This is a genomic window from Dongia sp. agr-C8, from assembly GCF_054658695.1.
The window spans coordinates 1,162,248-1,384,326 of record NZ_BAAGHZ010000002.1; the positions used below are offsets into that span (position 1 = coordinate 1,162,248).

A 222,079-nucleotide genomic window follows, 5' to 3' on the forward strand; every position below is an offset into this window, starting at 1 on the left:
GCGGACGACAGCGGCGAGACAGCCGCCGTCGCCAGCGTGGCGAGCAGCGCGCCGATCAGCCGCTTTTTCGAGACATTCATGGCGTTTTCCTTTCCATGCGTTCCGTGACGCTGGCGATCGTCGCGCAAGCGGCGACGGGGGCGAAACCGGTCATGGTCCGATGCTTCTGCCGCAGAGGTCCGAGCGTCCGTCGGACCTTGGTCTGACCCGCAAGCGCCGATCGAACGGGCCCGGGCCGTCAGACTCCGTGTTCGCGGGCCAGCAGCGCGGCCTCGACCCGGTTGCGGACCTGGAGCTTCTGCAGAATGTTGGTCATGTAATGCTTGACCGTCTTCTCCTGCAGCTCGAGCTGGCGCCCGATCTCCTTGTTGCTCAGTCCCTGGGCGAGCAGGTGCAGGATCTGCTCCTCCCGCTTCGAGAGCGCGGCGATCGGGTCGTCGATCGGCTGGCCCACGCCGGCCGGCCGCTTCATCGCGGTCAGCACGCGCGCGGCCAGGTCCGGCGAAACATAGGAAGCGCCGTCCGCGACGCCGCGCAGCAGCTCGACCAGGTCGCGGGCGCCGACGCCCTTCAGCACATAGCCGCGTGCCCCCGCCTGCAGCGCCGCCAGCACATCGTCGTCGGCCTCGGAAACCGTCAGCATGACGATCCGGACCGCGGGGTAGTTGCGGCCGATCTCGCGGGCCGCTTGGATGCCGCCGCCGGGCATCGAGATGTCGAGGCAGACGATGTCCGGCAGATGGAGATCGACCAGCCGCACCGCTTCCTCGGCCGACCCGCCCTCGCCGACCACCTCGATATCGCCGCTCTCCCGCAAGCTGCGCACCACCCCGTCGCGGAACAGCGGATGGTCATCGGCGATGACGACGCGAATCGGTCCCTTCATGCCCGATCCCCCTTCATTCGCTATCCTTGGTCAGCGGCAACAACATGGTGAGCCGGGTCCCGCCGGCGGCGCCGCTCTCCGAGCGCATGACGCCGCCCAGCACCTCGATACGCTCGCGCAGGCCGAGCAGACCGAGGGGTGCATGGTTTGGATCGGTCGGCGTCTGCGCCAGCCCCGGCCCGGCATCGATGACCTCGATCTGCAGCGAACCCTCCAGCATGCAGGCCTCGACGCGCTGATCGCGCCCACCCGCATGCCGGAAGGCGTTCATCAGGCATTCCTGGACGAAGCGATAGATGCAGATCAGCACCGGATGCGCCGGTCTCAGCGCGCCGGTGGCGCCGGTCCCGTCGGCGAGCGCGACGGCAGTCTTGGTCCTTCGCTCATGCGTCTCCACCGCCAGCTCCAGCACCTGCGCGATGCTCCGCCCTTCGAGCTCCGGCAGCGTGATGCCCCGGCAGAGATTGCGAATGTCCCGCAGCGCCTCGTCCAGGGATTGCCGGATCGTTCCGGCCTCAGCCTGCTCGGCGCCGGGACTCTGCGCCAGCTTTTCCAACCGCAGCGAGGCCAGCGCCAGCGCCTGGGCCGGGCCGTCATGCAGATCGGCGCTGATCCGGCGCAGCTGCCGCTCGGTCAGCTCGGCCGCGCGCAGCGAGGCGTTCTGGATGCGAAGGCGCAACTTCTCGTTCTGGCTGGAGACGCGCGACAGCTCGGCGAACCGGGCCTCGAGCTCGGCATGCTGGCGGCCGATCAGGCGGCTGCCGCTCCGCACGATCCCGAACAGCAGGGCGAAGGTGACGATCCAGACGGCGCCCACCACCAGCCAGGACGTCACCCGGGCCCGGACCAGATCGTGCTGCAGCTCGGTCGCGTTCTGGTAAAACTCCGCGACCGCGATGATCTTCCCGGTTTCGATCGAGTGGACCGGGTTGTAGACCTCGAGCAGCGGGATGTCCCTGGCGCGCTCCGAGGCCGCCTCCTCGTCCTCGATCTCGTTGAACTCGGCCTCGAGCTTGCCCGCCCAGGACCGGCGCAGGCTTTCGTTCGGCTCGAAACGGCGGCCGATCAGGTCACTCTCGGTGCTGAAGGCGACCAGCCCGCCCTTCTTCCAGATCTTGACCGACACGATCCGGTCGACGAAGGGCTCGGTGGCCAGTACCTGGTGCAGGCGCGCGACCGTCGCCGGCGACAGCGCGTTGTCGGAGCCCAGCTCCTGCGACAGCGGCGCGATGAAACTCTCCATGTACATCGCCGCGGCAATGGCGGAGTTTCGCGTCACGCTCTCGACGATCTTGTCGGTGACCCAGGCGCCGATCACGGCCATGCCGAGCAGGGAGACCAGGCTCCCCGCCAGCATGAACTGCTGGTCGAGCCGCAAGGCCCGCATTCGGCGCAGGATCCGCGGGAACGTCGCTTGATCGGCCGGGACCGCCGCCGCCCGCTTGGGCAACCCGGTCGATCCGCTGCCGGCTCCGGAAACCATCGCTGTCTTTCCCCTGTGCCCGGAAGGCGCCACCGGCGCCCATAGTGGCAGACTTCCGGCGCCTGCACATCGGACCAAGGTCCGTGGGTTGCAGGTTCGCCTGCCGCGGCCACGCCGCCGGTGGCGGCCGCGCGGTTGCCGGTTGCGGAAGTGGACCCTTGATTTTGGCCGAAGTGGTATTTTACAGGATACCGCTTTATGGCGCACATCTGAGACCGGCTTGCAGCTCAGGATTTGTGCCCATGGATCTCTCGAACTGGAAGGGCGTTCCGCGCCCCGAACGCGCGCCCATCGACGGGCGTTACGCCCGCCTGGAACCGCTTGACCCCGCGCGGCATGCCGCCGACCTCCTGGCTTCGGCGCAGGCCGAGGGTGCCGCGGACCGGTTCCGCTATCTGTTCGAGGCAGCGCCGGCCGATGCGGCGGCCTTCAACGCCTGGGTCGAAAAGGCCGCGGCCGGCGCCGATCCCCTGTTCTTCGCCGTGATCGACAAGCGGACCGGTCGGGCCGAGGGGCGGCAGTCCTTGATGCGGATCGATCCCGTCCATGGCGTGATCGAGATCGGCAACATCCTCTGGGGTCCGGCGATTGCGCGCAGCCGCGTCGCCACCGAAGCGCTGTTCCTGTTCGCGAAACGCGTCTTCGATCTCGGCTACCGCCGCTTCGAATGGAAGTGCAACAACCTGAACGAACCCTCGAAGCGGGCGGCCGAGCGCTTCGGCTTCAGCTTCGAAGGCATCTTCCGGCAGCATATGGTGGTCAAGGGCAAGAACCGCGACACCGCCTGGTTTGCCATGCTCGACCGGGACTGGCCGCGCCTGAAGGCCGGTTATGAAAAATGGCTGGAGCCCGGAAACTTCGACGCATCGGGACAGCAGGTTCACAAGCTCAGTTTCTGAAGAAGGAGATCGCGATGGCCGCCGCCGACATCCTCATCCGGCCGATCCGACGCGAGGACCATGATGCCTGGATGCCGCTCTGGCGCGGATACCAGGAATTCTACAAGGTCGATATCGCCAAGGAAGTATCCGCGACCACCTTCGAGCGCCTGCTCGACCCCCACGAGCCGGTGAACGGCACGCTGGCTTGGGCCGGCACGCGCGCGGTCGGCCTGGTGCACTATATCGAGCACCGCTCCACCTGGACCATCGGCAACTACTGCTATCTCCAGGACCTGTTCACGGCGCCTGATCTGCGCGGCGGCGGTGTCGGCCGCAAGCTGATCGAGCATGTGTATCAGGCGGCGAAAACGGCCGGCTGCGCGCGCGTCTACTGGCTGACCCATGAAACCAACGAGACGGCGATGCAGCTCTACGACCGGATCGCCGACAAATCCGGCTTCATCCAGTATCGCCACGTTCTCTAGATCAGGTCCCGGGTCGGTGCCGTCGCCTGCCCCTTGGCCCGGGCCTCGCGATGCGCGACATAGGCGCTGCTGGCAACGATGATGGCGACGCCGCCGAGCACGGTCAGGGTCGGCAGGTCGCCCCAGAACAGATAGCCGAACAGCGTCGCCCAGATCAGCGCGCTGTATTCCAGCGGCGCCAGCATCGAGACTTCGCCATAGCGGAACGCCTGCACCAGGGCGAACTGCGCGCAGCTGCCGGACAGCGCCAGGACCGCGATCGCCGGCCAGTCGGCCGGCACCGGCGTCGTCCAGGCGAACGGCACGACCGACCCGAAGGCGACGATCATCAGCGAGGACGACCAGAACAGGATGCTGTGGCTGCTCTCGGTGGCACTCATCCGCCGCGTCAGGATGATCTCGAACGCGCTGCCGAGTGCCGCGGAAAGCGCCAGGACCGCGCCCAGCCCGAAGCCGACTCCGCTCGGCTGCGTGATCACCAGCACGCCGGCAAAGCCGATCACGATCGCGATCCAGCGCCGCGGGCCGACGCGCTCCTTGAGCAGCGGCACGGCCAGCGCACTCATGATCAGCGGGCTGACGAAGGTGATCGCCACCGTATCCGCCAGCGGCAGATAGATCAGCGCCGCGAAGAAGGTGACCAGGGTCACGCCGTTGGCCGTGGCCCGCGCAAGATGCCAGCCGGGATGCCGCGTCCGCAACGTGCCGATGCCGCCTTGATGCAGTGCCACCCCCAACGACAGCACGGGCGAGAGCAGCCGCGAGAACAGCGCGATCTCGACCACGCTGTATCCAGTCGTCAGCCACTTCGCCGCCGCATCCATGGCGGAAAACAGCAAGATCGCCACCGCCATATAGGCGAGGCCGCGCAGCGGCTGGCGGTGAAGTGCGACGGGGGACATGACTGGAAATGCTTCTTGCGGCGGGCCTGGAGAAATATCTCACTGCCGGCCGCCGGTCGAGCCCATTTGCACAAGTCTTCGGGCTACGCTCCTCTCGCTCTAGGCTCCCGGGCACCGACCCCACGCATGTTGAGCATCTCCACGTTGACCTCGGCCCAGGCACGCGGTCGCCGTATTACCTCCAACGCAGTCCCCCTAGCCGGCGCGCCGCTGCTTATCGGTCGCCAGCTGCTCGCGCTGCTCCATGGCGATCTCGAAAGAACGCACCCGCGCCGCGTGGTCGTAGATCTGCGCGGTAATCATCAGCTCGTCCACCTGGGTCGCGTGGATGAACTCGGCCAGGCCCTGGCGCACCGTATCGGGGCCGCCGACCACCGAATACATCAGGCTATGCTCCACCATCATCCGCTCCTGCGGCGACCAGTGGCCTTCCATGCTGTCCAGCGGCGGCGGCAGCGGGCCCGGCGTGCCGCGGCGGAGCGCGATGAACTGCTGCTGCAGCGAGGTGAACAGCCGCCGCGCCTCGGCATCGGTCGCGGCGGCGAAGACCCCGATACAGGCCAGGGCATGCGGCTTCTCGAGCTGCGGCGAGGGCTTGAATCGCTCTCTATATATAGAGAGCGCCTGCATCAGGTGGTCCGGCGCGAAATGCGAGGCGAAGCCGAAGGGCAGCCCCAGTTCCGCCGCGAGCTGGGCGCCGAACAGGCTCGAGCCCAGGATCCAGAGCGGCACGTTCAGCCCGGCGCCCGGTACGGCGCGGACCTGGCCGCCCATCACCTGCTGTTCGGTTGGCATCGGGGCGCTGAAATAGGCCAAGAGCTCCATCACGTCCTGGGGGAAGCTGTCGTCGCTGCCGGCAAGGTTGCGGCGCAGCGCCCGCGCGGTCCGCATGTCGGTGCCGGGTGCGCGGCCGAGGCCGAGATCGATCCGGCCGGGGAAGAGCGACTCCAGGGTCCCGAACTGCTCGGCGATGACCAGCGGCGCGTGGTTCGGCAGCATGATGCCGCCCGAGCCGACCCGGATGGTCCTGGTCCCGGCCGCGACATGGCCGATCACGACGGCGGTGGCGGCGCTGGCGATCCCCGGCATGTTGTGATGCTCGGCCAGCCAGTAGCGCCGGTAGCCCAGCCGCTCGACGTTCTGCGCGAGGTCGAGGGTGTTGCGGAAGGCATCGGACGCGGTCCCGCCCTGACAGATCGGCGAGAGGTCGAGGACGGAGAAGGGAATCACGGGCAGGCCTCCGATCAAATGTTCCGGCAAAGATAGCCGCTTCGCGCCGGATTGCGCCCCCGCCCGATGCCGGGGCGCCCATGCGTCCGGCGCAACACCTTACCCGGCGTAGGGTGACACTGGACCTTGGCCGCGGGACGTGTACATTTATTGCGGTTGAACAAATCGGGAGCCCATCATGGCCAAGGGTCAGCAGAAATCGGCGCGCGAGAAGAAGAAGCCCAAGAAAGACGGCAAGGAGGGCGTGAAGAGCGAGTCGTCCTACAAGCAGAACTTCAAGAAGTAGCGCCGGCTTGACGGCCGCGGCGTCCCGGCAACCCTGATGGAATCCGCGGTCCTCAAGAGCACCCAGTTCCGCCGCGAGCGCGAGCCCAGCTGGCGCGAGCTCGAAGACCTCCTGGAGAAGCTCCGCAAGGGCTCGCCCCGGAGCCTCACGCCGCAGGAGCTGACCCGCCTGCCCACCCTCTACCGCGGCGCCCTGTCCTCGCTCTCGGTCGCGCGCTCGATCTCGCTCGACCAGGGCCTGCTGGCCTATCTCGAGAGCCTCGCCAACCGCGCCTATTTCCAGATCTACGGGCCGCGCAAGGGCTTCTTCGCGGTGGCGAGCGCTTTCGTCCGCCGCGGCTTCCCGGCGGCGGTCCGCGAACTCGCCCGGCCGATTCTGCTCGCGATCCTGCTCTCGGTGATCGCCGCCTTCGCCGGCTACTTCCTCTGCATGAACAATGCGGAATGGTATTACACCCTGATGCCGGAGAGCTCCGCCCAGGGCCGGATGCCGACCTCGACCGCGGCGGAATTGCGCGCGGTGCTCTACGACAACGACACCGCGCCCGGCGACCTGCTCTCGGCCTTCGCCTCCTTCCTCTTCGTGCACAATGCCGGGATCGGCATCGTCTGCTTCGCGCTCGGTTTTGCCTTCGGCCTGCCGACCGCCCTGCTGCTGATCCAGAACGGGCTGATGCTCGGCGCCTTCGTCGCGCTCTATGTCAGCCACGGCCTCGGCATCGAGATCGGCGGCTGGCTGATCATCCACGGCTCGACCGAATTGCTGGCGATCATGCTGGCCGGCGGCGCCGGCTTCGCGCTGGCGCGCGCCATCCTCTTCCCCGGCGGCAAGACCCGGCTCGGCGCCCTGGCGGAGACCGGGCGGACCGCCGGCCAGGTGGCCTTGGGCTGCGTGCTGATGTTCTGCGTCGCCGGCATGCTCGAAGGCTATGCCCGGCAATGGGTGGTGACGCTCTGGGCCCGCTATGCGATCGGCGGGTTGATGCTGGCCTTCTGGGCCTTCTACTTCCTGCAGCCGCTGCCGCCCGGCCCCGATGAAGAAGACCGATGACGACCGTCACTGAGACCGCGGGCCAGGCGCTCAATGGCTTGCCCCTGGGGCGCCGCCAGCGCGCGATCGTGACGCCGGAAGGCGTGCCGCTGGTGGTCGAGCTCGCCGATCGCGGCTCGCGCGCCGCCGCCTTCGTGCTCGACGTCGTGTTCATCATCATCGTTATGGTCGTCGGCGGGATCGCGCTCGCCTTCACCGCTTCGGTGATCGAGATCTGGGCCCTGGTGGTGGGCGTCCTCGCCTTCTTCCTGCTGCGGATCTTCTATTTCCCGATCACCGAGCTCGCTTGGCGGGGGGCCACGCCGGGCAAGCGCATCCTGGGCCTCCGGGTGATCGACCGCAGCGGCGGCCCGCTCCGGCCGGAATCGATCGTGGTGCGCAATCTCATGCGCGAGGTCGAGGTCTTCATGCCGCTGACCGTGCTCGCGGTGCCCAGCTTGACCGGCTTCGAGGCGCTCGAGCAGCTGCTGATGCTGGCCTGGGTGGGGATCTTCACCCTGATGCCGCTGTTCAACCGCGACGGCCTCAGGGTCGGCGACATGGTGGCGGGGACGCTGGTGATCGCCGCGCCCAAGGCGGCCCTGCTCCCCGACCTCACCAGCCGGCCGCAAAGCGCGATCCCGCTGACCCGGTCGCGCCAAGTCACGGCCTCGCCCTACCGCTTCACCCCGGCCCAGCTCGGCCACTACGGCGTCTACGAGCTGCAGACCCTGGAAGCGGTGCTGCGCCGCGCCGAGGCCGGCAGCGCCGCCGGCCGCGAGGAGATCGCCAAGCGCATCCGCGCCAAGATCGGCTGGCCCGACGCCAACCAGCCGGCGCCGGAGACGCAGCGCATCGACGCGACCGCCTTCCTCGAGGCCTTCTACGCCGCCCAGCGCGCCCATCTCGAGCGCCGCCTGCTGTTCGGCCACCGCCGCAAGGACAAGCATGACCAGAGCGGGCACGACAAGAACGGCCTGAAGGCCGGGCGCTGACCGCTACTCGAAGACCTCCGCCAGCCCGGCCAGTCCCGATCCTTCCTTGATTGCCCGCAGATGGCCGTAGATGGTCGTGGTCGCCACCGCGTTGAAGGCGATGAACACCCCCGAGACGATGATGTTCAGCACCGCGATCACCACCGCGCCCAGGACCGGCGTCGCCACCACCAGCAAGAGCTTCACCAGCAGCTGCGGCAGATAGAGCGTCAGCAGCAGGGCGAACAGCTTCCAGCGCTGGCCTTCGGTCAGCTGCGTGCTGCGCTTGATGCAGGCGACCGGCCCGGTCCCCTCGACCACGATCACCGGGATCATCAGCCACCAGCGCAGCGCCAGGGCGGCGAGGCCGGCCGCGCCGCCCAGGGCCAGCAGCAGGCCGAAGCTCCAATGCAGCGCGGCGGTCAGCAGCCCGGCGGCCAGCGCCAGCATCACCAGCGAGAAGCCGAACAGCACCGCCACGAACAACCCGGCGCCGACCAGGCTCGGCGCCATCACCAGCGCGCGGCCGAGGCTCTGCAGCAGGTCGGCGGGCTCGCCCAGCAGGTCCTGGAAGGCGGCATCGGTCACCGCGCCGTGGACCGCGAGACCGGTCAGCCCGACCAGCAGCAGCAGGGTCGCCATGACGGGGTCGAAATTCTGGCTCGAGGCCTCCAGGCTGGCGGTCGCGGCGAACTGCACCAGCAGCTTCTTGCCGCCGAGCACCAGCCAGACGAACAGCGGCACGGCGATGATGAGGACGATTCCCGCGAGCTGCGGCGCGATCCGGCCGAAGGTCTCGAAACTGTCGGCGATCACCCGGCCGGGCGAGAAGCGCGGCGTCTCGGCAAGCGCATAGGCCTCGTCCGTCATGCTGCCTCTCAGTCGAACACGCCGGCCACGTCTTCCATCGGCACCCCTTCCTTCTCGGCGCGGAGCAGGGTGTAGCCGACGGTCGACAGCACCGTGCTCAAGGCCAGGAAGAACAGGTTGGCGGCGAGGTCCAGCGCTGCGCTCGCCGCCGGCGCCCCGCCCATCGCCAGCAGCTTGGTCAGCAGGGTGACGCCGGTATTGGCGACCACCACCAGCAGCAGGATGCCGAGGATCTTCCAGCGGTAGCCCTTGGTCAGCGCCGTGCTGCGGATGAAGCAGGCGATCGGCCCGGCGCGCTCGACCACCACCGCCGGCAGGAACACCCAGAACAGCACCACCAGGTAGAAGATCGCCGCCATCAGCACGAGCCCGGCCGCGATTCCGCCGAGGGCGCTGCCGCCCATGGCCATGGCGCCGCCGATCGAGACCACCAGAAAGCCGATGCCGCCGCCGATCGCGGCGAAGACCAGGCCGGCGAGGAAGGCGCGCGGCAAGGCGACCAGGCCGTTGGCGAGGCTGGCGACGATCTCCACCTTGCGCCCGCGCAGGCTCTGCAGCGTGCCGAAAGTGACCGCGTTCAGAATCAGGAGATAGGCCAGCATCGCCAGCACGAAGATCACCAGCAGCGCCAGGAACTGCGCGGCGCGGGCGCCCTGCAGCGAAGGCACGCCGCCGGCGCTGGTCCCCGGGTGGAGCTGCATCCCCGCGGCCAGCAGGATCAGCGCCAGGCCGGCCGGCAGCGCGACCGCGAGGATGATGCCGAGGAAGCGCCAGATATTGGCGAGCAGCAGGCCGACGCCGGCCGAGATCACGCTGCCGACCGCAAAGCGCGGCGGCCCGCCGGCCGCATTGCCGTCCATCGCCATATGGACCTTCCCCGCCAAATCTTCGCGCGCATTCTGCGGCGGCGGGGGCGGCGCGCGCAATGCGAACTTCGCGCGCCGCTCCCGCACTACCGATTGCCTGGCTTTAGTCGAAAACCCGCGCGATGTCGTCGATGAGGACGCCTTCCTTCTCGGCGCGCAGGTGATAGTAGCCGACCGCGGCGACCACGCTGGAGAAGGTGCTGAACAGCACCACCAGCAGGGTGACCGCGATATTGGCCAGCAGCGAGTCGATCGGCAGCAGCAGGATCACCGCGATCACGATCGCGAGCTGGCTCACGAAGACGATGGCGGCGAGGCCGAGGATCGCCCAGCGGCGGCCGGCGGTGAGCGCGACGCTGCGGGCGAAGCTCGCGCCGGTCTTGCGTTTCTCGATCACCATCGCCGGGATGAACACCCAATATCGCAGGTAGACCAGGATGCCGGGGATGATGAACAGCATGGTCGCGACGCCGAGCATCAGGCCGTAGATCAGCGCCCCGCCCAGCACCTCGCCGGTCTGCGCGAAGCCGCCGCGGAAGCAGTCGCCGATCCCGGCCGGCTGGCCGCGGAGGTCCTGGATCGTGCCGTAGGTCAGCACCGCCTGCAGCAGGCCGAAGGTCATGGTCTGGAGGCCGAGGGCCAGCAGGCCCTCGCCGCCGAGGCCCGAATCCCCGGCTTGGATCGCCCGCTGGTCGAACCAGGTCTGGATCAGGAAATACGGCAGGCTGACCACCGCGGCGACGGTGAGGAAGGGCAGCAGGTTGCGCCCGAACACCGCGAGGCTGGTGCTCAAGGTGCCGCGGATGGAAAACTGCGCCTCCGGCGGCAGCGCCGCCGCCGTGCTCTCCAGGCTCAACCCGACGCCCTCGCTAGTCGAACACCTTGGCGAGGTCGTCGATGATGATGCCTTCCTTCTCGGCGCGGAGATAATAGTAGCCGACCGCGGTGAGCACGCTGGCGAAGGCCGAGAAGAACAGCATGACGATGGCGCTCAGGATCTGCTGTCCGAGCATGCCGATCGCGCCGCCGATCATGCCGAGGACGAAGCTCGCGACCCAGTAGACCACGCCGACCAGCAGCAGGATGCCGAAGATCTGCCAGCGGTGGCCGCGGGTCAGCTCGCGGCTGCGGCTGAAGGCCTCGCCGACGCCGGCGCCCTCGACCACCAGCACCGGATTGACGATCCACCACATCACCATGAGGATCACGCCGGGCACCAGCAGCAGCAGGGAGCCGATCCAGATCCCGATGCTGGCCAGCAGCGCCACGATCAGCACCCGCGGCAGCACCGCGAGGCCGCGCGAGAGGCAGTCGCCGAACGAGGCCTTCTGGCCGCGCAAATCCTGCACCGTGCCGTAGACCAGGGCGGCCTGGGTCAGCGCATAGGTCAGCATGTAGATCAGGATGCCGATCACCACCATGCCCCAGAAGCCGGAGGGCAGCTGGCCGGTCGCCTGGATCGCCTCGACGTCGATCGAGGACACGGTCATCAGCGAGACCAGCAGGTAGGGAATGCCGATGATCAGGGCGATCACCATGAACGGCCCGAGATTGCGGCCGAACACCGCGAGACTGGTGCTGATCACGCGCCCGACCTGGAACTGCACGCCGGTTGCGCCGATATCCTGTGCCATGAACTCCCCCTCGAATGCCACGCGGCCCCTGCCGCTATTCTGCGGCCCAGGCGCGTGGCTTGGCAATCGGAAGTTGGTCGCGGACACTTGTCCTGCGGTTCACGCCAGCAGCTGAGTGCCGCCCTTCACCAGCCCCACCACCGCCAGCAGCAGCAGGATCCACAGCACGGCCTGGCGGAACTTCGCCGGGTCCATATGCTGGAAGCCCTTGCTGCCGAGCGCGACGCCGACCAGCAGGGCCGGCAGCCAGGCGATGAACTGCACGAAGCTCTGCAGGGTGATGATGCCGCTCATCGCCTGGCCCGCGAGGCCCAGCGTGTCGGTCGAGAGGAAGAAGGCGATCACCGAGGCGCGGCCCACCGCGGCGGCGGCGGGCGTCGAGAAATAGAACAGCACCACCGGCGGCCCGCCGGTGCCGAAGGCGCCGTTCAGCAGGCCCGAGGCGACGCCGGTCGCCGTGGTCGCGGCCGGCCCCGGCGTGCGCTCCAGCCGGAAGCCGCGCAGCATCACGATGCTGGTCGCGATGACGAAGAGGCTGAGGGCGATCTGCAGCGGCGCTTCCGGCGCATAGACCAGCGCATAGATGCCCGGCGCCAGCCCGATCACATAGCCGAGCAGCAGCCAGGCCAAGCCGCGCCAGTCGATCTCGCGCCAGATCGAGGGAATGAGATTGAGCGACGCCGCGACCTCCAGCATGAAGATCGACGGCACGATCGCCTGGGTCGGCATGAACAGCGAGATCGCGGTGATCGACAGCAGCGAGAAGCCGAAGCCGGAAAACCCCCGCACGATCGCGGCGAGAAAGATCGCGGCGCTGGAGGCCAGCAGCAAAGGCCAATGCGCGCCCAGTTCGGCGATCAGCTGATCGATCATCCCCCGCCGGCCCCCTACAACTGCAACGCAACGCCCCGGCAGGCGGAAGTTAACTTTTCCAGACACGGGGGCATAGGGCCACGGCGGGCCGATCCAATCGGGCCAGTCGTCAGCCAAGGTGCTGCCATGGATTCGGTCGTCATCCCGGGACTTGGTCCCGGGATCCACGCCTTCACTTTTGTCAATGGAAACAAAGGCGTGGATGCCGGGACCAAGTCCCGGCATGACGGCGGAGTTATCCCGGCAGGGTCCATCCACCCCATGCACACCCGCCCTGCATGCCGATGCCTGGACACCCGCCGCAAATCCGAGTACCTCCCCGCCCCATGAGCGACATCCAGACCCCTGCCCGGCCGCCGCGGGCGAAGAAGAAACCGAACCCCAAGGTCGGCATCGTCAGCCTCGGCTGCCCGAAGGCGCTGGTGGATTCCGAGCGGATCCTGACCACGCTGCGCTCCGAGGGCTACGAGATCTCGGATTCCTACGACGGCGCCGACGTGGTCATCGTCAACACCTGCGGCTTCCTCAATTCCGCGCGCCAGGAATCCCTGGACGCGATCGGCGAGGCTCTGGCCGAGAACGGCAAGGTGATCGTCACCGGCTGCATGGGCGGCAACCCGAACGAGATCCGCGCCGCACACCCCGGCGTGCTCGCGGTCACCGGCCCGCAGCAATATGAGAGCGTGGTCGCCGCCGTGCACGAAGCGGTGCCGCCGAAGCACGACCCCTTCCTCGACCTGGTGCCGCCCGCCGGCCTCAAGCTCACGCCGCGCCACTACGCCTATCTGAAGATTTCCGAAGGCTGCAACAACCGCTGCAGCTTCTGCATCATCCCGAGCCTGCGCGGCGATCTCGTGAGCCGCCCGATCCGCGACGTGATGATCGAAGCCGAGAACCTGGTGAAGGCCGGCGTCAAGGAGCTGCTGGTGATCTCGCAAGACACATCGGCTTACGGCGTCGATATCAAATACGCGCCCAGCAAATGGCGCGGCCGCGAAGTCCCGGCGAAATTCCTGGAGCTCGCGAAGGAGCTGGGCGACTTGGACGCCTGGATCCGCCTCCACTACGTCTACCCCTACCCGCATGTGGACGACGTGCTCCCGCTGATGGCCGAGGGCAAGGTCCTCCCCTATCTCGACATCCCCTTCCAGCATGCGAGCCCGAGCGTCCTCAAAGCCATGCGCCGCCCGGCGCACCAGGAGAAGACCGCCGCCCGCATCCAGTCCTGGCGCAAAGCGGTCCCCGATCTCACCTTGCGCTCGACCTTCATCGTCGGCTTCCCCGGTGAGACCGAGGCCGACTTCAACTTCCTGCTCGACTGGCTCGACGAAGTCGAGCTCGACCGCGTCGGCTGCTTCAAATACGAGCCGGTGCAGGGCGCCAAGGCCAACGACCTCGAAGGCGCCGTCGACGAGGACGAGAAGCAGGACCGCTGGGAACGCTTCATGGAACACCAGCGCCTGATCAGCGAACGCCGCATGCAGAAGAAGGTCGGCCGCGAGATCGACGTGCTGATCGACGAAGCCGGCGCGGAAGACGAGGAAACCGGCGAGATGTTCGCCGTCGGCCGCAGCGCCGCGGACGCCCCGGAGATCGACGGCAACGTGTTCGTCGAAGGCCAAGGCGCGGAGAAGCTGAAGGCCGGAGATCTGGTGCGGGTGAAGGTCGAGGCGGCGGAGGATTATGACCTAAGGGGTACGGTTTTGCCTGCGGTGGTTGACGTCAACAGGTAGAAATAGCGTTTTGATTGAAGTAACCTCTGCCGATAAATCGATCGGGGGAGGGTCATGCTGGGAATAGTTGGAACTGTAGTTGCTCAGTTAGCGGCTTACGCTTCTTTCGCTGGGCTTTACTTCACGATAGTGCCATTTGACCAAGAACGCCCAATCTCGCACTGGGTAGTCATTGGATTTGGCTGCACCGTCGGCCTCGCCCTCCTGACGACCGAAGTCCGCGCGAAAATCCGATCTTTACCGAAAACCTATAAGAAGACCGAGCAGATCAACCAATTTATGGAGCGGTGGGTCAGTTCGAGAGGACAGATCGTTATCTTCAGCCGCGATATGAGTTGGGCAAGTAAGTCATCAATTCTTACCATCCTGATCGAGAAGGCAAGGAACCGTGAGCTGACCGTCTATGTCAAGGAGCAGGTCGAAGTGACAAGACAGCTCGCCGCCGCCGGCGCGAAGATCATCACATATGGTCAGTTAAATCATGAGCCCAAGTCTCGGTTCACTATCGTCGGCTACGGAGTAGACGGTGCCCGCGTTGCAGTTGGCGTTACTCAAAAGGACCGACATGTCATAGAGGAATTCGAGAGCGGCGAGCACCCTTACTTCTCAGTAGCAGAGGATCTAATCAAGTTTGTCCGGGCAGCGAACTCGTAATTTGAAAATGTTCCGTGAACTACCAAAAAAGTCCGATGCTGCTATCGTCGCAGAATGGAATGCGCTAGCTCCGGTCCGCTTTGACCAGATAACTAGCGGAGAAGATATCACCTTCAGGCATGTCTTGGCTCCCGAGATCATACGACTGGTCTCTCTGAAGGGTGTTTCAACGATCCTAGATGCGGGGTGTGGAGTCGGCGTTCTCTCGCACATGTTGGCGCAACGAGGGCACCGGGTAACAGGTATCGACCCCAGTGAACGAAGCATTGCCATAGCCACATCTCATTTTAGCGACTCTGTCTTATTCAGGGCGCTATCAATCGAAGCATACGCTGATAGTCGTCCTTCTCCTGCGGACTTGATCATAGCAAACATGGTGCTGATGGACGTTGTTAACTTGGCGTCCTTCCTTAGAGCGGCCCGTTCGCTGTTGCGCAGTGGTGGCGCTCTAATCTTCTCAATTACGCACCCTTGTTTCTGGCCGGCCTACTACGGCTATGCCGATGAACCTTGGTTCTGCTATAAGCGTGAGATAATCATCGAGAGTCCCTTTCGAATATCGGCGCAGCAAGACTGCACCTTAACCAGCACGCACGTGCACCGACCTGTCGAAAAGTACCTTCAGGAATTTGCATCGTCGGGTATGCAGCTTGAGGCCCTTTTCGAACCGATCCCTGACGCCGAGGTCCAGAAGATGTACTCCACCACGTGGAAATCTCCACGCTACATGGTGGGCTTGTGCCGAGCCTAACTAACCGAACATGGCCGTAGAGAGACCCAAAAGTCTGGGATGCGTTTCACTAGCCGCCTTTCTAGTCGCGTCGAGGCTAACTTTTAACCTAGTGACAATTGCGTACCGCAACGCCAAGATGTAGGCCTCTTGGGGATTCTGCTGCGCTATGCCGTTCGCGAACAAGCTCTGGGAAAGCAATTTGCTGCGCCTGCCCTCGGTCTTATGGGCCTGCTACACGGCTGAGCTGAACCAGCATAACCTTCTAGAGACGGCAAGAACTGGCACGCAAGATAAAGCGCTACACGGCGGTCAGAGCCAGTTAGAAACTCACAATCACTTTTGCTTCAGGTTTGCGACTGGTGCGTCGCGCTCAGCCTACTTTTTATGCGGCCCGACAGCCGATCTAGAAGAGAGCCGTAAGAAGTTTCTAACATCTTTGGCTTCGGGAAGGGTCGCACTTCTTGATATTGCCTGCGGAGCGGGGGGTGGGCTTATTGGGCTCCTTTCCGCAATAGCGGAACTCCGGCTGGAAGGGAAGATTCCAAAGCTGCCAATCAATATCTCCATCTACGGAGCTGATTTTTCACCAACTGCAATTTCAATTTTCGAGTCTATGCTTGCTCGCATAGCGCCATCCTTAACCCAGGTCGGCATCCATGTAACAGTTAGCACCAGGCAATGGGATATGACATCGGCCGAACAGACTAACGAACTATGCGACAACTGGTTCGCGCTAAGTCCCACAACGGATGTCGATGAATACATAGTGCACATTGCAAACGTGAGCGGGTCCAAGAGTGAGTTGATAAATCAGGCACGAGATTCCTGGGCCTATCTAGCACTTCGAATTTCAAACAAGATGTCTTCCCTGTTCTGGATTGAACCGGGCACTAAGGACTCGCTGACTGTCTTTGAGCGATTCAAGGAAGTTGTGTTCCGCAGACTCCAAAACCTGAAAGCCCGCACTGACCCTGGACCGCAAGTATACTTCTACGACTGGCTCGATGAACTCACCTCGCGCAGGGTATCTAGCAACATGCGCATCATGGACTTTGAGAGGAACCGCTAGCTATGGGCGTGCCTCTCGCTGTTCGAGCTATGAACCATGCGAGGAAGGAGCACGTCCCAACCTATGTTGGACTCAGATTGCTGTTCTCAGGAATGTCCAAGTCAACGGTGAATGCATGGGCAGAAGAGCATGCTCGCAATCGCCTCGCGACTGGCCGCCAAATGCAATATCAGGGCTACCTGACATTCAAAGGTGAAACTTCAGGCGTGAAGACCTACCGAACTTGTTTTGCCCCCAGCCCATCCACACTCGTTACAGAATCTTACGTATTGGCCCTCCTTTCAAATGAACGAACATTCGCAGTACCCCAATGCGTCTATAGTTACCGCTGGCCGAAACCGCAGTCGGGACACAACTACGATTTTTTCATGCGAGGATACCGAGAACGGCAATCGAGAATACATGAGGCCGTGAGAGGTCAAACTAACGAACATTCCATCTTTGTCACTGACATCAAAGGATTCTATCCATCCTGTAGCAAGCAGCAGCTTCTTTTGAAGCTGGAGCGCCGCATCTCTCAATCTCTGATTCCCAGTAACATAGGCAAGGGCATTCAAGATGTTGCCGAACAGCTCCTTTCGATTGAAGGATGCAAAGGCATCCCCATCGGAACAGCGCTTGGTCACCTACTTGGCCACTTGGCGCTTGAGGACGTCGACACAGAATTACAGAGCACGTTTGGAGTGAACTATTTCCGATACGTGGACGACATAGCAGTCGTTGCTCCGAAAGCCGATGCACATCACGTCAGGCGGAGAGTGCAAGAGACTATCGAGCGCGCCGGATTTGACTTGAACGAGGATAAGACTGAAACGGTGCCGGGAAACGTATGGCAGAGCACCATACATACCGATACCGAGGACACTTTCTCAAAGCTGCGGTGGGAGATCATCTTTCTCCTTAAGCGAAGACCCGATCAGTTCGAAGAGCTTCGAGCAGCATTAAGCGGTGAGGGCTTTTTGCTTCCTCTAGAACTATTCAGAAGCGAGGTTAAGTACAACAGACTCTGGCTGCATCTCCGAAAGTTATTCTGGAGCATCGGCCGCACGTCTCGTACCTTAACTATACAGGAGATTGTGGACACCGCTCATCGGGTTCGGAGAAACATACGTCAGAGACTAAGTGATCTGGTGCGTGACCCTAACCCAGTCTTCACAAAGACCGAGGCTAAATGGGAATTGCAAAAGTACAAGTGGTGTTTAAATCGACTTCTTTACCTAGGACCATCGAGTGACTTTCCTGCAATCCTCTCGGTTTTACCTGCCTACAGTGAACTCAACCCATACGCAGCCCTGCTTCAGGGGCTCATCACGAAAGAGGCCGATGGCCTAGTGCCATTTTGCGGTCCGACAGTTTCTGCGTTCTCACAGTTGTGGAGAGAGTTGCATCCTGGCGAGAGAGTCACTCTTGGTGCGGAGTACGCTCCACATCGAGTTACAATTGAATCGGCGGCTACAATGGCGCTGTCTGCATTGGTAGCGCCAGATCGACTCTCTTCACTCTCGGTAGAGGGCAGGCATGAAGAGCTTTTTCTGAAGTTTTGCGGAGAATCAATTCCTCGGTCACGAGAACTGACAGACCTTTCGTACATCGATGAATTGCGATCGCTCCAACTTGGAAGCGAAAGAGGATTTGCTGAGACCGCCCTACGGACCAAGTTTGACGACCTCGAGTTTGAATATCTCGATGCGTTTGATTTGCCGGGCGCTGGCAGCTACTGAACTCGCTAGATTCTCAGCGAACTCTTAGCCACCTCCCAGGTGCGGGACGACCAGCACTTTAATCAAAACACAAAATCCCGCACGCAGCGTCCGTCGCGCGGCAGGTCCTCGAACGTGTCCAGCCCGTCGAACAGGTCGATCTCCAGCCCGGCGACTTCCTCCAGCGGTGCCAGCCGCACGTTCACGGCCATGCGCCTTCTTCCCTCCTCGTCCAGCCGCAGCCCGCGCCAGGCGAGGATGCAGGCGCAGGTCGGGCAGAACAGGAATTCGAGCGGCGACTTCTCAGTTCCGTGCCGGGTGTAGGACGCGGTCGGCCCGGTGATCGCCACCCGTTCGCCCTCGAAGTCATAGGCCCAGAGTGCGGCATAGCGCCGGCAGACCGTGCAGTTGCAGGCGGTGATCCCGCCCGGATCGCCCTCCAGCGTCCAGCCGGTCTTGCCGCAATGACAGGAGCCTTTGAGCATCGGCCGCTCTCCTTTTCGCCCGGCGCGTCAGGCAGCGAGGATACGGCTTCAGCGCTTGACTTTCCAGAACAAATCATGTACAAATGCATGTTTCTGTTGTCGACAGCGCCGCGCCGCCGCTCTCGCCCGCAACCGACAACAGCCGGGCGGAATCGCGCACCCCATACCGGACCCATACGGAATCGGCCCATGCCCACCCCGCCTGTCCGCCCAGGCAGACCCGACCCAGGCCGGACCGCCACGCCGGCAGATCTTCCGGCGCGGCGCAACGCAGACCGGACGCAGACGGGATCGCATGATCCCGACCCGGACCCCGGCGCGACCGTCCGCCGGGCGACCCGGACGGAAATGCAACGCGGACAAGACCTTGGACGAGGCACAACGCAGACAGGACGCAGACAGATCAAGTAATCCCGACCGGACGCAGACGGTACACGCAACGCAGACGGCGCGCGAACCCCGCCGCCCCAGACCAGACGCGTCTGCTTCGCGACGCAGACGGGAATGCAACGCCGCCAACAGCTTGGAGGAGACGCCACGCAGACCGGACGCAGACAGAATCATATTTTCCCGAACGGACGCAGACGAAACGCCACACGGACAGGACACGGACGCGGACAAAGGCTCCCTCGGCCCCCGTCTGCATAGACAGTGCATGTACGGGAAGAGTGCGCAGGAGGGCCTGCCCTCCGTAGCTTCAGCGCAGGAGAGCGGGATCGAAGATCAGCGTGATGCTGTCCCAGTCGCGGCGGCGCGGCACGTTGAGCGGGCTCGCGGCCCAGATCGCGCGGATCGCGGCGTCCTGCGCGCCGCGGCAGGGATCGTCGTAGCCGAGTTCCGGCTTCGCGTCGGCGCGGGTGACGCGGCCGTCCTCGGCGAGCTGGATGAAGACCTTGAGCTGTTCGTGGCAGGGCGGCTCGGCCGGCGGCTGCCACAAGGGATAGATCTCGGCGCGGAGCGCGTCGGCGTCGGCCTTGGAGATCTTGGTCTGCGCCGGCGGCGCCGCTGGCGCGGCCGCCGTCTCCAGGTCGTCATCCGACCCGCAGGCCGCGAGCGCGCAGAGCAGGGCCGCGGGCGCGATCAGGCGCAGGAGCGAACGGACTGCATACATGGATATGTTCTCGAAACCGTCGGCGTCAGCCCGCCTGGACTCAATCCGGCGCGTTGAGCTTGCCGGCCTTGTATTGCTCGACGATCCAGGCGCGCATCGCCTGCGCCTGCGCGAGACCATGGGTCGGGAAGCTCATCGTCTTCGCCGGGCCGCTCGGGTAGAAGCCGGCGACGATGCTGACATTCTGCCCGGCGATCATCGCCTTCTGGAGGGCGTCGCTGTCGGCGCCGGAGAGGCAGAGCGAGGGCTGCGGCAGGCTGACGGGCGCCGCGCCATCGACGCTGATGGTGGCGGGCGCGTTCGGGTTGGCGGCGCGCACGCAGGTCACGTGCTCGTCGAGCGCCAGGCCGCCGGTCGCCATCGTGCCGGGCTCGACCGAGGCGATGCGCAGGATCGCGCAAGGCGTGCGCCCCGCCGCCCCCGCGTCGCCGCCGGGCTCGGCCTTGCACTGCACGCCCCAGCTCTGCTGCACCTGGATATACTGCCATTCGGTATTGGGTTCGCCGGCGACGCGGAGCTGCCCCGCATCGGACGAGCCGTAGCGCCAGGCCACCCCCTCGCTCTCGCCATGCACCGCCCAGCCGTCCTTGCCGGTGACCAGCGTGCCCTGTTCCAGGCTGCCGCCCTCCGGCATCACCTCGCTCGAGAGCAGGATCGGCTTCGCACCCGGCGAGGCCAGCAGGCTCTGGTCGAAAGCCGCGGCCATCGGCGCGCTCTCGGCCATCGGCTCGGCCGGCATCTCTTCGGCCTTCTTGGCGGCGCAGCCGGCGGCCAGCAGCGCCGCGGCGCCCAGCGCCAGCATCCCGTTGCAGCGAATCATGTCCTTATCCCCCACGCGAATCCCTCGATCTCCCAGGCCCGGGAGAGTAGCGCGGCGCGGCGGCCAAGGCCACCTCTTCAGCGCCGGCGCTGCACCACCGGCTCGCGGCCGCTGGAGAGCAGCCCGTCGCGGCGGATCACCGCCGGGCTGCTGGACTTGGGCAGCGGCGCATGGCCGTGCGGCTTATGGGCGCCGGGCACCTTGGCACGCGTCGGCTTGGCGGCCGCCGGCATGCGCGGAATCGGGTTGGTGATGGAGGCGCCGCGCTCCTTGAGGATACGCTCGGCGGCGGCGTTGAGGCGCGCCATGCCCCCGCCGCCATTCTTCGCCCCGCCGCTCTTCGCGCCGCGCAGCACGCCGCGCACCACCTGGAAGACGATGAAGGCGAAGATGAGGCCGGCCCAGCCCAGCCACCTGTCCTCTTGCATCGCTGCTTCTCCCCTGCAGCCGGTTTGGCCACAGTGTAACAGCCGACGAGATGCGCGGGTCAAGCCCGCGCATGACGACTTTAAGGCAACGTCACCCGCGCCCCCGGACTGTATCGATCCGGGGGTTGACCCGCGGGTCTGCGGAGGTTCGAATAGCGCCTGCGTCCCCTCCCCGCGATCCCTTCCCGGAGCTCATCCCTCATGCCCGACGTCCCGCAGACCGCTTTCCTGTTCGATCTCGACGGCACCCTGGTGGACAGCGTCTACGAGCATGTGCTCGCCTGGCATGACGCGCTTTCCGCCGAAGGGATTCCGATCTCGGTCTGGCGCATCCACCGCAAGATCGGCATGAGCGGCGGACTCTTCACCAACATCCTGCTGCGCGAGACCGGCCTCGACATCACCGAGGAACGGCTGGAGCGCCTGCGCCAGCGCCACAAGCAGGCCTACACCCAGCGCTCGCACCTGGTGCAGCCCCTGCCCGGCGCCCGCGAGCTGCTGGCCTATCTCACCGACAACAAGATCCCCTGGGCGATCGCCACTTCGGGCCGGATGGAAACCGCGCGGCCGAACATCGAGCGCCTCGGCGTCGATGTCGACAAGGCCGCGGTCGTCACCCGCGACCAGGTCCGCTACGCCAAGCCCGATCCCGATCTCTTCCTCGAGGCCGCGCGCCGCATCAACGTGCCGATCGAGCATTGCGCCGTGGTCGGCGATTCGATCTGGGACCTGCTGGCCGCAAGACGCGCCAGCGCCCTCGGCATCGGCCTGCTCTCCGGCGGCTACGGCCAGGACGAGCTGGAACGCGCCAGCGCCTACCGCGTCTACGAAGATCCCGCCGACATGCTGAAACACATCGACGAAGTCGGCGGCCGCCGCCCGGTGAGCAGCTGAGTGCAGATGGCTTCTTCATCGACCCCTCACCCCGCCCTCTCCCGCAGGGGGAGAGGGGGTTCTTGCTCGCTGTTGCTGCAGAAGGTCCGAATGAGTTACGCGCGGAGCGCGGAAAAAAGCCCCCTCGCCCCTTGCGGGAGAGGGCTGGGGTGAGGGGTCGACGGGTCTATCGGAGTGGAGAGAAAGAATGAGCGAACTGATGACAGTACCCGCCCGCAAGGGCCGCGCGGCGCGGCTGACCAAGGGGCAGGCGATCAAGATCATCAACACCCATGGCAGCCAGGTCTGCGACACCTGGGCCTTCAGCGCCGAGGACCTGAAGGAGTTCCTCTCGGTCGAGCATATGCGGCCGACCCTGGGCTCGATCTATCCGAAGAAGGGCCAGGCGCTGCACACCAACCGCCGCCGGCCGATCCTGATCCTCGAGGAGGACACTTCGCCCGGCATCCACGACACGTTGATCGCGGCCTGCGACGACTATCGCTACGGCCTCTTGGGCTGCAAGGAGTACCACGACAACTGCACCGACAACCTGATCGCCGGCATGCGCCAGCTCGGCATCACCGTCACCGAGGTGCCGAGCCCGGTCAATCTCTGGATGAATATCCCGGTAGGCAGCGACGGCGCCACGCAATGGGGCGAGCCGGTCTCCAGGCCCGGCGACTACGTCGTGCTGCGCGCGGCGATGGATTGCATCGTGGCGATGTCGGCCTGCCCCCAGGACATATTGCCGATCAACGGCAAGCAATGCGTGATCCACGAGGTGCATTACCAGATACTCAGCTAATACCTAAAGTCGTCATTGCCGGGCTTGACCCGGCAATCTCGCGCCGAATGGAGACAGATGCCCGGGTCAGGCCCGGGCATGACGATGGAGAAAAGCATGCGCTACGAGCTCTACTACTGGGACGGCATCCAGGGCCGCGGCGAATATGTGCGCCTGGCCCTCGAGGCAGCGGGCGCCGACTATGTCGACGTCGCGCGCAAGCCCGGCGGCGAGGCGAAGATGATGAAGCTGATGCAGGCCGGCGCCACGCCCAGTTTCGCGCCGCCTTATCTCAAGGCCGGCAAGCTCATGATCGGCCAGACCGCCAACATCCTGCTCTATCTCGGCGACAAGGAGGGGCTCGCGCCGAAGACCGAGGCCGGCCGGCTCTGGGCGCATCAGTTGCAGCTCACCGTCTCGGACCTCGTGGTCGAGATCCACGACGTGCATCACCCGATCGGCAGCGGCCTCTATTACGAGGAGCAGAAGCCGGAGGCAAAGCGCCGCGCCGCCGACTTCCTCGCGCACCGCGCACCGAAATTCCTCGGCTATTTCGAGCGCGTCGCCAAGGCAAACAAGGCCGGCAAGGGCCGGCATGCGGTCGGCGCGCGGCTTAGCCATGTCGACCTCTCGCTGTTCCAGACCGTCGAAGGGCTGCGCTATGCCTTCCCCAGGGCGATGCGCCGGCTGGAGCGGAAGGTGCCCCGAGTCGTCGCCGTGCATGACGCGGTCGCCGCGCTGCCGCGCATTCGGGCCTATTGCGAGTCGCCGCGCCGGATTCCATTCAACGAAATGGGCATCTTCCGGCATTACCCGGAACTCGACGCGGAATAGATGTGATAGTCTTCCTCCATGTCCGGGGGAGCCATCAACCATGCTGACGGCAGCGAGGCGCTGCCGAAAAGCGCCGATCTCCGGCGCCTGCTGGCCTATTGGGTCGAGCGCAGCGGCGCGCGGGATTTTCCCCGCCGCGCCGACGTCGATCCGGTGGACTTCCGCTTCATGCTGGACCGCATCGCCTTGACCGAGGTCCACGAGCCGGAGGGCGACGGCGCACGCCGCTATCGCTTGCGGCTGGTCGGGTCTTATTGGTACCGTCTGCTCGGCTTCGAGGCGACCGGCATCTGGATGCACGACTGGCCTCGCGCCAACCAGCGCAAGTTGACGGAGGATTTCTACGCTGCGCTGATCGATGGCAGACGGCCTCGCTTCGCCGAGCGGGATGCCATCGTCGATGACCAGCTGCTACATTATGAAATCATGCTGCTGCCCTTGTCGGAGGACGGCAGCCGCATCTCGATGATCATGACCGCGATCGGTCCCAGCTGATCGCGGCGAGGCAGGGGAATGGCGAGACCCAGCGAGCCCGGCAAAGGCCCGACCAACAATCCCGCCGACCGCAAGGCGTGGGACAATGTGCGCCCGATGACCGGCGCCACCGACGGCCCGATGAGCGAGCGGCGCGGCACGCATCGCCCGAAGCCCGAGCAAGGGAAGCCGCGCGCCGGCGGCGCCGGCACCGGCGAGGCGCTGATCAGCTGGCCGGAGTTCTTCAAGACCTTCTGGCGCATCGCCGGGCCTTACTGGAGCTCCGAAGAGAAGATCAAGGTCCGGCTGCTGACCCTGGTGCTGGTGTTCCTCACCATCTGCCAGGTCGGCGTGCCGGTGGCACTCAATCGCTGGATGCGCTGGCTGTTCGACGCGCTCGAGCAGAAGGCGATGCACCAGTTCGCGAACCTCTCCGGCATCCTGCTGATCATCCTGATCAGCAATGTCGCCATCGTGAACCTGCACTTGCGGGTGAAGCGCCGGCTGCAGATCGGCTGGCGCGCCTGGCTCAGCCGCCAGGTCGAGCACAACTGGATGAAGCAGGGCCGGCACTACCAGATCGGCTACCTGCCGGGGCCGCACGACAATCCCGACGGCCGCATCGCCGAGGACATCAAGAGCGCCACCGAATACGCGATCGATCTCGGCCACAGCCTGTTCTACGACCTGCTGCTGCTGGTGAGCTTCACCCAGATCCTCTGGTCCCTGAGCCAGGCGCCCTACATCATCATCAGCAACACGCCCTACTACGTGCCGGGTTACCTGGTCTGGCTGGCGGTGATCTATGCCGGCTTGGGCAGCGCGATCGCGCTCGCGCTCGGCCGGCCGCTGATCCGCGCGGTCGATCGCCGGCAGACCACCGAGGCGGACTTCCGCTTCGGCCTCTCCCATGCCCGCGAGAACTCGCTCGGCATCGCCCTCGCCGGCGGCGAGCGCGATGTGCGTTCGAAATTCTACCATCTGTTCGACGGCGTCACCTCGGCCTGGGACGCGGTCACGCGGGCGTTGGCCAACATGTTCTTCTATTCCGCCAGCTGGTCGGTGCTCTCGCAGGTTTTCCCGACCCTGGTGGTGGCGCCGCGCTATATCGCCGGCCTGATCACCCTCGGCGTGCTGATCCAGAGCGCCCAGGCGTTCCAGCAGATGGTGGGCGCGCTCTCCTGGGCGATCGACAATCTCGGCAAGGTCGCCGACTGGCGGGCCTCGGCGGAACGGGTGTTCGGCCTGGTCAACGCGGTCGAGAACTTCGACGAGCTGCTGCACACCACCACCGGCAAGCCGATCACCGTCGCGCCGAACGAGAAGCTGATCCTCGCCTTCCGCAATTTCGCCACCACCACGCCCGCCGGCCAGCCGCAGATCGAGGGCATGAATGTCGAGATCCGCAAGGGCGAGCGCATCCTGTTCACCGGAGAGACCAGCGCCGGGTCGAGCATCCTCAAAGCCGTCGCCGGCGTCTGGCCCTGGGGCGACGGAACGATCGAGCTGCCGGCCGGCGCCAAGTTCTTCTTCATGCCGCCGCGCCCCTATCTGCCGACCGGGACCTTGCGCGCGGCGATCGACTATCCGACCGGCGATCGCCCGGCCACCGAGGATGCGATCGAGGCGGCGCTGGTCCAGGCCGGACTGTCCGACCTGGTCGGGCGGCTGGATGAATCGGGAAAGTGGGACCAGATCCTCACCATCGACACCCAGCAGCGCCTGGGCTTTGCGCGCCTGCTGCTGAAGCGGCCCGACTGGATCCTGATGGAGGAGGCGGCCGACACGCTCGACCCCGCCGGCCAGCGGGCGATGATCGACCTGCTGCGCACCGAGTTCCCCAAGGACACGGTGATCGCGATCGGCCATATCGATACCCTGCTCGGCGCCGAGACCCGACGCTTCCTGCTCGAGCGCACCGACGGCGGCGTCTCGGTCCGCGAGGACAAGGTCCAGGCGCACCAGGCTTGGGCCTGAGGCCTCAGGCTTTGGCGCGGCTGGCGGCGATCAGTGCCTTGTACCAATAGTAAGAGGCTTTCGGCGTCCGCTTCAGGGTCTCGAAATCGACGTGGATCAGGCCGAAGCGGTTGGTATAGCCGGAGCCCCATTCGAAATTGTCGAGCAGCGACCAGACCATGTAGCCGCGGACATCGGCGCCCTGCGTGATCGCCTTCAGCATCGCGCCGATGTAGCGCGTGAGATAGACGATGCGCTTCGGGTCGTTGACCACGCCGCTGGCATCCGGCACGTCGTCGGTGTTGCAGCCGTTCTCGGTGATGTAGATCGGCAGCTTGTAGCGCTTGGTGAGGTGGATGAGCTCGGTGGTGAACTCATCCGGGAAGATCGGCCAGCCCATGTCGGTCTTATCGGCGTCCTCCGGGGCCGAGCCCCAGCCGAAGCCCCAGATGTTCTTCGGCTCCGCCTTGGCGAAGATCGGGCCGTAGTGATTGAGGCCGAAGAAGTCACACGGGCGGCAGATCCTGGCGAGATCGCCGGCTTGCATATGCGGCTCCATCAACTCGGCCAGCAGCGGCGGGTAGTGGCCCAGATTCTGCGGATCGGGAAAAGCGCCGTTCCAGAAGGCGTCGAGCCAAGCGGCGGCGTTGCGGTCCTCCGCCGTGTCCTTCTCCGGGATGACCCGCTGGTTGTTGTGCACGCAGCCGATCGAAGCGCCCTTCACCAGCTCGCGCAGCACATCGACGCCGAGGCCGTGGGCGAGATTCACGTGATGCGTGGCCTTGAGATGCGCGACCTTGTCGATGATGCCGGGCGCGGCCCAGTCCATCGAATAGCCGAACACGGTGAAGACCGAGGACTCGTTGAAGGTGATGTAATGCTTCACCCGGTCGCCGTAGCGCTGCGCCACCACCGCGGCATAGTCGGCGAACCAATAGGCGCTGTCGCGGTTGGTCCAGCCGCCCACGGCCTCGAGCGCGAAGGGCAAGTCCCAGTGATAGAGGCAGAGCCAGGGCTCGATACCCGCCTCCAGCGTGGCGTCGATCACCCGGTCGTAGAAGTCGAGCCCGGCCGGGTTGATGGCACCCCGGCCGCGCGGCAGGATGCGCGGCCAGGCGGTCGAGAAGCGGTAGACCTGCATCCCGGCGTCGCGCATCAGCGCGATGTCCTCCTTGTAGCGGTGATAGTGATCGGCGGCGACGTCGCCGTTATCGCCGTTGGCGGTCTTGCCTTTGATCCGGCTGCGGATGTCCCAGATGCTCGGGCCCCGGCCGTCGAGCCCGGCCGCACCTTCGATCTGGTAGGCCGAGGTCGAAGCGCCCCAGCGGAAGCCGGCGGGAAAGCCGCTCCCCAGTTCCTGAGCGGTCTTGATTGCGCCTGTCATATTCAATTCCGGTCACAAATAGCCCTATCTCGCGCCCAACCATTCCCCATTCACCATTCGTTAGCAATATCTATACCCATACTGTGTGCCTCTGTCGGGGGAAGGGGCTGCTGCATTGGTCGGCCGCCCGGGACTTGCTTTGCTTATGTCGAGGTTTGGGGACCTGGATGCCGCATCGGATCGCCTCCAGCATGACCGCTGCCCATGCGCTGAACGTGTTCGGCGAAGGGCTGGACCAGAGCGGAATCGCCTACTCGCTGTGGGACGCCGAGGACAAGCTCGTCGCCTATAACGACATCTACGTCCGCATGTTCTTCACCGGCTTCGAGCACCTGGTCGAGCTCGGCCAGAGCTTCGAGCGCCAGAACGCACGCTGGGGCGATAACAAGGCCCGGATGATCCAGGTGAGCGACCTCGACGAGCAGGTCGCCGAGCGGCTGAAGCGGCACCGCGAGCCCCGGGGCTCGTTCGAGCGCCGGATCGACGACCGTTGGATCCGCAGCAAGGAGATCGCCACCGCCGACGGCGGGCTGCTCTCGATCCACACCGACATCACCCACGAGAAGGACCGTGAGAACGCCGCCCGCGAGGGCGAGCGTCGGTTCCGCTCGCTGGTGGAGAATCTCCACAACATCATGTTCTGCCGCGGCGTCAAGGGCGACAGCCGGCATGGCTATGACGAGGCCGGCTGCCAGGTGTTCGGCCGCGACAGCGAGCGGCTGTTCGGCACCGCCAATGCCAGCGGCGATTCCCGCCTGGACGAGTGGTACCAGTCGATCGTGCCGGAGGACCGCGCCCGCTATCTCAACGCCGAGATCGCTCGCAAGCAATTCGGCAAGCCGTTCGACCTCGAGTTCCGCTTCGTTCATCCGCTGACCGGCGAACTCCGCTGGGGCCGCGAGGTGGCCTGGGTCTATGTCGACCAGGAGCTGGGGCGGACGTTCCTCGACAGCTATCTGATCGACATCACCGACAGCAAGCTGCGCGAGGCGGAACTGTCGCGCAGCCGCGCCGAGCTGACCCTGGCGATCCAGCAGGCCGATGCCGCGAGCCGTGCCAAATCGGCCTTCCTCGCCAGCATGAGCCATGAACTGCGGACCCCGCTCAATGCGATCATCGGCTTCGGCCAAGTGATCTCCATGGAGAAGGTCGGGCCTGGCGTGGCGCCCGCCTATCGCGACTACGGCAAGGTCATCGTCGACAGCGGCGAGCATCTCCTGAACCTGATCAGCGACATCCTCGATCTGTCCAAGGTCGAGGCCGGCAAGATGGAGATCAACGAATCCGACTTCCGCCTCACCGACGTGGTGGTCGAGGTGAAGCGCCTGCTGGGCGAGCAGATCGGCAATCGGCTGCAGCAGCTCGGCGTCGAGATGCCGCGCGAGGACATCTGGCTGCACGCCGATCGACGCCGCATCCTGCAGATCCTGATCAACCTGATCGGCAATGCCAGCAAGTATTCGCCGATGGGCGGCCTGATCCTCTTGAAATGCCGGCTGCGGCCGGATGGCGGGCTCGAGCTCCAGGTGGTCGATGAAGGCTCCGGCATGACCCATGCCGAGATCGAGGTGGCGCTCACCCTGTTCGGGCAGGCGGCGGCGGGCCGCAGCCACAATTCCGGCACTGGGCTCGGCTTGCCGCTGGCGCGGAGCATGACCGAGCTCCATGGCGGCATGATGCTGATCGAAAGCGTCAAGGGACGCGGCACCACGATCCGCGTGGTGCTGCCGCCGGAGCGCGTCCGCGCGGAACTCAGCCAGGAAGAAGGCCAGTTGCGCCTGAGCCTCGGCTAGGCCCTATTCGGCGGCGACACCCGTCTTGTAGCGTTCCGCCAGCCGCGTCAAATGCCGGCGCGCGGCAGCGGTGCGGAGCTGGCTGCGCAAGGCGGCGCAGATCCGTCCATGCACCACCGAGAAGGCCAAGACTTCACCCGGCAGGATGCGATCCAGCATGACCACATGGATGCCCTGCTCGGTCACCACCGGGGCCGGATAGATCTGGCCGGGCTTGAGGCCGAACAGGGCCATGTCGAGTTCCGGTGAAAGCTGGCCGCGCATCACCGGACCGATCCGGCCCGATCCAGTCCCGTCGCTGATCGAATCGTAGGTCGCGACCAGGTCGCTGAACATTTTCGGATCGAAGAACAGGATGGCGATCAGACGCTCCGCGCGGGCCCAGGCCTCGTCCTGTGCAGCGGCATCGCCTCGGGGATAACGCAGGACGATCTGCCGGCCGATGTGGCGATCCGGCTCGCGGAATTGCTCCAGATGATCGCGGTAGTAGCGCTGGCAGGAATCCTGGCTCGGCGGCGGCACCTTGAACTGCCGGGACAGGACTTGCACCAGACGCGGGTCCCGCAGGACCTCAGGAATTGACCCCTGGATTCCCGCCTGCTGGGCTTGAGCTAGAACAATCCTGAGGCGATCGCGCTCGAGCGGCCCCATGGAATGACGCAGCAGGCCGCGCGCCAGGTTAAGGTTGGACTTTCCCCGGAAATTCAGCGATCTGCCGTGTAGCACCAGAGCGGTCATGACCGCCTCCCTCGAAAAGTGCTCGGCTCGTCCAATCAAGACTAGGAACTGATGCCTTCAGAAGTCAAGAATGAACCTAAAATTTTATGCTAATTCGGCTTTACAGAGGCGGGCCGGCCACACGCCAGGAATGGCGTCTCAGGCTTCGCGGTATGACAAGCCCTGGTTAGCGGCCCAGGCTTTCCAAATGGCGCCAGGCGGCGGCGAGCCGAGACCGCATGGCCAGGCGGCGGACCACCTCGGCCTCGACCTCGCAGAAGGGGCGCAGCCGCCCCGCCTCGACCCGCTCCATCAACAGCACATGGAAGCCCTGCCGTGAGGGCACCGGCAGCGGGAAGACCTCGCCCGCCTTCAGGCTGAAGAAGGGCGCCGCGACCTCGCTCTCCCAGGCGCCACAGGCGACCGGGCCGATCCGCCCGCCACGCGCATCGGCGCTGGCGGCCGAAGTGAGCAGCAGGTCGTTGAAGACGCGCCGGTCGTAATGGAGCATCGCGATGATGCGCTCGGCGCGGCCATAGGCGTCGCCCCGCCAGTCGCGGTCGGTGACATCGCCGCCGATCAGGATCTCGCCACCTTCGTAGAGATCGGTGCCGCGGAACGCCTCCGGGTGCGCCTCGTAATAGGCGCGACAGGCGGCGCGGTCCGGTCGCTGGTAGGGAAACCGCTCTGCGACCAGCTCGGCGATTTCGGGATGCCGCAGCAATTCGGCATCGCTTCCGGCGATCGCATAGCGTCGCGCGATCGCGCGGATCTCGTCCAGCGACGGCGCCATGGCCCGCGCGATCCGCATCAGGGTTTCGGCGGCGGTAAGCTCGACGGCACTCAGCGGCAGGCTCGACGGCCGCATCGGCGCGCGGCGCAGCAGCTCCAAATTCTCGATGAGATCGAAGGCGCGGCGCTGCGGGCGTCCCACAGCAAACTCGGTCAGCGATCCCCGTTCGGGCGATCGTCGATCGCGGGCGAAGGTGCTCATCCCGATTCCAATGCAGTCTTCGATCCGCAGGCGGACGGATCGAGTCCCCGAAACTGTCGAGCCGAGTCATACATTTGCCGCGCGATTCGCCGGTAGTAAAAATTGCATCAAATTTTCGGTAAATTTTTCACCGCCGCCCATCGCGCGCGATTGACTCGATGGGCGGGGCGAGTCGCACCTTGGAAGTTCGGCGCGGGGCCGAAGTTTGCATCGCCGCGCCCGCAGGACTACGGTGCCGGCCATGGCCGATAGCGAAGATGCACCTTTCTGGAAGACGACCCCCCTGGGGCGGATGGATCGCAAGCAGTGGGAAAGCCTGTGCGACGGATGCGGGCGCTGTTGCCTCGAGAAGCTGCGCGACGCCGACAGCAACGAGCTCTACTTCACCAATGTCGCCTGCAAGCAACTCGACCTCAGGAATTGCCGCTGCAAGGATTACAAGCACCGCAAGGAGATCGTGCCGGACTGCGTGCAGCTGACCCCGCGCAATATCCGCCGCCTCGACTGGCTGCCGGAGACCTGCGGCTATCGACTGGTGGCGGAGGGGCGCGACCTGCATTGGTGGCACCCGCTGGTCTCGGGCGACCCCAAGACCGTGCACCAGGCGGGGATCTCGGTTCGCGGCCGGGCGATCTCGGAGCGTGCCGCGGGCGACCTCGAAGACCACATCATCGACTGGATCAAGTAACCGGAACGCGCCACACTCCCCGCATGATCAGCTTCGCAGAATTTGAGATCGCGCTGCTCGGCCTGCTGCGCCTCGCCCGCTTCGATGCCGGCTTCGCCGGCTGCTTCGACCTTTCGGCACGGGGTGCACGGCGCTCCTTCCGGCTGGCCGCGCTGCTGCTGCCGATCGTGCTCTTCCTGATACACCTCGGCGCGAAGTGGCCCGAGGGCACCGATATGGGCCGCGTCGTCTTCGGCGAATTGATCAGCTATGCACTGGGCTGGGTCTCGTTCCCGTTGCTGCTGTTCTATGCCGGCCGGGCCATCGACCGCGAGGCGCGCGTCTACGGCGCGATCGCCGTCTACAATTGGCTTTCAATTCTCAGCGTCGGCCTGCAATTCCCGATCGTGGTCGCCGGCTATTATGGACTGGACGACAGCCTAGTCTACGGCCTGTTCTGGCTGGTCATCGTCTTCGTCACCGCTTGCGAGTTCTTCGCGTTCTGGCGGCTGCTGGATACCGGAATCGGCGTCATTATCGCGCTGGTCGTGGCGGAGTTCAGCCTCAGTCGAATCCTCGATCTCGTGTTCTATGGCCTCATCCACGGGCCGATGTTCTGAAGATCAGGCTGCTTCCGCCAGTTCTTTCTCCCTGAGGCGCAGCACCCGCAGCCGGCTCTCGACATCCTCCTTGTTGAGATAGGCGCCGGCGAGCCGTCGATAGCCCTGATAGGCGTCGCGCGCATGCAGCAGGCGCCAATTGTCGAACAGCACCAGCGAGCCCGGCTCCAGGCGGCGGCGATATTGCAGCTTGCGGTCGTTGGCGAGACGCGCGAAGGCGCCATAGGCGCGATAGAAGGCCTGGAGCTCGCGCTCGGGGAGGAACAGCGGTGCGCGGTCGAGGTGGTTGAAGCTGACCTGCACCAGGCGGCCCGCGGAGTCGAGGCGGAAGACCGGGCGCTTGGCCATGAGGTGGATGCCCTTCTCATGGTCGAGATACTGGCCGGTGACCTCGACCTCGGTCAGCACGCGGTAGAGATCAGGCATCTCGGCCGCCATGATCGCCGCGATCTCGAAGCCGTCGACCAGCACGCTGTCGCCGCCGACGCAATCGAGGCCGAGGCAGTGAAACATCTGGTAGCCCGGCGCGTCGAAGCTGTAGGTGCCGTCGGTATGCGGCCCGATCGCCATCGAGGTGTAGGCGGTGTCCTTGTGCTCCATGTTGGCGGTGAAGTCGTAGTAGCCGCCGAAGATGGTCTCGCGGATATAGGCGGCGCGGCGTGCGACGGCTTGCGTCGCCTCCGGCGTCGCCGGCGTGCCTTCGACGAAGGCGAAGCCGAAGCGCTCGATCTGCTCCAGCCAGTCCTTCAGCACGCGCTCGCCGGCATCGCCCGGCGCCATCAGCGCCTCATAGGCGACATGCGGGACGGCGCCGCCGAGCCGCGCGTCGTCCCAGAGGAAGAGCGCCGGCGCCGCGGGTTTGGCGAGGCGCGTGGCGTTCCGCAACCAGGCGGCGTCGAAGCTGCTGACATGCGTGGCGTCGCCGGCCCATTCGATCTCCAGCTCCGGGGCGTTGGCCGCGATGCTGATGCGGCGGACGGTGAGCGCGTCGTCGAAGGCCACCTGGTCCGAGAGGCGCTGCCGGGTCTCCGGGTGCAGGCATTGCGGGCAGGGGCAATGGTCGCGCAGCCAGAGCAAGGGCACGCTCACCTGGTGCCCGTCGGTCCAGGCGATCACCGCCGAACCCCCTTCGATCCTGACATCGCGCAACATGGCTGCCTCCACCGGCTGTGTCCGAGCTGAACTGCGTAATTATACGATCGTATAATAAGCTGCAAGCGGTTATTTTACGCCCGTACAATTGTGAGGACGCGACCATTCCCCCCAAACCCAGCCCCGGCGCCAACCCCGGCCCGAAGTTCACCCGCGACCTGCCGGAGAGCCGCCGCCAGCAGCTGATCGAGGCGACCGCGCGTTGCCTCGCGCGCGACGGCCTCGCCGGGACCTCGGTGCGGCATGTGGCGGCGGAGGCCGGTGTCTCGCCGGGCCTGGTGCGGCATCACTTCGAGGGCATGCAGGACCTGGTCGCCGAGACCTATCGCGCGACCGGCAAGCAGATCGCGGCGATCCTCGACGAAGCGCTCGCCGCCGCCGGGCCCTCGGCCGAGGCACGGCTGCATGCCTTCATCGAGACCAGCTTCAAGCCGCCTTTGCTCGATGCCGACCTGCTCGCGGTCTGGCTCGCCTTCTGGAGCCTGACCCGCACCGACCCCGAGATCCACAAGATCCACGCCAAGGTCTATGCCGGCTATCGCCGACAGCTCGAGGGAATGGTCGCGGAACTGGCGCGCGAGCACGGCATTGCGATCGAAGCCAGGCAAGCAGCCCTGGCGCTCACCGCCTTGCTCGACGGGCTTTGGCTGGAGCATTGTCTCGACCCCAAGACCTTCAGCGCGTCCGAGGCCGCCGCCATCGCCCACCGCTGGATCGATGGCTTGAAGAAGGGATTGCTGACGTGACCATCACCACCGTCGCGCTCGATGCCGACGACACGCTCTGGCACAACGAGTCAATATTCCACCTGACCCAGGACCAGTATGTCGGGCTGCTGAAGGATTACGGCGAGCCGGACCATATGCGGGCGCGCCTGCTCGAGGTGGAGATCAAGAACCTCAAGCTCTACGGCTATGGGGTCAAGAGCTTCACGCTGTCGATGATCGAGACCGCGATCGACCTGACGCGCGGCGCGGTGCCGGCGAAGACCATCATGGAGATCCTCGATCTCGGCCGCGCCATGCTGGAGCATCCGGTCGAGCCGCTGCCCGGGGTCGCGGAGACGCTCGAAGCGCTCAAGGACGGCTACAAGCTGGTCATGGTGACCAAGGGCGATCTCATGAACCAGGAGCAGAAGCTGGCACGCTCCGGGCTCGGCGATTACTTCCAGGCGATCGAGATCGTCAGCGAGAAGGATGCCAACACCTATCGCCGCATCGTCGCGCGCCAGGGCATCCAAGCCGCGGCGACGGTGATGATCGGCAATTCGATGAAGTCGGATGTGCTGCCGGCGCTGGAAGCGGGCCTCTGGGGCATCCACATCCCCTATCACATCACTTGGGCGCATGAGCATGCCGAGCCGCCCTCGGACTCGCCGCGCTTCGCCAAGCTGGAGAGCATCCGCGAACTTCCGGGCTGGCTGCAGCGGCAGCAATAGGTTGCTGCGCCAGGGAAGGACACTGACGCCACATTCCGTACATGCTGGGTCAATGCAACCGACCAGCCGGTCCGTCGATCCTGTGCCGGCGCGCCGCATTCCGTACATGCTGGGTCAATGCAACGGAAGCCCCTGTGCCATCATCGCGCAGAAGAGCCATGCAAAATCTCCGGCTGCGGCCTTCGTCTCATGCGGAATGCGCATGCAAACTTTCTTCTGTCCGGGTCCTGTCCGGGTCGCGGGTGCGACAGCGAAGTGCGTGTTGCGCGACGTGAGGTTCACGATTTCAAACAGCCAGTCTCTTATACCACGATCGGCACCGCTTGTCCGGTGCCGAAGCGCGTGCTTGAGTCGAGTTTACTTGCTGCGATGGGCCGCGACTGCATCGACCAGGAACCTCGACCAGAATTCTGCGGCGACGCTGAGGCCGAACTCCGCGACGCGCGACGCGCTTTCCTGGAACGTGATGCGTTGCGGTCGGCGGCGTCCAGATTCATCACGCGGCACCCCCACCTCACCTCCCCGAAGACGGGGGAGGAAGAACTCGGACGCCGAGCTCAGTAGCTAACTCTCGTCAGATACAGCCCATCCGGCGGCGCGGTTGGGCCGCCCTTGCTGCGGTCCCTGGCTTCGAGCGCTTCCTGGAGATCACCCTTCGACCATTTGCCCTCGCCGACCAGGCGCAAAGTGCCGACGATGTTGCGGACTTGGTGATGCAGGAAGGAGCGCGCCTCGGCGATCAGCTGGATCTCCTCGCCGACGCGGTGGACCGAGAGACGGTCCAGAGTCTTCACCGGCGATTGCGCCTGGCATTCCGAGGCGCGGAAGGTGGAGAAGTCGTGATGGCCGACCAGCAGCTGGGCCGCGTCGTGCATCGCCGTGCCGTCGAGCGGCGCATTGACCAGCCAGGCCCGGCCGCGGTCGACGGTCAGCGGCGCGCGGCGATTGACGATGCGGTAGAGATAGGCGCGCCCCGTGGCCGAGAAGCGCGCATGGAAATCCTCGGCTGCCTCCTCCGACGCCAGCACGGCGATCGGCGCCGGCTTCAGGTGATGGTTGATCGCGTCCTTCAGCTTATCGGCCGCGATTTCCTTCTCGATATCGACATGGGCGACCTGGCCGAGTGCATGCACGCCGGCATCGGTGCGACCGGCGCCCTGCACCAGCACGGTCTCGCCGGTGATGCGGAACACCGCCTCTTCGAGCGACTGCTGGATCGAGGGTCCGTTGTCCTGGCGCTGCCAACCGACGAAGCCGCCGCCGTCATATTCGAGGGTGAGCTTGAAGCGCGTCATGCGAAACGCTCGCCGGGCTTGAGCGCCAGGCCGCGCAGCAGCTCGCCGGTCTCCATCGCGCGCTTGCCCTGGCGCTGCACCAGCAGCGGCCGCAAGGCGCCTTCGCCGCAGGCAATGGTGAGTTCCCGGTCCAGGAGCGTGCCCGGCGTGCCCGTGGTCTCGGCGACCAGGGCCGAGAGTATCTTCAGCCGCTCGCCATTCGGCAGCGTAGTCCAGGCGCCCGGGACCGGATTGAAGGCGCGCACCGCGCGAGCAAGCTCGGCTGCAGGGCGATTCCAGTCGAGCCGCGCTTCTTCCGGCGAGATCTTCGCGGCATAGGTGACACCCTCGCCGGGTTGCGGCCGCGGCGTGAAGCTTCCAGCCAGCGCCGCGACGATCGCTTCACCGCCGAGCGCCGCCAGTCGGTCATGCAGTTCGCCGGCGGTCTCGGTGGCGCCGATCGCGATCCGCTTCTCCAGCAGCACCGCGCCGGTGTCGAGGCCGGCATCCATCTGCATGATCGAGATGCCGGTCTCGGCATCGCCGGCCAGGATCGCGCGCTGGATCGGCGCGGCGCCGCGCCAGCGCGGCAGCAAGGAGGCGTGGATGTTTAGGCAGCCGCGCCTGGGCGCGTCGAGGATCGCCTGCGGCAGGATCAAGCCATAGGCCGCCACGACGGCGACATCGGCGCCGAAGGCGGCAAACGCCGCCTGCGCCTCGGGCAACTTCAAGCTGACCGGCGTACGAACCGGGAAACCCTGCGCTTCCGCCAAAAGATGGACCGGCGACTTGCGCAAATCGTGGCCGCGCCCGGCGGGCCGCGGCGGCTGGGAATAGACGGCGGCGATTTCGTGACCGGCATCGATCAACGTCTTCAGGGCCACCGCCGCGAAATCGGGCGTGCCCATGAAGATCACCTTGAGCGACGTCATGCGCTCACGCGGAAACGGGCTGTTGGCTCTTCTTCGCCTTCAACAGCTTGCGCAGGATCATGTTGCGCTTCAGAGCCGTCAGGTGATCGACGAACAGGATGCCGTCGAGATGGTCCATCTCGTGCTGGATGCAGGTCGCGAGCAACCCGTCGGCCTCGAGTTCGCGGATCTCGTTCTCGTGGTCGAGATAGCGCACTTTGATCGCGGCGGGCCGGGTCACGTCGGCATAATGCTCGGGGAGGCTGAGGCAGCCTTCGTTGTAGACCGCGTCCTCGTCGGATACGGCGATCAGCTCCGGGTTCGCCATGCGCAAGGGCTGCGGCTTCTCGTCCTCGCGCGCGATGTCGATCACGATCACACGCTTCAGCACGCCGACCTGCGGCGCCGCGAGGCCGATGCCCGGCGCCTTGTACATCGTCTCCAGCATGTCATCCATCAGCCGGCGCGTCTCGGCATCGACCTTGTCGACGGGCTTCGCGACCTGCTTCAGGCGCGGGTCGGGTGCCACGATGATGGGCAGAACGGCCATTGCTTTCGTTCTTGTTTCGTACTTTACTCTGACGTACTCGTTTCGTGCCTTTACCTATGGATTTCCGGGACTATCGTCAAGCAAGGGGCGGCCCCGAGTCGCGCATCTCTTGGGAAGAACTGCCATGTCCGAAATGCCGATCATCCTCTCCGCCCTGGCCCTGCTGGGCGTCGTCGCGATCCTGGTCCTGCTGCTCCGGCCCAAGGAAACCGCGCGGCCGGATCCGCGGATCGATGCGCTGGCCGGCCAATTGCAGCAGCTGGCCGCGCACCAGGCCGGCAGCCAGGAGGCGATGGACCGGCGGCTGAGCGAGCTCGGGAACCGCGTCGCCGACAAGCTGCAGCAGTCGGCCAGCGAGGCCGGCCGCTCGCTCTCCGAATTGAAGGAGCGGCTGGCGGTGATCGACGAGGCGCAGAAGAAGCTCGACGGCCTCGCCGGGCAGATGGTCGGGCTGCAGGACATCCTCTCCAACAAGCAGTCGCGCGGCGCCTTCGGCGAGATCCAGCTGGCCGACCTGGTGCGCGACGTGCTGCCCGCCGCCAATTACGAGTTCCAGGCGACACTGCCCTCGGGCAAGCGCGTGGATTGCCTGCTGAGGCTGCCGAACCCGCCGGGCTCTATCGGCATCGACGCCAAGTTCCCGCTGGAAGCCTATCGCGCGCTGCGCGAGGCCAAGGACGACATCGCGATGAAGCTGGCGCAGCGCGAGTTCACCACCGCGATCCGCACCCATGTCCGCGCCATTGCCGAGAAGTACATCCTGCCGGGCACCACGGCGGATTCCGCGCTGATGTTCCTGCCTTCGGAAGCGGTCTATGCCGAGCTGCACAGCAACTTTCAGAACCTGGTCGAGGAGGCCGGCCGCGCGAAAGTCTGGATCGTCTCGCCGACCACGATGATGGCGACCCTGACCACGATCCGTGCGGTCCTGCGCGACGTCAGCATGCGCGAGCAGGCGCATGTGATCCAGGCCAAGGTGCGGGAGCTGCTCGCCGATGTCAGCCGCCTGGACGACCGGGTGGAGAAACTGCAGAACCACTTCAACCAGGCGAACGAGGACGTGCGACAGATCCGCATCTCCACCGACAAGGTCACCAAGCGGGCGGAGCAGATCGAATCCGTCGAGCTCGAGGACAACAAGGTGACGCCGTTGCCGTTGCCGGAGCGCATGCCGGGGTAGTTCTGCTCGGTCTCAGGCAGCGTCAAGGCCCTCACCCTGTCCCTCTCCCTACGGGCGAGGGGACGCTGTAGCGCCAGCCTTTCTACCTCAATGCACGCGAGCACTCGAGGTTGGGCGAGGGTCTTGCCGCAAACTCGGTTCCATCAGACGCAATTGCGCACTAACATGCGCGCATGTCCGTGCTGAGCGAAGAGCAACAGAGCTTCTTCTGGGCGAACGGCTATCTGATGGCGCCCAATGCCGTCACGCCGGCCGAGCTCGCTGGCCTGCGCCGCGACTTCAGCGCCTGGGTCGAGGAGAGCCGGGCCAAAACCCAGAATTACGGCGAGATGATCGATGGCCGGCCGCGCTTCGATCTCGAGCCGGGGCACAACGCCGCGCAACCTGCCTTGCGGCGGGTGAACTCGCCGGTCGAGGTGTCGCAAGCCTTTCACGACGTGATGGCGTCAAGCCGGATGACCGACTATGTCGCCGACCTGATCGGCCCCAACGTCAAGTTCCACCACAGCAAGATCAATTCGAAGCTGCCGGGCGCGGCCACCCAGGTGAAATGGCACCAGGACTTCCCCTTCACGCCGCACAGCAACGACGACCTGGTGACCGCCCTGCTCCTGCTCGACGACATGACCGGGGAGAATGGTGCCTTGGAAGTGCTGGCGGGCTCGCATCGCGGTGAATTGCATTCGCTCTGGCACAACGGCGCCTTCACCGGATCGATCGAGGAGAAGACCGCCGACGCGATGCAAAGCCGCGCGGCACTCTGCCTCGGCAAGGCCGGCAGCGTCTGCCTGATGCACACGCGGCTCGCCCACGGCTCCAAGCCCAATCTTTCGGCGATGCCGCGCACCCTCTTCATCTGCGTCTACTCGGCGGAGGACGCGGTGCCGCTGGTCCCCAACCCGGTGCCGAGCAGGCTCGAAGGCCTGGTGGTGCGCGGCGAGCGCACCGGGCGTGTGCGCTCCAAGGACTTCACCCTGCAACTGCCGCAGAAGCCGGCGCAGGCCTCCTTCTTCTCGCAGCAGGCCGCGACCTACGACGGTTAACCATCGGGCACTAAATCGCCGAGCGGCAACAGGCGCTTATCCGGTTTCGCTTGAACCCCGGTCCGGCTCCATTACATTACTTTGCGACATCAGGTCGCAATGCGCGGCCGGGTTTCAACCTGTGGGGAAGCACATGTTCTCGATCGTCGGCGTCTTCGCCATCGTCATCGTGGTGGTGGCGATTCTGCTCGTCTTCATGGGCGTTAAATCCGTGCCGCAGGGCCGCGAATGGACGGTCGAGCGCTTCGGCCGCTACACCAACACGCTGACGCCGGGCTTGAACCTGATCGTGCCCTTCATCGACCGCATCGGCGCGAAGGTCAACATGATGGAGCAGGTGCTCGACGTGCCGACCCAGGAGGTCATCACCAAGGACAACGCCATGGTGAGCGTCGACGGCGTGGTCTTCTACCAGGTGCTGAACGCGGCGAAGTCGGCCTATGAGGTCAACAACCTCGAGGTCGCGGTCCTCAACCTGACCATGACCAACATCCGCACCGTGATGGGCTCGATGGATCTCGACGAGTTGCTCAGCCAGCGCGACAAGATCAACCATCAGCTCCTGAAGGTGGTCGATGACGCGACCCAGCCCTGGGGCATCAAGGTGACCCGCATCGAGATCAAGGACATCGCCCCGCCGAAGGAGCTGGTCGACAGCATGGCGCGGCAGATGAAGGCGGAGCGCGAGAAGCGCGCCAACATCCTGGAAGCCGAGGGCTTCCGCCAGGCCGCGATCCTGAAGGCCGAAGGCGAGAAGCAGTCGGCGATCCTGCAGGCCGAGGGCCAGCGCGAGGCCGCGTTCCGCGCCGCCGAGGCCCGCGAGCGCGAAGCGGAAGCCGAAGCGAAAGCGACGTCTTTCGTCTCCGATGCCATCGCGCGGGGCAACGTGCAGGCGATCAACTACTTCCTCGGCGTGAAGTATGTCGAGGCGTTGCAGGCGCTGTCGACCGCGCCGAACCAGAAGGTGATCCTGATGCCGCTCGAGGCCGCGAATGTCATCGGCGCGATCGGCGGCATCGCCGAGCTGGCGAAGTCCGCCCTTGGACAACAACAGGGGGATCAGCAGCAGCAGCGGACCAGCAGCGTGCTGAGCCGCCCGCAGAGCTAAGAGCTGAGGTGGAGACCATGTCCGGCTTCGATCATCTGCAATTCTGGCACTGGTTCATCCTGGCGGCGGTCTTCGCCGGCATCGAGATGCTGACCCCCGGCTTCTTCTTCATCTGGCTGGGCGGCGCCGCGCTGATCATCGGCCTGGTCACGCTGGTCTTCGCCAGCATGGGCTGGGAGGTGCAGCTGATCCTGTTCGCCGCGCTGTCCGGCCTCTCGGTGCTCGGCTGGTACAAGTTCGGCCGCAAGATGACCATCGCCACCGATGACGTGAACCTGAACCGCCGCGGCGACTCCCTGGTCGGCCGCACCGGCGCCCTGGTCGAGCCGATCGTCAACGGCCGCGGCCGGGTGAAGATCGACGATTCGGTCTGGAGCGCCGAAGGCGACGACGCCCCCGACGGCGCCAAGGTGCTGGTCACCGGCGTCCGCGGCGCGGTGCTGACGGTGGAGAGAAGGCTGTAACAAAGCCTCTGCGGCACCAGACCCGCGGGTCAAGCCCGCGGGCGACGGACTTTTGGAAGCGTCATGCCCGGGCTTGACCCGGGCATCTTTCTCCGACGAAGCCTCATCCACGCATCAGGTGCTGCAGCTTGTCGGGGTTGCGGACGATGTGCACCTCGGCGATACGGTCGCCGTCGAACTCGAAGTGGCTCGCCTGCAGCACCTTGTCGCCGACATAGACGACGTAGCCCAGCGAGCCGTTGATGATCCGCGCTTCGATCCGGTGGCCGTCCGGCTGCTTGTCGCGCACGCCGATGAAGAAGCGCGCGATCTTTTCGGCGCCGTAGATCGGGTTGCGGGTCGCCGTGACCTTGCCACCGCCGTCGGTGTAGAGCGTGGCGTCGGCGCTGAACAGGGCGGCGAGGCCGGCGACGTCGCCGCTTTCGACCGCGCGCCGGAAGCCCGCCATCACCTTCTCCTGCTCGGCGCGTGACGGCACGAAACGCGGCTTGCCCGCTTTGACCCGCTCCTTGGCGCGGTGGACGAGTTGGCGGCAGGCGGATTCGGTCTTGCCGAGGATGCGCGCGACATCCGGATAGTCGGTCTCGAACACCTCATGCAGCAGGAAGGCGGCGCGTTCATCGGGCGAGAGCCGCTCCAGCAGCATCAGCAGGGCCATCGAGAGACTCTCGGCCAGCTCCAGGCGGTCGGTCGGCTGGGCGGCGGGCTCCTCGACCACCGGCTCGGGCAGCCACATGCCGACATAAGACTCCCGCTGCGCCTTGGCGGCGCGCAGCCGGTCGATGCAATGCCGCGTGAGCGTGGTGATCAGCCAGGCCTTGGGCTCGCGGATCTCCGCCACCTGCTGCGCCTGGTCCTGGCGGTGCCAGCGGAGGAAGGTCTCCTGCACCGCGTCCTCCGCCTCGGCCATGGAGCCGAGCATGCGGTAGGCGATCGCCTGGAGCTGGCGGCGGTGGGCATGGATGTCGGTGTTCTCGGCCATGGCGGCGGCTTTCCGGTGGTTTCGTCCTTATAGGACGAATCAAGGCGCGCTGTTGTGACAAGCGGGGGGCTGAGCTTGTGGCCCCCCCAGTCCTCCCCCGCAGACGGGGGAGGGCTTCTAGTAGTTCCATTCGAGATTGATGCCCGCTTTACCCGTTGAATCGGCGCCGACGTCGGTCTCGACCTTGACGTTCGGGGTGAGCTCGATTTCGACCGTGGCGGCGCTGCTGCCGGGCGTGGCACCCTGCTTGGCGCCGACGAAGACGCCGCGGGAGACATAGCGGCCGGCGCTCAGGCTGGGCGCGGAGGTGGCGCTGCCCTCGCCCGCCTCGATATCCAGCCGGTCGAGGCCGAGGCCCTTGCGGATCTTGTCCAGCACGCCCGGCCCGCCGCCACCGACGCCGGTCAGCTGGGCCATGGCCTGGGCCAGCTGCACCGCCTCGAAGGGCGAGAGCGCGCCGCTGGCCTTGCCGAACAGCAGGCGCGCCAGGATCTCGTCCTGCGGCAGAGCGGGCGAAGAGCTGAGCGCGATCACCGGACGCGACGCCGTGCCGGTCACGGTCACCGTGACGTCGGCTTCGGGCAGCTTGGTGGTGGCGGCGAAATCCAGCACCGGATCGATGCGCTCGGCGCCGCTGAAGGTGACGATGCCCTTGTTGAAATCGAGGCGCCGGCTCAAGAGATCGAAATCGCCGCGCCGCAGCTTGAGCGCGCCGGTGATGATCGGCGCGTCGGCGGTGCCGGTGATCCTGAGGGCGCCACCCATCTCGGCATCGAGGCCGCGGCCGCGCACGAAGACCTGCTCCGGCGCGTCGACCGCGAGGTCGAGGCCGATCTTCACCGTCTTCGGCGGCGGGGCATCGGCGGCGGCATCGACCTCGGCCTGGCGGGCCGGCGGCAGGTTGATCTCCTTGACCGGGATCTCCTCGACATCCACCGGCAGCTGGTCCGGGATCCGGATCTCCGCCTTGACGATCCTGACCTGGCCGGAGAGCGCGAGGTCGTCGCCGAGCCTGCCCTTGATCTGCAGGTCGCCGGCGGTGACGGCGGTGCCGATCGGGGCGTCGAGCATGCGCGCCTTGTCCATGTGGATCGCGATGGCGACCGGCATCGCGCCGGCAAAATCGATATCGCCCTCGCCGCTCAAGGTCCCGCCGCCCGGCGTCCGCGCGCTCAAGGAAACCAGCCGCAGCTTGCTGCCCTGGCCCTCGAGCTGGGCGGTGAGATTCTTCAGGCGCGTGCCGTAGCGCTGGTTCTCGTATTTGCCCTCGGTGATCGCGACCTTGCCGGACAGCACCGGCTGCCCGACCGCGCCGCCGGCGGCGAGATCGACCGCCGCGCGGCCGGCGACGTGGTCGGCGCCGCCGGGGATGAAGGCATTGGCCAGGCCGAGGTCGATCTCGCCCTGGGCCGAAGCGGTGAGCGCGGCGCCCGGATTGAAGACGGGGAAGCCGGTGGCCGGATCCGCCGCCACCGGCAGCGCGGCGTTGAAATCGAGCCCGCTGCCCTTGCCCAGCATCGCCTTGCCGTCGGCCGTCAACCGCCCCGCGGTCCAGTCGCCGTTGAGGTTGAGATCGACCAGCTGGGTCGAGGCGCCAGCAACGCCCAGGCCCTTGCCGGTGAGCGCGAGCCTGGCCTGCGGCGCGCGCTTCGGTCCGTCGAGCTCGAGCGTGCCGTCGAGCGTGCCGAGGAGATGCAGGTCGGGCGCGACCACTTCCGCCAGTGAGGTCGGGAGCTGCTTCAACGTGAGCGCGAGGTGATTGCTGTCGGCGCCGAGATCGACATCCAGCGCCACCGTACCGCCGCCGCTTGCGATCACCAGGTTGGCGATGCGGGTGGTCCCACCCTGGAGCGTCACCTCCGCCGGCTGCTGCAGGCTGGCCCGGACTTTGCGGAAGGTGAGGTCGAGTTGCGCGAGGGCGATATGGGTCGCCTCGCCGGCGGCTTGCAGGTTGAGCCGGGTCGCCAGCGCGAGATCCTTGCCGGTCGCATCCGCGGAGACCGCAAGATCGCCGAGCCGGCCCGTTGCCTTGGCATCGAGCTGGTCGATCGACTGGCCGCCGGCCTCGATGCCGCCGGCGGTCAGCGCCGCGTCGAGCGCCGGATCTTTGCCGAAGGCATCGGCGGCCGAAGCGGTCACCTGGATCTTCGCGGCCGTCGTATCCGAAGCGGCGAGCTGAAACGCGGTGAGATCGAGGGCGACATTCTGCTTTCCCTTGGCGGCGCGCAGTTCGGCCGTACCCTTGGCACTCCCCCCGAGGGCGGTGCCGATCAGCGGCGCCAATTCGCCGAGGTTCGGGCTGGCGAAAGCGAGGGTGCCGTTGAGCAGACCGCCGACGATGTCGAGCTTGCCGGTGACGCTGGTCGCACCGAGCCGCGCGTCGAGGCTGGCGGCGGCTGCCTTGCTGATGGAGGTGTCGAAGCCGCCTTTGCCGCGCAGGGAAGCCGGCAGATCGTTCACCTGGGCTTCCGCATCGATCGCCGCTTTCGGCGCTGAGACCAGATCGCGCGCATCGATCGCGGCCTGGACGCGCGCAATGGTGAACTGGTCGAAGCTCAGCCGTTCGCTGCCGATCCGGATCTTCGCCGCCGGATCGGCGGCGTTGCCGGTGACTGTTGCAGCCAGCGCAACTGCGCCCTTGGCATTCGGCACGACCCGGCCGAGGTCGGCGAGGGTCGCGTCGGCCTTGAGATCGAGTATCTGCTCCGGGGTCATCGTGCCGCCGACGGTCAGTGCGGCGCTGCCGCCCTCCAGCTTCGCTGCATTGACGGTCAGAAGTCCGGCTTGATCCTGGTGCAGCTTGAGGGCGAGCTTGGGTGTCGCGCCGATCAGGCGATCGGCCTCGGCGATTCCGATCGAAAGGTCCGCCGCCGCGGCATCGAGGTCCAGCGACATTCCTTCCTCGGTCCGATCGAAGGCAAGACCGGCGTCGAGCTTGCCCTTGCCTTGCAATCCGGCGAAGTCCAGGAAGGGCGCAAGGTCGCCGAGAGCGAGCTTGCCTTTCACTTGGGTGCTCTCGACGCCCCAGCCGGCCGCGGTACCTTCGGCGTCGAGCACCGCCGTGCCGGCCCGGAGTTGAAGGTGATCGGCGGTGATGGCCCCGTGCTGATCCAGTGCGCCGGCGAAGTCGAGGGTGGCACCGTCGGCCAGCATGGCTTGCAGCTTCGGGTCGGGGACGGTGACCGCTTTGGCGGCAACCGAAAGCGTCGCGTCGTCGGCGCGCAGCTTCTCGGTGTCGAGATCGGCGGCGAGACTGATCTGGCCCTCGCCGATGCCGTATTGCGCATAACCGAGGTTGTTGAGGCGGCTTTCGGCGGTGAGCTTCGGCCGGGTGATGGGGCCGGCGAGGCGAAGCTGTGCGGTCGCACCATCCCAGCGGAGCTCCGGCGGCAGCAAGGCGGCGAACGGCTCCGAACCCGCGAGGCGCAGATCGAGATTGAGGTCCAGCGCCTGATCCGGTGCGATCGTGCCTTGCGCCGTAGCCGTTCCGGCCCGCGTCTCGAGCTTCAGGTGGTCGATGCGGATCGGCCGGTCGGGGGCGGCGATGTGAATCTGGCCGTCGGCCGTGACGCCGCCTTCGATCAGCGGGCTGATGTCAGCGGGCAGCATCGGTGCATCGTGCAGCTGGGCGTTGAAGGCGATCGTGCGGTCTTCGGCCGGGCCCTTGCTGCCGGCGCTGATGTCGAGCATCGGCTGATCGTCGGAAACGGCCTGGCCCCGGGCCTGCCAGTTGGCAAGCGGCCCGCTGCCGGAAAGCGAGAGCGCAAACTTCGGCGTGCCCGGCAGGCCGATCAGCTTGGTGAGCAGGCCGCCGCGCGGCTCCTCGGCCTTCACCTCGAGCGCCAAGGTATCGGCCGTCGGCCGGTAGTCGAGCGTGAGCTTCACGCGGTCGAGATCGCGGTCGATGCGGTTGAGGGCGAGCGCGGCCTGCAGCCCCTTGGCCGGATCGCCCAGGCGCGCGTTCGCCTCGATCGCGAACACCGCCGGTTCGCCCAGAAACTCCGGCCCCAGTTCCAGGCGCTCGACGGCAAGGCGCTTGAGGTCGATCGCGACCGGCAGACGCGGCAGTTCGAGCGGGGCGGGTTCGCTGCTCGGTGGCGACGGCGGCGAGATCGGCGGGCGCAGCACCGCGATGCGATCGGCGGCGAGCGTCTCGATCGAAGCGGTGCCTGCGAGCAAGGCCGCGGGCGACCAGGTGAGCGAGAGGCGGTCGGCTTCCAGCCAGACGCCCTTCTCGTCGGAGAGCTTGCCGCCGACGAGCCTCATGTCGAAAGGCACAACTCCCTCCAACGCCTGCGCTTCGAACCTGGCCGGTGGCGCGGAGAGCTGGGCTTCCATGAAGGCAAGGATCTGGCGTTTGCCGAAACCGGTCTGCAACAGGCCGAAGGCGATCAGCAGCAGCACGATCAGGGTGCCGAGGATGCCGAGGGCGATCTTCACGGCCCGGCGCATCAGAAGGCCTGCCCGATGCTGACATAGAAGGCGACCGGATCGTCGTCGTGGCGCGGGTTCAAGGGCACGGCGATGTCGGCGCGGATCGGGCCGAAGCTGGTGTAGTAGCGAAAGCCGATGCCGGCGGCGTATTGGATCGGCTCATCGAAGTTGGGCGTCGAGTCCGGCGAGACCGTGCCGGCATCGAAGAAGGGCACGATGCCGAAATCCTCGAGGAAGCGATAGCGCAGCTCGATGCTGCCGGTGATGGAACTCCTGCCGCCGATCTCGTCGCCGTCACTGCTCTCCGGGCTGATCGAGCGGAACTCGTAGCCGCGCACCGAGCCGCCGCCGCCGGCATAGAGACGGCGATCCGCCGGCAGGTCCTCGAGGCTGCTGCCGAAGGCGCTGGCGACGCCGAGCCGGCCGGCGAGCACCAGGTCGCCCTTGCCGACCAGGTTGAGATAGCCGGCCGCCGTGCCGTTCAGGGTGTAGATGTCCTCGCTCGAGCCGAGCCAGGTCGGCAGCGCCTCGCCGCCGAAGGTCAAGCGCACGCCGCGGGTCGGGTTCAGAAGATCGTCGCTGGTGTCATAGGCGATCGATGCGGTCGGGCCGTTGAGGAAGAAGTCGTTGCTGCCGGTGTCGTCCTTGATATGCGCGGCCTCGATTTCCCAGCCGTAGTTCACCCGCACCGTCTTCGAGAGCGTGCGCTCGAAGCCGACGTTGAGCGTCGCAGCGCGCTTGTCGAAGGTGTCGGGATCGTGCTCGTCGGCGGCGACGAGACTGGCCACCAGATCCTGGCGCAGGGTCATGAAATCCGGCTTGCGGAAGTTGCTCGAGAGCCGGTAGTCGAGCTTGTCGGTGATCTCGCCGGGATCGGCGCCATCGACCGTGGCATCGAAGCGCAGCCGCTCGCCGCTGCCGAAGAGATTGCGGGTGCCCCAATAGGCGGTGGCGCCGGCGCCGTCATTGGTCGAGTAGCTGGCGCCGAAGCCGACGAAATGCCGCTCGCGCTCGGTGACTTCGACGCTGACCGGGAGCGTGCCGTCGGCATCGAGCGCGGCGCCCGGCGTCACCTTCACCGCGCTGAAGAGGTCCAGCGACTGCAGGTCGCTGCGCAGCGCTTCCAGCGCCGCCGGGCTGTACTTGGTCTTGGGCGGGAAGACCGCGCGCCTGGCGACGAAATCCGGATTGGTGTAGTCGAGGCCCTTGACCGTGACCTTGCCGAGATCGGCGACCGGGCCCGGGCTCACCGCGAAGCTCACGTCGAGCTCATGCGTGGCATGATCGACCGTTGCGGGCCTGAGCTCGACGGCGGCGAAGGGATGGCCCTCGGCCATCACCTTGTCGAGCAGCCGGCGGCGCTCGGCGATGATCAAGGCGGCGCGGGCCGCGGTGCCGGGTTCGAGGCGCGACCGCATGCCCTGATAGCCGCCGACCTCGATCTTGCGGAGCTTGTAGAGCGGGCCGGGCTCGATCTTGATCGCGACCGGAATCTGCTTCTTGCTGGCGTCCTCATAGTCGCCGGGCGTCGCACCCGGCACCACCGTCTCGCCATCGACCGTGATCGTGACCTTGCCGTCGTAATAGCCGGCGGAGCGCAAAGCCTTCTGCAGGCGCGCGAGATCCTCGATGGCGCGGCGGCGGAGCGCGGTCACGTCCTCCGGCGGCTTCTCCTCCAGCTCGACCAGGGTCGAGCTCGATTGCAGGGCGGCGCCGAGGGTGGCGTCCTCGACCTTGGTCATCTCCACCTTGTACTCGGCGGCGAGCGCGGCGGATGGCGCGAGGACCAGCGCCAGGAGCATACCCGCGATCCTCCGCCGTTGAATCATGCCCTCGCTTATCCCTGGAAATGCCGCACTTCCTGTACTCAACACGCGAGCCCGCGGCCGGGTTCGCTGACTTATACGCGATCAGGCCTCGAACCTGACCTTGGCCATTAGGCCCTGAGGCCAGCGACCAGCTGCTTCACCTGGGCGCGCAAGCTGCGCTTCCTGGCGGCATCCAGGAAGCGGCGCGGCGCGCCGGAGCCGGTGCGCCATTCGACGATCCAGGTGAAGAAGAAGGAGAAATCCAGCGCGCCCAGGAGCTGGGCCGCGCTCTCGATATCGGCTTCCGCCGCGACCGAGCCCCGTTCCTGCAAGGTCTTCAACAGGCGACGATACTGGTCGACCCGGAACAAGGCGGCCCCGCTCCAGGCTTCGGTCACGCCGGGCGGGCTCTGGAAGGCGGCCAGGAACAAGGCCTCCCAGGCGCCGCGGTCGATGAAGGGCACCTCGGTCTCGAAATCGGTCTCGATCAGCTTGCAGATCGCGGCCACCGGATCCTTCGGCGGCGCCGCAATGATGCGGTCGGTCGCCTGCTGTACCAGATCGCGGTCGGCCTTGTAGATCGCGACGCAGATCTCGCCCTTGGTCTTGAAGTAGTTGTAGGCGGTGGCGACCGAGAGCTCCGCCGCCGCCGCGATGTCCTCCATCGAGGTCTTGGCGAAACCCTGCTCCTTGAACAGCTTGGCGGCCGCCGCCAGCATCGCCTGGCGGCGGGTTTCCTTCTGTTTCTCGCGCAATCCGCTCATGCCCGCGCGTTAACCTTTCCTAGGTTGACTATAATTTTATAGTCGCTATAAGATTTAGCCCAGACGAAGAATGGAGCGTAGTCATGAGCGGCGCGGCGAATGTTTGGGCGGCGGATCTGGCACAGGTCGACCCGCAGGACATCTGGCGGAAGGACCGCGACCACTTCGTCCATCCCTGGACCCATTTCGACTCCTTCAAGAAGGACGGCTCGCTGGTCATGGACCGGGCCGAGGGAGTCTACGTCACCGACATTTCCGGCAAGCGCTATCTCGACGGCATCGGCGGGCTCTGGTGCGTCAACGCCGGCTATGGGCGGAAGGAGATCGTCGATGCCATCGCCGCCCAGGCGACGCGCATGGCCTTCTACAATCCCTTCGTCGACACCACCAATGTCCCGGCGGCGGAGCTTTCGGCCAAGCTCGCCGCGCTGGCGCCGGGCGATCTCAACAAGGTCTTCTTCACCTGCGGCGGCTCGACGGCGAACGACACCGCGGTCCGGCTCGCGCATTACTACCATGCGCGGCGCGGCAAGAAGTCCAAGCTCCATGTGATCAGCCGGATCGATGCCTATCACGGCAGTACCTACCTCACCGGTTCGATCACCGGCCGGCCCGGCGATCGCAGCCCCTACCTTAACTTCCTCGACGGGTGGATTCACCACGTTTCCTCGCCGAATTTCTATCGCTCGGAGAAGGCCCGGCAGGAGGGGATGAGCGAAGCGGAGTTCTGCGACCATCTGGTCGCGGAGCTGGAGGCGAAGATCCTGGAGATCGGCCCCGACAACGTGGCCTGCTTCTTCGCCGAGCCGATCATGGGCGCCGGCGGCGTGATCGTGCCGCCCAAGGGCTATCACGCGCGGACCCTCGAAGTCTGCCGGCGGCATGACGTGCTCTATATCTCAGACGAGGTGGTGACGGCGTTCGGCCGGCTCGGGCATTTCTTCGCCTCCAAGGACGTGTTCGGGATCGAGCCGGACATGATCGTGACGGCGAAGGGCCTGACCTCCGGCTACCAGCCGCTCGGCGCCTGCATCTTCTCGGACAAGATCTACGACGCGATGAGCGCGCCCGATCCGGACAACTGGTTCACCAACGGTTATACCTATTCCGGCCATCCGGTGGCCTGCGCGGCGGGTCTCGCCAACATCGCGATCATGGAGCGGGACGATATCTGCGGCCATGTACAGAAGATGGGGCCCTATCTCGAGAAGAAGCTGAACGAGCTGCTGGATCTGCCGATCGTCGGCCAGGTGCGCGGCAAGGCCTTCATGATGTGCGTCGAGAACGTCGCCGACAAGGAAACGCGCGAGCATCTGCCGGACGAGGTCAACATCGGCAAGCGGATCTCCGATCATTGCGAGCGGCTGGGCCTGATCGTGCGGCCGCTCGGGGCGCTCAATGTGATCTCCCCGCCGCTCACCTTGACCGAGGCGCAGATCGACGAACTGGTCGGCATCCTGCGCAAGGGTATCGAGGCGGCGACGGCGGATCTGAAGAAGGAAGGCCATCTCTAAAAGCGGGCTGCTCTTGCGATCCCCCGCTCCGCCATTGCACTCGTTCTGTTCCGGCCGATCAGCGGTCAGCCCTTCGGCCTTCAAACCTTGGGGCCGAGGAAGCCCGGCAGCTTCGCCGCCTGTTTCACCCAGTCGGCGAACTGCTTTTCGTCGATCGCATCGCCTTCGTGGATGTCGAGATAGCGTGCGTCCTTGTCCTTGCTGGGGCCGGGCGGCAGGGGTTTGAGCTTGGCACCCTGGAGGAACGCGACCTTCACGTAGCGGGTGTAGACGTGGAAGGCGAGGAAGTAGCCCCCGCCCTCCACGCCGTAGAAAGCCGAATTCCACTTCACCGCCTTCTGCACCTTGGGCAGAGTCTTGGTGATCAACGCGTCGAGCCGCTTGCCGACGTCGCGTTTCCAATCCGGCATCGCGGCGATGTAGGCCTGCACCGGCGCATTGCCGTCACCCTTGGCGATCTGCGGATTGCCGCCGGAGAGCAGCACGCCGCCGTCGGCATTCTTCTTGAGCTTCGGCCGGGCCTTGGGTTTCGCCGTTTTCGGCGTCGCGACGGATTTCTTCGCCATGCCTTGTTCCTTCACGCGATTCCGGCCAGGACCTGGTCAAGCTGTCCCAGGAAATGCTGCCAGCCGTATTTGGCGCCGTTGTAGTTCTGCTTCTGATCGGGACGGAAGCCGGTCTGCTCCATGCGCAGCAACGTGCCGGCGCCCTTCGCCGACAGCGACAGAGTGACGACGGTCTCGATTGCGAAGTCGCCCTCGCCGCTGGCCCAGGTGTAGGAGAGCGTCTTGAGCGGCTCCACCACCAGGACCTTGCAGTCGATGATGCCGTTCCAGCCGGGTTGGGGCTGCGCGTTGAGACGGAAGCGATGACCCACGGTTGGCTGGAAGTCGTTCTGCATCAGCCATTCCGCGATCAGATGCGGCTGGGTCAGCGCGCGCCAGAGCTTCTCGGGGGCATGCGGGAATTCGCGCTCGAGGGTGACGGAGCGAGTTTCGGTCGCGGAGTCGGTCGTCATTGGTCCATCCTTTTGAGCAAGTCTTCGAGGGCATCGAAGCGGTTCTGCCAGAAGCCGGTCATCCGGCTGGTCCAGTCGATCAGCGGTGCCAGCGCCTTGAGCTGCGCGGTGTAGTGGATCTGCCGTCCCTCCTGCCGGTCGCGCACCAGCCCGGCCTGCTTCAACACGCCGAGATGTTTCGAGACCGCGGGCTGCGAGACACCGGCACGCGCGGTCAGCGCGCCCACCGTCTGCTCGCCCTCGCGGCACAGTCGCTCGAAGATCGCCCGCCGCGTGGGATCGGCCAAGGTCCGGAACAGCACGTCATGGGTGTTCGACATGGAGATAAATCCATAACTCGTCAGCTATGGATAATCGTATAGCCAGTAGGTTATGGATTAGTCAAGGCTATTTGGAGCGAATTCCGGTCTGCTGGTTCTCACGTCCCGCAGCGTCCCCTCGCCCGCAGGGAGAGGGCCAGGGTGAGGGTCTTGCAGCGAACTCGATTTCTACAGGTCGCTCTCACCCTTCAGCGCGCGACGGGCGAGGTCCAAGGCGAAGCCGGCGCGGGCCATGGACATCAGGTCCTTGCGGCGGCGCTCCGGCGTTTCATCCGGAGTCGCACGAAAGGCACCGAAGCGGCGGCGCTTCGCATAGGCCAGAGCGGCGGTGAATTCCGCATCGGGGATGTCGTCGTTGAGGCTAGCGAGCGCCTGCGCCGTCGTCCCCTGCGCGACACCCGCGGCGGCGAGCTTCGCCGCGATCTGGCGGCTTGAGCCGCCGCGGCGGTTGAGGCTGCGGGCGCGGCCTTCGGCGAAGGCCTCGTCGTTGAGCAGGCCGGTGCGGTGGAGCATGGCGACAACGCGCTCCAGCTCCTGCATCAAGGGCTCGGGATCGAGCTCGTTTGCCTTGGCCGAACGTTTGATCCGGCGCGTCATCACCTGGCGCAACCGCGCGGTCGAGGCGGCGTAGCGCCCGAGATAATGGAGCGCGGCGTCCTTCAGATCGGCGGGGGCGAGCTTGCGAATCCGGCGCGGCATATTCGATGTCTAAGCCGACCGGCACGGCCTTGCAACTTTGTGGCGCGGCGTCGATAGTCGCGGCCGGACGGCAGGCGGGGACATTTCTTGGACGATCAGCGGACGATGACGGAACCGTCGAGCGCGCGGCACCCCCTCCCCACCCCTCCCCCGAAGACGGGGGAGGGAGAAGAGGGATTGCCTCCCCCGAAGACGGGGGCGGGAGACGAGGGCGCGAGGCGCGTCAGCCTGCGCGGGCTTGTGGCGGTGATGGCGAGTGTCGGCGTCGTCGCGCTGATCTACAGCCTGGTCGGGCCGCTGCTTTCGGTCAATCTCGAACGGCGCGGCATCGATTCCATCACCAACGGCGCGCTGGCCGCGATGCCGCCGGTCGCGGTGCTGCTCTGCGGCGTCTTCGTGCCGGTGCTGGTGCGCCGCCTGGGCGCCATCGCCAGCATCGTCGCCGGCACCGCGATCGCCGTGCTGTGCCTGATCCTGTTCCCGCTGCTGCCGTCCCTGCCGGCCTGGTTCGCGCTGCGCTTCGTCATGGGAATCTCGATCGGCGTGATCTGGATCGTCAGCGAGACCTGGGTCAACGCGCTGGCGCCAGACCATGCCCGCGGCAAGATCATCGGCATCTATGTGACGGTGCTGAGCGCCTGCTCGGCGGGTGGACCTCTGCTGATCGGCGTGCTGGGCGTCGAGGGCGCCCTGCCCTTCTTCGTCAGCGCCGCCATCCTGGCGCTGGCCGTGCTGCCGGTCCCGATCGCGGCGGCCGGCGGCAGCGTGCCGACCTTCCATCACCATGAGTCGATCCCGTTGCGCCAGGCGGCGCGGCAAGCGCCGGTGCCGATGGTCGCGGCGGTCATCCATGGCGGCACCATGGTGGTGAACATGACCCTGCTGCCGGTCTACGGCGTGCGCATGGGCCTCTCCGAGGCAGAGGCGGTGTCGCTGGTGACCGCGCTGATCGTCGGCGGCATGGCGGCGCAGATTCCGGTCGGCCATCTGCTCGACCGCTTCAATGCCGGCCGCGTCCTGATGTTCTCCGGCGCGGTGCAGGCGCTGGGCGCCGCGCTGCTGCCCTTCGCGATCGACAACCCGAGCGTCTGGATCCTGCTGCTGGTGTGGGGCGGATTCGGCAACGGGATCTACACCACCTCGCTCACCATGCTCGGCCGCGCCTTCACCAAGGAAGAGCTGCCCAGCGCCAACACCATCTTCACCATGTTCTGGGAGTTCGGCGCCTTCGTCGGCCCGCTACTGGGCGGCGCGGCGATGTGGATCTGGAACCCGCATGGCATGATCGCCGTCAGCGTCGTCGCCGGCGTGCTGCTGGTGATGCTGGGAGTCCGTGCGTTACGAAGCGCGTGAGGCGCCGCAAGACAAAGTTTCGATGAGGTAGACCGATGCCGATCGCCCCCTATGGCTCCTGGGCTTCTCCGATCACGTCCGATCTGGTCACCGCCGATGCGATCCGGCTCGACCAGGTGATGCTGGACGGCGCCGACATCTATTGGACCGAATCCCAGCCGGAGAAGAAAGGCCGCATCCTGGTCTATCGGCAGCGCGGCGACGGCGCGGTCGAAGCGATGACGCCCGACGACGACAACGCCTGGAACGTCCGCACGCGGGTGCATGAATATGGCGGCGGCGCCTTCGCGGTCGATGCCGGGCGGGTGTTCTTTTCCAACTACGCCGACCAGCGCCTGTATCGCCAGGACCCCGCTGCGGCGCCACGGCCGATCACGGCGCCGGCCGCCAATGGCGCGGCTGCCGCTTTACGCTACGCCGACGGCGCGATCGATCGGCGGCGGAATTGCATCTTCCTGGTGCAGGAGGATCACACGGCGCCGGGCGAGGTTCGAAACGCGTTGGTGCGGGTGGACATCGACGGCGCGACCCCGCCCCGCATCGTCGCGTCCGGCCATGACTTCTACGCGGCGCCGAAGCTCAGCCCGGATGGCAGCCAGCTGGCCTGGCTGACCTGGGATCATCCCAACATGCCCTGGGTCACGACCGAGCTCTGGCTGGCCGGGGTGGCGGAGGACGGAAGTCTCGGAAACCCGCGAAAGGTCGCCGGTGGACCCGATGAAGCGCTGTTCCAGCCGCAATGGTCGCCGGCCGGCGCGCTGTTCTTCGTCTCCGACCGGGAGAGCGGCTGGTGGAACCTGCATTGCCTGCGCAACGGCCGGGTCGAGTGCGTGCTGGAAATGGAAGCCGAGTTCGGCAAGGCGCAGTGGAATTTCAACATGTCCACCTACGGCTTCGCCGCCGACGGCCGGATCATCTGCGCCTATGTCAAGGACGGGATCTGGAAGCTCGGCAGCCTCGACACCGGCGCGGGCAAGCTCACCGACATCGCCACGCGGTTTACCGAGATCTCGCAGATCCGCGTCGGCGCGGGCGGGGTGGTCTTCCTCGGCGGCAGCGGAACCGAGCCGGAGGCGCTGGTCGCGCTCGATCTCGAGAGCGGCGCCGAGCGGGTGATCCGGGCGTCGGCCGTGGTGAGCGAAGCGCTGCGGCCTTACATCTCGATACCCGAGGCGATCGCCTTTCCGACCACCGGCGGCGAGATCGCGCATGCCTTCTATTATCCGCCGGCTTCGAAGGACTACAGCGCGCCCGCCGGCGAGCAGGTGCCGGTGCTGGTGAAGAGCCATGGCGGGCCGACCGCGACCACCAGCCACACGCTCAGCTTCTCGGTCCAGTATTGGACCAGCCGGGGGTTTGGCCTGCTCGACGTGAACTATCGCGGCAGCACCGGCTATGGCCGCGCCTATCGGCTACGCCTGGAGAAGACCTGGGGGATCGTCGACGTCGAGGACTGCGCTTGCGGCGCGCGGCACCTGGTGTCGACGCGCAACGCGGATCCGGCGCGGCTGGCGATCCGGGGCGGCAGCGCCGGCGGTTACACCACCTTGCGGGCGCTGACCGCGCCGGCGAAGACCTTCAGCGCCGGCGCCAGTCATTACGGCGTCAGCGATCTCGCGGCGCTGGCGCGCGACACGCATAAATTCGAATCGCGCTATCTCGACTGGCTGATCGGTCCCTATCCCGAGGACGAGAAGATCTATGCCGAGCGCTCTCCGATCAACCACATCGACCAGCTGACGGTGCCGGTGATCTTCTTCCAGGGCACCGAGGACGAGGTGGTGCCGCCGAACCAGACCCAGATGATGGTCGATGGCCTGAAGGCGCGGAACGTGCCGGTCGGCTACCTGCTGTTCGAGGGCGAGCAGCACGGCTTCCGCAAGGCGGAGAACATCCGCCGCGCGCTGGATGCCGAGCTCTATTTCTACGCCGCGCTGCTGACGCGCTCCGGCCTGCGCTATCTCTAGAGCTCGACCGCGCCGAGCGGGCCGGGCGAGGTCGATGCCTTGAACTGGGCGGCCAGTCGGCGCAGCTCGGCCGCGGTGTAGCGCGCATACATGCCCTGGTTCCGCCGGCCGATCGCGTGCTCGGCGCTGAAGCTGCCGGCGAAACCTTCGACCGCGACGGCGACGACAAAGTCGCGCAGGCCCTGCTCGAAAGCCGGGTCGGCGGCGCGCGGATCGGCCTTCGGGAGGACCAGGTTGAAATGGACGCCGCCATCGCCGACATGGCCGAAGTCGCAGACCGTGATCCCCGGGAAGCGCCGGGGCAACTCGGCCTTCATATGGCTGCTGAAGCGCATGATGTCGCCGCGCCGGAAGGAGAGGTCGAAGGCGAAGAGCTTGCCGGATTGCCGCACGCCTTCGGAGAGCGCATGGCGGAGCGCCCACATCTCCTCGGCGCGGCCGACCAGGGCATCGGCGATGAGCGGTGTGTCGCGGTTCAGGAGATCGGCGAGCACCTCTTCGAGCACGGCGGAGAGCGGTTGCTCGCCGCCGCGCGCCGGCCAGCTGCGCGAGACCTCGGCGAGGATCGCGAAATCCGGGACCGCGCCGCCGGCGAAGGGATTGCGCAGCGACGGTGCGTGCGCGAGGGCCGCGGCCATCGCGTTCTTCGACATGCCCTCGAAGGCCGAGAGATAACCGCCGAGCGCCTGTTCCATCGCCACCAGCAGGTCGGGGACGCATTGCTCCGAGGCCGGCACCAGCAGCGCCGCGGCGGTCTGCTGCGGCAGCGGCTCGAGGTTGAGCACGCATTCGGTGACGACGCCGAAGCTGCCCGAGGTGCCGATGAAGAGCTGCTTCCAATCGGCGCCGGTGTTATTCTTGCGCAGCCCCGAAGAAAGAGCGAGCACGGTGCCGTCGCGGTCGGCGAGCACCACGGTCAGCCCCAGCGTGTTGCGGCGGACGTCGCCGTAGCGCAGGAAGCGCGAGCCGCCGGTATTGGTGGCGATCATGCCGCCGAGCCGGGGATCGGCGCCGAGATCGATCGGGAAGAACAGGTGGTCGGCGGCGAGGCGCTGGTTGAGCGCGGAGAGCCGCAAGCCGGCGCCGGCGGTGACCGAGCGGTTGACGCGATCCAGCGCGAAGGGCGCGGTCAGGCGATCGAGGCTGAGGATCGCCTGCGTGCCGCTGGCATCCGGCGTCGAGCCGGCGACCACGCCGGTATTGCCGGATTGCGGGATCAAGGCGATACCGTGGCGCACGCAGATCGCAACGGTCCGCGAGACTTCGTCGGTGGATTTCGGGCGGGCGACGAAAGCGGCGGTGCCGCGGTCATAGCGCGCGCCGGACTCGTAGGGCGCGCGATCGGTTTCCTCCGTGAGGAGACCGCTGTCGCCCAGGATCGCGCGCAGCTCGGCGAGGACGGCGGGATCGGGCATGCTGCGTCGCTCAGTGATAGCCGATGTCGGCACGGACCTTGCCGCGGAACACCCAGTAGGACCAGCCCGTGTACATCAGGATCACGGGGAGCAGGAACAGCGTGCCGACGGCGAGGAAGGCTTGCGTGCTGGGGACCGATGCCGCCTCCCAGAGGGTGAAGTGGTGCGGCACGATCATCGGCCAGAGGCTGATCGCGACGCCGAGATAGGACATCGCGAAGAGGCAGATCGCCGCGACGAAGGGCGAGACTTCGGCGGTGCTGCTGCGCAACGCGCGCCATTCCCAGATCGCCAGTGCCGCGGTGATCACCGGCACGGGCGCCAGGAAGGCGATGTTGGGCCAGGAGAACCAGCGCGCCTTGATCGCCGGGTCGGCAAGCGGGGTCCAGATGCTGACGACGGCCACGGCAAGCCCGACGCCGATGAAGCAGCGGAAGCCCCAGCGGCGGGCCCAGGCCTGGAGCTCGCCCTCGGTCTTCAGGATCAGCCAGCCCGCGCCGAGCAGGCCGTAGCCGAACAGCAGCGCGACCCCGGTGAAGAGCGAGAAGGGCGTGAAGCAGTCGAAGGAGCTGCCGACGAAATGCCGGCCCTCGACCTCGAAGCCCTGGATGAAGGCCCCGAGCACGACGCCCTGGCTGAAGGTGGCGAGGGCCGAGCCGTAGCAGAAGGCGTGGTCCCAGAAGGTGCGGTGCTCGGAATCGCGGAAGCGGAACTCGAAGGCGGTGCCGCGGAACACCAGGGCCAGCAGCATCACCAGGATCGGAAAATAGACCGCGGGCACGATGATCGCGAAGGCCAGGGGGAAGGCGGCCAGCAGGCCGACGATGCCCAGCACCAGCCAGGTTTCGTTGCCGTCCCAGATCGGCGCGATTGAGTTCATCACCAGGTTGCGCGCCGTGGTGTTGGGCGCAAAGCCGTAGAGGATGCCGACCCCGAGGTCGAAGCCGTCCAGCATCACATAGAGGAAGACGCCGAGGCCGAGGATGACGGTCCAGAGCGGGACGAAGTCGATCATGGCTGCCTCCCCTCGCGGCCTTCGGCGAACGGCAGGGCTTCGACCGGGCCGCGCGGCCGGCCGCTCTCGACTGCATCGTGATGCTGGTCGGCCGGGCCGCGCTTCACCAGCTTCATCATCATGAGGCCGCCGGCCGGATACATGATGAGATAGACGATCATGTAGCCGGCGAGCGAGAGCGCGACGTCGGTGCCGCTCAGGGAGGGCGTCACGGAATCGGCGGTCCGGAGCAGGCCGTAGACGGTCCAGGGCTGGCGCCCGACCTCGGTCGTGGTCCAGCCGGCCAGCACGGCGAGGAAGCCGATCGGCGCCGCATACTGGCAGGCCTTCAGGAACCATTCGGCGAGGTAGAGGTCGCGGCGCAGCCGCAGCCACAGGCTCGCGACCACGATCGCCAGCATGACGAGGCCCAGGCCGACCATGATGCGGAAGGCGAAATAGGGGATAATCACCGGGGCGCGGTCTGCCTTCGGGAAGTCCTTCAGGCCCTGCACCGTGCCGTCGGGGTCATGCGCGAGGATGAGGCTGCCCAGCACCGGGATCTCGATCTCGAAATGGTTGGTCTCCGCCTCCTGGTCGGGGATGGCGAAGAGGCTCAAGGGCACGCGCGATGCCGTCTCCCAGCGCGCCTCGATCGCGGCCAGCTTGGCCGGCTGGTGCTCGCGGGTGTTGAGGCCGTGCAGGTCGCCGATGACGATCTGCAGCGGCACCAGCACGGTCAGCAGCCAGAGGGTCATCGAGAACATGCTGCGCGCTTCCTCGATGAAGCGGCCGCGGCGCATGTAATAGGCGGCGACGCTGATCACCACGAAGCCGGTCGTGACGTAGAAGCCGGTCACGGTATGCGCCAGGCGATAGGGGAAGGAGGGGTTGAAGATGATCGCCATCCAGTCCACCGGCACGAAACGGCCGTTCTCGATCGCGTAGCCGGCCGGGGTCTGCATCCAGCTGTTGGTCGAGAGGATCCAGAAGGAGGAGAACAAGGTGCCGCCGGCCACCATCAGCGCGGCGACGAAATGCGCCCATTTCGGCACCAGGCTGCGGCCGAACAGCAGCACGCCGAGGAAGGCGGATTCCAGGAAGAAGGCCATCAGGCCTTCATAGGCCAGCAGCGGCGAGAGCACGTCGGCCGTCGCATCGGAGAAGCGGCTCCAGTTGGTGCCGAACTGGAACGGCATCACGATGCCGGAGACCACGCCCATGCCGAAGGAGACCGCGAAGATCTTGGTCCAGAATCCGGAGAGCCGGAAATAGACCGGCTTGCCGGTGGCGAGGTGCAGACCTTCGAGCATCGCGATGAAGGAGGCGAGGCCGACGGTGAAGGCCGGCAGCAGGATATGCCAGGCCACGACCCAGACGAATTGCAGGCGCGAGAGCAGAAGGGCGTCGAATTCCACGGATGCACTCCCGGAGAGAACGGACGTGGCGCCGAGTATAGGCGATCTTCGCGGCGAAAGTCCGCAACCCTTACGTCGCAGCCCGTTCATCGTCAGGTATCGGTCGAGTGCAGCGAAGACCGAGGGCGTTGCGGAACTCACTGCGCGGCCTGCTGTTCTCTAGCCGGGGCCAACAGCAAGCCGCGGACCGCGGCAGGACAGTTTCATGACGGCACCCGTCACCGGCGTGGTTCTTGGACTGATCGGTCTCGCCCTCCTCATCGGGGGCGGCTGGCTGGTCGCACTCGGCGGCTCGGCCTACTACGCGTTGGCCGGGATCGGCATGCTCATCGTTGCGGGTCTGCTGATCCTGCGGCGGCGCGAGGCGCTCTGGGTCTATGCCGCGGTGCTCGTGGGCACGCTCGGCTGGTCGGTCTGGGAAATCGGCTTCGACTGGTGGCCGCTGGCGGCGCGCGGCGACATTCTGTTCCCCCTGGCGCTCTGGCTGCTCTGCCCCTGGGTTACGCGGAATCTCCGAAACGACGGACGGGTGACGGCGGGCATGGCGGCGACGCCGCTCTGGGCCGGCGTGGCCCTGAGCGCGATCGTGCTGGTGCTCGGGCTGACCACGAATGTGCATGAGCGGGAAGCCACGCTCGCTGCAACGCCGTCGGCGGCGGGCAATCCGGGCGCGAGCGAGGGCCAACCCGATTCGGACTGGCGCGCCTATGGCCGCAGCCAGTTCGGGCAGCGCTATTCGCCGCTCACCGAGATCACGCCGGAGAATGTCAACCGCCTGGAAGTCGCCTGGACCTTCCGCACCGGGGACGGCCAGGGTCCGAACGATTCCGCCGAGACCACCTTCGAGGTGACGCCGATCAAGGTCGGCGACATGCTCTATCTCTGCTCGCAGCACCAGATCCTGTTCGCGCTGGATGCGAAGACCGGCAAGGAGCGCTGGCGCTATGACCCGCAGCTCAAATCCGATCCGCGTTTCCAGCACCTGACCTGCCGCGGCGTCTCCTATCACGAGACCGCGGACGGTGCGACCGACACGACCGGCGCGCCGGCGCCGGCCGAATGCCGGAAGCGCATCTTCCTGCCGGTGAATGACGGACGCCTGATCGCGGTCGATGCCGATAGCGGCAAGCCTTGCGAAGGCTTCGGCGATCACGGTGTGCTCGACCTGCAGCAGGGGATGGGGGCGCCGACCTACAGCTTCTATGAGCCGACCTCGCCGCCGGTCGTCGGCGAGAAGATCGTGGTGGCCGCGGCTTCCGTCATGGACAACTACTCGACCGACCTGCCGTCCGGCGTGATCCGCGGCTTCGATCTCTACACCGGCCGCCTGGTCTGGGCCTGGGATTCCGGCGCCGCGGATGAGAATGCGCTCGCTTCCGCGACCCACAGATATACCAACAACTCGCCGAATGCCTGGATCACGCCGGCCTACGATCCCAAGCTCGGCTTGCTCTACCTGCCGATGGGCGTGCAGACGCCGGACATCTGGGGCGGCAACCGCTCCGAATTATCGGAGCGCTATGCCAACGCGCTGGTGGCGCTCGACATCAATACCGGCAAGCGGGTTTGGTCATACCAGACGGTGCACCACGATCTCTGGGACATGGACCTGCCGGCGCAGCCGAGCCTGGTCGATCTGCCGGCGCGGGACGGCGGCACGGTCCCGGCGATCCTGCAACCGGCGAAGACCGGCAACATCTTCGTGCTCGACCGGCGCAACGGAAAACTGATCGTGGCGGCGCCGGAAAGACCGGTGCCGCAAGGCGCGGCGGAAGGCGATCGCGTTTCGCCGACCCAGCCCTTTTCCGACTTGAGCTTCCGGCCAGAGCGCAACTTGACCGGAGCCGATATGTGGGGCGCGACACTCTTCGACCAGCTCGCCTGCCGCATTCAGTTCCACAGGCTGCGTTACGAGGGACCGTTCACGCCGCCTTCCGAGCAGGGCAGCCTGATCTTCCCCGGCAATCTCGGCATGTTCGAATGGGGCGGACTCGCGGTCGATCCCAAGCGGCAGATCGCAATCGCCAACCCGATCGCCATTCCCTTCGTCTCGCGGCTGATCCCGCGCGGGCCGGACAATCCCGATCAGCCGGACCAATCGCTGCATCACGGCAGCGAGACCGGCATCCAGCCGATGTACGGCACGCCCTTCGGCGTGGTGCTGCACCCCTTCCTTTCGCCGATCGGCCTGCCCTGCCTGCGACCGCCCTGGGGATTCATGGCGGCCATCGATCTCAAATCGATGCAGATCGCCTGGATGCACCGCAACGGCACGATCCGCGACGTGGCGCCGCTGCCGATCCCGCTGAAGATGGGCGTGCCAAGTCTCGGCGGCCCGATCACGACCGCGGGCGGCGTCGCCTTCGCGACCGGCACGCAGGATTACTATATCCGCGCTTACGATGTGAGCGACGGCCGCGAAATCTGGAAAGACCGGCTGCCGGCCGGCGGCCAGTCGACGCCGATGACCTACGCCATCAACGGACAGCAATACGTGGTGACGGCGGCCGGCGGCCACGGCTCGTTCGGCACCAAGCGCGGCGATTACGTGATCGCGTATCGCCTGGCCGATTGAGGGGCTGAGGTTTCTTGAGGGTTTGCCGCAGTGCAAAAGAAGGTGCCGCGTTCGGCGCTTCCCTACCCCCGGCTTATTTGTCCGATAAATAGGGGGACCAAGGCTGGTCCGGTCTTGTGGCACGACAAAACGCCTGCCATACTTTCCAGGTCTTGCAGCTATAAGCAAGTTTCCTTGGGAGGAAAATAATGACGGATCTACCGAAGACCAATCGGCGTGGCTTCCTGGCGGGCGCGTCGTTGGGAGGCGCCGCGGCTCTCGTCGGCGGCCTCGGAATCAAAGAAGCGGCGGCACAAGCGGTCGCGGCTGGGCGTTCCGAGAAGCCGCTGAAGGCTGCGTTCTCCAACGCCGGTCTGCAGGCGACCTGGTGCGCCCAGGGCAAGCAGGCCGCGGAATATTGGGGCAAGCTCTATAACGTGGAAGTGACCTGGTTCGACGGCCAGCTCGATGCCGTGAAGCAGCGCGCCGCGATCGACAACATGGCCTCGCAGAAGTGGGACTTCGTCGCGATCCAGGCCTTCGGCATCGGCACCTTGACGCAGCCGGTGAAGAAGATGATCGACGCCGGCATCCCGGTGATCGACATGGACACGCTGATCGCACCGCTGGACCAGATCGACGTCCACGCCCTCCTGGCGCCGGACAACGTCTTCATGGGCGCTGCGGTGACGCAGTCGCTGATGTCGGCGATCGGCGGCAAGGGCAAGGTGATCATGACCCAGGGCGCGCTCGGCCATACCGGCGCCCAGGGGCGTGCGGCGGGCTTCAAGCAGGTCGTCGCCCAGTATCCGGGCGTCGAGGTGCTGGACGACCAGCCGGCGGATTGGGACGTCACCAAGGCGGCGCGGCTCTGGGAGACCTATCTCACCAAGTATCCGCAGATCGACGCGGCCTACTTCCACAATGACGACATGGCGCTCGCCGCCTACAACGTCATGAAGGCCAAGGGCCGCACCGAGATCAAGATCGGCGGCACCGACGCTATGCCGCCGGCACTGGCGGCGGTCGCCGACGGCCGGATGCATGCGACGGTCCGCAACCCGTCCTGCCGGATCCATGGCGGTGCGATCGTCGCCGGCGTGGCGGCGGTCAACGGCGAAAAGACCGGCAACGGCATCCCGAAGAACATCGTCACCGACGGCCCCGTCGTCACCAAGGACAACGCGGCCGGCATGCAGTGGATGCAGGATCACTTCCTGATCTAAACTGACTGCGGATAAGGACCCTTAGGGGGCCGGGAGCGTCCAATCAGGGCGCTCCCGGCCGCTTTCATGTCCGGGTGGCGAGTGAATATGCAGGCTGAGTCCCAGAATCCTACTTCCGAATCCGCCGCGGTGCCGCGTTTGCGGATGGAAGGAATCTCCAAATCCTTCGGCGGCGTCGCCGCGCTTCGCGATGTCGATTTCGAGCTGCGCGAGGGCGAGATTCATGGCCTGGTCGGCGAGAACGGCGCCGGCAAGTCGACCATGATGAAGATCATCGCCGGCGTGCATACCGAATACAGCGGCAAGATGCTGCTGGACGGCAAGCAGGTGCATTTCCATTCGGCGCGCGATGCGCTGCATGCCGGGATCGGCATGGTGCACCAGGAGCTTTCGATCGTCCCCGACCTCTCGGTCGCGGAGAACGTCTATCTCGGCAAGCAGCCCACCAGGAACGGCGTCGTGGACTGGAAAGCGATGCGCGAAGGCGCCAAGCGCCAGCTGGAGATGCTGGGCATCGACGTCGACCCGCGCGCGACCATGGGCTCGCTGCCGATCGGCCTGCAGCAGCTGATCGAACTGGCGCGCGTGCTCTATTCCGGCGCCCGGATCATCATTCTCGACGAGCCGACCTCGGCGCTGTCGCCGCCGGAAGTGCGGCGCCTCTTTGAGGTGCTGCAGGGCGTCAAGGCCAGTGGCCGCTCGATCGTCTTCATCTCGCATTTCCTCGACGACATCCTGGAGATCTCCGACACCGTCACCATCTTCCGCAACGGGCGCCGGGTCGCGACCGAGCCGGTGCCGAAGATCAACAAGAGCTGGGTCATCGAGCAGATGATCGGCCGCGGCCACGAAGGCCTGGAAGAGACCTATACCGGCGAGATCGCGCTCGACAGCAAGCCGCAGGCGCCGGTGGTGCTCGCCACCAGGGACCTGGGCTCCGGCCGCGCCTTCTCCGACATCTCGCTCGAGGTCAGGGCCGGCGAAGTGCTGGGGATCTACGGCTTCATGGGCTGCGGCCAGCTGGAGCTGGCGCGCGCCTTGTTCGGCAAGCTGAAGCCCGAGGCCGGCGGCCTCACGATCGAGGGCAAGCCGATCCGCTTCAAGAACACGGCGCAGGCGCGCAAGGCCGGGATTGCCTTCGTGCCGGAGAGCCGGCGCTCGATGCTGTTCTATCACGAGCCGGTCTATAAGAACGTGTCGATCAGTTCATTGGGGCGGATCTCGCGGCTCTGGCTGAAGCCCGCGGTCGAGCGCAGCATCGCCGACAGGCAGGCCAAGGCGCTCAACATCCGGCCGCCCAATGTGAAGACGCTGCTGGGCGGGCTATCCGGTGGCAACCAGCAGAAAGTGGCGCTGGCCAAGTGGCTGGCCTATCCGACCAAGGTGCTGGTGCTGTCCGAGCCGACGCGCGGCATGGATGTCGGCGCCAAGGACGACGTGGTAAAGATCGTCCGCGGCCTGCGCGACCAGGGCATGGCGGTGGTGGTGGTCTCGGCCGAGCCCGAGACCGTGCTGTCGCTGGCCGACCGCATCGTCGTCATGAAGAAAGGGCGGATCGTCAAGGAATTCGCCAGCCAAACCATCAGCAAGGACCGGCTGCTCGAGGCCGCATAGGGGATAGCCAGAAGATGAACGCCACCACCACCGCATCGAGCAGCAGCCTCAAGCTCAAGAATTTCCTGCGCGCGCAGATGCGCAACATCGCGCCCTTCGTGACGCTGATCGCGCTGGTCGTGTTCTTCAGCTTCGCCAGCCCGTCCTTCTTCACGATCGACAATCTCGGCAACATCCTCACCAACATCTCGATCGCCGGCATCATGGCGGTGGGATTGACATTCGTGATTCTCTGCGCCGAGATCGACCTCTCCTTCGCGGCGGTGGCGAACGCGACCGGCATCGCGGTCGCCTATTTCACCGCGCAGGAATCCTATGTGAACGTCGCCAACGTGCCCTTGTCCGGCGGCATGGCGATCGTGCTGGCGCTGATCGGCTGCCTGATCCTCGGCTTCATCAACGCGATCGGCATGACCAAGATCGGCATTCCGTCGTTCATCATGACGCTCGCCATGATGCAGATCGCGGCCGGCATCTGCGCGCTGCTGGTGCGCGGCCAGATCCTCTACGCCGTGCCGGCGCAGGTCTCCTACCTCGGCACCGAATCGATCGGCGGGGTGCCCTGGATCGTGATCGTGCTGGCCCTGTTCCTCGCGGTTGGGCACCTGGTGCTGACCTATACGCGGTTCGGCCGCTACGTCTACATGGTGGGCGGCAATCGCGAGGCGGCGGAATTCTCCGGCGTCAACGTGAAGCTGATCCTGGGCGCGGTGATGGTGATCTCGGCCTTCTGCGCCGGCACCTCGGGCATGCTCGGCGTCGCCTATTTCGGCAGTGCACAACAGGACGAGTTCAACGGCTTCCTGCTGGATGCGATTTCCGCGGTGGTGGTCGGCGGTACCTCGCTGTTCGGCGGGCGCGGCGGCATCGGCAACACGATCATCGGCCTCTGCGTGCTGGGTGTGCTCAACAACGGCCTCGACCATATCCAGATCGACTCCTTCCTGAAGATCCTGATCCGCGGCCTGATCCTGCTGACCGCGCTCATCATCAACGTCTACGCCCAGAACCTGCGGGCGCAGCAGATGCAGAGCACGGAATAACGGGGCACGGAATAACGGGGCACGGAATAACGGGGCACGGAATAAAGTCGCGCTCCTTCACATGACTGACATCCGGGCGGGGTAGTCTCACAGGCTTTCCCGCCTGGAGGTTCCATGCTCGACACGATCAGCCCGTCCCTCGCGCCCTTCCTCGCGAGCCGCCTGGACGTGCCCCCGCCGCGGCTCGGCATCCGCTACGACGCCGCCGGGAACTTCCTGCCCGAGGCGGGCAACACCATCGTCTGCCACCTGCAGCGGCGCTCGGCCTCGGAAGGCGCGATCCTGCAGCTGCGCGAACGGCTGCTGCGGCTACCCGGCGCCGACTGCCTCGCCTTCACCCCGGCCGCCAGCCTGCATATGACCTTGTTCCAGGGCGTGGTCGACACGCGCCGCAGGCATCCCTATTGGCCGGCCGACATCCCGCTCCATCTCGGCATCGACGACATGACCCGGCGCATGATGAGCCGGCTGGACGGGTTCGACGGCTGCGGTCCGTTCTCGGTTCGCGCGGCCGCGGTGACGCCGACCGGAATCACCGTCGAAGGCGTCACCGAGCAGGACCGGCAGGTGATGCAGGCCTGGCGCGACAAGCTGGCGCGGATCTTCGGCTATCGGCATCCGGATCACGAGGCCTACAGCTTCCACATCACCTTCGCCTATGTGATCCGCGGCATCCCCGACGCAGCGGCGACGCAGTGGCAGGCGGCGCTGGATGACGGCCTCGCTTTGCTGCAGCGCGAAGCGCCGGAGATCCAGCTCCGGGAACCCGCCTTCTGCCGGTTCCGGGACATGAGGCAATTCGAGGAGTTGTTGATTCTGGCCTGAAACGCCTGCGCGAGGGGATTGTTGCCAGGGGCAGGGCCGGCGGGTACCTTCGCGCTCCGCAACAGACCCGCTCGATCGCCCATGCTCCCGCTCTCCTCCCGCCGCTATGGCGCCGTCAACTGGATCGGCCTTGCCACCCTCTACGGCAAGGAGGTGCGGCGCTTCTGGACGGTCGCGACCCAGACCGTGCTGGCGCCGCTGGTGACCGGGCTGCTGTTCCTCGCGGTCTTCGTGCTGGCGCTGGGGCACCGCGTCGATCAAATCGGCGGCGAGCCCTATGTCGATTTCCTGGTGCCGGGTCTGATCATGATGACCATCGCCCAAAACGCCTTCGCGAACACCTCTTCCTCGCTGATGATCGCCAAGGTGCAGGGCAACATCGTCGATCTGCTGATGCCGCCCTTGAACGCGCTGGAGATGACCATCGGGATCGCCGGCGGCGGCGTCACCCGGGGCGTGGTGGTGGGCCTGACCACCGGCATCGCCATGCTGGTCTTCGTGCCGATCGACATCGCGCATCCGGGCTTCGTGATCTTCCACGCGGTCGCAGCCAGCCTGCTGATGGCTTTGCTCGGGATGCTGACCGGGATCTGGGCCGAGAAGTTCGACCACCTGGCGGCGATCACCAATTTCATCGTGACGCCGCTCTCGTTCCTCTCCGGCACCTTCTATTCCACCACGCGACTGCCGGAGCTCTGGCAGACCATCGCGCACTTGAATCCCTTCTTCTACATGATCGACGGCTTCCGTTACGGCTTCATCGGCCATGCCGACGCGCCGGTCTGGACCGGGGTCATCGTGATGCTCGGCATCGACGCGGTGCTGCTGGTGATCGTGCACCGCTGGCTCAAGCGCGGCTATCGCCTCAAAGCCTGATGACCGCCGCACGGCTCAGCATCCGGCGTTTCGGCGCGGTCAACGGCTTGGGTCTCGCGACCCTGGTGAAGCGCGAGGCCAGCCGCGGCCTCTCCGACTACAACTACCAGCTCCTCGGCCCGGCGGTGACCGCGCTGCTCTACCTCGCGGTGTTCCGGCTCGCCTTGCACAACGACGAGAGCGGGCAGCTGCTGATCAATTTCATCGCGCCGGGCGTGATCATCTTCACCGCCTGCGAGAAGGCCTACGAGGCGGCGGCCGGCAGCTTCATCTTCGACAAGCACGAGCGGATCATCGGCGATCTCTTGATGGCGCCGCTCTCGCCGGTCGAACGGCTGATCGGCTATGTCTGCGCGAACTGCCTCGGCGGCATCGCGGTCGGCGCGGTGGTGGCGCTGCTCACCCTGGTCTTCGCCGATCTCGGCGCCGCGCATCCCTGGGCCATCGTCGCCTTCGGCTTGCTCGGCATGATCTTCCATTCGCTGGTCGGGCTGCTGGTCGGGATCTGGGCGGAGAAATGGGACCAGTTCTCGGCGATCCACACGTTCCTCCTGGTCCCGCTCTCATTCCTTTCGGGCGTGTTCTATCCGATCGAGGCACTGCCAGCGGCGTTCCAGGACGTGATGCAGCTGAACCCGCTCTACCACGCGATCGCCGGCTTCCGTTACGGCATGAGCGGCACCGAAGCGGGCGACCCGATGACCCATGTCCTGGTGCTGGCCGGCGTCAACCTGGTGCTGGGCGCGCTGGCCTATCGCTGGTTCCGCTCCGGCTACAAGCTAAAGCCCTGATTTAACGGGGAGAAATGGCTCTCACCGCGGAATTGTCTCGACCCTGGGGGGACAATCCGGGTCTTTACATTCGGGGGACCGGCCCCGATATTCGGCGCTCTTTTCCCAGCAATCAGAGCCGGAACGCCGACCATGAACGCCTTGATGAACACCTATAATCGGGTCGACCTCGCCTTCGAGCGGGGCGAGGGTGCTTATCTCATCACGGCGGAAGGGCGACGTTATCTCGATTTCACCAGCGGCATCGCGGTGACCGCGCTCGGCCATTGCCATCCGCATCTGGTGAAGACCCTGCAGGAGCAGGGCGCCAAGCTCTGGCATACCTCGAACCTGTTCCGGGTGCCGGGCCAGGAGAAGCTGGCGGAGCGCCTGACCGATGCGAGCTTCGCCGATGCGGTGTTCTTCGGCAATTCCGGCGCCGAGGCGCTGGAATGCGGCTTCAAGCTGATCCGCAAGTATCACGACGATTTCGGCGATCCCAACCGCTACAAGGTCATCGCCTTCGAAGGCGCATTCCACGGCCGCACGCTGGCCACCCTCTCGGCCGCCGGCAACGAAAAATATCTCAAGGGCTATGCGCCGAATGTCGAGGGCTTCGAGCAGGTGCCGTTCGGCAACCTGAACGAGGTGCGCGCCCGGATCACCCCGGAGACGGCGGCGATCCTGATCGAGCCGGTGCAGGGCGAAGGCGGCATGCGCGCCGCCGACGCGCAATTCCTGAAGGATCTGCGCACGGTCTGCGACGAGTTCGGCCTGCTGCTGATGTTCGACGAAGTGCAGTGCGGCATGGGTCGCACCGGCAAGCTGTTCGCCCATGAATGGGCCGGGGTCACGCCGGATCTGATGTCCACTGCCAAGGCGATCGGCGGCGGTTTCCCGCTGGGCGCCTGCCTCGCCACCGCCAAGGTCGCGGCGGCCTTCGGCCATGGCAGCCACGGCTCGACCTTCGGCGGCAACCCGCTGGCCATGGCGATCGGCAATGCGGTGCTGGACGTCATGCTGGCGCCGGGCTTCCTGGACAATGTCGCGAAGCTCGGCCGCCATCTCGACAAGCGCCTCGGCGACCTCCTGAAGCGCTTTCCAAAAGTGTTCGTCGAGGCCCGCGGCATCGGCCTGATCCGCGGGTTGAAATGCGCCGGCTCCAACGCGGAGATCGTCGACCTGGCGCGGGCCAAGGGCCTGCTGCTGGTCAGCGCCGCCGACAATGTGGTGCGCCTGCTGCCGCCACTGATCGTGACCGAAGCCGAGCTCGACCAGGGCATCGACCTGCTGGCCGAGATCGCGGCCCAGGCGAAGGCGGCATAAATCATGACGCAAGCCAAGACGGAGATCCGGCACTTCCTGGATCTCGACGTGCTGCCGCCGGAAACCCTGCGGACCATCATCGAGGCCGGCAAGGCGCTGAAGCGCGGCGAATTCCCGAACGGCAACAAGAAGCCGCTGGCCGACAGGGCGCTGGCGATGATCTTCGAGAAGCCGTCCACCCGCACCCGCGTCTCCTTCGAGCTCGGCATGAAGAAGCTCGGCGGCGATGCGGTGGTGCTGGAGCGCGAGAGCTCGCAATTGGGGCGCGGCGAGACCGTGGCCGACACCGCGCGGGTGCTGTCGCGCTATGTCGATTGCATCATGGTGCGCACGACCAAGGAACAGAAGCTGAAGGAGCTGGCCGACAACGCCACGGTCCCGGTGATCAACGGCCTGACCGACCGCACCCATCCCTGCCAGCTGATGGCCGACGTGATGACCTTCGAGGAGCATCGCGGGGCGATCGCCGGCAAGCGCGTGACCTGGTCCGGCGACGGCAACAACATGGCGACTTCCTGGATCCATGCCGCCGTGCAGTTCGGCTTCGAGCTCAACATTGCCTGCCCCGGCAACCTGGCGCCGCCGCAGGACGTGGTGCAATGGGCGGAGAAGCAGGGCCGCGGCAAAGTCCGAATCTCCAGCAACCCGCATGAAGCGGCCAAGGGCGCCGACTGCATCGTGACCGACACCTGGGTCTCGATGGGCGATGCGGACACGCTGGACCGCACCGAGCAGCTGCGCCGCTTCCAGGTCGACGACGCGATGATGAAGCTGGCGGCACCGGGTGCCGTCTTCATGCATTGCCTGCCCGCCCATCGCGGCGACGAGATGACCGCTTCGGTGATCGACGGGCCGCAATCGGTGGTGTGGGACGAGGCGGAAAACCGGCTCCACGCGCAGCAGGGCATCTTGCTCTGGTGCTTGGGCGTGATCTGACGTTAAATAAGCCGTAATGCGAGTCGAAACTGCGCCGCAAGCGGGCGCCGACTTTATCCGCCCGTTCCAGATCGAGGCCTTGGGCATCCGCGGCCGTGCCGTTCGGCTGTCCCGCGCGGTGGATGAGATCGTCCACAAACACGCCTATCCCGAACCGGTCGCGCGTCTCCTGGCGGAGATGCTGACGGTCGCGGCGGCACTCGCCTCCGCGCTGAAATACGAAGGCGTGTTCACGCTGCAGACCAAGAGCGAGGGCGCGGTCCGCCTGATGGTGGTGGACGTGACCTCCGCCGGCGCGATGCGCGGCTATGCCCAATTCGATGCCGCGGCAGTCGCCGCTCTGCCCGGCGATGCCAGCCTGCCCCGTCTGCTCGGCGGCGGCTACCTCGCCTTCACCGTCGACCAGGGCGAGGACACCGACCGCTACCAGGGCATCGTCGAGCTGACTGGCGCCGACCTGGTCGAATGCGTGCAGCACTATTTCCAGCAGTCGGAGCAGCTGAAGGCCGGCTTCAAGCTCGCCGTCATCCGGCAGAACGGGCATTGGCATTCCGGCGTCATCATGCTGCAAAGGCTGCCGCGCGAGGAGCAGACCAGCGCGGTTGAGATCGACGACGATGCCTGGCGCCGCGCCGTGACCCTGCTCGCAAGCTGCACCTCCAAGGAACTGCTGGACGAGGGGCTGCCGATCGACGACCTGCTCTACCGGCTGTTCCACGAGGACGGGGTGCGGGTGTTCAAGGGCCAAGTCCTGCGCGCGGAATGCCGCTGCTCGCGCCAGCGCGTCGGCTCGGTGCTGCGCTCGCTGCCGCGCGACGAGCTCAAGGAGCTGGAAATCGACGGCGCGCTGGAAGTCACCTGCGAGTTCTGCAACAGCAAGTACCGCTTCACCCTGGCGGACCTGGAAGAGACCACCCCGGACCCGGCATGACCGAAGCGAGACCGCGATGCCTTCCCTCTTGAAACTGCTCGGCCCGGCGCTGCTGGTTCTCGGACTGGCCGCCTGCAAGACGCCGCCGGACCGGCAGCAATTCCCGGAGATCACTTTCCAGCACCTGCAGCCGTTCCGGCTCGACGTGGCCAGGGTCACGATCGTGGACGGCTACCAGCCCGATCCCGCCAACGACGTGGGCAGCCAGTTCCCGGAATCACCCGCCGCGGTCGCCCGGCAATGGGGCCAGGACCGGTTGCTCGCGGTGGGCCAGCAGGGCGAGGCGATCTACACCATCACGCTTGCCAAGGCGACGCAGACGCCGCTGCCGCGCTCGACGGGCGTTACCGGCATGACGCACAAGGACCAGTCCGACCGGTTCGACCTGCAGATCACCGTCAATCTCGAAGTGCGATCGGGCGGCAGGTCCGGCGCGGTCACCGGGCAGGCCTCGCGCAGCCAGACCGTGCGCGAGGACATGACGCTCAACCAGCGCGAAGCGGTGCTGTTCCGGCTGCTCGACGTCAGCATGAAGGACGTGAACGCGCAGATGGAAAAGCTGATCCCGCACTATCTCGGCGGGTTCTTGCGGTAGTTCAGTTCTTCTCCGCCCAGTCGATCACGCGGCGGAGCAAAGCCTCGCCGAGGGCGAGCTGTTCCTTCAGGATGAACTCGTCGGGCTGGTGCGCCTGGCGGATCGAGCCGGGGCCGCAGACGATGGCCGAGAGGCCCGCCGACTGGAACTGGCCGGCCTCGGTCGCGAAAGACATGCCGAAGCTGTCGTTCTGGCCGGTCAGGAGGCGCATCAAGGTCTCGGCGGCGCCGTCATGCTCCTCGACCAGCGGCGGCACGGCGACGCGGTCGGTGGTGACCACGCTCGCTTCCGGCGCCACCGCTTTCAAGCGCGGCAGCAAGTCCCGATCGACGAACTGCCGCAGCGCGTCCAGCACGGTCTCCGGCTTGGCGCCGGGTACGCCGCGGAAATCCCATTCGATGCTGCAGGAGCGCGCGATGATGTTGACCGCGGTGCCGCCGTTGATGCGGCCGAGATTGATCGTGCTGTGCGGCGGGTCGAAGCTCTTGTCGAACGGGCCGTCGTGCCTGAGGCGATCGTAGATCCGCCCCAACTCGGTCGCGACCTCGGCCGCCGCGAGGATGGCGTTCAGGCCACGCTCCGGCTGGCTGGAATGGCCGTCCTTGCCGGTGATCGTGGTGGTGAAGGAATAGCAGCCCTTGTGCCTTGTACCGAGCTTCAGCTCGGTCGGCTCGCCGATGATGGCGATGCGCGGTTGCCGGAATCGCTTGCCGATCTGGGCGATCAGGTTCGGCGCACCGAGGCAGCCGATCTCCTCGTCATAGGAGAAAGCGAAATGCAGCGGCGTCTTCAAGGTGCGCCGCTTCATCTCCGGCACCAGCGCCAGGCAAAGCGCGATGAAGCCCTTCATGTCGGAGGTGCCGCGGCCGAACCAGCGGTCGCCGCCGTCACGCAGGATGAAAGGATCACTCGACCAGGGCTGGCCTTCGACCGGCACCACGTCGGTATGGCCCGAGAGCACGATGCCGCCGTCGCAGTCGGGGCCGATCGAGGCCCAGAGGTTGGCCTTGGGCTGGCCGTCGGGCGCCTTGACGATCTCGGCCTGGATGCCCCGGCCGGAGAGATAGTCGGCAATCCAGTCGATGACCGAAAGATTGGAACGCGACGAGATCGAGTCGAAGGCGACGAGCTTCGCCAGGATCTCCTCGACCCGCATTACGAATTGCTGCCGATGATGCCGTGCGGCATGCCGATGAAGGCCAGGAACTCGCGCCGGGTCGAAGCGTCGCTGCGGAAGGCGCCGAGCATGCGGCTGGTGACCATCGAGGTGCCGGGCTTGTGCACCCCCCGGGTGGTCATGCATTGGTGGCTGGCATCGATCACCACGGCGACGCCGCGCGGCTGCAGCACCTCGTTCAAGGTGTTGGCGATCTGCGCCGTCAGCTTCTCCTGGATCTGCAGGCGCTTGGCGTAGACGTCGAGCAGGCGCGCGAGCTTGCTGATCCCGACCACGCGCTTGCTCGGCAGGTAGGCGATATGCGCGCGGCCGATGATCGCCGCCATGTGGTGCTCGCAATGGCTCTCGAAGCGCATGTCCTTCAAGACGATCATCTCGTCATAGCCGTCGGTCTCCTCGAAGGTGCGCTTCAGCACGCCTTCGGGATCGACGCCGTAGCCGCGGAAGAATTCCTTGTAGGCGCGGGCGACCCGGGCCGGCGTCTCCAGCAGACCCTCGCGCTTGGGATCGTCGCCGGCCCAGCGGATCAAGGTGCGGACCGCCTCTTCGGCGTCGGCCTGGCTCGGTTTCGAGGCTTTGCTGGAACGCGCCGGTTTGCTGCTGCGTGCCACGTTCGCTCCTTTGTCCGGGACCCGATGGGGATCAGTTGAGGCGGATCGCCTGGTGCGGGCTGTCCAGCGAGAAGGCTGGGATCGCGATGTCGAAGCGCTCGCCGCCCTGCGCTTCCATCTGGTAGGTGCCGACCATGATTCCGGACGGCGTCTTCAGCGGCGTGCCGCTGGTGTATTCGAAGCTCTCGCCGGGATGCAGGATCGGCTGCTCGCCGACCACGCCTGGACCGCGCACTTCCTGGATCCGGCCCAGGCTGTCGGTGATCCGCCAATAGCGGTTGCGAAGCTGCACGGTCTCCTCGCCGCCGTTGTCGATCCGCACATGGTACTTCCAGACGTAGTGCGATTCCTCGGGCGAGGACTGGTCTTCGAGATAGGTCGGCTCCACCGTCACGGTGATCGCCCGGGTGGTTTCCTGGTACTTGAACATGGTCCTTCCGACACTCCGGCCGGCCGCTGTCCCGAATGGGGCCGCAAGGCAGTCCCGGCCCGGATGAGGCAAATTCTAACGGCTTAGAGGAAAAGCGGGCAAAGGAAAACGGCGCCGGTCGAGACCGGCGCCGTTCCAGTTTTTCGGGTCCTTAAGCTTACTGGACGATGATTTCGTCGCGGCGGTTAGCCTGCTCCTTCACACCGTCCGCGGTCGGGACCGCGTTCTCGGACTCACCCTTCCAGGCGGTCGTGATCGCATCCGCCGGGACGCCGGCCGCGATCAGCGCGGCACGGGCCGCGTCGGCACGACGCTCGGAGAGCTTCAGGTTGTAGTCGTCGGTACCGGAACGATCGGTGTAACCGGTGATCGAGATCGCCTTCGCCTTGTTGGCGCTGAAGTCGGCGACGACCCGGTTGATGACCGCCTGGGCCGCAGGGTTGATGTTCGACTTATCGAAGTCGAACAGGATCAGGTAGACCTGCGGGGCCGGCGCCGGCGCCGGAGCGGGCTCGGCCGGCTTGGCCTCGAGCTCGGCCAGGGCGGCCAGCAGCTCGTCGCGGCAAGCGGAGATGTGATCGTTCTGGAAGTTCTCTTCCTGCTGCTCGAGCCAGCAGTCGAAGCGCGCCTGAGCGCGGGCGGCAATGTCCGCCTTGTTCTCGCGGGCGCCGCCGTCGAGCGCGGTCAGCAGGCGCTGACGCACCGACTGGATTTCCGGCAGCACGTCGGACGGCAGATCGCGCTCGCCCGGCTCCTGCGGGGCGACGCTCTGGCCGCCGGCCGCCGCCAGCGCCTTGCTGGCGAAGTAGTTGGCGTCGTTCCAATCCTTCATCTCGTCGGCTTCGAAGGCCGAGAGGTCCTTATACTCGCGGGTCAATGCCTGGGTGAAAGGCGTCCCCCCCGACGGCTGCGCCATCCGCGCTTCCTCGATTTGGGAGCTGCAAGCCGCCAGGAAGCTCAGTGCCCCGATGGCTGCCACAAGTTTCAGCGTTTTCATGTTTTCCTCGCTCTTCTTTTTTCCGCCGGCTCGGCGCGTCGGCAGCATGCCCCCACGCGCGACACTCGAACCTTTGACCGTGATGATGTATCTGGACCCCTGGGCGATAACCGGCTCCGAAGACAACAGTTCTGCGGCTGACCGGTTCCCCACGGAGCTATGGCCTAGTCGGGGCACTATAGGGTGGCGCCCAGGCGATGTCAAAACTGCGGGATCTGAGAATTCCCAAACAAAACCATTCACTTAAGGACGAAATAGCCCGCCTTCACGCAGATTTATGCGGTAACTCTGCGTGGATCAGTTTCCGGCTGAAGAACCGTCGCCGAACGTGAATCCAGGACCGCCCGTCCGAGCGGTGCGCCGAACGCGCGAATCAGAAAACCAAGGCGGGAGGTTGGAGCGGGTGAAGGGAATCGAACCCTCGTCGTAAGCTTGGGAAGCTTCTGCTCTGCCATTGAGCTACACCCGCGCCCTGGCCGAATTTATAGGTGAAGCCGCGGTGTGGTTCAAGCTGGCGCGCCATCCGCGTCAGGGACACCTCGGCCCCCTTGCCGCCCCGGCTGTGATAGGCTGGGCAAAAGCCCATGGGGGAGGCTCGGCGTGCAGCAGCTGCGGACCTTGGCGGTGATCGGCAATGGCATCATCGGCCATGGCATTGCCGAAGTCTTCGCTTCGGCCGGGACGGAGGTAATTCTGGTCGGGCGAAGCACGGCTAGCCTCCAGGAAGCGGTCAAGCGCATTCGGCAGAGCCGCGAGGAATTCGCCCGCGAGCGCCTGTTCGAGGAAAAGGACATCGCGGCGGCGATGGCGCGGATCCGGCCGACCACCAACCTGGACGATGCAGCCCAAGCGGACATGGTCATCGAGGCGGTGCCGGAAAACATGGCGCTGAAGCTCTCGATCTTCGAGCGCCTCGACCGGATCACCCGACCGGATGCGGTGCTGGCTTCTTCGAGCGGCCATCCGGCCAGCGAGCTGACGCCGCGCGTGAAGAACAAGGGCCGCGTGATCGCCACGCATTTCTGGTATCCGCCGCAACTCCTGCCGCTGGTCGAGGTCTGCGGCGCGCCGGAGACCGACCCGGCGGTGATCGACTGGACCTGCGCGCGGCTCCGTGACGCCGGCAAGGAGCCGGTCGTCATCGCCCGCGAGATCGCCGGCTTCATCGGCAACCGGATCCAGTTCGCGATCCTGCGCGAGGCCTGGTCGCTCTGGACCTCCGGTGCGGCTTCCGCCGAAGCCATCGATGCCGTGGTCAAGAACAGCATCGGCCGCCGGCTCGGCGTGACCGGTCCGATCGAATCCGCCGATCTCGGCGGCCTCGACACGATGTTCCGCTTCGCCCAGTTCCTGCAGCCGACGCTGGACACATCTGCCATGCCGCCGGAGAGCGTGGGCACGCGGAGCCGGTCCGCGGACCCGCATATCAACGAGCGCGGGCGGGAAGACTGGTCGGCGCTCTCGACGGCGCGCCGGGCCGAGCTGTTCCGTTGGCTCCGCAGCGACCGCGCCGCGACCTGATCAGCAGACGCGGCGCAGAGACCAGGAAGAGCTTCGATGCGTCAGGAGACTGGACTTCCGGTGTCGTCGGGCACCTGCGGCGACTTGGCGGCACCGGGCGGCTGGCGAAGGGCTCGCTGCTTTGCGTGGACAAGATTCGTCACCACCACGAGCCGGCTGCGATATGCCTCGGCCAGCCGGTCCACGGTCTCGGCGAGGGCTGCCCGGCGTTCGTAGCCGTAGGCGTCCTGTTTGGAAACCACGAGTTCAATCGCGCATAGGCGGGACAAGACGGCCTGCATCTCCTTCTCGTCGGCGAAGACACGCTCGGCAACGCGGGCAGGCGTCCACCATTGATCCGGCTGATCATGCAGCAGCAGAAGCGCCTCAAGTTGCGCAATGGACTCGATGTGTTGCGCGATGAAAATTCGGACGTCGGCAGCAATAGGCTCTTCAGGCACTCACTTCTCCTTCAGTCGGCACAGCGCGGCGCCTATCAGGCTCCGTCCCCGATCTCGGCTGTCTCTTCCGTCTCGGCACGCAGCCGGTAGCCGATCCCCGGCTCGGTCAGAATGAATTCCGGCGCGCCGGGCATGGCCTCGACCTTCTGTCGAAGCTGCCCGACGAGCACACGGAGCCCTTGAATGTCACGTTCCCCGAGGCCCCACAGCGCCGCCAGGAGCGCGTTACGGGTCACGATCTGCCCGGCATGCTCGGCGAGGATGCGCAGCAGGTCGAACTCCTTCGGCGTGAGATGGACCTCGCGCCCCTGGGCGATGACTCGCCGGGCGGAAAAGTCGACAGCGAGACCGGCGCTCCGATAGGTGAGCGGGACCTCCCGGCCTTGTCGAAGCCGAAGCGCAACCCGGAGCCTCGCCAGGAGCTCCCCCATCCCGAACGGCTTGTTGATGTAGTCGTTCGCGCCGGCGTCGAGCGCCAGGATCTTCTCGCCCTCCATGTGCCGGGCCGAAAGCACCACGATGGGCACTTCGGAGAACTGCCGCACTTCGGCGATCACTTCCTTGCCGTCCCGGTCCGGAAGCCCGAGATCGAGGATAATCGCGTCGATCGGCTCTCGGCGCAGCGTGACGAACACGTCTCCTGCCGTGCCGGCCGTGATAACGCCGTAGCCGGCGACCGTAAGCGACATCCGCAGCGTCTTCACCATCTGCGGTTCGTCATCGACCACCAGCACGACCTGCTTTGCCATGGTCACGCCTCGTCGACCCGTTTGAGGCAGACGTGGATGGCGGTTCCCGATCCGTGTTGGACGGGGCTGACGGCACGCACCGTGCCGCCCATGGCCTCGATCAGCCCGCGCGATATCGAGAGGCCAAGGCCCGTGCCCTGGGCGTTGGCGGCATTGCTGGAAAGCCGGTGAAACTTGTCGAACACCCGCTCCAGGTCCTGCCGCGGAATCCCAGGGCCCTGGTCGGAGACGACGATCTCGGCGATATGCAGGGTTTCGCGCAGCTGGATCTCGATCCCGGCATCGGCGGGTGAGTATTGCAGGGCGTTGTCCAGGATGTTGAACAGGGCCTGCTCCAGCAGGATCGGGTCGGCCTCGACCAGGCACGCCTCCTCGGGCAGGCTCCGGACCCAGAGGTCCAGCGCCGCCTCCGCCCGCGCCGCGCCGCAGCGGCGCACGGCGGCGCTGACGATCTCCGTGATATCCGTTGGTTCGAGCTTCACTTTGACCGCGCCCGCCTCGAGCTTGATCATGTCGAGCAGGTTCGCGACGTAGCGGTTGGCGCGCTCGGCCTGCCATCGAATGTCGGAAAGCAGCTCGGCCGCGCCCTGCGGCGAGAACTTGGCGCCCTGCTCGATCAAGGCGGTGACCGCCGCAAGAATTCCCGACAGCGGCGTCCTGAAGTCATGGCTGACGGAAGAGAGAAGCGCGGTCTTCAGCTTGTCGCTTTCCTGGACCACGCGCGCATCCGTCATCTCCTGCATGAGCTCGGCCCTTTCAAGGGCGACGGCACCGAGCTGGCAGAGGATGGAGACGATCTGCTCCTCGAACGCCGATGCTCTCTCATCGAGGGCTTCGCAGACGATGAGCCCCATGGGGCGTCGCAGGGTGCCGATGGGCTGGATGGCAAGGCGCTCGATCGCGCTTGTTCCGACGTTCGGTTTGTCGGCGCCGATCTGCGTCCACGCCCGGTCGGCGATCTCCCGAAGCCCGGCCTGGGAAATCCGCTGGCTCACACCGTGTTCGGAGGGGGTGCCGGACGCCGCCCAGGCGATTCCTTCTTCGCTCCTGAGAAATACATGCGCGAAGCAGCCGCCCGCATTGGCAACCTCGGCGGCGAGAATTTGGGCGAGCTCGTCGCGGTTGGAGGACGAGCCAAGCGCGCGGCTGGCGTTGAAGAGAAGCGTCATGGTCGCGGCGCGCTGGGCGGTTTCCCTGGCCTGGTCCCGCACGCGCCCCGCCAGGGTACCGGTCAGCAAGGCGACCGCGAGGAAGACGCCGAGCGTCAGCGTGTTGCTGACCGGTTCGAAGGTCAGGCCGAAGCGCGGCCGCAGGAACAGGAAGTTGAAGCTCAAGAAAGCCAGGAGCGCGGAGAAGATGCCGACCGTGCGGCCATGCACGACCGAGCAGACGAGCACGGCCGAGAGGTAGACCATCGACAGCAGGCCCTGGGCCGGCGTGAAATCCTTGAGCCACACGGCGGCAAGCGTGGCCAGGGCAATCGCCACGATCGACCACATGTATGGGCTGAATTTCAGAGTCGCCTGCTTCGGCTTGAGTTGCCGGGCCGGGGCGCTCTGCAATGCGGGCGGGAGTGTCGTCATGCCGACCTAAGAAAGTCGAGGATAACCTCGCGGGCAACCGAATATGCCCCATCGATCATGGCGCGGCACGCGGCATTATTCGCGAGGTTTCCGCGATTCGACACACCATAAGAATCTTATAAGTTTTCTATGCCCGAGACTTTCGTTGCCAACGGTCTTTCGCGCCATCAAGGTCCGGAAGGATTGAAGGCCGCGCCTCAAGCGGCCCTGCGGCAGGAGAACGCAGTTTGATTGCAATCAGCCTCGTAGAGCTTCAGCTGCATGTTGCGGCTGCGCTCGAGCCCCACGGCATCGGCGTGGAGGAAATCGAGGTCATGCCCGATATCAGCGGCGCGTGGCGGATCCTGCTCAACGGACCCGCCGGTCGACTGCGGGCAAAGACGGATGCCGCCAGCCAGGTGGAAGCGGAGCTCGGCCTTCGATACAAGGTCCACCGCCTCTCGCTCGGCGGCGCTTATGGTGGATGAGGTTCACCGGCAGGTTCCGATACCGCAGATGCCGGTGCGCTGCTGGCCCGCTTATCCTCGGTCAGCAACCCTGACGCCCTCCCTGCCCCCACAGGGAGGGCTTTTTTCCAGCGAGGCCCGGCTGGCGCCTCGCTTGCGGATCTAGTCCCGCCGGGCGCCCTTGTCAGGAAACGGTCCGGTTTCGCCTCCGCTGCGTATTGGGGGAAGCGCGCCAGGTGTGATGCCGGACACAGAATGGCGCGATTTGGCCGTTGCAGCCGGTGCAGCGCCGCTTGATCTCCCGAACGCAGCGACCCATGTCGCGAGTGCGCAAGGCAGTTTCTGGTGCCGCGTGAATCGGAGAGCAACATGGATCTCAACGAGTTCATCTTCAGAGACGACACGGCGGAAGTCCTGGGCGCCGAAATCGACGGCGAGGATTTCGAGGCCGCCGAGGAAGCGGGGGGATTCGTTCTGGCCGGCAAGCTCGGGGCCGCAGCCGTCGCTGGCGCGATGCTCGGCGCATTGCACGCCCTGGGCGACGCCGCCCGGCATCTCTAACCTGCTTCGAGATACCGCCTGACTTCAGCCGTGCTGACCGCGCGCCGCAACGCGGCGTCTTCCGCCTCGCAGACCATCGCGAAATGCTCGACGAACGGAGCGCCGAAGATTCTCCGCGCGGCGGCGCTGCCGCGCAGGCGTTTGGTGGCCTCCAGGAGGTCGGCTGGCAGGCGCGGTGCATTCGGTGGAATCTCGTTCGGGCCGCCGCCCGTGATCGGCGCGTCGGCAAGGTCGAGCCCGCGCTCGAGCCCGTCCAAGCCCGCCCCCAGCATCATCGCCAGCGCGAGATAAACGTTCGTGTCGCTCCCCGGCAGCCGCAGCTCCAGCCGCGTCTGCGCCGGGGTCTCGGCGGCGGTGCGGACCGCGGCGGCATAATTGTACGGCGCCCAGCTCACGGTCTTCGGCGCCCAGCTGCCGGGCGCCAGCCGCCGATAGGCGTTGACCGTATGGCCGCAGAGCGCGAAGACCTCCGGCACCAGGTCGATGATGCCGGCCAGGAAGCGGCGCGCGACGCCGCTCAAGCCCTGCGGGTCGTGCGGGTCGGCGAAGGCATTGCTGCTTGCCTTGCGATCGAGCAGCGAGAGGTTGATATGCCCGCCGATGCCGGGAAAATCCGCGCCGAGCAGCGGCATGAAGGACGCCGTCAGGTCGCGCTGGCGGCAGAACGCCTTGGTGAACATCCGAAAGAAGGCGGCATCGTCGGCGGCGCGCATCGCGGATTTGTGCCGCAAGGTCGCCTCGAAGCAGCCGGGTCCAAGCTCCACGCCCAATCCGAACAGATCGATATCCGCGCCGCGCAGCAAAGATTCCAGGCCGGCGACGAAGCCGGCATGGGCGGCCGCGGTCTGCCCCGACCAGCAGCGGTTGTCGGCCGCGAAAGGCGTGAGACCGGAGAAACCTTTCGCGCGCAATGAATCCGCGGTTTCGTTCAGCACGATGAACTCGAACTCGAAGGCCGCGAGCACGTCGAAGCCGGCGCGATCCGCCCGCTCGATCTGCCGCTGCAGGAGGCGGCGCGGCATGATCTCCGCCTGGGGTCCGGTGTAATCCGCGACCAGTGCCGCCGCGCGCGGCTCGAACGGGTAGGGCCGCAGCGAAGCCGGATCGTAAGCCACGGTCTCGCTGCCGTAAGGACCAGGCGCCAGGATCGATTCCGCCGTGTCCCATTTCGGCAGCACATTGGCGAAGACGGCGGTCTCGGCGCCGGCCAGCAGGTCGGCGCGGTGCATCCGCCGCTCGCGGAACATGGTGGCATAGTCGAACAGGCCGACATGCACGACCTCGGCGCCCAGGCGATCGAGCGCCGCGGCGATTGCAGCCGTCGTTTCCGTCACGTCGAGCCTCCCTGCCGGCTCAAGCCGCCGTATAGCCGCCGTCGATCAGCATGTCCTGGCCGTTCACCAGGTCCGACGCCGACGAGGCGAGATAGAGGATCATGTCGGCGACCTCGACCGGCTTGCCGAAACGGCCGGCGGGGATCTTCGCCTTCATCGGGTCGCCGCGCTCCGGCTTGCCCCAGTGCTCCTCACCCATCGGCGTCAGAATCACGGTCGGGCATACGCTGTTGACCTGGATGTTGTGCTTGGCCCATTCGACGCACATCACCTTTGTGAGCGTGTTGAGCCCGCCCTTCGACGCGCCGTAAGCGGCATGGCTGTCCTGGCCGATGACGCCGGCCTGAGACGAGATGTTGATGATCTTGCCGTGACCCTTCTTGATCATCGCCGGCGCCAGCGCCTGGGCCAGCAGGAACGGTGCGCGGAGGTTGACTGCCATGGTCATGTCCCAGTCGCCGACTTTCGCTTCCAGCAGCGGGGCGATCAGCGCCACGGCGGCGTTGTTGACCAGGATGTCGATCGTGCCGAAGGCCGCCAGCGCCTCCCTGGCCGCCCGTTCGGGATCCTCGACGGCGGCCAGGTTCGCCGCGATCGTCACGCAACGACGGCCCTTGGCCTCGACCGCCGCCTTGACTGCGTGCAGGCCGTCATGATCGCGGCCGACCGCGGCGATGTCGGCGCCGGCATCGGCCAGCACCTTGCAAGTCTCCTGCCCGATGCCCTTGGTGGCGCCGGTCACGAGTGCGGTCTTGCCTGCGAGCGAGAAGCGTTTGGTCCAGTCGGCCATGATGCTCTGTCCTATTTCCTGCGCAGCTTCTTTTCGACCGTGGCGAAGGCCTTCTGATAGACGTTCTGCTCGGTGTTGGGGATCAGGGTCAGGTCGTCCTGCGGGCTGGCATCCCAGTCACCGGTCCAGACCCCGAAGGTGGTGTTGTTGCTGGTGACCGGCCAGAGCCGCGGCCCCGAGACATAGTTGATCCAGGGCAAGGGCGACTTGGTGATGCGGTAGGAGAAGGAGCGCGTGCGGTCGCAGAGATGCAGCAGCTCCTCATGCAGATGGCCCGGGCCGAAGTAGAAGTCGCGCACGCCCGAGACCTTGTCCGAGCGGACGCCGCCGATCATGTGCATCTTGGTGATATCCTCATGCCAGCCGCCCATGCCGGCGAAGTCGCGGATGACGCCCCAGACCTGCTCGACCGGCGCCCGCATCACCCGCGAGGTCCAGACCTTGTTCGGCGCATAGCCTTTCCAGCGCACCACCCCTTCGGGCTTCTTCGGCTTCTTGGCGGCGACGATCTTCGCGAGATTCGCCCAATTGGACGCAAACACATCTTTGGAGACGATCTTCTCGTATTTGCCCTCGTCACCTGGCGCCTCGTCGAACGTGGCTTCCCATTCGGCGAAGGTCTGGTCGTTGTGGGTCACGGGATAGAGCCGCAGGGTCGCGATGTAGTTCTTCACCGGAAAGGCCGGCTTCTCGAAATTGTAAGTGAAGGAGTAGTTGGCGTCGTCCAGCGCCAACAGCCGTTCGCGGACATGCTTGCCATCCTTGGTATGGAAGGAGCGGACGCAGCCCACGACATCGGCATCGAGTCCATCCTCGATCTTGGAGCGCGCGATGGCCGGCGCCCATTTGGGCAGGGCATTGAAGTCGCGGACCAGGCTCCAAACGGTCTCAACAGGGGCTTTCAGGATGGTCGAGGCATAGGCGCGCGCCATTTATCTCTCCGTCAGGTGATGTCTTTAAAAGCCTTGACCGCCGCGGCGGCAAAGGCCGGATCGTTGATGTTGAAGTCGAGCTCGATGAGCTTGCGATTCTTCGCCTTGAGCCAGCCCTGGCGGATCGCGTCGAACAAGGCGGCGTCGGCCTTCGGGTCGTGGAACGGCTGGCCTTCGGCATCGATCGCCGAGACGCCCTTCAGCGGCAAGAGAAAGCGCACCGGCCCCGGCATCCGGTTCACGCGCTCGACGATGAAGGCGCCGATCTTCGCGTTCTCCTCCGGCGTCGTGCGCATGAGCGTCACATGGGCATTGTGGACATGGAATTTCCGCTGGGCGAATTGCGGCGGCACGGTCTCGCGGGCGCCGAAATTCACCATGTCGCAGGCTCCGACCGAGCCGACATAGGGAATTGCGTGGCGAATGAAGGCGCCGAAACGGTCGGGCGTGCAGGGTAACACGCCGCCCACAAGGTAGTCGGCGACCTCGGTCGTGGTGATGTCGATGACGCCGTCGAAGAAGCCGGATTCGGCGAGCTTCTCGAAGCTCTGGCCGCCGGTGCCGGTGGCGTGGAAGACAAAGCTCTCGGTGGCGGGCTCCAGGCGGCGACGGATCTCGTTCACGCAGGCCGTGGTGACTCCGAACATGGTGTAGCCCACGGTCGGCTTCGACTTCCGCGCCTTGGGCACCTTGGTCCTGACCATGCCCGCCACGGCATGGGCGGCATTGCCGATCACCGCCCGGCTGATCGCATTCAAGCCGGCGATGTCGGTGACCGCATGCATCATCATGATGTCGGTCGGACCGACGAAGCCGGCGACGTTGCCGGAGGCCAGCGTCGAGACCATTATTTTCGGCAGCCCCACCGGCAGCGCGCGCATCGCCTCGGTGACGATCGCGGTGTTGCCGGAACCGCCGAGGCCGAGGACGGCGCCAAGGTCCTTGCGCGCGAGCAGATAGCGCTTCAGCGCCTCACCCATGGCGGAGACCGCCTTGCCGCGGTCGGTCAGGCCGAGGACGGCCGCCCTGCCCTGCGGATGATGGGCGGCCACCGTTTCCGCGGTGACGTCGGCGTCCGGATCGGGCTTGGCCGTGGAGACATCGACCAGCACCGGCTTCGCCCCCGCGCGCGCGATGCAGGCGCAGGCGAAGCGCAGCTCGTCCCCCTTGGTATCGCAGGTCCCGATCACATAGACCTTGCGCATGACTCCCCCAACTCGCTCTTTACGCCGCCGCGCTGCGTTTCCCCAGCCGGTCGCGATAGCGCTTCGGCGTCAGGCCGAAGAAATGCGAGAACTGCCGCGTGAAATAGCTCTGGTCGCAGAAGCCGCATTGCAGTGCGATCTCCGAGATCGGCTCCTTGCTGGAGAGCAGCAGCTTGGCCGCGGTCTGGACCCGGATCCGGTTGATGAACTTCGACGGCGAGATCTTGAACAGCTTCACGAACCGCTTGCGGAACTGGCTCTCGGAGAGGCCGGCGATCCTGGCCAGCTCCGAGACTTCGAGCGAGCTGCGGTAGCGCTCCTCGACGGCAGCGATTACCTTGGAGAACTGGCGATAGCCCTCGGGCAGCAGATCGGTGGTGCCCACCGGCCGGGTCAGGCCCATCACCCCGCAGATCTCGCCGCCGCGATTGCGGGCCGGCGTCTTGGTGGTCAGCACCCAGAGCAGGCGCCCGGTCTCGTTGACGATGACCTCGAGCTTGTTGACGATCGGCTTGCCGGATTCGATCACCGAGCGGTCGTCCTGGATGATCTCCCGCGCGATCTCCTCGGGATAGAAATCCCAGTCGGTCTTGCCGAGCACCTCGCTCTTGCGCGACGCGTTGAACAGGGTGAGCGTCGCGGAGTTGCATTCCTGCCAGCGACTCTCGACGTCCTTCACGTAGAAATAGACGTCGGCCAGATGGTCGAGGATTTCGGGCAGGTTGTCGGGGGTGCAAGGCAGCACGGCGTCCCGGTGATTGTCCCGGGATTCCTCGCGTGCCTGCCTCTGCCGCCCCGCAAAGTTCATGGCCTTCGGGCGGGATCCGTGTCTCCCCCAGCCGGATCCCCTGCCCGCCTCCGCCTGAGCGCCTAGTTCTTGCCGGCGAGCAGCTGTTTCACCATGGCCTGGATCAAACGCGGCAGGTCATAGGGGAAGCGCGCGGTGATCAGGTTGCCGTCGACCACGCAGGGCTCGTCGAGCACGGTGGCGCCGGCGTTCTTGAGATCGACCTGGATATTCCAGACCGCGGTCGCCTTCTTGCCCTTGAGGATCTCGGCCGAGACCATCACCCACTGGCCGTGGCAGATCGCGGTGGTGGGCTTGCCCGCCTTGTGCATGTCCTGGACGAAGCTGCGGCAATGCGGATCCATGCGCAAAGCGTCCGGGTTCCAGCAGCCGCCCGGCAGCAGCACGGCGTCGTAGTCGCCGGCCTTGGCCTCGTCGGTGTATTTGTCGATCTTCAGCCAGCCGGCATTCTCCATCAGCCGGATCGCGAGCACGTGGGTCGCGCATTGCGGCGGGAAGCGGAGCCCCAGGGTCGGGTGGAACTCGCCGATCCGCGGGCTGACGATGTGGACGGTAGCGCCGTGCTCGCTGAGCCAACGCTGCGCGCCGATGATCTCGACTTCCTCGACGCCGTTGGTGCAACAGATCGCGATCTTCTTGCCCTTCAGGAGATTCGGGTTCGACGGCGGGTCGAACAGGAAGGCGTTGAGCTCGCGGTTCAGCTCGCCGTCGGCGGTGACCAGCAGCTCGGTCGAGATCGACGGAACCGGGGAAGTCGACATCAACTGCTGCATGCGGTTGACGTGGCCGGCTTGGGGAAGATTGCTCATGTGTCGTGCTCCCTATCAGGAGGTTGTTTGAAGGACTCTCAGCTGCGGCGCCGGTTCATGACCGTGATCAGGCCGGCGAGCACGCAGGCGATCACCGCGACCGACCAGGTGAAGCTGTGCATGTACCAGGGCTTCGCGGCGAGCTGCACCTTGCCCGCCGTGGTGTTGGGATCCGGCGGGGCCAGGAAGAACACCCCGTAGAGCGAGGCGGCGAAGATCGAGACCAGCAAGGCGATGCAGAAGATCATCGCCACGACCATGGCGACCTTGATCACCGTCCGCATCGGCACGCCGGGCTGCGCCAGCGGCAGCAGGTTGTTGATCAGGCCGGCCAGCACCACGAGGATGCAGCCGATCGTGAACAGCGTGATGGTGAACGGCTGGAAGATCAGCAGCAGCGCGAGCACGCCCAGGCCGATGATCGCGTATTCGAGCCGGAGCGCGGTCGCAGGTCCCATGCCGCGGTTGTTCTGGACCTCGTTGCTCATGCGCGCACCGCCCTTCCGTCTTCGGCAAAGACATGGGTCTGGGCGCGGTCGGGCACCAGATGCAGCACCTCGCCGGTCTTCACCCGCTTGTCGCGCGGGACCACCACGCGGATGTCGCCGCCGGTCTTGGTCCGGGCATGGATCAGCGTCTCCGCCCCCATCGGCTCAATCAGCTCGGCCAGGGCTTCGATCGTGTCCTGGGTGTCCTGCGAGACCGCCGTGAAGGCGCGCGGGCGGACGCCGACGGTGACCTTGCCCGGGGCCAGGTTGCCAACCGCCGGATCGACGCTGAGGTCGACGTCCTGCTGGTCGAACACCACTTTGGCCTTGCCGTTGCTGTAGCCCTTGAACTGCGCCTCGATCAGATTCATCTGCGGCGTGCCGATGAAGCTGGCGACGAAGACGTTGGCCGGCTTGGCGAAGACCTCGTGGGGACTGCCCACCTGCTCGATCAGCCCGTCGCGCATGATGGCGATGCGATCCGCCATGGTCAGCGCTTCCAGCTGATCGTGGGTCACGATCACCGTCGCCTTGGAGAGATTGGAGAGCACGCCCTTGATCTGGCCGCGCATCGAATGGCGGAGCTCGACGTCGAGCCGCGACAGCGGCTCGTCGAACAGGAAGCAATTGGGATCGCGCACGATGGCGCGCGCCACCGCGATGCGCTGCTTCTCGCCTTCGGAGATCTGGCCCGGCAGCCGGTCCAGCACCTCGCGCAGGTGCAGGATGTCGGCGACCTTGTTGACCCGCCGCTCCATGTCCGCCTTGCCGATCTTCTCGTAATGCAGCGGCATCGCGATGTTCTGGCCGACCGTCAACGCCGGGTAGAGGGCGTAGAACTGGAACACCATGGCGATGTTGCGCTTCTCGGGCGACAGATCGTTCATGCGCTGGCCGGCGATCACCACGTCTCCGGCGGTGGCGCGTTCCAGGCCGGCGATCATCCGGAGCGTGGTGGTCTTGCCGCAGCCCGAGGGCCCGAGCAGGCAGACGACCTCGCCGGCCGCGACCTTGAGATCGGCGTCCCGGACCGCGGTGAAGTCGCCGAACTTCTTGGTGAGTTTGCGGATTTCAATCGTGGACATGACTACTTCTTCACCGTGCCGAAGGTGACGCCGCGCAGCAGGTGGTCCTGCAGGAAGAACGTGACCAGGAAGACCGGGATCAGGAACAGCGTCTCGATCGCCGCCAGCAGGGTCCAGTCGGTGCCGCGGCCGCCCGAGGACACCGCCTGGTTCATCGCGACCGGCACGGTGCGGGTGTCCGGCCCGGTCAGCAGCAGCGCGAACAGGAACTCGTTCCAGGTGAGGATCAGGCCGAAGACGAAGGTCGCGGCAAGGCCGGCGATCACCTGCGGCAGGCAGATCTTGAAGAACACCTTGATCTCGGACGAGCCGTCGATCCGGGCCGCGTCCTCGACGTCGGTGGAGAGCTCGTCGAAGAAGCTCTTCATCATCCAGATCGTGAAGGCGAGGTTGAACGCCGTATAAAGCAGGATGATGCCGGTATAGGAGCCGGCGAGGCCGGCCGCGCGGAACATGAGGATGATCGGGATGATCACCACGATCGCCGGCAGCATGCGCGTCGTCAGGATGATGAAGAGATAGGTGTCATTGCCCTTGAGCGGATAGCGCGAGAAGCCATACGACGCCAGCGTGCCCAGGATCAGCGCCAGCAGCACCGAGACCGAGGCGATCACGATCGAATTGAAGAAGAAGCGATCGAAACCGGTCGCTTCCGGTGCGCCGCCCACGGTCATGACGCGCTCGAACACCGAGCCGAAATTCTCCAGCGTCGGCGTGAAGACGAACTGCTCGGGGATGAGGCCGAACAGCGAGGTCGGCGAGAGCGTCGGCGGCACCGAGAGCGCCACGTCCTGCGGCTTGATCGCGGTGAAGATGATGAACAGCACCGGCAGGAAGTAGATGAAGCTCACCAGCGCCACGATCGCCGTGCGGCCCCAGCCGGCATCGGAGACGCCGCCGTTGCCGCCCTTCAGGCCCAGCCGTTCCAGGAGAGAGATGCCGCTTGCCATGGTTGTCAGCCCTCCCGGTTCCGGCGGTTGGCGAGGTAGAGGTAGAGGTTGGTCAGCACGATGACCATGAACAGCATGATGTAGGAGATCGCCGCACCCTCGGAGGTCTTGTTCTGCTCGTTGGCGATGCGGATCAGGTGATAGGAGATGGTCATGGTGTCGTTGCCGCCCTTGGTCAGCAGGATCACCAGGTCGGCGAGCTTGAAGGCCTCGATGGTGCGGAACAGCAGCGCCAGCATCAGCAGGCTGCGGATATAGGGGAAGGTGATGCTCCAGAAGCGCCGCCAGGCCGAGACCCGGTCGATCGCCGCCGCCTCGTAGAGATATTTCGGCACCGAGACCAGGCCGGCCAGCACCAGCAGCATGACGAAGGGCGACCACATCCAGGCATCGGCGAAGACGATGCCGCCGACGGCGCCGGCCTTGCTGTCCATCAGGATGAACTGGCCGTCCGACATGCTGTTGATGACGTAGCTCAGGATGCCGAAGGTCGGGTCGTAGTAATAGGTGAAGAACACGCCCGAGGCGACGACCGAGAGCATCATCGGCGTCAGCACCAGGATCAGCAGGTATTTGCGCAGCGGAAACTGCTTGGCGAACAGCATCGCCAGGAGGAAACCAGTCAGCATCTGCGCCGAAACCGTCAGGACGACGAAGAGCGCGGTGTTGAACAGTGCGTGCCAGTTGTCGGGCGCCGCGATGTCATTGGTCAGGACGCGGATGTAGTTGGCCAGGCCGACGAAGCGGATCGACTGCTGGTTCGAGTTGTAGGCGAAGAACGAGAGCCCCAGCGACCAGAGCAGGGGAAAGATGTTCATCACGAACAGCACCGCGATCGCGGGCGCCACCAGCAGGCCGCCGTAATAGCGCCGGCGATAGGCGTTCACCACGAAAGCCGCGGCCACCATTGCCACCATGGCGCCGACGACCCAGAACGAGATCGAAGCGGGCAAGGCAAGTGCGGCGGTGACTGAGACGGCCAGGCCGGCCAGGATCGCCAGCCGCCAATTATCGGCGGCCACCGCCAGCAGGGCGGGGCGAGCGCGGTCCGGTCTTGTTGCAGGCACAGCGTCCATAAGCATTCAGCGACACGTCAATAAGTCGGCGGTTGCAGGGCAACCCGCGGAGATCCGGGCGATGCCGGATCTCCCCAGGCCGAAAGTCGAGACTCCCGCCCGGCGCGTGCCGGGCGGAAGCCTTTGGTCGGGTCGTTACTGGATCAGGCCCGCCTGGGTCAGCAGGTCCTGTTGGAACTTGGCGATGTTGTCCAAGGTCGTCTTGGCGTCCTGCTTGCCGGTGATGGCGAGGTCGAACTGGTCCTGCTGCTGGGTCAGGAGCTCGAAGAACTGCGGCACGTGCCACACGTCCTTCTGCCAATCCAGCTGCGGGGCCCAGGCCCGGTTCCACGGACGGTAGGTCGTGTACTTGGGATCCTCGTACACCGCCTTGACGGCCGATTGGCCGCCGCCGGCCGCGAACTGGTGCTGGATGTCGTTGGACAGCCACCACTTCACGAACTCGACGGCCTCCTTGATCTGGATGTCGGTGGTCCAGGTGGTCAGCACGAAGGGCTGGCCGCCGATGTTGGACCATTTGACGTTCTTGCCGTCGACCATGGTGCCCGGCATCTGGCCGAAGACCAGCTTGTCGGAGACCTTGGAGGTTTTCGGATCGAGCGAGGCTTCACCCAAGCCGATCCAGTCGATGTTCATGGCCACCTTGCCTTCGCGGAACAGCTCGTCCGACTTGAAGATGTCCATGGTGCCGGTCTTGGCCACCGGCGGCATGTACTCGATCAGCTGGAGGTACTTCTCCAGCGCCTTCACGGCTTCCGGCGAGTTGACCACGCCTTCCGCCTGACCCGACGGAGCCTTGGTCTCGTCCCAGATGTTCCCGCCCATCTGCCAGATCAGGCCGTTGATCTGCATCGACGAGAAGTCGTAGCCCTTGCCCGCCTGGAAGGCGATGCCGTAGAAGTCGTCGTCCGCCGGCTTGCCGGCCAGCATCTCGCCCTTCTTGCGGCGGAAGAACTCGCCGACGTTCTTGAAGTCGTCCCAGGTCATGGCGTCGATTTCTTCGCCGGTGCAGGGCAGCTTCTTGCTGTACTTCGCCTGGAAGTTCTTCTGCTCGGTTTCGTCGCAGAGCACATCCTTGCGGCCGTAGGTCACCAGCACGTCCGGGAACTGCGGGAAGCCGTAGTAGTTCTCCGACTTGTACGGATAGGTCGCGTAGGCGTTGAGCGGGTTCGGATGGATCGTGAAGAAGATCTTCTTGAACTCCGGATCGGCGTCGAGAAGATCGTTGATCTTGCGGTAGTAGCCGCCCTCGACGAAGGCGCCAAGCCACTGCGAATCCGAGACGATGAAGTTGTACTTCTTCTCGCCCGAGGTCAGCGAGGCGTTGACCCGGGTATAGAAGTCGGGCCAGGGAATGAAGTCGACGTCGAGCTTCACGGTGTTGCCGGACTTCGGCTTGTACTGCTCGTCGAAGAACTTCTTCATGATGCGCGTCGGCGGCCAATCGGGCACGGCCATCGTCAGCGTGACTTCTTCGGCGCGGGCGGTCGAAACATCGGCCACCCCCAATGACGCGGCAACACCCGCCGCCATCAATGCGCCTTTGATTTTCGTCCTGGTACTCATCTTCGGCTTTCCTCCCACGTTATTTGTTGCCGATTTTCCTTCTTGGCCCCTTTTGGTCAGTTGATGCCCTCAGGCAATCACCTGCCCGCTCGAAGCCCGGAAGATGTGAAACTTGGCTGGATCGAGCACGACCGATGCGGGCTGGCCGGGCTCGAGGCCCGACGCCGCCGATTCCGGCAGCACCATGCGCAAGGTCTCGCCGCCCGCTTCGACCGAGACCACGGTCACGTCACCCAGGGGCTCCAGCATGGCGATGCTGGCATCGAGCCCCGGCTCGCCGCCGCCGGCGAAGCGGATGTCGTTTGGCCGGATGCCGACGATCGCCGCCTCGCCGCCGGAGGCACTTTGCAGGCGCCGCCCGAAGGGCAGCGCCCCGATCGCGGATTCCAGCGCCGAGCCGTCGCTCGCCAGCTTGCCCTGGATCATGTTCATGTGCGGCGAGCCGATCTTGCCGGCGACATAGAGATCGCGCGGCTGCTCGTAGAGCTCGTCGGGCGTGCCGATCTGGACGATGGCGCCGTCCCGCATCACCGCGATCTCTTCGCCCATCGACAGCGCCTCGAGCTCGTCGGGCGTCGCATAGACGATGGTGAGGCCGAACTGCCGGTGCAGGCGCTTCAGCTCCGCGCGCATTTCATGCCGGAGCTTGGCGTCGAGATTGGTCAGCGGCTCGTCCAAGAGCAGGATCTTCGGATGCCGGATCAGCGAGCGGCCCAGGGCCACGCGCTGCTGCTCGCCGCCCGAGAGCGTGTTCGGCTTGCGGTCGATTTTCTTGTCGAGCCGCAGCATCGCCGCGGTCTCTTTCACCCGGCGGTCGATCTCGCTCTTCGCCACCTTCTCCTCGACCAGCGGATAGGCGAAGTTCTGATAGACGGTGAGATGCGGATAGAGCGCGAAGGATTGGAACACCATGGAGACGCCGCGTCCGGCGATCGGTTCGTTGGTCCAGTCCTTGCCGAAGATCTCCACCCGTCCCCGATCCGGCGTCACCAGGCCGGCGATCGTGCGCAACGTCGTGGTCTTGCCCACCGAGCTCGGGCCGAACAGCACGAAGAACCGGCCTTCCGCCACGTTGAACGAAAGATTCTCGAGCGCGCGCACGCGGCCATAGGCCTTGCTCACCTTGGCCAGACTCAGCGCGAAATTCTCGACCTGCCCCATCGCCTCCCCCGCTACTGCGCCGGCTGGACTTGCCGGGCGGCCGTTGCATGAGCCTCCCGGGCGCGCAACGGCGATACTTCTTCATTGGGCCCTACCCTCTTTGGAGCGAGCCTTCTCGTCTTGTGAGTATCGTGGAGATTTTTGTGTAAATCACTCATTTGATGCAAGCCCGGATTTGCATGCACGATACCAATGTGACCGGAACGCCACGAAAATCGAACCACTTGCCTCAAAGATGAGCAAAGCTTCACCTCAGAACCCATCAGACAAAAGCCAACAACAGGCGTCGACGCGAGCGGTCGATATGCTCGCGCATGGCGCGTTCGGCGCCGACAGCATCGCCGGATGACAAGGCGACCAGCAGGCTTTCGTGCTCGCCAAGAGCCTCCTCGGTCACGCGGGCGTGAAACATCAGCCGGAAGATGTGAAAGTGGATATGCAGATGCGCCAGGGTATCCCGGATCAGCTCGTTGCCCGCGATCTCCAGGATCTGGTCATGCAATTCCGCATCGAGCCGCGCAAATCCCGAATATTTCATCCGTTCGCGTCCGCCATCGAGCCGCCGCATCTGCTCCGCGGTCTCGGTCAGCTTGCGCATGTTGTCTTCGGTGATCTGGCTCGCCGCGCGCCGCGCCGCGTCTGGTTCCAGCAGCAGCCGCATCTCATAGAGCTCGTCGAAGTGCCGGCGGGTGATCTGCGGGGCGGCGCTGTAGCCGACGAGATGCGTCTTCACCACCAGGCCTTCGCCCTCTAGGCGGCCCAACGCCTCGCGGATCGGTGTCTGCGAGACTTCGAGTTCGCGCACCAAGCCATCCACGGTGATGCGGGACCCGGGCGCAATCTCGAGGGACATCAGCTTGTTGAAGATCGCCCCGTAGACGTCGTCCGCCAGACCCTTGTGACGCTGGATCGCCATAAGCCTCCCGTTGAACTCCGGACCGCCTTGCCGGCGGCTTCTCATCGCTCAGATTTGTCATGTCTTGACAGCAAGACACAACAAAGAAATATGATCGCCTATAAGAAATATCCTATACGATCTAATATACGATCTCAATAACAAATCCCGAGAACGCAAAAACGCCTCGGATAAACAGGGAGTTAGGGGAGATGCAGAACGCTATCGGATCTTTCTCTGTGATGCGCATGCCGCGCGAAATCGTCTTCGGCGAGGGCCAGATCGGCGCCACCGCCGCGGTATCCGCGCGCCTCGGGTCGCGGATTCTGATCTGCACCGATGCCCGTTTCGCCGGCGGCGAAGCCTTCGCAGCGCTGCACCAGAGCCTGCGCGCTGCGGGACTGGCGGTGCATGTCTTCGACGCGGTCGAGCCCGATCTGCCGAGCGAGAACGTCTATCGCTGCGCCGACCGGGCGCGCGGTTTCGCGCCGGAAGTCGTCATCGGGGTCGGCGGCGGCAGTTGCATCGACATGGCGAAATGCGCGTCGCTGATCCTCACCCACGGCGGGAAGCTCGAAGACTATTACGGCGAGTTCAAGATCCCGTCGCGCATGCTGCCGGTGATCGCGATCCCCACCACCGCGGGCACCGGATCCGAGGTGACACCGGTCGCCGTCGTCTCGGATTCCAACCGCACGCTGAAGGTCGGCATCTCCAGCCCCTACATGGTCCCCGCGGCCGCGATCTGCGACCCGGTGCTGACCTGGACCTGCCCGCCCAAGCTGACGGCGATCGCCGGCGCGGACGCGCTGACCCACGCGATCGAAGCCTTCACCGCCTTCCGCCGCGTGCCCGATCCCATGCTGGCGCAGCAGCACGTCTTCGTCGGCAAGAATGATTTCAGCGACGTCTTCGCTTTGCGCGCCATCGCCCTGATCGGGCGCAGCCTGGAGCAGGCCTATACCGACGGCAGTCACCGCCAGGCGCGCTCGGACATGATGCAGGGCGCACTGGCGGCGGGCTGCGCCTTCGGTGCCGCCGGCACCTCGCTGGCCCATGCGGTGCAGTATCCGATCGGCGCGCTGACCCATACGGCGCATGGCATCGGCGTCGCCGCGATCCTGCCCTATGCGATGAGCTATAACCGCGTCGCCGCGACGGCCGAGATGGCCGAGGTCGCGGTGGCGCTGGGCGCCGATCGCGCGCGGCACACGACCGAGGATTTGTCGCTGATCGCGATCCGGGAAGTGGCGCGGCTGTTCGCCGCGATCGGCATCCCGGCCGATCTCAAGGCGCTCGGCCTGCCGGAGGACCGGATCGACTGGACGGCGGAATCCGCCGTAGGCATCGGCCGGCTGATCAAGAACAACCCGCGGCCGATCGATCTCGACGGCATGCGCCGCTTTCTCGGCGCTGCCCATCGCGGCGATCTCGCCGCCGCCGCCCAGTGAGGAACGCCATCATGGATCGGACCAACCCGAACAGCCCCATCGACTCCCTCAAGGCCGCGCGCGGCCTCTTTATCGGCGGCACATGGCGCAGCGCCACCGGCGCCGCGACGATCCCGGTGCTCGATCCATCGGCCGAGAGCGTGCTGGCCGAGGTCCCGGATGCGACGCTGGAAGACGCCGCCGGGGCAGTCGATGCCGCCGCACAGGCGGCGGCCGACTGGGCGGCCACCCCGCCGCGCCGCCGCTCGGAAATCCTGCGCCGCTGCTTCGAGCTCATGACCGCCCGGGCGGAGGACTTCGCGCAGCTGATCTCCCTCGAGAACGGCAAGGCGTTGCGCGATGCCCGCGGCGAGGTCGCCTATGCCGCGGAGTTCTTTCGCTGGAACGCGGAAGAGGCGGTGCGTATCCGCGGTGATCTGATGACGGCGCCCTCGGGCACGAACCGGATCATCGTCGATCATCAGCCGATCGGCATCGCGATCCTGATCACGCCCTGGAACTTCCCGGCCGCCATGGCGACCCGCAAGATCGGCCCCGCGCTCGCCGCCGGCTGCACGGTCATCCTGAAGCCCGCCACCGAGACTCCCCTCACCGCCTATGCCATGGCGGCGTTGTGCGAAGAGGCGGGCGTGCCGCCCGGAGTCATCAACGTGCTGACCACGCGTAAGCCCGGCCCGGTGATCGGCGCCATGCTCGGCGATCCCAGGGTGCGCAAACTCTCCTTCACCGGATCGACCGGGGTCGGGCGCACGCTGCTGGCCGAAGCGGCGAAGAACGTGATCAGCTGCTCGATGGAGCTCGGCGGCAACGCGCCGGTCATCGTGTTCGACGACGCCGACCTCGACAATACGATCGAGGGCGTGATGCTGGCCAAGATGCGCAACGCCGGCCAGGCCTGCACCGCCGCCAACCGCATCTATGTCCAATCCGGGATCTACGACGCGTTCGCGGCGCGCCTCACCGGACGGATGGCGGCGCTCGCCGTCGGGCCCGGTACCGCACCGGAGACCGAATGCGGACCGATGATCTCCGCGGCTGCCGTTGCAAAGATCAGCCATCTGGTGGAGGACGCGAAGAGCCGCGGCGCCAGGCTGCTCTGCGGCGGCGAGCGGCCGAGCCGCAAAGGCTTCTACTATCCGCCGACCGTGCTCTCAGAAGTGCCCGCCGGGGCCGAAATGATCCGAGAGGAGATCTTCGGCCCGGTCGCCGCGCTCTGCCGCTTCGAGACCGAGGACGAGGCGATCGCGCGGGCCAACGACACGGAATACGGCCTTTCCGCCTATCTCTTCACCCGCGACATCGGGCGCGGCTTGCGGGTCGCGCGGCGGATCGAATCCGGCATGATCGCCCTCAACCGCGGGCTGGTCTCCGATCCGGCAGCGCCCTTCGGCGGCGTCAAGCAGAGCGGGCTCGGCCGCGAAGGCGGCGCCGACGGGATCTACGAGTTTCTGGAGACCAAGTACATCGCGGCCTCGATCTAACCCACTTGCACCGGTCGGCGGTTCGACCGCGCATCAACGGCGCTGACGCCAGATCGCGCGCCGGCGAGATCCCGACGCGCGCTGGGCGGGACTGGACGTGGCTTCGATCCCGGCCAGCCGGGCGCGCCACATCGCGTGAGTCTGCGGCTTCACGAACAGCATGATGATCTCGGGGTAGTCGCGGCGGATCGCGGCTTCGATACGTTCGACCGACCGCTCGATCTCTCCGGCATCGGCCGCCGGTTCGAAAGCCACGCTTAGCTCGGCGACGATCTGCTCCGGCCCGATATGCACGGTGTAGACGCCGTTGGCCATATGCACCGCCGGATCCTCGGAAGCCGCGCGCAGAATCGCCGCTTCCAGCTCCGGCGAGGCCTGCTCGCCCAGCAGCAGGCCCTTGGTCTCGGTGGCGAGGAACACCGCCATCGTGCCCAGCACCAGGCTGATCCCGATCGAGGCGATACCGTCCAGGGCCGGCAGGCGCAGCAACTGCGCACCGAGAATGCCGACAAAGGCGATGCCCAGGCCGAGCAAGGCGGCGCTGTCTTCCAGCAGCACGGTGAAGGTCGCGGGATTCTTGCTGCGACGGATCGCGGCGACGTAACCGAGCTCACCCTTCTGCCGGGCAAACTCCTTGACCGCAACGCGCAGCGACACCCCCTCGCAGAGCATCGCGACCAGCAGCACCGCGTAGGTCACGGAGAAGTTCCGGATATCTTCCGGGTGCAGCAGGTGCTGGACGCCCTCATAGAAGGAAACGCCGGCGCCGAGCGCGAAGAACAGCAGCGCGACGACGAAGCTCCAGAAATAGACCTCGCGGCCATGGCCGAAGGGATGCGCGAGGTCCGCCGGCCGCTTCGCCCGCCGCATGCCGTAGAGCAGCAGCACCTCGTTGCCGCAGTCGACCAGCGAATGTGCGCCCTCGCTCAGCATCGCCGAGCTGCCGGTGAACCAAGCCGCGGCGAACTTGGCGACCGCGATCACCAGGTTGCCGGTCAGCGCGACGATGACCGTCTTCTTCGACCCCTCCGCCGCCGCAAGGCTGCGCCGGCGGCGGGAGTCCATCTGCAATCCGATCGCTTGGGCCATGTGAGGCCAACCAGCGCAACCGGACGAGGTTCCGTCGCAATCCGGCTTTCAGAGCAGCTCGATCAGCACGCGGCCGTTTTCGACCTTGGTGCGATAGGTCCAGAGATCGACGCAAGCCGGCACCCGCAAGGCCTCGCCGGTCTTGTAGTCGAATTGCCCATTGTGCTTCGGGCACTCGATCACGTTGTCCATCACCAGGCCGTCACTAAGATGGACCTTCTCATGGGTGCAGAGCCCGTCGGTGCAGAAATATTCGTTCTCGGGGCTGCGGTAGATGGCGAAGGTCTTCGCGCCGTGATCGAAGCGGATGACCTCCTCCAGCTCGATGTCCTCGGTCCCGCAAGCGTCGATCCACTCCGCCATGCTGTCTCCCTTCGCGCTCAGGCCGCGGCCTGCCGTTTCGCGTTCAGGCGATCGCGCTTCTTCTTGAAGCGCGCGTTCATCAGCGCCTCGCCTTCCTTGCTGCCGTCGTGCCAGGTGCCGAGCCACTTGTCGAGCGGGATCAGCCCGTCGCCGCCGTAGTTCACCTCGAAGAACTTGTGGTGCAGGTAATGGGCATAGGCATGGCTCCTGAGCTTCCACCTGCCGCCGAGCGCGAGATGGTCGAAGCCGATATGCCCGTTGATCGCGCCGAAGCCGGCGAGATGCAGCTGGAACAGCGCCAGGACCGGGTTCGACGGGATGACCAGATGCCAGAAGGCCACCGCGTGATAGATGAAGCCCTCGACGGGATGCATCGAGAGCGAGGACCATGGCGAGGGATTGACCGAGTTGTGATGCACCGAATGCACCCACTTGTAGAGCAGGGGCGTGTGAATCAGCCGGTGGATCAGGAAGAAGTGCATCTCGTGCAGCATCGGCGCGAAGAAGGCGAGTGCGGCGAGATAGACCGGGTGATCCACCCAATGCAGCCAGGGTACCGCCCCGGTCGCGAAGCACCAGAGGAACAGCACCTCGACGAAGGTCCAGAGCGGGATGCTGAACAGGAAGCAGCGCAGCGCATTGTCGAGATTCTGGCTCTTGAACCAGAAGACCTCGGAAGGCTGCTCGGCCGGAAAGCGGCCGTTATACTTGAACTGCGTCCCCTGCTTCCGGCGCGTGTAGAAGAAGAACTCGATCGCGCCGTACATCACGAAGATCGCCGCGGCGTTCACGGCATAGAGCCGGAGCGCCCAGTCCCAGCGCAGCGTCTTCATGACCTCGACGTCGGGAACCACCAGGTACCAGTAGGCCAGCGCCGTCGCCATGTGAAAGGCGTTCCAGGGGAACAGGTAGCCGGGCAGCCATTTCAGGATGGCAACGGGACTGAGCGGCCAGTGCCAATAGGGCGGCAGCTCCAGCCGAGCTGCAGGCTTCCAGTCGCCGCGCTTGTCTCGTGTTCCGAATGCCAGATCGTCCATCGATCCATCGCCCCTTGGCCGGTGCGAACACGGTGCGCCAACGGCTGGATCGTGACAATTGGAAAACAAAACCGGTGGAAAAGAAAAGCGGCGGGCGCCTTTCGGTGCCCGCCGCTGAGGATGAGAGATTGCGCCGGCTTACTTGCCGATGCAGGTATCCACGGTCTCCGGCGTGCAGACGTCGAGGCCGGTATAGGTCGGATCGGCCGGGGCCGCCTTGCCGTTCTTCATGTCATTCAAGAACAGCATGGTCTTGTAGCCCATCTCGAAGGGACGCTGGCCGACCTGACCGAGGGACAGGCCTTCCTTCATCTGATCGATCTGGACTGGCAGAGTGTCGGCGACGACCAGGGCCAGCGACTTGTCGGCGATCTGCGCCTTGAAGGGCTCGACCGCCGCGCGGTTCGCATCAGGAATGAACTGCGGGAAGCCGCCCGTCGGGATGAAGGCATCCAGCTTCGGATTCTTCGCCATGATGTCCTGGAACTGCTGCACCGAGCGCGGGAAGTCATCATCGGTGTAGAGCGGGCAGCCGTCGATTTCGGTCCAACCGTTCTGGCCGGTCAGACGGTCACCGGGGCTCGCCGCCGACTGCTTGCCGGCGAGCGTGTCGCGGATACCCTGCATACGCTCGTTGTGGTTGGCCGCGGCCGCACCACCCGACTGGATGCAGATCGTGCCACCCTTCGGCTTGGCGGCCATGGCGAGCTTCGCCAAGTTCACGCCGATCTCGTAGTTGTGCGTGCCGACATAGGCGACGCGCAGGTCCTTGTTCTCCGGCAGCAGGTCGGAGTCCCAGGTCAGCACCGGAATGCCGGCTTCCTTGGCGGCCTGCAACGCCACCGCCATGGCGGCCGCATTGGAGGGCGACACGGCGATGCCGTCGACCTTCTTGGCGACCAGATCCTGGACGATGGTCACCTGCTCGTCGCCGCCGCCATGCTCGCCGGGGCCGATATACATGCACTCGAACGCGCCGTTCGATTCCGCCTCGGCCTTCTTGCAGCCGTCGCGGGCCTGATCGAAGAACGGGTTGTTCATGTTCTTCGGCACCAGTGCGAAGACGAACTTCGCCTGCGCGCCGCTGGCGGCCATCATCATCGCCCCGAAGGCAACGGCCGTCGTCAAAAGCAGCTTCTTCATGAGGTCTCCTCCCAGATTCATGTTTTCACTGTTTGCCGCAGTGAACCGGTCCTAACGGTGCTTCTTGTGGAACCAGTTGCCGAACACGGCCGACACGAACGACCGGTCGGTGGTCAGCATTCCGAGAAGCACCGCGAGAACGATGAAGGCGCCGACGAAGGCACCCTGCCAATTGGAATCGATGCCGGCCATCAGCAGCGCATTGCGGATCACCTCCAGCAGCGCCGAGCCGACGATGGCACCATAGGCCGTGCCCGCCCCGCCCATCAGGTTGGCGCCGCCGATCACCGTCGCCGCGATCACGCGGAGCTCGTAGCCGGTGCCCATGGCGTTGATGGCCGAGCCGTTGTAGCCGAGCAGCAGCAGCGAGGCGACCGCGGCGGTGAAGGCCGAGAAGACATAGGTCTGGAACTTGATCCAGTTGACCGGGACACCGGTCATCCGCGCGGCCGGCTCGTTGCCGCCGATCGCGAAGAGATGCCGGCCCCAGGCGGTGAAGTTGAACACGAAGCCGACCAACAGCGCGATCAGCACCATGACCCAGAAATGCGAGGAGATCTCCGGCATCCACGCCGGCGCCCAGCCATGCGGCGGATGCAGCGGCCATTTCGCCTGGCCGATCGCCTTCACGGTCGGCGCGTCGGGGCCGAATTTGTAGAGCATCTGGTTCTGCGAGAAGACTACGGCCAGCGACCGCGCCAGCGACAGCATCCCCAAGGTCACCACGAAGGACGGCATCCCGACGTAAGCCACGAAGAAGCCGTTGACCGCGCCGCAGATGAGGCCGGTCAGCATCCCCATCGCGAACGCCACATACCAGGGATATTCCCAGGTCAGGAACAGGCCGGCGACGATCGCGACCAGGCCCATCACCGAGCCGACCGAAAGGTCGATGCCGCCGGTGATGATCACCATCGTCATGCCGATCGCCATGATGCCGAACGGCGCGAAGTTCCGCGCAATGTTGCCGACGTTGTTCGAGGTGCCGAAGGTTGGCTCGGCGGCGACCATCACCATGATCAGGATGAACAGCGCAACCGTCACCCAGAAGGGCTGGCTGCCGAACAGCTTCTTGGCAAGCGTCTGTTCCTTGTTGCCGACGACGTCGGAGATCGACGCGTGGTCGGATTCGATCGCGGCAGCTTCTGGTTCAGGCGGCACGAATGGCTCCCGTGATCAATCCGGTGATCTCTTCCGGCGAGGTCTCATGGGTGTTCTTGTCGGCGACCTTGCTGCCGCGCCGGAGCACGATGATGCGGTCGCAGACCGCGAAGACGTCGGGCATGCGGTGGCTGATCAGGATGACTGAGACGCCCTGCGCCTTCATCCGGCGGATGAGGCCGAGCACCTCGGCGACCTGCCGCACCGAAATCGCGGCGGTCGGCTCGTCCATCAGCACGATCTTCGCCTGGGAGAGCCGGGTGCGGGCGATGGCGACCGCCTGGCGCTGGCCGCCGGACATCTTCTTCACCAGATCGTGCGGCCGCGTCTCCGATTTCAGTTCCTGAAAGAGCCCGCCGGAGCGGTCGATCATCGCCTTCTTGTCGAGCACGCGAAAGGGCCAGAAACCCTTCTTCACCTCGCGCCCCAGGAACACGTTCTGCGCCGCGGTCAGATTGTCGGCGAGAGCGAGATCTTGATAGACGACCTCGATGCCTTTGGCCCGCGCATCGACCGGCTTGTGGAAATGGCAGACCTCGTCCTCGACCGCGATCTCGCCATGGGTCGGGCGGAAATTGCCGGCGATGATCTTGACCATCGTCGACTTGCCGGCGCCGTTGTCGCCCATCAGCCCGACGACCTCGCCCTCGCCGACGGAAAAGCTGAGGTCCGTCAGCGCGTGGATCGCGCCGAAATGCATCGAGATGTTGCGAATGTCGAGCAACGCCACGCCAATCCTCCCTGTCCGCTCGCGGCTCTGACGGCTGCTTCGCGGGGTCACATTTCATGTTGCACGCGGGCCTTGCCGCCATGGGCTCGGCAACCGATGCAAGGCTTATAGTATGACTTAATCTCCGGCAAAGGGAAGCGGTTACGGCCCGGGCAATCCGGCGCGCCCATCAAATGTCCATCAGCGGTAGAGTGCCGGCTGATCGGCCAGTTCGATCGCGACGCGCCGCCCTTCGGCCAGCGAGCGCAATCCCGCCTCGGCCACCGCGCTCGCCGCATAGCCGTCCCAGGCGCTGGCGCCCGACGCGCCGCCGCGGCCGATCGAATTAATCCAGGCCTGCGCCTGCAGCCGATAGGCCTCGGCGAAACGCGGGCGCCAGTCGGCGGGATAGGCGGTGCCCTGAATTAATTCGGCATTGGTCTCGGTGCGCAACGGCGCACGCAGGGCGATGGTTCCCTTTTCGCAGACCAGCTCGCCGCGCACGTCGTAGCCATAGGCCGCGTCGTTGAAGACCTCGATCGTCACCAGCTGCCCGGTCGCGGATTCGAGCACCAGGTAGACCGGGGCGCCGGGCGAGCTGCCCTTCGCCGGCTTCGGGCGGAACACCGAGATGCCGGTGAGCTCCGCGTCGAGCATCCAGCGCGCGATGTCGAACTCGTGCACCGCCGAGTTGCTGACCGCCATCTTGGAATCGAACCAGCTCGGCGCGGCGACATTGCGGTGGATGCAATGGAACATCAGCGCGGAGCCCAGGCGCCCGGACTTGAGACTGGCCTTCATCTCGGCATAGGCGGGGTCGAAGCGGCGCATGTAGCCGATCTGCACCAGCCGCCGCCCGCTCTTCGCCTCCGCCGCGAGCACGTCGAGGCATTCCGCCGGCGTCGGCGCCAGCGGCTTCTCGCAGAGCACCGGCTTGCCGGCGGCGATGGCGGCGAGGGTCAAGTCCTTGTGCGTCTGGTCGGGCGAGGCGATGAGAACCGCGTCGACCGCGGCATCCTGGATCAGCGCGACGGCATCGGTGAAGACCTTGGCGGCGCCGGTTTCATCGGCAATTGATTTGGCGCGAGGCGGATCGGCATCGTAGATCGCCTGGATGGCGGCGCCCGGCACCTGCGTGGCGAGAATGCGCGCATGGTCCGAACCCATCACGCCGACACCGATGATCCCAACCCGAACACCCACCCGCCTTCTCCCTTGCCTTGAATTGCGGGCTTACTAAACCGCAGGCGTGGCGGGCTGTCCATGTGCGCCTTGGTCCAGCGCCCGGCAATGATCCAGGCGCCGCTGGATCGCTTCCGCGCCGGAAGCACCCAGGGCCAATGCGCGACGGTAGTCGGCGATCGCCTCGCGCCGTCGCTCCAGGGATTCGAGAACGCGACCGCGATTGTAGAGAACTTCCGCATCCTCGCGCAGCACAAGGGCGTGATCGAGATCCCGCAGCGCAGTCTGAGCATCGCCCTGGCGATAGTGAACCGTCGCGCGGTTTGCCCAGGCGTCGGGGAAATTCGGATCCGCCTCGAGAGAGGCGGTGAAGTTCCGCGCCGCGCTCTCGAGATCCTGCGCCTCCAAAGCGATGATGCCGCGCAGGCAGCAGGCATGCGCGCGGCTCTCCACATGCTCGGGATGAAGCACCAGCACGCGCTCATAGTCGCGTAAAGCCCCGTCGCGCTCGCCCAGCGCGATGCGGACTTGCGCGCGGTTGAAATGCGGCTCCCAATAGGGCGGGCTCCAGCTGAGCGCGGCGTCGTAATCCGCCAGCGCCGCCTGATATCGCCCGGCGCGCTGCTGCAGCAGCCCGCGATCGAAGTAGGCCTCGCCGCTGCTGGGTTCGTAGCGCAGCAACAGCGTCAGATCCCCGATCGCACGCTCAGGCTGCTTCATGGCACGGTGCAGCTTGGCGCGGTTGTGCAGCAGGATTCCGCATTCCAAGGGAAAGCGCTCCGGCGCCTCGGCTTCCATCAGCGCGAGCGCATCATCCAGCAATGCGCGCGCAGCATCCTGACGGCCCTTGCGCATCTCGACCAGGGCCATGGTGTTCATCAGGAAGGCGTGGTTGACGCTGCGGGTCTCCGAGGCCGGCAGGCGAGCGGTGTATTCCAGCGACCGCTCGATCCAGGCCTTCGCCGCGTCGTAATCGTGCCGCGCCCGGTCGTAGAGCCGCGCGTTCAGGATCGCCATCGCATAGGTGACATGGGCGAGGATCGCCGGCTCCGCCGGTCGCCCCTGCACCTCGGCGCAGATCGCCTCGGCTTCCGGGATGCGGCCGAGCAGCAGCAGCGCGAACAGCATGTTGCGCGTGAGCTTGCCCCAGTCCTCGACTGCAGCGGCATCGAGCTCGGTCCGTCCGAGCGCCGCCCATTCCAGCGCTGCATCATAGGTGGCCATGCGCATGGCGAGATCGGACGCGCGCAGCAAGACCGTGGCCGCATCGGTGACGTCCTCGAAGTCGCTGCCGCGCCAGACTGCGCTGCCCGCGCGGAGAAAGCCTCGCGCTCCGGCGAGGAGATCGGCGCTGTCGCAGCGGCCGCCGCCTTCGCAGGCGACCCCCAGCCGGGCGGGATCGCAACGCTGCCGCAGGATGTCGAAGAGCTCGCGGTCGGTCGGGTCGGCCGCATCCGCATGCGTGAACGCAACGGAGAGTGTCGCTCCGGCCCGGTTCAGGAAGGCTTGCAGGAAATCGGCGACCCCATGGGCCGTGCGCTGGGTCCAGGCCGGCGGATTGCCTTCGCGCGAGAAGCGGAAGGAATCCCGGAGCTTGGTCGGGACGGGAAACTGCCCGGCGATTTCCGGCGCCACCAGGAGCAGCGACATCAGATGGTCGCCGGCGAGCGCCGCGCCCGCGGGCTGCGCGCAGACGAAGCGCACCAGGGCGCCGGCGGCCGTGTAAGGGCCGCGGCGCCCGCGATGCGCGTCTAAAGTGGTGCGGAGGCCGCTCAGCCGCCGGTCGAGCTGACGCAGACCGGGTCCTTGGCGCTGCCCGCCGGCGAGGAGATCATGCCGCCGGAGATCGAACGGAGATCGTCATCGCTGAGCTCATGCCCGGGCTTCTTGCTCGGGGCCGGCTTCGCGCTGCTCGACGGCTTCTGCTTGTTGGTCGGCATCAGATCCTCCTCGCTGGCTATGGACATTTCTGGGTCTTGGAATGGCGGGAGGGGTACCAGCTCCCCCGCCGGTGATCTCACTGGCCAGGCTTCACCGCAGGCAACAGCAGCGCGGGATCGGTATCGATCTTCACCGCTGTGTTCCACTTCTGGGCGCCTTGATTCATGTAGATCGCGCCGCCGGCCGCATCGGCCAGCTGCTTCTCGGAAAGCTCGATCGAGCCGTCCTTCGAGGTCTTCGCCAGGCTGTCCGGGGACGCCGGCTGGGACTTCTTGGAATCCGACATGGCAATCTCCTGTGGCTGTTGTGATGGACGTTCAGGCACCGGCTGAAAGCCGGGCCCTCTGATCCGTCGCAACCATCCCCAGTCCCGTTCATACTGCCCCGATGCCAGGATTCTGGCAAGAAGATGTGTAAAGTTTCACATTGGCGGCGCGTTCCGAAGGGGTTACTCTTGGAAGGTCGCTCGTTTGCGGATGGTTCGGGTTTGGACTTCGCGCAAATTTCCGAGCCCTCCGAACCACTTGAACGCGATCCGCGGCGCGGACGACCGACCTGAGGCAGGGATCCCGGGATGGCCGAAGCGGCATCCTGGAGGCGAGTTCGGGAGGGGGTATGACAGCCTCGAGCGAAAGGATTTTTCGGAAGGTGGCGCTCGAGCGCCTGTCCTCGCCGGAGCAGCTCGACCAGCTGGTGCCCCTGACCTCGCCGATCGGCTGGACCGCGGTCGTGGCGATTGCGGCCTTGGTCGCGGCGGCGATCGGCTGGAGCATCTTCGGCGTGCTGCCGACCTCGGTGAACGGCGCCGGCATCCTGGTCAGCCGCGGCGGCCATGTGTTCGACGCGATGGCGCCGACGCCCGGCACCCTGATCGACGTCGCCAGCATCGGCACGGTGGTGAAGAAGGGCGATCGCCTCGCCGCGCTCGACGACACCGAGCTGCGGCAGAACCTCCGCCACGCCGAGGAGGTGGTGAAGGAGAAGCAGGCCGACCTCGCCAGCTTGAGCAAGAACTTCGCCGCCCAGATCGACCTGAAGCACCGGAATGCGATGGCGCAGCGTGACAACCTGAAGCGCGTGATCGCCGCCGCGGAGAAGCGCCGCGACTTCTACCAGGGCCTGCTCGCCAAGCAGGACAAGATCGTGCAGCAGGGGTTTCTCACCCAGCGTTTCCAGGAGGAGACCCGCCGTTCGATGGACATGGCGGACCAGGAGGCGCGCAGCGCCCGCAGCGACCTGTTGCGCCTCGACGCCGAGGAATCCGATCTGGTCGGGCGCCGCGATCTCGCCGTGCTGGGGGCCGAGCAGGCCGTCAATGACGCCAAGCGCAAGGTGGCGGAGCTCCAGATCCAGCTCGATCAGTCGACCGAGATCCTCTCGCCGATGGACGGCGTCATCACCGAGATCAAGGCGACGCCCGGCACCGTGGTCGCCCCCGGCAAGCCTATCCTCAGCATTGAGACCGCCGGCAGCGGCCTGGAGCTGCTGCTCTATGTCCCGCCGGAGTTCGGCAAGAAGGTGGCGCCGGGCATGGAGGTCCGCATCGAGCCGGCGACGGTGAAGAAGGAGGAATACGGCACCTTGCTCGGCAAGGTGGTCGCCGTCTCCGACTTTCCGATGACCGCCGAAGGCATGGCCTCGGTGCTGCAGAATCCGCAGCTGGTCACGCGTTTCATGGAGCAGGGCCCGCCCTATGCCGTGCGCGTCGAACTGGCGCCGAGCAGTGACAACGCCTCCGGCTATCGCTGGTCCGGCGGACCGGGGCCGACCGTCAAGCTGAGCAGCGGCACCACGGTGCGCGCCACCGTCACCACCGACCGCCGTGCCCCGATCAGCCTGCTGCTGCCCTTGCTCAAAGGGCAGGCCGGCTTCTCCTCCTAAGACAGGCTGGCGATGAGCAAGCGGGTGCGCACGCCGACGGTTCTGCAGATGGAGGCGGTGGAATGCGGTGCCGCCAGCCTGGCGATGATTCTCGCCTACCACAAATGCTGGGTGCCGCTGGAAGAATTGCGCCTGCGCTCCGGCGTTTCGCGCGACGGCACCAAGGCCAGCAACATCCTGAAAGCCGCGCGGCATTACGGCCTCTCCGCCAAGGGCTTCCGCAAGGAGCCGGAGGAGCTGACCGGGCTGCCGGTGCCGTCGATCATCCACTGGAACTTCAACCACTTCGTCGTCTTCGAGGGCTTCTCCGGCAAAGATGCGCATATCAACGATCCGGCTTACGGCCATCGCAAGGTCAGCCTGGAGGAGTTCTCGGAATCCTTCACCGGTGTCGTGCTGGCGATGGAGCCCGGCGACGCGTTCACCCGCGGCGGCGCGCCGCCCGCGCTGATCGGCGCGCTCTGGGAGCGGCTGCAGGGTTCCGGCACCTGTGTAGCACTCGTGCTGCTGATGAGCCTGCTGCTGATCGTGCCCGGCGTGGTGACGCCGGTCTTCGCCAAGGTCTTCGTCGATGAGATCCTGATCGGCGGCCTGAACGACTGGCTTGGACCGCTCCTGCTCGGCATGGCGGCGACCGCTTTGCTGCGCGCGGCAATGCTCTGGCTGCAGAGCCATTATCTCCTCAAGCTCGAGAGCAAGCTCGCGCTCGCCATGGCGAGCCGCTTCGTCTGGCATCTGCTGCGCCTGCCGGTCGTGTTCTTCACCCAGCGCCATGCCGGCGATCTCGCCAACCGCTTCACCGCCAATGACGACGTCGCGCGGCTCTTGTCGAGCGGGCTCGCCACCACGGTGCTGAGCCTCGCCACCTCGGTCCTGTTCCTGATGGTGATGCTGGCGATCAACCTGACCCTGGCGCTGGTGGTGCTGCCGATCACCCTCATCAACATCGTCGCCTTGCGCCTGGTCGCGCATTACCGCGCCACCGCGGCGCAGCGGCTGATGAAGGACCGCAGCGCACTGATGGGGGCGACGGTCGGCATCGTCCGCTCGATCGAGACCATCAAGGCCGGCGGGCTGGAGCAGGATTCCTTCGGTCGCTGGGCCGGCTTCCACGCCAAGACCATGGCGACCAGCCGCGACCTCGACCGCGCCGGCGCGGCCTTGAGCGTGGTGCCACCGCTGCTGACCGGCCTCGGCATCGCCGCCCTGCTCGGGGTCGGCGGCATGCAGGTGATGGCGGGCAAGATCTCGGTCGGCGATCTGGTCGCCTTCCTCGCGCTCGCCGCCGCCTTCGCCGACCCGATCGGCCAGATCCTCAACATGGGCACCGCGCTGCAGGAGATCAAAGGCGGCCTCGCCAGTGTGCGCGACGTGCTCGCCTATACGCCCGATACCCGGTTCCTGCGCGACCAGGACACCGGGCGCGGACCGGCGCGCCTGCAAGGCGAAGTGACGTTGCGCGCCGTCACCTTCGGCTATAACAGCCAGGAGCCGCCGCTGATCATCGACTTCGACTTGAACGTGCGACCGGGGCGCCGTGTCGCCTTGGTGGGCGCCTCGGGCAGCGGCAAGTCGACGCTCGGCCGCCTGGTCAGCGGCCTCTACGCGCCCTGGTCCGGCAGCATCGAGATCGACGGGGTGCCGCTTGCCGAGATCCCGCGCAACGTGCTCGCCAACTCGGTCGCCTATGTCGACCAGGACGTGTTCCTGTTCCAGGGCTCGGTGCGGCAGAACGTGACGCTCTGGGACGGCAGCGTCGATGACGCCGCGCTCTCCTCGGCGCTCAAAGATGCTGCGGTGTTCGACGAGATCGCCGTACGGCCCGGTCGCCAGGATGCGGAAGTGGCTGAGGGCGGCATCAATTTCAGCGGCGGCCAGCGCCAGCGGCTGGAAATCGCCCGGGCACTGTCCGGCGATCCCGCGGTGCTGATCCTCGACGAGGCGACCGCCGCCCTCGATCCCGTGGTCGAGAAGGAGATCGACGAGAGCATCCGGCGGCGCGGCTGCACCTGCATCATCATCGCACATCGTCTCAGCACCATCCGCGACTGCGACGAGATCGTGGTGCTGCAGGAAGGCCGCGTGGTCGGCCGCGGCCCGCATGCCACTCTGATCGAGACCTGCGACGAATACCGGCGGCTGATCCATGCCGAGTAACGTCGAATCCATCGCCGGGCTGGTCGCCCTGCATGGGGTCCCCGAGCGGCTCGCCGCCGACGCGCCGATGCGGCTCGATACCTATTCCGGCTTCTTCCTGGTGCGGGCTGGCTATGTCGATCTCTTTGCCCTGCCGCTGCTCGACGGCGAGCCCAATGGCGCGCGGCGGCATGTGCTGCGCGTGCCGAGCGGTCGCCTGGTTGCCGGGCTCCCCGCAGCAGGAGATGCCGCCGTCATCGCCGTCGGTGGGCTCGAAACCGAGATCGAGCACTTGCGCTCGATCGAGCCGCTGACGCTGCCTTCCACCGCTGAAGAGCCTTTGCTCGACCTTTGGATCGCGGCCCTGGCCGAAGCCGCTTTCGGCCCGGCGCCCGCCTGGCCGGAACTGCTCCCCGAAGCCGGCGCCGAGACTGCTTGCGCCGCCGGCACCCGGCTGCATGCCGGTCGCCATGTGCTCTGGATCCACGCGACCGGCTGCAACATCGGCGACGGCGACCTTGCCATGACCACGGCGCTGCCGCTCTCCGCCGGCTTCTTCCTGCGCGCGCGCGACGACACCCGCGTCTTCGCCCAGCCGACCAGCGCCATGGAAATCGCCGATCTGCGCGACGGCCTCTCTGAGTTCCATCGTTTCGCGGCGCAAGCCATCGCCGCGACCCTCACCGCGCATGACCGCGCGGCGCAGCAACGCCTCGTCACCCGCGCCGCTTTGGACGCCAAGACCATGTCCGGCGCAATCCAGCGTCTCGCCCTGGTCGGCCGGCGCAAGGCGCGCGCCGCTGCGGCACCCGACGCGGCGCCGCTGGTCGCCGCCTTCTCGGCGGTGGCGGACCGGCTCGGCGTTCCGTTGGCGAACCTGCCGCGGGTCGATCTCCGGCAGAAGACCCTGCCGCAGCTCGCGCGTTTGACCGGTTTCGGTTTTCGCCGCGTGCTGCTGCGCGACGACTGGTGGCGCAAGGACAACGGCCCACTGATTGGTCATATCGCCGAGACCCATATGCCCGTGGCGCTGCTGCCCGACGGGCGCGGCCACACCTGGATCATCGACGGCAACGGTGAGGCCCGGGTCACCGCGAAGATCGCCGAGACGCTCGAGCCGGAAGCGATCACCTTCTATCGCCCGCCGCCGCCGGAGATCCGTTCGCTCCCCGGTCTCGCGCGACAGATCTTCCAAGGCGCCGGCGGCGATCTCACCGCGATCCTCGTCATGGGCCTGCTCGGCAGCCTCATGGGCACGCTGACTCCGATCGCCACCGGCTTTCTGTTCGAATGGGTGGTGCCCCGCGCCGAGCTCGGCACCCTGGCCGCGGTGATCGGCGGGCTGGCGCTGGCCGCCCTCGGCGTCGCCTGCTTCGACCTGGTGAAGGCGATCGCCCTCGTGCGCCTCGAATCGCGCATGGAGGCCGGACTGCAACCGCTGATCATGCAGCGCCTGCTCTCGCTCCCGGTCGGCTTCTTCCGCAACTTCGGCACCGGCGACCTGACCGACCGTGTGCTGGCGATTCAGCGGATCCGGCATCTGATCACCGGCACCGCGATCACCTCGCTGCTGTCCGGCGGCTTCGCGCTGGTCAGCCTCGGCGTCATCCTGTTCTTCAGCCCGATGCTGGCCTTGCTCTCGGTTGCCCTGGTCGGCGTCGCCGCGCTCGTCACCGCCGCGCTCGCGATCGCGCAGCTGCGTCATGAACGGGAAGCGGTGCGGCTCGGCGGACGCGAGGATGGTCTGGTGCTGCAATTCGTGCAGGGCATCAGCAAGCTGCGCGTCTCCGCCGGCGAGGCACGGATGTTCGGCCTTTGGGCCGAGATCTTCGCCGAGCGCCGCTCCGCATTGGTGCGCGGCCAGGGCTATGCCAACCTCCGCACCACCTTCTATGGCTGCTATCCTCTGATCGCCTTCCTGCTGCTCTACAAGGTGGCGGCGGGATCGCTCGGCGCCAACGGCCTTTCGCTCGGCGCTTTCCTGGCGGTCAGCACCGCCTTCGGCCAGCTGCTCGCCGCCATGATGGCGGCCGGCGCATCCTTGGCCGGCGTGCTCGGCGCCTTGCCCCTGTTCGAGCGTCTGAGGCCGATCGTCACCACCGCGCCGGAACGCCAGGAGGACAAGGCCGATCCCGGTCCCTTGAGCGGCGCGATCGAGATCAGCCGGGTGAGCTTCCGTTACGCGCCGGAAGCGCCGCTGGTGCTGGACGACGTATCGCTCAAGATCGAGCCCGGCCAGTTCGCCGCTATCGTCGGCCCATCGGGCAGCGGCAAGTCCACCTTGCAGCGCCTGCTGCTCGGCTTCGAGACTGCGGAGAGCGGCGACATCCTCTTCGACGGCCAGCCGATCGGCAATCTCGACACCTCGGCCCTGCGGCGGCGCATCGGCGTGGTGCTGCAGAGCGCGCGGATCATGAGCGGCAGCATCTACGAGAACATCACCGCCGGCCTGCCCTATGCCCTAGACGAGGCCTGGGACGCGGCGCGCATGGCCGGCCTCGCCGCCGACATCGAGGCGATGCCGATGGGCATGCATTCGGTCTTGATGGAAGGCGCCTCGACCTTGTCCGGCGGTCAGCTGCAGCGGCTGATGATCGCCCGCGCGCTCATTGGAAAACCACAAGTGCTGATCCTCGACGAGGCGACCAGCGCGCTCGACAACGTCAGCCAGGCGGTGGTGACGGATTCCTTGCAACGCCTGCATGCGACGCGGATCGTGATCGCGCATCGGCTGTCGACCATCCGCGACGCCGACAGGATCTTCGTAATGGAGCGCGGCCGGCTGGTGGAATCCGGCGGCTTCGATGAGCTGATGGCCCGAGACGGAACCTTCGCGGCGCTGGCACGCCGCCAACTGCTGTAACGACGGAGAGCAGGACATGCGCAAGGCGCTTTACATCCTGGGACAGCTGAACGACGCCGACATCCAATGGCTGGCCGATCACGGCCGCACCCGCCAATTGCGCGACGGCGAGATCGTGATCCAGGAAGGCCGGCCGATCGACGCGCTGTTCCTCAATCTCGAAGGCGCGCTGGCGGTCACCGCCGGCGACGGCGTCGAAGTGGCGCGGCTCGGCGCCGGCGAGTTCGTCGGCGAGATCTCCTTCGTCGATTCCGCACCGCCTTCCGCCACGGTCAAAGGCGTCGGCCAGTCCGCGGTCCTGGAGATCAAGCGCAGCGCGATCCAGCGCAAGCTCAGCGAAGACGTCGGCTTCTCCGCCCGCTTCCACCGCGCGCTCGCCGTTTTCCTCGCCGATCGTCTGCGCGCCGCCAACCGGCGCCTCGGCTACGGCAAGCAGGGCGATCTCGGCTCCGAGCAGATGCTGGAAGGCGAGCTCGACATGACCGTGCTGGATACAGTCGCCCAGGCCGGCGACCGCTTCAACCGGCTCTTGGGATTGCTGGCGACCGGCTAGCCGAGGCGCTGCAGGAATTCGACCCAGGGTGCCACCTTGTCCGGCAAGGGCTTGCCGTCGCGCAGGGCGACCAGGATCTGGCCGTCGAAACGAAGAGCGGTGCCGTGCGGCATGACCCGGAACGTAGTCTCGTTCTGGGCGTCGAGCGCTTCCAGCAGGACCGTGTTCAGCCGATCCACCGGCGCCGCGCGTGCAGCGACCGGCCGCAGCCAGCCGGCGCAACAGAGGCTGAGTGTGTTCGCCAACAGGTCCTGGGCGTCGGCGCTGGGCTCGAGGCAGTCGCGCAACGGGCGCGGCCCGTCCGCGAGTTTGGCCACCAGGCCGCGCACCACCGCGTTGTCGAAGGTAAGATCGCCGGCCTCGGTCGTCATCTTGTACTCGACGAGGGATGCCGGGCGCATCAGCGCGAAAGTCATCTCGAACAGGCGTTCGCGCCGTTCGTCGTCGTCGATCGGGCGCGGCGACAGCCCGAAGACGTCGCGGCGGAAGCGCTGGAACATGAAATAGTCGCGTGCCAGCTCGCGCCGGTCGGGATCGGCGATCGACTCCAGGGCTTCGCGGGCCTTGGCGCGGAGCACGAAGCTGTCGAAATTGTCGCGGAGCGTCGCCGAGCCGACCGGCGAGAGGCCGATCTCCGCCATGTCGCGGCGCACCTCGTCCACATAGCGCGGCCGCCAGGCCGGGCAGAGGTATTCATGCGCGAAATAGGCCTCCGGCCGCTTCGCCCGCTCTTCGGTGAAGCCGACCGCGGTCGGGCTGGCGGCCAGAGCGGCGGCACCGGCATTGCGCAGTGCCTCCGCGGCCTCGGCCGCGACCGCGAAGCGCGCGATGCTGTCGCCGGCGCCGTCTTCCGCCAGGGCATAGAGCAGATGCTGGAACGGTCCGTCCGATGCCCAGCCGGGCATCGAGTTGTAGCTCACATAGACGAGTCCGCCCGGCTTCAGGTGCCGTGCGATGAAGCGGCGGAGCGATGCCGCCGCCGTTTCATCGATCCAGGCATAGACGCCGTGCGCGGTGATGTAGTCGAACCGGGGAAGGTCGCGCGCGCTGGCTGTCTCGAAGTCCAGCGCATGCAGGGTCAGATTGCCGATGCCGGCGCGAGAAGCGATCGCCTCGCCCCGCGCGACGTGGTCGGGCATCACATCGACGCCGTGGAACGCGCCTTCGGGGTGAGTCGCCGCGAAGATGATCGGCGCCATGCCCGGGCCGCAGCCGAGCTCGCACCAGGCAAAGCCGTCCTTGCGATCGGGTGAAGCGAAACCGCAGATGGTCGCGACCAGGTCCAGCCATTCCGGCGCCAGCTCCGCGGTGAAGCCGGCGATATAGGGCACGTCGGTGACATAACGAATGTCCGCCGCCGCGCGGCCGTCGGAACCGGGATGATCCATGAGAGTATGGACGCGCGCCCGACCGGGAGGGTTCGAGCGCGCGGCCAAATGGCTTTCAGCCTTTGATGTAGGCGTCCATGGCGTTGTACGCCTTGTCGGCGGTCTTCGCCTTGCCGCCGGCGACCTTGGTCAATTCATTCTCGGTGAGCTCGATGCCGGCATCCTTGCCGGACTTGGTCAGGCTGTCGGGCTTCGAAGGCTTCTTCGACATGGAATGCTCCAAGGATAGGGGTTTGGAAGGCTTCAACCGGAGATGAGGATGTCGGTCAGCTTGATCTTCAGATATTCCTGCTGCTCGCCCTTGGCTTTCTGGCCGCCGGCGACCTGCTGCAGCTCCTTCTCCGAGAGCTCGATCGAACCCTCCGCCGAGGTCTTCACCAGGCTCTCCGGGTCCTTCTTGGAAACCTTTTTGGTCATGCTGCGCTCCTGCTTTCTGGGAAAAACGCGGCCCCACGGTCCCCCATCCAAGGACCGGTCGTGCCGATCTGTGGAAAGGTTCACGTAAAAACGCTACGCTCGGCTTGGATTCGAGGCAAGAGTTTGTGCGACTTCCCACAACTTGTCCCAATCCGCCGGAAAGCCCGGAAAATCGCACTATTCGGGGTCATCCGGGGGAAAAGGCTGGCGTGACCACCGTCACAAGCCTGCCAGCAGGGACGGCTTGCGCGGATTTGAAGGACCTTGGCGCCGGACCCCGCGCGCATGATTCGCGTCGCTATCGCCCGTCTCGGCATAGCGAGCAGCAGCCGACTTCACAGAGTGCCAATGCGGACGAATTGGCGATTGGGTATTCGGCTTGGTTCGCGGCCGATCGCTGCTGTATCAATCCGCGAAATCCCGATAGAGTTTTACGCTTCCCGGCCTCTGCCGACGGCACTCGCTCATCAACTGGAAACTCATGGCCGCAGAACGACCCGGCGCAGAAGCAGTGCCCGGCGAAGACCGGTACCGCGAGATCTTCGACGCCGCCCCCGTCTCTCTGTGGGACGAGGACTTTTCCGCGGTTGTCGTTTTCCTCGACCGGCTGCGCGCCGAGGGCGTGATCGACTTGCGCACGCATCTGGCGTCCCACCCGGAGCATGTCCAGGAGGCGATCGAGCGAATCAGGGTCATCGACGTCAATGCCTTCACCCTTGACCTGTTCGAGGTCGAGCATAAACAGCACCTGCTGCAATCGCTGGCCCAGATCTTCCTGCCGGAAACCGCCCAGGTCTTCGTCGACCTGCTGGTGACGCTCTGGAACGGGCACCGCCGTTTCGACGGCGAAACCCGCATGCGCACCATGAGCGGGCGCGAGATCGAGATCGCCTTCTCGATCCGGTTCCAGGGCGCGCGGTTCGAGCGAACGCTCGTCAGCGTGCAGGACATTACCGCCCAGAAGACCGCCGAGCGCGCCCTGCTGCGCCAAAGCCGGCGGCTGGAGCGGCTGAACCAGATCGCGAAGTCGGTCGCGACCGACATCGACAACCTGGAGCGCGTGGTGCAGACCGTCACCGACGCGGCGACCGAGCTCTGCGGCGCCAAGTTCGGCGCTTTCTTCTACAATCGCCGCGATCAGGCGGGCGAGAGCTACACCCTCTTCACCCTCTCCGGTGCGCCGCGCTCCGCTTTCGAGAGATTCGGGCTGCCGCGCAATACGCCGATCTTCGAGACTACCTTTCGCGGCCTCGGCACCGTGCGCTCGGACGATATCCGGAAAGATCCGCGCTACGGGCACAACCCACCGCATCGGGGCATGCCGCAAGGCCACCTGCCGGTGGTCTCCTATCTCGCCGTCCCGGTGATCTCGAATACCGGCGAGGTGCATGGCGGCCTGTTTTTCGGCCATGACGCGCCCGGCGTCTTCACCAGCGATGCCGTGGCGATCATCGAGGCGGTGGCATCCCACGCCGCCATCGCGCTCGACAATGAGCGGCTGCTCCGCACCCTGCGCGCGGAAAGCGAGCAGCGCCGGGCCGCGGCGCTGACCAGCAGCCGTTTGGCGGCGATCGTCGAAACCTCGGAAGACGCGATCCTGACCAAGGATCTCGACGGCATCATCACCAGCTGGAACCAGGGCGCCACCGAGCTGTTCGGCTATAGCGCCGAAGAGGCGATCGGCCAGCCGGTGACCATGCTGATGCCGGTCGAGCGCCAGAACGAGGAGCCGTCGATCCTGGAGCGGATCCGCGCCGGCGAGCGCATCGAGCCCTATGAGACCGTACGGCAGCGCAAGGACGGCACGCTGATCGACATCTCGCTCAGCGTGTCGCCGCTGAAGGACAGCACGGGCGCCATCGTCGGCGCCGCCAAGATCGCGCGCGACGTCACCGAGCGGAACCGCGCCCGGGAGCAGGAGCGCCTGCTGATCCGCGAGATGAACCACCGGATCAAGAACCTGTTCGCGCTGGCAGGCAGCATTATCAGCCTCAGCGCGCGCGACGCCGACAGTCCCCAGGCATTGAAGATCCAAGCCACCGAGCGCCTGGCCGCCCTGGCGCGGGTTCACAGCCTCACCTTGTCGCGTCACGGACAGGATCAGGCCGCAGTCGCGATGCCGACCACCCTCCATGCTCTGATCAAGGCCATCCTCGCGCCCTACGGGGATGGGCCGGACGGCGGGCGCCGGATTCGCCTCAGCGGCGACGATCTTCAGCTCTCCGCCTCCGCCATCACCAGCTTCGCCTTGCTGGTACATGAATTCGCCACCAATGCCGCCAAATACGGCGCGCTATCCGGCGAAAACGGGACGATTGCGATCGAGACCCGGCGGAGCGGCAACCGTCTCCTCGTCAGCTGGACGGAACGCCAGGGTCCGACGGTGATGGCACCGATTTCGGCCGAAGGATTCGGAGGCTATCTCGCCAAGGCGACAGTGAAGACGCTCGACGGACAGATCGCGCATAGCTGGGATGCGGAAGGCGTCACCGTGCGGCTCGACGTTTCGCTCGCGCGCGCCCAAGGCTGATCCCCAGCGACTCATAAAGACTGAGAGTTCACGCCGGTGTTCGCATTGGCGCGATTGCGCGGCTTGCGGCACGGAACGCGTATACGCGGGGGCCGTTACCCCTGCGAACTGCCTTGATCGAGAGATAGTCTCCCGCATGATCACGCCCGCATCCGCCGTCATTCTGGTCGTGGAGGACGAGCCCTTCGTCCGGCTGGATGCCATCGAGACGCTCAAAGCCGCCGGCTATCGCGTGATCGAAGCCTCGAACGCCGATGAGGCCATTTCAATTCTCGAACTCCGCCACGATATCCGCGTGGTCGTCACCGATATCCAGATGCCCGGATCAATGGATGGCTTGAAGCTGGCGGCGACCATCCGCAACCGCTGGCCGCCGATCGCGCTGATCATCACGTCCGGCCGGATCCGGATGGCGCCGCATGACCTGCCGGAGCGGGGCCGCTTCCTGCCAAAGCCTTACAGCGGCCCGCGCCTGATCGAAGCGATCCGGGCGTCGCTTTAGTCTAATACCCGCCGATGACCGGCAGCACCTCGCCGGTGATGTAGCTGGAGCAGCAGGGCGCGGCCAGGAAGACATAGGCCGGCGCGATCTCCTCAGGCTGGGCCGGGCGCTTCATCTTGGTCTGCTGTCCGAATTTCGCGACCTTGTCGGCGGTCTTGTCGGCCGGATTGAGCGGGGTCCAGACCGGACCGGGCGCCACCGCGTTCACCCGCACCCCACGCTTCAGCATGCTGCCGGAGAGCGAGCGGGTGAAGGCATGGATGCCGCCCTTGGTCATCGAATAGTCAAGCAGCTCCTGGCTACCGTCGATTCCAGTGATCGAACCGGTGTTGATGATCGCGCCGCCCTGGCGCAAATGCGGCGCCGCCGCCTTCGCCATGTGGAAATAGCCGTAGAGATTCGTCTTCAGGGTCTGGTCGAATTGCGCTTCGGAGAGCTCCTCGATGCCGGCGGTATGCTCCTGGAAAGCCGCATTGTTGACCAGAATGTCCAGGCCGCCGAGTTCTCGGACGGTGATCTCGACCGCATCCCGACAAAAGGCCGCGTCCTTGACGTCGCCGGGAACCAGGATGCAGCGCCGGCCCTCTTTCTCGACCGCGGCCTTGGTCTCCTTGGCGTCGCCGTGCTCGCTCAGGTAGACCACCGCCACGTCGGCACCTTCCCGGGCATAGAGGATCGCGACCGCCCGGCCGATGCCGGAATCGCCACCGGTGATCAGCGCGACCTTGTCCTCGAGCTTGCGCGAGCCGAGATAATGCGGCGCGTCGTACATCGGGCGCGGCTCCAGCGTCGCTTCGGTGCCGGGCTTGGCCTGGTGCTGTTCCGGAAAGGGCGGGACCGGATAGGACCGGGCGCCGGTCTGGGGCGCTTCCTCCTGCGATGGGTCTTCTCTCTTCTGCGCGTCCCGCGCGTCCGTCTTCGACTGGATTGCGCGCTGCTGGGCTGCGGTCTCCTCGGCCTCGCGGGAAGCCGTGCTGCGTTGTCTCATGCTCGTCTCCAACAATGAAAAAGGTCCGTTGCGAGGCCAACCCCCGCAACGAACCTTGGTTCACACCGGAACGCCCGATGGCTAGTCGAGCGCGCGTTTCGCCGACTGCGAGAAGTGGCGGCGTTTCGCCTCCTGCACGAAATGGCGCAAGCGGCCGCCCATGCCGCCGTCGGCCTCGTTGGAGCGGGCCATATCGCCGTTGGACTTCGATGCCAGCCCGATCGACTTCGGCTCCGGACGCGGCAGGCCCTCTTCCTCCGCCTCCCGCATCAGCTCCAGCTTGCGCGCCTTCATCTGGGCGCCGAGCGCGCTCATATCGACGCCCTTGCGCTTCGCTTCGGCGAAGACACCGGTCCGCGCCTTCTCCTCTTCCTTGACGTGGTGCTTGATGTATTCGGAGAGTACCTTGACCTTGGCGTCATACATCGGCGCGCCGGCGCCGGCTTCCATCAGGTCGTTGATCATGACCTTGGCGCCGTCATGCTCGACCTGCGCCTCGTCCATCTTGTCCTCTTCCACGTCCTCGCTGCGGCAAGCCGGGTAGAAGATCTCCTCCTCGAGCATGGTGTGGATGATCAGCTCGTTGCAGATCTGCTCGACCAGCTTTTCCTTGGCGCCGCCCTGCGCCTTCTCGGCCTTCTTGAACAGGCCCTCGACCTTGCGGTGGTCGGCCTTCAGCAAGGCGACCGCGTCCTGGCCGGCGCTGCGCCGCGAACGGGGCGCGGTAGTACGGGACTGCTTCCGGGCCGGAGTCTTCTTGGGTGATTTCATATCCTGCCTCGCTCATGTGCTGGGATTGTCCACGCGGCGGCATTCCGCCGCTTTCCTCACAGCGGTGTGATTCTTCAACCCATGCTGTGAATGCGGGTTCCGCCCATATCGCGCGCCGACGCGCGATTGCCGCAGAAGATTCATTGGATTTGCCTTGTTCGTCCGGGGCTCCAGTGGGAGCGTAGCGGGGTTGGCATCGGCTGCCTGGCGAAAGAGGTGTCGGATGTTGCAGTTCCTCGGCGAGACCGGCGTCTATCTCCCCCAGAAGGATGCGATCCGCATCACGGCGCTCACCGTCGGCGCGCATATCGGTTGCCTGGCGACGCGCTCGGCGCTCAGCGCCATCGGCTGCACCCGCCAGGACACGCCGCGCGACCTGGTCGACCGCTTCGAACAGAACCGCTTGCTGTTCGAGATCGCCGCCATGATCAAGTATCGCCGCTCGACCAACCCGAAGCTCTCGACCTTACTGATCAGCGGCGAGGACCTGAAGACCTTGGAGCCGGCGCCCCGGGACCGGCCCGCGGCTATTTCTCCGGCTTCGGCGGCAGCGCCGCGGAAAGTTCGGCGACGGCCGGCGCATCTCCGATGATCAGCGGCTGACGCCAGCGACGGATATCGCCGCCCGGGCCGGCGAAGACCTCGAGCGGTCGCCATTCGCCCTTCTCGATGGTGAGGACGTCGAGCCCTGCGGCGCGCACCAGCGCGAGGCCGCCGGCGACGTCCCAGACGTTCGGCGCCTCGAAGCGGCTGACCCGCAGCAGGCCGGCGGCCACGAAGGCGCATTCGATCGCCGCCGAGCCGGTCTTGCGGGTGTCCCACAAGAAGCCGAAATTCTTGCCGCCGCCGGGATCGCCCGCCAGCCGGCGCTGCACGCCGGGATTGACCTTGAGGTCGGTCGGCACCTCGTCGAAATGCAGGTCGCCGCCGACATGGCCGTGATAGACGCCGGCCCGCAACGCATGCGAGGCGGAGCACCAGACCGCGCCGACCACCGGCCGGCCGCGGTGAAGCACGCCGATCGAGGCCGCGAACAGCGGAAAGCCGTTGATGAAGTTCGCCGTCCCGTCAACCGGATCGACCGCCCAGACATATTCCGCATAAGGCCGGTCGCCGGGACGGTCATTGATCTCCTCGCCGATGATGTCGTGCTGCGGGAAGCGCTCGGCGATGCGCGCCCGAAGCAGCACCTCGACCCGGTGATCGACCTCCGAGACAGGGTCGCGGTAAGCACGCGCGTCGCCCTCCTGGCGCGCGACGTCGCTTTTGTACTTGACCGCCAGCATGCCGCCGAGAGCGGTCACGATCTCCGCCCCGGCGAGGCGCGCGATCTCAACCGCAGTGCGCTCGATCTGCGCCAGGCTGTGGTCGTCCGGCAGATCCAACAGCTGCCGCGCGGCTTCTCCCATCATCGCTTCTCCTTCTTTCCGGCGGCCGTGGCGGCGGCGTCGGCCTTGCCCTGCGGCGCCAGGATCTCCAGCTGACGCTCGGCGACCTCGATCGTCACCAGGTCGACGCGCTCGCGCTTGGCTTTCTCATCGGCCGCGTCGTTCTCCTCGACCTTCTTCTTATGGTCCTTCTTCTCGGCGCCCGGCGCCGTGGCTTGGCCCGGCATCAATGGGAACTTGTCGTCGATCCGGAGATCCATGCCGTTCCAGGCGATGGTGATCTTGGCGCCCGGCACGACCGCCACCGGCGGCGGCCCGACAACACCCTCGTCGAGACCGTCATGGATCAGCGCATCCAGCCATTCCAGCAGTGCCCCGCGGTGCTCGGTCGCGACATAGGCCACGTCCAGCAGCCTGTCGCCGGGATCGGCGTTGGGCGCCAGGCGCAGCCGCGGCCCGACTTGGCTGATGTTGAGGATCTCGATCAACACGACCTCGTCCTCGATCCGCGTGCCGTCTACGGTCACATAAAGTCGCTCCGGCTTGGCATGCTTGATCGCCTTGCGAAACGCAATCCGGCCCTGGCTGATGCGATGCTTGCGCCCCTTCGGCCCGCCTTTCCCCTTTGGTTTGGGCGTGGTCGCCTCGGCGAGCGAGCCGAGGCCGACGCCTTCGATGAAGCGCTGCTCGCCCCAATGCGCATGGGCGATTCCATGGGACAGCTTGCGGAGCGGCGTCTCGTTCCAGCGCGGGATCAGCGCCGCGGGCGGCTCGGTGATGCCGAGGGAGAGCGCGATGTTGTTCGCCGTGCCGATCGGAAGAATGGCGAGCGGCGCAGCCTGATCCGGCTTCGCCAGCAGGATCTTCGCGACCTTGGCGATGGTGCCGTCGCCGCCGGCCGCGACCACCAGGTCGCCTTGCTTGTCGAGTTTCGCTTCGAGGTCCGGCGCCTTGGAGTTCCGGTATTTCACGCGATAACCGGCTGCCTCGATCATCGCCGTCAGGTCTTCGAGTGACGGCTCGCGGATTCCCGCCGAAGCGTTGTGCACCAGGATTGCCTTAGGCGCCAAGGAAGCCCCCTTCTTTGCCCGATCAAGTCGCGCCGGATTAACGCGGGCGGGATGCCGGTGGCTCCCGCGCGCCGGGCTCGGACCCGCTCCGAATCCGCGAGACAGCGGAACGAGGCGTTCTGGACCACATTACCGTTCTGGCGGTTTGGGTCTGGGAAAGAGGTGGGTCATGGCGCTACAATTCATCGGGGACTACGGGATCTTCCTGCCGGGGCGCGACGCGGTGGGCTGTGCAGCGCTTGATCGCAACCGGCTGGTGCGCTGGTACACGACCCGCTCGGCGCTGGAAAAGCTGGGCGGCGATTCCAGCTCCGCCACTTCGATGGACCTGGTGGACCGCTTCGAGCGTCACCGCCGGCTGCTGGAACGGGCCGCGGATATCAAGTACCGCAAGGGCAAGATCGAGCGCGACGGATCGGTCCGCATCGAGCTCGACGATCTCGCCAGCGTCACCGGACGCTAGCGTAGAGTACCGCCAAGGGCAGAGTGTCCATGATCAGGCTGGCGTCGCTCTGCTTGCCGAGATGAATCTTCCTCGGACGCAGCAAATCCGTGGCTTCGGCCTCGGGCAGCGCGATCCGCGTATCCCGCCAGACCGTACCAACCGCCGTGTCGAGACCGGCGGTCAGGCGCGGCACTACGACAACCAGCGCTTCGCCGCTCAGGCGGCGCGCGAAGGCGATCAGATGATCCGCCCTCTCCCCTGAGACGACCAGCGGTTCATAGCTGCCCTCGGCGAACAGCGCGGCGTGACGCTGCCGGAACCCCAGCAATCGCGCAATCACCGCCTGTTTGATGCGTCCGTCGCGCCATTCCTTGAGCAACAAGGCCAAGTCGGCATCGTCGACGAGCGCATTTGCGCGCGCCGTGAAATCGACCGGTCGCCGGTTGTCGGGATCGACCAGGCTAAAATCCCAGAACTCCGTGCCCTGGTAGAGATCGGGCACGCCCGGCAGAGTCAGGCGCAAGACTGTTTGCGCCAGGCTGTTGCGAATGCCGGACGCCACGATCTTCGCGACAAAGGCCTCGGCCTCGGCCAGAAAGCCGAGCGTCGGATCGAAGAGATAGGCCAAGTAGCCTTTGCAGGCGCGCTCGAAGCTCTCGTTCGGGTTATCCCAGGCAGTGCGCTGCTTCGCCTCGCGCAAAGCCTTGACCAGCCAGGTCTCCAGGCGCTGGTGGAAAGCGCCGGCGTCGAAATCCGGCGGCCAGGCGCCGACGATCGTCTGCCAGATCATGAGCCCGACCGCGGGCTCCGGGGCGGGATACTGCCCCGACCAGCGGATCGCCAGCACCCGCCACTCCTCCGCCAGTTCGCTCAGCACCGCCAGCCGCGCGCGGTGATCCTCACCGCGCTTGGTATCATGCGTCGCCGTGGCCAGCATCGCCGCCGGAAGCGCCGCGCCGCGCGCCGCGGCCCGGGCGTGGAACTGCTCGACCGACAGCGCCAGCTCGCCGGGATCGGAACCCACCTCGTTGCGCGACAGCAGCCGGCTGTAGCGATAGAAGGCGGTGTCCTCGACCGCCTTGGCGGTGAGCGTCGCGGAAAGCTGTTCGAAACGATGCCGGACCGGTGCCTTCGGCAAGGCCCGGCAGATCTCGCTCAAGGCAGCGGCGGTCTCGGTGTTGAGCAGCGGTCGCGCCGTGTTCGCCGCGAACTCGAGCTCCAGCGCGTCCGCCGGATCGAACCCGGATTCCTCGCCGTAGGTGCGATAATGCCGCAACGCGGCGAGCAGCTCGTCCAGGGCCTTCGGCAGCGCCGCGTCGTCGGCCCGGAGCCGCATCGCCCGCAACGCCACAAGCAGACGATCCCGCTGCCGCGGAAACAATCGCCCGAGGATTTCCCGGCGCGCATCGGCCGCCACCGCCGCGAAAGATCGGCGGTCGCCGCTCAAGCTCTGCCACAAGCCGTTCAAGGCAGCCTCGCCCGCCGGGTCGTGCAGTACAGCCGAGGCCTGGTCCATGAAGTCGTAGCCGGAGGTGCCGTGAATCGGCCAATCCGCACCCAGCCGCTCGTCGGAATGCAGGATCTTCTCGATGACGAGATAGGCCTCGGGACCCAGGGCCGCGCGCAGCTTGCGGCAATAGGCGATCGGCGCGGCCAGCCCATCCACATGGTCGACCCGGACGCCGTCGATAATCCCCTGCTCCTTGAGATCCAGGATCAGCCGATGATAGTCAGTGAACACCGCCTCGCGATCCATCCGCAAGGCGACCAGCTGGTTGATGTCGAAGAAGCGCCGCCAGTTGATCCGCGTCGCCGCGTCACGCCAGAACGCGAGGAGATAATTCTGTTGCTTCAAGAGCGTTGGCAGATCCGCGCCGCCTGCGCTGCGCGGATCGACCGGGAAACGCTGATCGAAATAGCGGATCTCGCGCACGCCGCCGGCATCGACCAGCGTGATCTCGCCGCGCTCGAGGCAGGCCTCGAGCCGGTCGCCGAGGCAGGGCAGCAGGACCTTGCCGTGAACTTCCGGGTCGGAATCCTCCCATTCGATATCGAAGTGATCGGCATAACGGCTGGCGCGGCCCTCCCGCAGCACGTCCCACCACCAGGAATTCTCGGCGACGGCGGCCATGTGGTTGGGAACGATGTCGATGATCAGGCCCATTTCGTGGGCGCGCAGCGCTGCCGACAGGCAATCGAGACCGGCGCGGCCGCCGAGCTCCGGATTGATCATCCCCGGGTCGATCGTATCGTAGCCGTGCATCGATCCAGGCCGGGCGCTGAGGATCGGCGAGGCATAGACATGACTGATGCCGAGCCTGGCGAGATAGGGAACGACTTCGATCGCCGCTTCGAAGGGGAAATCCCGATGCAGCTGCAGCCGGCAGGTGGCGCGCGGAAAAGTCATGGCTTCCCGCGCCCCATCGAACGACTGGCGGCGAGCCGGCGGAGCCGTGCCGCCACCTGCTTCTGCCGGCAGATCGCGCCGGCCTCGACCAGGATGCGGCGCCGCCAGTTGGGATGCTCGGTAACCGTGCCGGGCAGGTTGGGCTGCTCCTTGCGGCCGAGCGCGTCTTCCAGCGGCAGCACCACCAGATCACAGGCGGTTAAGCCCAGGTAATCGATTGCACCGGCCAGCACCTGGCTGACGTCATGCGTGCGGGGTTGCACGCCGGTTGCGACGCCGGCCTTGAGGAACGCGCTCCAGAGCTGCGCGCGGTCGCGCCTCCGTTCCGTCGCCGCCCGGGCGGCTCCGTCGCGCTTGGCGAACAGCTTCAGCCTCTTGCGCCAAACGATATCCTTGCCGAGCCACCAGCCCGCGACCGTCGGCAGATCGTGGGTGGTCGTCATGCCGACGGCGCGCTTGCGCCATTTCTGCGGCGGCAGGAAACCCTGTCCCTGGCGCTCGAACCACAAGACCTGCATGCCCTTGATGCCGTAGCCGTCGAGCGCCTCGCGAAATCCATCCGGCACAGTGCCGAGATCCTCGCCCAGCACCACGGCGCCCGCGCGATGCGCCTCCAGCGCGGTGAGGCGCAGCAGATCGGTCAGCGGATAGCGGATATAGGCGCCGTCCCGGGCATCGGCCCCGTTCGGCACCACCCAGAGCCGGCGCAGCCCCAGCACGTGATCGATCCGGATCCCGCCGGAATCGGCCAAGGCGCTGCGCAGCAACTGGACGAAGGCCGCGTATCCCGTCGCCGCCAATGCGGCGGGCGAGAAGGTGGTGACGCCCCAGTTCTGGCCCAGCGTGTTGAACGCATCCGGCGGCGCGCCGATCGAGGCGCCGCTCAGCATGCGGCCCTGATTGCTCCAGGCTTCGCTGCCCCCGCCATCCGCGCCGACCGCGATGTCCTTGATGATGCCGCGCGCCATCCGGCCGTCGCGCGCCGCCGCCTCAGCCGCGCTCTTGAATTGCCGCGCCGCCAGCCATTGCAGGAAGAGATGGAACTCCACGGCCTCGCGATTCTGCCCCGCAAAGCGCCGCACCGCGGCGCTGTCGGGGTCGCGAAGCTCGGCGGGCCAGTTGCCCCAGTTCCAGAGCGCGCGGTCGCGGCCGAAGAAATGCGCATGCAGAGCCTCGAAGGTCGCATGCGCCATGAGCGCGGCACCGCCCGCCTTCCGGAATGCCGCGAGGCTGCGGGCCGAAGGATGCCCGCCTTCGAAGCAGCCGGCCCCGCGCGCCGCGTCGAACAGGCCGCGCAATGCCTTCAGCTTGGCGCGCGACGCTTCCGGCCAGGCGATCAGGGCGTCACCGCCGGCGCCCTGGCGCGGCGCCAGCTTCGGCGGCTTCAGGTCGAGCAGGGCGGCGGCCTCACCGACGTCGATATGCACGGCGTTCATCCAGAGGCGGCTGGACGGCGAATAGGGGCTGAAGCGCCAGGGATCGGCGGAGAATTGGGCGTGCAGCGGGCTGACCGCGACGGCGCTCGCCCCTGCCTCGGCACTGCCGCGCATGAAGTCGCGTAGTGCGCCATAGGTGCCGATCCCGCCGTCGCCCTTGCGATAGAGCGCATAGAGCTGCACCGATAATCCCCAGCCGCGCGGCTCGCCGCGGCCTTGCTGGCGCGCCGGCGCCACGGCGAGGGTGAAGCGACGCTTGCCCTTGCGGATGAGGTGATAGCCCGGCGCCTCCGGCGCGCGCGCTTTCACCGAAAGTCCCGGCACCGTGTAGGTGGCGCCCGCCTCCGCGGTGACCAGGGGCACCGCGGTGGATCTCGCCTCGCCGCCGAGAACCTCCAGGAGCGCCCGCAAGGTCTCATGCCCGACCGCGCGAGTCTTGCCATGGACGTCCTGCCACTCGGTCAGGATGCCGGCCGCCCTCGCCGCCTTGCGCAGTTGTGCGTCGGTCTTCACGAGGCCTCGCCGAGGATCGCCAGGAAGCACCGGCCGCCGAGACCGATGCAATCGCCCTTGCAATGGGAGAAGAGATGCCGGCCCGGCACCGGCGGCAGCGTGATCGGCTCCGGCCCGAAATTGGCCGCCAGGGTCAGCCGCGTTCCATCGCCCAGGATCCAGCGCGCCTGCAACGCGCGCGGGGTGAGCGCTTGCGCGGATTCGGCACGCGTGCCCCTGAGCCGCGGCGTGATCGCCTCCTGACGCAGCGCGATCAGGCGTTGCACATAATCCTGCCAGTCGCGCGACCATTCGTCCGTGGCGGCGAGGCTCGGGCAGCTCTGCCGGAAAGTCTCTGGCCGGCTCGGATCCGGGATTCGGCGCTGGGCCTCCTCGGTCGCAAATTCGGGGAACTTGCCGAATTCCCTGCGCCGGCCCTGCTTCACCGCCTCGGCCAGGTCGCCTTCATAGTCGGCGAAGAAGAGGAAGGGTTCCCGCGCGCCGAACTCCTCGCCCATGAAGAGAAGCGGCACCTGCGGGCTGAGCAGCAGCAGCGCCATCCCGACCTTCAGCGCATCGGGATCGGCGATCGCCGCGAGCCGATCGCCGAGGGCGCGGTTGCCGACCTGGTCGTGGTTCTGCAGAAAGAAGACGAAACGGTCGGGCGCCAGATGCCCGCTCGGCGTGCCGCGAGGCGCATGGTCGCGATAAGCCGAAGTCTCCCCCTGGAAAGCGAAGCCCTGTTCCAGACAGCGGGCCAGCGCCGCCCCGGGATTCTCTGCGTAGTCGCTATAGTAGCCGCCGCTCTCGCCGGTGATCAGCACATGCGCTGCGTGATGCGCGTCGTCGTTCCACTGTGCGGTAAAGGCGGTCTCCAGCAACGGCGCATCGTTGTTGTCATTCTCCAGCACGAGGTGGACATGGCGGTCGGTGATCGTCCGCTTCACCGTCTCCGCCAGCTCCAACAGCCAGTCGCGGTCGGGAATGGCATGGACCGCGTCGAGCCGCAGCCCGTCGAAGCGGTACTCCTCCAGCCAGTAGAGCGCGTTCTCGATGAAGAAGCGCCGCACCACCGGGTGCTTGAAATCGATCGCGGCACCCCAGGGCGTGTGGATGTCGTCGCGAAAGAACCCCGATGCGTAGGCGTGCAGATAATTCCCCTCCGGGCCGAAGTGGTTGTAGACCACGTCCTGGAACATCATCAGCTCGAGATCATGGGCGCGGTCGACCAGCGCCTTCAGGTCGTCGGGCGTGCCATAGGCGGTGTCCGGCGCGAAATGCAGCACGCCGTCATAGCCCCAGTTGCGCCGCCCGAAGAAATCCGCGATCGGCATCAGCTCGACCGCGGTGATGCCGAGATCCTTCAGCCGCGGCAAATGCGTCGCGACGCCCCTGAAGCCGCCGAGCACGCCGGGATGCAATTCGTACAGGACCGCCTCATGCCAAGGCCTGCCGCGCCATTGCGCGTTGCGCCAGACATAGGCATCGGGATCGACAACGATGCTGGGGCCGTGCACGTCGTCGGCCTGGGCGCGCGATGCCGGGTCCGGCACCGCGAGGTCGGGCGAGACCCGATAGCGATAGCGCGTCCCAGCGCCGCAATCGACCTCCAGCCGATGCCAGCCGTCCGGCTCGGCGCGCATGAGCTGCGCAATGTCGTCGCCGATCTCGAGGCCGACCGAGGCAGCATCCGGCGCCCAGAGCTGGAAACGCGTCCGGTGGGGTGCGATCAAGGTGGCGCCGTGGGAGAGTTTGGTCATGCGCCGTTCTGCTGGCCGATCAGCAGTACCACGGCATGGCGCGGGACCTGGACCGCATCGGATTCCAGCCCTCCCGGCAGACGGTTGGGATCGCTGCTGTCGAGCGCCAGCGCCCAATGCAGGTTGTTTGTCGGCGGCACGCGAAACTCGCGGTCTTCGACCGAGCCGTTCAGCATCATCAGCGTGGCTTCGATCGTCCCGCCGTTGATCAACCCCGCGCGCCGCACGGAAAGCAGGCGTCTTTCCGGATCCTGCCAATGCCGGGGCTCCATCGCCGTGCCGTCCTCGTTGAACCACTCGATGTCCTGCAGATTGGGCGCGATCTCGTTGCGGCCGTGCAGGAAACGATCCGCCCGCAGGGTCGGGTGATTGCGCCGGAGGGCGGCCAGCCGCGCGACATAGCGCTCGAGGTCCCGGCTGTCGGGCTCGGCGGCCGTCGCCCAGTCGATCCAGGAGGTCTCGTTGTCCTGGGCATAGGCGTTGTTGTTGCCGCCCTGCGTGCGACCGAGCTCGTCACCGGCCAGCAGCATCGGCGTGCCGAGCGAGCAGAACAGAGTCGCCAGCATCGCGCGCTTGACCCGGCCGCGCTTGACCCGGATCGCCAGGTCGTCGCTCGGACCCTCGACGCCCCAGTTGCTGCTGAAGTTCTCATTATGGCCGTCACGGTTGTCCTCGCCGTTCGCCTCGTTGTGCTTCTCCTGGTAGCGCGTCAGGTCTTCCAGCGTGAAGCCGTCATGCGAGGCGACGTAGTTGATCGAGGCGAAGGGCCGGCGCTTGTGGTGGTCGAACAGGTCGCCCGACCCGGCCAGCCGGGTCGCCAGCTCCGGACACTGATGCGGGTCGCCGCGCCAGAACCGGCGCAGGCTGTCCCGATACTTGTCGTTCCACTCGGCAAAGCCCGGCGGGTGGTTGCCGAGTTGATAGCCGCCGGGTCCGAGATCCCAGGGTTCGGAGATCAACTTCACCCTGGAGATCGCCGGGTCCTGTCGGATCACGTCGAAGAATCCAGAAGTTGGATCGAACCCGTCCTGCTCGCGCCCGAGATTGGCCCCGAGATCGAAGCGGAATCCGTCGATGTGGAAGGTGTCGATCCAGTAGCGCATGGAATCCATCACCATCTGCAACACGCGCGGATGCGAGAGGTTCACGCTGTTGCCGGTCCCGGTGTCATTGATGTAATGCCGGGCATCGCCCGGGACGAGCCGGTAGTAGCTGGCATTGTCGAGGCCGCGGAACGAAAGCGTCGGCCCGGTTTCGTCCGATTCGCAGGTGTGGTTGTAGACCACGTCCAGCAGCACCTCGATCCCGGCCGCATGCAGTCGCCGCACCGCGGTCTGCAGCTCCGCCAGCGAGCCGTCGGAGAGGAAGCCCGGCTGTGGTGCGAAGAAGCCGAGCGTGTTGTAGCCCCAGTAGTTGGCGAGGTGTTTCTTTACCAGGAAATGGTCGTCGATCGAGGCGTGGATCGGCATGAGCTCCACGGCGGTCACGCCGAGCTTCACCATCCGGTCGATCGACCGCGCGTCGGCCAGGGCGGCGAAAGTGCCGCGCTCCGCCATCGGCAGGTCTTCGCGCCGCATCGAATAGCCGCGCACGTGCAGTTCGTAGATGACGGTCTGCGGCCAGGGCGTCGCCGGCTTCCGGTCTTCGCCCCAGTTGAAGCTGGCATCGGTGACCGCCGCCTTCGGCACGGCCGCGGCGCTGTCGCGGCGATCCTGCGAGAGGTCGCCCTTGGCGCTGCCCAGCCGGTAGCCATAGAGCACGTCGGACCACTTCAATTCGCCCAGCAGCCTCTTGGCATAGGGGTCGAGCAGCAGCTTGTGGGGGTTGAAGCGATGCCCGTGCTTCGGCTCGTAGGGCCCATGGGCGCGATAGCCGTAGGCCAGGCCCGGCTTGGCGTCGGGGAGGTAGCCGTGCCAGACCTCGTCGGTGCATTCCGGCAAGGTCAGTCGCGCCAGCTGCCGGCGCCCGCTGGGATCGAACAGGCAGAGATCGATGCGGTCGGCATTGGCCGAGAAGACGGCGAAGTTGACCCCGAGCCCGTCCCAGGTCGCACCCAGGGGATCGGGCCGGCCCGGCTCCAGCCGATCTGGGAAGCGCGACATCTCTACTCCGGCTGCAGCCAGACCGTGGCCAGCGGCGGCAAGGTCAGCGAGAGCGACTGCTCGAAGCCGTGGACCGGGTGCGCCTCGGCGGCAACCGCCCCGCCGTTGCCCATGTTCGACCCCCCATAGATCCCGGCGTCGGTATTGAGCCGCTCGCGCCAGTGTCCGCCTCGCGGCACGCCGATGCGATAGCCGTGGCGGGGCACCGGCGTGAAGTTGCAGACCGCGAGCACCGGTTTCGAATCGCCTTCACCGCCGGTGCGCAGATAGGCCAGGACGCTCTGGCCGCGGTCGTCACCGACGATCCAGCGAAATCCGGCGGGATCGGCGTCTAGCCGATGCAAGGCGGGTTCGGACCCATAGAGCCGGTTGAGATCGCGCACCAGGCGCTGCATGCCGGAATGCGGCGCGTGATCCAGCAGCCACCAGTTGACTTGCGCATCGTGGTTCCATTCGAAGGGCTCGGCGATCTCGGTGCCCATGAAGATCAGCTTTTTGCCCGGGTGCGACCACATGAAGGCGAGATAGGCGCGCATATTGGCGAAGCGCTGCCATTCGTCGCCGGGCATGCGCCCGAGGATCGATCGCTTGCCGTGCACGACCTCATCGTGCGACAGCGGCAGGATGAAGCGTTCGGAGAAAGCGTATATCAGCCCGAAGGTCACGTCGTCGTGATGCCAGGAGCGAAAGGCCGGATCGCGCGATATGTAGCGCAAGGTATCGTTCATCCAGCCCATGTTCCACTTGAACTGGAAGCCGAGCCCGCCCTGGTCGACGCTGCGGGTGACGCCGGGCCAGGCGGTCGATTCCTCGGCGATCAGCAGGCGGCCGGGGAAGTCCTGGTGCATGATCTCGGAGAGTTCCTGCAGGAAGCTCACCGCCTCCAGGTTCTCACGGCCGCCATAGATGTTCGGCACCCACTCGCCCTGCTTGCGGCTGTAGTCGCGGTAGAGCATCGAGGCGACGGCATCCACCCGCAGCGCATCGATGTGATAGGCGCGCAGCCAGTGGAGCGCGCTGGCAATCAGGTAGCCGCGAACCTCGCGCCGGCCGAAGTTGAAGATGAGGGTATTCCAGTCGTGGTGGAAACCCTCGCGCGGATCCTGGTGCTCGTAGAGATGCGTGCCGTCGAAATTCGCGAGCCCGTGGGCATCGCTGGGGAAATGCGCCGGCACCCAGTCCAGGATCACGCCGATCTCGGCCCGGTGACAGGCATCGACGAAGCGGGCGAAGTCCTCGCAGGAGCCGTAGCGCGAGGTTGGCGCGAAGAGCCCGATCGGCTGATAGCCCCAGGAGCCGGTGAAGGGATGCTCCATCACCGGGAGGAGTTCGATATGGGTGAAGCCCATCTCCTTGACGTAAGGAATCAGGCGGTCGGAGAGGTCGTTCCACGTGGGCTCGCTGCCGTTCTCGCGGTACCAGGAACCGGCATGTACCTCGTAAACCGACATCGGCGCCTGGGCGGTCTGACGCTGCGCCCGGCTCGCCTCCCATTCCGCGTCGGTCCAGGAGATCAGCGAGAGATCCGCGACCATCGAGGCGGTCGCCGGCGGCACCTCGGCGCGGAGCGCGACCGGGTCGGCCTTCAGCGGCAGCACCTCGCCCGAGGGCGCGACGATCTCATACTTATATATTGTGCCGGGGCGGAGCCGCGGGATGAACAGCTCCCAGACGCCGGCGCTGTGACGGAGCCGCATCGCATGGCGCCGGCCGTCCCAGTTGTTGAAATCGCCGACCACCGAGACCCGCCGCGCATTGGGGGCCCAAACCGCGAAGCGCACGCCGGGCACGCCGCCCTGCTCCATCACCTGCGCGCCGAGCGTGGCGCCGAGATTGCGATGCGTGCCCTCGCTGATCAGATGCAGATCGATATCGCCGAGCAACGTGCCGAAGGAATAGGGATCCTCGGTCTCCTGCACGGTCTCCGGCCATTGCACCCGCAGCACGTAGCGCCCGGGATCGACCACTTCGCCCACGAACACGCCGGACTGGTGGATCGGCTGCAGCGGTGCGTTGACCTCGTCCTTCTGAACCGGATGGACCTCGACCGCCTGGGCGCCCGGCTGGAAGGTACGAATCACCGTGCCGTGCCGGCCGCGATGCGGACCCAGGAGGCTGAAGGGATCGCCGAGGCGGCCGCGCAGCAGGGCTTCGAGGGCGCCGGGATCGGGCGCCGGGTCATGCGTGATGCGGCTCAAGCGTCTTCTCCGTCTTGCTTTGCAGGAGCCTGGTCAATCCGCGCAGCGGGAACGCGATCCAGGCCGGCCGGTTCGCCGCCTCGTAGCAGATCTCGTAGGCCGCCTTCTCGATCAGGAACATCCTGAGCAGCTTGTCGTCGGTGGCGAGATCGATCCAGGGATGGGGGGCCGCGGCAAGCACTTCCTGATAGGCGTTGCGGAAGGCTGCGCCCGCCGCCGCCGTGAAACGCTGCAGCAAGGCGAGCTGCTTCTCGTCCAGCGCCGGCGAGGTCGGCGGACGGTTGCTGATGGTGGCCGCCGCCGCATAGTCGAAGGAGCGCAGGATTCCGGCGACGTCACGCAGCGGGCTTGCCTTGGCGCGGCGCGCCTTCAGCGGCTTCGCCGGCTCGCCTTCGAAATCGATGATGTGGATGTCGTTCTGCACCACCAGGATCTGGCCGAGATGGAAGTCGCCGTGGATGCGGGTCTTCAAGCCGGCATTCCTGGCATTCGCCAGCTTGCGCAGCTGGTCGTGGATCTCGCGGCGCTTGCCGAGGAACTTGGTCGCGGCCGCGGCGGCATCCGGTTCGAGATTGGCCCTGGATTTCTCCAACGCCTCGAAGGCGCGATCGAGCTGGTCCTGCGCCTGTGTTTCCCAGGCGGCGACGTCGTCCTTGCCGGCGGGCTCGGGCGCGAAGGCCGGGTCGTCGCTCGGCTCCGCGAGACAGGCATGCAGCTCGGCGAGACGCTTGCCGATCATCGCGCCGAAATTCTCGTAGGGCGTCATCAACTCGGCTGCGGTCGCGCCATCGGCTCCCGTTTGCGCGGAGAGGGCAGCATCCTCGAGCGCGCGCGCCAGATAGGCGAGAGCCCAAGTCCAGCCGTCACCCTGGTTGCGCAGGAAGCCTTGCACCACGGCGAGGGTGCGCGGCGTGCCCTCCGGCGAGACGCGGCGGATTTCGCCCAAGGCCGGAGAGGTGTTGCGATAGCCTCGCTCGGCCAGCGTGCGGCCGATCTCCGCCTCCGGATGGATGCCGTCCTCGACCCGGCGCAGGAGCTTGATGATGACCTTGTCGTCGATCACCACGGTGCTGTTGGATTGCTCCGCTGCCAGGGTACGAACCTGCGGATCCTCGCTATCGAGCACGTAGTCCTTCAGCAATACGGTCGGGATGAAGTGGGTGGTCTCCTCGCCCCGCTCCAGCACGGACTCCTTCTTGAGGTGCTCGAGCAGCATCAGCGGGAAAGTGTCGAGCGCGAAGGCATCGGTCAGCAGGCCGACGCGGCGACCGATCCGGACGCGGGCCAGCGCCAGCTGTTGCGGCAAGGCGGAGACGATGTCGTCTTCCCAAAGGATGGTCAGCGGCAGCTGATAACGCTCCCCGGCACCGGCGATGCGAATCTCGCAGAGCACGACCGGGTAACGCGATTCCGGGAAGGCCGGCTGGCAGTTCACCTCCAGCTTCGGCAACGCGGAGTCCTTCGCCCCGAACCAGCGTCGTTTCGGCAGATAGGTGGGAAGGATCTCCTCCTCGAGCTGCTTCCTGAGGTTGGGTTGCTGCAGCTCGGCGACGGATTTCCTGAGGACCAAGGTGATGTACTCCGGCATCTGCTCCGGCGCCGGCTTATGCCAATCGGGCATGTTGGCGCTGACGCCGAGGGTGAACCAATAGAAGCCATAGGGCGGCAGGGTGAGGAGATAGGTGAGCTGGCCGATCGGCGGAAAGGCACTGCCGCCCACCATGTCCACCGGCACGCGCCCGGCGAACTGCGCGAGATCGAGCTCCACCGCCTGGGCCGTGCGCGAAAGATTGTTGACGCAGAGCACCACGTCGTCGCCGAGCGTGCGGAGATAGGCGAGGATCTTGCGATTCCCCGGCGCCAGCAGCTTGAACTCGCCGCGGCCGAAGACCGCGGTCTGCTTGCGCACGGCCAGCATGCGCCGCGTCCAATTGAGCAGCGAATGCGGATCGGCGGATTGCGCCTCGACGTTTACCGCCTGGTAGCCATAGGCCGGGTCCATGATCGGCGGCAGGACCAGCTTGGCCGGATCGCCCTTGGAGAAGCCGCCGTTGCGGTCGGGCGACCATTGCATCGGCGTGCGCACGCCGTCCCGGTCGCCGAGATAGATATTGTCGCCCATGCCGATCTCGTCGCCGTAATAGAGCACCGGGGTGCCGGGCATGGAGAGCAGCAGGCCGTTCATCAGCTCAATCCGGCGGCGGTCGCGCTGCACCAGCGGCGCCAGGCGGCGGCGGATGCCGAGGTTCAGCCTGGCGCGGCGATCCGAGGCATAGGTCTCCCAGAGATAGTCCCGCTCCTTGTCGGTGACCATCTCGAGCGTCAGCTCATCGTGGTTGCGCAAGAAGATCGCCCATTGGCAATTCTCCGGGATCTTCGGCGTCTGCCGCAGGATGTCGGAGATCGGGAAGCGATCCTCCTGGGCGATCGCCATGTACATCCGCGGCATCAGCGGGAAGTGGAACGACATGTTGCATTCGTCGCCGTCGCCGAAATAGGCCTGGGTGTCCTCCGGCCATTGGTTGGCCTCGGCGAGCAGCATCTTGCCGGGATAGAGCCGGTCCATCTCGGCGCGGATTTTCTTCAGCACCGCGTGAGTCTCGGGAAGATTCTCATTGTTGGTGCCTTCACGCTCGATCAGATAGGGAATGGCGTCCAGCCGCAGGCCGTCGACGCCCATATCCAGCCAGAACTTCATGATCGCGAAGATCTCTTTCAGGACCTTCGGGTTGTCGAAGTTCAGGTCCGGCTGGTGCGAATAGAAGCGATGCCAGAAGTACTGCTGGGCTTCCTCGTCCCAGGTCCAGTTCGACTTTTCGGTGTCGATGAAGATGATGCGCGTGCCGGCATAGGCCTTGTCGGTATCAGACCAGACATAGAAGTCGCGCGCGGCTGAGCCCTTCCTGGCGCGTCGCGCTCTCTGGAACCAGGGATGCTGGTCGGACGTATGGTTGATGACCAGCTCGGTGATGACGCGAATGCCCTTCTCATGGGCGGCTTTCACGAACTTCCTGAAGTCCGCCATGGTCCCGTAGTCCGGCGAGACCTTGCGATACTCGGCGATGTCGTAACCGTCGTCGCGCCGCGGCGAGGGATAGAAGGGCAGTATCCAGATCGTGTTGGCGCCGAGCTCGACCACATGGTCGAGGCGCTGCAGCAGGCCCTTGAAGTCGCCGATGCCGTCGCCGTTCGCATCCATGAACGACTTCACGTGCAGCTGGTAGATCACCGCATCCTTGTACCAGAGCGGATCGACCGGCAGTTTCGGCTTCTCGCGGCGGCTCATCTCACCTCTCCGGATGGCACGGCGATCCGCCAGATGGCATAGGGCAGTTCATAGGGATCCAGTCGAATGGTCCCGCTCTTGCCCTGCCATTGGAATCTTGAACCGCCGATCAGGTCCTCCACATCAATGCTGGCATGGTCGGGAAGGCTCCACTCCCAGAGCGGAATCTCGATCCAGGCCTCCTGCGCGTGGAAGGGATCCAGATTGATCGCGACCAGGATCACGTTGTCGCGCTCAGGCGTGGACTTGATGAAGGCGGTGACGTTGTCGTTCGACGCGGCGATGAAGCGGATGCCGAGATGCGTCTGCAAAGCCGGATTCCGCCGGCGGATGTGGTTCAGCTTCGTGATCTCGGGCACGATATTGCCGGGGCGATTCCAATCCCAGGCCCGGATCTCGTATTTCTCGGAATCGAGATACTCTTCCTTGCCCGGCAGCGGCGTTGCCTCGCAGAGCTCGAAGCCGCTGTAGACGCCCCAGAGCCCGGACATGGTCGAAGCCAGCGCGGCGCGGATCAGGAACCCGGCGCGGCCGGAGCGTTGCAGAAAGCCGGGGTTGATATCAGGCGTGTTGACGAAGAAATGCGGCCGGAAGAAGTCCTTCGGCGACCCGTCGGCCAGCTCCTTCAAATAGGACTCCAGCTCGGGCTTGGTGTTGCGCCAGGTGAAGTAGGTATAGGATTGCGAGAAGCCGACCTTGGCCAGCTCATACATCACCTGCGGCCGGGTGAAGGCTTCGGAGAGGAAGAGCGTGTCCGGATAGCGGGCGCGGATATCGGCGATCACCCAGCGCCAGAACGGCAGCGGCTTGGTGTGCGGGTTGTCGACCCGGAAGCTGCGCACGCCTTCCTGCCGCCAATGGAGGAAGATGTCGCGCAGAGCCAGCCAGAGGCCCGGCACCGCACCCGGCGCGTAGAAGTCGACGTTGACGATGTCCTCGTATTTCTTTGGGGGATTCTCGGCGTAGGCGATGCTGCCATCCGGCCGCCAGGCGAACCACTCGGGATGCTCTTTCAGCCAGGGATGGTCCGGCGCGCATTGGATCGCGAAGTCGAGCGCAATCTCCAGCCCATGTTCCGCCGCGGCGTCCCGCATCCGGCGGAAATCCTCGATGGTGCCGAGCTCCGGATGGATCGCGTCATGCCCACCTTCGTCCGAGCCGATCGCATAAGGACTGCCCGGCTCGCCCGGCCGGGACTTCGTGTTGTTGTTCTTGCCCTTGCGGTTGACCTTGCCGATCGGGTGGATCGGCGGGAAATAGAGCGTGTCGAAGCCCATGGCCGCAATCCGCGGCAACTGAGCGATCACGTCGTCGAAGGTGCCGTGCCGCTCGCTGGTGCCACTCATGGACCGCGGAAAGATCTCGTACCAGCTGGCGAACAGCGCCGCGCCGCGATCGACCGTCAGCGGCAGTGTCGGCTGATGGCGGATGCGCGATTCCGGCGCCGCCACATCGCGCAGGGCGGCAACCGCCTCCTTGGAAAGCAGCAGGTCCTGGCGCTCCTCCTTCTTGGCGCGGTGCAGTTTCGCCATGAAGGCCTTCACCACCGCGCCGCGTTCGGCCGGCGGCGGAACATGGCGATCGAGGAAAGCGGACATTTCCTGGAGCTCGAGCTCGATGGCGATCCCGGCGTCGCGCTTCTTCACTGTGCCATGCTGCAACGAGGCGAAATCGTCGCGCCACGCCTCGATGGTGAAAAGATGATCGCCCACGCGCTCGGGTCGGAATTGGGCCGTCCAATGGTCGTTGCCGAGAAACGTCATCGGCGCCCGGCGCCAGTCGGCTTCGTCGGCGGCCCGCCAGAGGAGATCGGCCGCGAGCTCGCCATGGCCGTCGCTGAAGATATCGGCCTCGACGGCAATGCGTTCGCCGACCACGCGCTTCGCCGGGTAGTCGCCGCCTTCGACCGCCGGCGCGATATGGGTGATCGCGACGCGCGGCGTCTTCGCGGCGGCCGTGGCCTGGCGCTTGGACTGCGGCGTCGGCAGCTTCACCGCGGCGGCCGGTCTCAGTGCCAGCAACAGCACCTCCGCCGGCTGCAAGCGAAGCTGTGCATCTTCGAGCCCGAGCGGCCTTTCCTTCAACGCCCAGGCGCGGCCGGTGCGCGCCAGCAGCATTGAGAGGTCGACGTTCTGGATGAGCTGCGTCTCGGCGTTGACCAGGCGCAGCGTCGCCGCATCACCGGCTTCCGCCATTTCTGCGAAGACCGGCGCATCGGGTGCGGAGAGCGCGCGCCAGCGAAATGCCCTGCCGTCGAACAGCTTGGCGGCGCGGGCGTTGGCGGCGGCGATCTCATCGATCAGGCGGATGTTGCTGCGCTCTTCCTGGCGCACGAAGGCCGCCGGGTCGGCACGCGCTGCCTCCAAGGGCAGTCCGCTGCCGAACTCGAAGCCCATCGGCATCAGCCACCCATTGCCGTCGGTGGCACAGACCTCGAGGAGGCGGCGATAGCCGCGCTCCAGGGCATCGCTGCTGGCGAACTGCTCGGCGAGGCGGCGCGCGAAGGGCGCTTCCGCCAGGGCCAGAGGCGGCGCCACGGCGACGAGCTGGTCCTGTTCTTCCAGGAACCATTCGCTCTTAAAGTCCCACCAGCAGGTCGAGGCGATGGTGAAATCCAGGCCGCAATCCTTGAGGCTGGCAATCTGCTGGGGGGTCAGACCCGGCGTCCAGGCGACGAATTGGCAAGCGGGATACGCCATCTTCACGTCGGCGATCAATTCCTTCAGCAGGTGCGGCGGAAGGAGTTGAGCCTTGTCGATGCGAAAGCCGTCGACCCCGGCTTTCAGCCATTCGCCGATTCGCGCCTTCCACCAATCCAAGATCTCGGCGCTTGCGCCGTTGCCGTAGTGGAAGCTCGCGGCCTGGCCGGTGCGGATGATGCTCCGCGGGTCGGGTAGCGGATCTGCAGGGCCGCCCACGAACCACCGAGGATGCTCGCCGACCACCCGCGCCTCGCGCGCGACCCGATCCAGCATCAGGTCGAGCCAGAGCTTCATCCCGCGGCGCCGGCACTCTTCGGCGAGACTTTGCAGCTCGGCTGCCGCGGACGCGCTGGCCTGCATCGCGGGATGACAGGCGTCGTGATCGGCGGTCAGGAAGATGTTGCCGCTGCGCCCGGGCCGGAACAGCGGAGCGAGCAGCAGATGCGAGAAACCCATCGCGGCGCAGCGGTCCAGATGGCGGGTCCAGCCTGCCACCTCGCCCCCGAGCGCCGGGTGGAAATAGTAGATCGACGGCCGCGACGCCGCTTGCCGGTTCTGCATGACGGACAGCCCTGCAATTGTGACGGATTCGCAGTCGGTGCCGCGCCGAGTTGGGCGACACACGCGTAGTTAACGGTCCGCGGCCTTTGATCGTTCCGCGCGAATTCCGCTACGCGGCGACGCGGAGATCCGACTCCAGCGCGCGCCGATAGACATCCATGTAGGAGTAGGCCGCTTCGCCCCATCCCGAGGGCCGCGACATGGCGCGGCGGCGCATCGCCTCGAATTGGTCCTTGCGGTCGAACACCGATTTTGCGCGGTGGATCGCACGGGCGAAAGTCTCGGGCGTCGCGCCGCTGAACAGGAATCCAGTGGCACCGTCCTCGATCGTATCGCCGAGCCCGCCGGTGTTGTGCGCGATCGGCAACGAGCCGAACCGCTGCGCATACATCTGGCTGAGCCCGCAAGGTTCAAAGCGCGACGGCATGAGCAGGAAATCGCTGCCGGCGAAGATCCGCCGCGCGGTCGGCTCCTCGTAGCCGATCTTGACCGCGATCGATTGCGGATGCCGCGCTGCCGTCGCGCGCAAGGCGTTTTCGACTTCGGGCTCGCCCTCGCCGGTGACTACCAACTGGCCGCCGTCGCGCACGATCGATTCGATCGCCGCCATGGTGAGGTCGAGCCCCTTCTGGTGGACCAGGCGCGAGACCACCGCGAACAAGGGGCCGCGGCTGACCGCGAGCCCGAACGCCTCCCGCAGGTGCTGCGCGTTGGCTTCCTTGCCGCGCCAGTTCGCGCTGTCGAAAGGATGCGGGAGATGCGGGTCCGCGCTCGGGTCCCAGCTCTCGTCGATGCCGTTCAGGATTCCGGTAAGCCGCCCCTCGCCGCTGCGCAGGCGCAGCAATCCGTCGAGACCGCAGCCGAATTCCGGTGTGGTGATCTCCCTGGCATAGGTAGCGCTCACGGTGGTGATCTGCGATGCGTAGAAGATGCCGGTCTTCAGAAAGGAGATCTGGCCGTGAAACTCGACCCCGTCCATCGCGAAGGCTTCCGCCGGAATGCCGAGGCGGTGCAGGCGGTCGCGGCCGTAGAGGCCCTGATAGGCAAGATTGTGAATGGTGAGGATGCTGGGGGTGGCGACCTGCTGCCAGTTCAGATAGCCGGCGGCAAGCGCGCCGGGCCAATCGTTGAGGTGGAGGACTTCCGGCTTCCAGCCCAGCGCCGGCACGCCGCGCGCGAGTTCGACCGCCGCCATGGCGAGCCGGGCGAAGCGCACGTCGTTGTCGTCCCAGGGGTTGGCCTGATCGTCCAGATAGGCATTGCCCGGACGGTCGAACAGGCCGCCCGCGACCACGATATAGAGGGTGAGGCCGTCCGGCGTGGTTATCTCGCCGATCTCGCAAGACGGAATCTCGGCCAGGCCTGGCAGCCGGGCCACGATCTTCATGCCTGGGTTGGCGTTGAGCACGGCGCGATAGCCCGGCAGCAGCACCCGCGCATCGCTGACGCGGCGCAGCGCCCGGGGCAGGCCGGCGGAGACTTCGCCGAGGCCACCTACTTTCAGGAAATCCGCAATTTCAGAGGTTACGAAGAGAAGCTTGCAGCGCGGTGCCGCGTCGCGCTCAGCAGCGGCAACGTCCGGCGTCCGACCCACCCGACTACGCATAAATCTTGGTCTCCCTTCGCGTGACCAAGACGGCGAACCCGGCTGAGTTCCGCGGCGCAACACGAAGCGGGCCGAATCGGATAAAAGGCCGTTACGCCCGTGCCTTGTCGTCTGGGGTTGTCGCCTGAACGCAACAAAGCTGGGGCCGATCGACGCAACAGCGCCACAGCAGCCGCGTCAAAGCCACAGGCTTCGCAATGCTCCAATGGTCGGAGGCTGTGTACGGCTTGCCGCGTTGACAAGGCAGCCGATTGTGGCCTTCAATTCACGCAACCACTAATGCTGCCCAGGGAGGGATCGCCATGATGAAGGTGCTGGTCGCAGACGATCACCCCTTATTCCGTGAAGCCATCGTCGGCGCCCTGCAGGGCATGGACGACGACGTCGGCGTCATCGAATCCGGCTCGATCTCGGAGGCCTTCGACCAGGTGGCCGGTCATGAGGACCTCGACCTGATCCTGCTCGACCTCCGCATGCCGGGGATGAGCGGCGTCAAGGGCATCCGCGCGCTCCGCGTCCGCCGCCCGGATGTGCCGATCGCGGTGATCTCGGCCCTGACCGACAGTTTCGTGGTCCGGGAATGTCTCGATGCCGGCGCGATCGGCTATATCCCGAAGTCGCTGCCGCGGGCGGAGATCGCCAGCGCGATCAAGACCATCCTCGACGGCGGCAGCTACACGCCGCCCGAAGAGCAGGCCGCGAAGTCGGAGCCGGTGACCGAAGAGGCGCCGGTGATCGACGAGGCGGTGCTCTGCCGCTTCGAGCTGCTGACCAACCAGCAGCGGCGGGTGCTCGAACTGATGGCCCAGGGCATGGCGAACAAGCTGATCGCCTATAACACCAACGTGCAGATCACGACGGTGAAGTCGCACGTCTCGACCCTGCTGCAGAAGCTGGGCGTAACCAGCCGCACCCAGGCGGTCATTCTCTATGAGAATTACTGCCGCTATCTGTCAGCGACGAACCGAGGCGACCAGGGCGCGTAGCCGCGCCGGCTTGATCGGCTTCGGCAGCAAGGTTGCCGCCGGCATCTCCTGAATGCTATGCGCGACCTCGGCGCTGCGGTCGGCGGTGATCACCACCGCCGGGATCTCGGTCCCGAGCTGCTTGCGCAAGGCGGCGATCACGTCGGTCCCGAGCACGTTGTTGTCGAGGTGATAATCGACCAGCAGGATATCCGGCCGCCGGCCGCTCTCCTTGACGGCGGCCAGCGCCTGTTCCTGGTTGGGCGCCGCCAGGTAGTTGCAGCCCCAGGTGCCGAGCAGATTGGCCATGCCTTCCAGCACGTCCGGCTCGTTCTCGACGATCAGCGCATTGATCTGGTCGACCGCGGCGTTGGAAACCGGCTCAGGTGCTGGAACCTCGATCAGCTCGGTAGCCTCGGTCGCCAGCGGCACCAGCACCGAGAAGACCGAGCCCTTGCCGGGCTCCGAGCGCACCTTGATCGGGTGGTTCAACAGCCGGCTGATGCGACGCACGATCGAGAGTCCGAGGCCGTAGCCCTTCTTGCCGCCGCCGAGATCAGTCAGCCGCTGGAACTCCTGGAAGATCTCATCGAGGCTGTCCTTCGGGATGCCGATCCCGGTATCGGCGACCTGCAGCTCGACATGATTGCCGCGCCGCCGCGCGCCGAACAGGATCCGGCCGCTCGGGGTGTAGCGGCAGGCATTGGTCAGGAAATTCTGCAGCAGGCGCCGCAGCAGCCGCACGTCCGTGTTGACGTTCAGCGATGAGGGCATGAAGCGGAGCTCGATCCCGCCACGCTCGGCTAAAGGCGCGATCTCGTCGTGCAGCGAGGTCATGACCGCGGTCAGCGGCACGCGCTTCATGTTGACCGCGACCTTGCCGGCGTCGAGCTTCGAGATGTCGAGCAGGATGTTGAGGATGTCCTCGACGTTCGAAAGCGCCTGATCGACCTTGCCGATCATCGGCGGCAGGCCCTCGGGCAAGTTGCGATCTTGCATGGCCGAGACGAACAGCCGCGCCGCGTTCAACGGCTGCAACAGGTCATGGCTAGCATCGGCCAGGAACTGGGTCTTCGAGAGGTTGGCGCGCTCGGCCTCGACTTTGGATTTCTGCAGCTCGGCGGCTATGCGGCGGCGTTCCACGACTTCCGACAGCAGCGTCTCGTTCAGCTGCTGCAAGGACGCCGTGCGCTCATAGACGCGACGCTCCAGCTCTTCCTTGGCGGCCTCCAGGATGCGCTCGGAGCGCCGCCGCTCGGTGATGTCTTGGATGAGCACGAAGAAGCCGACCACCTGGCCGCGGGCACCGCGGTGCGGCACGTAGGTCGCGAGTCCGAACCTGGGCTCGCCGTCCGGCGACGGCAGCTGGGTGTCGAACACAACCGTCGAGCCGCGCAATGCGCGATCGATGTAGGGCTTGCGCATGCCGTATTCGACCTCGCCGAGCACGGCCTTGAGATCGCGGCCGAGGATGCGCTTGCCGTTCCGGCCGTAGGTGGTGCGATAGGCGCGGTTAACGAACTGATAGTGCTCCTCGATGTCCACATAGGACATCATCGTCGGCATCGCGTTGGCGAAGAGCCGGATGCGCTCCTCGGTGTCGTGCAGCGCCTCCTCGACCATGCGGCGCTCGGTGATCTCGGCATAGGAGATGACGAAGCCGCCGTCCGGCATCGGGTCGCGTTTGATGGCGAACCAGCGGCCGTTGACCGAGACTTCCGCCGGCGTCGAGGCATTGGCCGTCACCAGCAAGGATGCGGTGCCGAGCTCCGAGACCTCGCGCTGGTCGTTGAAGCGCTGGAAACTGTGCAGCGTCGCACCCGGCGTGGTCAGCGAGGCGGGCAGCTCCAGGAGTTCGCCATAGCGCCGGTTCGCCGTCACCAGGCGCTGGTCCTTGTCGAACACCGCCACGCCGATAGACATCGATTCCAAGGTCGCCTGCAGGTGCAGCGAGCGTTCCGCCAACGCGCGCTCGCGTTCCTGGCGCTCCGCATCCTTGATGTCGGTGATGTCGGTGTAGATCGAGGCGATGCCGCCTTCCAGCGACAGGCGGTCGTTGACCTGGATCCAGCGCCCGTTGGAGAGCGCATAGACCCAGCGACCCGAGCCGGAGCTCTTGGCGGTCTCGCGCTGCTTCAGCCGATCGGCCACCCACTGCTCCGACGCAACGTCTTCCGGCGTCACGATCGAGCCGTCTTTGAGCGCCCGGGTGATCAGCTCCTCGAAGGTGATGCCTGAGCGGATGTCGATCGAGGGATTGGGCCAGAAATCCATGAAGCGCTGGTTGCAGAGGATCAGCCGGTCTTTGGGATCGAAGATCGCGAAGCCCTCGGAGATGCTGTCGATCGCGTCGCGCAGGCGGTTCTGCGCGGTCAACCCGACCACCACCGCCTCGTTCAACTCGCGGTTCGAACTGGCGACCGCTTCCAGGGCCTGCTCGAGCTCGCGAGTCCGCTCCTTGACCATGCGGTCGAGCAGCACGGCGGCCTGGAACAGATGGTAGGCATTGCCCTGCAGATCGAGGCTATGCTCGACATGCTTCATCAGGGCGCGGTTGATTTCCTTGAGCTTCGCGACCTCGCGCCTCAGCGCCGCGCGTTCCTCCTCGGGCGTCTGCACGGCCGGCTGTGCTGCGGTGGCGGCGACGCCAGTTGGATTGGCGAGGGGCAGGTTCATCGCTTCACGCTGTTTCCGAAGGCAATACCGGTGAAGGTCTGGCTCATGTGCATGGTGCCGAACTGCTCGCCGTAGGTGTTGAAGCCGACCACCTTGTTGGCCCGGAGCAGGTTGGAGACCGGGCTCAGCATCTGCCCCTGCTCCATCTCAATGTAGCGCAGGATGCAATCGAATCCGAGAACCGCTTCGACTTCCCCCAAATCTTCATGCAGCTTGTTGAACACCGAATCCAGGTCCTCGACCAGGTCGCCGCTTTTGGCGATCGAAAGCACGATGCCCTCGTCGATCGCGCAGAAGAACTGCAGGCTGTCGTCGTCATTCACCTTCTGGATCGCGCGCGCATAATGGCGGCCGCCGGCGCGTACGACCAAAGGATGAAGCGCGAAGACGCCGGGCGTCAGCTCCGAGCGTTCAAGCCCGAGCAGCCGCGCATATTCCAGCGCCGCGGGCTCGGCGTTGATCTGCATCACGACGCGGCGGCCGGGATCGGCGCGGGTGATTACCAGCTGCTGGTCTAAGGGCTCGAAATGCTGGGTCTGGAACACGCGGAAGTCGAGGTCGGTCGAGATCAACATCAGCAAGGCGGCATTGGTGAGGACCCGGTCGCCGAGGAACATGTTGGGCTCTCCGGTCATGGCGCTCGTGCCGGCCGAGCCGCCGACCAGCGGCACATGGCCCAGCGCGTTGCCGAAGGCGCTGGCGATCGCTTCCTCGCGCATCGAAAGGCCGTCGTTGATGAGCACGCCGAAGGTATGCATCTTGCCGTGCCGGGCCTGCACCGCCTCGTGATCGACCAGCATGGCGCGGGCGTCGGTAAAGCCGTCGGCGATCTCGAACTTCGAGAGCTGCTCGAAGATGCGCAGGCTGGTGACGAAATGCTCCGCGGGGAAGCTGATCCCGGCAATCGTGCCGTCGCGATGACCGAGCGGCGTCAGCTCCCCCGCCGTGGTGCAGCCGGCGATCCGGCTGGTGTTGCCGCCGCAGGCGCCGACCGCCGCGGCGATCTCGGGAATATGGAACTGCGGCGAGCAGAACAGCAGGACCAGCTCGCTGTCCTCATGCGCGATCGCCTCCAGCAGCTCGGCGACGGCGGCGTTCAGGTTGTCGCGCTCGCCGCATTCCTGGACCGCCCAGCGGATTCCGCTGCCGCGTGCGGTGCCGTGCCGCAGCGTCTCCTTCTCGGTGACGACCTTCTCCGTGACGATCATCTCCTGCCCTCCCCAGGCCTCTCCCAAGTCCGCCGGATCTTGCTTCTTGTGACGTCCGGCCGGGTGTGTTTCATGGCCATATTATTGACTCTTATGGCCTCCTTCCAAAGTCCAATTTCGGAGCCTGTCGACTTCTCGTTAGCATTCCTGTTCAATCATCTGCGCTCCATCTTCCCCCCGATTTTCCGGGGCGGTGGCGCCTTCAGGGACCGATCTACAGGGAAACGACATGAAGACCAAGGCAGCTTTGGCGCTGGCGGCTGGCAAGCCTCTCGTTATCGACGATGTGGACCTCGAGGGCCCGAAAGAGGGCGAGGTCATGGTGGAGATCAAGGCCACCGGCCTCTGCCACACCGATTGGTTCACACTGTCCGGCGAGGATCCCGAAGGCGCCTTCCCGGCGATCCTGGGCCATGAGGGCGCCGGCATCGTGGTCGAGGTCGGCCCCGGCGTGAAGTCGCTGAAGAAGGGCGACCATGTCATCCCGCTCTACACCCCGGAATGCCGCGAATGCGAGTATTGCCTCAGCCGCAAGACCAATCTCTGCCAGAAGATCCGCGCGACCCAGGGCCAGGGCCTGATGCCCGACGGCACCAGCCGGTTCTCATATAAGGGCCAGAAGGTCCTGCATTACATGGGCTGCTCGACCTTCTCCAACCACACGGTGCTGCCGGAGATCGCGCTGGCGAAGATCCGCGAGGACGCGCCGTTCGACAAGGTCTGCTACATCGGCTGCGGCGTGACCACCGGCGTCGGCGCGGTGATCAACACCGCGAAGGTCGAGGAAGGCGCCAACTGCGTGGTGTTCGGCCTCGGCGGCATCGGCCTCAATGTGATCCAAGGCTGCCGCCTGGCCGGCGCCAACATGATCGTCGGCGTGGACCTCAATCCGGCCCGCAAGGCGCTGGGCGAGAAGTTCGGCATGACCCATTTCGTCAACCCGAAGGAAGTCCAGGGCGACCTCGTTCCCTATCTCGTGGACCTCACCAAGGGCGGCGCCGATTACAGCTTCGAATGCATCGGTAACGTGAAGACGATGCGCCAGGCGCTGGAATGCGCGCATAAGGGCTGGGGCGTCTCGGTCATCATCGGCGTCGCCGGTGCCGGCCAGGAAATCTCCACCCGTCCGTTCCAGCTGGTGACCGGCCGGGTCTGGAAGGGCACCGCCTTCGGCGGCGCCCGGGGCCGCACCGACGTGCCGAAGATCGTCGATTGGTACATGGACAAGAAGATCAACATCGACGACCTGATCACGCACACCATGCCGCTCAGCGACATCAACAAGGGCTTCGAGCTGATGAAGGCAGGTACGTCGATCCGCGGCGTCGTGATCTACTGACCCTCAAGATCGATCGCCCAGCATAATGGCACAGAGTTTCGTACAGACCGCCACGGCACCGGCATTGGAGACACTCTCTCGGCACCGTTGCTTCGGCGGCTGGCAGGGCTACTACCGTCACCAGTCGCGCGAGATCGGCCTCCCCATGCGGTTCGGCGTCTATCTGCCGCCGCAGGCGGAGACCGAGCGCGTGCCGGTGTTGACCTATCTCGCGGGCTTGACCTGCAACGAAGAGACCTTCGCCATCAAGGCCGGCGCCCAGCGCCTCGCCGCGGAGCTCGGCATTGCGCTGGTGACGCCGGATACCAGCCCGCGCGGCACCGACTTCCCGGGCCAGGCGGACCACTGGGATTTCGGTATCGGCGCCGGCTTTTACGTCGACGCGACCGAGCAGCCCTGGGCCAAGCACTGGCGGATGTACTCCTACGTCAACCACGAGCTGCCCGAGGTGATCGCCAACGGCTTCTCGGTCGATCCGGAGCGGCAGTCGATCTTCGGCCATTCGATGGGCGGCCATGGCGCGCTGGTCTCGGCGCTCCGCAACCCGAAGCGCTATCGCTCGGTCTCAGCCTTCGCGCCGATCTGCGCGCCGACCCAGTGTCCCTGGGGCAACAAGGCGTTCAGCGGCTATCTCGGCTCGGACAAGGCCTCCTGGCGCGCCTATGACGCGACCGAGCTGGTGCAGAACCAGCCGTTCCATTCCGAGATCCTGATCGACCAGGGGCTCGACGACGAGTTCCTGACCGAGCAGCTGCATCCCAATCTGTTCGAGAAGGCGGCGGTGAAGGTCGGCCAGCCGGTGGAGCTCCGCCTCCATCCCGGCTACAGCCACAACTACTACTTCATCCAGAGCTTCATGGCCGATCATCTGAAGCGACACGCCGCCGCATTGCATCGCTAGCGGGCCGCGGCGAGCCTGGTGGGCTTAACAGGCGGAGTGGAGGCGGAATGGCCAGGCTCTTTTCCCTACTTCTTGCCGCGTTCTCGCTGATCGCCCTTTCCTTCGGAACGGCGCAGGCCGCGCCCGAGGTGCGCGTCGGCACACTGCAATTCGGCACGGTCAACTGGGAGCTCGGCGTCATCCGGGGCGGCATCGACCAGAAGCACGGCTTCACCCTGAAACCGGTGGTGCTGGCCGACAAGGATGCCACCAGCGTGGCGCTGCTCTCCGGCGAGGTCGATGCCATCGTCACCGACTGGATCTGGGTGGCCAAGCAGCGCTCGCTCGGCCGCGACTTCACCTTCGTGCCCTTCTCGCGCTCGGTTGGCGCCCTGATGGTCGATCCCGCCAAGGGCTACAAGAGCTTGGGCGACTTGAAGGGCAAGCGCCTTGGCATCGCCGGCGGCGCCAGCGACAAGAGCTGGGTGCTGCTGCAGGCCTATGCGCAGAAGACGGCGGGCATGGAGATCGGCAAAGCGGTCGATGCGCAATTCGCCGCACCGCCGATGCTGAACGAACTGATGCTGCGGGGGAAGCTCGACGGCGTGCTCAACTTCTGGAACTTCAACGCGCGCCTGAAGGAGAAGGGCATGGTGCCGCTGATCACCATCGGCGAGATCCTGCCCGCGCTCGGCATCAAGACCTCGCCGCCGCTGCTCGGCTGGGTGTTCAGCGAGAAATGGGCCAAGGACAACCCCGACCTCGCCAAGGGCCTGATCGACGCCTCCTATGAGGCCAAGCAGGTGATGAAGACCGACGACGCGGTCTGGCAACAGCTGCGGCCGAAGATGGATGCCGAGAGCGACAGCCTGTTCGAGATTCTGAAGGCCGGCTATCGGGAGGGCATCCCCGAGGGCTATAGCGAAGCCGACGTCACCGCCGCCGCGGAGGCCTTCGACCTGATGCGCAGCATCGACCAGGAAGCGGTCGCCGGCCTGGACCGCCTGCCGGACGGCACCTTCTATCCCGCCTACCGTCCATGAAGCTGGCCGCAGCACTCGCCGTGCCGCGCCAGAGACCGGATTGGCTCCGGCTCAAGCTGCCCTCCTTGATCGCGCTGCTGGTGCTCTGGCAGGTCTCGGCCATGCTGATCGCCGACCCGGCGCTGTTTCCCACACCTTGGGCGACCCTGGAAACCGGGTACCGGCACCTGATGTCGGGCGATCTTCTGTTCAGCCTGGGCGTGACGCTGGCGCGGGTCGTCGTCGCCTTCGGCTTCGCCATGGTGATCGGCAGCGCGATCGGCATCGCGCTCGGCCGCTCGCAGCCGGCGGATGCGATCTTCGGCGGCTGGCTGTCGATCGCGCTCAACATGCCGGCGCTGGTCACGATCGTGCTCTGCTATGTCTGGTTCGGCCTTACCGAAGTCGCCGCCATCCTCGCCGTCACCATCAACAAGGCGCCGACCGTCGCCGCCATCATGCGCGAAGGCGCCCGGGCGCTCGACCGGCAGCTCCTCGAAACCACCGAGGTGTTCGGCGTCTCGCGCTGGAAGGTGCTGCGTTACGTGGTCCTCCCGCAGCTGGCGCCGAGCTTCATCGCCTCGGCGCGGGCGGGCCTGGCGCTGACCTGGAAGATCGTGCTGGTGGTCGAGCTCTTAGGCCGGCCGAACGGCATCGGCTTCCAGATCCGCACCTTCTTCAACTACTTCGATATCGCCGGCATCCTGGCCTATTCGCTGGCCTTCATCGCGGTCGTGCTGGCGATCGAGACCTTCATCGTCCAGCCGATCGAGCGCCGGACCGGACGCTGGCGGGCCGCATGATCGGCTTCCGGCTCGAAGACATCACCCGCCGCTTCGGGGAAAAGACCGTCCTGCAGGACATCTCGCTCAGCGTCGAGCCCGGCGCCTTCGTGACCGTGGTCGGCCCCTCGGGCGTCGGCAAGACCACCTTGCTGCGGATCATCGCCGGGCTGGACCGCGGCTTCCAGGGCCGCGTCGCCTGGCCCGAAGGTCGCCGGCCGAAGATCGGCATGGTGTTCCAGGAACCGCGCCTGGTCCCCTGGCTCAGCATCATCGACAACCTGCTGCTGATCGCGGAGCCCAGCGCCCGGAGCGAGGCCCTGGCCCTGCTCGACCTGGTCGAACTCCAGGGCTCCGCAGATGCCCTGCCGCGCCAGCTTTCCGGCGGCATGCAGCGGCGCGCCGCCCTCGCCCGCGCCTTGCTCGCCAAACCGGATCTGCTGCTCCTGGACGAGCCGCTGATCTCCCTCGACAGCACCAGAGCCGAGCGCCTCCGCGCGCGTCTGGTGGCCTTCTGGGAGGCGCAGCGGTCCAGCGTCGTCATGGTGACCCATGATTTCGCGGAAGCGATCGAGCTCTCCAGCCGGGTGATCGCGCTGGAACCGGAAACCGGCCGCATCGCCCTCGACCGGGCGATCCCCCTGCCTCATCCCCGCCAGATGACCGACCCCGCCGAGGCCGCGCTCCTGGGCGAGCTGCGCGCCCTGGCACGGGACTGGCCGGCGCCCCCGCCCGCGCCGGACGGCGACGCGGAGCTCCGCGCCGGCAATGCCGGGCTCAGGCTGCTGACGATCTGATCTCTCGCGCGAGACTGCGCAGAACCGACGCTACTTCACCGGCACCGGTGCATTGAGCAGCGTAGCATATCCCGCTTCGGTCCAGGCCTGCATGCCGCCGGGGAACCAGTAGACCGCGGTATAGCCGTATTCCACCGCGCGCTTGGCGGCGTTCCAGGACATCCAGCAGCTGGCTTCGCAGTAGAAGACCAGCTTGCGGTCCTTCCGACCGAACGACAGGCCCTCGAGCGCCTTGCGGAAGTACGTATCCATCTCCGCCGACAGCCCGCCAAAGCCGACATTGGCGAGCCAGATCGAGCCTGGGATGTCGTGGCGGGCCGGCGGGTGCCAGAGCGTCGACGCCGGCAGTTCCGCCGGACGCGGCGGCTGCGGCAGGACGTCGATTACCACGACGGCCTCGCCGGCCATCATGTCGTGGACCTGCTTCGCGTCGACCACCGTGGCGCCTTTCAAGGTCGCCGGCACTTCGGCCCGGTAGTCGCCCCGGCGATAATCGGCCGGCTCCGGCACCTCGGCGCAGACCGGCCCGGCGAAGCCGAGCCCCAGGATCAAAAGCCCGACCCAGGCGGCCCGGGCTGTCATTGGATCAGCTCGCCGCGCGCGTTCAAGGTGGGCACGTGATAGTCGCGCAGGATCTGGTCGATCTCGGCCTTGTTGTCGCGCAGCAGGGTATTGAGGTCGTTCTTCCACTTGTTCTCGCCCGGGCGGACCGCGAGCGTGATGTAGAACTCCATCCGCGTCTTCTTGGACTCGTTCAGCAGCGGCGTCACCTTGAGTTCGTCGCCATGCTGCGCCGCGTAGTAGCCGGCGATCGGCCCCCAGAGCAGCGCCACGTCGATCTCCTTCTTGAGGAGATCGTTGATCATGTCCTTGCCCGGCGACTGCACCCGCGTGTCCACATAGAGATCGTAGGGCCGGATATGCGAGGCGAGCCCGCTCTTCGCCACCACATCGGCCGGCGGCGCGCCGGCGTTGAGGCCGATCTTGAGATCCTTCAGCGCCGGATCCTCGATCTTGTCGGCGGCGATGTTGTCGGCCTTGCGGGTCACCATCACGTAGGCCGAGCGGTAATAGGGATTGGTGGTCTGCACCATCTCGGCGCCGGTGACGATTCCCATCACCACGTCGCAGCGGCGCACCCGCAGCGTATTGCGCAGGAACCCGATCGAGTTCGGATACCAGGTGTATTTGAGCGGAACATTGAGCTTCTTGGCCAGCAGCTCGGCGATCTTGTTCTCGAAGCCCTCGCCCTTGTCGTTGGAGAAGGGCAGGTTCGCGGGGTCCGAACAGACGCGAAAGGCGGAGCGATCGACCGCTTCCGGGTGATCGTCCGCCTTAGCCGGCGCTAGGCACAGCGTTCCGAGCAGGAGCCCTGCCGCGATGCCTTTTGCCCGCAGCGCCATGATCAATCCTAGTTGCCCATGCAGGCTTTCTCGGCCTCGACCCATTCCGGCGACTTCTCGTGCTTCTTGGCCGGGCGACCGCGGCCGATGGCGCCGTCGGATCGCGCCTTCAGATAGGCGTAGATGTCGTCCAGATAGCACATGACGTTCGGGTTGGTGCCGAAGGCCGGCATCTTCTTCTGGACCGCGGTATTCACTTCCTGCTTGCCGTTGGTCACGGTCTCGAGGAACTGCTCGTAGGTCATGGTCTTCAGCGAATCGATCAGCGCCGGCGCGAAGGTGCTGCCGACCCCGTCCGGGCCATGGCAGACGAAGCATTCGCTGTTGAAGCGGCGGAAGCCGCTGAAGCTCGGCCAATCGACCGTCCCGTCGGGATCGACCTTGTAAGGCTTCTCTTCGGCGGCGGCGGCATTGTCCTGCGCCTGGCTGCGATCAGCCGTGATCAGAAAGAGCGAGAGAACGAAGGCTGAGCCGAGGACGAACAGCCGAAAGCCACGCGAGAGCATTCTTCAGCAACTCCCAAGTTGAGCGGGTGGATTATACGCGTCGTAAGCAGGTCCGTGCTTCAAATTCGCTTGTGCCGGAAAAAAAGGCCGGCGGGAAGGCGGCATCGCTGCCACCTTCCCGCCGCTGCGCAAGCGGGTTAGTCAGGGAGCTTGAACACGGTCATGGTGCCGCCCAGGGCGGTGTAGGACGACAGGGCCTTGTAGGCACCCACCGCACCCAGACCTTCCTGGTCACCGGTCAGGCCCGCGGCCATGCCGATGCCGGCCCAGCCGCCGACACCCGAGTACACGGCAATGTACTGCTTGCCGTCATGCTCGTAGGTGTTGACGTTGCCGATGATCCCGGACGGGGTCTTGAACTTGTAGAGTTCCTTGCCCGTCGAGGCATCGACCGCCTTCAGGTAGCCTTCCAGCGTGCCGTAGAACACCACGTCGCCGGCCGTCGCCAGAGCACCGCTCCAGACCGAGAACTGCTCGGGCAGCGACCACTTGATCTTGCCGGTACCGGCATCCCAAGCGATGAAGTTGCCGAGATTCTCCTCGCCCTTCGGCGGGTACATGCTCAAGGTCGCGCCCACATACGGCTGGCCCGCGGTGTAGGCGATCTTGTACGGCTCATAGTCCATGCAGACATGGTTGGTCGGCACGTAGAACAAGCCGGACTTCGGCGAGAACGCCGCAGGCTGCTGGTCCTTGGAGCCGAGGGCCGCCGGGCAGATGTTCTGGGTGTTGGTGTCTTCGCCACCGGCTTCGGTGGAGAATTCCTTCACCCGCTCCGGCTTGCCGGTCTTCAGGTCGACCTTGGTCGCCCAGTTCACGGCCGGGTCATACTTCTCGGCCACCAGCAGTTCGCCGGTCACGCGGTCGAGGGTATAGCCGAAGCCGTTGCGGTCGAAGTGGACCAGCGCCTTGCGATCCTTGCCGCCGACCTTGATGTCGGCGAGGATCATTTCGTTGACGCCGTCATAGTCCCACTCGTCGTGCGGCGTCATCTGGTAGACCCACTTCGTCATGCCGGTGTCGGCATCGCGCGCGAAGATGGTCATCGACCACTTGTTGTCGCCCGGACGCTGCACCGGGTTCCAGGTCGAGGGGTTGCCGGAGCCGTAGTAGACCAGGTTGGTCTCGGCGTCATAGGACATCCAGCCCCAGGTGGTGCCGCCGCCGATCTTCCACTGGTCGCCTTGCCAGGTGCTGATGCCGGAATCCTTGCCGACCGGCTTGCCGAGCTCGGTCGTCTTTTCCGGATCCATCAACGTGTCGGCATCGGGGCCCATGGAGTAGCCGCGCCAGACCTGCTTGCCGGTCTTGCTGTCATAGGCTGTGACATGGCCACGCACACCGAACTCGCCGCCCGAGGTGCCGACCAGAACCAGGTTCTTGATCACCATCGGCGCGGAGGTGCCGGTTTCGCCCTTGGCCGGATCGCCGTCCGCCACCTTCCAGATTTCCTTGCCGGTCTTCGCATCGAGCGCGACCAGGTTGGTATCCGCCTGGTGGAGGAAGATCATGCCGTCGCCATAGGCAACGCCACGGTTGACCGTGTCGCAGCACATGACGGGGATGACGTTCGGGTCCTGCTTGGGTTCGTATTTCCAGACGATCTGCCCGCCCTTGGAAAGATCAAGCGCGAAGACCGTGTTGGGGAACGGCGCATGGACATACATCATGTTGCCGATCACCAGCGGACCGCCCTCGTGACCGCGCAACACGCCGGTCGAGAAGGTCCAGGCAACCTGCAGATTCTTGACGTTCTTGTTGGTGATTTGATCGAGGGCGCTGTAGCGCTGGCTCCAGTAGTTGCCGAGCGGCATGACCCATTGCTTCGGATCCTGCTGCATCTTCGCCAGTTCGTCGTTCGCCAGGGCGGCCCCGGTCCACAACGTCATCACCCCCGCCAGCCCCAGTAAAAGTCGTGAAGCGGGCATTCTCTTTGCCATCGTGTCCTCCCACAATTGTACGGCACAGATGCACCGGCGCGTTCCCTGACATGCCGGAGCCAACGCAGTCACCATCGTCGATCGCTGTTCTGAGCTCTTTTGGATCGCGGCCCCGACGTCGCGAAACGGTCTCTCGATCGGAGCCGGCTCAGACATTCGTCTGACACTCAGCAGACAACGACAGCCACGAACAGAGTGGGACCTGCGACCATTTGCCGTCAATCAAAGAAGGGCCGAAACCCATTGTTCTTTGGTACGAGCCGGGCCTTTGGCATTGCACCAAGGCATGAAAAAGGCACGCGTTTCATCAGCGCGCGCGACACAAATTCAAAGATGAAGATGGATCGTCGCGTTAACCGACGGCGGGTTCGGGAGAGTCGAACTTCGTCCCCTCGGGAGAAGAATCTTTGCGCGGCGTGATGCGGCGATACTCGAAGTCGGGCGCGGCGGCATGCGAAGCCGCCTCCGCCATGCCGCGCAGCTTTGCATGCCAGGGCGACAGCCCGCAGGCGGGGTCGGCTTCAGCCGCGGATCCGGTCAAGGCCATCGCCTGGCAGCGGCAGCCGCCCCAGTCGATGTCGCGCTGGTCGCAGCTCTTGCACAGCGCGGGCATCCACTCGGTGCCGCGATAGGCCTCGAAGGCCGAGGAATTCGCCCAGATCTCCGCCAACGGCCGCTCGCGCACGGTATCGAATTTCAGATTCGGAATCGTCTCGGCCGCGTGGCAGGGCAGCACCTTGCCGGCCGGCGTCACGTTCATGAAGCGCTGGCCCCAGCCGTTCATGCAGGCCTTCGGCACCCGCGCGTAGTAGTCCGGCACCACGTAGTCGATGACGATCCTGCCTTTCAGGCGCTGCTTGGCCGCCTCGACGACTGCCATCGAGCTCTCGAACTGGTCGAAGCGCGGCATCAGCGCCGCGAGATTCTTCACTGCCCAGCCATAGTACTGGACGTTCGCGATCTCGACCCGGTGCGCGTCCAGCGAAACCGCGAGATCGATCATCTCGCCCACGCGATCGATGTTATGCCGGTTGACGACCGCGTTGAGGGTCAGGGGCAGCCCGGCCTCGCGCACCCATTTCGCAAAGGCGAGCTTCTTTTCCTGGGCGCCGGCGTAATTGCCGATCTTCTCCGCGGTCGCGGCGTCGGAATCCTGGATCGAGAGCTGCACATGGTCGAGCCCGGCCGCGACGAATTCGTCGAACCGCCCCTTGTTGGCTGCGACCCCCGAGGTGATGAGATTGGTGTAGAGCCCGACCTCCCGCGCGTGGCGGATGAGCTCGGCCAGGTCCTGCCGCACGGTCGGCTCGCCGCCGGAGAAATGCACTTGCAACACGCCGAGCTTCGCCGCCTGGTCCAGCACCGACTTCCATTCGTCGGTGGAGAGCTCGCTCTTCACCTGGTCCATCTGCAGCGGGTTCGAGCAATAGGGGCACTGCAGCGGACAGCGGTGTGTCAGCTCGAGCAGCACCGCCATCGGCGGCGGCAGTTTCTTCGACCCTCTTTGATCCATTGGGGCGTTCACAGCGCCAGCACCCGCTTCTCCAGCAATCCGTTCAACAGCTCGGTCACATCCGCCAGGATCTCGCCGCGATCGGCCTCGTAGGCGGTGGCGAGTTCGCCCACCAGGGCGTCGATGGTCTTCTGCCCGTCCAGGCGCTGAAGCACTTCCAGCGCCGTCTCATCCGGCATCAGCACCCGCTCGGGCGCCAGGACCACCCAGCAGGCGCGCGCCTCGTCGTATTTCAGCCGCACGCCGGGCGCCAATCTCGGACGGGAGTCGAGATCGAGCGCCATGACGGTCATGCTTCAGGCCTGAAGGCGCCCGGCGGAATGTTGCCCGGCGTGACATAGGCGTAGTAGAGCGCGTCCAGTTGGGACCACAGCACGTCGCACTTGAATTCCAGTGCCTTGAGGACCTGCTGCTGCAGATAGGGGAGACGCGCCTCGCGCTTCACATAGTCGAGGGCGAAATTCGCGTCCCGCGGCGCCTGGTAGAGCCGCTTGTCGAAGTAACTCAGCGCCTTCGCATCGACGAAGCTGTAGCTCTTCAGCATGCCGGAGACGCGCTCGGTGATAATGGTCGGCGCGAACATCTCGGTCAGCGATGAAGCCACCGCCTCCAGCAGGCTGCGCTCGCTGACGAAATGCAGGTAGGCCTCGACCGCGAAGCGCGTGCCCGGCAGCAATCCCGCCCCCGAGGTCACGTAGCCGCGGTCGATCCCCAGCGCATCGGTCAGCCCGAGCCAGCGCTCGATCCCGCCGTCCGGCGCCTCGTCGGTGCCGTCGTGGTCGATGATCCGCTGGCGCCAGGCGCGGCGGAACTCGGAATCGCTCGAGCGCGCCAGAATCGCCGCGTCCTTCATCGGAATGATGGACTGGTAGTAGTAGCGATTGAGCGCCCAGGCCTGGACCTGCCCCTTGTTCAGCTTGCCGCTGTGCAGCAGGCCGTGGAACGGATGGTTGTTGTGGTAGCGCGTGCGGCCGATCTCGCGCAGCGCGGCTTCCAGGCCTTCAGGGCTCAGCAATTCGCTCATAGTTGTATCCTCATCCCGTCTTCGGCCACGTCCCAACCCTTCGCTCTGATTTCAGCACGTTCGGGCGAGCCTTCGTCAAGCACCGGATTGGTCGTGTTGACGTGGATGAAGAGCTTGCGCTTCACGTCGAGATCGGCGAACGCCGCGATCGTACCATCCGCACCGCTGATGTTCATGTGACCCATGCGCGCACCGGTCTTTTGGCCGATGCCGAGGTCGATCATCTCGTTGTTCTGCCACAGCGTGCCGTCGAAGAAGACCAGCGCCGAGCCCTTGAGGCGCGTCCTCAGCTCCGGCGTCATGCGCGCACAGCCGGGAATGTAGTGGAAACGCGCGCCGTCTCTGGCGGTAACCTCGAGGCCCACGGTCTCTTCCGGCATCCCGCCGAGATTGCCCTGGTTGCGGGATTCCAGGAACAGCGGCACTTTGCCGGGCACCGGGAAGGCCTCGATGGTGAAGCCCAATGGCCCTTGCGCGCCGCTGGGCTCGAACGCGGTGCCGAGCGGAAAGCTCTTGCGCGCGACATAGTCCGGGTTGAGCGCGCCGAAGATCGAGTTCTCGCCCAGGATCTCGAGGATTCGCGGCGTGGCCCAGAGCGTGAAGGCCTGGCTCTCGCGCAGGGACAGCAAGCCCGCCACATGGTCGATCTCCCCGCTGGTCAGGAGGACGGCGTCGATCGGCGAATGCCGCGGCGACTTACGCGGCCAGAGAACATTCGTCTGCATCAGCTGCTGGCGGAGATCCGGCGAGGCGTTGATCAAAAGCCAACGCTCGCCGTCCGCGGAAACCGCGATCGACGCTTGCGTTCGCCATTTTGTCTTGATCGATCCGTCGCGCGCCGCCTTGCTCAGAGGCGCGTTGCAGTTCCACTGGGGAAATCCTCCGCCGGCGGCTGAGCCAAGCACCACCACTTCCATGGCATAAGCCCCGGTTGCAGCTAGCGCTGGCTCACCGCACGACGAAAGACGGCGTTACGAGGCGCTGGCGTAGCTGTTGATTTCCATGCCGACGCAGATTTCGCAAACGCGCGGTGATTTCCACTTCTTCATGATCGTCCTCCCGTTCGAGGTTGCAGAAGCCGTGTTAGCAGCCGGCTGGGCCGACTGAAGGTGATGCTATCGGTAATTTGGAATCGTTACAATCGTTCCGGCGTCCGAATCACCCGCTGCATAGTCATCCTTTAGTCCGAAATCCCTGATCTTTCATAATCTCCGGGAAATTTTCCCGACATGCCGCATCGCAACATACGCCGCCATCAGCCGCCGGTCGGCAGCGGGCGAATATCCGGGCAGCCCGGCAGGATCGGGTCATTCAGCCGCCGTGCCTCGAAGCTATAGACGCGGATGTTCGGCGCCTGCATCCGCAGCCAGCGATACTGAACGTCATAGGCCTCGCGCTCGCGCGCGCTCCAAAGATCGCAAGTGAGCGCCACCGGCATCACCTCGCTCTTGACCTGCAGGAAGTGCGTGAGCTCATGCACCAGGATGCTGGTCGCGGCCGGGTCGCGGCCGATCATCAGCGATTCGTCGATCAGCACTTCGCCGGTCGGCGTGGTGAAGGCGACGACACCGCAAGGCTTGCCGCAGACCTCGTCGGCCAGCTGCGCATGCGACATCGGCCGGATGCGCGGCGGCTCGCCGGGAATCGAATAGCCGGTCATCTGCGAGATCGAGACCAGCAGCGATGCGATTAGTTTCGGGGAAAGGATCATTCGGCCGCACCCGCCTCGCACTCACCGAGAAGGATGCCCTCACCGAGAAGGATGCCCTCACCGAGAAGGATGATTGACCGTGTTCCGCTTCCTGTGATGTGCTGCGCAAATTGCCGAAGGGAGTTCGAAGCATGAGGCGCATTCTGGTTGCGACGGCGGCGGCTACTGCAATAATCGCTTCCGGTCCCGGTCCCGCCTCGGCGGCCAACAACTACCCGACCGAGGTCGTCGCCGACTACGTGATCGGCTGCCTGGCCAGCAACGGCCAGACCCAGGACATGCTGCGCCGCTGTTCCTGTTCGATCGACGCGGTCTCCTCGATCGTGCCCTACGACACCTACGAGAAGGCCTCGACCATCCTGCAGATGCGGCAGGTGGCGGGCGACGCCACGGCGGTGTTCCGCAGCATGACGATGCTGGACGAGATCGTGAAGCAGCTGCGCCTGGCGCAGATCGAGGCCGATTTCCGCTGCTTCTGACGCCGGCTCGCTCAAATGACCAACCTTAGGAGGTTGCCCTTCAGGAAGTCGCGGGCACCATCCAGACCCGCTCGAACTTCCGCCCGCTCGAGTCTTCCGCGCTGACCCGCAGCACGCCCTGGGTCTTCGGCTTCAGCCAGAACTCGAAGGCCGGATTCTCGCTCAAGGAGATGTTGCCCTCGATCGAGAGCACCGGCTTGCCATCATGGGTGATGTCGACCTTCTGCACGAAATCGGCGGGCACGTAATTGCGCGTGACCTGATCCATCTGCATGCCGGTGAAGTTCGGATGCCGGATCAGCAGCTCGAGCTTCGACGGCTTCTCGGCCGCGGCTTCCTTCGGCACCTTGAGCTTCAGGTCGCCGAGATGCTCCGCCGCGTCGGCGACGCTCTTCGAGGCCGGCGCCGAGCAGCCGCCCGCCGCCTTGACGAACACCTTCGCCAGGAACATGCGGCCGTCGGCGGCTTCCACCACCGCGTGGATGTTGGTGTATTCGTTGACCCGGATGCGGGTGCCGATCGACGGATTGACCGTGTCGTCGGGGTAGTGGAACACCGCCGCGACCGGCGCCGGGTTCTTGTCCACGATCAGGGTCATGGCCTTCACCGCGATGCCCTGCATCTTGGCGGCGTCGAAGTCGATCGAGATTGGCACCGTCGCGGCGTCGTAGGCGCGTTCTGGCGCGGTGATCGTGATGAAGCCCGCGCCGTCGTCGAGCGTCTTGCCCGGGAACAGGGCCTCCTGCAGATCCGGCCAGGGATCGTCATAGGCCTGCGCTCTGCCGGCCAAGGCGAGCAGGCCGGTCGAAAGCATGGTGCCGAGAAAGGTACGCCGCTTGAAGGTGAGCTGCTTAGGGGTATGCATGGGGGTGATCTCCCATTCCAGGGTGGGCCTGCCCAAGCGGCGGCCCTATTCCCATTCCAGTTCAGTATACGCCGCGGTCACATTGCGCGCATTATAGGAATCGAACAGCAGCCAGTGCCCGCTTTCCGAAAAGCCGATCCTGTCGGTCGCCTGCTGCAGGCTGCCGCCCTCGGCCAGAAGCTTGCGGATATCGCGCGCCAGCAGCTCGAAATAGGCCTGCTCCGGATCCAGGGCCGCCGGCCAGGGCGCGGTCACCGGTCCATGGCCCGGAACCACCCGGGCCGCCGGGATGCCGCGCAGGGCCTCGATCGCCTTCAGCCAGCCGAGAATCGAACCGTCGATCGCCGGCGTCCGCTCCAGGAAGACCAGATCGCCGGCGAACAGCGTCTGCGAAGTCTGGTCGATCACCACGAGATCGCTGTCGGTATGCGCAGTCGGAAAAGCCCGGATTTCCAGCCGCCGCTGCCCGAGATCGACCGTCTCCGTGCCACTCACGAGATGAGACGGCACCACGATCGCGTCCTGCGCGGCATTTGCGCCGAATACGGACTCGTAAGCCGCGACATAGCTGTCGCGCCGCGCCATCAGCCCCATCGGCAGGTTCTTGTGGCCGATGAATTCCGCGTGTTCCCCCAGGAATGCAGCATTGCCCAGCACATGATCGGGATGGAAATGCGTGTTAATCACGTATCGGACCGGCAATTGCGTCACCTGGCGGATCGCCGCCAGCAGCGCCTTGCCCTCCATCGGGCTGCCGCCGCTGTCGATCACCGCGACCGCGGCGTCGCCGATCACAAACCCGATATTGGCGATGCCGCCCTGGTTGGCGACGCTCGCCTCTTCATGCAGGCCGTGGTGGACGTAGACACCGGGCGCCACTTGCTCCACCCGCAAGGGCTTCAGCGCCTCCGCCCGGGTGGGCGATCCGAAAGCGGCAAGCAGAATGACAATGAAAGCCAGGGCGCGCATGCGCGTCCGAGCCTGCCAGCCCCGGCGGCCCCGTCAAGTCACTGATTCTTGCTACTACTTTAGTCGGACCTCGTTGCCAGCCCCTTGCCCGGCTTCCGGGCGATTTCTACTCTCTTTGGAATTGTACGAAAGAGGACTTGGCGATTCTTCGCCGGCACGGCAGCATGCCGTCCGCCTGCCACCTAAGACCACAACTGGGAGAGTTTCATGCGTCATTCCATCGCGGCCGCGCGCTTCGGCCTCACCATTCTCGCCGCCGCGGCCTTCGTCACCTTGGCCGGCTCGGCGTCCCGCGCCGACGGCGATGCCGAGAAGGGCAAGAAGGTCTTCGCGAAATGCGCCGCCTGCCACACGGTCGAAGCCGGCAAGAACAAGGTCGGCCCCTCGCTGCATGGCCTGTTCGGCCGCAAATCCGGCTCGGTCGAGGGCTTCACCTATTCCGACGCGATGAAGAACGCCGGCATCACCTGGAACGAGGCCGAGCTCGACAAGTACCTCACCAATCCCAAGAAGGACGTTCCCGGCAACAAGATGGCCTTCCCCGGCTTGCCCAAGGAAGACGACCGGGAGAACCTCATCGCCTACCTGAAGCAGGCGACGCAATGACGGGAGGCGCCGCGCTCCCTCGCGGAATCGGCGCCGGCTTCGTTGCACTTCTGGCATTCTTCATCTCGATCGTCTCGACCGGTGGCAACGACGCCTGCGCTGACACGACCCCGCTGAAGATAGCCATCGGCTATATCAGCGAGGCGATCCCGGAACCGGATCCGCTCTCGCTGATCGAGGCCGTGCCCAAGGACAAGGGGCTGGCCGGGATCAAGCTCGGCCTTGAGGACAACAACACCACCGGCAAGTTCCTGAAGCAGGACTACACGTTGACCGAGAAGGTCATCGCGCAGGGCGGCGATCTGCATGCGGCAGCACAGGAGCTTGCCGGCGCCGGCATCAAGCTCATCATCGCCGACCTCACCGCCGACCGCCTGCTAGAGCTCGCCGGCTTTCCTGAGATGCAGGACGCGGTCATCCTGGACATCCGCACCCAGGACGACCGCCTGCGCGTGACCGACTGCCGCGCCAACGTCTTCCACATCATGCCCAACCGGGCGATGAAGGCGGATGCGCTGGCCCAGTACCTGGTCAGCAAGCAGTGGATGCGCTGGGTGCTGATCGAGGGCTCGAACCCGGACGACAAGCTGTTTGCCGATGCCATCCGTCGCGCCGCCAAGCGCTTCGCCGGCAAGATCGTCGAGGAGCGCACCTACGCCTTCACCGCCGGCTCGCGGCGCACCGACACCGGCCAGGCCCAGGTCCGCAAGCAGATGACCGAGCTGACCCAGCGCCTGCCGGATTACGACGTGATGATCGTGGCCGACGAGAGCGAGGTGTTCGGCGACTATCTCCCCTACCGCACCTGGGATCCGCGCCCGGTGGTCGGCACCCAAGGCCTGGTGCCGACCGCCTGGCATCGCAGCCAGGAGCAATGGGGCGCCACCCAGATCCAGCGCCGCTTCATCAAGCTCGCCGGCCGGCCGATGCTGGAGCGCGACTATGCCGGCTGGGCCGCCGCCCGGACCTTCGGCGAGAGCGTCACCCGCATCAGCACCGGCGACCCCAAGGCGATGCGCGACTACATGCTCTCCGACCAGTTCGAGCTCGCCGCCTTCAAGGGTCAGGGCCTCACCTTCCGCCATTGGGACCAGCAGCTCAGGGAGCCGATCCTCCTGGCCTCGCCCTTGATGCTGGTCTCGGTCTCGCCGCAGGAAGGGTTCCTGCACCAACGCACGCCGCTCGACACCCTCGGCTACGACCAGCCGGACTCGCAATGCAACCTGAACCCATAAGCAAGAAAAGCGACCAGCCGCCGCCGGAGCCGCTTTGACGGGAGGACAAAAATGAAGACGCTGCTCGGCACCACGGCCATGGCCTGGCTGCTCCTGACGGCATCGGGTGCCGAGGCTTACACTGCCTATGTCTCGAACGAGAAGAGCAACACGGTCAGCGTCATCGACCTCGACAAGATGGCGGTGACCGCCACCGTCGACGTCGGCGAGCGGCCGCGCGGCATCATCATGAGCGGCGACAATAAGCAGGTCTATGTCTGCACCAGCGACGCCGACCATATCGAGGTGCTCGACACCGAGACGCTGAAGGTGGTCCGCACCTTCAACAGCGGCCCCGACCCCGAGCTCTTCACCTTGTCCACCGACGGCAAGACGCTGTTCGTCGCCAACGAGGACAACAACATGGTGACGGTGCTCGATACCGACAGCGGCGACGTCGCCGCCGAGATCCCGGTCGGCACCGAGCCCGAGGGCATGGGCGTCAGCCCCGACGGCAAATGGCTGGTGAATACCTCCGAGACCACCAGCATGGCGCATTTCATCGACACCGCCTCGCTCGAAGTCGTGGACAGCGTGCTGGTGGACACCCGGCCGCGCTTCGCCCGCTTCACGCCGGACGGGTCCAAGGTCTGGGTCTCGTCGGAAGTGGGCGGCACCGTCGCCGTCATCGACACCGCCACCCGGAAGGTCGTGCACAAGATCGAGTTCGCGGTCCAGGGCCTGCGCAAGGAAACCATCCAGCCGGTCGGCATCTCGATCACGCCTGACGGCAAGACCGTGTTCGTCGCCTTGGGCCCGGCCAACCGCGTCGCGGTGATCGACGCCGCGACCTACGAGGTGAAGGACTACCTGCTGGTCGGACAAAGGGTCTGGCAGCTCGCCTTGACCCCGGACGCCAAGATGCTCTTGAGCGCCAACGGCGAATCCAACGACGTCTCGGTGATTGACGTGGAGAAGCTCAAGGTCTTGAAATCGATCCCGGTAGGCGAATTGCCCTGGGGCATCGCGATCAAGTGAGATGACGGTCTCCGAACAAACCACGGCTCAAGGTGATGTCGCCGCTTTGGCGATAGAAGGCCTGTCGCACAAGATCGGCGGCAAGACGATTCTCGACCAGGTGAACATCGCGGTTCCGGCCGGTCAGTTCGTGGTGCTGCTCGGCCAGAACGGCGCCGGCAAGACCACGCTGTTCTCGCTGGTGACCCGGCTCTACACCGCCCAACAGGGCTCGATCCGGATCTTCGGCCGCGATCTCCGTCGGGAAAGCTCGGCGGCGCTCTCGCAACTGGGCGTCGTCTTCCAGCAGCGCGCGCTCGACCCCGATCTCAGCGCCAACCAGAACCTCTGGTATCACGCGGCGCTTCACGGCATGCCCTGGGCTCAGGCGCGCAAGCGCATCGCCGAGGAGCTGGGGAGGGTCGGGCTCGCCGACCATGCCAAGCGCAAGGTGCGCGGCTTCTCCGGCGGCGAGGCGCGGCGGGTCGAGATCGCCCGCGCGCTGCTGCACAACCCGCATCTGCTGCTCTGCGACGAAGCGACCGTCGGCCTCGACATCCGGAGCCGCGCCGACATCATGGCCGATGTGCGCGGCCTGGTGCGCGACCGCGGCCTCACCGTGTTCTGGGCGACGCATCTCATCGACGAGGTGCAGCCCGAGGACCGCACCGTGATCCTGCACCGCGGCAAGGTGCTGAACCAGGGACCGGCGCGCGAGATCATCGCCGCGGCCGGCGCCACCAGCCTCAACGACGCCTTCCGGCGCATCACCGAGGGGAAGGCAGCATGACCGCAGGCGGTTGGATCCGCTGCTTCATCGGCATCGTCTGGCGCGAGGGCCTGCGCTTCATCCAGCAGCGCAGCCGTTTCGTCTCGGCCCTGGTGCGGCCGTTGATCTGGCTCTTCGTCTTCGCCGCCGGCTTCCGCTCGGTGCTCGGGGTCTCGATCGTGCCGCCTTATGAGACCTATATCCTCTATGACGAATACATCATCCCTGGACTGATCGCGATGATCCAGCTGTTCAACGGCATGCAGAGCTCGCTCTCGATGGTCTACGACCGCGAGATGGGCAGCATGCGCGTGCTGCTGACCAGCCCGGTGCCGCGCTGGTTCCTGCTTATTTCCAAGCTGATCGCCGGCACCCTGCTCTCGCTGCCGCAGATCTACGTCTTCCTGCTGATCGCCTGGGCTTACGGCATCGAGTTGCCGCCCTTGGGCTACATCACCGTCATTCCGGCGCTGATCCTTTCCGGGCTGATGCTGGGCGCGCTCGGCCTGCTGCTCTCCTCGATGATCCGCCAGCTGGAGAATTTCGCCGGCGTGATGAACTTCATCATCTTCCCGATGTTCTTCGCCTCGTCGGCGCTCTATCCGCTGTGGAAGGTCGAGGAAGCGAGCCCGTTGCTGCACGACATCTGCGCCTTCAATCCCTTCACCTACGCGGTGGAGCTCGTTCGTTTCCTGCTCTACGTGAAGTTCGACGCGACCGCGCTGCAGAATGCCGGCGTGGTGGCGGGCTTCCTGGTCGTCTTCCTGGGCGGCGCCATCGCCGCTTACGATCCGGCCAAGGGCCTGATCGCCCGCGTGCGCACCGGCGGTGCCGGCGCATGATGCCGCGCCTCAAAAAGGAGATCGCTATGAGATCGGTCCTGCAAACCCTCGGCCTCTCCACGGCGCTGGCGCTGTCCGCCGCTCTTGCCTTTGCGCAAGAGACCGCGCCCGGCAGCACCGCCGCCGATCCCGGCTCGGCCGGCACGCCGGGCGCCAGCGCCCCGGCTTCCACTGCGCCGGCCCAAGCGTCCGGCTCCGACTGGCCCTGCGAGCAGGTGCAGCGTCCGGAGATTTCGATCGGCTCGGTCTGGCACGGACCGGATCCGGAAGGCGCCGCCGGGACCAGCTGGCGCGACAACCCGGCGGTCGCCACTCTGGTCGAGCAGATCGCGCCGCGGCGCATGCCGCAGGACCAGGCGATCGATGCGGTGCATCGCTTCTCGGCCGGCTACAAGGACGACCGCGCCAATGTGCTCACCGCCCTGTTCGCCGGCCTGTTCGAGACCATGAGCGACGAACGCAGCCAGATCATCCGCGGAATCAAGCATTTCAACAGCCGGCAGGACAGCCTCTCGCAGCGCATCCAGGAAGGCTGGAAGCAGTTGGACGCATTGGATCCCAGCTCCGCCGACCCGAAGGTGATCGAACAGCGCATGGCGCTGCAGCAGACCATCGATTGGGATTCCAGGGTATTCGACGACCGCGAGCATTTGCTCCCCGTGATCTGCCAGCAGCCGAGCGTGATCGAACAGCGGCTTTTCGCCCTCTCGCGCGCGATCCAGGAAGATCTGAACGCGCCGCAGTGAATGCCGTTTGAATCCGGGACTTCAATTCCGTGACCTGTGTCACGGAATTCCTTGATATTTCCGGGATGTCTCATCCTTTAGGCTAGGGTTGCCGCCGCGACCCTCGACGGGGGGAAACCCGCAAGCGTATAAATTGAGAGCCGCAAAGCGCCCGGCCAGCGAGGCCGGCCCTATCGGCAGCACCCTCGCTGCGGGCGGCGAAACGCATTCGCGATTGGGAGGAAAAAGATGGCAGTTTCAATTCATCCGTCGGTCGACGGCGGCATCAAGAAAGGTTCGTCGAGCTTCACCGGCGGGACGCTGACCTGCAAATGCTCCAGCGATCCGGTCGAAGTCACCGTCAAGTCGCAGAGCGCGCATAACCATATATGCGGCTGCACCAAATGCTGGAAGCCCTCCGGCGCGTTGTTCTCGATGGTCGCGGTGGTCCCGAAGGATTCCGTCTCGGTCACCAAGAACGGGCAGAAGCTGAAGATCGTCGATCCGAGCGCGACCATCCAGCGCTACGCCTGCACCGGGTGCGGCGTCCACATGTACGGCCGGATCGAGAACACCAAGCATCCGTTCTACGGTCTCGACTTCATCCACACCGAGCTATCGAAGCAGGACGGCTGGCAGGAGCCGCAGTTCGCGGCCTTCGTGTCGTCGATCATCGAGTCCGGTGCGAAGCCGGACAACATGGGCGCGGTCCGCGCGCGGATCAAGGAACTCGGCCTCGAGCCCTATGACTGCCTGTCGCCGGCGCTGATGGACGCTATCGCGACCCACATCGCCAAGGCCTCCGGCGCCCTGGCCGCCTGAGCCGACTGAAGATTGCTCTCCGCCTATGGTGGCGTGCAGCGAAAGCTGCACGCCACTTTCTTTTGAACCCCTCTTAACTGCGCCGAGTCCCTTCCTCTCTAAGTACAAGATCGGCGCCCCCCGAATCCCGGTAAAATCTCCGTCACGAATCGCCTCCCGTCCGCCGCAGGGGATTTCGCGGGCGCGAGTTGTGCGAATTGCTTGCCGCGGGAAAAACGGGGGACCGCGACCGAGGCGTCGAAGCGATTCTGATTTTCTTCGCACATCACGTCGGCGAAAGGCCGAGCAGTACCCCCGCTTGACATCTTGGGAGGGTAACGTGCCGCAGCTTACAGCTCTGTCACTGAGTATCGCCGTGCTTGGCGCCATCTGGGCATATCTGGCACTCGGGCCGCTCGCCGGCTTCGTGCTGGTCTGGGCGGGCTTCATCGCCTGGGGTTGCTTTTTCCACTGCGGTGGAGACCAGAAGGCGCTGATCAAGACCATCGTTGGCAACGCCTATGGCGCGATCATCGCCTGGATTGCCCTGCTGATCATCGTCAACGTGCCGATGCCGGCCTTGGGCACCTTCTGGCCGGCGATCGTGGTCGGCGTCACCGTCTTCTTCCTGGTGATCGTCGCCTCGATCGAGCAATTGTCGGCGGTGCCGGCGCAGGTCTATGGCTATGCCGCGACCGTCGCCTATTCGCTGCATGCACCCACGGATGCGACCGCCGGCACCGGCCCGCTCGCGAGCCTGACCTCGCCGAGCTTCGCCAATCCGCTGGTCCTGCTGATCGTGTCCTTCGTGATCGGCGCGATCTTCGGCCTCTTGTCCGGCAAGCTGGCCGGTGCCTTGACCAAGAAGGCAGCCTGATCCCCTGCAGTCGGCGCCCGCCGGGATGGGCGGGCGCCGACGACTAAGCAGGCCTAAACGGCGATATGCCGCTTGACGACCTCCGGATTCAGTCGGTCGGCTGCGTCGTCGATCACAATCTCGCCCCGGTCCATCACCGCGATCCGGTGCGCGAGTTCGCGGGCGAAGTCGAAATACTGCTCGACCAGCAGGATCGCCATCTCGCCGCCGGCGGCGAGATGTGCGATCACCCGCCCGATATCCTTGATGATCGAGGGCTGGATGCCTTCGGTCGGCTCGTCCAGCACCAAGAGCTTCGGCCGGGTGACCAGCGCCCGCGCGATCGCCAGCTGCTGCTGCTGCCCGCCGGAGAGATCGCCGCCGCGCCGCCGCATCATGCTGGCCAGCACCGGGAAGAGCTCGAAGATCTCCGCCGGCAGCTTGCGCTTGGCCGCCGGGACCGCGGCGAAGCCGGTTTCCAGGTTCTCCTTCACCGTCAGCAGCGGAAAGATCTCGCGCCCCTGCGGCACATAGGCGATGCCACGCCGCGCCCGCTCGAAGGGCGGCAGCTTCGAAACGTCCTCGCCCTGCCAGCGGACGGTGCCGTTGAAGATCGGATGATGCCCCACCACCGCGCGCAGCAGGCTGGTCTTGCCCACCCCGTTGCGGCCGAGCAGGCAGGTGATCCGCCCCGGCCAGGCCGCCAGCGACACGCTCTTCAGCGCGACCGCCGCGCCGTATCGAAGCGAGACGTTATCGATCTCCAGCATCGGTTACCGCCCCAGATAGACTTCAACCACCCGCGGATCGGCGCTCACATGGTCGAGCGAGCCTTCCGCCAGCACTGCGCCCTCGTGCAGCACAGTCACCTTGACGTCGAGCGCCCGCACGAAGGTCATGTCATGCTCCACCACCACGACGCTCCGGGTCTGGTTGATCCGGCGCAGCAGGTCGGCGGTATCCGCCGTCTCGGCATCGGTCATGCCGGCGACCGGCTCGTCCACCAGCAGCAGTTCCGGTTCCTGGGCGAGCAGCATGCCGATCTCCAGCCATTGCTTCTGGCCATGCGACAGCTCGCCGGCCAGGCGCTTCCGCACCGGGGAGAGCCGCACCGTCTCCAGGATCTCGTCGATCCGCCCCCGTTCCGACGGGGTCTCGCGCGCGAACAGCACCCGGCGCGGCGCGCGGTCGCCTTTCAGGGCCAGCAGCAGGTTGTCGGTGACGCTGTGCATCTCGAACACGGTCGGCTTCTGGAACTTGCGCCCAATGCCGAGGGTCGCGATCTCCGCCTCGTCCAGCCGCGTGAGATCGGCGGTCCCGCGGAAGAGAGCCGTGCCGGTGTCCGGCCGGGTCTTGCCGGTGATCACGTCCATCATCGTGGTCTTGCCGGCGCCGTTGGGGCCGATCACCGCCCGCATCTCCCCCGGCTCGACCACGAAGGAGAGCGTGTTCAGCGCCCTGAAGCCGTCGAAGCTGACCGTGACGCCGTCGAGATAGAGCAGCGCATTGGTCTCGATCATTCGCCGGCCTCCGGCTGCTGCAGGGGTGCCGCGATCAAAGCCGGCTTCGCTTCCGCCTTGCGCGAGGCCATGAGGCGATCCCAGACGCCGACCACGCCTTTAGGCATGAACAAGGTGACCAGGATGAAAAGCCCGCCCAAAGCGAACAGCCAGAGCTCCGGCAGCGCCCCGGTGAAGATGGTCTTGCCGAGATTAACCAGCACCGCGCCGATGACGGCGCCGACCAGGGTGCCGCGGCCGCCGACCGCGACCCAGATCACCGCCTCGATCGAATTGGCCGGCGCGAACTCGCCCGGATTGATGATGCCGACCTGCGGCACGTAGAGCGCGCCGGCCAGCCCCGCCATCACCGCCGAGAAGACGAAGACCGCGACCTTGTAGCGCTCGACCCGGTAGCCGAGGAAGCGCGCCCGGCTCTCCGCGTCGCGGATCGCCACCAGCACCTTGCCGAACCGCGCCCCGACCAGCACCCGGCAGACGAGGTAGAAGACGGTGAGCAAGGTGGCGCTGGCGATCAGCAGGCCGGCATGGGTCGCATCGGATTGCAGGCTGAAGCCGAGGATGTCCTTGAAATCGGTCAGCCCGTTGTTGCCGCCGAAGCCCATGTCGTTGCGGAAGAAGGCCAGCATCAGCGCATAGGTCAGCGCCTGGGTGATGATCGAGAGATAGACGCCGGTGACACGGCTCCGGAAGGCGAGATAGCCGAAGACGAAGGCGAGCAGGCCCGGCGCCAGTGCCATGATCAGCAGGGCGAAACCGAAACTGTCGAAGCCGTGCCAGTACCAGGGCAGCTCCTTCCAGTTCAGGAACACCATGAAATCCGGCAGCAGCGGATCGCCATAGACGCCGCGGGTGCCGATCTGCCGCATCAGGTACATGCCCATGGCATAGCCGCCGATCGCGAAAAAGGCGCCATGCCCGAGGGACAGGATTCCGACATAGCCCCAGACCAGGTCGACGCTCAACGCCAGCAATGCATAGCAAAGATACTTGCCGAGCAAAGCCACGACATAGCCCGGCACGTGCAAGGCATGCTCCGCCGGCAGCAGGCTCAACAGCGCCACCGCCAGCGAGCCACCCATGATCGTCAGCGCAACGGAATATGTGCGAAGGGCGCTCATGACTCCACCGCCCGGCCCTTGACCGGGAACAGGCCGCGTGGCCGGCGCTGGATGAACAGCACCAGCAGCACCAGCACGACGATCTTGCCGAGCACCGCCCCCGCCACCGGCTCCAGCAGCTTGTTGGCCACGCCCAATGACATGGCGCCCACCAGCGTGCCCCAGAGATTGCCGACCCCGCCGAACACCACGACCATGAAGCTGTCGATGATGTAGGACTGGCCGAGATTGGGGCTGACATTGTCGATCTGGCTCAAGGCGACGCCGGCGATCCCGGCCACGCCGGAGCCCAGGCCGAAGGTCAGCGAATCCACCCAGCCGGTGCGGATCCCCATCGAGGCCGCCATGCGCCGGTTCTGCGTCACCGCGCGCATCTGCAGGCCGAGCGCGGTCTTGCGCAAGACCAGGGTCAGCAGCGCGAAGATGGCGATCGCGAACAGAATGATCCAGAACCGGTTATAGGTGATCGCCAGACCGCCGAGCTGCATCGACCCGCTCATCCAGGACGGATTGTCGACCTGGAGGTTGGTCGGCCCGAAGATCGAGCGCATGGCCTGCTGCAGCACCAGCGAGAGGCCGAAGGTCGCGAGCAGCGTCTCCAGCGGCCTGCCATAGAGGAAGCGGATGATCGAGCGCTCGATCGCGATCCCGGCGGCGCCGCTTACCAGGAAGGCCGCGGGCACGGCGATCAGCAGCGCCAGGTCGGTCAGGCCCGGCGCCGCGGCCATCACCGCCTGCTGCACCACATAGGTCGTATAGGCGCCGAGCATCACCATCTCGCCATGGGCCATGTTGATGACGCCCATGACGCCGAAGGTGATCGCAAGGCCGATCGCCGCCAGCAGCAGCACCGAGCCCAGGCTCAGGCCGTAATAGACATTCTGCGCCGCCGACCAAACCGCCAGCGACCGCTCGATCCCCTTGAGCGCGACGTTCGCCGCTTCTGCGACCGCGGGCGAGCCGCTGGCCGCGGCAGCATCGAGCAGCGACTTCGCATCCTCGTCGCCGCGCACCGCGATCAGCGCGACGGCGGCGATCTTGTCCGCCTCCGCGGCGTCCGGCGCGGCGAGCACGACCGCCGCCCGCGCCGCCTCGAAGGCGCGCTTCACGGCGGGATCGCTCTCCTTGGCGATCGCGGCTTCGACCGCCGGCAATTGGGCCGGGTCCGGCGCGTGGAACAGGGACGCCGCTGCAGTGAGGCGCTTCGACGGGTCGGGAGACAGGAGGGTCAACTGTCCCATCGCCGCCTCGATCGCGCGCCGGACCCGATTGTTGAGCTTGACCGGCTTGAGGCCCGGCGGCATCTCGCCAGTCATGTCGGCGCCGCCGCGCGCCGCCTTCAGGCTCCCGTCCTCGCCTTTGATATAGACCCGCTTGTCGGCAGCGACCTGCAGGCTGCCGGCATTCAAGGCCTCGAGGATCGCCGGGGCGGCCGCATCGCCGCTCGCCGCCAGCGCCGCGATCGCCTTTTCGATCTCGTCATATTTGCTGCTGGCGAAGCCGGCGAGGATGTCATCGACGGTATCGGCCTCGGTACGGCCGGCCGCGCCGAGCAGCAGCAGGAGAATGAGCAGGAGCTTGCGCATGGTCTTCCGCCGCTCCGGCGGCCGCGCGTCGCACCGCACGGCCGCCGGACGGCGCCCACCGTTACTGAGTCGCGACGGTTTCAGCACCGCCGCACTTGCCGGTCTTGACGTTGAAGTTCCCGCAGGAGAGCGGCTTGCGCCAATCCGAGATCAGGTCCTTCGAGCCGTCGAGATAGTCGGACCACTCGTCGCCGGGAACCAGACCGGAGGTCTGCCACACGGTGTCGAGCTGGCCGTCGGCCTGGATCTCGCCGATCAGCACCGGCTTGGTGATGTGGTGATTCGGCATCATCGCCGAATAGCCGCCGGTCAGGTTCGGCACCGAGACGCCGATCATCGCGTCGATCACGGCGTCGGGATCGATGGTGCCGGCCTTCTCCACCGCCTTCACCCACATGTTGAAGCCGATATAGTGGGCTTCCATCGGGTCGTTGGTGGTGCGCTTGTCGTTCTTGGTGAACTTGTGCCACTCGTCGATGAAGGCCTTGTTCTCCGGCGCGTCCACGCTCATGAAGTAGTTCCAGGCCGCGAGGTGGCCGACCAGCGGCTTGGTGTCGAGGCCGGCCAGCTCTTCCTCGCCGACCGAGAAGGCCACGACCGGGATGTCGGTCGCCTTGACGCCCTGGTTGCCGAGCTCCTTGTAGAACGGCACGTTGGCGTCGCCGTTGACGGTGGAGACGACGGCGGTCTTCTTGCCCGCGGAGCCGAACTTCTTGATGTTGCCGACCTCGGTCTGCCAGTCGCTGAAGCCGAACGGCGTGTAGTTGACCATGATGTCCTCAGGCGGCACGCCCTTCATCTTCAGATAGGCCTCAAGGATCTTGTTGGTGGTGCGCGGATAGACGTAGTCGGTGCCTTCCAGCACCCAGCGCTTCACCCCTTCCTCGTTCATCAGGTAATCGACCGCCGGGATCGCCTGCTGGTTCGGCGCGGCGCCGGTGTAGAAGACGTTGCGCGAGCTCTCCTCGCCTTCGTATTGCACCGGATAGAACAGGATGCCGTTGTCCTGCTCGAACACCGGCAGCACCGACTTGCGCGAGACCGAGGTCCAGCAGCCGAAGGTCGCCGCGACCTTGTCCACTTCCAGGAGCTGCTTCGCCTTCTCGGCGAACAGCGGCCAGTTCGAGGCCGGGTCAACCACAACGGCTTCGAGTTTCTTGCCGAGCAACCCGCCCTTGGCGTTCTGCTGCTCGATCAGCATCAGCATGACGTCCTTCAGAGTCGTCTCGCTGATCGCCATCGTGCCCGAGAGCGAGTGCAGGATTCCGACCTTGATCGTCTCTTCGGCCGAGGCGGCACCCGCCCCGAAGCTCACGGCGAGGCCCGCGAGCAATGCCAATTTTGTCTTTCCCATCTTCATCCTAGTCTCCTTTGCTGAGAAGCCGTCCCATGTTGCGTCGCATTATCCGAGGCTCATCCTTTGGGCGCAGCGGTTCCCCGCCAGGCCCCGCATCGGCGGAATAACCTCGGTTTTTCTGATTGTTAGCCCCATCTAACGCCCGGATGACAAAGCCGGGTATGGGGCATTTGACGTATATTGCAACGCAGCAACAGGCGGGCGCATACTCGCTCGGGGAGACTCTTCAAAGAGTCCCCTCCCCCAAGATTGGGGGAGGGCTGGGGAGGGGGTTGATGCAGCTGTGATGTGTCTGCATTTCGCGCAGAAAAGCGATCCCGCGCTGGATCTAAAGCGTCACGGCTGCATCAACCCCCTCCCTTACCCTCCCACCGTCCGCGAAGGCGGACATCCGTCCGCAGGCTCGGGGGAGGGGATATCAAGAATACCGAGTGTTGGCCGATGACCGGCCGACAGCGCATTGCCCGGGTCCGGCGGCAATACAACCAGTGGGTCGGCAACCAGACCCTGGAGGACTACGCGCTGCGCTTCACCGCGCATGAGGCGCGGCGCTGGTCGCTGTTCCGGGTCTCCAATACGGCGCTGGGCGCGATCTCCTTCCTGGCCTGCGAGGCGATCGGCGGCGCCCTCACGCTGGCCTACGGCTTCGACAACACCGTGATGGCGATCGCCGTCGTCGGCGTGCTGATTTTCCTGACCGGGTTGCCGATCAGCTTCACCGCCAGCAAATACGGCGTCGATGTCGATCTGCTGACCCGCGGCGCCGGTTTCGGCTATATCGGCTCCACCATCACCTCGCTGATCTACGCCTCCTTCACCTTCCTCCTGTTCTCGGTCGAGGCGGTGATCATGGCGCTGGCGCTGGAGATGTGGTTCGCGATGCCGCTCTGGGTCGCCTACATCATCTGCGCCTTGGTGGTGATCCCGATCGTCACCTACGGCATCCGCCTGATCAGCGGCTTGCAGGTCTGGACCCAGCCGATCTGGCTGATCCTGCAATTCGTCCCGCTCCTCACCATCGGCATGAGCGACGCGCCGGCGCTCAAGGACTGGACCAGCTTCGTCGGTTCAGAGCAGACCGCCGGCGGTTTCGACCTGATCCTGTTCGGCCTCGCCGCCTCCACCCTGCTCTCCTTCGCGCCGCAGATCGGCGAGCAGGCCGATTACCTGCGCTTCCTCCCCTCGCCGAAGCCGGAGGGTGGGTTGCGCGCGCGCCTGCTCTGGTGGGCGGCTCTGCTGCCTTCCGGGCCGGGCTGGATCTTCCTCGGCGCCATCAAGCTGCTGACGGGATCCTTCCTCGCCGTGCTGGCCTTGCGGCACGGCGTGCCGCTCGAACGTGCCGCCGAACCGACCCAACTCTTCAAGGTCGCCTTCGAGGCGATGTCGCTCTCGCCGCAGACCGCGATCGTCCTCACCGGCATCTTCGTCATCACCTGCCAGATCAAGATCAACGTGACCAACGTCTATGCCGGCTCGATCGCCTGGTCGAACTTCTTCTCCCGCCTGACCCATTCCCATCCCGGCCGCGTGGTCTGGGTGGTGTTCAACGCGCTGCTCGCGCTGCTGCTGATGGAGCTCGGCATCTTCCAGGCGATCGAGAAGATCCTCGGCCTCTATTCCAACTTCGCGGTCGCCTGGATTGGCGCGCTGGTCGCCGATCTCGTGATCAACAAGCCGCTGGGCTTGAGCCCGAAAGGCATCGAGTTCCGCCGCGCTCATCTCTACGACATTAATCCGGTCGGGGTCGGCGCCATGCTGATCTCGATCCTGCTCTCGACCTCGGCCTATTTCGGCCTGTTCGGCGAGACCTTGCAGGCGCTGGCCGCCTTCGTCGGCCTCTTCACCGCGATCGCCGCGGCGCCGCTGATCGCGCTCTGGACGAGAGGGCGCTACTATATCGCCCGCGCGCCGGAGACCGACTGGGACGGCGCCAAGCTGGTGCGCTGCTGCATCTGCGAGCACCAGTTCGAGCGCGAAGACATGTCCTATTGCCCGGCCTATGTCGGGCCGATCTGCTCGCTCTGCTGCACGCTGGACGCCCGCTGCCACGACCTCTGCAAGACCAACAGCCGCTTCACCGACCAGCTGCAATTGGCGCTCCGCAAGGTGCTGCCGGCGCGGATGGCGATCGGCCTTAACTCGCGGCTCGGCCGCTTCGCCGGTCTGTTCCTCACCTTCAACCTGGTGATCGCCGGCACGCTGCTCTTGATCGGCCTGTTCCAGGGCACCGCCGCCATCGCGGATGATACCGCGACCGTCCACACCACCCTGCTCTCGGTCTATTTCGCGCTGTTCGGCATCGCCGGCATCGTCGCCTGGCTGATGGTCCTGGCGCACGAGAGCCGGCAGGTCGCCGAGGAGGAAACCGAGCGCCAGACCCAGATGCTGACGCATGAGATCGAGGCCCATGAGCGCACCTACGACCAGCTGCAGAAGGCCAAGAGCGCGGCGGAAGCCGCCAACATCGCCAAGAGTCGCTATATCGTCGGTGTCAGCCACGAGATCCGCGCGCCCCTGAACGCGGTCTTCGGCTACGCGCAGCTGATGGAGCGCGACGCCGCCTTGTCGCCGCATACGCAGGACGCCGTGCGCGTGATCCGCCGCAGCTCCGAGCATCTCTCGACCCTGGTCGACGGTCTGCTCGATATCGCGAAGATCGAGGCCGGCCGCCTGCAGTTGAACCGCGACCGCATCGCGCTGACCGAGCTCCTCGAGCAGCTGGTCGACATGTTCCGGATCCAGGCCGGCGCCAAGGGCATCCAGTTCCGCTACGAGCCCTCGGCGGCCTTGCCGCCTTACGTCTTCGCCGACGAGAAACGCCTGAAGCAGGTGCTGATCAACCTGCTCTCCAACGCGATCAAATACACGCGCCAGGGCGGAGTCGTGTTTCGCGCCCGGCATCGCGGCCAGATTTCCGAGTTCGAGATCGCCGATACCGGCATCGGCATCGACGCGGCCGACCTCGCCCGCATCTTCCAGCCCTTCGAGCGCGGCCGGACCGCGAGCGCGCTCGGCGTGCCGGGGACCGGCCTCGGCCTCACCATCACCAAGCTGCTGGCCGAAATCATGGGCGGCGAGGTCTCGGTCGAAAGCACGCCCGGCGAAGGCAGCTTGTTCCGCGTCCGCTTGATGCTGTCGGCGGCGAGCCCGCCGGTGGTGGCGGTGCGCCAGCGGCGGATCATCGGCTATCGCGGCCGCAAGATGAGAGTCCTCGCGGCCGACGACGACCTCGGCCATCTCGATCTCCTGAACGAATTGCTGACCCCGCTCGGCTTCGATCTCACTACCGCGCCGAACGGCACGATCTGCCTCGAGCGCGCGGCGGCGAACCCGCCCGACCTCGCGCTGCTCGACCTCACCATGCCCGACATGAACGGCTGGGAGGTGGCGCGGCGGCTGCGCGAACGCGCGCAGTCGATTCCGATCGTCATCGTCTCGGCCAATGCCGACGAGCAGATGCAGGCCCATGCCTTCGACGACACCGCCTTCGTCACCAAGCCGATCGAGGTCAACCACCTGCTGGCCGCGATCCGCGACGCGCTCGGCCTCGACTGGATCTATGACGAGGACATGGCGGCCAAGGCCGATACCGCCGCGCCGTTGCCGATGCAACATCTCTCCGACCTGCACCGCCTCGGCAAGATCGGCTATGTGCGCGGCATCGAGGCCAAGCTCGACGAGGTCGCGGGCTCGAGTCCGGAGCATTCCACCGTGATTGCCGAGCTCCGAAGCCTGGTGCGGAATTTCGAGCTGAAGCAGTATATGGCGCGACTGGAGGACCTGCTTGAGCGCGCCGCTTCCTGAAGCTGCCGTGGAGCCGCGGCGCGACATCATTCTGGTGGTTGATGACTCGCCGGACACGCTCGGCTTCATCACCCAGGCGGTCGAGAGCACGGGGGCGACGGTCCTGGTGGCGCTCGACGGCGAGAGCGCGCTGACCCTGACCGAACAGGTGACGCCCGATCTCATCCTGATGGATGCAGTGATGCCGGGGATCGGCGGCTTCGAAGCCTGCCGGCGATTGAAGGCCATCGACCATCTCGCCCATGTGCCGGTCATCTTCATGACCGGCTTGAGCGAGACCGAGCATATCGTGCGCGGGCTGGAGGTCGGCGGCGTCGACTATCTCACCAAGCCGATCGTGATCGACGAGTTGATCGCCCGGGTGCGGGTCCATCTCCGCAATGCCCGCCGCTCGGCCGCGGCGCATTCCGCGCTGGATGCGACCGGCCGCTTCCTGCTCTCCGTGACGCCGGAAGGCACATTGCGCTGGTCGACCCCGCAGGCGGTGCGGCTGCTGCGCCAGGTCTCGCCCGACGCCCAGGAGTCCAACTTCCGCCTTCCGGACGAGATCATCGACTGGATGGCGCGCACAGCCGAGGGCGGCCCCGAGCACGCCACTTACGTCTGGGGCACGGAGGCGCGCAAGGTCGAGCTCGCCTATCTCGGCCAGGTGCAGGCCGGCGAGCGGCTGCTGCGCGTCACCCAGGTCGAGCCCAGGCAGGACGCCGAGCGGCTGCGGCGGCACTTCGCGCTGACCGGACGCGAGGCCGAGGTGCTGCTCTGGATTGCGCGCGGCAAGTCCAACAAGGACATCTCGACCGTCCTCGGCATCAGCCCGCGGACGGTCAACAAGCACCTGGAGCAGGTCTTCGAGAAGCTCGGCGTCGAGAACCGCGCTTCGGCGGCGGCGCTCACCATCCAGGCGCTGCACCGGCTGGAGGCCGGCCTCCTCTCTTAACCGGCCTCCTCTCTTAAGATGAGAGCGGTACACAGCTCCCCCAGAATACAATAGGCGCAGAAAGCGTTTGGCGATGCCGGCTTTCTTTGGAAAGATGCCGAAATCGCTTTTCGAGAGCAGAGACCGATGACCGACACCGAGTTCTACCGCACCAAGCGCCTGCCCCCTTACGTCTTCGCTGAGGTCAACAAGCTCAAAGCCGCCGGGCGGGCCGCCGGTCAGGACATCGTCGATTTCGGCATGGGCAATCCCGACATGCCGCCGCCGAAGCATGTCATCGACAAGCTGACCGAGACGCTGGCCGATCCCAGGGTGCACCGTTATTCGAACTCTCGCGGCATCCCGGGCTTGCGCAAGGCCTTGTCCGCCTATTATGCCCGCCGCTTCAACGTCGAGATCGATCCCGAGCGCGAGGCGATCGTGACCCTGGGCTCGAAGGAAGGCCTCGCCAATCTCGCCCAGGCAATCACCAGCCCGGGCGACATCATCCTGGCGCCGAATCCGAGCTACCCGATCCATGCCTTCGGCTTCATCATCGCCGGGGCGGCGATCCGCTCGATCCCGTTCCGCCCGGGTCCGGAATTCATGAGCGCGATGGACCGCGCGGTGCGCCACTCGGTGCCGAAGCCGGTGGCCGTCGTCATCAACTATCCCAGCAACCCGACCGCCGAGATGGCGAGCCTCGACTTCTACGAGGAGGTGGTCGCCTTCTGCCGGCGACACGGCATCTACATCATCTCCGACATCGCCTATTCGGAGGTCTATTTCGACGGCGTGCCGCCGCCCTCGGTGCTGCAGGTGCCGGGTGCCAAGGAGATCGCGGTCGAGTTCTCGTCCCTGTCCAAGACCTATTCGATGCCGGGCTGGCGGATCGGCTTCTGCGCCGGCAACGCCAAGCTGATCGGCGCGCTGGCGCGGGTGAAGTCCTATCTCGACTACGGCGCCTTCACCCCGATCCAGGTGGCGGCGACCGCCGCGCTCAACGGCCCGCAGGACTGCGTCGATGAGATGCGGGCCCGCTACAAGAGCCGCCGCGACGTGCTGATCGAAGGGCTGCGCGCGGCCGGCTGGCCGGTCGATCCGCCGGCGGGCTCGATGTTCGCCTGGGCGCCGATCCCGGAACGCTTCCAACACCTGGGCTCGCTCGATTTCTCCAAGCTGCTGCTGACCGAGGCCAATGTCGCGGTGGCTCCGGGCACCGGCTTCGGCGAGCAGGGCGACGGCTTCGTCCGCTTCGCTTTGGTCGAGAACGAGGCGCGCACCCGCCAGGCGATCCGCAGCATCAAGGCCTTCCTGAAAACCGCCCAGCCGCCGGTCGACTTGAGCAAGGTCCGCGCCGCCCGAGGTTGACCGCTGCGCTGAGCCGCCGCGCCCCCTCTGGTTCTCATCCAGCGATGCGCTGATTGACGGGTCCGCGTTCGCGGATGAGGGAGAGGATCGCCTTCCTGCGCCTTCACCGCCGCGTGGACCAGGCGCCGCTGGGAGGGCTGCGATGCACAGGGCAGCATGGCCCGGCCACCGCTTGACAACTTCGAATGCCGGATGGGCTATAAGATGCAGTTCGGATTGGTCTTTGCCGATTTTGTGACCGACCGCACAAGGCTGCCGAAAGCCGGCTTCGCCTGGTATCGCGCTGTGGCTGGAACCGGCGATCCGGTCTAGATTTCGGTAAGGATTGGACACTATCGGTAACTGGAAGTTAACCATTCCCGGCCGATATCAGTAGGAGCTTTTTCGGGTCACGTTTGGGACTTGGGGAGTCGGGCGCCGTCGCGTCCGATCGAGGGAGCGGAGGAAGAGGTTATGCGACCGCATTTTCGTCCGTCTTCCGGCCGCCGGTCGCTGCTTGCCGAGTATTCCAGCCAGTTGGGCATCCTGGTCCGCCGCCACCACGCCGAGATGGGCCTGGTCGCCGCCCGGCAGGAAGCCGAGCGCAATGCCGAGATCATGCATGCCGCGATGCTCGGCGCCGAAGCGGCCAACCGCGCCAAGACCGAGTTCCTCGCCAACATGAGCCACGAGCTCCGCACGCCGTTGAATGCAATCATCGGCTTCTCGCAGCTGATGACCAACCCGACCCAGGCGACCAACCCGGCCCGCGTCACCTCATACGCCAAGGACATCCACACCGCGGGCGAGCATCTGCTGCGCGAAGTGAACCGCATCCTCGACCTGGCGAAGATCGAAGCCGGCCGCGCCGAGTTGCATGAGGAGTGGTTCAACCCGGCGGAAGCCGTAGAAATCCCGGTCTCCTTCGTGCGGCCGCAGGCCGAAGGCGCCGGCCAGTCGATGATCGTCTCGATGCCGGAAACGCTGCCGCAGCTTTACGCCGACCAGCAGTATTTCAAGCAGATCCTGATCAACCTTCTGTCCAACGCGGTGAAGTTCACGCCGCGCGGCGGCAAGGTGACGCTCGCCGCCGCGGTCGCCTCCGACGGCTGGCTCAATGTCTCGGTGTCGGATACCGGCATCGGCATCGCCGAGGAGGATATCTGGAAGGCGCTGGTGCCCTTCGCCCAGGTCTCCAGCGACTTGAGCCGCAAATACGAGGGCACCGGCCTCGGCCTGCCCTTGAGCAAAGGTTTCGTCGAGATGCATGGCGGCACCCTGAAGATCGACAGCGAGCCCGGCAGCGGCACCACCGTCACGGTGCGCTTCCCACCGGATCGCACCCGCGCCGTATCACCCGAACATGCCCACCAGCCGTCTCCGGAAAGTCTGACACGATGAACGAAGCCGCTCCTCTCACCGCTGACCTTCAGGCGACGCGCATCGGGCGCGTGGTGTCGGTCTCCGGCAGCCAGCTGATCACGCTCTTGGACCAGCATATCGGCGGCGATGATGACAACCCGGCGAGCCGCAAGCCGGATATCGGCGAGGTCGTCAACGTCCGCACCGCGACGACCATTGCCTTCGGCCTGGTGACGGGGCTCAGCATTCCGATCCCGGAGCAGATCGAAGGCAAGGCCGAGCTCCGCATCATGGAACTGGAGCTGATCGGCGAGATCGAGCACGACGGCATCTTTCGCCGCGGCGTCTCCACCTTCCCGGGCCTCGGCGACGGGGTCTTTCACACTTCGCGCGACGACCTGCGCCGGGTCTTCATGCGCGCCGGCGACAACGGTGTCAGGATCGGCGTCGTCAACCAGGACAAATCGATCCCCGCCTGCGTCATGGTGGACGAGCTCCTGGGCAAGCATTTCGCCGTGCTCGGCACCACCGGCACCGGCAAGTCCTGCGCGGTGGCCGTGATCCTCAGGAACATCCTCGCCGCCCACAGCAAGGCGCATATCGTCGTCCTCGACCAGCACAACGAGTTCGCGCCCGCCTTCGGCGACATGGCCGAGCAGATCACGCCGGCCGACCTGCAGCTGCCGTACTGGCTGCTCAATTTCGAGGAGATGAAGCAGCTGATCATCGGCGATGCCAGCCAGACGCCGGAAATCGACTCCGTCATCCTCCACCAGGTGATCGTGCAGGCGAAGCGCAACCTGCTCGCGGTGCGCGACACCACCTCGACGGTCACCATCGACACGCCGGTGCCCTATCGCCTCTCCGAAGTGACCCAGCTCCTGGACGAGGCCATGGGCAAGCTCGACCGCCCGGTCGATTCCGCGCCCTATCTCAGAATCCGCGAGCAGTTCCTCAGCCTGCAATCCGACCGCCGCTTCTCCTTCATGTTCCCGGGCGTCACCGTGCGCGACAACATGGCGGCGATCCTCTCGCGGCTGTTCCGCATCCCGGTCCGCGACAAGCCGGTCACCGTGATCGACACGTCGGGGATTCCCTCGGAAGTCCTGAACGTCGTGGTGTCGCTGCTCTGCCGCATGACCTTCGACTTCGCGCTCTGGAGCGACCAGACCGTGCCGATCCTGCTGGTCTGCGAGGAGGCGCACCGTTACGCGCCCGCCGAGAACAAGACCGTCTTCGAGCCCACCAAGCGGGCGCTCTCCCGCATCGCCAAGGAAGGCCGCAAATACGGCGTCTCGCTCTGTCTCGTGAGCCAGCGCCCGTCGGAACTGGATTCGACCGTGCTCAGCCAGTGCAACACCATCTTCGCGCTGCGCATGAGCAACCAGAAGGACCAGGAGTTCCTGCGCGCCGCCATGCCGGAATCCGGCATCGGCCTGCTGGACGAGCTGCCCTCGCTGCGCAACGCGGAAGCCATCGCCGTCGGCGAAGGCGTGCCGATCCCGACCCGGATCTGCTTCGACGAGCTGCCGCAGGACGGCCGCCCGCGCAGCAAGACCGCGCCCTTCTCCACCGCCTGGGCCACCGAGGTCAGCTCGGATTCATTCCTGCAGAACGTGGTCAACCGCTGGCGCAACCAGCGCTGACGAGCGCCACCCTCAGCGCTCGTCATCCCCGGGCCAAGCCCGGGGATGACGACCGAATATTAAATTCTACCTCAGAAAGCTTGCGCCCCGTGACCCATGACCATCCCATCGACCGCGCGGCGATCGCCGCCGTCGCGGACATCATCCGTCCCCACATCCGCCGCACGCCGATCCTCGAGGTCGATGCCGCGGATTTCGGCCTGCCGCCGCGGCCGCTCACCTTCAAGCTGGAACTCATGCAGCATGCCGGCTCGTTCAAGAGCCGCGGCGCCTTCACCCACTTGCTCACGCGCGAGATTCCGGAAGCGGGCGTGGTCGCGGCCTCCGGCGGCAACCACGGGGCCGCCGTCGCATTTGCTGCCAGGCGCCTCGGCGTGCCGGCGCGGATCTACGTCCCGGAGATCTCCTCGCCGGCGAAGATCGCACGCATCCGGAGCTGCGGCGCCGACCTCATCGTCGGCGGCGCGCGCTATGCCGACGCCTATGCTGCCTCCGAGACCTGGGCCCGCGAGCACCGCGCGCTCACGGTCCACGCCTTCGACCAGCGCGAGACCATGCTGGGCCAGGGCACCCTGGCGAAGGAGATGGAGGAGCAGGCGCCCGGGATCGATACCTTGCTGGTCGGTGTCGGCGGCGGCGGGTTGATCGCCGGTATCGCCGCCTGGTATCGCGGCAAGGTGAAGGTGGTCGGCGTCGAACCCGAGCTCGCCCCGACCCTCACCAAGGCACTCGCGGCCGGCAAGCCGGTCGATGCCGAGGCCGGCGGCATCGCCGCGGATTCGCTGGCGCCGAAGCAGATCGGCGCGCAGGTCTTCCCCATCGCCCGCGCTCACGTGGCCGAGGTCGTGCTGGTCGCCGATGACGCGATCCGCGCCGCGCAGAAGGCGCTCTGGGACGTGCTCCGCGTCGCCGGCGAGCCCGGCGGCAGCGCCGCGACCGCCGCCTTGCTCTCCGGCCGCTACCAGCCGAAAGAAGGCGAGCGGGTCGGCATCGTGGTCAGCGGCGGTAACACCGTTGCGGTGGATTTCGACCGCTAGCGGATCAGCGGCGCGCCGAGGTAGCAGCCGAACTCGTTCGGAAAATTGGCGCTGACCCGCGCGTGCACCCGGCCCTGGCGGCCGAAGTAGCGGCCGGTGTCGGTCGCCGGGAAGACGCCGTCATGCCAGACGTTGGGGTGGAGGTAGAGGCCCTTCGAGCCGTCGAACCAGAAGGCCTTGAAATCCTGCGGCGTCACGTCGTCGCCGGGCAAGGCGAGCGGTACGACGAAGGGCGCCTCCTCCAGCGGAAAGAACATCTGGCCGCCGTCCGGGTGATAGTTCGCCCGCCACATCAGCGCGCGATGCCGGCCAAGGGTCGCGTGGGTTTCCGAGGCCTGGCTCGGGAGGCAGCTCCAGCCGAGCACATAGTCGCCGCCGACCGCATGATTCTGCGCCTTCAGGATGTCGCCCACCCATTGGCAGGCGAAGATGCCCTCGGTGGTGCCGCCCTCGTCGCCGCTGTTGGGATCGATCGGGCGCCAGCCTTGCGCCGGCCAGCGCACGATCTCGATCTTCTGCTTCTCCGGGTCGCTGACGATCTCGCCATAGCCGGCGAGGCTCTCGGGCGTCCCCTCAATCAGCGGCAGGTCGAGCACCGGCATATCCGGCATGCTGTTGCCTTCCGGTTTGAGGTTCGGCATCGTGACGTGCATCTGCATCTCCGGCTCCCTTCGATCCGCGGGACAGCGTAGCGCCGGAATGTGACAGTTCGGCGGGAGCCGGTGGAACCGCGGTGCAGCGGGATCGTTGAGCGAGCGAAACCAGAGGGAGGACGGTATGGCGAGACAGCCTGCGGGAGACGAAGCGGAAGATCCGGTCGAGCTGGCGGTGGACCCGGAGACCGTCTGCTTCCTGATCGTCAAGGCACGGGAGTTCGACGTGAAGGTCGATCCCGAGGACACCGAGTCCGGCTCAAACCCTTCCGATGACGGCGATATCGACGTGCTGGAGGACCGGCGCGACGACCCGACCTATGCCGAGCTCATGGGAACGCTCGAGGCCTTGAACGAGGACGAGCTCTCCGACCTGGTGGCGATGACCTGGATCGGCCGCGGCGACTACGACGTCGAGGATTGGGAAGAGGCGAAGGAACAGGCGCGCCAGCGCGGCAGCAAGGGGACCGCGGAATATCTGCTCGGCACCCCGCTGCTCGGCGACTTCCTGGAGAGCGGCTTCAACGACCTCGGCTATTCCTGCGAGGACATCGAGGAAGCGCACCTCTAACCCGTATCAGTTGGTCGTCACGTTGACACCGACCACGCTGTCCCACTGCTGGGTGATGATTTCCTTGGCCTTGCCCTGCTGCTCCAGGGTCGGGAACAGCGCCTTGGCGTAGTTGTCGGCGGGCGGCAGCTTTTCCATCAGCGCCGGCGGCACGACGTTGCGCTTCACCAGGTCGTCGAACCGCGCCGGGTGGCAATAGCCGTTCAGCCAGGCGAGCTGCGATTCATCGGAATAGAGATGCTCCATCCAGAGCTTGGCGGCGTTGGGATGCGGCGCATAGGCGCTGATCGCCTGGACATAGACGCCGGCGACGATGCCGGTCTTCGGCACCACGACGGCGACGTCGGGATTGCCCTTCAGCGTGTCGCGGTCGCCGAGCGCGAGATAATCCCAGCGGATCACGATCGGCGTGGTGCCCAGCGCCAGGGTCGAGGCGCCGCCGCTGGCCGGCACGAAATTGCCGGCGAGGTTCAGCTGCTTGAAGAATTGCAGCCCGGCATCGGCCGCCTTGTCGATGTCGCCGCCGGTGGATGAAAGGCCCGAGGCGAAGACCGCCTGGATCGATTCATTCGAGTTCCGCGGATCGCCGTCCAGCGCCACCTGATCCTTGTATTCCGGCTTCAGCAGGTCCGGCCAATCGGCCGGGATATTCTTGATCAGGTCCTTGTTCACCTCGAAGGCCAGCACGCCGTAATAGTCGCCGTACCAGTAGCCTTCAGGATCCTTCTGTTCGGCCGGGATCGAGTCCCAGGTCGAGACCTTGTAGGGCTGCAGCAGGCCGTCCTTCTTGGCCGAAGGGCCGAAGGAAAGGCCGACATCGATCACGTCCGGCGCCTGCGGGCCGGTGCTGCCCTTGTTGGCCTTGATGGCCTCGATCTCGTCGCCCGACCCGGCATCGGGGTTGAGCTCGTTCAAGGTCAGGAAGGGGTATTTCTGCTTGAAGGCGCCGATCACGTCACCGTAGCGGCACCAGTCGTGCGGCACGGCGATGATCGTGAGCTCGCCCTCCTTCTTGGCCGCCTCGATCAGCGCCGCCGAAGGCTCCGCCTGGGCGGCGCTCCAGGTCGCGGCCAGCAAGGCCAGGGCCGCCGAACCGAGCAACAACTTCCGCTTCATCTCGCCTCTCCCGCCAACGCGATGGGAAGACGCTAACATCAGGACTGTTGAATCTCAACATCACTATCTGTAACTTCACACAACTATCACAGAGCGACTGTGTAGCGCAAAACATCCCTGGCCGAAGCCTCTATGGACTTCATCTTCATGCTGACGCGGCAGGATCGGACGGTCGCCGACTGCCTCGACCTGTTCCGGTTGGTCCGGCCACTGGGCTTGAAGCATATCGGCTTCAAGGATGTCGGGGTTTCCCCGGGCACACTGGCTGCTCTCCGTGAGGCGATCCGAGCGAGTGGCGCGCTGAGCTATATGGAAGTCGTCAGCACCACGCCGGAGACCTGCCTTGCCTCGGCGCGCATCGCCGCGGAACTCGGGGTCGACTGCGTCCTGGGCGGCACCGACGTGGTCGCGATCCAGGACATCCTCCGTAAGGTGGAGACGCGCTTCTTCCCCTTCGCCGGATATCCGCGCGGCCACCCGACCAAGCTCGCAGGAACGCCGGAGGACATCGAGGCGCATTGTCGCGACTTCGCGGCGAAGGGCTGTGCCGGTGCCGACCTGCTGGCCTATCGCGCGATCGAGGCCGACCCGATCGCGCTGATCCGTGCCGCGAAGAAGGGGCTCGGCGAGAAGCGTCTGATCGTCGCGGGCAGCATCATTTCCCGGGCGCAGATCCGCGCCATCGGCGAGGCCGGCGCCGATGCCTTCACCGTCGGCTCGGCGGTGCTGGACGGCAGCTACGCGCCCGGTATGGGCTCGGTCTTGTCGCAGCTCGCCGCCATCCAGGCCGACCTGGAGCCCGCGCGATGATGTCGCGGCACGAGGATTCTTGCCAAAGTCGTCGGCCCTCGCCAATCTGGCTGCCATCGAAGCCAGGGGGCGTTGCACGTGGCGATGAACGAAGTGGTTAAGCTCTCCAAGAAAGACCGGCAGGACCGGATCCTGACCGAGCTCAGGGTGTCGACGACGATCCGCATCTCCGATCTCGCCGCCGAGCTCGGCGTCTCCTATGAGACGATTCGCCGCGACCTCGAGGAGATGGGCCAGAGCGGCCTGATCAACCGCACCTATGGCGGCGCCGTGGTGCGGCCCTTCGGCTTCGAGCCGGCCTGGAACGAGCGCTTCAACGCGATGACCGAGGAACGCGAGCGGATCGCCGCCACCGCCGCCGGCCTCATCGAGCCGCGCGAAGTGCTGATGATCGACGCGGGCTCGACCACCCTGCACTTTGCCCGGCGCCTCGCCGCGGAAGCGAAGAACCTGACCATCGTCACCAACTGCTTCGCGGTGGCGATGGCCTTCTCGACCAACCCGACGATCACCGTGCTCACCTGCCCCGGCCAGTATGACTCGCACGAGGGCAGCGTCACCGGGCCGGACACGCTCGCCTATCTCGCGCGCTTCAACGCCAACCGCGCGGTGATCGGCGCCAGCGGCATCACGCTCGAAGGTCCGAACGACGTCCATTCCAGCGCCGCGGCGATCAAGCGCGCGATGCTGGCGCGCGCGCAGGAGCATATCCTGCTGCTCGACCATTCGAAGTTCGACCTGCCCAACCTCGAGGTGGTCTGCCCGCTGACCGACATCCACCGCCTGGTAACCAACCAGGCGCCGCCGTCGGAACTCGGCGCCGCGCTCCAGAAGGCACGGGTCGAGATCCTCTATTAGTCCGCGCTCCAAGTGCCGCGTCATTGCCGGGCTTGACCCGGCAATCTCGCGCCGGCTGGAAACAGATGCCCGGGTCTAGCCCGGGCATGATGTTTAAAGTCAGGCCGAACGCGCCTTCATCATCTGCTGGCGATAGCGCTCGGCATCCCAGTTGAGCAAGGCCTGCTCCTCGGGCGCGGGCAGATAGCGCACTTTCGCGCGGTCGGGAATCCGCGCCACCACGAGGCCGAGGCAGACCAGCATCGCCTCGGCGCCGGCACTGATGTCCTGCCGGACGACGGCGCCGGCGCCCGGTACCAGCAGTGCCACCGGCGGCGGCACCGACTGCGACTCTGCCTGGGCGACCAGCTGCGCGAGATCGCCGTCCGCGGCGAGGCTCGGCAAAGCCGGACCGAGGAAGACCACATGGTCCGGATAGAGCGAACCCTTGGTGGCGAGCGCCAGATTCTGCGGGTTGGTGGCGAGGCCGTGGCAGACCTCGTCATGGGCCGGGCGGTAGGCCGTACCGCTGCAGACCCGATGCAAGGCGCGCAGGTCGCCGGCCGGCGCGCTGCGCGGCTTCAGCTCGAGACGGCGTTCGACTTCGGCGATCAGCGCCTCGGCGGCATCGCAGGTCTCGGCGCCGACCAGCAGCCCGTGGTTGCCGAGGATCAGCACATCGGCCCGCGTCTTCGCGGTATGCTCGGCGACCACCTGGCTCAAGGGCAGGCCGGGCCGGCGATAAGGCAGCTGCCGCCAGGCAAGACCCTGCAGCCGCTTCTCCAGCTCGGCCTCGACAGCTTCCAGCGCCGCCCAGGCGATCGTATTCACGGCATGGACATGCAGCACGACCGGATGCGGCATCAGCGCATGCAGCGAGGTCTCGATCGAGGCGCGCAAGGTCACCTCGCCGAAACCGCCGGCGACCGGCATCTTCTCGTTGCCCGCCGCCAAGGCCGCCCGCGCTCCGGCCAGCTCGACCGGCACGAACATGTCTTTCTCCCTGGCTTCGGCGAGCCAGGCGCCCGAGGCCTTCACCCAGAGCACGTCGTCCTGCTTGACCGAGCTGTTCCCGCCGGCGCCTTGCACCAGCAGGATGTTGGCGCCGACGCGGGCCGACATGTGGCGCAGGTCTTCGAGGAATCCGGGCTGCTGCATCTTGCTCACCTTTTCACCAAACCAGTCGATCAATCGCCCAATGCGGCATCCGCGCCTCGGATCCCGCCAGTCGAAGCAGACTCGCGGAGAGATCGGCGGCACCGACCAGGGCCTCACGGTGCACGCCGGAGGTGGTCAGCAAGGTCAGGATCCCGACGCCGCGCCCGCCCAGAATATCATGATCGAGTGAATCGCCGACCATCAGGACGCGTTCCGGTGCCGGATTGCCCAGGGCCCGGAGCGCCGCCTCGAACATGATCCGATAGGGCTTGCCGATATAGGCGACCTTGCCACCGAGGCTTTCATAGGACTGGGCCAATGCACCGGGCGCCGGCAAGAGCCCTTGCGGCGAGAACATGGTGATGTCGGGATTGGCGCAGATCATCAGCACCTGCCGCGCCGCGGCGCCGGCCAGACGATCGCGCCAGGCGCCGGGATCGGACTGGTCGTCGTCCAGTCCCGCGAGCAGGATGAAATCCGCCGCCTCGAGATCGACCAGATCGAGGTCGAGTCCATCAACCACGCCCCGGTCGCCGTCGCGGCTCAGCAGAAAACAACGCCGGCCGACCTGGGTGAAGGGCACCGCCTTGCGGTCGCGCAAGCCCTGCCAGGCGACCTCGCCGGAGGAGAGCACGCCGTCATAGGACTCCGCCGGCAGGCCCTTCTTGGCGAGCCGCTGCAGATTGTCCTCCGGCCTTTTGCCGGAATTGGTGAGGACGAGAACCCGCTTGCCCCGCTCATGCAGAGCGGCGACGCAGTCGCGCGCCTCGACGAAAACGTCCTTGCCGTGATGCAGCACGCCGTACTGGTCGAGCAGCACATGGTCGAAACGATCGGCGATCTGCCGGAGACCGGTGATGACTGCCGTCATGGCGGTCCCGCATGCAGGGCCAGCAAGGCGGCGCCGTAGCTGGCTTCGGTCTGCTCGGCGACCGTCACCGGCACGCCCAGCAGGCGATGCCGGATCTCGCTCCAGGCGGCGTTCTTCGCGCCGCCGCCGATCGAGATCACCCGGCGCAAGGCCGGCGCGCCCAGTTCGCCGAGGCGGCGATAGGCCATGGCCTCCACCGCGGCAACGCCTTCGAGCAGGCCTTGGAAGAAAACGACGTCGTCCGCGGGTCGCGGTGTCACCCGCGGCGCCAGGCTGGGATCGGCGATCGGGAAGCGCTCGCCCGGCTTCGGCAGTGGATAATAGTCGAGGCCCGTTGGCTCCGCGGGCCTCAGCTTCGGCGTCATTGCCTCGAGCTCCGCCGCGGAGAAATGCGCCAGCAACGCAGCGCCGCCGGTGTTTGAAGCGCCGCCGGCCAGCCAGCGGTCGCCGAGCCGATGCGAATAGATGCCCTGATCGGCGGCGAAGACCGGCTTCTCGGCCAGCAGCTTCACCACCAGCGTGGTGCCGAGCGAAGTCACCGCATCGCCCGGCGCGCTGGCCCGCGTCGCGATGAAGGCCGCGACGCCGTCGGTCGTCCCGGCATGGATCCGGGTCGCCGACGACAGGCCGAGCCGCCGGGCCATCATCGGATCGATCGCGCCGATCTCGGCGCCGGGCACCCGCACCTGCGGCAGCAGCGCGCGCGGCACACCGAGCTTATCGAGCCAGTCCGGCCAGCGCCGCGTCACCGGGTCATAGCCGAGCTTCAGCGCATTGTTCTCGTCGCTGCCATCGAAGCGCCCGGTCAAGCGCCCGGCGATCCAGTCGGCCTGGTGCAAGGCGTGCTTCGCCTGGTCGGCGCCGCGCGCAAGAAGGTGCAACAGCTTCGCCAGCGCCGAGCTGCGGCCATGGGCCCCGCTCTCGGCCGGCGCAACGTTGCCGATCCGCGCGGCTTCCGCGCCGGCCCGGGCATCGTTGTACATCAGGCCGGGCGTGAGCGGCTTGCCGTCACCGTCGGCCAGCAGCAGGGTGCCGGACGTGCCATCGACGGAGATGCGCCGGATCGCGGCGCGATCGACGGCGAGCTTGCCGATGGTCTCGACCACCGCGTCCCACCAGAGCGACGGTTCCTGGTCGATCGCGTCGCCGTCCTGGCGCGGGGCCGGGAGCGCGGCGGTGGCGATGCCAACGATCCGCGCATCCGCGTCAATCGCGCAGGCACGCACGCCGCCGGTGCCGAGGTCGAGGCCGAGGAAGAGGTCCTGCGCCATGTTGATCAAATCACCACGGTCAGTTCGCCAAGCGTGCGCGCTCTGCGCCGCCAAGCCAGGATGTGAAGGCGGCGCGCTGGTCCGGCGTCAAGTGCAGGCCGTGCTTGGTGCGGCGATCGAGGATATCCTCGGCGTCGATCGCCCATTCATGGGTTCGCAGGAAATCGACCTCGCGCTCGTAGAGCAAGGCGCCGAAATGCCGGCCGAGATCGGCCATGCCGCGCGCACCGTCCAGCAGCGCGTCGGCCCGCGTGCCGTAGAGTCGGCCATAATGTCCGGCGAGTTCGGCAGAGAGAAAATCGTTGCGCCTCCGGAAACCCTCCAGCCAGCGGTCGAAATCCGCATCCGGGATCTCGCCGCCCGGCAGATGCGCAGCCGCGGTCCAGGCCGAGCCCATCTTTGGGAAGGCCGGACGCAGGCGATCGAGGCCGTGCTCGGCGAGCTTGCGGTAGGTGGTGATCTTGCCGCCGAAGACCGAGAGGATCGGCGCGTTGGTTTCGCTCGGCTCCTTCGGGTCGATGTCGAAGATGTAGTCGCGGGTCACCGCCGAGGGGCTCTCGGCATTGTCGTCATAGAGCGGCCGCACGCCGGAGAAGGCATGGACGATCCCGGCCCGGCCCGGCGGCGCCGTGAAGTAGCGCTTCAGCACGCCGAGCAGATAGTCGATCTCGCGGTCATCGATCCGCGCATCCTCCGGCTTGCCCTCGACCGCGATGTCGGTGGTGCCGATCAGCGCCAAATCGCCCTCGTACGGATTGACGAAGATGACCCGCTTGTCGTCGTTCTGCAGCAGATAGGCCTGGTCGCCCTGCCAGAACTTCCGGGTCACCAGATGGCTGCCCTTGACCAGGCGGATGCGCCGGCTGCTGGTCGTGCCGGCGAAGCCCTGCAAGGCCTGCTCGACCCAGGGGCCGGCGGCGTTGACGATGCAGCTCGCGCTGACGGTACTCTCCTGACCGCTGCGGCGGTCGCGCAAAGTAACATCCCAGCGGTCGCCCTGGCGCTTTCCGCCGATCACCTCGGTTCTGGTCAGGATCTTGGCGCCGCGCTTCTCGGCGTCGAGGGCGTTCAGCACCACCAGGCGCGCGTCATCGACCCAGCAGTCGGAATATTCGAAGGCCTTACTGAACCCCGGCTTCAGCGGCTTTCCGACCGGATCGCGCGGCAGGTCGATCGCCCGCGTGGGCGGCAGGATCTTGCGGCCGCCGAGATGGTCGTAGAGGAAGAGGCCGAGGCGCACCAGCCAGGCCGGGCGCTGCTCCGGCGAATGCGGCAGGACGAAGCGCATCGGCCAGATGATATGCGGTGCCGCGCGCAGCAGCACCTCGCGCTCGATCAGCGCCTCGCGCACCAGGCGGAACTCGTAGTATTCGAGATAGCGCAAGCCGCCGTGCACCAATTTACCGCTGCGCGACGATGTCCCTTGCGCCAGGTCGTCACGCTCGCAGAGCAACACCTTGAGGCCGCGGCCGGCCGCATCGCGCGCGATGCCGGCCCCGTTGATCCCGCCGCCAACCACCAGGATGTCGTAACGCTCCATAACTTCGGACTAGCAGGGGTTCAAGGGCGGCTCGCCGGCGGCATAACGGCGGATCTCCTCCGCGATCATCCTTGCGGCGATCCGCACGGTGGTCCGGGAGGCGCCGGCGATATGCGGGGTCAGCGTGACGTTGTCAAGCTTCAGCAGCGGCGCGTCGGGTGGCACCGGCTCCAGCCAGAAGGTCTCCAGCATGGCGCCCCGGAGATGCCCCGAGTTCAGCGCCTGATAAAGATCGTCATAGTTCACCATCGGCCCTCTGGCCGTATTGATGAAATAGGCGCCCGCCTTCATCGCGCTGAATTGCTTCGCGGCCAGGAAGCCCTTGGTCTCCTCGGTCACCCGGGCATGCAGGCTGACCACGTCGCTCTCGGCCAGCAGGCGCTCGAGGTTAACCTGCTCGACGCCGTCGGCGAGGTCGTCCTTCGAAACCATCACGTAAGGGTCGCAAACCAGGATCCGGCAGCCGAAGGGCTTCAGCAGCCGCGTCACCTTGGTGCCGATATGGCCATAGCCGATCAGGCCGATGGTCATCTCCGAGAGCTCGGAATCGATCACGTCGAAGCGGTAGAGATCGCCGCGCCAGATGCCCTTGCGCAGGGCTTCGTGGCCGGCGCGGATCAGGCGGGTTTCGTTGAGGATTGCGGCGATGGTGAACTCGGCCACCGCGGAAGAGTTGCGGCCGGGCGTGTTGACCAGCTTCACACCGTGGGCCTTGCAGGCGGTGACGTCGATATTGACCGGGCCGCCGCGCGAGACCGCGATCAGCTTCAGCTTCGGCAGGCGGTCGAGGATCTCGCCGTTGATTGGCGCCAGATGGGTGATCAGGATCTCGGCGCCATCGACGAAACGCGCAATCTCCTCCGGCTCGCCGAGATATTCCTTCAGGCCTTTGAGTCCCCCATCGACATAGCCATGCTTCATCGGCTGGTCGGGCCAGGCCAGGGTCAGCGTCCGCACCTCGGCATCGAGGTTGGGCACGCGCTTCAGCGCCTCGGTAAAGGCCTCGGCCTTCATGAAATGGTCGCCGATGATCGCAATCTGGTGCTTGTTCATACTCAGACCTTGTTACGCGCGCGGGTGAGGTCGGCCCAGATCTCGGGCATCAGCTTCCGCGTCTTCACATAGATGGGGAACAATTCGTCGTAGCGCTTCTGCAGCACGGGATCCGGCTGCACCGTGCCGCCGAGGCAGGGCGTCACCCAGGTCTTGACCGCGCTCGCCATGTCCGGCTCGGCGCCGATCGCGACCGCGGCCATCATGGCGGTGCCGGCGGCCCCCGCCTCTTCCCGCGTGCTCTCGCGCACCGGCACGCCGAGGCCGCTGGCGAGCAGGGTCTTCAACGCCTTCGACCGCGCGGCGCCGCCGGCGATGCGGATCTCGGAGGGCGCGCCACCGATCGCCGCATAGCAATCGCGCGCCGCCAGGACCAACCCGTCATAGACCGTGCGCACCAGGTCGATGAAGCTGGTCTTCTGCGAGAGGCCGATGAACTGCGCCCGCGCATCGGCGTTGAAGAATGGCCCGCGCTCGCCGGCCTCGTGGATATAGGGGTGATAGATCTCGACGCCGGGCTTGGCGTCGAGCACGCGGGAATCCAGCGCCAGCAGCGCATCCTTGCGCGCGACTTCATGGCCGAGCGCGCGCGCTGCATCGCGGGCGAGATCGACGATCCAGTCGATATTGAGCGTCGCCGCCATGTTGGACTGCATGCGCGAGACCGCCTGCGGCACCGGGAAGGCCATGGTGTAGCCGCTGGGCTCAGGCGCCAGCTTCAGGTTCTCCGCCCTGGGCTCGAGCCGCATATGCATCGAGGTCGAGCCGATGATCGTGGCGCCCACCTCACGGCCCGGCTCATAGAGCCCGGCGCCCAGTGCCGTGCAGGCCACATCGACGCTGCCCAGTGACACCGGCAGGCCTTCGGGCAATCCGGTCGCCTTCGCGGCGCCGGCCTGCAAGGGATGCGTGGTCCGCGTGCCGTCGACCATCTCGGGCAGCAGGCGCTGCTGGTCGGCGATGCCCATCCAGTCGAGGATCTCCGGCACATAGGCGCGCGTGCGGAAATCGCCGAAGGTGAAGACGCCTTCGGTCACATCCGTCACGCGTTTCCCGGTCAGGCCGAAGTAGAGCCAGTCCTTGCAGTGATGGGCGGTCGCTGCCCGCGCCAGCACCTCCGGCGCATGGCGCTTCATCCAGGTGATCTGCGAGCTCGAATTGCAGGCATTGAGCCCGCAGCCGGTGTGCAGGTACATGCGCTCCCGCACGCCCTTGGCATCCATCTCATGCACGATGCCGGCGGCGCGCGAATCAAGCCAGAGCCAGGCGGGCGCGGCCGGCGCGCCGGCCTTGTCCATCAGCCAGGTTCCGTCGCCTTGCCCGGTGATCGCCAGCACCGCGGCGCGCTCCTTGAGGCCGGTGACCTTGCCGGTGAGTTCCGCCAGCACGGCGACGCTGTCGGTCCAGGTGCGGGCCATGTCCTGCTCGACCGCGCCGCCGGAGCCCGTCGTGTAGCTGTTCGGGCGCGCGGCATCGGCGAGCTGCTTGCCTTGGAGATCGAAGACCAGCGCCTTGATGACCGAGGTGCCGGCATCCATCGCGATGATTAGGTCACCCGCCATGCTCAAGCCCGGTCGAGGCCATGCGCCAGCGCGTCGCCGGTCTCGGGATCGAACAGATGGATCGCGCGCAACGGGAAGCTGACCGGCAGCGCATCGCCGGCCTTGGCGGCGAGCGGCTTCTCGGTGACTCCGACCACGGTGGCGCCGCCGACATCGAAGCAGATATGGCTCTGGTCGCCGAGCCAATGGTTGGTGATCACCTTGCCGGTCGCATCGGGCGCGCCGGAACCGGTCTGGATCAGATGCGGGCGAATGCCGATCTGGACCTTGCGGCTGCGGCTGGCGTCGAGCTCGAGGCCGGGCGCCGCCAGCGCGAAAGCCGGCTTGCCGTCCGGCCCGAAGCCCTTGACCGCGACGCCGTCGCGGGCGGCGAGCACCTCGCCGGCGAAGATGTTCATCGGCGGCTCGCCGATGAAGCTCGCGACGAACAGGTTGTTCGGGCTCTGCTTGATCTCGTCGGGCGTGCCGAATTGCTGCAACTCGCCCTTCTCCATCACCGCGATCCGGTCCGCCAATGCGATCGCCTCGGTCTGGTCATGGGTTACGAAGACCGTCGTCATCTTGTGGGCGATCAGATAGTCCTTCAGCCGCGCCCTGAGGATCGCGCGCAGCTGCGGCTCCAGCTGCGACATCGGCTCGTCCAGCAGCGAGACCGGCGCGCGCCGGATCAAGGCCCGCGCCAGCGAGGTGCGCTGCTGCTGGCCGGCGGAGAGCACCGAGGGATAGCGGTCCAGCACGTCGCTGATCTCCAGCAGCTCGGCGACCTCCTTGACCCGCGCATCGATATCGGTCGCCGCACCCCGCTGGCGCAGCAGAGCGAAGCCGATATTCTCCTTCACCTTCAGTGGCGGATAGAGCGAATAGCCCTCGAAGGCCATCGCCACGTTCCGCTCCGCCGGCGGCAGCCTGTGGATCTCCCTGCCGTCGATCTTGATCGCGCCTTCGGTCACGTCCTCGAAGCCGGCGATCATCCTGAGCATGCTGGTCTTGCCGCAGCCCGAGGAGCCGAGTAGCGCCACGATCTCGCCGTCCTTGACGTCGAGCCGGACGCGCTTCACCGCCTCGACCGGCGCCTTGCCGCGCGGGCGATAGACCTTGGTGATGTTGTCGAGCAGCAGGCTTGCCATGGCTTGAAACTCAATGCGCTGGGTGGCCGATGCGGGCGCCGCTGGCCGCATCGAACAGCAGAACGTTCTCCGGCGCGAAATCGACCCAGACCTGGCGATGGTCGCGGCCGAATTTCGCGGCCTCGCTCTCGCCGACGGTGGCCAGGATCTCCTCGCCGGCCGGCCCGCGCAGATAGAGCACGCTGCGGACGTTCACCGGCATGACGGCGTCGAGCTCGCAGGGAATGCCGTTCGGGATCTCGGTGCGGCTGACCTTGAGATGCTCGGGGCGAAGGCCGGCCAGCACCGCGCCACTCGCCTCCGGCGCCGGGACGTTGCGGCCGAGCAGCTGGATCCCGCCCTGCTCCACCCGCGAAGGCAGCAGGTTGATGGTGGGATCGCCGAACAGCTTCGCCACCTCCACCGAGGCGGGCGTCGCATAAACGTCGCGCGGCGCCGCCCATTGCTCGATCTTGCCGCCGCGCAAGACCGCGATCCGGTCACCCAGCGCCATCGCCTCCTTGTAGTCCTGGGTCACGTAGATGACCGCCGCGTTGTAGCTCCGCAGCAGGCGCGGCAGCTCCAGCCGCATCTCATAGCGCAGCTTGGCATCGACGTTGCGCAAGGGATCGTCCAGCAGCAGCACCTTGGGCTGCGCCACCAGCGCCCGCGCCAGGGCGGTGCGCTGCTTCTGGCCGTTGGAGAGCTCGCGCGGCGCATGGCCCAGCACATGGTCGATCTTCAGCAGCCGCGCCACCGCGCCGACCTTCTCCTTCAAGCTCTCGGCGGCGATATGGCGCGCGGTCAGCGGGCTGGCGATATTGTCGAAGGCGTTGAAATGCGGGAACAGCGCGAAATTCTGGAACGCCATGCCGACGCCGCGGGATTCCGGCGCGGCCTCGGTCATGTCGATGCCGTCGATCGTGACCGTGCCGCCATCCGGCTCCTGCAACCCGGCGATGATCCGCAAGAGAACGGTCTTGCCGCAGCCCGACGGCCCGACGATGGCGACGATCTCGCCGGCATTGACGTCGAGCGAGACGTCTTCCAGCACCTTGCCGGACTTGAAGCCCTTGGAGATATGGTTGAGGACCAACCCGCTCATCGCTTTACCCCTTCACCGCGCCGAGCGAGAGACCCTCGACCAGGTAGCGCTGGGCGTAGAGTGCCAGAAGCAGGGTCGGCATCACCGAGAGCACGATCGCCGCGGCAATCTGGCCGTACTGAATGCCCGAGGCGGTCACGAAGGCGAGCGCCCCCACCGTCACCGGCTGCTTGTCGGCGGAAGCCAGGATCAGCGCGAAGACGAAGTTGTTCCAGGCGAAGATGAAGGCCAGGAGGCCGGCGGCCGCGATACCCGGCCGCGCCAGCGGAATCGCGATCTTGCGGAAGGTGGTCCACCAGGAATGCCCGGCGACGCGATAGGCATGCTCGATGTCCGGGCTCACATCCTCGAAATAGCCGCGGACGATCCAGAGAATGAGCGGCAGGCAGATCAGCTGGTAGATCCAGATCAGGCCGAAATAGCTGTCGGTCAGGCCCAGCTGCTTGAAATAGAGGCTCAAGGGCAGCAGCACCAGCAGCGGCGGCGCGAAGCGAAAGCTCAAGAGCGTGAAGGCGATGTTCTCGCCGAGCCGGAACTTGAATCGCGCAAATGCATAGGCCGCCGGCACTCCCAGAATCAGCGACAGGATCACCGAGCCGGTCGAGAGCAGCAGCGAGTTGCCGAGATTCTTCAGGAAGGCGATGTCGAGATTGCCGGCGGTGGTCTGCAGCTTGCCGGTGATCAGGGTGAGGTAGTTGTCCAGCGTCGGCTCGAACACGATGCTCGGCGGAATCCTCAGGATCTGGTCGTTGTTCTGGAACGACATCAGCAGGATCCAGAAGATCGGAAACAGGAAGAAGACCAGGACCAGCACGATCAGCACGGTCCGGATGCTGCGTTCCAAGCTGGAGACCTGCTCCATCAGGAGACTCCCATCATGAAACACCTCGGGCGCGCTCGCGCAGCTTCAGCCACTGCTTGATGAAGATGTTGGAGAGGAAATAGGTGATCGCCCAGAGCACCATCATCAGCGCGGCGGAGCGGCCGACATTGGTGTACTGGAAGAACTCGAGATAGGCCTGCACCTGGAACACCATCAAGGTGTCGCCCGGGCCGCCCTGGGTGAGGGAGTAGACGATATCGAATTGCTGGATCGAATCCAGCAGCCGGAACAGCGACGCGGTGATGATATAGGGCATCAGCATCGGCAAGGTGATGCGGAAGAAGACGAAGCTCCTGGGCACGCCGTCCAGCGCCGCCGCCTCGAACGGCTGCTTGGGCAGCGAGCGCAACCCGGCCAGCAGCAGGATCATGATGAAGGGCGTATAGACCCAGACATCGACCAGGGTGACGGTGAGGAGCGCGGTCGAGGGATCCGAGGCCCATTTGAAGTCGGTGAAGCCGATCAGGCTGACCAGATAGCTCAAGATCCCGAAATTGGGATTGGTCATCAGCTTCCACATCAGCGCCGCCAGGGCCGGCGCGGTCATCAGCGGCAGCAGCAGCAGGATCGAGGCGAGGTTGTTGAACCGGGTCGGCTTCACCAGCAGCAGCGCGATGCCGAGACCGAGCCCAAGCTCGACCGCCACCGTGAGGAAGGCATAGATCAGCGAGATCGAGACCGTGTTCCAGAACGCGGCGTCGCTCAGGAAATTGAGATAGTTGTCGAACCAGATGAAGCCCTTCATCGCCGGCAGGTTCAGCCGGAACCGCATCAGCGAGTAATAGACCGCGGTCACGAAGGGAATGAGGATGCCGATGCAGACGAGCAAAGCCGGCAGGCTCAGGATATAGGGCAAGGCATGCCGGACGAACGGCCGCTTGCGGACGGGATAGGCGCCGGTTTCTGACACGGAGGCGAGGCTCATCTCTTGGGCTTCAGGTGATCGTATCGCAAGGTCTTGGCGGAAAAAAGGGCGCAGCCCGGCACCAGACCGGCCGGGCTGCGCTGCGGCAGGGAGGGACTAGCCGCCGATTCCGGCATCCTTGAGCTGCTTGTCGATGTTGGCCGCGAGCTGGTCGAGGCCTTCGTCGATCGGCACCTGCTTGGCGACCATCTTCTGCAGCGTTTCCGCCCATTGGGTGGTCAGGTCGAAGAACAGGGGCTGGGCGGTGAAGTAGATCTTCGAGCCCTCGGACGACGTCTCGTACTGGTTCAAGTAGCCCGGATAGGACTTGTCGATGCGGGCGCGGAACTCCGCGTCCTTCCAGACCGAGGCGCGGACCGGGTTGACGAAGTCCATCTTGCGGGCGCCGAACAGGTCATGCTCGACCGAAGTCGCCCATTGCATGAAGTACCAGGCGGCGTCCTTCTGCTTCGAGAAGCTGCTGAGCGCCAGCGACCAGATCCAGACGTTCGGCGTCGGGGCCTTGGCGGCCGGGTTGGCGGCGAAGGGCGCATAGGCGATGTTGCCCGCTTCCTTGTTGTCGCCGCCGTTCATGAAGTAGCCGAGGATGTCGGCGTCGAAGATCATGCCCGAGGCGCCGGCGCCGAGGTCGGTGCCGACCTGGTACCAGGTGTAGGTCGACCAGTTCTTCGGCCCGGAGTCCTGGATCATCTGGACCCAGAGCTTGTGATAGGCCTTCGACTCCGCGGTGTTCATCGCCGCCTTGAGCTTGCCGTCGGTGACGTTGAAGTCGCGCTGGCCGTAGTTGGAATAGCCCGACAGGAAGCCCGGGTGGATGGTCGCCCAGGAGCGCGAGCCGCGGACGCCGACGCCGTAGGCGCCACCGGCATCCTTGGTGATCTTGGCCGCGACGTTGACCATGTCCTCGAGATTCTTCGGCGCCTCGACGCCGACCTTCTCGAAGATCTTGCGGTTATAGGAGACGTTGTTGAGCTCGAAGCCCCAGGGCGTGCACCACTGCTTGGCATCGGCGGAACCGAGTTCGCCGCCCGGCACGCCGTTCCAGGCGGTCGAGGCGCGCAGGCCCGGCAGCACGTCCTCCCAATTGTAGTTGGGATTGGTCTTCGCCGGGTCCTTGATATACTCGTTCAAGTCATCGACCCAGCCGGCCGGGCCGTAGGTCCAGGTCATGTAGGCGCCGGTCATGAAGGCGTCGTATTCGCTGGAGCTCGACGACAGCGCCGCCGTGACTTTGTCGAAATAGACATCCTCCGGGAAGATGTCGTAGCTGACATCCATGCCGGTCATGGACTTGAAGTTGTCGATGTTGGCAATCATGGCATCGGCGTAAGGATGCTTGTTCAGGAGCAGCTTCAGCTTGGTGCCCTTGAACTTCATCCAGTCGAAGTCGGCCGCCATCGCCCGGCTCATCGCCTGGTTCAGCAGGAAGCTGGTGGTGGCGATGCCGAGCCCCAGGCGGCTGGCACCTTTCAGCATCTCGCGGCGGCTGATCTCACCCTTCACGAAACGGGTGGTCAGATCACGTCCCTTCTCGTACATGGCTATTTCCTCTCCATCTATTGTCGCTTGGACTTCTTGGTCTCACCGGCCTTCTCGCCGGCGTTGATCAGGTCGACGATGGCCTTGGCAGTGTCTTCGTCGGTGATAAGGCCCGAGATCACCCGACTCTCCAGCACCGCCATGATCGCCTGCGGCTTGTCCGCGCCGCCGGCGATGGCGATGACCGGCTTTCCCTTCAGATCTTCCAGCTTGATGGCGACCGCACGGTCGTTGAGCTCGGCCGGCACCACGCGGCCTTGGGCGTCGACAAAGCGGCCGAGCACCTCGCCCACCGCGCCGGCCTGCTTCACCTCGCGCAGCTCCTTCTCCGTGGTAGTGCGGGTCGAGAGCATATGGGCGTGGACGCCGATCTCGCCGATGCCCACCACGTAGAGCTCGGCGGATTTCGCCAGCGTGAAGACGTCCTTGATGCCCTTCTGGCCGAGCAGGACCTTCTTGTCGGCGATCGAATCGGCGAAGAACGGCGCCGGCATGAAATAGCATTCGGCCGCCGTCACTTCCGCCAGGCGATGGATCACGTCGAACGGGTTCGCCGCGGCATGCCGCGTCAAGCTGCCGAGGAGTGAGACGAACTTCACCTCGGGCCGCTCGACTCGCGGCAGGTATTTCACGACTTCGTCCAGGGTCCGGCCGTGGCCGACGCCGATCACCTTGGCCTCCCCGCGCTCCAGCACGCCGTGGAGATAATGCGCACCGGCCGCGGCCAGGGTGCGCAGCGGCAGCAGACCGCCATCGACTGTCGGCGAGACCGAGCAGAAATCGAGCTTCCAATGCGCGGCGATCCTGTCTTCGAGCGCCACGCATTCGGCCGCGGTCCCCTCGACGAAGACGCGGACCAGGCCGGCTTCGGTGGCTTCGGCGATGAGGCGGTTGATCTTGACGCGCGAAAGGCCGAGCCGCTGCGCGATCTCTTCCTGGGTATAGCCGCCGATGAACGACAGCCATGCGGCACGAGCCGCGAGGCCACGATCGTTGCCCGCCACGTCAGCGCTTCCTGCCCATTTTCTTCCGCCTGAACTTATGTTCAGGTCGCGTACATCTGTTTAATTCAATGCCGGGCCGCGGCTTTTGTCAAGCGCGCAGGAAACGCGCTGGAAACACTTCGGGCCCGGCCTTTGCGGACCGGGCCCGATTGTTGCGACTGCGGTAAACATGAAACGTCATCGCCGGGCCCCGCGGACGAATGTCCCCATTCGCGGACGGGACCCGGCGATCTTTCTCCGGCGGCACCAGATGCCCGGGTCAAGCCCGGGCATGACGGCTTGATTTGAGCGGCCGCCGCGCTAGGCAGGCGACTTGGCGTATTTCTGATCCAGCTTGTCGATCGCCTTCACATTGTCGGCCGAGGCGCCCTTGGGGTCGAACTGCGACGCTAGCCAGGTATCGACGATCGCCTTCGCCAGCTCCGGCCCGATCACGCGGGCACCCATGGTGATGATCTGGGCGTTGTTGGATTTCGCCGCGCGCTCGGCGGAATAGGTGTCGTGGGTCAGGGCCGCGCGGATGCCCGGCACCTTGTTGGCCGAAATGCACACGCCGATGCCGGTGCCACAGCACAGGATGCCGCGCTCGAACTTTCCGTCCACGATCGCGCTGGCGACGCCGTCGGAGATGTCGGCGTAGAAGCCCTGCTTGCTCAGGTCCACGACCTCCAGACCGGGCTTGGACTTCAGATGCGCGGCGATCACGTCCAGCAGCGGCTTGCCGGCGCTGTCCGCACCGAGAACGATCTTCATGACTTCACTCTCCACTTCTTCATCTGCGCCATGGTGTCGTCGAAGGAGACGATGCCGGCATCCGAGCCCAGGCCCGTGGCGACCAGCGCCGCGGCGGCTTGCGCGAAGCGCACAGACTGCTCCGGGTCCATCTTGCGGTGCAAGGCCGTGATGAATCCGGCGTCGAAAGCGTCGCCGCAGCCGGTCGTGTCCACCACAGTAATGTCATAGGCCGGCACCTTCAGCCGCGTCCCGTCCTTGTGCGCGTAGAAAGCCCCCTCGCCGCCGAGGGTGAAGACGCAGCAGGTCGCGCCCGCATCCAGGTAGAACTTGGCGCAGTCCTCGGCGCTGCCCTGCCCCGACATATCCTTCGCCTCCTCGATCGAGGGCATGAAGTAGTCGATATAGGGCAGCAGCGGCTTCACGATCCCGATGGTCTCGGCATTCGCGGCGATGAGATCGAAGGTCACGGTCCGGCCGCGCTTCTTCGCCTCCTGCAGCAGGATTCGGCTCGGCTCGCCGTCCAGCTTCTTCAGGAGGCCGGTGCCGCCCAAATGCACGATCGGCGCGTCGAACACCTTGTCGTAATCCGCCGGCTTGACGTCGAAATGGTCCGAGGCGCCGCGGACATGCAGGGCCGGGCGGTCGCCGTTCGGCCGCACGTTCAGGATCGTGGCCGAGGTCGGGATGCCCTTCAGGCGCTGCATGCCGGAGGCATCGATCCCGAACTTCTGCAAGGTGGCGATGACGAAATCCGCCTTCTCGTCGTCGCCCACCGCGCCGACCGCGAGGCATTTCAGCCCCAGCTTCGCGGCATCGACCACCGTGCCGCCGGCGGTGCCGGCGACGGTCAGGCGAATCTCGTCGATGAACTCCACATTGCCGCGGTCCGGGATCTTGGTGACCGGCCGGCCGAGGACGTCCAGGATGTACAAGCCGATGATCGAAACGTCATAACGCATGGAACTCCACTCTCCCCCTTATCGCATTGGCCCTTCTCCCCTTGTGGGAGAAGGATACGCAGGCTTGGCGAGGCGAGAGCCGAGCCTAGCCGGAGTTGGATGAGGGGTGCGCACCGAAGGTGCGCGCGCGCCAAATGGCGCGCAACCCCTCACCCAGCTGCGCCCCGCGGACGAATGTCCGCATACGCGGACGGGCGCTCGCTACTGCTCGCTAAGCCTTCGCAACCCTCTCCCACAAGGGGAGAGGGAACTCATATCCGATCCTCCGCTCCGAACCCTGGCTTGACGCGACACGCCGGGTCATGTTCTCAACATCATTCTAGGCAACGGGCAATAAGAAGAACAAGGCGGCAGGAAGGAAGTCCATGAAGACCAAGAAGCTGATCAACGATCCGAAGGTCATCATCGAGGAGATGCTCGAGGGGATCGTCGCCGCCCACCCGAACCATGTGCGCCAGGTCGATGGTTCGCCGCGCGCGGTGGTCGCGGTCCATGGTCCCAGGAAGGGCAAGGTGGGTCTCGTGATCGGCGGCGGCTCCGGCCATGAGCCGACCTTCGTGGGCTTCGTGGGCAAGGGCCTGGCCGATGCCTGCCCGATCGGCAATGTCTTCGCCTCGCCCCCGCCGGACCCGATCTATGAATGCGCCAAGGCGGCGAGCGGCGGCGCCGGTGTGCTTTTCATGTACGGCAATTATGCCGGCGACGTGATGAACTTCGACATGGCGGCGGAGATGGCCGGCATGGACGACATCGAAGTCCGCACCGTGCTGACCACCGACGACATCGCCTCGGCGCCGATCGACCAGAAGGAGAAGCGCCGCGGCGTCGCCGGCAATTTCTTCATCTTTAAGCTCGCCGGCGCCGCCTGCGACACGATGATGAGCCTCGACGAATGCGAGCGGATCGCGCGCAAGGCCAACGCCCACACCTATACCATGGGCGTCTGCCTCGCCCCCTGCTCGCTGCCGCAGACCTTGAAGCACAATTTCGAGCTCGGGCCGGACGAGATGGAGATCGGCATGGGCATCCATGGCGAGCCCGGCGTCGCCAAGGGCCCGATCCAGACCGCCGATGCGGTCACCGACCAGATCATGGACCGCATCCTGGGCGAGATGAAGCCGAAGAAGGGCGACAAGGTCGCCGTGCTGGTGAACTCCCTGGGCTCGACCCCGCTGATGGAGCTCTATCTCTTGAACCGGCGGGTCAAGCAGCGGCTGGACCAGGCGGGTGTCGGCATCCACCAGACCTGGGTCGGCAATTACTGCACCTCGCTGGAGATGGCGGGTGCCTCCATCACGTTGCTCCATCTCGACGACGAGCTGACGGGACTGCTCGATCATCCCTGCGACTGCGCGATGTTCCGGGCGGGTTGATCATGACCGAACTCACCGCCGCCCACCTCCGCAGCATCTTCCAGGCGATCGGCGATGCGATCGAGGCCGACAAGGGCCGCCTTTCCGAGCTCGACGGCGTGATCGGCGACGCCGACCACGGCGTCACCATGTCCATCGGCTTCACGGCGGTGAACGAAGCGCTGGCGAAACTGGACGCCGCCGCCGACCCGACCACGGTCTTCAACACCGCGGCGAAGTCCTTCCTGAACGCGGTCGGCGCCTCCTCGGGCCCGCTCTACGGCACCGCCTTCATGCGCGCCGGCGCCGCCGTCAAGGGCAAAGCCACCATCGATCGCGACGCCTTGGCCGACTGCGTCACCGCCATGGCCAAGGGCATGCAGGACCGCGGCAAGGCCGAACGTGGCGAGAAGACCATGATGGACGCCTGGCTCCCCGCCGCCGACGCAATCCAGGCCGCCAAGGCACGCGGCGACTCTGCCGTCGCCTGCCTCGAAGCCGCCCTCGCCGCTGCCGCCGAAGGCGCCGAAGCCACCAAGGCGATGCTCGCCACCAAGGGCCGCGCCTCCCGCCTCGGCGAACGCGCCCTCGGCCACATCGACCCCGGCGCCGCCTCCGCGGTCACCATCCTGAAGGCAATGACCGACGCTGTGCGGAAGCTTTAGCGCGCGAGAGAACCCCCTCTCCCGTAGGGAGAGGACTGGGGTGAGGGTCTTGCCGCAGCTTGAGGCCGAGCCGATTGGACCGGATGGCGTTCGCTGCGCAGAATTCTATCTGCATACTCCCGAATTCAGCATATCTCCGATGGGCGTCAAGCGGCGCCGATCGTGGTATGATCGGTGTACTGTTTGAAATCGTGAATGCCATGCCGCGTGTCGCGCCGATGCGATGCATGGAGCTCACGTTTCTGCAACCCGGACCCGACCCGGACAGAGAGAATATATGAGCGCACCGGCACCTCCATCCTGCTTCGGTCAACCGCCGGCACGCCGTTGCATGTACCCAGCATGTACGAAATGAGGCGGCTAGAACGGACTCTTCTTCGCCTTGGTCTTCTTCGCCGGCTTCTTAAGCGGTGCCGCCGCCGGTTTTGCCAGCGGGCCATAGGCTTTGAACTTCGCGATGATGCGGTTCATCTCGTCGTCGGGGATGATGTCGCCGCCGCCGATCGTGAGCGCCAGGTGGTACTGGCGGGCCACCGTCTCGACCTCGCTGGCGAGCCAGAGCGCGCGCTTGATGTTCGGGCCGGTCGCGATCACGCCGTGATTCTTCAGGAGGCAGCAGGTGCGGTCCTTCAGCGCCTCCAGCGCGTTCTTGGAAAGCTGCTCGGTGCCGTAGGTCGCGTATTTCGCGACCCGGATCTCGGTGCCGCCCGAGGCCGCGACCATGTAATGCACCGCGGGTATCGGCTTGCCGCAGATCGCCATCACGGTCGCGTACATGCTGTGGGTGTGCACCACGGCGCCGACATCCGGCCGCGCCTTGTAGATGTCGAGGTGGAAGCGCCACTCGGAGGACGGTGCCAGATCGCCCTGCCAGGCCTTGCCGTCCTGCTTGATCTCGGTCGCACAGATGTCCTTGGGGTCGAGCTCTTCATAGGGCACGCCCGAGGGCGTGATCAGCATGCGGTTGCCATAGCGCAAGCTGACATTGCCCGAAGTGCCCTGGTTGATGCCCATCGCGTTCATCGAGAGTGCCGCTTGGATGATGCTCTTGCGGGCGGCGAGTTCGGTCTTGTCCATTCTGTCCTCTGGTCCTCTGTTCTCTAGCGTCCGATCGCCTTGCCGGATTCCTGGTCGAAGAGATGGACCTGGTCCAGCATCGGCGCGAGACGGATGTCTTGTCCCGGGCCGTAGTCCAGGTGATCGCGGGACACGGCGCAGACCTCGACACCGGCGAGGTCGGTGTAGATATGCATCTCCGGTCCGGTCGGCTCGACCACGCTGACCTTGGCCGGGATTCCGGCGCCGCCATGGGCCGGGACCAGGTGCTCGGGGCGGATGCCGTAGACGATCTTCTGGCCGGCGGCGAGCTTGGCCGCGGCCGGCAGCGGGAGTGCGACGCCACCGGCGCGCAGCACCGGCGCGCCGTTCTCGGCGGCGACCTCGCCGCGCACCAGGTTGATGCCGGGCGAGCCGATGAACTCCGCGACGAAGAGATTGGCCGGCCGGTTATAGACCTCCATGGGCGCGCCGATCTGCTCGATCGTGCCGTCGCGCAGGATGACGATGACATCGGCCATGGTCATGGCCTCGATCTGGTCGTGGGTCACATAGACCGTGGTGGTCTTCAGCCGCTGGTGCAGCTCCTTGATCTCGGTGCGCATCTGCACCCGCAGCTTGGCATCGAGGTTGGAGAGCGGCTCGTCGAACAGGAACACGGAGGGATCGCGCACGATGGCGCGGCCCATGGCGACGCGCTGGCGCTGACCGCCGGAGAGCTGCTTCGGCTGGCGATTGAGATAGGGAACGAGGTTCAGGATCTCCGCCGCCCAGTTGACCTTCTTCTCGATCTCTTCCTGCGGAACCTTCTTGAGACGCATCGAGAAGGCCATGTTCTCGAACACCTTCATATGCGCATAGAGCGCGTAGTTCTGGAACACCATGGCGATGTTGCGGTCCTTAGGGTGCAGGTCGTTCACCACCTGGCCGGCGATCGAGATCTCGCCGTGGGTGATCGGCTCCAGCCCGGCGATCATCCGGAGCAGGGTGGACTTGCCGCAGCCCGAGGGGCCGAGCAGAACCACGAAGCTCCCGTCGGCGATTTCCAGATTGAGGCCGTGGATGACCTCCAGGTCGCCATAGGTCTTGCGGATGTCTTTGACGGTGACGGAAGCCATGCCTTGCTAGCCCTTCTTGGCGGTCTTGGAACGCGACGACAGGATGCGGTCGGCGATCTCGACGAAGCCTTCGCCGCCCTTCGCCACACTGACATAGGCCGGCAGCGCATCGATGCGGCCGATGAAGTCCTTCACATTGGCGACGCCGCAGGCGAAGGGGAAGAAGGAAAACATCGGCGCGTCGTTCGGGCTGTCCCCGCAGAACACGAACCGATCCTTGGCGGCGTCGAGGTCCAGGCCCATCGCATCCTGCACGAAGCGCCGGGTCATCGAGAGCTTGTCGTACTTGCCGAACCAGCCGTTGACATGGATCGAGGAGACCTTGGCGACGGCCCCCGCCTGCTCGAACAGCGCGACGATCCTGTCGACAGCCTCCTTGGTGAGCGGCGGCACGTCCTCGCAGAAATCGATCGCGAGATCGGCCTCTCGGTAGAGCTGATCCGAGGCGATGGCCGAGCCCGGCACCTCTGCCAGGATCTTCGCGCTCAAGGCCGCGAGCTTCCTGCGGTTCTCGGCGCGCTCGGCATCCGAGGCGACGAAGACGCGGATCATCTTCTTGGCCGTGTGGTCATAGCGGAAATAGAAGGCACCGTTCTCGCCGACCACGCCGGAGACCGGCCAGAAGCGCGCGACCATGTCGCACCAACCGGCCGGGCGCCCGGTGATCGGCACCACGGCGAGACCCGCCTGGTGCAGGCGCTCCAGCGCCGTGTAGGCCACGGCCGGCAGCTGGCCCTCGGTGGTGATGGTGTCGTCGATATCGGTGAAGAGGCCGATCAGGTCGCGCGCGATGGCGACGGGAAGCGCGGAGACAGGCTGCATCACGCCTGCCCCGCGTCGGCGAAATCGGCCAGGCGCGTGTTCCATTCGGCGAGCTTCGGCCAGAGGTCGGCATGAATCACCCGCAGTTGCTGATAGCGCGCGTTGCGCTTGTCATCGGGCACGAAGGTGCGGATCGGCCGGCCGGCCATGGCCTCGGTCGCCTCGGCGATGCGCGCGAACCAGCCCGCCCCTTTGGCCGCTGCGATCGCGGCGCCGAGCGAGGAGGCCTCCACCGTTTCCGAGCGCTGCACCGCGCGGCCGGTCGCATCGGCCAGGATCTGCACCCAGAGGTCGGAAGCGGCGCCGCCGCCGATCGCGATGAAATGGTCGATGCTGGTGCCGGTCGCCTTCTCGACGTCCATGGTGCAGGTGGCCTGTTCGAGCACCAGCCCTTCCAGCAGCGCGCGATAGATGTCGCCGCGCCGGGTCGAGCCGGACAGGCCGGCGATCACACCCCGCGCCGCGCTGTCCCAGAAAGGCGTCATGCAGCCTTGCCAATAGGGCACCATGACGACGCCGTTGGCGCCGATCGGGCTGGCCGCGGCTTCAGCCTCGAGTGCCGCGATCATCTGCTTCTGCTTGCCGGGCTCGGTGCGCAGCACCTCGCGGGTCAGCCACTCCACCATGAAGGTGCCGGAGCGCATGCAGGTCTCGTAGATATAGCCTTCATCGGCGACCGCGATCTCGGTGCGGAAGGCGCGGTGGTGCGCGTAGCTCCGCCCATAGCTGCCGGAGACCAGGGCCGTGCCGAGATTGACATAGGCGCGGCCCGGATGATCGGCGGAGACACCGGCGCCGGTGCCGGCGCATTGCCCGTCGCCGCCGCCGGCAATCACCGGCGTACCGGCCTTGAGGCCGGTCGCGGCCGCGGCTGCCGGCGTGACCTCGCCGCTCTGGTCGCCGGGTGCCACCAGGCGCGGCATCATCCCAGCGTCGACACCGGCCGCGGCAAGGATCTCCTGCGACCAGCTGCGCTGCTTCATGTCGATCACGCCCATGGGATCGGCCGAAGCCAGCGAGGTCACCCATTGGCCGGTCAGCTTGAAAGTGAGATAGCCATGGACCTCCGCCATCTTCTCGCCGCGCGCCATCACCGCCGGCTCGACCTCGCGCAGCCAGATCATGCGGAACAGGCAAGGCGTGATGTCCAGCGGTTTGCCGGAGATTTCGTGCAGCCGCTCGGCACCGAACTTCGCGCCGAAGCTTTTCTGCTGGGCCCGGGCGCGCTCGTCGAGCCAGACCGTGCCCGGCCGGAGCGGCGTCCCGTCCGCAGTGAAGACGCCGAAGGTCTCGCGCTGGTTGGAGATGCCGATCGCGGCGATCCGCGCGGCGTCGACTTTGCTCGTCACCTGCTGCAACGCAGTCACGGTCGAGCTCCACCATTCGCCCGCATCCTGCTCGAACCAGCCGGGATGCGGGTTGCTCATGGCGATCGAGGCGCGCCCTTCCGCAACCGCCCTGCCCTGTTTATCCCAGGCGATGGCCTTGGTGGCGGAGGTCGAGGAGTCGATTCCGATGACGAGGTCGCGCGACATTATCACTCAAGCATACATCATCAAAAAATTGGACGGAGGCGTGGGAACGCCTCCGTCCAGGTCTTGCGGGGTAGTTTACAGCAATCCAGCATCTTTCGTTTTGGCATCGATCATGGCCGCCACCGCGTCCATGCACTTCTTGGCGTCGCCGCCATAGTCCTGACCGGTCAGCAGCTTGCCGAGTTCGGTCGGGATCTCGTTGTTGGAATAGCCGGCCCAGAGCGGCATGTCCGGCTCCGAGGCCATTACGTTGTCGATGGTCCAGAGCACCGTCTCGAGGTGGCGGGTGGTGCCCGGCATGACCTTTGCCTTCGCCTTCACGCGCTCGTCGGCGAAGGACGAGATACGCATCGGCGCGAAGCCGCCGGCCAGCGTGCACTGGGTCATGATCTCCTTGCAGCAGGCCCACTGCATGAAGATCCAGGCCGCTTCCTGGTTCTTCGAATACTGCGAGAGGCCCATGATCGAGCCGCCCTGATGGCCGAGGTTCGGGATCTCGCCGAAGCCCACCTGGGAGGTGGGGCGCAGGCCCGCTTCGGACTGCAGCGGCTTGGCCGGCTGCCACAGGCCCTTCACCTTGCTGTCGTCGGCGTCGAGACCCGGGAAGAACTCGTCCCAGCTCTGCACCAGCGCGCACTGGCCCGCCGCCATCATCTGGAACTGGCCGTCCCAGGTGGAGGTGGTCGAGGCCGCCGGTGCGTTCTTCAGCAGATTCTGGTACCACTGCAGGCCCTTGATGCCGGCTTCGTCGTTGCCGGTGAAGTGCTTGTCCGCACCGAAGATGCCGCCGCCATGGCCCCAGACCGCCTGGGTCCAGTCGCATTCCAGCGAGTAGTGGCCGGACTTCGCCTGGAGGCCGGTGCCGAACATGTTGTTGGCCTTCTCGGCCTGGGTGATCGCCTCGACCGCCGCGGTGAACTCGGCGTAGTTGGTCGGCACCTTGATCCCGTGCTTCTCCAGGATGTCCTGGCGGTACATCAGGATGAAGATCGGGATGTCGAAGGGCACGCCGACCATCTTGCCGTCGTACTTGGCAAGGCCTTCGACCAGCGGCTTGGAGAAGTCGTCCCAGTCGAAGCCCGGCATCGCGAGGTCCGGCTTGTCCTTGGTGTATTGCACCGGGTCGATGCAATCCTGGGAGAACGTCGCGACCCAGGACTGGTCGAGATAGTAGAGATCATAGGTGCCGAGCTGGCCCTGGACGTCCTGCGTCGCCTTGGCGAGCACCTGCTCCAGCGGCACGATCTCGACCTCGACGTTGATGCCGGTCAGCGCGGTGAACTGGTCCTTGATCTGGTTGAGAACGACGGTCGGCGGCGTCGCTTCCGAGGTGTAGCGGACGGTGGCGCCCTTGTACTTGCCGCCCACTTCCTTCAGGAACTTCACCTGGTCTTCCGGCAGCGCGATATCCGCGGCAAAGGCGGGCTTGCCGAGGCTGCGGCGGAACGGATTGCCGAGCAGGCCGGTGGCGAAGCCGGAGAAGCCGATGCCGGCGATCCCCATCCGGCGCAGGAACTCGCGCTTGGAGATCCGGCGGTCGCCGAATGCCTTCGCGCTGTCGACGATATAGGTCTGTTTGTCAAAGCCCTTGAAACTCATGACGTCTCCTCCTGTTTCGCGCCTCACTGCGCTTTGTTGTTACCCCAAGAAATCTTCCCGACCCCGGGACTAGTCCTTCAGAGACCCAAGGGTCAGGCCGCGTACCAATTGCTTTTGCACCAGCAGAATGAAGATGAAGCTCGGCACGATGGCCGACGTGCCCAGCGCCGAGATGAAGCCCCACTCCGATCCGGTCGAGGTGACGAAGGTCGATATCTTCACCGGCAGGGTGCGGATCGTGTTGGTCAGGAACAGCGAGAGCAGGAACTCGGTCCATGAGAAGATGAAGCAGAGCACCGCCGTCGCGGCGACGCCGCCGGTCACCAGCGGCAGGATCACCTTGCGGAAAATCTGGAAGCGCGTGGCACCGTCCAGCATCGCCGCCTCGTCGACCTCGACCGGCACGTCGTCGAAGAAGGATTTCATCAGCAACACGGCGACCGGCAGGTTGATCAGCGTATGGATGAAGATCAGCCCGGTGATGGTGTCGCGCAGGCCCACATAATGGAACATGAAGACGATCGGCACGATGATCGCGATCGGCGGCATGAAGCGTTGCGACAGGATCCAGTTGAGATAAGCCTGGCGGCCGCGGAACTGGATGCGCGACAGGGCATAGGCCGCGATCACGCCGAGGAACACGGTGAGCGCCGTCGACCCTACCGCGATCAGGATCGAGTCCAGAATGGTCTGGCGGGAATCGTAGGTACTGCCGCCGCCGACGCCGAAAGTGCTGCCGGATTCGATTGCGAGCTCCGCCCGCGACTTGCCGAACAGGACCACCTGGTAGTTCACCAGGGTCGGCTCGAAGTCGAAGAACACGACCTTGTCCTTGTTGAAGATCGCGTTGATCGGCTTGATCGAGGTGAGTCCCCACCAGAAGATCGGGAACATGAAGACCGCGACGACCAGGACGGCCGTGACGTCGCGCAGGATCCTGGTGAAGCGGGTGCCCTGCATCAGAACTTCACCTTGAAGATCTTGATGAAGATGCTCGAGGTCACCACCACCAGGATCAAGGTGAAGAGCGCGATGGTCGAGGCATAGGGGAAGTCGGCGTTCTTGAAATAGATGGTGCCGGCATAGGCCGTCAGCGTCTCGGTCGCGGTCCCGGGCCCGCCCTCGGTCATCACCTTTACATAGTCGTAGATGCGGAACAGATCGACGCCGCGGATCAGAACCGCGATGGCGATGATCTTCGAGAGCATCGGCAGAGTGAGCTTGAAGAAGGCCTGGAACGGCGTCGCGCCGTCGATCGCCGCCGCCTCGTAGGGGTCCTTCGGCAAGGCGCGCAGGCCCGCCATCATGATCAGTACCATGAAGGGCGTCCATTGCCAGATGTCGGTGATCAGGATGCCGATCAGCGCGGTGCCGGAATTGGCCAGGATGGGTGCTGAAGGGTCGAGAATGCCGAGCGCGTAGAGGCCGCGGCTGAACACGCCGAAGGAGCCGTCCATCATCAGCAGGAACATCATGCCGGTGACGGCCGGGGGCACCACCAGCGGCAGGGTCATCAGCGCCCGCAACACGCCGTAGCCTCGGCGATCGGTGTCCAGCAGCAGCGCGATCAGCAGCCCCAGCGCCAGCTCGATGACGATGGCGACGATGGTATAGACATAGGTATGGCCGATCGCGCCCCACATCCGGTCGTCGGTCAGGATCTTCAGCCAGTTGTAATCCGGATCGAAGACACTGATGCGGGTCGCCGGGTTGCGCTTGTGCAGCGACAGCCACAGCGCGTAGAGCAGCGGGTAGACGCCGAAGATCAGCAGCACGGCGGTGATCGGCGCCAGCCAGGGAAAGGGATGTTCCGACGTCAGGAAGCGCGGCAAGCCGAAGCCGCGCGCCGGTCTTATGGCGACCGCGGCCTGGCTCATGCCACAGCTCCGCAAAATCGATTCATCATTCCTCCCGCTCTTTTTTTGCCCCAAGCTCTTGTTGGCCCGGTTCAGGCAGTTTCAATCAGTCTTTGGCTTCGACCAGCGCCCGCGCCGTCGGCTCGTCGGTCACCAGGATCGTCGCGTATTCGCCGCGCAGCACCGACCGGATCGCCTGGACCTTCTCGACGCCGCCGGCAACGCAGATACGTTCCGGTATCTCGGCGATCTCGTCCAGGGTCAATCCGATCATCTGCTCGTCGAGCGCGCCCAGCACCGTGTTGCCGTCGGCATCTAGGAAGCGTCCCGACATGACGGCGATGGCCCCACGCTTCACATACGGTTTGATCTTCTCCGGCGTCATGTAGCCGCTGCGCAAGGCGGTGCTGGCGTCGCTCAGGTTGGCAACGCCGAATAGCACTTTGGTACAAGAGCGGATCAACTTGAACTGCTCGACCAGCGAGGATTCCTGCATGAACAGCTTCTTCACATCGGGTCGCGAGACGATGCCCGGCGCGTGCAGGTTCACGCATCGGCCGCCGATCCGATAGGCAATGTTGGTGGTGCAGAGTTCGGGTGAGAATTCCTTGGTGCCGATGGCGCTGCCTGCGATCTGCACCACGGTGACGCCCGGCATCTTCGCGGAGGCGAGCTCGGCCGAGAGCGAGAGCACGGTGCGGCCCCAGGAGACGCCGAGCACGTCATTGGGCTCGAGAATATCGAGCAGCAGGCGCGCGCCCGCCCGGCCGATCCGTTCATAGACCGGCAGATCGTCATGACCCTCGGGGATGACGACGCAGCTCTTCAGCCCGTAGCGGCGGGAAAGCTCGCGGGCGATCTGGACCGATTGCAGATGCTCGGAGGCAACGGCAATGGTGACGATGTTCCGGTCGCGCGCTTCCTGCAGGAAGTTCACCACCGAAGCCCGCGATACACCCAGCCGTTCCGCCACCTCTTCCTGCGTCATGCGCTCCTCGTAATAGAGCCAGGCCGCCCAGACGATCGGATCGCCGGCGAACTCCGCGGGCGTGGAAAGCTCGCTCCGCTTCACGCGGGGCTGCGCCATCCGTCGCTCCTGAACGCGCGCCATTCCGACCACTCGCTCGTTGTTCATAGTAAACGACACTCTTCATTGACAATTGTCAAGCGATCTCGAAGAATGTCACTCCGAAGTGGCAAATGTCGCAGCGCAGCAAATCAGCTTGCGCCGCAGCATTTTGGAGCGAGACGACATGGGACGCTGGACCACACTGATCGACGAGATGGTCGAGGGCCGCTGGATCAATCCGGAGACCGGGAAGCCCGGCACCGTGCCTTATGAGAAGGTGGTGATCGACGATCATCTGGAGGGGCGCGAAGCCGATCTCGTCACGAAGCTCGGCTTCAAGGGCCGCATCGCCGTGGTCTGCGACGAGAACACCCACGATGTGATGGGCGCGCGTGTCGCGCGGGCGCTGAAGGCCGCGCATAATTCCGGCGTCACCTCGGTCGAGACCATTGTGCTCGACCATCCGCATGCGGACGAGGAGAATCTGGCGCTGCTGCGAGAGAAGACGCGGCATGTGGATTTCCTGGTCGCGGTCGGCTCGGGCACGATCAATGACTTGTGCAAATACGTGACCGCCACCGACGGCAGGGCCTATTGCGTCTTCGGCACTGCGCCGTCGATGAACGGCTATACCTCGACCACGGCCTCGATCACCGAATCCAACGGACTGAAGGTCTCGCGGCCAGCCCATGCGCCGAAGGGCGTGTTCATCGATCTTGCCGTGAACGCGGCGGCGCCGACCTATCTGATTGCTTCCGGCTTCGGCGATTGCCTGGTGCGCTCGGCGGCGCAGTTCGACTGGTGGCTGTCGCACCGGCTCTTGAACACTTTCTACACCGAGCTGCCTTTCGACCTGGAGATCGCCGACGAGCGCGAAATGATGGCCCGCGCCCCCGGCCTCGCCAAGGGCGATATCGAGGCGGTCGGCTATCTGCACCGGGTGCTGACGCTTTGCGGATTCGGGGTGTCGTTCACCGGCATGAGCAACCATGGCTCCATGGGCGAGCACCAGATCTCGCACTACATCGACTGCTTCGCCGGCGAAAAGCATCCGGGCACCCTGCACGGCCAGCAGGTCGGCGTCGCCACCCTGACCATGGCGCGGCTGCAGCGGCAGATCCTCGACGACAAGAACCCGCCGAAGATCGGTCCCACCAGGATCGACGAGGCGGACATGGCGCGCCGGGTCGGGCCGGAGATCGCCAAGGTCTGCGTCTCCGAGATGAAGCAGAAGGCGTTCGACGCCGCTGGGGCCGAGGCGCTCAACGCCAAGCTCGAAGAGATCTGGCCGACGCTCCGCGCCGAGCTCGAGGCCTTCACGGTGCCGGTCGATGTGATGGTCAAGGCGCTGAAGGATTCCGGCGGGCCGACCACGGCCAGGGAACTCGGCCTCGACGTCGATTTCTACCGCGAGGCCGTGATCCACGCCCGGGAGATCCGAAAGCGCTACTCGGCGCTCGATATCGCTGCGGATGCCGGCTACCTGAGGGACTTCGCCCAGAACGAGGGCTGAACTCCTCGCCCTTTCTCGATTGGAAGCTTCCAACCTGTATGAAACCAACACACAGGCCGGCTCGCCCCTGGCGAAATCCCCTTCCATTTCTGCGTATCTTTGCTATTGCTGTATACAGCAAACCAATTCTTGGGGGACGCGCCATTGGCCGGGGACACTGCCACCCTGACCCGCGCTGGTAAGACCGCGGGACACCGCCGCAACCCGCGCTACGATATCCTGTTCGAGCCGGTGAAGATCGGGCCGGTGACGGCGCCGAACCGCTTCTACCAGGTGCCGCATGCGAGCGGCATGACCAATGCCCTGCCCCGGGTCCGCGCCAAGTTTCGCGAGATCAAGGCCGAAGGCGGCTGGGGCGTGGTGTGCACCGGCGCCTGCTCGATCCACCCGACCTCGGATGACTCGCCGCTGCCTTTCGCGCGACTCTGGGACAAGGCCGACATCCAGTCGCATGCCTTGATGACCGAGGCAGTGCACCGGCACGGCAGCCTGGCCGGCGTCGAGCTCTGGCACGGCGGCGCTTCGACCTTCAATCGCAGCAGCCGCCTGGCGCCGCTCTCGCCGTCTGGGACTCCGTGGATGGCGACCCACGTCGGCTTCATGTCGAACCTGCGGCCCAAGGTGATGGACCGCAGCGACATTCTCGATCTGCTGCGCTGGCAGGCCGAAGGCGCGAAGAAGGCCCGCAGCGCCGGCTTCGACATCGTCTATGTCTATGCCGGCATGGGCTACCTGCCCTACGAATTCCTGCTGCCGGAATACAACCACCGGACCGATGAATATGGCGGCAGCGTCGCCAACCGCGTGCGGCTGGTGCAGCAGATGATCGAGGTGACCAAGGAAGCGGTCGGCGATACCTGCGGCGTGGCGTTGCGGATCAGCCTCGAGGAGCTGCGGGCCAAGAAGAGCCCGCATGCGGAGTCCGAGGCGCATGAAGTGATCGAGCGGTTGAAGGACCTGCCCGATCTCTTCGACGTGAAGATGGATTCCAGCCCGACCGATTGCTCGGCCTCGCGCTTCTCGGCAGAAGGCAGCCACGAGCCGGTGATCGACTTCGTGAAGAAGGTGACCACCAAGCCGGTGGTCGGGGTCGGCCGCTTCACCTCGCCGGACAGCATGGTGTCGCAATTGAAGCGCGGCGTGCTCGACCTGATCGGCGGCGCGCGGCCCTCGATCGCCGATCCCTTCCTGCCGAAGAAGATCGACGAGGGCCGCGAGGACGAGATCCGCGAATGCATCGGCTGCAACATCTGCATCTCGAGCTGGCATGACAGCGTGCCGGTGCGCTGCACCCAGAACCCCACGATCGGCGAGGAATGGCGCCGCGGCTGGCATCCGGAGCGGATGCAGCCGAAGAAATCCGACGACAAGATCCTGGTGGTCGGCGGCGGTCCGGCCGGTCTGGAATGCGCGCTCTCGCTGGCGCGCCGTGGCTATGCCGTGACCCTGGCGGACAAGGGCCGCGCCTTTGGCGGACGGCTGAACTTCGAGACCAGTTTGCCGGGCCTCTCCGCATGGCGCCGCGTCCTCGACTATCGCCTCGGCCGCCTGCAGACCATGACGAGCGTCGACCTCTTCCTGGAGAGCGATCTCACCGCCGACGATATCCTGGAGTTCGGCTGCCAGCATGTGGTGGTCGCCACCGGATCGCGCTGGACCAATGAGATCTACACGTCGATGGAAGTGCCGGTCGGGCGGATCGACGGGGCGAACGTCTTCACCCCGAGCGATCTGGCGGAAGGCCGCATACCGCAGGGGCCGACCTTGGTGTTCGACTTCGACAACTACTATATGGGCGGGGTGGTCGCGGAATTCCTGGCCGAAGCCGGTAACGCGGTCTCCTACGTGACGCCAGCAGGGCATGCCTCGGCCTGGACCATCATGACCAACGAGTTGCCGCGGGTGCATCAGGCGCTGAGCCGCCGCGGCATTGAGGTCACAACCCTGAACCGCGTCACCGCTTTCGACGGCGACACGGCGACGCTCGCCCAGCTCTTCACCGGCGAGGAACGGAAGATCGCCTGCCGCAACCTGGTGATCGTCGGTTTGCGCCGGCCCGAGGACGCGCTCTATCACGCGCTGATCGAACGCGATCTCGCCGGGGCCGGCATCAAATCGGTGAACCGTGTCGGCGACGCCCTGGCGCCGGGCGCGATCGTGCACGCGGTGCATGCGGGGCACCGCTATGCCCGGGAGCTGGATGAGCCGGTCTCCGAGGAGCCTTACAAGCTCGACGGGCCGATCGTGCTGCCCTAGGCAATGCGCCGGCACCGGCCGGCGACGGGCATGCCCGTCGCCGAATTCTCCGATTATGGCCATCCCAAGGAAGTCTTGGGACCGAAACAAACCATATGGCATCATGGCAAGTCGCTTGCCGCTCTGCGTGGAAGGGCCTATGCCTCGCCTGACCGGATGCCTCGCCTCAGCCCTCGGGCTGGTCCTGCTCGCCGTCTCGGCATCGGACCGGACTGCCCAGGCCGCATCCGCCCAGATCGCCGACCTGAAATACGAGGTCTATGTCGGCGGCCTCCACATCTATTCGCTCGACGTCGAGATGGTGCTGCAATCCGGTCGCTACCGGCTTTCCGCGCGCGGCGGGACCCAGGGCATGGTCGGGATGGTCTATACCTGGGACACGAACCTGGTGGCGGACGGTCTTGATCAGGATGGTCGGGTCGAGGCGCTGCGCTTCCATTCGCAGACCCAGTGGCAGAGCCGTCGGCGCACGGTCGAGCTCGGCTTCGGGGCGGACGGCCGCTATGCGCTCCGGCAGGATCCGCCGCCGGAGCCCGACCCCGACATCGAAGGTGGGCTGCCGCAGGCACTGCCGGCCGGAATTGTCGATCCGCTGAGCTTTGCCATCTCGGCCGCGCGCCTGCTCGCGAAGACCGGGCGCTGTGACCAGACGGTGCCGGTCTTCGATGGGCAGCGCCGCTTCAATGTGATCGTGACGCAGCTCGGGGCGGCCACGCTGCAGCCGAATCGCTATTCGATCTATCAGGGGCCCGCCATGCGTTGCGGCCTCGGCATCGAGCGCATCTCCGGCTTTCGCAAGAGCCTCAGGGCCAAGCGCGAGCAGGAGGAGCGATCGACGCCGCCGACCATCTGGGTCGCCCAGGTCCGGCCGGAGCTGCCGCCGATCCCCGTCCGCTACGACGGCGAGATCGCGCTCGGCAAGATCGTGGTCCACCTGACCGACGCCCGCTTCCGCAGCGGTTCCAACTAGCGCCGCCTGCCGTTCTTCGTCATCATCCGGCGAGTTCGTTCCGCGGAGGATGCCTTGAGATGACGCCGAAGCCCGCCATCACGGAAGCCACGCCGGTGACCGACGAGGTCCTGAACCTGATCGCGCATCTGCCGACCCGGAGCGTCCCGGCAATCGTGGCCGACGGCTTCCTGAACAAGCTCGGCGATAACGACTTCATGCGGATCGGCGTGCTGCTGGCGCAGAAGGGCTATGACGAGGGCGGCTGCCCGATCGGTGCGGTGATCATCGACAACGCGACCCGGCGGATCGTCGGCAAAGGCCACAACACCCTGGTCCAGGAAAGCCATCCTTACAATCACGGCGAGACCTCCGCGATCCGCGACGCCGGGCGCCAGGATTTCAGCCGGACGACCCTGTTCACCACCTTGAGCCCCTGCGACGTCTGCGCGACCTTGCTCTACATGCGGCAGTTCAGCCGTGTGGTGGTCGGCGATGTGACCAATGCCTCCGGCAACGAAGGCATGCTGCGCGAGAAGGGCCTCAAGGTCGATATCCTGGAAGACCAGGAGGGAATCGCGCTCTATCGGAAATACCGCGCCGAGAAGCCGGAGCTCGACATCGAGGACTGGAAAGGCGTCGCCGCGGTCCGCAACCGTTAGAATCCTGGGGCGCTAGCCGCGCAGCCAGGCCGGCGGCTGGTCGTCGGTCCGGCCGCTGCAGGCCGCATCGATGCAGGCTTCGAGGCTGGCAAAATGCATCTCGCGGCGGGTGATACCGGGCCCGTAGTGGGCAAACTTCGCGGAATTGGTCATCAGCCGGCGCGTCTCGCGCGGCAGCATCGGCTCGAAGATCATGCACCAGCAGGTGTCGCTGATGATGTTGGCGCCGAATCCCTTCAGCGCCTCGACCAGGCCGGCCTGGTCCGCCGCCCGGTAGATATCGCGCCCGCAGGTGATGACGAGATCGACACCGGCAGCCTTGCTCTTGCCGCGACAGAGTTCGGCCGCCCGGCCGAGCTCGTCGAGCGAGAAATGCGGATTGCCCAGCGACACCAGCTCGACCGCGGGGTCGGTCGCGGTGTTGAGCTCGCGCCAGCTTCGCAGCAGATCCCCGCGGGTCAGCACGATGCGGCGTTCCGGTGCCCTGTCGCCGAGCGCCTGCGCCACGGTCTTCGCCTCCGGCGTCACGCCGGCGATGTGGAACATCGGCGCGCCGGCGGTGGTGGCGAAGGCGGCGCTGAACGCTTTGAGGTCGTCGCGGCTGGGCGGCCTATCGGCCAGGCCGGTGACCACGGGAATGTCGGATCCGGCGAGCAGGCCCACATGATAGCCGAGCAGCGGATAGAAGGAATCATCGGTGATCCCGAGATCCGGCACGTCGATCCGCAGCGTCGCCTGCCGTCCGGCCTCCGTATGGCTGGCCATGCGTGGGGCGCGGCCGGTCAAGGCGACGCAGATGTCGAGGTAGTCCGGGTATTTCATGGTCCGTGCGCCCAGCACGCTGTTGGCATAGGCGACGGCATTGGACTCCCCCCAGGCGATCTGCTGGCCGAATCGCGGCGCGCCTTCGAGCAGATAGGGCGCGCAGGTGAAGCTCGGGCGGACGCCCATCCCGGTGTAGGCCGCGATCACACGCTTCGAGATTTCGCCGAAGGACGCCTCGATGCCTTTTCCGCGCCGGACCAAGGTGTCGACCGACGTGGCGTTGGTCGTGGCCGGTATCTTCACCTTGCCGCCCCAGGCGCAGATCTGCTCGGCGAAAGCGAGGCCCGCGGGACCGGTGTAGAAGCAGCAGTCGATATGTCCCTGGTCGACGTCGATCAGCTCGGTGACGCCCTGGACCTCGGCGAATCGCCCGATGATTCGCATCGCGACCTGGCGCGCCTTGCCCTCCTCGCCCGCCAGCATCGCCCGGTCGGCGGCGGAGAGATTGACGCGCACCGGTGGCGTCGGGACGACCTGCTCGGCATCGGCGCGGCCGAAGCAGATCCGGCCGTTGTCGACCGTGAGAGCTTTCTGCGCGGCCAGACGCGCGAAGCTCTCGGGGTCGAGGGCGGCGATCGGGATGGTCTTGCCGAAGATCTCGCCGGCGATCATGGCGCCGAGGGTGAGGATCGCCTCGTCTTCGGCAAAGACCAGGGCAGCCGGCGCCTTGCCGCTGTGGATCAGCTCGAGCAGGCCGCAGCTGCCGGAACAGGAACCACGCGCGCCGGGCAGGACGAAGACTTTGCCGGTGACGATCTCGCCGCAGAGGGGGTGATGCCGGTCGATGATCGCGCCGGTCTCCGTGTCGATGCCCATCCAGAAGCTCAAGGGCACGTCGGAATAGAGGACGTCGCCGGAGGCAAAGCCCGGCACCAGACAGCGGCCGATCACTTCGTTCATGGAGCGAAGAGTGGCTGATCACGCGCGCAAAAGCAAAACGCCCCGGCATTTCAGCACGGGGCGTTTTGCTTGGGGGTTTGGATTTGGTTGCGGGAGCAGGATTTGAACCTGCGACCTTCAGGTTATGAGCCTGACGAGCTACCGGGCTGCTCCATCCCGCGGTACCAGCGAGCCGGTGTGGCATTGTTGTGTCGGATGCTTATTGCATAG

The 222,079-nt window shown here is 65.9% G+C and carries 202 protein-coding genes, 2 tRNA genes and 1 pseudogene (1 of these 205 running past the window's edge); 82 read left to right on the forward strand and 123 right to left on the reverse strand.

Annotated features, from left to right (window positions below):
- From ACYQ4T_RS13095 to ACYQ4T_RS13105, 3 genes are all read right to left on the reverse strand, one after another.
- A protein-coding gene (locus ACYQ4T_RS13095; protein WP_459854666.1) for a hypothetical protein crosses the window boundary here: on the reverse strand, positions 1–80 show its 5' portion. The gene continues 106 nt to the left of window position 1, outside the view; only the first 80 of its 186 coding nucleotides appear in the window; it begins with the start codon at positions 78–80; its stop codon lies off the left edge, out of view.
- A gap of 158 nt (positions 81–238) precedes the next feature.
- Positions 239–886 (reverse strand): response regulator, encoded by a 648-nt coding sequence (locus ACYQ4T_RS13100; RefSeq protein WP_459854669.1) that lies wholly within the window; start codon positions 884–886, stop codon positions 239–241.
- Positions 887–899: 13 nt separating this feature from the next.
- Positions 900–2,369 carry a sensor histidine kinase gene (locus ACYQ4T_RS13105; RefSeq protein WP_459854671.1) on the reverse strand — a complete coding sequence of 490 codons (1,470 nt, stop codon included), beginning with the start codon at positions 2,367–2,369 and terminating at the stop codon, positions 900–902.
- A 242-nt stretch (positions 2,370–2,611) separates the two neighbouring features.
- On the opposite strand from ACYQ4T_RS13105, the gene ACYQ4T_RS13110 reads away from it, so the two are divergent.
- Both ACYQ4T_RS13110 and ACYQ4T_RS13115 read left to right on the forward strand, forming a co-directional pair.
- Entirely contained in the window at positions 2,612–3,268 is a 657-nt protein-coding gene (locus ACYQ4T_RS13110) for a GNAT family N-acetyltransferase (protein ID WP_459854673.1), read from the forward strand.
- 14 nt (positions 3,269–3,282) lie between these two features.
- Complete coding sequence (locus ACYQ4T_RS13115; protein ID WP_459854675.1) at positions 3,283–3,735, forward strand: N-acetyltransferase family protein; 453 nt, start codon at positions 3,283–3,285, stop codon at positions 3,733–3,735.
- On the opposite strand, the gene ACYQ4T_RS13120 is transcribed toward ACYQ4T_RS13115, so the two are convergent.
- A complete protein-coding gene (locus ACYQ4T_RS13120) occupies positions 3,732–4,637 on the reverse strand; it encodes a DMT family transporter (RefSeq protein WP_459854678.1) in 906 nt (301 codons plus the stop codon). The genes ACYQ4T_RS13115 and ACYQ4T_RS13120 overlap by 4 nt on opposite strands.
- Before the next feature lie 195 nt (positions 4,638–4,832).
- Positions 4,833–5,867 (reverse strand): LLM class flavin-dependent oxidoreductase, encoded by a 1,035-nt coding sequence (locus ACYQ4T_RS13125; RefSeq protein ID WP_459854680.1) that lies wholly within the window; start codon positions 5,865–5,867, stop codon positions 4,833–4,835.
- Between the two features lie 322 nt (positions 5,868–6,189).
- On the opposite strand from ACYQ4T_RS13125, the gene ACYQ4T_RS13130 reads away from it, so the two are divergent.
- Positions 6,190–7,203 (forward strand): stage II sporulation protein M, encoded by a 1,014-nt coding sequence (locus ACYQ4T_RS13130; protein WP_459854682.1) that lies wholly within the window; start codon positions 6,190–6,192, stop codon positions 7,201–7,203.
- Positions 7,200–8,177, forward strand: coding sequence for an RDD family protein (locus ACYQ4T_RS13135; protein WP_459854684.1), 978 nt, complete (start codon positions 7,200–7,202; stop codon positions 8,175–8,177). The genes ACYQ4T_RS13130 and ACYQ4T_RS13135 overlap by 4 nt, the downstream gene beginning before the upstream one ends.
- Positions 8,178–8,180: 3 nt before the next feature.
- On the opposite strand, the gene ACYQ4T_RS13140 is transcribed toward ACYQ4T_RS13135, so the two are convergent.
- The 5 genes from ACYQ4T_RS13140 to ACYQ4T_RS13160 all read right to left on the reverse strand — a co-directional run bounded on the left by ACYQ4T_RS13140 (position 8,181) and on the right by ACYQ4T_RS13160 (position 12,399).
- The gene (locus ACYQ4T_RS13140) at positions 8,181–9,026 is read right to left on the reverse strand and encodes a hypothetical protein (protein ID WP_459854687.1); all 846 of its coding nucleotides are present in this window, start codon (positions 9,024–9,026) and stop codon (positions 8,181–8,183) included.
- An 8-nt stretch (positions 9,027–9,034) separates the two neighbouring features.
- The gene (locus ACYQ4T_RS13145) at positions 9,035–9,892 is read right to left on the reverse strand and encodes a hypothetical protein (RefSeq protein ID WP_459854689.1); all 858 of its coding nucleotides are present in this window, start codon (positions 9,890–9,892) and stop codon (positions 9,035–9,037) included.
- Between the two features lie 103 nt (positions 9,893–9,995).
- Positions 9,996–10,748 (reverse strand): hypothetical protein, encoded by a 753-nt coding sequence (locus ACYQ4T_RS13150; protein ID WP_459854692.1) that lies wholly within the window; start codon positions 10,746–10,748, stop codon positions 9,996–9,998.
- A 13-nt stretch (positions 10,749–10,761) separates the two neighbouring features.
- Positions 10,762–11,526 carry a hypothetical protein gene (locus ACYQ4T_RS13155; protein WP_459854694.1) on the reverse strand — a complete coding sequence of 255 codons (765 nt, stop codon included), beginning with the start codon at positions 11,524–11,526 and terminating at the stop codon, positions 10,762–10,764.
- Positions 11,527–11,625: 99 nt separating this feature from the next.
- Positions 11,626–12,399, reverse strand: a complete 774-nt coding sequence (locus ACYQ4T_RS13160; protein ID WP_459854697.1) for a sulfite exporter TauE/SafE family protein — start codon at positions 12,397–12,399, stop codon at positions 11,626–11,628.
- A 326-nt stretch (positions 12,400–12,725) separates the two neighbouring features.
- Between ACYQ4T_RS13160 and rimO the strand changes: the two genes are divergently transcribed.
- The 5 genes from rimO to ACYQ4T_RS13185 all read left to right on the forward strand — a co-directional run bounded on the left by rimO (position 12,726) and on the right by ACYQ4T_RS13185 (position 18,309).
- The gene (gene rimO, locus ACYQ4T_RS13165; RefSeq protein WP_459854700.1) at positions 12,726–14,132 is read left to right on the forward strand and encodes a 30S ribosomal protein S12 methylthiotransferase RimO; all 1,407 of its coding nucleotides are present in this window, start codon (positions 12,726–12,728) and stop codon (positions 14,130–14,132) included.
- 54 nt (positions 14,133–14,186) lie between these two features.
- Positions 14,187–14,786: a hypothetical protein gene (locus ACYQ4T_RS13170; RefSeq protein WP_459854703.1), complete on the forward strand. Its 600-nt coding sequence runs from the start codon at positions 14,187–14,189 to the stop codon at positions 14,784–14,786.
- Positions 14,787–14,793: 7 nt separating this feature from the next.
- Positions 14,794–15,537, forward strand: coding sequence for a class I SAM-dependent methyltransferase (locus ACYQ4T_RS13175; protein ID WP_459855187.1), 744 nt, complete (start codon positions 14,794–14,796; stop codon positions 15,535–15,537).
- Between the two features lie 148 nt (positions 15,538–15,685).
- On the forward strand, positions 15,686–16,588 hold the full coding sequence (locus tag ACYQ4T_RS13180) for a hypothetical protein (RefSeq protein ID WP_459854705.1): 903 nt from the start codon (positions 15,686–15,688) through the stop codon (positions 16,586–16,588).
- A 368-nt stretch (positions 16,589–16,956) separates the two neighbouring features.
- Positions 16,957–18,309: an RNA-directed DNA polymerase gene (locus ACYQ4T_RS13185; RefSeq protein ID WP_459855190.1), complete on the forward strand. Its 1,353-nt coding sequence runs from the start codon at positions 16,957–16,959 to the stop codon at positions 18,307–18,309.
- Between the two features lie 62 nt (positions 18,310–18,371).
- On the opposite strand, the gene ACYQ4T_RS13190 is transcribed toward ACYQ4T_RS13185, so the two are convergent.
- The 4 genes from ACYQ4T_RS13190 to ACYQ4T_RS13205 form a co-directional block, all read right to left on the reverse strand.
- Positions 18,372–18,773: a GFA family protein gene (locus tag ACYQ4T_RS13190; RefSeq protein WP_459854707.1), complete on the reverse strand. Its 402-nt coding sequence runs from the start codon at positions 18,771–18,773 to the stop codon at positions 18,372–18,374.
- A gap of 697 nt (positions 18,774–19,470) precedes the next feature.
- Positions 19,471–19,884 (reverse strand): hypothetical protein, encoded by a 414-nt coding sequence (locus ACYQ4T_RS13195; RefSeq protein WP_459854709.1) that lies wholly within the window; start codon positions 19,882–19,884, stop codon positions 19,471–19,473.
- 40 nt (positions 19,885–19,924) lie between these two features.
- Complete coding sequence (locus ACYQ4T_RS13200; protein ID WP_459854711.1) at positions 19,925–20,704, reverse strand: hypothetical protein; 780 nt, start codon at positions 20,702–20,704, stop codon at positions 19,925–19,927.
- Positions 20,705–20,781: 77 nt separating this feature from the next.
- A complete protein-coding gene (locus tag ACYQ4T_RS13205) occupies positions 20,782–21,132 on the reverse strand; it encodes a hypothetical protein (RefSeq protein WP_459854713.1) in 351 nt (116 codons plus the stop codon).
- A gap of 201 nt (positions 21,133–21,333) precedes the next feature.
- Between ACYQ4T_RS13205 and ACYQ4T_RS13210 the strand changes: the two genes are divergently transcribed.
- The 5 genes from ACYQ4T_RS13210 (at position 21,334) to ACYQ4T_RS13230 (ending at position 26,077) form a co-directional block, all read left to right on the forward strand.
- Positions 21,334–22,026 (forward strand): HAD family hydrolase, encoded by a 693-nt coding sequence (locus ACYQ4T_RS13210; protein WP_459854715.1) that lies wholly within the window; start codon positions 21,334–21,336, stop codon positions 22,024–22,026.
- Between the two features lie 199 nt (positions 22,027–22,225).
- Positions 22,226–22,813 (forward strand): DUF1989 domain-containing protein, encoded by a 588-nt coding sequence (locus tag ACYQ4T_RS13215; RefSeq protein ID WP_459854717.1) that lies wholly within the window; start codon positions 22,226–22,228, stop codon positions 22,811–22,813.
- A gap of 96 nt (positions 22,814–22,909) precedes the next feature.
- Positions 22,910–23,626 carry a glutathione S-transferase gene (locus tag ACYQ4T_RS13220; RefSeq protein WP_459854719.1) on the forward strand — a complete coding sequence of 239 codons (717 nt, stop codon included), beginning with the start codon at positions 22,910–22,912 and terminating at the stop codon, positions 23,624–23,626.
- Positions 23,627–23,644: 18 nt separating this feature from the next.
- Entirely contained in the window at positions 23,645–24,121 is a 477-nt protein-coding gene (locus ACYQ4T_RS13225; protein ID WP_459854721.1) for a PAS domain-containing protein, read from the forward strand.
- Between the two features lie 18 nt (positions 24,122–24,139).
- On the forward strand, positions 24,140–26,077 hold the full coding sequence (locus ACYQ4T_RS13230) for an ABC transporter ATP-binding protein/permease (RefSeq protein ID WP_459854724.1): 1,938 nt from the start codon (positions 24,140–24,142) through the stop codon (positions 26,075–26,077).
- A 4-nt stretch (positions 26,078–26,081) separates the two neighbouring features.
- On the opposite strand, the gene ACYQ4T_RS13235 is transcribed toward ACYQ4T_RS13230, so the two are convergent.
- On the reverse strand, positions 26,082–27,440 hold the full coding sequence (locus ACYQ4T_RS13235; protein ID WP_459854726.1) for a GH1 family beta-glucosidase: 1,359 nt from the start codon (positions 27,438–27,440) through the stop codon (positions 26,082–26,084).
- A 167-nt stretch (positions 27,441–27,607) separates the two neighbouring features.
- On the opposite strand from ACYQ4T_RS13235, the gene ACYQ4T_RS13240 reads away from it, so the two are divergent.
- Complete coding sequence (locus ACYQ4T_RS13240) at positions 27,608–29,233, forward strand: sensor histidine kinase (protein ID WP_459854729.1); 1,626 nt, start codon at positions 27,608–27,610, stop codon at positions 29,231–29,233.
- Between the two features lie 3 nt (positions 29,234–29,236).
- Here the strand turns inward: ACYQ4T_RS13240 and ACYQ4T_RS13245 are convergent, their stop codons facing one another.
- Together ACYQ4T_RS13245 and ACYQ4T_RS13250 are read right to left on the reverse strand one after the other, a co-directional pair.
- Positions 29,237–29,782 carry a peptidylprolyl isomerase gene (locus tag ACYQ4T_RS13245; protein ID WP_459854731.1) on the reverse strand — a complete coding sequence of 182 codons (546 nt, stop codon included), beginning with the start codon at positions 29,780–29,782 and terminating at the stop codon, positions 29,237–29,239.
- Positions 29,783–30,137: 355 nt separating this feature from the next.
- A complete protein-coding gene (locus ACYQ4T_RS13250) occupies positions 30,138–30,944 on the reverse strand; it encodes a peptidylprolyl isomerase (RefSeq protein ID WP_459854733.1) in 807 nt (268 codons plus the stop codon).
- A 241-nt stretch (positions 30,945–31,185) separates the two neighbouring features.
- Between ACYQ4T_RS13250 and ACYQ4T_RS13255 the strand changes: the two genes are divergently transcribed.
- Together ACYQ4T_RS13255 and ACYQ4T_RS13260 are read left to right on the forward strand one after the other, a co-directional pair.
- Positions 31,186–31,632, forward strand: coding sequence for a YcgN family cysteine cluster protein (locus ACYQ4T_RS13255; protein ID WP_459854735.1), 447 nt, complete (start codon positions 31,186–31,188; stop codon positions 31,630–31,632).
- Positions 31,633–31,655: 23 nt separating this feature from the next.
- Complete coding sequence (locus ACYQ4T_RS13260; RefSeq protein WP_459854738.1) at positions 31,656–32,231, forward strand: hypothetical protein; 576 nt, start codon at positions 31,656–31,658, stop codon at positions 32,229–32,231.
- A 3-nt stretch (positions 32,232–32,234) separates the two neighbouring features.
- Here ACYQ4T_RS13260 and ACYQ4T_RS13265 read toward each other — a convergent pair whose 3' ends face one another.
- Positions 32,235–33,383: a trimethyllysine dioxygenase gene (locus tag ACYQ4T_RS13265; RefSeq protein ID WP_459854740.1), complete on the reverse strand. Its 1,149-nt coding sequence runs from the start codon at positions 33,381–33,383 to the stop codon at positions 32,235–32,237.
- Between the two features lie 17 nt (positions 33,384–33,400).
- On the opposite strand from ACYQ4T_RS13265, the gene betI reads away from it, so the two are divergent.
- Positions 33,401–34,129 (forward strand): transcriptional regulator BetI, encoded by a 729-nt coding sequence (gene betI, locus ACYQ4T_RS13270; RefSeq protein ID WP_459854743.1) that lies wholly within the window; start codon positions 33,401–33,403, stop codon positions 34,127–34,129.
- On the forward strand, positions 34,126–34,821 hold the full coding sequence (locus ACYQ4T_RS13275) for an HAD family hydrolase (protein WP_459854746.1): 696 nt from the start codon (positions 34,126–34,128) through the stop codon (positions 34,819–34,821). Before betI ends, ACYQ4T_RS13275 begins: the two co-directional genes overlap by 4 nt.
- 557 nt (positions 34,822–35,378) lie before the next feature.
- On the opposite strand, the gene truA is transcribed toward ACYQ4T_RS13275, so the two are convergent.
- The 3 genes from truA to def are packed head-to-tail and all read right to left on the reverse strand — an operon-like array spanning position 35,379 to position 37,556.
- The gene (gene truA, locus ACYQ4T_RS13280) at positions 35,379–36,116 is read right to left on the reverse strand and encodes a tRNA pseudouridine(38-40) synthase TruA (RefSeq protein WP_459854748.1); all 738 of its coding nucleotides are present in this window, start codon (positions 36,114–36,116) and stop codon (positions 35,379–35,381) included.
- Positions 36,113–37,027: a methionyl-tRNA formyltransferase gene (gene fmt / locus ACYQ4T_RS13285; protein WP_459854751.1), complete on the reverse strand. Its 915-nt coding sequence runs from the start codon at positions 37,025–37,027 to the stop codon at positions 36,113–36,115. Before fmt ends, truA begins: the two co-directional genes overlap by 4 nt.
- Before the next feature lie 4 nt (positions 37,028–37,031).
- Positions 37,032–37,556, reverse strand: coding sequence for a peptide deformylase (def, locus tag ACYQ4T_RS13290; protein ID WP_459854754.1), 525 nt, complete (start codon positions 37,554–37,556; stop codon positions 37,032–37,034).
- A gap of 124 nt (positions 37,557–37,680) precedes the next feature.
- Here def and ACYQ4T_RS13295 point away from each other — a divergent pair, with 124 nt between their 5' ends.
- The 4 genes from ACYQ4T_RS13295 to ACYQ4T_RS13310 all read left to right on the forward strand — a co-directional run bounded on the left by ACYQ4T_RS13295 (position 37,681) and on the right by ACYQ4T_RS13310 (position 41,351).
- Positions 37,681–38,736, forward strand: coding sequence for a DNA recombination protein RmuC (locus tag ACYQ4T_RS13295; RefSeq protein ID WP_459854757.1), 1,056 nt, complete (start codon positions 37,681–37,683; stop codon positions 38,734–38,736).
- A 173-nt stretch (positions 38,737–38,909) separates the two neighbouring features.
- Positions 38,910–39,779, forward strand: a complete 870-nt coding sequence (locus ACYQ4T_RS13300; protein ID WP_459854759.1) for a phytanoyl-CoA dioxygenase family protein — start codon at positions 38,910–38,912, stop codon at positions 39,777–39,779.
- A gap of 133 nt (positions 39,780–39,912) precedes the next feature.
- On the forward strand, positions 39,913–40,887 hold the full coding sequence (locus ACYQ4T_RS13305; protein ID WP_459854761.1) for an SPFH domain-containing protein: 975 nt from the start codon (positions 39,913–39,915) through the stop codon (positions 40,885–40,887).
- 17 nt (positions 40,888–40,904) lie between these two features.
- Complete coding sequence (locus tag ACYQ4T_RS13310; protein ID WP_459854763.1) at positions 40,905–41,351, forward strand: NfeD family protein; 447 nt, start codon at positions 40,905–40,907, stop codon at positions 41,349–41,351.
- A gap of 103 nt (positions 41,352–41,454) precedes the next feature.
- Here ACYQ4T_RS13310 and ACYQ4T_RS13315 read toward each other — a convergent pair whose 3' ends face one another.
- The 4 genes from ACYQ4T_RS13315 to ACYQ4T_RS13330 all read right to left on the reverse strand — a co-directional run bounded on the left by ACYQ4T_RS13315 (position 41,455) and on the right by ACYQ4T_RS13330 (position 49,339).
- A complete protein-coding gene (locus ACYQ4T_RS13315) occupies positions 41,455–42,333 on the reverse strand; it encodes an RNA polymerase sigma-70 factor (protein WP_459854765.1) in 879 nt (292 codons plus the stop codon).
- A gap of 117 nt (positions 42,334–42,450) precedes the next feature.
- Positions 42,451–46,785, reverse strand: coding sequence for a translocation/assembly module TamB domain-containing protein (locus ACYQ4T_RS13320; protein ID WP_459854767.1), 4,335 nt, complete (start codon positions 46,783–46,785; stop codon positions 42,451–42,453).
- Positions 46,785–48,569, reverse strand: a complete 1,785-nt coding sequence (locus ACYQ4T_RS13325) for an autotransporter assembly complex protein TamA (RefSeq protein ID WP_459854770.1) — start codon at positions 48,567–48,569, stop codon at positions 46,785–46,787. The genes ACYQ4T_RS13320 and ACYQ4T_RS13325 overlap by 1 nt, the downstream gene beginning before the upstream one ends.
- Positions 48,570–48,703: 134 nt before the next feature.
- Positions 48,704–49,339 (reverse strand): TetR/AcrR family transcriptional regulator, encoded by a 636-nt coding sequence (locus tag ACYQ4T_RS13330; protein ID WP_459854772.1) that lies wholly within the window; start codon positions 49,337–49,339, stop codon positions 48,704–48,706.
- Between the two features lie 83 nt (positions 49,340–49,422).
- Between ACYQ4T_RS13330 and ACYQ4T_RS13335 the strand changes: the two genes are divergently transcribed.
- Positions 49,423–50,853 carry an aminotransferase gene (locus ACYQ4T_RS13335; RefSeq protein WP_459854774.1) on the forward strand — a complete coding sequence of 477 codons (1,431 nt, stop codon included), beginning with the start codon at positions 49,423–49,425 and terminating at the stop codon, positions 50,851–50,853.
- Between the two features lie 80 nt (positions 50,854–50,933).
- Here the strand turns inward: ACYQ4T_RS13335 and ACYQ4T_RS13340 are convergent, their stop codons facing one another.
- The 4 genes from ACYQ4T_RS13340 to ACYQ4T_RS13355 form a co-directional block, all read right to left on the reverse strand.
- The gene (locus ACYQ4T_RS13340) at positions 50,934–51,419 is read right to left on the reverse strand and encodes a DUF1801 domain-containing protein (protein WP_459854777.1); all 486 of its coding nucleotides are present in this window, start codon (positions 51,417–51,419) and stop codon (positions 50,934–50,936) included.
- A gap of 11 nt (positions 51,420–51,430) precedes the next feature.
- Positions 51,431–51,871, reverse strand: a complete 441-nt coding sequence (locus ACYQ4T_RS13345) for an SRPBCC family protein (protein ID WP_459854779.1) — start codon at positions 51,869–51,871, stop codon at positions 51,431–51,433.
- Positions 51,868–52,191 (reverse strand): ArsR/SmtB family transcription factor, encoded by a 324-nt coding sequence (locus ACYQ4T_RS13350; RefSeq protein WP_459854781.1) that lies wholly within the window; start codon positions 52,189–52,191, stop codon positions 51,868–51,870. The genes ACYQ4T_RS13345 and ACYQ4T_RS13350 overlap by 4 nt, the downstream gene beginning before the upstream one ends.
- A gap of 168 nt (positions 52,192–52,359) precedes the next feature.
- Positions 52,360–52,890: a regulatory protein RecX gene (locus ACYQ4T_RS13355; protein ID WP_459854783.1), complete on the reverse strand. Its 531-nt coding sequence runs from the start codon at positions 52,888–52,890 to the stop codon at positions 52,360–52,362.
- Between the two features lie 249 nt (positions 52,891–53,139).
- On the opposite strand from ACYQ4T_RS13355, the gene ACYQ4T_RS13360 reads away from it, so the two are divergent.
- Positions 53,140–54,243 carry an MFS transporter gene (locus ACYQ4T_RS13360; protein ID WP_459854786.1) on the forward strand — a complete coding sequence of 368 codons (1,104 nt, stop codon included), beginning with the start codon at positions 53,140–53,142 and terminating at the stop codon, positions 54,241–54,243.
- 35 nt (positions 54,244–54,278) lie between these two features.
- Positions 54,279–56,210 carry a S9 family peptidase gene (locus tag ACYQ4T_RS13365; RefSeq protein WP_459854788.1) on the forward strand — a complete coding sequence of 644 codons (1,932 nt, stop codon included), beginning with the start codon at positions 54,279–54,281 and terminating at the stop codon, positions 56,208–56,210.
- Here the strand turns inward: ACYQ4T_RS13365 and ACYQ4T_RS13370 are convergent.
- From ACYQ4T_RS13370 to ACYQ4T_RS13380, 3 genes are read right to left on the reverse strand one after another with little or no spacing between them, the layout of a single operon-like run.
- Complete coding sequence (locus ACYQ4T_RS13370) at positions 56,207–57,625, reverse strand: FAD-binding oxidoreductase (RefSeq protein WP_459854790.1); 1,419 nt, start codon at positions 57,623–57,625, stop codon at positions 56,207–56,209. The two genes, ACYQ4T_RS13365 and ACYQ4T_RS13370, sit on opposite strands and share 4 nt — an antisense overlap.
- 10 nt (positions 57,626–57,635) lie before the next feature.
- Positions 57,636–58,640 carry a cytochrome d ubiquinol oxidase subunit II gene (gene cydB / locus ACYQ4T_RS13375; protein WP_459854792.1) on the reverse strand — a complete coding sequence of 335 codons (1,005 nt, stop codon included), beginning with the start codon at positions 58,638–58,640 and terminating at the stop codon, positions 57,636–57,638.
- The gene (locus ACYQ4T_RS13380; protein ID WP_459854795.1) at positions 58,637–60,037 is read right to left on the reverse strand and encodes a cytochrome ubiquinol oxidase subunit I; all 1,401 of its coding nucleotides are present in this window, start codon (positions 60,035–60,037) and stop codon (positions 58,637–58,639) included. The genes cydB and ACYQ4T_RS13380 overlap by 4 nt, the downstream gene beginning before the upstream one ends.
- A 205-nt stretch (positions 60,038–60,242) precedes the next feature.
- On the opposite strand from ACYQ4T_RS13380, the gene ACYQ4T_RS13385 reads away from it, so the two are divergent.
- From ACYQ4T_RS13385 to ACYQ4T_RS13435, 11 genes are all read left to right on the forward strand, one after another.
- Positions 60,243–62,612 carry a glucose/quinate/shikimate family membrane-bound PQQ-dependent dehydrogenase gene (locus ACYQ4T_RS13385; RefSeq protein WP_459854798.1) on the forward strand — a complete coding sequence of 790 codons (2,370 nt, stop codon included), beginning with the start codon at positions 60,243–60,245 and terminating at the stop codon, positions 62,610–62,612.
- A gap of 188 nt (positions 62,613–62,800) precedes the next feature.
- Positions 62,801–63,817, forward strand: coding sequence for a sugar ABC transporter substrate-binding protein (locus ACYQ4T_RS13390; protein WP_459854800.1), 1,017 nt, complete (start codon positions 62,801–62,803; stop codon positions 63,815–63,817).
- A gap of 87 nt (positions 63,818–63,904) precedes the next feature.
- Positions 63,905–65,431 carry a sugar ABC transporter ATP-binding protein gene (locus tag ACYQ4T_RS13395; protein ID WP_459854802.1) on the forward strand — a complete coding sequence of 509 codons (1,527 nt, stop codon included), beginning with the start codon at positions 63,905–63,907 and terminating at the stop codon, positions 65,429–65,431.
- A 14-nt stretch (positions 65,432–65,445) separates the two neighbouring features.
- Positions 65,446–66,474, forward strand: coding sequence for an ABC transporter permease (locus ACYQ4T_RS13400; RefSeq protein WP_459854805.1), 1,029 nt, complete (start codon positions 65,446–65,448; stop codon positions 66,472–66,474).
- 114 nt (positions 66,475–66,588) lie between these two features.
- Positions 66,589–67,299 (forward strand): DUF1868 domain-containing protein, encoded by a 711-nt coding sequence (locus ACYQ4T_RS13405; protein ID WP_459854807.1) that lies wholly within the window; start codon positions 66,589–66,591, stop codon positions 67,297–67,299.
- Between the two features lie 81 nt (positions 67,300–67,380).
- Positions 67,381–68,175: an ABC transporter permease gene (locus ACYQ4T_RS13410; protein ID WP_459854810.1), complete on the forward strand. Its 795-nt coding sequence runs from the start codon at positions 67,381–67,383 to the stop codon at positions 68,173–68,175.
- Positions 68,175–68,966, forward strand: a complete 792-nt coding sequence (locus ACYQ4T_RS13415; protein ID WP_459854813.1) for an ABC transporter permease — start codon at positions 68,175–68,177, stop codon at positions 68,964–68,966. Before ACYQ4T_RS13410 ends, ACYQ4T_RS13415 begins: the two co-directional genes overlap by 1 nt.
- A 132-nt stretch (positions 68,967–69,098) precedes the next feature.
- A complete protein-coding gene (locus ACYQ4T_RS13420; protein ID WP_459854815.1) occupies positions 69,099–70,271 on the forward strand; it encodes an acetylornithine transaminase in 1,173 nt (390 codons plus the stop codon).
- Positions 70,272–70,274: 3 nt separating this feature from the next.
- Positions 70,275–71,207 (forward strand): ornithine carbamoyltransferase, encoded by a 933-nt coding sequence (gene argF, locus ACYQ4T_RS13425; protein ID WP_459854818.1) that lies wholly within the window; start codon positions 70,275–70,277, stop codon positions 71,205–71,207.
- Between the two features lie 16 nt (positions 71,208–71,223).
- Complete coding sequence (gene hslO / locus ACYQ4T_RS13430) at positions 71,224–72,138, forward strand: Hsp33 family molecular chaperone HslO (protein WP_459854820.1); 915 nt, start codon at positions 71,224–71,226, stop codon at positions 72,136–72,138.
- 16 nt (positions 72,139–72,154) lie between these two features.
- Positions 72,155–72,733 (forward strand): hypothetical protein, encoded by a 579-nt coding sequence (locus ACYQ4T_RS13435; RefSeq protein ID WP_459854822.1) that lies wholly within the window; start codon positions 72,155–72,157, stop codon positions 72,731–72,733.
- A 1-nt stretch (position 72,734) separates the two neighbouring features.
- Here the strand turns inward: ACYQ4T_RS13435 and argE are convergent, their stop codons facing one another.
- The 5 genes from argE to ACYQ4T_RS13460 form a co-directional block, all read right to left on the reverse strand.
- The gene (argE, locus tag ACYQ4T_RS13440; RefSeq protein ID WP_459854825.1) at positions 72,735–73,889 is read right to left on the reverse strand and encodes an acetylornithine deacetylase; all 1,155 of its coding nucleotides are present in this window, start codon (positions 73,887–73,889) and stop codon (positions 72,735–72,737) included.
- A complete protein-coding gene (gene folE, locus ACYQ4T_RS13445) occupies positions 73,889–74,521 on the reverse strand; it encodes a GTP cyclohydrolase I FolE (protein WP_459854827.1) in 633 nt (210 codons plus the stop codon). Before folE ends, argE begins: the two co-directional genes overlap by 1 nt.
- A 31-nt stretch (positions 74,522–74,552) precedes the next feature.
- Positions 74,553–74,951 carry a Co2+/Mg2+ efflux protein ApaG gene (gene apaG, locus ACYQ4T_RS13450; protein ID WP_395014807.1) on the reverse strand — a complete coding sequence of 133 codons (399 nt, stop codon included), beginning with the start codon at positions 74,949–74,951 and terminating at the stop codon, positions 74,553–74,555.
- Between the two features lie 157 nt (positions 74,952–75,108).
- Entirely contained in the window at positions 75,109–75,948 is an 840-nt protein-coding gene (locus tag ACYQ4T_RS13455) for an OmpA family protein (RefSeq protein ID WP_459854830.1), read from the reverse strand.
- Between the two features lie 395 nt (positions 75,949–76,343).
- Positions 76,344–76,417 (reverse strand) — tRNA-Gly (locus ACYQ4T_RS13460).
- A 131-nt stretch (positions 76,418–76,548) separates the two neighbouring features.
- Between ACYQ4T_RS13460 and ACYQ4T_RS13465 the strand changes: the two genes are divergently transcribed.
- Positions 76,549–77,469 (forward strand): 3-hydroxyacyl-CoA dehydrogenase family protein, encoded by a 921-nt coding sequence (locus tag ACYQ4T_RS13465; protein WP_459854832.1) that lies wholly within the window; start codon positions 76,549–76,551, stop codon positions 77,467–77,469.
- A 41-nt stretch (positions 77,470–77,510) separates the two neighbouring features.
- Here the strand turns inward: ACYQ4T_RS13465 and ACYQ4T_RS13470 are convergent, their stop codons facing one another.
- Genes ACYQ4T_RS13470 through ACYQ4T_RS13480 form a run of 3 tightly spaced genes read right to left on the reverse strand, consistent with a single transcriptional unit; the run spans position 77,511 to position 80,241 of the window.
- Positions 77,511–77,909 carry a hypothetical protein gene (locus ACYQ4T_RS13470; protein ID WP_459854834.1) on the reverse strand — a complete coding sequence of 133 codons (399 nt, stop codon included), beginning with the start codon at positions 77,907–77,909 and terminating at the stop codon, positions 77,511–77,513.
- Positions 77,910–77,944: 35 nt separating this feature from the next.
- Positions 77,945–78,658 carry a response regulator transcription factor gene (locus ACYQ4T_RS13475; RefSeq protein ID WP_459854837.1) on the reverse strand — a complete coding sequence of 238 codons (714 nt, stop codon included), beginning with the start codon at positions 78,656–78,658 and terminating at the stop codon, positions 77,945–77,947.
- Positions 78,659–78,660: 2 nt separating this feature from the next.
- On the reverse strand, positions 78,661–80,241 hold the full coding sequence (locus tag ACYQ4T_RS13480; protein WP_459854840.1) for a DUF4118 domain-containing protein: 1,581 nt from the start codon (positions 80,239–80,241) through the stop codon (positions 78,661–78,663).
- A gap of 227 nt (positions 80,242–80,468) precedes the next feature.
- On the opposite strand from ACYQ4T_RS13480, the gene ACYQ4T_RS13485 reads away from it, so the two are divergent.
- On the forward strand, positions 80,469–80,708 hold the full coding sequence (locus ACYQ4T_RS13485) for a hypothetical protein (protein ID WP_459854843.1): 240 nt from the start codon (positions 80,469–80,471) through the stop codon (positions 80,706–80,708).
- A gap of 348 nt (positions 80,709–81,056) precedes the next feature.
- Complete coding sequence (locus ACYQ4T_RS13490) at positions 81,057–81,248, forward strand: hypothetical protein (protein WP_459854846.1); 192 nt, start codon at positions 81,057–81,059, stop codon at positions 81,246–81,248.
- Here the strand turns inward: ACYQ4T_RS13490 and ACYQ4T_RS13495 are convergent.
- From ACYQ4T_RS13495 to ACYQ4T_RS13545, 11 genes are all read right to left on the reverse strand, one after another.
- Positions 81,245–82,582 (reverse strand): type I glutamate--ammonia ligase, encoded by a 1,338-nt coding sequence (locus ACYQ4T_RS13495; protein ID WP_459854849.1) that lies wholly within the window; start codon positions 82,580–82,582, stop codon positions 81,245–81,247. The genes ACYQ4T_RS13490 and ACYQ4T_RS13495 overlap by 4 nt on opposite strands.
- 19 nt (positions 82,583–82,601) lie before the next feature.
- Positions 82,602–83,372 (reverse strand): SDR family NAD(P)-dependent oxidoreductase, encoded by a 771-nt coding sequence (locus tag ACYQ4T_RS13500; protein WP_459854851.1) that lies wholly within the window; start codon positions 83,370–83,372, stop codon positions 82,602–82,604.
- 11 nt (positions 83,373–83,383) lie between these two features.
- Entirely contained in the window at positions 83,384–84,304 is a 921-nt protein-coding gene (locus ACYQ4T_RS13505; RefSeq protein WP_459854854.1) for an SRPBCC family protein, read from the reverse strand.
- Between the two features lie 11 nt (positions 84,305–84,315).
- On the reverse strand, positions 84,316–85,509 hold the full coding sequence (locus ACYQ4T_RS13510; protein WP_459854856.1) for a Tm-1-like ATP-binding domain-containing protein: 1,194 nt from the start codon (positions 85,507–85,509) through the stop codon (positions 84,316–84,318).
- A 19-nt stretch (positions 85,510–85,528) separates the two neighbouring features.
- On the reverse strand, positions 85,529–86,254 hold the full coding sequence (locus tag ACYQ4T_RS13515; RefSeq protein ID WP_459854859.1) for an AraC family transcriptional regulator: 726 nt from the start codon (positions 86,252–86,254) through the stop codon (positions 85,529–85,531).
- 125 nt (positions 86,255–86,379) lie between these two features.
- Positions 86,380–87,126 (reverse strand): type 1 glutamine amidotransferase domain-containing protein, encoded by a 747-nt coding sequence (locus ACYQ4T_RS13520; RefSeq protein ID WP_459854862.1) that lies wholly within the window; start codon positions 87,124–87,126, stop codon positions 86,380–86,382.
- A gap of 38 nt (positions 87,127–87,164) precedes the next feature.
- Positions 87,165–87,614: a hypothetical protein gene (locus ACYQ4T_RS13525; protein ID WP_459854864.1), complete on the reverse strand. Its 450-nt coding sequence runs from the start codon at positions 87,612–87,614 to the stop codon at positions 87,165–87,167.
- Positions 87,611–88,699, reverse strand: coding sequence for an ABC transporter ATP-binding protein (locus tag ACYQ4T_RS13530; RefSeq protein ID WP_459854867.1), 1,089 nt, complete (start codon positions 88,697–88,699; stop codon positions 87,611–87,613). Before ACYQ4T_RS13530 ends, ACYQ4T_RS13525 begins: the two co-directional genes overlap by 4 nt.
- Positions 88,700–88,701: 2 nt before the next feature.
- Positions 88,702–89,649 (reverse strand): carbohydrate ABC transporter permease, encoded by a 948-nt coding sequence (locus ACYQ4T_RS13535; RefSeq protein ID WP_459854869.1) that lies wholly within the window; start codon positions 89,647–89,649, stop codon positions 88,702–88,704.
- 5 nt (positions 89,650–89,654) lie between these two features.
- Entirely contained in the window at positions 89,655–90,671 is a 1,017-nt protein-coding gene (locus tag ACYQ4T_RS13540; protein WP_459854871.1) for a carbohydrate ABC transporter permease, read from the reverse strand.
- Between the two features lie 189 nt (positions 90,672–90,860).
- Complete coding sequence (locus ACYQ4T_RS13545) at positions 90,861–92,150, reverse strand: extracellular solute-binding protein (RefSeq protein ID WP_459854873.1); 1,290 nt, start codon at positions 92,148–92,150, stop codon at positions 90,861–90,863.
- On the opposite strand from ACYQ4T_RS13545, the gene ACYQ4T_RS13550 reads away from it, so the two are divergent.
- Complete coding sequence (locus ACYQ4T_RS13550) at positions 92,149–92,355, forward strand: hypothetical protein (protein ID WP_459854875.1); 207 nt, start codon at positions 92,149–92,151, stop codon at positions 92,353–92,355. The two genes, ACYQ4T_RS13545 and ACYQ4T_RS13550, sit on opposite strands and share 2 nt — an antisense overlap.
- 5 nt (positions 92,356–92,360) lie before the next feature.
- Here ACYQ4T_RS13550 and ACYQ4T_RS13555 read toward each other — a convergent pair whose 3' ends face one another.
- Entirely contained in the window at positions 92,361–93,452 is a 1,092-nt protein-coding gene (locus tag ACYQ4T_RS13555) for an ABC transporter ATP-binding protein (RefSeq protein WP_459854878.1), read from the reverse strand.
- A 262-nt stretch (positions 93,453–93,714) separates the two neighbouring features.
- A complete protein-coding gene (locus tag ACYQ4T_RS13560) occupies positions 93,715–94,368 on the reverse strand; it encodes a GntR family transcriptional regulator (RefSeq protein WP_459854880.1) in 654 nt (217 codons plus the stop codon).
- A 227-nt stretch (positions 94,369–94,595) separates the two neighbouring features.
- On the opposite strand from ACYQ4T_RS13560, the gene ACYQ4T_RS13565 reads away from it, so the two are divergent.
- Both ACYQ4T_RS13565 and ACYQ4T_RS13570 read left to right on the forward strand, forming a co-directional pair.
- Positions 94,596–95,798: an iron-containing alcohol dehydrogenase gene (locus ACYQ4T_RS13565; protein ID WP_459854883.1), complete on the forward strand. Its 1,203-nt coding sequence runs from the start codon at positions 94,596–94,598 to the stop codon at positions 95,796–95,798.
- Positions 95,799–95,809: 11 nt separating this feature from the next.
- Positions 95,810–97,279 carry an NAD-dependent succinate-semialdehyde dehydrogenase gene (locus tag ACYQ4T_RS13570; RefSeq protein ID WP_459854886.1) on the forward strand — a complete coding sequence of 490 codons (1,470 nt, stop codon included), beginning with the start codon at positions 95,810–95,812 and terminating at the stop codon, positions 97,277–97,279.
- A gap of 33 nt (positions 97,280–97,312) precedes the next feature.
- Here ACYQ4T_RS13570 and ACYQ4T_RS13575 read toward each other — a convergent pair whose 3' ends face one another.
- From ACYQ4T_RS13575 to ACYQ4T_RS13620, 10 genes are all read right to left on the reverse strand, one after another.
- Positions 97,313–98,368 (reverse strand): cation diffusion facilitator family transporter, encoded by a 1,056-nt coding sequence (locus tag ACYQ4T_RS13575; protein WP_459854889.1) that lies wholly within the window; start codon positions 98,366–98,368, stop codon positions 97,313–97,315.
- Between the two features lie 48 nt (positions 98,369–98,416).
- Positions 98,417–98,731, reverse strand: a complete 315-nt coding sequence (locus ACYQ4T_RS13580) for a MocE family 2Fe-2S type ferredoxin (RefSeq protein ID WP_459854892.1) — start codon at positions 98,729–98,731, stop codon at positions 98,417–98,419.
- Positions 98,732–98,748: 17 nt separating this feature from the next.
- Complete coding sequence (locus tag ACYQ4T_RS13585) at positions 98,749–99,768, reverse strand: sterol desaturase family protein (RefSeq protein ID WP_459854894.1); 1,020 nt, start codon at positions 99,766–99,768, stop codon at positions 98,749–98,751.
- Between the two features lie 138 nt (positions 99,769–99,906).
- A complete protein-coding gene (locus ACYQ4T_RS13590; protein ID WP_459854897.1) occupies positions 99,907–100,911 on the reverse strand; it encodes a sugar-binding protein in 1,005 nt (334 codons plus the stop codon).
- A gap of 51 nt (positions 100,912–100,962) precedes the next feature.
- Positions 100,963–102,072, reverse strand: coding sequence for an ABC transporter permease (locus ACYQ4T_RS13595; RefSeq protein WP_459854899.1), 1,110 nt, complete (start codon positions 102,070–102,072; stop codon positions 100,963–100,965).
- Positions 102,062–102,802, reverse strand: coding sequence for an ATP-binding cassette domain-containing protein (locus tag ACYQ4T_RS13600; protein ID WP_459854902.1), 741 nt, complete (start codon positions 102,800–102,802; stop codon positions 102,062–102,064). Before ACYQ4T_RS13600 ends, ACYQ4T_RS13595 begins: the two co-directional genes overlap by 11 nt.
- Before the next feature lie 180 nt (positions 102,803–102,982).
- Positions 102,983–103,984, reverse strand: coding sequence for a Gfo/Idh/MocA family protein (locus ACYQ4T_RS13605; protein ID WP_459854904.1), 1,002 nt, complete (start codon positions 103,982–103,984; stop codon positions 102,983–102,985).
- A 33-nt stretch (positions 103,985–104,017) separates the two neighbouring features.
- Positions 104,018–105,667 carry a tetratricopeptide repeat protein gene (locus tag ACYQ4T_RS13610; protein WP_459854907.1) on the reverse strand — a complete coding sequence of 550 codons (1,650 nt, stop codon included), beginning with the start codon at positions 105,665–105,667 and terminating at the stop codon, positions 104,018–104,020.
- 68 nt (positions 105,668–105,735) lie between these two features.
- Complete coding sequence (locus ACYQ4T_RS13615; RefSeq protein WP_459854910.1) at positions 105,736–105,930, reverse strand: hypothetical protein; 195 nt, start codon at positions 105,928–105,930, stop codon at positions 105,736–105,738.
- A gap of 50 nt (positions 105,931–105,980) precedes the next feature.
- The gene (locus ACYQ4T_RS13620) at positions 105,981–106,190 is read right to left on the reverse strand and encodes a hypothetical protein (protein WP_395014739.1); all 210 of its coding nucleotides are present in this window, start codon (positions 106,188–106,190) and stop codon (positions 105,981–105,983) included.
- A gap of 362 nt (positions 106,191–106,552) precedes the next feature.
- On the opposite strand from ACYQ4T_RS13620, the gene ACYQ4T_RS13625 reads away from it, so the two are divergent.
- The 4 genes from ACYQ4T_RS13625 to ACYQ4T_RS13640 are packed head-to-tail and all read left to right on the forward strand — an operon-like array spanning position 106,553 to position 113,337.
- Positions 106,553–107,785, forward strand: coding sequence for an NHLP bacteriocin system secretion protein (locus tag ACYQ4T_RS13625; RefSeq protein ID WP_459854912.1), 1,233 nt, complete (start codon positions 106,553–106,555; stop codon positions 107,783–107,785).
- Positions 107,786–107,797: 12 nt separating this feature from the next.
- Complete coding sequence (locus tag ACYQ4T_RS13630) at positions 107,798–109,942, forward strand: NHLP family bacteriocin export ABC transporter peptidase/permease/ATPase subunit (protein ID WP_459854915.1); 2,145 nt, start codon at positions 107,798–107,800, stop codon at positions 109,940–109,942.
- Positions 109,932–112,784 carry an NHLP bacteriocin export ABC transporter permease/ATPase subunit gene (locus tag ACYQ4T_RS13635; protein WP_459854917.1) on the forward strand — a complete coding sequence of 951 codons (2,853 nt, stop codon included), beginning with the start codon at positions 109,932–109,934 and terminating at the stop codon, positions 112,782–112,784. Before ACYQ4T_RS13630 ends, ACYQ4T_RS13635 begins: the two co-directional genes overlap by 11 nt.
- A gap of 16 nt (positions 112,785–112,800) precedes the next feature.
- Complete coding sequence (locus ACYQ4T_RS13640) at positions 112,801–113,337, forward strand: cyclic nucleotide-binding domain-containing protein (protein ID WP_459854920.1); 537 nt, start codon at positions 112,801–112,803, stop codon at positions 113,335–113,337.
- Here the strand turns inward: ACYQ4T_RS13640 and ACYQ4T_RS13645 are convergent.
- The 3 genes from ACYQ4T_RS13645 to ACYQ4T_RS13655 are packed head-to-tail and all read right to left on the reverse strand — an operon-like array spanning position 113,334 to position 115,142.
- On the reverse strand, positions 113,334–114,725 hold the full coding sequence (locus ACYQ4T_RS13645) for a class I SAM-dependent methyltransferase (protein WP_459854923.1): 1,392 nt from the start codon (positions 114,723–114,725) through the stop codon (positions 113,334–113,336). The genes ACYQ4T_RS13640 and ACYQ4T_RS13645 overlap by 4 nt on opposite strands.
- A gap of 55 nt (positions 114,726–114,780) precedes the next feature.
- Positions 114,781–114,936, reverse strand: coding sequence for a hypothetical protein (locus ACYQ4T_RS13650; protein WP_459854925.1), 156 nt, complete (start codon positions 114,934–114,936; stop codon positions 114,781–114,783).
- Positions 114,937–114,968: 32 nt separating this feature from the next.
- Entirely contained in the window at positions 114,969–115,142 is a 174-nt protein-coding gene (locus ACYQ4T_RS13655; RefSeq protein WP_459854928.1) for a bacteriocin, read from the reverse strand.
- A 481-nt stretch (positions 115,143–115,623) separates the two neighbouring features.
- On the opposite strand from ACYQ4T_RS13655, the gene ACYQ4T_RS13660 reads away from it, so the two are divergent.
- Together ACYQ4T_RS13660 and ACYQ4T_RS13665 are read left to right on the forward strand one after the other, a co-directional pair.
- Positions 115,624–117,672, forward strand: coding sequence for a PAS domain S-box protein (locus ACYQ4T_RS13660; protein WP_459854931.1), 2,049 nt, complete (start codon positions 115,624–115,626; stop codon positions 117,670–117,672).
- Between the two features lie 136 nt (positions 117,673–117,808).
- Positions 117,809–118,174, forward strand: a complete 366-nt coding sequence (locus ACYQ4T_RS13665; RefSeq protein WP_459854934.1) for a response regulator — start codon at positions 117,809–117,811, stop codon at positions 118,172–118,174.
- A 1-nt stretch (position 118,175) separates the two neighbouring features.
- Here the strand turns inward: ACYQ4T_RS13665 and ACYQ4T_RS13670 are convergent, their stop codons facing one another.
- Positions 118,176–119,162 carry an SDR family oxidoreductase gene (locus ACYQ4T_RS13670; protein WP_459854937.1) on the reverse strand — a complete coding sequence of 329 codons (987 nt, stop codon included), beginning with the start codon at positions 119,160–119,162 and terminating at the stop codon, positions 118,176–118,178.
- An 81-nt stretch (positions 119,163–119,243) separates the two neighbouring features.
- On the reverse strand, positions 119,244–119,933 hold the full coding sequence (locus ACYQ4T_RS13675; RefSeq protein ID WP_459854939.1) for a hemerythrin domain-containing protein: 690 nt from the start codon (positions 119,931–119,933) through the stop codon (positions 119,244–119,246).
- A gap of 223 nt (positions 119,934–120,156) precedes the next feature.
- Between ACYQ4T_RS13675 and ACYQ4T_RS13680 the strand changes: the two genes are divergently transcribed.
- A complete protein-coding gene (locus ACYQ4T_RS13680; RefSeq protein ID WP_459854942.1) occupies positions 120,157–120,525 on the forward strand; it encodes a DUF1488 family protein in 369 nt (122 codons plus the stop codon).
- On the opposite strand, the gene ACYQ4T_RS13685 is transcribed toward ACYQ4T_RS13680, so the two are convergent.
- A complete protein-coding gene (locus tag ACYQ4T_RS13685; RefSeq protein ID WP_459854944.1) occupies positions 120,461–121,345 on the reverse strand; it encodes an inositol monophosphatase family protein in 885 nt (294 codons plus the stop codon). The two genes, ACYQ4T_RS13680 and ACYQ4T_RS13685, sit on opposite strands and share 65 nt — an antisense overlap.
- Positions 121,342–122,391 (reverse strand): diacylglycerol/lipid kinase family protein, encoded by a 1,050-nt coding sequence (locus ACYQ4T_RS13690; protein WP_459854947.1) that lies wholly within the window; start codon positions 122,389–122,391, stop codon positions 121,342–121,344. Before ACYQ4T_RS13690 ends, ACYQ4T_RS13685 begins: the two co-directional genes overlap by 4 nt.
- A gap of 169 nt (positions 122,392–122,560) precedes the next feature.
- Here ACYQ4T_RS13690 and ACYQ4T_RS13695 point away from each other — a divergent pair, with 169 nt between their 5' ends.
- On the forward strand, positions 122,561–122,854 hold the full coding sequence (locus ACYQ4T_RS13695; protein ID WP_459854949.1) for a DUF1488 family protein: 294 nt from the start codon (positions 122,561–122,563) through the stop codon (positions 122,852–122,854).
- Here ACYQ4T_RS13695 and treY read toward each other — a convergent pair.
- From treY to glgA, 8 genes are all read right to left on the reverse strand, one after another.
- Complete coding sequence (gene treY / locus ACYQ4T_RS13700; RefSeq protein WP_459854952.1) at positions 122,841–125,243, reverse strand: malto-oligosyltrehalose synthase; 2,403 nt, start codon at positions 125,241–125,243, stop codon at positions 122,841–122,843. The genes ACYQ4T_RS13695 and treY overlap by 14 nt on opposite strands.
- The gene (gene malQ / locus ACYQ4T_RS13705) at positions 125,240–127,192 is read right to left on the reverse strand and encodes a 4-alpha-glucanotransferase (RefSeq protein WP_459854955.1); all 1,953 of its coding nucleotides are present in this window, start codon (positions 127,190–127,192) and stop codon (positions 125,240–125,242) included. Before malQ ends, treY begins: the two co-directional genes overlap by 4 nt.
- Positions 127,189–128,931: a malto-oligosyltrehalose trehalohydrolase gene (gene treZ, locus ACYQ4T_RS13710; protein WP_459854957.1), complete on the reverse strand. Its 1,743-nt coding sequence runs from the start codon at positions 128,929–128,931 to the stop codon at positions 127,189–127,191. Before treZ ends, malQ begins: the two co-directional genes overlap by 4 nt.
- Positions 128,928–131,033, reverse strand: coding sequence for a glycogen debranching protein GlgX (gene glgX, locus ACYQ4T_RS13715; RefSeq protein WP_459854959.1), 2,106 nt, complete (start codon positions 131,031–131,033; stop codon positions 128,928–128,930). Before glgX ends, treZ begins: the two co-directional genes overlap by 4 nt.
- Positions 131,034–131,035: 2 nt before the next feature.
- The gene (glgB, locus tag ACYQ4T_RS13720; RefSeq protein ID WP_459855193.1) at positions 131,036–133,222 is read right to left on the reverse strand and encodes a 1,4-alpha-glucan branching protein GlgB; all 2,187 of its coding nucleotides are present in this window, start codon (positions 133,220–133,222) and stop codon (positions 131,036–131,038) included.
- The gene (gene treS, locus ACYQ4T_RS13725) at positions 133,212–136,517 is read right to left on the reverse strand and encodes a maltose alpha-D-glucosyltransferase (protein WP_459854961.1); all 3,306 of its coding nucleotides are present in this window, start codon (positions 136,515–136,517) and stop codon (positions 133,212–133,214) included. Before treS ends, glgB begins: the two co-directional genes overlap by 11 nt.
- Entirely contained in the window at positions 136,514–139,780 is a 3,267-nt protein-coding gene (locus ACYQ4T_RS13730) for a maltotransferase domain-containing protein (RefSeq protein WP_459854964.1), read from the reverse strand. Before ACYQ4T_RS13730 ends, treS begins: the two co-directional genes overlap by 4 nt.
- 109 nt (positions 139,781–139,889) lie before the next feature.
- Positions 139,890–141,386 (reverse strand): glycogen synthase GlgA, encoded by a 1,497-nt coding sequence (gene glgA, locus ACYQ4T_RS13735; RefSeq protein ID WP_459854966.1) that lies wholly within the window; start codon positions 141,384–141,386, stop codon positions 139,890–139,892.
- A gap of 302 nt (positions 141,387–141,688) precedes the next feature.
- Between glgA and ACYQ4T_RS13740 the strand changes: the two genes are divergently transcribed.
- Positions 141,689–142,372, forward strand: coding sequence for a response regulator transcription factor (locus ACYQ4T_RS13740; protein WP_459854969.1), 684 nt, complete (start codon positions 141,689–141,691; stop codon positions 142,370–142,372).
- On the opposite strand, the gene ACYQ4T_RS13745 is transcribed toward ACYQ4T_RS13740, so the two are convergent.
- A complete protein-coding gene (locus ACYQ4T_RS13745) occupies positions 142,340–145,027 on the reverse strand; it encodes a hybrid sensor histidine kinase/response regulator (RefSeq protein ID WP_459854971.1) in 2,688 nt (895 codons plus the stop codon). The genes ACYQ4T_RS13740 and ACYQ4T_RS13745 overlap by 33 nt on opposite strands.
- A complete protein-coding gene (locus ACYQ4T_RS13750; RefSeq protein ID WP_459854973.1) occupies positions 145,024–146,235 on the reverse strand; it encodes an FIST N-terminal domain-containing protein in 1,212 nt (403 codons plus the stop codon). Before ACYQ4T_RS13750 ends, ACYQ4T_RS13745 begins: the two co-directional genes overlap by 4 nt.
- Positions 146,236–146,464: 229 nt before the next feature.
- Between ACYQ4T_RS13750 and ACYQ4T_RS13755 the strand changes: the two genes are divergently transcribed.
- Genes ACYQ4T_RS13755 through ACYQ4T_RS13775 form a run of 5 tightly spaced genes read left to right on the forward strand, consistent with a single transcriptional unit; the run spans position 146,465 to position 151,055 of the window.
- On the forward strand, positions 146,465–147,574 hold the full coding sequence (locus tag ACYQ4T_RS13755) for an S-(hydroxymethyl)glutathione dehydrogenase/class III alcohol dehydrogenase (RefSeq protein WP_459854975.1): 1,110 nt from the start codon (positions 146,465–146,467) through the stop codon (positions 147,572–147,574).
- A gap of 25 nt (positions 147,575–147,599) precedes the next feature.
- Positions 147,600–148,475: an S-formylglutathione hydrolase gene (gene fghA / locus ACYQ4T_RS13760; protein ID WP_459854977.1), complete on the forward strand. Its 876-nt coding sequence runs from the start codon at positions 147,600–147,602 to the stop codon at positions 148,473–148,475.
- Positions 148,476–148,522: 47 nt separating this feature from the next.
- The gene (locus tag ACYQ4T_RS13765; RefSeq protein WP_459854979.1) at positions 148,523–149,497 is read left to right on the forward strand and encodes an ABC transporter substrate-binding protein; all 975 of its coding nucleotides are present in this window, start codon (positions 148,523–148,525) and stop codon (positions 149,495–149,497) included.
- Positions 149,494–150,279, forward strand: coding sequence for an ABC transporter permease (locus ACYQ4T_RS13770; RefSeq protein WP_459854981.1), 786 nt, complete (start codon positions 149,494–149,496; stop codon positions 150,277–150,279). The genes ACYQ4T_RS13765 and ACYQ4T_RS13770 overlap by 4 nt, the downstream gene beginning before the upstream one ends.
- Positions 150,276–151,055 (forward strand): ABC transporter ATP-binding protein, encoded by a 780-nt coding sequence (locus ACYQ4T_RS13775; protein WP_459854984.1) that lies wholly within the window; start codon positions 150,276–150,278, stop codon positions 151,053–151,055. The genes ACYQ4T_RS13770 and ACYQ4T_RS13775 overlap by 4 nt, the downstream gene beginning before the upstream one ends.
- 30 nt (positions 151,056–151,085) lie before the next feature.
- On the opposite strand, the gene ACYQ4T_RS13780 is transcribed toward ACYQ4T_RS13775, so the two are convergent.
- The 10 genes from ACYQ4T_RS13780 to ACYQ4T_RS13825 form a co-directional block, all read right to left on the reverse strand.
- Entirely contained in the window at positions 151,086–151,637 is a 552-nt protein-coding gene (locus tag ACYQ4T_RS13780) for a PQQ-dependent catabolism-associated CXXCW motif protein (RefSeq protein WP_459854986.1), read from the reverse strand.
- Positions 151,634–152,458 carry a substrate-binding domain-containing protein gene (locus tag ACYQ4T_RS13785; protein WP_459854989.1) on the reverse strand — a complete coding sequence of 275 codons (825 nt, stop codon included), beginning with the start codon at positions 152,456–152,458 and terminating at the stop codon, positions 151,634–151,636. Before ACYQ4T_RS13785 ends, ACYQ4T_RS13780 begins: the two co-directional genes overlap by 4 nt.
- Positions 152,459–152,466: 8 nt before the next feature.
- Entirely contained in the window at positions 152,467–152,964 is a 498-nt protein-coding gene (locus ACYQ4T_RS13790; RefSeq protein ID WP_459854991.1) for a c-type cytochrome, methanol metabolism-related, read from the reverse strand.
- A gap of 137 nt (positions 152,965–153,101) precedes the next feature.
- Positions 153,102–154,853, reverse strand: a complete 1,752-nt coding sequence (gene xoxF5 / locus ACYQ4T_RS13795; protein WP_459854994.1) for a lanthanide-dependent methanol dehydrogenase XoxF5 — start codon at positions 154,851–154,853, stop codon at positions 153,102–153,104.
- Positions 154,854–155,256: 403 nt separating this feature from the next.
- On the reverse strand, positions 155,257–156,417 hold the full coding sequence (gene pqqE, locus ACYQ4T_RS13800) for a pyrroloquinoline quinone biosynthesis protein PqqE (protein ID WP_459854996.1): 1,161 nt from the start codon (positions 156,415–156,417) through the stop codon (positions 155,257–155,259).
- 8 nt (positions 156,418–156,425) lie between these two features.
- A complete protein-coding gene (gene pqqD / locus ACYQ4T_RS13805) occupies positions 156,426–156,710 on the reverse strand; it encodes a pyrroloquinoline quinone biosynthesis peptide chaperone PqqD (protein WP_459854999.1) in 285 nt (94 codons plus the stop codon).
- Positions 156,707–157,441, reverse strand: coding sequence for a pyrroloquinoline-quinone synthase PqqC (pqqC, locus tag ACYQ4T_RS13810; protein WP_459855002.1), 735 nt, complete (start codon positions 157,439–157,441; stop codon positions 156,707–156,709). Before pqqC ends, pqqD begins: the two co-directional genes overlap by 4 nt.
- Positions 157,438–158,358 carry a pyrroloquinoline quinone biosynthesis protein PqqB gene (pqqB, locus tag ACYQ4T_RS13815; RefSeq protein WP_459855005.1) on the reverse strand — a complete coding sequence of 307 codons (921 nt, stop codon included), beginning with the start codon at positions 158,356–158,358 and terminating at the stop codon, positions 157,438–157,440. Before pqqB ends, pqqC begins: the two co-directional genes overlap by 4 nt.
- 54 nt (positions 158,359–158,412) lie before the next feature.
- On the reverse strand, positions 158,413–158,490 hold the full coding sequence (gene pqqA / locus ACYQ4T_RS13820) for a pyrroloquinoline quinone precursor peptide PqqA (protein ID WP_395015264.1): 78 nt from the start codon (positions 158,488–158,490) through the stop codon (positions 158,413–158,415).
- Between the two features lie 206 nt (positions 158,491–158,696).
- The gene (locus tag ACYQ4T_RS13825; protein ID WP_459855007.1) at positions 158,697–159,152 is read right to left on the reverse strand and encodes a hypothetical protein; all 456 of its coding nucleotides are present in this window, start codon (positions 159,150–159,152) and stop codon (positions 158,697–158,699) included.
- Between the two features lie 131 nt (positions 159,153–159,283).
- Here ACYQ4T_RS13825 and ACYQ4T_RS13830 point away from each other — a divergent pair, with 131 nt between their 5' ends.
- Positions 159,284–159,631 carry a hypothetical protein gene (locus tag ACYQ4T_RS13830; RefSeq protein WP_459855009.1) on the forward strand — a complete coding sequence of 116 codons (348 nt, stop codon included), beginning with the start codon at positions 159,284–159,286 and terminating at the stop codon, positions 159,629–159,631.
- A 40-nt stretch (positions 159,632–159,671) separates the two neighbouring features.
- On the opposite strand, the gene ACYQ4T_RS13835 is transcribed toward ACYQ4T_RS13830, so the two are convergent.
- Both ACYQ4T_RS13835 and ACYQ4T_RS13840 read right to left on the reverse strand, forming a co-directional pair.
- On the reverse strand, positions 159,672–160,496 hold the full coding sequence (locus tag ACYQ4T_RS13835) for a quinoprotein dehydrogenase-associated SoxYZ-like carrier (RefSeq protein ID WP_459855011.1): 825 nt from the start codon (positions 160,494–160,496) through the stop codon (positions 159,672–159,674).
- A 45-nt stretch (positions 160,497–160,541) separates the two neighbouring features.
- The gene (locus tag ACYQ4T_RS13840; protein ID WP_459855014.1) at positions 160,542–161,465 is read right to left on the reverse strand and encodes a quinoprotein relay system zinc metallohydrolase 2; all 924 of its coding nucleotides are present in this window, start codon (positions 161,463–161,465) and stop codon (positions 160,542–160,544) included.
- 207 nt (positions 161,466–161,672) lie between these two features.
- Between ACYQ4T_RS13840 and ACYQ4T_RS13845 the strand changes: the two genes are divergently transcribed.
- From ACYQ4T_RS13845 to ACYQ4T_RS13880, 8 genes are all read left to right on the forward strand, one after another.
- Positions 161,673–162,071, forward strand: a complete 399-nt coding sequence (locus ACYQ4T_RS13845) for a c-type cytochrome (RefSeq protein WP_459855017.1) — start codon at positions 161,673–161,675, stop codon at positions 162,069–162,071.
- Positions 162,068–163,306, forward strand: a complete 1,239-nt coding sequence (locus tag ACYQ4T_RS13850; protein WP_459855020.1) for an ABC transporter substrate-binding protein — start codon at positions 162,068–162,070, stop codon at positions 163,304–163,306. The genes ACYQ4T_RS13845 and ACYQ4T_RS13850 overlap by 4 nt, the downstream gene beginning before the upstream one ends.
- 51 nt (positions 163,307–163,357) lie before the next feature.
- On the forward strand, positions 163,358–164,323 hold the full coding sequence (locus tag ACYQ4T_RS13855; RefSeq protein WP_459855022.1) for a PQQ-dependent catabolism-associated beta-propeller protein: 966 nt from the start codon (positions 163,358–163,360) through the stop codon (positions 164,321–164,323).
- Between the two features lies 1 nt (position 164,324).
- Positions 164,325–165,092, forward strand: coding sequence for an ABC transporter ATP-binding protein (locus ACYQ4T_RS13860; protein WP_459855025.1), 768 nt, complete (start codon positions 164,325–164,327; stop codon positions 165,090–165,092).
- Positions 165,089–165,913 carry an ABC transporter permease gene (locus ACYQ4T_RS13865; protein ID WP_459855028.1) on the forward strand — a complete coding sequence of 275 codons (825 nt, stop codon included), beginning with the start codon at positions 165,089–165,091 and terminating at the stop codon, positions 165,911–165,913. The genes ACYQ4T_RS13860 and ACYQ4T_RS13865 overlap by 4 nt, the downstream gene beginning before the upstream one ends.
- A 26-nt stretch (positions 165,914–165,939) precedes the next feature.
- The gene (locus tag ACYQ4T_RS13870; protein ID WP_459855031.1) at positions 165,940–166,659 is read left to right on the forward strand and encodes a hypothetical protein; all 720 of its coding nucleotides are present in this window, start codon (positions 165,940–165,942) and stop codon (positions 166,657–166,659) included.
- A 228-nt stretch (positions 166,660–166,887) separates the two neighbouring features.
- The gene (gene gfa, locus ACYQ4T_RS13875) at positions 166,888–167,460 is read left to right on the forward strand and encodes an S-(hydroxymethyl)glutathione synthase (RefSeq protein ID WP_459855033.1); all 573 of its coding nucleotides are present in this window, start codon (positions 166,888–166,890) and stop codon (positions 167,458–167,460) included.
- Between the two features lie 319 nt (positions 167,461–167,779).
- Positions 167,780–168,316, forward strand: a complete 537-nt coding sequence (locus ACYQ4T_RS13880) for a DUF1097 domain-containing protein (protein WP_459855035.1) — start codon at positions 167,780–167,782, stop codon at positions 168,314–168,316.
- A 53-nt stretch (positions 168,317–168,369) separates the two neighbouring features.
- Here ACYQ4T_RS13880 and urtE read toward each other — a convergent pair whose 3' ends face one another.
- The 5 genes from urtE to urtA all read right to left on the reverse strand — a co-directional run bounded on the left by urtE (position 168,370) and on the right by urtA (position 173,876).
- Positions 168,370–169,065 carry an urea ABC transporter ATP-binding subunit UrtE gene (gene urtE / locus ACYQ4T_RS13885; RefSeq protein ID WP_459855038.1) on the reverse strand — a complete coding sequence of 232 codons (696 nt, stop codon included), beginning with the start codon at positions 169,063–169,065 and terminating at the stop codon, positions 168,370–168,372.
- Between the two features lie 3 nt (positions 169,066–169,068).
- Entirely contained in the window at positions 169,069–169,815 is a 747-nt protein-coding gene (urtD, locus tag ACYQ4T_RS13890) for an urea ABC transporter ATP-binding protein UrtD (RefSeq protein ID WP_459855041.1), read from the reverse strand.
- A complete protein-coding gene (gene urtC, locus ACYQ4T_RS13895) occupies positions 169,812–170,936 on the reverse strand; it encodes an urea ABC transporter permease subunit UrtC (RefSeq protein WP_459855043.1) in 1,125 nt (374 codons plus the stop codon). Before urtC ends, urtD begins: the two co-directional genes overlap by 4 nt.
- On the reverse strand, positions 170,933–172,522 hold the full coding sequence (gene urtB, locus ACYQ4T_RS13900) for an urea ABC transporter permease subunit UrtB (protein WP_459855045.1): 1,590 nt from the start codon (positions 172,520–172,522) through the stop codon (positions 170,933–170,935). Before urtB ends, urtC begins: the two co-directional genes overlap by 4 nt.
- Before the next feature lie 61 nt (positions 172,523–172,583).
- Positions 172,584–173,876: an urea ABC transporter substrate-binding protein gene (gene urtA, locus ACYQ4T_RS13905; protein WP_459855047.1), complete on the reverse strand. Its 1,293-nt coding sequence runs from the start codon at positions 173,874–173,876 to the stop codon at positions 172,584–172,586.
- A 444-nt stretch (positions 173,877–174,320) separates the two neighbouring features.
- On the opposite strand from urtA, the gene ACYQ4T_RS13910 reads away from it, so the two are divergent.
- From ACYQ4T_RS13910 to ACYQ4T_RS13940, 7 genes and pseudogenes are all read left to right on the forward strand, one after another.
- Positions 174,321–177,683, forward strand: a complete 3,363-nt coding sequence (locus tag ACYQ4T_RS13910; protein ID WP_459855049.1) for a hybrid sensor histidine kinase/response regulator — start codon at positions 174,321–174,323, stop codon at positions 177,681–177,683.
- A complete protein-coding gene (locus ACYQ4T_RS13915) occupies positions 177,664–178,620 on the forward strand; it encodes a response regulator (RefSeq protein WP_459855052.1) in 957 nt (318 codons plus the stop codon). The genes ACYQ4T_RS13910 and ACYQ4T_RS13915 overlap by 20 nt, the downstream gene beginning before the upstream one ends.
- 126 nt (positions 178,621–178,746) lie before the next feature.
- On the forward strand, positions 178,747–179,970 hold the full coding sequence (locus ACYQ4T_RS13920; RefSeq protein WP_459855055.1) for an LL-diaminopimelate aminotransferase: 1,224 nt from the start codon (positions 178,747–178,749) through the stop codon (positions 179,968–179,970).
- 144 nt (positions 179,971–180,114) lie between these two features.
- Positions 180,115–180,282: pseudogene (locus ACYQ4T_RS13925) on the forward strand (family 1 glycosylhydrolase); the annotation flags it as partial.
- A 141-nt stretch (positions 180,283–180,423) separates the two neighbouring features.
- Entirely contained in the window at positions 180,424–181,350 is a 927-nt protein-coding gene (locus tag ACYQ4T_RS13930; RefSeq protein WP_459855058.1) for a sensor histidine kinase, read from the forward strand.
- Positions 181,347–182,957, forward strand: coding sequence for an ATP-binding protein (locus ACYQ4T_RS13935; RefSeq protein ID WP_459855061.1), 1,611 nt, complete (start codon positions 181,347–181,349; stop codon positions 182,955–182,957). Before ACYQ4T_RS13930 ends, ACYQ4T_RS13935 begins: the two co-directional genes overlap by 4 nt.
- Before the next feature lie 89 nt (positions 182,958–183,046).
- Positions 183,047–183,994: a threonine/serine dehydratase gene (locus ACYQ4T_RS13940; RefSeq protein WP_459855063.1), complete on the forward strand. Its 948-nt coding sequence runs from the start codon at positions 183,047–183,049 to the stop codon at positions 183,992–183,994.
- Here the strand turns inward: ACYQ4T_RS13940 and ACYQ4T_RS13945 are convergent.
- The gene (locus ACYQ4T_RS13945) at positions 183,991–184,653 is read right to left on the reverse strand and encodes an ureidoglycolate lyase (protein WP_459855065.1); all 663 of its coding nucleotides are present in this window, start codon (positions 184,651–184,653) and stop codon (positions 183,991–183,993) included. The genes ACYQ4T_RS13940 and ACYQ4T_RS13945 overlap by 4 nt on opposite strands.
- A 118-nt stretch (positions 184,654–184,771) precedes the next feature.
- On the opposite strand from ACYQ4T_RS13945, the gene ACYQ4T_RS13950 reads away from it, so the two are divergent.
- Positions 184,772–185,218, forward strand: a complete 447-nt coding sequence (locus ACYQ4T_RS13950) for a DUF3775 domain-containing protein (RefSeq protein ID WP_459855068.1) — start codon at positions 184,772–184,774, stop codon at positions 185,216–185,218.
- A 6-nt stretch (positions 185,219–185,224) separates the two neighbouring features.
- On the opposite strand, the gene ACYQ4T_RS13955 is transcribed toward ACYQ4T_RS13950, so the two are convergent.
- Positions 185,225–186,334 carry an ABC transporter substrate-binding protein gene (locus ACYQ4T_RS13955; RefSeq protein WP_459855070.1) on the reverse strand — a complete coding sequence of 370 codons (1,110 nt, stop codon included), beginning with the start codon at positions 186,332–186,334 and terminating at the stop codon, positions 185,225–185,227.
- Between the two features lie 132 nt (positions 186,335–186,466).
- On the opposite strand from ACYQ4T_RS13955, the gene ACYQ4T_RS13960 reads away from it, so the two are divergent.
- Positions 186,467–187,144, forward strand: a complete 678-nt coding sequence (locus ACYQ4T_RS13960) for a hypothetical protein (protein WP_459855073.1) — start codon at positions 186,467–186,469, stop codon at positions 187,142–187,144.
- Between the two features lie 84 nt (positions 187,145–187,228).
- Positions 187,229–188,002, forward strand: a complete 774-nt coding sequence (locus tag ACYQ4T_RS13965) for a DeoR/GlpR family DNA-binding transcription regulator (RefSeq protein ID WP_459855076.1) — start codon at positions 187,229–187,231, stop codon at positions 188,000–188,002.
- Positions 188,003–188,101: 99 nt separating this feature from the next.
- On the opposite strand, the gene ACYQ4T_RS13970 is transcribed toward ACYQ4T_RS13965, so the two are convergent.
- The 14 genes from ACYQ4T_RS13970 to ACYQ4T_RS14035 form a co-directional block, all read right to left on the reverse strand.
- Positions 188,102–189,139, reverse strand: a complete 1,038-nt coding sequence (locus ACYQ4T_RS13970) for a class II aldolase/adducin family protein (RefSeq protein ID WP_459855079.1) — start codon at positions 189,137–189,139, stop codon at positions 188,102–188,104.
- Between the two features lie 13 nt (positions 189,140–189,152).
- Complete coding sequence (locus ACYQ4T_RS13975) at positions 189,153–190,010, reverse strand: TIGR01459 family HAD-type hydrolase (RefSeq protein WP_459855081.1); 858 nt, start codon at positions 190,008–190,010, stop codon at positions 189,153–189,155.
- Positions 190,007–191,281 carry an FGGY-family carbohydrate kinase gene (locus tag ACYQ4T_RS13980; protein ID WP_459855083.1) on the reverse strand — a complete coding sequence of 425 codons (1,275 nt, stop codon included), beginning with the start codon at positions 191,279–191,281 and terminating at the stop codon, positions 190,007–190,009. The genes ACYQ4T_RS13975 and ACYQ4T_RS13980 overlap by 4 nt, the downstream gene beginning before the upstream one ends.
- Positions 191,282–191,300: 19 nt before the next feature.
- Entirely contained in the window at positions 191,301–192,821 is a 1,521-nt protein-coding gene (locus ACYQ4T_RS13985) for a glycerol-3-phosphate dehydrogenase (RefSeq protein WP_459855086.1), read from the reverse strand.
- 9 nt (positions 192,822–192,830) lie between these two features.
- Positions 192,831–193,874, reverse strand: coding sequence for a 2-hydroxyacid dehydrogenase (locus tag ACYQ4T_RS13990; RefSeq protein ID WP_459855088.1), 1,044 nt, complete (start codon positions 193,872–193,874; stop codon positions 192,831–192,833).
- Between the two features lie 2 nt (positions 193,875–193,876).
- Positions 193,877–195,436, reverse strand: a complete 1,560-nt coding sequence (locus tag ACYQ4T_RS13995; protein ID WP_459855091.1) for an FGGY family carbohydrate kinase — start codon at positions 195,434–195,436, stop codon at positions 193,877–193,879.
- A gap of 2 nt (positions 195,437–195,438) precedes the next feature.
- On the reverse strand, positions 195,439–196,563 hold the full coding sequence (locus tag ACYQ4T_RS14000) for an ABC transporter ATP-binding protein (RefSeq protein WP_459855094.1): 1,125 nt from the start codon (positions 196,561–196,563) through the stop codon (positions 195,439–195,441).
- A gap of 10 nt (positions 196,564–196,573) precedes the next feature.
- A complete protein-coding gene (locus ACYQ4T_RS14005) occupies positions 196,574–197,647 on the reverse strand; it encodes an ABC transporter ATP-binding protein (protein ID WP_459855096.1) in 1,074 nt (357 codons plus the stop codon).
- 4 nt (positions 197,648–197,651) lie between these two features.
- Positions 197,652–198,509, reverse strand: coding sequence for a carbohydrate ABC transporter permease (locus tag ACYQ4T_RS14010; RefSeq protein ID WP_459855099.1), 858 nt, complete (start codon positions 198,507–198,509; stop codon positions 197,652–197,654).
- Between the two features lie 13 nt (positions 198,510–198,522).
- Positions 198,523–199,455 carry a carbohydrate ABC transporter permease gene (locus ACYQ4T_RS14015; protein WP_459855102.1) on the reverse strand — a complete coding sequence of 311 codons (933 nt, stop codon included), beginning with the start codon at positions 199,453–199,455 and terminating at the stop codon, positions 198,523–198,525.
- Between the two features lie 96 nt (positions 199,456–199,551).
- Positions 199,552–200,994, reverse strand: a complete 1,443-nt coding sequence (locus tag ACYQ4T_RS14020) for an extracellular solute-binding protein (RefSeq protein WP_459855104.1) — start codon at positions 200,992–200,994, stop codon at positions 199,552–199,554.
- 17 nt (positions 200,995–201,011) lie between these two features.
- The gene (locus ACYQ4T_RS14025; RefSeq protein WP_459855106.1) at positions 201,012–201,998 is read right to left on the reverse strand and encodes a sugar-binding transcriptional regulator; all 987 of its coding nucleotides are present in this window, start codon (positions 201,996–201,998) and stop codon (positions 201,012–201,014) included.
- Positions 201,999–202,298: 300 nt separating this feature from the next.
- Positions 202,299–202,751 carry a D-erythrulose-4-phosphate isomerase gene (derI, locus tag ACYQ4T_RS14030; RefSeq protein ID WP_459855108.1) on the reverse strand — a complete coding sequence of 151 codons (453 nt, stop codon included), beginning with the start codon at positions 202,749–202,751 and terminating at the stop codon, positions 202,299–202,301.
- Positions 202,748–203,692, reverse strand: coding sequence for a carbohydrate kinase family protein (locus tag ACYQ4T_RS14035; protein ID WP_459855111.1), 945 nt, complete (start codon positions 203,690–203,692; stop codon positions 202,748–202,750). Before ACYQ4T_RS14035 ends, derI begins: the two co-directional genes overlap by 4 nt.
- 365 nt (positions 203,693–204,057) lie before the next feature.
- On the opposite strand from ACYQ4T_RS14035, the gene ACYQ4T_RS14040 reads away from it, so the two are divergent.
- Positions 204,058–205,065 carry a dihydroxyacetone kinase subunit DhaK gene (locus ACYQ4T_RS14040; RefSeq protein WP_459855113.1) on the forward strand — a complete coding sequence of 336 codons (1,008 nt, stop codon included), beginning with the start codon at positions 204,058–204,060 and terminating at the stop codon, positions 205,063–205,065.
- 2 nt (positions 205,066–205,067) lie between these two features.
- Positions 205,068–205,709 carry a dihydroxyacetone kinase subunit DhaL gene (gene dhaL / locus ACYQ4T_RS14045; RefSeq protein WP_459855115.1) on the forward strand — a complete coding sequence of 214 codons (642 nt, stop codon included), beginning with the start codon at positions 205,068–205,070 and terminating at the stop codon, positions 205,707–205,709.
- 360 nt (positions 205,710–206,069) lie between these two features.
- Here the strand turns inward: dhaL and ACYQ4T_RS14050 are convergent, their stop codons facing one another.
- The 8 genes from ACYQ4T_RS14050 to ACYQ4T_RS14085 all read right to left on the reverse strand — a co-directional run bounded on the left by ACYQ4T_RS14050 (position 206,070) and on the right by ACYQ4T_RS14085 (position 214,782).
- On the reverse strand, positions 206,070–206,786 hold the full coding sequence (locus ACYQ4T_RS14050) for a class II aldolase/adducin family protein (RefSeq protein WP_459855117.1): 717 nt from the start codon (positions 206,784–206,786) through the stop codon (positions 206,070–206,072).
- A 23-nt stretch (positions 206,787–206,809) separates the two neighbouring features.
- Positions 206,810–207,883, reverse strand: a complete 1,074-nt coding sequence (locus ACYQ4T_RS14055) for an ABC transporter ATP-binding protein (protein ID WP_459855120.1) — start codon at positions 207,881–207,883, stop codon at positions 206,810–206,812.
- A gap of 6 nt (positions 207,884–207,889) precedes the next feature.
- Positions 207,890–208,705: an HAD-IIB family hydrolase gene (locus ACYQ4T_RS14060; RefSeq protein ID WP_459855122.1), complete on the reverse strand. Its 816-nt coding sequence runs from the start codon at positions 208,703–208,705 to the stop codon at positions 207,890–207,892.
- On the reverse strand, positions 208,705–210,240 hold the full coding sequence (locus ACYQ4T_RS14065) for a xylulokinase (protein WP_459855124.1): 1,536 nt from the start codon (positions 210,238–210,240) through the stop codon (positions 208,705–208,707). Before ACYQ4T_RS14065 ends, ACYQ4T_RS14060 begins: the two co-directional genes overlap by 1 nt.
- Positions 210,241–210,315: 75 nt before the next feature.
- Positions 210,316–211,839, reverse strand: coding sequence for an ABC transporter substrate-binding protein (locus tag ACYQ4T_RS14070; RefSeq protein ID WP_459855126.1), 1,524 nt, complete (start codon positions 211,837–211,839; stop codon positions 210,316–210,318).
- 69 nt (positions 211,840–211,908) lie between these two features.
- Positions 211,909–212,799 carry a carbohydrate ABC transporter permease gene (locus ACYQ4T_RS14075; RefSeq protein WP_459855128.1) on the reverse strand — a complete coding sequence of 297 codons (891 nt, stop codon included), beginning with the start codon at positions 212,797–212,799 and terminating at the stop codon, positions 211,909–211,911.
- Positions 212,799–213,716, reverse strand: a complete 918-nt coding sequence (locus tag ACYQ4T_RS14080; protein ID WP_459855130.1) for a carbohydrate ABC transporter permease — start codon at positions 213,714–213,716, stop codon at positions 212,799–212,801. Before ACYQ4T_RS14080 ends, ACYQ4T_RS14075 begins: the two co-directional genes overlap by 1 nt.
- Positions 213,717–213,801: 85 nt before the next feature.
- Positions 213,802–214,782, reverse strand: coding sequence for a sugar-binding transcriptional regulator (locus ACYQ4T_RS14085; protein ID WP_459855133.1), 981 nt, complete (start codon positions 214,780–214,782; stop codon positions 213,802–213,804).
- A gap of 166 nt (positions 214,783–214,948) precedes the next feature.
- On the opposite strand from ACYQ4T_RS14085, the gene ACYQ4T_RS14090 reads away from it, so the two are divergent.
- From ACYQ4T_RS14090 to ACYQ4T_RS14105, 4 genes are all read left to right on the forward strand, one after another.
- Positions 214,949–216,277: a sn-glycerol-1-phosphate dehydrogenase gene (locus ACYQ4T_RS14090; protein WP_459855135.1), complete on the forward strand. Its 1,329-nt coding sequence runs from the start codon at positions 214,949–214,951 to the stop codon at positions 216,275–216,277.
- A 144-nt stretch (positions 216,278–216,421) separates the two neighbouring features.
- Positions 216,422–218,533, forward strand: a complete 2,112-nt coding sequence (locus ACYQ4T_RS14095) for an oxidoreductase (protein ID WP_459855138.1) — start codon at positions 216,422–216,424, stop codon at positions 218,531–218,533.
- 139 nt (positions 218,534–218,672) lie between these two features.
- Positions 218,673–219,503 carry a DUF3108 domain-containing protein gene (locus tag ACYQ4T_RS14100; protein WP_459855140.1) on the forward strand — a complete coding sequence of 277 codons (831 nt, stop codon included), beginning with the start codon at positions 218,673–218,675 and terminating at the stop codon, positions 219,501–219,503.
- 59 nt (positions 219,504–219,562) lie between these two features.
- A complete protein-coding gene (locus ACYQ4T_RS14105; protein ID WP_459855142.1) occupies positions 219,563–220,144 on the forward strand; it encodes a nucleoside deaminase in 582 nt (193 codons plus the stop codon).
- 12 nt (positions 220,145–220,156) lie between these two features.
- Here the strand turns inward: ACYQ4T_RS14105 and lhpI are convergent, their stop codons facing one another.
- Together lhpI and ACYQ4T_RS14115 are read right to left on the reverse strand one after the other, a co-directional pair.
- The gene (lhpI, locus tag ACYQ4T_RS14110; RefSeq protein WP_459855144.1) at positions 220,157–221,869 is read right to left on the reverse strand and encodes a cis-3-hydroxy-L-proline dehydratase; all 1,713 of its coding nucleotides are present in this window, start codon (positions 221,867–221,869) and stop codon (positions 220,157–220,159) included.
- Between the two features lie 84 nt (positions 221,870–221,953).
- A tRNA-Met gene (locus ACYQ4T_RS14115) sits at positions 221,954–222,030 on the reverse strand.
- Positions 222,031–222,079: the final 49 nt, after the last annotated feature.

What these genes read in the sequence shown, in the direction of transcription:
- ACYQ4T_RS13240 (WP_459854729.1), top strand. Translation starts at nt 27,608, where the DNA reads ATGCCGCATCGGATCGCCTCCAGCATGACCGCTGCCCATGCGCTGAAC.
- ACYQ4T_RS13565 (WP_459854883.1), top strand. Translation starts at nt 94,596, where the DNA reads ATGCCGCGCGAAATCGTCTTCGGCGAGGGCCAGATCGGCGCCACCGCC.
- ACYQ4T_RS13130 (WP_459854682.1), top strand. Translation starts at nt 6,190, where the DNA reads ATGGAATCCGCGGTCCTCAAGAGCACCCAGTTCCGCCGCGAGCGCGAG.
- ACYQ4T_RS13550 (WP_459854875.1), top strand. Translation starts at nt 92,149, where the DNA reads ATGATGCGCGTCGGCGGCCAATCGGGCACGGCCATCGTCAGCGTGACT.
- ACYQ4T_RS13390 (WP_459854800.1), top strand. Translation starts at nt 62,801, where the DNA reads ATGACGGATCTACCGAAGACCAATCGGCGTGGCTTCCTGGCGGGCGCG.
- ACYQ4T_RS13930 (WP_459855058.1), top strand. Translation starts at nt 180,424, where the DNA reads ATGCGACCGCATTTTCGTCCGTCTTCCGGCCGCCGGTCGCTGCTTGCC.
- gfa (WP_459855033.1), top strand. Translation starts at nt 166,888, where the DNA reads ATGGCAGTTTCAATTCATCCGTCGGTCGACGGCGGCATCAAGAAAGGT.
- ACYQ4T_RS13585 (WP_459854894.1), bottom strand. Translation starts at nt 99,768, where the DNA reads ATGGACGATCTGGCATTCGGAACACGAGACAAGCGCGGCGACTGGAAG.
- ACYQ4T_RS13435 (WP_459854822.1), top strand. Translation starts at nt 72,155, where the DNA reads ATGCCTTCCCTCTTGAAACTGCTCGGCCCGGCGCTGCTGGTTCTCGGA.
- ACYQ4T_RS13520 (WP_459854862.1), bottom strand. Translation starts at nt 87,126, where the DNA reads ATGAGCAATCTTCCCCAAGCCGGCCACGTCAACCGCATGCAGCAGTTG.
- ACYQ4T_RS13255 (WP_459854735.1), top strand. Translation starts at nt 31,186, where the DNA reads ATGGCCGATAGCGAAGATGCACCTTTCTGGAAGACGACCCCCCTGGGG.
- ACYQ4T_RS13365 (WP_459854788.1), top strand. Translation starts at nt 54,279, where the DNA reads ATGCCGATCGCCCCCTATGGCTCCTGGGCTTCTCCGATCACGTCCGAT.
- ACYQ4T_RS13210 (WP_459854715.1), top strand. Translation starts at nt 21,334, where the DNA reads ATGCCCGACGTCCCGCAGACCGCTTTCCTGTTCGATCTCGACGGCACC.
- ACYQ4T_RS14005 (WP_459855096.1), bottom strand. Translation starts at nt 197,647, where the DNA reads ATGAGCGGGTTGGTCCTCAACCATATCTCCAAGGGCTTCAAGTCCGGC.
- ACYQ4T_RS13490 (WP_459854846.1), top strand. Translation starts at nt 81,057, where the DNA reads ATGGATCTCAACGAGTTCATCTTCAGAGACGACACGGCGGAAGTCCTG.
- ACYQ4T_RS13360 (WP_459854786.1), top strand. Translation starts at nt 53,140, where the DNA reads ATGGCGAGTGTCGGCGTCGTCGCGCTGATCTACAGCCTGGTCGGGCCG.
- ACYQ4T_RS13685 (WP_459854944.1), bottom strand. Translation starts at nt 121,345, where the DNA reads ATGATGGGAGAAGCCGCGCGGCAGCTGTTGGATCTGCCGGACGACCAC.
- ACYQ4T_RS13870 (WP_459855031.1), top strand. Translation starts at nt 165,940, where the DNA reads ATGAGATCGGTCCTGCAAACCCTCGGCCTCTCCACGGCGCTGGCGCTG.
- ACYQ4T_RS13345 (WP_459854779.1), bottom strand. Translation starts at nt 51,871, where the DNA reads ATGACGACCGACTCCGCGACCGAAACTCGCTCCGTCACCCTCGAGCGC.
- ACYQ4T_RS13135 (WP_459854684.1), top strand. Translation starts at nt 7,200, where the DNA reads ATGACGACCGTCACTGAGACCGCGGGCCAGGCGCTCAATGGCTTGCCC.
- ACYQ4T_RS13855 (WP_459855022.1), top strand. Translation starts at nt 163,358, where the DNA reads ATGAAGACGCTGCTCGGCACCACGGCCATGGCCTGGCTGCTCCTGACG.
- ACYQ4T_RS13970 (WP_459855079.1), bottom strand. Translation starts at nt 189,139, where the DNA reads ATGCAGCAGCCCGGATTCCTCGAAGACCTGCGCCACATGTCGGCCCGC.
- ACYQ4T_RS13185 (WP_459855190.1), top strand. Translation starts at nt 16,957, where the DNA reads ATGCGAGGATACCGAGAACGGCAATCGAGAATACATGAGGCCGTGAGA.
- pqqB (WP_459855005.1), bottom strand. Translation starts at nt 158,358, where the DNA reads ATGGAAGTGGTGGTGCTTGGCTCAGCCGCCGGCGGAGGATTTCCCCAG.
- ACYQ4T_RS13235 (WP_459854726.1), bottom strand. Translation starts at nt 27,440, where the DNA reads ATGACAGGCGCAATCAAGACCGCTCAGGAACTGGGGAGCGGCTTTCCC.
- urtB (WP_459855045.1), bottom strand. Translation starts at nt 172,522, where the DNA reads ATGCGCAAGCTCCTGCTCATTCTCCTGCTGCTGCTCGGCGCGGCCGGC.
- apaG (WP_395014807.1), bottom strand. Translation starts at nt 74,951, where the DNA reads ATGTTCAAGTACCAGGAAACCACCCGGGCGATCACCGTGACGGTGGAG.
- ACYQ4T_RS13325 (WP_459854770.1), bottom strand. Translation starts at nt 48,569, where the DNA reads ATGCTCCTGGCGCTGGTCCTCGCGCCATCCGCCGCGCTCGCCGCCGAG.
- ACYQ4T_RS13505 (WP_459854854.1), bottom strand. Translation starts at nt 84,304, where the DNA reads ATGGCGCGCGCCTATGCCTCGACCATCCTGAAAGCCCCTGTTGAGACC.
- ACYQ4T_RS13765 (WP_459854979.1), top strand. Translation starts at nt 148,523, where the DNA reads ATGGCCAGGCTCTTTTCCCTACTTCTTGCCGCGTTCTCGCTGATCGCC.
- cydB (WP_459854792.1), bottom strand. Translation starts at nt 58,640, where the DNA reads ATGATCGACTTCGTCCCGCTCTGGACCGTCATCCTCGGCCTCGGCGTC.
- ACYQ4T_RS13955 (WP_459855070.1), bottom strand. Translation starts at nt 186,334, where the DNA reads ATGAAGCGGAAGTTGTTGCTCGGTTCGGCGGCCCTGGCCTTGCTGGCC.
- ACYQ4T_RS13775 (WP_459854984.1), top strand. Translation starts at nt 150,276, where the DNA reads ATGATCGGCTTCCGGCTCGAAGACATCACCCGCCGCTTCGGGGAAAAG.
- ACYQ4T_RS13980 (WP_459855083.1), bottom strand. Translation starts at nt 191,281, where the DNA reads ATGGCGCAGGACCTCTTCCTCGGCCTCGACCTCGGCACCGGCGGCGTG.
- ACYQ4T_RS13590 (WP_459854897.1), bottom strand. Translation starts at nt 100,911, where the DNA reads ATGAAGAAGCTGCTTTTGACGACGGCCGTTGCCTTCGGGGCGATGATG.
- ACYQ4T_RS13965 (WP_459855076.1), top strand. Translation starts at nt 187,229, where the DNA reads ATGAACGAAGTGGTTAAGCTCTCCAAGAAAGACCGGCAGGACCGGATC.
- ACYQ4T_RS13475 (WP_459854837.1), bottom strand. Translation starts at nt 78,658, where the DNA reads ATGGCAAAGCAGGTCGTGCTGGTGGTCGATGACGAACCGCAGATGGTG.
- ACYQ4T_RS14075 (WP_459855128.1), bottom strand. Translation starts at nt 212,799, where the DNA reads ATGCAGGGCACCCGCTTCACCAGGATCCTGCGCGACGTCACGGCCGTC.
- ACYQ4T_RS13945 (WP_459855065.1), bottom strand. Translation starts at nt 184,653, where the DNA reads ATGCAGATGCACGTCACGATGCCGAACCTCAAACCGGAAGGCAACAGC.
- ACYQ4T_RS13580 (WP_459854892.1), bottom strand. Translation starts at nt 98,731, where the DNA reads ATGGCGGAGTGGATCGACGCTTGCGGGACCGAGGACATCGAGCTGGAG.
- ACYQ4T_RS14040 (WP_459855113.1), top strand. Translation starts at nt 204,058, where the DNA reads ATGAAGACCAAGAAGCTGATCAACGATCCGAAGGTCATCATCGAGGAG.
- ACYQ4T_RS13950 (WP_459855068.1), top strand. Translation starts at nt 184,772, where the DNA reads ATGGCGAGACAGCCTGCGGGAGACGAAGCGGAAGATCCGGTCGAGCTG.
- fmt (WP_459854751.1), bottom strand. Translation starts at nt 37,027, where the DNA reads ATGACGTCGCTCAAGGTGATCTTCATGGGCACGCCCGATTTCGCGGCG.
- treS (WP_459854961.1), bottom strand. Translation starts at nt 136,517, where the DNA reads ATGAGCCGCCGCGAGAAGCCGAAACTGCCGGTCGATCCGCTCTGGTAC.
- ACYQ4T_RS13675 (WP_459854939.1), bottom strand. Translation starts at nt 119,933, where the DNA reads ATGAAATCACCCAAGAAGACTCCGGCCCGGAAGCAGTCCCGTACTACC.
- ACYQ4T_RS13995 (WP_459855091.1), bottom strand. Translation starts at nt 195,436, where the DNA reads ATGGCGGGTGACCTAATCATCGCGATGGATGCCGGCACCTCGGTCATC.
- treY (WP_459854952.1), bottom strand. Translation starts at nt 125,243, where the DNA reads ATGACTTTTCCGCGCGCCACCTGCCGGCTGCAGCTGCATCGGGATTTC.
- pqqA (WP_395015264.1), bottom strand. Translation starts at nt 158,490, where the DNA reads ATGAAGAAGTGGAAATCACCGCGCGTTTGCGAAATCTGCGTCGGCATG.
- def (WP_459854754.1), bottom strand. Translation starts at nt 37,556, where the DNA reads ATGGCCGTTCTGCCCATCATCGTGGCACCCGACCCGCGCCTGAAGCAG.
- ACYQ4T_RS13420 (WP_459854815.1), top strand. Translation starts at nt 69,099, where the DNA reads ATGAACGCCTTGATGAACACCTATAATCGGGTCGACCTCGCCTTCGAG.
- ACYQ4T_RS13975 (WP_459855081.1), bottom strand. Translation starts at nt 190,010, where the DNA reads ATGACGGCAGTCATCACCGGTCTCCGGCAGATCGCCGATCGTTTCGAC.
- ACYQ4T_RS13985 (WP_459855086.1), bottom strand. Translation starts at nt 192,821, where the DNA reads ATGGAGCGTTACGACATCCTGGTGGTTGGCGGCGGGATCAACGGGGCC.
- ACYQ4T_RS13405 (WP_459854807.1), top strand. Translation starts at nt 66,589, where the DNA reads ATGCTCGACACGATCAGCCCGTCCCTCGCGCCCTTCCTCGCGAGCCGC.
- ACYQ4T_RS13205 (WP_459854713.1), bottom strand. Translation starts at nt 21,132, where the DNA reads ATGCAAGAGGACAGGTGGCTGGGCTGGGCCGGCCTCATCTTCGCCTTC.
- ACYQ4T_RS13510 (WP_459854856.1), bottom strand. Translation starts at nt 85,509, where the DNA reads ATGCGCAAGGTCTATGTGATCGGGACCTGCGATACCAAGGGGGACGAG.
- rimO (WP_459854700.1), top strand. Translation starts at nt 12,726, where the DNA reads ATGAGCGACATCCAGACCCCTGCCCGGCCGCCGCGGGCGAAGAAGAAA.
- ACYQ4T_RS13140 (WP_459854687.1), bottom strand. Translation starts at nt 9,026, where the DNA reads ATGACGGACGAGGCCTATGCGCTTGCCGAGACGCCGCGCTTCTCGCCC.
- ACYQ4T_RS13330 (WP_459854772.1), bottom strand. Translation starts at nt 49,339, where the DNA reads ATGAGCGGATTGCGCGAGAAACAGAAGGAAACCCGCCGCCAGGCGATG.
- pqqC (WP_459855002.1), bottom strand. Translation starts at nt 157,441, where the DNA reads ATGAGCGAATTGCTGAGCCCTGAAGGCCTGGAAGCCGCGCTGCGCGAG.
- pqqE (WP_459854996.1), bottom strand. Translation starts at nt 156,417, where the DNA reads ATGGATCAAAGAGGGTCGAAGAAACTGCCGCCGCCGATGGCGGTGCTG.
- ACYQ4T_RS13830 (WP_459855009.1), top strand. Translation starts at nt 159,284, where the DNA reads ATGAGGCGCATTCTGGTTGCGACGGCGGCGGCTACTGCAATAATCGCT.
- ACYQ4T_RS13560 (WP_459854880.1), bottom strand. Translation starts at nt 94,368, where the DNA reads ATGGCGATCCAGCGTCACAAGGGTCTGGCGGACGACGTCTACGGGGCG.
- ACYQ4T_RS13355 (WP_459854783.1), bottom strand. Translation starts at nt 52,890, where the DNA reads ATGCCGCGCCGGATTCGCAAGCTCGCCCCCGCCGATCTGAAGGACGCC.
- ACYQ4T_RS13840 (WP_459855014.1), bottom strand. Translation starts at nt 161,465, where the DNA reads ATGCGCGCCCTGGCTTTCATTGTCATTCTGCTTGCCGCTTTCGGATCG.
- ACYQ4T_RS13395 (WP_459854802.1), top strand. Translation starts at nt 63,905, where the DNA reads ATGCAGGCTGAGTCCCAGAATCCTACTTCCGAATCCGCCGCGGTGCCG.
- ACYQ4T_RS13770 (WP_459854981.1), top strand. Translation starts at nt 149,494, where the DNA reads ATGAAGCTGGCCGCAGCACTCGCCGTGCCGCGCCAGAGACCGGATTGG.
- ACYQ4T_RS13340 (WP_459854777.1), bottom strand. Translation starts at nt 51,419, where the DNA reads ATGGCGAAGAAATCCGTCGCGACGCCGAAAACGGCGAAACCCAAGGCC.
- ACYQ4T_RS13350 (WP_459854781.1), bottom strand. Translation starts at nt 52,191, where the DNA reads ATGTCGAACACCCATGACGTGCTGTTCCGGACCTTGGCCGATCCCACG.
- ACYQ4T_RS13935 (WP_459855061.1), top strand. Translation starts at nt 181,347, where the DNA reads ATGAACGAAGCCGCTCCTCTCACCGCTGACCTTCAGGCGACGCGCATC.
- hslO (WP_459854820.1), top strand. Translation starts at nt 71,224, where the DNA reads ATGCGAGTCGAAACTGCGCCGCAAGCGGGCGCCGACTTTATCCGCCCG.
- ACYQ4T_RS13315 (WP_459854765.1), bottom strand. Translation starts at nt 42,333, where the DNA reads ATGGCCGAGAACACCGACATCCATGCCCACCGCCGCCAGCTCCAGGCG.
- ACYQ4T_RS14055 (WP_459855120.1), bottom strand. Translation starts at nt 207,883, where the DNA reads ATGGCTTCCGTCACCGTCAAAGACATCCGCAAGACCTATGGCGACCTG.
- glgX (WP_459854959.1), bottom strand. Translation starts at nt 131,033, where the DNA reads ATGTCGCGCTTCCCAGATCGGCTGGAGCCGGGCCGGCCCGATCCCCTG.
- ACYQ4T_RS13195 (WP_459854709.1), bottom strand. Translation starts at nt 19,884, where the DNA reads ATGTATGCAGTCCGTTCGCTCCTGCGCCTGATCGCGCCCGCGGCCCTG.
- ACYQ4T_RS14080 (WP_459855130.1), bottom strand. Translation starts at nt 213,716, where the DNA reads ATGAGCCAGGCCGCGGTCGCCATAAGACCGGCGCGCGGCTTCGGCTTG.
- ACYQ4T_RS13335 (WP_459854774.1), top strand. Translation starts at nt 49,423, where the DNA reads ATGAGCGGCGCGGCGAATGTTTGGGCGGCGGATCTGGCACAGGTCGAC.
- ACYQ4T_RS13645 (WP_459854923.1), bottom strand. Translation starts at nt 114,725, where the DNA reads ATGGATCATCCCGGTTCCGACGGCCGCGCGGCGGCGGACATTCGTTAT.
- ACYQ4T_RS13225 (WP_459854721.1), top strand. Translation starts at nt 23,645, where the DNA reads ATGTCCGGGGGAGCCATCAACCATGCTGACGGCAGCGAGGCGCTGCCG.
- ACYQ4T_RS14070 (WP_459855126.1), bottom strand. Translation starts at nt 211,839, where the DNA reads ATGAGTTTCAAGGGCTTTGACAAACAGACCTATATCGTCGACAGCGCG.
- ACYQ4T_RS13545 (WP_459854873.1), bottom strand. Translation starts at nt 92,150, where the DNA reads ATGAAGAAGTTCTTCGACGAGCAGTACAAGCCGAAGTCCGGCAACACC.
- glgA (WP_459854966.1), bottom strand. Translation starts at nt 141,386, where the DNA reads ATGCGTAGTCGGGTGGGTCGGACGCCGGACGTTGCCGCTGCTGAGCGC.
- ACYQ4T_RS13100 (WP_459854669.1), bottom strand. Translation starts at nt 886, where the DNA reads ATGAAGGGACCGATTCGCGTCGTCATCGCCGATGACCATCCGCTGTTC.
- pqqD (WP_459854999.1), bottom strand. Translation starts at nt 156,710, where the DNA reads ATGACCGTCATGGCGCTCGATCTCGACTCCCGTCCGAGATTGGCGCCC.
- ACYQ4T_RS13835 (WP_459855011.1), bottom strand. Translation starts at nt 160,496, where the DNA reads ATGCATACCCCTAAGCAGCTCACCTTCAAGCGGCGTACCTTTCTCGGC.
- ACYQ4T_RS14090 (WP_459855135.1), top strand. Translation starts at nt 214,949, where the DNA reads ATGGGACGCTGGACCACACTGATCGACGAGATGGTCGAGGGCCGCTGG.
- ACYQ4T_RS13640 (WP_459854920.1), top strand. Translation starts at nt 112,801, where the DNA reads ATGCGCAAGGCGCTTTACATCCTGGGACAGCTGAACGACGCCGACATC.
- fghA (WP_459854977.1), top strand. Translation starts at nt 147,600, where the DNA reads ATGGCACAGAGTTTCGTACAGACCGCCACGGCACCGGCATTGGAGACA.
- ACYQ4T_RS13320 (WP_459854767.1), bottom strand. Translation starts at nt 46,785, where the DNA reads ATGCGCCGGGCCGTGAAGATCGCCCTCGGCATCCTCGGCACCCTGATC.
- ACYQ4T_RS13780 (WP_459854986.1), bottom strand. Translation starts at nt 151,637, where the DNA reads ATGACAGCCCGGGCCGCCTGGGTCGGGCTTTTGATCCTGGGGCTCGGC.
- ACYQ4T_RS14060 (WP_459855122.1), bottom strand. Translation starts at nt 208,705, where the DNA reads ATGCAGCCTGTCTCCGCGCTTCCCGTCGCCATCGCGCGCGACCTGATC.
- ACYQ4T_RS13680 (WP_459854942.1), top strand. Translation starts at nt 120,157, where the DNA reads ATGTTGCAGTTCCTCGGCGAGACCGGCGTCTATCTCCCCCAGAAGGAT.
- ACYQ4T_RS13265 (WP_459854740.1), bottom strand. Translation starts at nt 33,383, where the DNA reads ATGTTGCGCGATGTCAGGATCGAAGGGGGTTCGGCGGTGATCGCCTGG.
- ACYQ4T_RS13175 (WP_459855187.1), top strand. Translation starts at nt 14,794, where the DNA reads ATGTTCCGTGAACTACCAAAAAAGTCCGATGCTGCTATCGTCGCAGAA.
- ACYQ4T_RS13755 (WP_459854975.1), top strand. Translation starts at nt 146,465, where the DNA reads ATGAAGACCAAGGCAGCTTTGGCGCTGGCGGCTGGCAAGCCTCTCGTT.
- ACYQ4T_RS13740 (WP_459854969.1), top strand. Translation starts at nt 141,689, where the DNA reads ATGATGAAGGTGCTGGTCGCAGACGATCACCCCTTATTCCGTGAAGCC.
- ACYQ4T_RS14035 (WP_459855111.1), bottom strand. Translation starts at nt 203,692, where the DNA reads ATGCGTTATGACGTTTCGATCATCGGCTTGTACATCCTGGACGTCCTC.
- ACYQ4T_RS13695 (WP_459854949.1), top strand. Translation starts at nt 122,561, where the DNA reads ATGGCGCTACAATTCATCGGGGACTACGGGATCTTCCTGCCGGGGCGC.
- ACYQ4T_RS13500 (WP_459854851.1), bottom strand. Translation starts at nt 83,372, where the DNA reads ATGGCCGACTGGACCAAACGCTTCTCGCTCGCAGGCAAGACCGCACTC.
- ACYQ4T_RS13745 (WP_459854971.1), bottom strand. Translation starts at nt 145,027, where the DNA reads ATGAACCTGCCCCTCGCCAATCCAACTGGCGTCGCCGCCACCGCAGCA.
- ACYQ4T_RS13145 (WP_459854689.1), bottom strand. Translation starts at nt 9,892, where the DNA reads ATGGCGATGGACGGCAATGCGGCCGGCGGGCCGCCGCGCTTTGCGGTC.
- ACYQ4T_RS13305 (WP_459854761.1), top strand. Translation starts at nt 39,913, where the DNA reads ATGTTCTCGATCGTCGGCGTCTTCGCCATCGTCATCGTGGTGGTGGCG.
- ACYQ4T_RS14020 (WP_459855104.1), bottom strand. Translation starts at nt 200,994, where the DNA reads ATGTACGAGAAGGGACGTGATCTGACCACCCGTTTCGTGAAGGGTGAG.
- ACYQ4T_RS13990 (WP_459855088.1), bottom strand. Translation starts at nt 193,874, where the DNA reads ATGAACAAGCACCAGATTGCGATCATCGGCGACCATTTCATGAAGGCC.
- ACYQ4T_RS14100 (WP_459855140.1), top strand. Translation starts at nt 218,673, where the DNA reads ATGCCTCGCCTGACCGGATGCCTCGCCTCAGCCCTCGGGCTGGTCCTG.
- ACYQ4T_RS13910 (WP_459855049.1), top strand. Translation starts at nt 174,321, where the DNA reads ATGACCGGCCGACAGCGCATTGCCCGGGTCCGGCGGCAATACAACCAG.
- ACYQ4T_RS13525 (WP_459854864.1), bottom strand. Translation starts at nt 87,614, where the DNA reads ATGAGCAACGAGGTCCAGAACAACCGCGGCATGGGACCTGCGACCGCG.
- ACYQ4T_RS13660 (WP_459854931.1), top strand. Translation starts at nt 115,624, where the DNA reads ATGGCCGCAGAACGACCCGGCGCAGAAGCAGTGCCCGGCGAAGACCGG.
- ACYQ4T_RS13665 (WP_459854934.1), top strand. Translation starts at nt 117,809, where the DNA reads ATGATCACGCCCGCATCCGCCGTCATTCTGGTCGTGGAGGACGAGCCC.
- xoxF5 (WP_459854994.1), bottom strand. Translation starts at nt 154,853, where the DNA reads ATGACGTTGTGGACCGGGGCCGCCCTGGCGAACGACGAACTGGCGAAG.
- ACYQ4T_RS14000 (WP_459855094.1), bottom strand. Translation starts at nt 196,563, where the DNA reads ATGGCAAGCCTGCTGCTCGACAACATCACCAAGGTCTATCGCCCGCGC.
- ACYQ4T_RS13260 (WP_459854738.1), top strand. Translation starts at nt 31,656, where the DNA reads ATGATCAGCTTCGCAGAATTTGAGATCGCGCTGCTCGGCCTGCTGCGC.
- ACYQ4T_RS13215 (WP_459854717.1), top strand. Translation starts at nt 22,226, where the DNA reads ATGACAGTACCCGCCCGCAAGGGCCGCGCGGCGCGGCTGACCAAGGGG.
- ACYQ4T_RS13455 (WP_459854830.1), bottom strand. Translation starts at nt 75,948, where the DNA reads ATGAAAACGCTGAAACTTGTGGCAGCCATCGGGGCACTGAGCTTCCTG.
- ACYQ4T_RS14050 (WP_459855117.1), bottom strand. Translation starts at nt 206,786, where the DNA reads ATGGACAAGACCGAACTCGCCGCCCGCAAGAGCATCATCCAAGCGGCA.
- ACYQ4T_RS13555 (WP_459854878.1), bottom strand. Translation starts at nt 93,452, where the DNA reads ATGGGGCAGGTCGAGAATTTCGCGCTGAGTCTGGCCAAGGTGAGCAAG.
- argE (WP_459854825.1), bottom strand. Translation starts at nt 73,889, where the DNA reads ATGCGGGTCGAGGAGATCCTGGCGAAGCTCGTCGCCTTCGACTCGATC.
- ACYQ4T_RS14010 (WP_459855099.1), bottom strand. Translation starts at nt 198,509, where the DNA reads ATGGAGCAGGTCTCCAGCTTGGAACGCAGCATCCGGACCGTGCTGATC.
- ACYQ4T_RS13190 (WP_459854707.1), bottom strand. Translation starts at nt 18,773, where the DNA reads ATGCTCAAAGGCTCCTGTCATTGCGGCAAGACCGGCTGGACGCTGGAG.
- ACYQ4T_RS13620 (WP_395014739.1), bottom strand. Translation starts at nt 106,190, where the DNA reads ATGTCGGATTCCAAGAAGTCCCAGCCGGCGTCCCCGGACAGCCTGGCG.
- ACYQ4T_RS13105 (WP_459854671.1), bottom strand. Translation starts at nt 2,369, where the DNA reads ATGGTTTCCGGAGCCGGCAGCGGATCGACCGGGTTGCCCAAGCGGGCG.
- ACYQ4T_RS13300 (WP_459854759.1), top strand. Translation starts at nt 38,910, where the DNA reads ATGTCCGTGCTGAGCGAAGAGCAACAGAGCTTCTTCTGGGCGAACGGC.
- ACYQ4T_RS13370 (WP_459854790.1), bottom strand. Translation starts at nt 57,625, where the DNA reads ATGCCCGATCCCGCCGTCCTCGCCGAGCTGCGCGCGATCCTGGGCGAC.
- derI (WP_459855108.1), bottom strand. Translation starts at nt 202,751, where the DNA reads ATGAAGATCGTTCTCGGTGCGGACAGCGCCGGCAAGCCGCTGCTGGAC.
- ACYQ4T_RS13730 (WP_459854964.1), bottom strand. Translation starts at nt 139,780, where the DNA reads ATGCAGAACCGGCAAGCGGCGTCGCGGCCGTCGATCTACTATTTCCAC.
- dhaL (WP_459855115.1), top strand. Translation starts at nt 205,068, where the DNA reads ATGACCGAACTCACCGCCGCCCACCTCCGCAGCATCTTCCAGGCGATC.
- ACYQ4T_RS13415 (WP_459854813.1), top strand. Translation starts at nt 68,175, where the DNA reads ATGACCGCCGCACGGCTCAGCATCCGGCGTTTCGGCGCGGTCAACGGC.
- ACYQ4T_RS13575 (WP_459854889.1), bottom strand. Translation starts at nt 98,368, where the DNA reads ATGGCCCAAGCGATCGGATTGCAGATGGACTCCCGCCGCCGGCGCAGC.
- urtD (WP_459855041.1), bottom strand. Translation starts at nt 169,815, where the DNA reads ATGATCGAGACCAATGCGCTGCTCTATCTCGACGGCGTCACGGTCAGC.
- ACYQ4T_RS13170 (WP_459854703.1), top strand. Translation starts at nt 14,187, where the DNA reads ATGCTGGGAATAGTTGGAACTGTAGTTGCTCAGTTAGCGGCTTACGCT.
- ACYQ4T_RS13530 (WP_459854867.1), bottom strand. Translation starts at nt 88,699, where the DNA reads ATGTCCACGATTGAAATCCGCAAACTCACCAAGAAGTTCGGCGACTTC.
- ACYQ4T_RS13750 (WP_459854973.1), bottom strand. Translation starts at nt 146,235, where the DNA reads ATGATCGTCACGGAGAAGGTCGTCACCGAGAAGGAGACGCTGCGGCAC.
- ACYQ4T_RS13295 (WP_459854757.1), top strand. Translation starts at nt 37,681, where the DNA reads ATGTCCGAAATGCCGATCATCCTCTCCGCCCTGGCCCTGCTGGGCGTC.
- ACYQ4T_RS13480 (WP_459854840.1), bottom strand. Translation starts at nt 80,241, where the DNA reads ATGACGACACTCCCGCCCGCATTGCAGAGCGCCCCGGCCCGGCAACTC.
- ACYQ4T_RS13785 (WP_459854989.1), bottom strand. Translation starts at nt 152,458, where the DNA reads ATGGCGCTGCGGGCAAAAGGCATCGCGGCAGGGCTCCTGCTCGGAACG.
- ACYQ4T_RS13570 (WP_459854886.1), top strand. Translation starts at nt 95,810, where the DNA reads ATGGATCGGACCAACCCGAACAGCCCCATCGACTCCCTCAAGGCCGCG.
- ACYQ4T_RS13230 (WP_459854724.1), top strand. Translation starts at nt 24,140, where the DNA reads ATGGCGAGACCCAGCGAGCCCGGCAAAGGCCCGACCAACAATCCCGCC.
- ACYQ4T_RS14105 (WP_459855142.1), top strand. Translation starts at nt 219,563, where the DNA reads ATGACGCCGAAGCCCGCCATCACGGAAGCCACGCCGGTGACCGACGAG.
- ACYQ4T_RS13960 (WP_459855073.1), top strand. Translation starts at nt 186,467, where the DNA reads ATGGACTTCATCTTCATGCTGACGCGGCAGGATCGGACGGTCGCCGAC.
- ACYQ4T_RS13850 (WP_459855020.1), top strand. Translation starts at nt 162,068, where the DNA reads ATGACGGGAGGCGCCGCGCTCCCTCGCGGAATCGGCGCCGGCTTCGTT.
- ACYQ4T_RS13115 (WP_459854675.1), top strand. Translation starts at nt 3,283, where the DNA reads ATGGCCGCCGCCGACATCCTCATCCGGCCGATCCGACGCGAGGACCAT.
- urtC (WP_459855043.1), bottom strand. Translation starts at nt 170,936, where the DNA reads ATGAGCGCCCTTCGCACATATTCCGTTGCGCTGACGATCATGGGTGGC.
- ACYQ4T_RS13110 (WP_459854673.1), top strand. Translation starts at nt 2,612, where the DNA reads ATGGATCTCTCGAACTGGAAGGGCGTTCCGCGCCCCGAACGCGCGCCC.
- ACYQ4T_RS13655 (WP_459854928.1), bottom strand. Translation starts at nt 115,142, where the DNA reads ATGACCAAAAAGGTTTCCAAGAAGGACCCGGAGAGCCTGGTGAAGACC.
- urtE (WP_459855038.1), bottom strand. Translation starts at nt 169,065, where the DNA reads ATGCTGGAGATCGATAACGTCTCGCTTCGATACGGCGCGGCGGTCGCG.
- ACYQ4T_RS13650 (WP_459854925.1), bottom strand. Translation starts at nt 114,936, where the DNA reads ATGTCGAAGAAGCCTTCGAAGCCCGACAGCCTGACCAAGTCCGGCAAG.
- ACYQ4T_RS13220 (WP_459854719.1), top strand. Translation starts at nt 22,910, where the DNA reads ATGCGCTACGAGCTCTACTACTGGGACGGCATCCAGGGCCGCGGCGAA.
- ACYQ4T_RS13920 (WP_459855055.1), top strand. Translation starts at nt 178,747, where the DNA reads ATGACCGACACCGAGTTCTACCGCACCAAGCGCCTGCCCCCTTACGTC.
- ACYQ4T_RS13180 (WP_459854705.1), top strand. Translation starts at nt 15,686, where the DNA reads ATGCCGTTCGCGAACAAGCTCTGGGAAAGCAATTTGCTGCGCCTGCCC.
- ACYQ4T_RS13310 (WP_459854763.1), top strand. Translation starts at nt 40,905, where the DNA reads ATGTCCGGCTTCGATCATCTGCAATTCTGGCACTGGTTCATCCTGGCG.
- ACYQ4T_RS13120 (WP_459854678.1), bottom strand. Translation starts at nt 4,637, where the DNA reads ATGTCCCCCGTCGCACTTCACCGCCAGCCGCTGCGCGGCCTCGCCTAT.
- ACYQ4T_RS13385 (WP_459854798.1), top strand. Translation starts at nt 60,243, where the DNA reads ATGACGGCACCCGTCACCGGCGTGGTTCTTGGACTGATCGGTCTCGCC.
- ACYQ4T_RS13845 (WP_459855017.1), top strand. Translation starts at nt 161,673, where the DNA reads ATGCGTCATTCCATCGCGGCCGCGCGCTTCGGCCTCACCATTCTCGCC.
- ACYQ4T_RS13200 (WP_459854711.1), bottom strand. Translation starts at nt 20,704, where the DNA reads ATGATTCGCTGCAACGGGATGCTGGCGCTGGGCGCCGCGGCGCTGCTG.
- ACYQ4T_RS13865 (WP_459855028.1), top strand. Translation starts at nt 165,089, where the DNA reads ATGACCGCAGGCGGTTGGATCCGCTGCTTCATCGGCATCGTCTGGCGC.
- ACYQ4T_RS13615 (WP_459854910.1), bottom strand. Translation starts at nt 105,930, where the DNA reads ATGTCCATAGCCAGCGAGGAGGATCTGATGCCGACCAACAAGCAGAAG.
- ACYQ4T_RS13155 (WP_459854694.1), bottom strand. Translation starts at nt 11,526, where the DNA reads ATGGCACAGGATATCGGCGCAACCGGCGTGCAGTTCCAGGTCGGGCGC.
- ACYQ4T_RS13670 (WP_459854937.1), bottom strand. Translation starts at nt 119,162, where the DNA reads ATGAGACAACGCAGCACGGCTTCCCGCGAGGCCGAGGAGACCGCAGCC.
- ACYQ4T_RS13825 (WP_459855007.1), bottom strand. Translation starts at nt 159,152, where the DNA reads ATGATCCTTTCCCCGAAACTAATCGCATCGCTGCTGGTCTCGATCTCG.
- ACYQ4T_RS13410 (WP_459854810.1), top strand. Translation starts at nt 67,381, where the DNA reads ATGCTCCCGCTCTCCTCCCGCCGCTATGGCGCCGTCAACTGGATCGGC.
- argF (WP_459854818.1), top strand. Translation starts at nt 70,275, where the DNA reads ATGACGCAAGCCAAGACGGAGATCCGGCACTTCCTGGATCTCGACGTG.
- ACYQ4T_RS14085 (WP_459855133.1), bottom strand. Translation starts at nt 214,782, where the DNA reads ATGGCGCAGCCCCGCGTGAAGCGGAGCGAGCTTTCCACGCCCGCGGAG.
- ACYQ4T_RS14065 (WP_459855124.1), bottom strand. Translation starts at nt 210,240, where the DNA reads ATGTCGCGCGACCTCGTCATCGGAATCGACTCCTCGACCTCCGCCACC.
- lhpI (WP_459855144.1), bottom strand. Translation starts at nt 221,869, where the DNA reads ATGAACGAAGTGATCGGCCGCTGTCTGGTGCCGGGCTTTGCCTCCGGC.
- treZ (WP_459854957.1), bottom strand. Translation starts at nt 128,931, where the DNA reads ATGACCAAACTCTCCCACGGCGCCACCTTGATCGCACCCCACCGGACG.
- ACYQ4T_RS13630 (WP_459854915.1), top strand. Translation starts at nt 107,798, where the DNA reads ATGAGCAAGCGGGTGCGCACGCCGACGGTTCTGCAGATGGAGGCGGTG.
- truA (WP_459854748.1), bottom strand. Translation starts at nt 36,116, where the DNA reads ATGACGCGCTTCAAGCTCACCCTCGAATATGACGGCGGCGGCTTCGTC.
- ACYQ4T_RS13400 (WP_459854805.1), top strand. Translation starts at nt 65,446, where the DNA reads ATGAACGCCACCACCACCGCATCGAGCAGCAGCCTCAAGCTCAAGAAT.
- ACYQ4T_RS14015 (WP_459855102.1), bottom strand. Translation starts at nt 199,455, where the DNA reads ATGAGCCTCGCCTCCGTGTCAGAAACCGGCGCCTATCCCGTCCGCAAG.
- ACYQ4T_RS13790 (WP_459854991.1), bottom strand. Translation starts at nt 152,964, where the DNA reads ATGCTCTCGCGTGGCTTTCGGCTGTTCGTCCTCGGCTCAGCCTTCGTT.
- ACYQ4T_RS13160 (WP_459854697.1), bottom strand. Translation starts at nt 12,399, where the DNA reads ATGATCGATCAGCTGATCGCCGAACTGGGCGCGCATTGGCCTTTGCTG.
- urtA (WP_459855047.1), bottom strand. Translation starts at nt 173,876, where the DNA reads ATGGGAAAGACAAAATTGGCATTGCTCGCGGGCCTCGCCGTGAGCTTC.
- ACYQ4T_RS13535 (WP_459854869.1), bottom strand. Translation starts at nt 89,649, where the DNA reads ATGGCAAGCGGCATCTCTCTCCTGGAACGGCTGGGCCTGAAGGGCGGC.
- ACYQ4T_RS13860 (WP_459855025.1), top strand. Translation starts at nt 164,325, where the DNA reads ATGACGGTCTCCGAACAAACCACGGCTCAAGGTGATGTCGCCGCTTTG.
- ACYQ4T_RS13635 (WP_459854917.1), top strand. Translation starts at nt 109,932, where the DNA reads ATGCCGAGTAACGTCGAATCCATCGCCGGGCTGGTCGCCCTGCATGGG.
- ACYQ4T_RS13250 (WP_459854733.1), bottom strand. Translation starts at nt 30,944, where the DNA reads ATGAGCACCTTCGCCCGCGATCGACGATCGCCCGAACGGGGATCGCTG.